This is a genomic window from Neobacillus sp. GCM10023253 (genome assembly GCF_042653105.1).
In the GTDB taxonomy this organism is placed as follows: Bacteria; Bacillota; Bacilli; order Bacillales; family Cytobacillaceae; genus Neobacillus; species Neobacillus citreus.
On record NZ_JBHSHV010000015.1, the window covers coordinates 57,672 to 279,113 of the forward strand.

Annotated in this window: 223 protein-coding genes, 1 other RNA gene, 2 pseudogenes and 2 riboswitches (1 of these 228 cut by a window edge); of the genes and pseudogenes, 179 read left to right on the forward strand and 47 right to left on the reverse strand. The window is 41.2% G+C overall.

The genetic code is table 11. The annotated features are described in order from the left end of the window. Positions 1-950 carry the 5' portion of an NAD(P)/FAD-dependent oxidoreductase gene (locus ACFPA1_RS18885; RefSeq protein WP_378584724.1) on the reverse strand. It extends 274 nt beyond the left edge of the window, so the window shows 950 of its 1,224 coding nt (coding positions 1-950); its start codon is at positions 948-950; its stop codon lies off the left edge, out of view. Positions 951-1,135: 185 nt separating this feature from the next. Here ACFPA1_RS18885 and ACFPA1_RS18890 point away from each other — a divergent pair, with 185 nt between their 5' ends. Both ACFPA1_RS18890 and ACFPA1_RS18895 read left to right on the forward strand, forming a co-directional pair. Next, positions 1,136-1,438, forward strand: a complete 303-nt coding sequence (locus ACFPA1_RS18890) for an EthD family reductase (protein ID WP_378584725.1) — start codon at positions 1,136-1,138, stop codon at positions 1,436-1,438. 172 nt (positions 1,439-1,610) lie between these two features. Continuing rightward, on the forward strand, positions 1,611-2,342 hold the full coding sequence (locus ACFPA1_RS18895) for a gamma-glutamyl-gamma-aminobutyrate hydrolase family protein (protein WP_378584727.1): 732 nt from the start codon (positions 1,611-1,613) through the stop codon (positions 2,340-2,342). Between the two features lie 344 nt (positions 2,343-2,686). Here the strand turns inward: ACFPA1_RS18895 and ACFPA1_RS18900 are convergent, their stop codons facing one another. After that, positions 2,687-3,433 carry a YoaK family protein gene (locus tag ACFPA1_RS18900; protein ID WP_378584729.1) on the reverse strand — a complete coding sequence of 249 codons (747 nt, stop codon included), beginning with the start codon at positions 3,431-3,433 and terminating at the stop codon, positions 2,687-2,689. Between the two features lie 162 nt (positions 3,434-3,595). Here ACFPA1_RS18900 and ACFPA1_RS18905 point away from each other — a divergent pair, with 162 nt between their 5' ends. Beyond that, on the forward strand, positions 3,596-4,657 hold the full coding sequence (locus ACFPA1_RS18905) for an LLM class flavin-dependent oxidoreductase (RefSeq protein ID WP_213145390.1): 1,062 nt from the start codon (positions 3,596-3,598) through the stop codon (positions 4,655-4,657). A gap of 46 nt (positions 4,658-4,703) precedes the next feature. Here the strand turns inward: ACFPA1_RS18905 and ACFPA1_RS18910 are convergent, their stop codons facing one another. Next, complete coding sequence (locus ACFPA1_RS18910) at positions 4,704-4,850, reverse strand: hypothetical protein (protein WP_213118969.1); 147 nt, start codon at positions 4,848-4,850, stop codon at positions 4,704-4,706. Positions 4,851-5,029: 179 nt separating this feature from the next. Here ACFPA1_RS18910 and ACFPA1_RS18915 point away from each other — a divergent pair, with 179 nt between their 5' ends. Further along, positions 5,030-5,257 (forward strand): hypothetical protein, encoded by a 228-nt coding sequence (locus ACFPA1_RS18915; protein ID WP_213145391.1) that lies wholly within the window; start codon positions 5,030-5,032, stop codon positions 5,255-5,257. Here the strand turns inward: ACFPA1_RS18915 and ACFPA1_RS18920 are convergent. Together ACFPA1_RS18920 and ACFPA1_RS18925 are read right to left on the reverse strand one after the other, a co-directional pair. Next, entirely contained in the window at positions 5,254-6,090 is an 837-nt protein-coding gene (locus ACFPA1_RS18920) for an RMD1 family protein (RefSeq protein WP_213145392.1), read from the reverse strand. The two genes, ACFPA1_RS18915 and ACFPA1_RS18920, sit on opposite strands and share 4 nt — an antisense overlap. Positions 6,091-6,191: 101 nt before the next feature. Then, complete coding sequence (locus ACFPA1_RS18925; protein WP_378584732.1) at positions 6,192-7,274, reverse strand: ArsR/SmtB family transcription factor; 1,083 nt, start codon at positions 7,272-7,274, stop codon at positions 6,192-6,194. A 107-nt stretch (positions 7,275-7,381) separates the two neighbouring features. Between ACFPA1_RS18925 and ACFPA1_RS18930 the strand changes: the two genes are divergently transcribed. The 4 genes from ACFPA1_RS18930 (at position 7,382) to ACFPA1_RS18945 (ending at position 11,712) form a co-directional block, all read left to right on the forward strand. Beyond that, positions 7,382-8,194 carry an MBL fold metallo-hydrolase gene (locus tag ACFPA1_RS18930; RefSeq protein WP_378584734.1) on the forward strand — a complete coding sequence of 271 codons (813 nt, stop codon included), beginning with the start codon at positions 7,382-7,384 and terminating at the stop codon, positions 8,192-8,194. Between the two features lie 129 nt (positions 8,195-8,323). Continuing rightward, a complete protein-coding gene (locus ACFPA1_RS18935; RefSeq protein ID WP_378584735.1) occupies positions 8,324-9,121 on the forward strand; it encodes a DUF2935 domain-containing protein in 798 nt (265 codons plus the stop codon). 216 nt (positions 9,122-9,337) lie between these two features. Next, positions 9,338-10,561, forward strand: a complete 1,224-nt coding sequence (locus ACFPA1_RS18940; protein ID WP_378584736.1) for an MFS transporter — start codon at positions 9,338-9,340, stop codon at positions 10,559-10,561. Positions 10,562-10,683: 122 nt separating this feature from the next. Then, positions 10,684-11,712: a threonine aldolase family protein gene (locus ACFPA1_RS18945; RefSeq protein ID WP_378584738.1), complete on the forward strand. Its 1,029-nt coding sequence runs from the start codon at positions 10,684-10,686 to the stop codon at positions 11,710-11,712. Positions 11,713-11,777: 65 nt separating this feature from the next. Here ACFPA1_RS18945 and ACFPA1_RS18950 read toward each other — a convergent pair whose 3' ends face one another. The 3 genes from ACFPA1_RS18950 to ACFPA1_RS18960 form a co-directional block, all read right to left on the reverse strand. Beyond that, positions 11,778-13,382, reverse strand: coding sequence for a sodium:solute symporter family protein (locus tag ACFPA1_RS18950; RefSeq protein ID WP_378584740.1), 1,605 nt, complete (start codon positions 13,380-13,382; stop codon positions 11,778-11,780). Continuing rightward, the gene (locus ACFPA1_RS18955; RefSeq protein WP_213145399.1) at positions 13,379-13,522 is read right to left on the reverse strand and encodes a hypothetical protein; all 144 of its coding nucleotides are present in this window, start codon (positions 13,520-13,522) and stop codon (positions 13,379-13,381) included. Before ACFPA1_RS18955 ends, ACFPA1_RS18950 begins: the two co-directional genes overlap by 4 nt. A 98-nt stretch (positions 13,523-13,620) precedes the next feature. Next, complete coding sequence (locus ACFPA1_RS18960) at positions 13,621-15,048, reverse strand: sigma-54 interaction domain-containing protein (RefSeq protein WP_378584742.1); 1,428 nt, start codon at positions 15,046-15,048, stop codon at positions 13,621-13,623. Positions 15,049-15,315: 267 nt separating this feature from the next. Here ACFPA1_RS18960 and ACFPA1_RS18965 point away from each other — a divergent pair, with 267 nt between their 5' ends. Further along, on the forward strand, positions 15,316-17,331 hold the full coding sequence (locus ACFPA1_RS18965; RefSeq protein WP_213145401.1) for an FAD-dependent oxidoreductase: 2,016 nt from the start codon (positions 15,316-15,318) through the stop codon (positions 17,329-17,331). A gap of 52 nt (positions 17,332-17,383) precedes the next feature. Here the strand turns inward: ACFPA1_RS18965 and ACFPA1_RS18970 are convergent, their stop codons facing one another. Beyond that, positions 17,384-18,034, reverse strand: a complete 651-nt coding sequence (locus ACFPA1_RS18970; RefSeq protein ID WP_378584744.1) for a cell wall hydrolase — start codon at positions 18,032-18,034, stop codon at positions 17,384-17,386. Between the two features lie 340 nt (positions 18,035-18,374). Here ACFPA1_RS18970 and ACFPA1_RS18975 point away from each other — a divergent pair, with 340 nt between their 5' ends. From ACFPA1_RS18975 to ACFPA1_RS19000, 6 genes are all read left to right on the forward strand, one after another. Further along, positions 18,375-19,886 carry an ATP-binding protein gene (locus ACFPA1_RS18975; protein ID WP_378584746.1) on the forward strand — a complete coding sequence of 504 codons (1,512 nt, stop codon included), beginning with the start codon at positions 18,375-18,377 and terminating at the stop codon, positions 19,884-19,886. After that, positions 19,879-20,565 carry a response regulator gene (locus ACFPA1_RS18980; protein ID WP_378584748.1) on the forward strand — a complete coding sequence of 229 codons (687 nt, stop codon included), beginning with the start codon at positions 19,879-19,881 and terminating at the stop codon, positions 20,563-20,565. Before ACFPA1_RS18975 ends, ACFPA1_RS18980 begins: the two co-directional genes overlap by 8 nt. 135 nt (positions 20,566-20,700) lie before the next feature. Then, complete coding sequence (locus ACFPA1_RS18985) at positions 20,701-22,098, forward strand: CitMHS family transporter (RefSeq protein WP_378584978.1); 1,398 nt, start codon at positions 20,701-20,703, stop codon at positions 22,096-22,098. Positions 22,099-22,124: 26 nt separating this feature from the next. Then, positions 22,125-22,268, forward strand: a complete 144-nt coding sequence (locus tag ACFPA1_RS18990; RefSeq protein ID WP_378584749.1) for a hypothetical protein — start codon at positions 22,125-22,127, stop codon at positions 22,266-22,268. A gap of 38 nt (positions 22,269-22,306) precedes the next feature. Continuing rightward, on the forward strand, positions 22,307-23,236 hold the full coding sequence (locus ACFPA1_RS18995; protein WP_378584751.1) for an AEC family transporter: 930 nt from the start codon (positions 22,307-22,309) through the stop codon (positions 23,234-23,236). A gap of 89 nt (positions 23,237-23,325) precedes the next feature. Further along, a complete protein-coding gene (locus tag ACFPA1_RS19000; protein WP_213145407.1) occupies positions 23,326-24,435 on the forward strand; it encodes a cell division protein FtsZ in 1,110 nt (369 codons plus the stop codon). 135 nt (positions 24,436-24,570) lie between these two features. On the opposite strand, the gene ACFPA1_RS19005 is transcribed toward ACFPA1_RS19000, so the two are convergent. After that, positions 24,571-25,017 (reverse strand): hypothetical protein, encoded by a 447-nt coding sequence (locus ACFPA1_RS19005; RefSeq protein WP_378584753.1) that lies wholly within the window; start codon positions 25,015-25,017, stop codon positions 24,571-24,573. 188 nt (positions 25,018-25,205) lie between these two features. Between ACFPA1_RS19005 and ACFPA1_RS19010 the strand changes: the two genes are divergently transcribed. The 13 genes from ACFPA1_RS19010 (at position 25,206) to ACFPA1_RS19070 (ending at position 39,148) form a co-directional block, all read left to right on the forward strand. Beyond that, on the forward strand, positions 25,206-25,973 hold the full coding sequence (locus ACFPA1_RS19010) for a spermidine synthase (RefSeq protein WP_378584755.1): 768 nt from the start codon (positions 25,206-25,208) through the stop codon (positions 25,971-25,973). Positions 25,974-26,110: 137 nt separating this feature from the next. Then, positions 26,111-26,266, forward strand: a complete 156-nt coding sequence (locus tag ACFPA1_RS19015) for a hypothetical protein (protein WP_213145410.1) — start codon at positions 26,111-26,113, stop codon at positions 26,264-26,266. 240 nt (positions 26,267-26,506) lie between these two features. Further along, positions 26,507-27,874, forward strand: coding sequence for a phenylacetate--CoA ligase family protein (locus ACFPA1_RS19020; protein WP_378584757.1), 1,368 nt, complete (start codon positions 26,507-26,509; stop codon positions 27,872-27,874). A 21-nt stretch (positions 27,875-27,895) separates the two neighbouring features. Beyond that, on the forward strand, positions 27,896-28,873 hold the full coding sequence (locus ACFPA1_RS19025; RefSeq protein ID WP_213145411.1) for an amidohydrolase family protein: 978 nt from the start codon (positions 27,896-27,898) through the stop codon (positions 28,871-28,873). A gap of 12 nt (positions 28,874-28,885) precedes the next feature. Beyond that, positions 28,886-29,215 (forward strand): thioredoxin family protein, encoded by a 330-nt coding sequence (locus ACFPA1_RS19030; protein ID WP_213145412.1) that lies wholly within the window; start codon positions 28,886-28,888, stop codon positions 29,213-29,215. Positions 29,216-29,262: 47 nt separating this feature from the next. Further along, positions 29,263-30,894 (forward strand): ABC transporter substrate-binding protein, encoded by a 1,632-nt coding sequence (locus ACFPA1_RS19035; RefSeq protein WP_378584759.1) that lies wholly within the window; start codon positions 29,263-29,265, stop codon positions 30,892-30,894. A 21-nt stretch (positions 30,895-30,915) separates the two neighbouring features. Next, positions 30,916-32,157 (forward strand): CaiB/BaiF CoA transferase family protein, encoded by a 1,242-nt coding sequence (locus ACFPA1_RS19040; protein WP_378584761.1) that lies wholly within the window; start codon positions 30,916-30,918, stop codon positions 32,155-32,157. Between the two features lie 21 nt (positions 32,158-32,178). Continuing rightward, on the forward strand, positions 32,179-33,639 hold the full coding sequence (locus tag ACFPA1_RS19045) for an amidase (RefSeq protein WP_378584763.1): 1,461 nt from the start codon (positions 32,179-32,181) through the stop codon (positions 33,637-33,639). A gap of 5 nt (positions 33,640-33,644) precedes the next feature. After that, positions 33,645-35,237: an ABC transporter substrate-binding protein gene (locus ACFPA1_RS19050; RefSeq protein WP_378584764.1), complete on the forward strand. Its 1,593-nt coding sequence runs from the start codon at positions 33,645-33,647 to the stop codon at positions 35,235-35,237. A 35-nt stretch (positions 35,238-35,272) separates the two neighbouring features. Then, positions 35,273-36,265: an ABC transporter ATP-binding protein gene (locus ACFPA1_RS19055; RefSeq protein WP_213145417.1), complete on the forward strand. Its 993-nt coding sequence runs from the start codon at positions 35,273-35,275 to the stop codon at positions 36,263-36,265. Continuing rightward, the gene (locus tag ACFPA1_RS19060) at positions 36,246-37,214 is read left to right on the forward strand and encodes an ABC transporter ATP-binding protein (protein ID WP_378584765.1); all 969 of its coding nucleotides are present in this window, start codon (positions 36,246-36,248) and stop codon (positions 37,212-37,214) included. The genes ACFPA1_RS19055 and ACFPA1_RS19060 overlap by 20 nt, the downstream gene beginning before the upstream one ends. Positions 37,215-37,237: 23 nt before the next feature. Further along, a complete protein-coding gene (locus ACFPA1_RS19065; RefSeq protein ID WP_378584766.1) occupies positions 37,238-38,242 on the forward strand; it encodes an ABC transporter permease in 1,005 nt (334 codons plus the stop codon). A 12-nt stretch (positions 38,243-38,254) separates the two neighbouring features. Next, positions 38,255-39,148 (forward strand): ABC transporter permease, encoded by an 894-nt coding sequence (locus ACFPA1_RS19070; protein ID WP_378584768.1) that lies wholly within the window; start codon positions 38,255-38,257, stop codon positions 39,146-39,148. 60 nt (positions 39,149-39,208) lie between these two features. On the opposite strand, the gene ACFPA1_RS19075 is transcribed toward ACFPA1_RS19070, so the two are convergent. Continuing rightward, positions 39,209-40,150: a LysR family transcriptional regulator gene (locus ACFPA1_RS19075; RefSeq protein ID WP_378584770.1), complete on the reverse strand. Its 942-nt coding sequence runs from the start codon at positions 40,148-40,150 to the stop codon at positions 39,209-39,211. Positions 40,151-40,389: 239 nt separating this feature from the next. Between ACFPA1_RS19075 and ACFPA1_RS19080 the strand changes: the two genes are divergently transcribed. The 4 genes from ACFPA1_RS19080 (at position 40,390) to ACFPA1_RS19095 (ending at position 45,036) form a co-directional block, all read left to right on the forward strand. Beyond that, positions 40,390-41,841 (forward strand): APC family permease, encoded by a 1,452-nt coding sequence (locus ACFPA1_RS19080; protein ID WP_378584771.1) that lies wholly within the window; start codon positions 40,390-40,392, stop codon positions 41,839-41,841. A 281-nt stretch (positions 41,842-42,122) separates the two neighbouring features. Next, the gene (locus tag ACFPA1_RS19085) at positions 42,123-42,557 is read left to right on the forward strand and encodes a MarR family winged helix-turn-helix transcriptional regulator (protein ID WP_378584773.1); all 435 of its coding nucleotides are present in this window, start codon (positions 42,123-42,125) and stop codon (positions 42,555-42,557) included. Between the two features lie 17 nt (positions 42,558-42,574). Further along, the gene (locus ACFPA1_RS19090) at positions 42,575-43,222 is read left to right on the forward strand and encodes an efflux RND transporter periplasmic adaptor subunit (protein WP_378584775.1); all 648 of its coding nucleotides are present in this window, start codon (positions 42,575-42,577) and stop codon (positions 43,220-43,222) included. Between the two features lie 8 nt (positions 43,223-43,230). Continuing rightward, positions 43,231-45,036, forward strand: a complete 1,806-nt coding sequence (locus ACFPA1_RS19095) for a DHA2 family efflux MFS transporter permease subunit (protein ID WP_378584776.1) — start codon at positions 43,231-43,233, stop codon at positions 45,034-45,036. A gap of 49 nt (positions 45,037-45,085) precedes the next feature. Here ACFPA1_RS19095 and guaC read toward each other — a convergent pair whose 3' ends face one another. Next, positions 45,086-46,069, reverse strand: a complete 984-nt coding sequence (gene guaC, locus ACFPA1_RS19100) for a GMP reductase (RefSeq protein ID WP_213118986.1) — start codon at positions 46,067-46,069, stop codon at positions 45,086-45,088. Between the two features lie 414 nt (positions 46,070-46,483). Between guaC and ACFPA1_RS19105 the strand changes: the two genes are divergently transcribed. From ACFPA1_RS19105 to ACFPA1_RS19120, 4 genes are all read left to right on the forward strand, one after another. After that, the gene (locus ACFPA1_RS19105) at positions 46,484-47,677 is read left to right on the forward strand and encodes a MalY/PatB family protein (protein WP_378584778.1); all 1,194 of its coding nucleotides are present in this window, start codon (positions 46,484-46,486) and stop codon (positions 47,675-47,677) included. Positions 47,678-47,714: 37 nt separating this feature from the next. Next, entirely contained in the window at positions 47,715-49,091 is a 1,377-nt protein-coding gene (locus tag ACFPA1_RS19110; RefSeq protein ID WP_378584780.1) for an APC family permease, read from the forward strand. Positions 49,092-49,182: 91 nt separating this feature from the next. Next, a complete protein-coding gene (locus tag ACFPA1_RS19115; RefSeq protein ID WP_378584782.1) occupies positions 49,183-49,839 on the forward strand; it encodes a carboxymuconolactone decarboxylase family protein in 657 nt (218 codons plus the stop codon). Between the two features lie 23 nt (positions 49,840-49,862). Beyond that, on the forward strand, positions 49,863-51,131 hold the full coding sequence (locus ACFPA1_RS19120) for an MFS transporter (protein WP_378584783.1): 1,269 nt from the start codon (positions 49,863-49,865) through the stop codon (positions 51,129-51,131). 31 nt (positions 51,132-51,162) lie between these two features. Here ACFPA1_RS19120 and ACFPA1_RS19125 read toward each other — a convergent pair whose 3' ends face one another. After that, the gene (locus ACFPA1_RS19125; RefSeq protein ID WP_378584785.1) at positions 51,163-52,044 is read right to left on the reverse strand and encodes a LysR family transcriptional regulator; all 882 of its coding nucleotides are present in this window, start codon (positions 52,042-52,044) and stop codon (positions 51,163-51,165) included. 131 nt (positions 52,045-52,175) lie between these two features. Here ACFPA1_RS19125 and ACFPA1_RS19130 point away from each other — a divergent pair, with 131 nt between their 5' ends. After that, positions 52,176-52,958: a DUF169 domain-containing protein gene (locus tag ACFPA1_RS19130; RefSeq protein WP_378584787.1), complete on the forward strand. Its 783-nt coding sequence runs from the start codon at positions 52,176-52,178 to the stop codon at positions 52,956-52,958. Positions 52,959-53,000: 42 nt separating this feature from the next. Beyond that, positions 53,001-53,312: a YdhR family protein gene (locus tag ACFPA1_RS19135; RefSeq protein ID WP_213145430.1), complete on the forward strand. Its 312-nt coding sequence runs from the start codon at positions 53,001-53,003 to the stop codon at positions 53,310-53,312. A gap of 83 nt (positions 53,313-53,395) precedes the next feature. Here ACFPA1_RS19135 and ACFPA1_RS19140 read toward each other — a convergent pair whose 3' ends face one another. Next, complete coding sequence (locus ACFPA1_RS19140) at positions 53,396-54,334, reverse strand: DNA-3-methyladenine glycosylase family protein (protein WP_378584789.1); 939 nt, start codon at positions 54,332-54,334, stop codon at positions 53,396-53,398. 168 nt (positions 54,335-54,502) lie between these two features. Between ACFPA1_RS19140 and ACFPA1_RS19145 the strand changes: the two genes are divergently transcribed. Next, positions 54,503-55,030: a methylated-DNA--[protein]-cysteine S-methyltransferase gene (locus ACFPA1_RS19145; protein ID WP_378584791.1), complete on the forward strand. Its 528-nt coding sequence runs from the start codon at positions 54,503-54,505 to the stop codon at positions 55,028-55,030. Positions 55,031-55,119: 89 nt separating this feature from the next. On the opposite strand, the gene ACFPA1_RS19150 is transcribed toward ACFPA1_RS19145, so the two are convergent. Both ACFPA1_RS19150 and ACFPA1_RS19155 read right to left on the reverse strand, forming a co-directional pair. After that, complete coding sequence (locus tag ACFPA1_RS19150) at positions 55,120-55,314, reverse strand: YwbE family protein (RefSeq protein WP_378584793.1); 195 nt, start codon at positions 55,312-55,314, stop codon at positions 55,120-55,122. Then, on the reverse strand, positions 55,314-55,505 hold the full coding sequence (locus tag ACFPA1_RS19155) for a hypothetical protein (RefSeq protein WP_284035854.1): 192 nt from the start codon (positions 55,503-55,505) through the stop codon (positions 55,314-55,316). Before ACFPA1_RS19155 ends, ACFPA1_RS19150 begins: the two co-directional genes overlap by 1 nt. A 195-nt stretch (positions 55,506-55,700) precedes the next feature. Between ACFPA1_RS19155 and ACFPA1_RS19160 the strand changes: the two genes are divergently transcribed. The 4 genes from ACFPA1_RS19160 to ACFPA1_RS19175 all read left to right on the forward strand — a co-directional run bounded on the left by ACFPA1_RS19160 (position 55,701) and on the right by ACFPA1_RS19175 (position 60,489). After that, positions 55,701-56,975, forward strand: coding sequence for a serine dehydratase subunit alpha family protein (locus ACFPA1_RS19160; protein ID WP_378584795.1), 1,275 nt, complete (start codon positions 55,701-55,703; stop codon positions 56,973-56,975). Positions 56,976-57,242: 267 nt separating this feature from the next. Next, positions 57,243-57,806 (forward strand): DUF2062 domain-containing protein, encoded by a 564-nt coding sequence (locus tag ACFPA1_RS19165; RefSeq protein ID WP_213118997.1) that lies wholly within the window; start codon positions 57,243-57,245, stop codon positions 57,804-57,806. 230 nt (positions 57,807-58,036) lie between these two features. Then, complete coding sequence (locus tag ACFPA1_RS19170) at positions 58,037-59,224, forward strand: CaiB/BaiF CoA transferase family protein (RefSeq protein ID WP_378584797.1); 1,188 nt, start codon at positions 58,037-58,039, stop codon at positions 59,222-59,224. A gap of 56 nt (positions 59,225-59,280) precedes the next feature. Then, entirely contained in the window at positions 59,281-60,489 is a 1,209-nt protein-coding gene (locus ACFPA1_RS19175; protein ID WP_378584798.1) for an acyl-CoA dehydrogenase family protein, read from the forward strand. Positions 60,490-61,053: 564 nt separating this feature from the next. Here ACFPA1_RS19175 and ACFPA1_RS19180 read toward each other — a convergent pair. Continuing rightward, complete coding sequence (locus tag ACFPA1_RS19180) at positions 61,054-61,362, reverse strand: DUF3870 domain-containing protein (RefSeq protein ID WP_378584800.1); 309 nt, start codon at positions 61,360-61,362, stop codon at positions 61,054-61,056. A 181-nt stretch (positions 61,363-61,543) separates the two neighbouring features. On the opposite strand from ACFPA1_RS19180, the gene ACFPA1_RS19185 reads away from it, so the two are divergent. From ACFPA1_RS19185 to ACFPA1_RS19210, 6 genes are all read left to right on the forward strand, one after another. After that, positions 61,544-61,846 carry an MTH1187 family thiamine-binding protein gene (locus tag ACFPA1_RS19185; protein ID WP_213119001.1) on the forward strand — a complete coding sequence of 101 codons (303 nt, stop codon included), beginning with the start codon at positions 61,544-61,546 and terminating at the stop codon, positions 61,844-61,846. A gap of 115 nt (positions 61,847-61,961) precedes the next feature. Further along, positions 61,962-62,004: riboswitch (PreQ1 riboswitch) on the forward strand. A gap of 52 nt (positions 62,005-62,056) precedes the next feature. Next, complete coding sequence (queC, locus tag ACFPA1_RS19190) at positions 62,057-62,716, forward strand: 7-cyano-7-deazaguanine synthase QueC (protein ID WP_213146033.1); 660 nt, start codon at positions 62,057-62,059, stop codon at positions 62,714-62,716. 4 nt (positions 62,717-62,720) lie between these two features. Next, on the forward strand, positions 62,721-63,203 hold the full coding sequence (queD, locus tag ACFPA1_RS19195) for a 6-carboxytetrahydropterin synthase QueD (RefSeq protein WP_378584802.1): 483 nt from the start codon (positions 62,721-62,723) through the stop codon (positions 63,201-63,203). Beyond that, positions 63,196-63,924 (forward strand): 7-carboxy-7-deazaguanine synthase QueE, encoded by a 729-nt coding sequence (gene queE / locus ACFPA1_RS19200; RefSeq protein WP_378584803.1) that lies wholly within the window; start codon positions 63,196-63,198, stop codon positions 63,922-63,924. The genes queD and queE overlap by 8 nt, the downstream gene beginning before the upstream one ends. 358 nt (positions 63,925-64,282) lie before the next feature. Beyond that, positions 64,283-65,842 (forward strand): AMP-binding protein, encoded by a 1,560-nt coding sequence (locus tag ACFPA1_RS19205; protein ID WP_378584805.1) that lies wholly within the window; start codon positions 64,283-64,285, stop codon positions 65,840-65,842. A gap of 14 nt (positions 65,843-65,856) precedes the next feature. Beyond that, the gene (locus ACFPA1_RS19210; protein WP_378584806.1) at positions 65,857-67,425 is read left to right on the forward strand and encodes a class I adenylate-forming enzyme family protein; all 1,569 of its coding nucleotides are present in this window, start codon (positions 65,857-65,859) and stop codon (positions 67,423-67,425) included. 210 nt (positions 67,426-67,635) lie between these two features. On the opposite strand, the gene ACFPA1_RS19215 is transcribed toward ACFPA1_RS19210, so the two are convergent. Then, complete coding sequence (locus ACFPA1_RS19215; RefSeq protein ID WP_378584808.1) at positions 67,636-69,774, reverse strand: sigma 54-interacting transcriptional regulator; 2,139 nt, start codon at positions 69,772-69,774, stop codon at positions 67,636-67,638. 234 nt (positions 69,775-70,008) lie between these two features. On the opposite strand from ACFPA1_RS19215, the gene ACFPA1_RS19220 reads away from it, so the two are divergent. From ACFPA1_RS19220 to ACFPA1_RS19275, 12 genes are all read left to right on the forward strand, one after another. Further along, complete coding sequence (locus ACFPA1_RS19220) at positions 70,009-70,794, forward strand: enoyl-CoA hydratase/isomerase family protein (protein ID WP_378584810.1); 786 nt, start codon at positions 70,009-70,011, stop codon at positions 70,792-70,794. A 268-nt stretch (positions 70,795-71,062) separates the two neighbouring features. Next, complete coding sequence (locus ACFPA1_RS19225; RefSeq protein ID WP_378584812.1) at positions 71,063-72,427, forward strand: acyclic terpene utilization AtuA family protein; 1,365 nt, start codon at positions 71,063-71,065, stop codon at positions 72,425-72,427. Positions 72,428-72,430: 3 nt separating this feature from the next. Continuing rightward, positions 72,431-72,775, forward strand: a complete 345-nt coding sequence (locus tag ACFPA1_RS19230; RefSeq protein WP_378584814.1) for a hypothetical protein — start codon at positions 72,431-72,433, stop codon at positions 72,773-72,775. Positions 72,776-72,787: 12 nt separating this feature from the next. After that, positions 72,788-73,936 (forward strand): acyl-CoA dehydrogenase family protein, encoded by a 1,149-nt coding sequence (locus tag ACFPA1_RS19235; protein WP_213145452.1) that lies wholly within the window; start codon positions 72,788-72,790, stop codon positions 73,934-73,936. Positions 73,937-74,181: 245 nt separating this feature from the next. Beyond that, the gene (locus ACFPA1_RS19240) at positions 74,182-75,369 is read left to right on the forward strand and encodes an acyl-CoA dehydrogenase family protein (RefSeq protein ID WP_378584816.1); all 1,188 of its coding nucleotides are present in this window, start codon (positions 74,182-74,184) and stop codon (positions 75,367-75,369) included. A gap of 46 nt (positions 75,370-75,415) precedes the next feature. Continuing rightward, positions 75,416-76,954, forward strand: a complete 1,539-nt coding sequence (locus ACFPA1_RS19245) for an acyl-CoA carboxylase subunit beta (protein WP_378584818.1) — start codon at positions 75,416-75,418, stop codon at positions 76,952-76,954. A 23-nt stretch (positions 76,955-76,977) separates the two neighbouring features. Beyond that, positions 76,978-78,504, forward strand: a complete 1,527-nt coding sequence (locus tag ACFPA1_RS19250; protein ID WP_378584820.1) for an acyl-CoA synthetase — start codon at positions 76,978-76,980, stop codon at positions 78,502-78,504. Between the two features lie 5 nt (positions 78,505-78,509). Continuing rightward, on the forward strand, positions 78,510-78,950 hold the full coding sequence (locus tag ACFPA1_RS19255) for a MaoC/PaaZ C-terminal domain-containing protein (RefSeq protein WP_213145456.1): 441 nt from the start codon (positions 78,510-78,512) through the stop codon (positions 78,948-78,950). Positions 78,951-79,126: 176 nt separating this feature from the next. Beyond that, positions 79,127-79,999 carry an ABC transporter permease subunit gene (locus ACFPA1_RS19260; protein WP_213145457.1) on the forward strand — a complete coding sequence of 291 codons (873 nt, stop codon included), beginning with the start codon at positions 79,127-79,129 and terminating at the stop codon, positions 79,997-79,999. Next, positions 79,996-81,009: a hypothetical protein gene (locus ACFPA1_RS19265; protein WP_213145458.1), complete on the forward strand. Its 1,014-nt coding sequence runs from the start codon at positions 79,996-79,998 to the stop codon at positions 81,007-81,009. The genes ACFPA1_RS19260 and ACFPA1_RS19265 overlap by 4 nt, the downstream gene beginning before the upstream one ends. 53 nt (positions 81,010-81,062) lie before the next feature. Beyond that, positions 81,063-82,157, forward strand: coding sequence for a threonine aldolase family protein (locus ACFPA1_RS19270; RefSeq protein WP_378584823.1), 1,095 nt, complete (start codon positions 81,063-81,065; stop codon positions 82,155-82,157). Between the two features lie 65 nt (positions 82,158-82,222). Then, positions 82,223-82,456 (forward strand): hypothetical protein, encoded by a 234-nt coding sequence (locus ACFPA1_RS19275; RefSeq protein WP_213145460.1) that lies wholly within the window; start codon positions 82,223-82,225, stop codon positions 82,454-82,456. Positions 82,457-82,549: 93 nt separating this feature from the next. On the opposite strand, the gene ACFPA1_RS19280 is transcribed toward ACFPA1_RS19275, so the two are convergent. Continuing rightward, the gene (locus ACFPA1_RS19280) at positions 82,550-83,209 is read right to left on the reverse strand and encodes a DsbA family oxidoreductase (protein ID WP_378584980.1); all 660 of its coding nucleotides are present in this window, start codon (positions 83,207-83,209) and stop codon (positions 82,550-82,552) included. Between the two features lie 245 nt (positions 83,210-83,454). Here ACFPA1_RS19280 and ACFPA1_RS19285 point away from each other — a divergent pair, with 245 nt between their 5' ends. From ACFPA1_RS19285 to ACFPA1_RS19295, 3 genes are all read left to right on the forward strand, one after another. Beyond that, positions 83,455-83,577, forward strand: coding sequence for a hypothetical protein (locus tag ACFPA1_RS19285; protein ID WP_277398148.1), 123 nt, complete (start codon positions 83,455-83,457; stop codon positions 83,575-83,577). Positions 83,578-83,689: 112 nt separating this feature from the next. After that, entirely contained in the window at positions 83,690-83,950 is a 261-nt protein-coding gene (locus tag ACFPA1_RS19290) for a CGCGG family rSAM-modified RiPP protein (protein ID WP_213145462.1), read from the forward strand. Positions 83,951-84,057: 107 nt separating this feature from the next. After that, on the forward strand, positions 84,058-85,152 hold the full coding sequence (locus ACFPA1_RS19295) for a PrsW family glutamic-type intramembrane protease (RefSeq protein ID WP_213145463.1): 1,095 nt from the start codon (positions 84,058-84,060) through the stop codon (positions 85,150-85,152). A gap of 132 nt (positions 85,153-85,284) precedes the next feature. Here the strand turns inward: ACFPA1_RS19295 and speD are convergent, their stop codons facing one another. Further along, entirely contained in the window at positions 85,285-86,559 is a 1,275-nt protein-coding gene (gene speD / locus ACFPA1_RS19300; protein ID WP_378584825.1) for an adenosylmethionine decarboxylase, read from the reverse strand. A 260-nt stretch (positions 86,560-86,819) separates the two neighbouring features. Here speD and ACFPA1_RS19305 point away from each other — a divergent pair, with 260 nt between their 5' ends. The 3 genes from ACFPA1_RS19305 to ACFPA1_RS19315 all read left to right on the forward strand — a co-directional run bounded on the left by ACFPA1_RS19305 (position 86,820) and on the right by ACFPA1_RS19315 (position 88,127). Then, positions 86,820-87,125, forward strand: a complete 306-nt coding sequence (locus ACFPA1_RS19305) for a BC1872 family protein (RefSeq protein WP_378584826.1) — start codon at positions 86,820-86,822, stop codon at positions 87,123-87,125. 222 nt (positions 87,126-87,347) lie between these two features. After that, positions 87,348-87,707, forward strand: a complete 360-nt coding sequence (locus ACFPA1_RS19310) for a DUF3147 family protein (RefSeq protein ID WP_378584827.1) — start codon at positions 87,348-87,350, stop codon at positions 87,705-87,707. Positions 87,708-87,722: 15 nt separating this feature from the next. Next, the gene (locus tag ACFPA1_RS19315) at positions 87,723-88,127 is read left to right on the forward strand and encodes a DUF3147 family protein (RefSeq protein WP_213145467.1); all 405 of its coding nucleotides are present in this window, start codon (positions 87,723-87,725) and stop codon (positions 88,125-88,127) included. A 56-nt stretch (positions 88,128-88,183) separates the two neighbouring features. Here ACFPA1_RS19315 and ACFPA1_RS19320 read toward each other — a convergent pair whose 3' ends face one another. Next, entirely contained in the window at positions 88,184-89,077 is an 894-nt protein-coding gene (locus ACFPA1_RS19320; RefSeq protein ID WP_378584829.1) for an aldo/keto reductase, read from the reverse strand. Between the two features lie 169 nt (positions 89,078-89,246). Here ACFPA1_RS19320 and ACFPA1_RS19325 point away from each other — a divergent pair, with 169 nt between their 5' ends. The 17 genes from ACFPA1_RS19325 (at position 89,247) to ACFPA1_RS19405 (ending at position 106,400) form a co-directional block, all read left to right on the forward strand. Next, positions 89,247-89,384, forward strand: coding sequence for a hypothetical protein (locus tag ACFPA1_RS19325; RefSeq protein WP_213145469.1), 138 nt, complete (start codon positions 89,247-89,249; stop codon positions 89,382-89,384). Between the two features lie 557 nt (positions 89,385-89,941). Beyond that, positions 89,942-90,520, forward strand: a complete 579-nt coding sequence (locus ACFPA1_RS19330; RefSeq protein WP_378584831.1) for a metalloregulator ArsR/SmtB family transcription factor — start codon at positions 89,942-89,944, stop codon at positions 90,518-90,520. Positions 90,521-90,575: 55 nt separating this feature from the next. Next, entirely contained in the window at positions 90,576-91,820 is a 1,245-nt protein-coding gene (locus ACFPA1_RS19335; protein ID WP_378584833.1) for an MFS transporter, read from the forward strand. Positions 91,821-91,937: 117 nt separating this feature from the next. Beyond that, complete coding sequence (locus tag ACFPA1_RS19340; RefSeq protein ID WP_213119029.1) at positions 91,938-92,060, forward strand: YjcZ family sporulation protein; 123 nt, start codon at positions 91,938-91,940, stop codon at positions 92,058-92,060. Positions 92,061-92,171: 111 nt separating this feature from the next. Continuing rightward, the gene (locus ACFPA1_RS19345) at positions 92,172-92,894 is read left to right on the forward strand and encodes a ZIP family metal transporter (protein WP_378584835.1); all 723 of its coding nucleotides are present in this window, start codon (positions 92,172-92,174) and stop codon (positions 92,892-92,894) included. A gap of 200 nt (positions 92,895-93,094) precedes the next feature. Further along, positions 93,095-93,619 carry a GNAT family N-acetyltransferase gene (locus tag ACFPA1_RS19350; RefSeq protein WP_378584837.1) on the forward strand — a complete coding sequence of 175 codons (525 nt, stop codon included), beginning with the start codon at positions 93,095-93,097 and terminating at the stop codon, positions 93,617-93,619. A gap of 167 nt (positions 93,620-93,786) precedes the next feature. Continuing rightward, positions 93,787-94,299: a DUF3231 family protein gene (locus tag ACFPA1_RS19355; RefSeq protein ID WP_378584838.1), complete on the forward strand. Its 513-nt coding sequence runs from the start codon at positions 93,787-93,789 to the stop codon at positions 94,297-94,299. Between the two features lie 161 nt (positions 94,300-94,460). Next, positions 94,461-95,723: a nickel-dependent lactate racemase gene (gene larA, locus ACFPA1_RS19360; RefSeq protein ID WP_378584840.1), complete on the forward strand. Its 1,263-nt coding sequence runs from the start codon at positions 94,461-94,463 to the stop codon at positions 95,721-95,723. A 279-nt stretch (positions 95,724-96,002) separates the two neighbouring features. Then, positions 96,003-96,818: a formate/nitrite transporter family protein gene (locus ACFPA1_RS19365; protein WP_378584841.1), complete on the forward strand. Its 816-nt coding sequence runs from the start codon at positions 96,003-96,005 to the stop codon at positions 96,816-96,818. A 369-nt stretch (positions 96,819-97,187) separates the two neighbouring features. Then, a complete protein-coding gene (gene fdhF / locus ACFPA1_RS19370; RefSeq protein WP_213145476.1) occupies positions 97,188-100,160 on the forward strand; it encodes a formate dehydrogenase subunit alpha in 2,973 nt (990 codons plus the stop codon). Then, a complete protein-coding gene (locus tag ACFPA1_RS19375) occupies positions 100,160-100,639 on the forward strand; it encodes a DUF1641 domain-containing protein (protein WP_213145477.1) in 480 nt (159 codons plus the stop codon). Before fdhF ends, ACFPA1_RS19375 begins: the two co-directional genes overlap by 1 nt. 96 nt (positions 100,640-100,735) lie before the next feature. Then, positions 100,736-101,098, forward strand: coding sequence for a DUF2294 domain-containing protein (locus ACFPA1_RS19380; protein WP_213145478.1), 363 nt, complete (start codon positions 100,736-100,738; stop codon positions 101,096-101,098). A 22-nt stretch (positions 101,099-101,120) separates the two neighbouring features. Beyond that, entirely contained in the window at positions 101,121-101,930 is an 810-nt protein-coding gene (gene fdhD, locus ACFPA1_RS19385) for a formate dehydrogenase accessory sulfurtransferase FdhD (RefSeq protein ID WP_213145479.1), read from the forward strand. Positions 101,931-102,039: 109 nt separating this feature from the next. Beyond that, the gene (locus tag ACFPA1_RS19390; RefSeq protein ID WP_213145480.1) at positions 102,040-102,921 is read left to right on the forward strand and encodes a LysR substrate-binding domain-containing protein; all 882 of its coding nucleotides are present in this window, start codon (positions 102,040-102,042) and stop codon (positions 102,919-102,921) included. A 139-nt stretch (positions 102,922-103,060) separates the two neighbouring features. Further along, positions 103,061-103,429, forward strand: coding sequence for a CidA/LrgA family protein (locus ACFPA1_RS19395; protein WP_213145481.1), 369 nt, complete (start codon positions 103,061-103,063; stop codon positions 103,427-103,429). Then, on the forward strand, positions 103,426-104,103 hold the full coding sequence (locus ACFPA1_RS19400) for an LrgB family protein (RefSeq protein WP_378584845.1): 678 nt from the start codon (positions 103,426-103,428) through the stop codon (positions 104,101-104,103). The genes ACFPA1_RS19395 and ACFPA1_RS19400 overlap by 4 nt, the downstream gene beginning before the upstream one ends. A gap of 125 nt (positions 104,104-104,228) precedes the next feature. Continuing rightward, the gene (locus ACFPA1_RS19405; RefSeq protein ID WP_213145483.1) at positions 104,229-106,400 is read left to right on the forward strand and encodes a transglycosylase domain-containing protein; all 2,172 of its coding nucleotides are present in this window, start codon (positions 104,229-104,231) and stop codon (positions 106,398-106,400) included. 113 nt (positions 106,401-106,513) lie between these two features. Here the strand turns inward: ACFPA1_RS19405 and ACFPA1_RS19410 are convergent, their stop codons facing one another. Continuing rightward, the gene (locus ACFPA1_RS19410) at positions 106,514-108,130 is read right to left on the reverse strand and encodes a HAMP domain-containing sensor histidine kinase (protein WP_213145484.1); all 1,617 of its coding nucleotides are present in this window, start codon (positions 108,128-108,130) and stop codon (positions 106,514-106,516) included. Continuing rightward, complete coding sequence (locus tag ACFPA1_RS19415) at positions 108,120-108,836, reverse strand: response regulator transcription factor (RefSeq protein WP_213145485.1); 717 nt, start codon at positions 108,834-108,836, stop codon at positions 108,120-108,122. Before ACFPA1_RS19415 ends, ACFPA1_RS19410 begins: the two co-directional genes overlap by 11 nt. A gap of 237 nt (positions 108,837-109,073) precedes the next feature. On the opposite strand from ACFPA1_RS19415, the gene ACFPA1_RS19420 reads away from it, so the two are divergent. The 6 genes from ACFPA1_RS19420 (at position 109,074) to ACFPA1_RS19445 (ending at position 114,052) form a co-directional block, all read left to right on the forward strand. Beyond that, positions 109,074-110,234: an MGDG synthase family glycosyltransferase gene (locus ACFPA1_RS19420; RefSeq protein ID WP_241113676.1), complete on the forward strand. Its 1,161-nt coding sequence runs from the start codon at positions 109,074-109,076 to the stop codon at positions 110,232-110,234. A 22-nt stretch (positions 110,235-110,256) separates the two neighbouring features. Then, positions 110,257-110,922, forward strand: coding sequence for a TVP38/TMEM64 family protein (locus ACFPA1_RS19425; RefSeq protein ID WP_213145486.1), 666 nt, complete (start codon positions 110,257-110,259; stop codon positions 110,920-110,922). Positions 110,923-110,938: 16 nt separating this feature from the next. Further along, complete coding sequence (locus ACFPA1_RS19430) at positions 110,939-111,628, forward strand: polysaccharide deacetylase family protein (RefSeq protein WP_378584847.1); 690 nt, start codon at positions 110,939-110,941, stop codon at positions 111,626-111,628. A gap of 144 nt (positions 111,629-111,772) precedes the next feature. Further along, on the forward strand, positions 111,773-112,195 hold the full coding sequence (locus ACFPA1_RS19435; protein ID WP_213145488.1) for a MarR family winged helix-turn-helix transcriptional regulator: 423 nt from the start codon (positions 111,773-111,775) through the stop codon (positions 112,193-112,195). A 37-nt stretch (positions 112,196-112,232) separates the two neighbouring features. Then, complete coding sequence (locus ACFPA1_RS19440; protein ID WP_241113677.1) at positions 112,233-113,564, forward strand: MFS transporter; 1,332 nt, start codon at positions 112,233-112,235, stop codon at positions 113,562-113,564. 41 nt (positions 113,565-113,605) lie between these two features. Further along, positions 113,606-114,052, forward strand: a complete 447-nt coding sequence (locus tag ACFPA1_RS19445; RefSeq protein WP_213145489.1) for a PaaI family thioesterase — start codon at positions 113,606-113,608, stop codon at positions 114,050-114,052. 77 nt (positions 114,053-114,129) lie between these two features. On the opposite strand, the gene ACFPA1_RS19450 is transcribed toward ACFPA1_RS19445, so the two are convergent. After that, positions 114,130-114,432: a hypothetical protein gene (locus tag ACFPA1_RS19450; RefSeq protein WP_378584850.1), complete on the reverse strand. Its 303-nt coding sequence runs from the start codon at positions 114,430-114,432 to the stop codon at positions 114,130-114,132. A 193-nt stretch (positions 114,433-114,625) separates the two neighbouring features. Between ACFPA1_RS19450 and ACFPA1_RS19455 the strand changes: the two genes are divergently transcribed. Continuing rightward, complete coding sequence (locus ACFPA1_RS19455) at positions 114,626-115,594, forward strand: NAD(P)-dependent alcohol dehydrogenase (RefSeq protein ID WP_213145491.1); 969 nt, start codon at positions 114,626-114,628, stop codon at positions 115,592-115,594. A 46-nt stretch (positions 115,595-115,640) separates the two neighbouring features. On the opposite strand, the gene ACFPA1_RS19460 is transcribed toward ACFPA1_RS19455, so the two are convergent. Continuing rightward, positions 115,641-116,747 (reverse strand): histidine kinase N-terminal domain-containing protein, encoded by a 1,107-nt coding sequence (locus tag ACFPA1_RS19460; protein ID WP_378584852.1) that lies wholly within the window; start codon positions 116,745-116,747, stop codon positions 115,641-115,643. Positions 116,748-116,960: 213 nt separating this feature from the next. After that, positions 116,961-117,070: riboswitch (TPP riboswitch) on the forward strand. Between the two features lie 149 nt (positions 117,071-117,219). Here ACFPA1_RS19460 and ACFPA1_RS19465 point away from each other — a divergent pair. The 5 genes from ACFPA1_RS19465 to ACFPA1_RS19485 are packed head-to-tail and all read left to right on the forward strand — an operon-like array spanning position 117,220 to position 120,939. Then, on the forward strand, positions 117,220-117,834 hold the full coding sequence (locus ACFPA1_RS19465; RefSeq protein ID WP_378584853.1) for a thiamine phosphate synthase: 615 nt from the start codon (positions 117,220-117,222) through the stop codon (positions 117,832-117,834). Beyond that, positions 117,818-118,954, forward strand: a complete 1,137-nt coding sequence (thiO, locus tag ACFPA1_RS19470; RefSeq protein WP_378584855.1) for a glycine oxidase ThiO — start codon at positions 117,818-117,820, stop codon at positions 118,952-118,954. Before ACFPA1_RS19465 ends, thiO begins: the two co-directional genes overlap by 17 nt. Continuing rightward, positions 118,951-119,154, forward strand: coding sequence for a sulfur carrier protein ThiS (gene thiS, locus ACFPA1_RS19475; RefSeq protein WP_213145495.1), 204 nt, complete (start codon positions 118,951-118,953; stop codon positions 119,152-119,154). The genes thiO and thiS overlap by 4 nt, the downstream gene beginning before the upstream one ends. 1 nt (position 119,155) lies before the next feature. After that, complete coding sequence (locus ACFPA1_RS19480; RefSeq protein ID WP_378584857.1) at positions 119,156-119,923, forward strand: thiazole synthase; 768 nt, start codon at positions 119,156-119,158, stop codon at positions 119,921-119,923. Further along, the gene (locus tag ACFPA1_RS19485; protein ID WP_378584859.1) at positions 119,920-120,939 is read left to right on the forward strand and encodes a thiazole biosynthesis adenylyltransferase ThiF; all 1,020 of its coding nucleotides are present in this window, start codon (positions 119,920-119,922) and stop codon (positions 120,937-120,939) included. Before ACFPA1_RS19480 ends, ACFPA1_RS19485 begins: the two co-directional genes overlap by 4 nt. 106 nt (positions 120,940-121,045) lie before the next feature. Here the strand turns inward: ACFPA1_RS19485 and ACFPA1_RS19490 are convergent, their stop codons facing one another. After that, complete coding sequence (locus ACFPA1_RS19490; protein ID WP_378584861.1) at positions 121,046-121,570, reverse strand: HD domain-containing protein; 525 nt, start codon at positions 121,568-121,570, stop codon at positions 121,046-121,048. A gap of 204 nt (positions 121,571-121,774) precedes the next feature. On the opposite strand from ACFPA1_RS19490, the gene ACFPA1_RS19495 reads away from it, so the two are divergent. Both ACFPA1_RS19495 and ACFPA1_RS19500 read left to right on the forward strand, forming a co-directional pair. Then, positions 121,775-121,966, forward strand: a complete 192-nt coding sequence (locus ACFPA1_RS19495; RefSeq protein WP_378584863.1) for a hypothetical protein — start codon at positions 121,775-121,777, stop codon at positions 121,964-121,966. A gap of 118 nt (positions 121,967-122,084) precedes the next feature. Beyond that, positions 122,085-122,264 (forward strand): hypothetical protein, encoded by a 180-nt coding sequence (locus ACFPA1_RS19500; RefSeq protein WP_213145500.1) that lies wholly within the window; start codon positions 122,085-122,087, stop codon positions 122,262-122,264. A 74-nt stretch (positions 122,265-122,338) separates the two neighbouring features. On the opposite strand, the gene rnpB is transcribed toward ACFPA1_RS19500, so the two are convergent. Beyond that, an RNA gene (gene rnpB, locus ACFPA1_RS19505) (RNase P RNA component class B) lies at positions 122,339-122,723 on the reverse strand. Positions 122,724-123,349: 626 nt separating this feature from the next. Here rnpB and ACFPA1_RS19510 point away from each other — a divergent pair. Both ACFPA1_RS19510 and ACFPA1_RS19515 read left to right on the forward strand, forming a co-directional pair. Then, a complete protein-coding gene (locus ACFPA1_RS19510) occupies positions 123,350-124,399 on the forward strand; it encodes a hypothetical protein (RefSeq protein WP_378584864.1) in 1,050 nt (349 codons plus the stop codon). Continuing rightward, entirely contained in the window at positions 124,386-125,156 is a 771-nt protein-coding gene (locus tag ACFPA1_RS19515) for a hypothetical protein (protein ID WP_378584866.1), read from the forward strand. The genes ACFPA1_RS19510 and ACFPA1_RS19515 overlap by 14 nt, the downstream gene beginning before the upstream one ends. Positions 125,157-125,584: 428 nt before the next feature. On the opposite strand, the gene ACFPA1_RS19520 is transcribed toward ACFPA1_RS19515, so the two are convergent. After that, positions 125,585-125,995, reverse strand: a complete 411-nt coding sequence (locus tag ACFPA1_RS19520; RefSeq protein ID WP_378584868.1) for a GNAT family N-acetyltransferase — start codon at positions 125,993-125,995, stop codon at positions 125,585-125,587. 101 nt (positions 125,996-126,096) lie between these two features. After that, positions 126,097-126,462 carry a zinc ribbon domain-containing protein gene (locus ACFPA1_RS19525; RefSeq protein ID WP_213145504.1) on the reverse strand — a complete coding sequence of 122 codons (366 nt, stop codon included), beginning with the start codon at positions 126,460-126,462 and terminating at the stop codon, positions 126,097-126,099. Between the two features lie 300 nt (positions 126,463-126,762). On the opposite strand from ACFPA1_RS19525, the gene ACFPA1_RS19530 reads away from it, so the two are divergent. The 14 genes and pseudogenes from ACFPA1_RS19530 to ACFPA1_RS19595 all read left to right on the forward strand — a co-directional run bounded on the left by ACFPA1_RS19530 (position 126,763) and on the right by ACFPA1_RS19595 (position 137,002). After that, a complete protein-coding gene (locus tag ACFPA1_RS19530; protein WP_378584869.1) occupies positions 126,763-127,185 on the forward strand; it encodes a MarR family winged helix-turn-helix transcriptional regulator in 423 nt (140 codons plus the stop codon). A 64-nt stretch (positions 127,186-127,249) separates the two neighbouring features. Then, a complete protein-coding gene (locus ACFPA1_RS19535; RefSeq protein WP_378584870.1) occupies positions 127,250-127,648 on the forward strand; it encodes a DoxX family protein in 399 nt (132 codons plus the stop codon). 122 nt (positions 127,649-127,770) lie between these two features. Next, the gene (locus ACFPA1_RS19540) at positions 127,771-128,709 is read left to right on the forward strand and encodes a ring-cleaving dioxygenase (protein WP_378584871.1); all 939 of its coding nucleotides are present in this window, start codon (positions 127,771-127,773) and stop codon (positions 128,707-128,709) included. Between the two features lie 21 nt (positions 128,710-128,730). Continuing rightward, positions 128,731-129,339, forward strand: coding sequence for a flavin reductase family protein (locus tag ACFPA1_RS19545; protein WP_378584872.1), 609 nt, complete (start codon positions 128,731-128,733; stop codon positions 129,337-129,339). A 26-nt stretch (positions 129,340-129,365) separates the two neighbouring features. Beyond that, positions 129,366-129,977 carry an alpha/beta hydrolase gene (locus ACFPA1_RS19550; protein ID WP_378584981.1) on the forward strand — a complete coding sequence of 204 codons (612 nt, stop codon included), beginning with the start codon at positions 129,366-129,368 and terminating at the stop codon, positions 129,975-129,977. 37 nt (positions 129,978-130,014) lie between these two features. Next, complete coding sequence (rpiA, locus tag ACFPA1_RS19555) at positions 130,015-130,692, forward strand: ribose-5-phosphate isomerase RpiA (RefSeq protein WP_378584873.1); 678 nt, start codon at positions 130,015-130,017, stop codon at positions 130,690-130,692. 19 nt (positions 130,693-130,711) lie between these two features. Beyond that, a complete protein-coding gene (locus ACFPA1_RS19560; RefSeq protein ID WP_378584875.1) occupies positions 130,712-131,689 on the forward strand; it encodes a ring-cleaving dioxygenase in 978 nt (325 codons plus the stop codon). 124 nt (positions 131,690-131,813) lie between these two features. Then, entirely contained in the window at positions 131,814-132,368 is a 555-nt protein-coding gene (locus ACFPA1_RS19565; protein WP_378584876.1) for an NADPH-dependent FMN reductase, read from the forward strand. Between the two features lie 149 nt (positions 132,369-132,517). Next, the gene (locus tag ACFPA1_RS19570) at positions 132,518-133,231 is read left to right on the forward strand and encodes a pirin family protein (RefSeq protein WP_378584878.1); all 714 of its coding nucleotides are present in this window, start codon (positions 132,518-132,520) and stop codon (positions 133,229-133,231) included. Continuing rightward, positions 133,231-133,503, forward strand: coding sequence for a hypothetical protein (locus tag ACFPA1_RS19575; RefSeq protein ID WP_378584879.1), 273 nt, complete (start codon positions 133,231-133,233; stop codon positions 133,501-133,503). The genes ACFPA1_RS19570 and ACFPA1_RS19575 overlap by 1 nt, the downstream gene beginning before the upstream one ends. Positions 133,504-133,852: 349 nt before the next feature. Further along, entirely contained in the window at positions 133,853-134,041 is a 189-nt protein-coding gene (locus tag ACFPA1_RS19580; RefSeq protein ID WP_213119085.1) for a Fur-regulated basic protein FbpA, read from the forward strand. 14 nt (positions 134,042-134,055) lie between these two features. After that, a complete protein-coding gene (gene proC, locus ACFPA1_RS19585) occupies positions 134,056-134,904 on the forward strand; it encodes a pyrroline-5-carboxylate reductase (RefSeq protein WP_378584881.1) in 849 nt (282 codons plus the stop codon). After that, positions 134,901-135,674: pseudogene (gene proB, locus ACFPA1_RS19590) on the forward strand (glutamate 5-kinase); the annotation flags it as partial. The gene proC and the pseudogene proB, both read left to right, overlap by 4 nt. A 62-nt stretch (positions 135,675-135,736) precedes the next feature. Further along, positions 135,737-137,002 (forward strand): glutamate-5-semialdehyde dehydrogenase, encoded by a 1,266-nt coding sequence (locus tag ACFPA1_RS19595; RefSeq protein ID WP_378584883.1) that lies wholly within the window; start codon positions 135,737-135,739, stop codon positions 137,000-137,002. Between the two features lie 143 nt (positions 137,003-137,145). On the opposite strand, the gene ACFPA1_RS19600 is transcribed toward ACFPA1_RS19595, so the two are convergent. Next, a complete protein-coding gene (locus ACFPA1_RS19600; protein ID WP_213145518.1) occupies positions 137,146-137,793 on the reverse strand; it encodes a hypothetical protein in 648 nt (215 codons plus the stop codon). A gap of 202 nt (positions 137,794-137,995) precedes the next feature. On the opposite strand from ACFPA1_RS19600, the gene ACFPA1_RS19605 reads away from it, so the two are divergent. The 6 genes from ACFPA1_RS19605 (at position 137,996) to ytaF (ending at position 142,844) form a co-directional block, all read left to right on the forward strand. Next, positions 137,996-138,574: a LemA family protein gene (locus tag ACFPA1_RS19605; protein WP_213146036.1), complete on the forward strand. Its 579-nt coding sequence runs from the start codon at positions 137,996-137,998 to the stop codon at positions 138,572-138,574. After that, positions 138,574-139,308, forward strand: a complete 735-nt coding sequence (locus ACFPA1_RS19610; protein WP_213145519.1) for a TPM domain-containing protein — start codon at positions 138,574-138,576, stop codon at positions 139,306-139,308. Before ACFPA1_RS19605 ends, ACFPA1_RS19610 begins: the two co-directional genes overlap by 1 nt. A gap of 262 nt (positions 139,309-139,570) precedes the next feature. After that, positions 139,571-140,203 (forward strand): helix-turn-helix domain-containing protein, encoded by a 633-nt coding sequence (locus ACFPA1_RS19615; protein ID WP_213145520.1) that lies wholly within the window; start codon positions 139,571-139,573, stop codon positions 140,201-140,203. Between the two features lie 51 nt (positions 140,204-140,254). Continuing rightward, a complete protein-coding gene (locus tag ACFPA1_RS19620; RefSeq protein ID WP_378584885.1) occupies positions 140,255-141,190 on the forward strand; it encodes an LCP family protein in 936 nt (311 codons plus the stop codon). Positions 141,191-141,317: 127 nt separating this feature from the next. After that, positions 141,318-142,073: a twin-arginine translocase subunit TatC gene (gene tatC, locus ACFPA1_RS19625; RefSeq protein WP_378584887.1), complete on the forward strand. Its 756-nt coding sequence runs from the start codon at positions 141,318-141,320 to the stop codon at positions 142,071-142,073. A 165-nt stretch (positions 142,074-142,238) separates the two neighbouring features. Then, positions 142,239-142,844, forward strand: a complete 606-nt coding sequence (gene ytaF, locus ACFPA1_RS19630) for a sporulation membrane protein YtaF (protein WP_378584889.1) — start codon at positions 142,239-142,241, stop codon at positions 142,842-142,844. Between the two features lie 106 nt (positions 142,845-142,950). Here ytaF and ACFPA1_RS19635 read toward each other — a convergent pair whose 3' ends face one another. Further along, positions 142,951-144,342: an amino acid permease gene (locus ACFPA1_RS19635; RefSeq protein ID WP_378584890.1), complete on the reverse strand. Its 1,392-nt coding sequence runs from the start codon at positions 144,340-144,342 to the stop codon at positions 142,951-142,953. Positions 144,343-144,690: 348 nt separating this feature from the next. Here ACFPA1_RS19635 and ACFPA1_RS19640 point away from each other — a divergent pair, with 348 nt between their 5' ends. From ACFPA1_RS19640 to ACFPA1_RS19655, 4 genes are read left to right on the forward strand one after another with little or no spacing between them, the layout of a single operon-like run. Continuing rightward, positions 144,691-145,365, forward strand: a complete 675-nt coding sequence (locus ACFPA1_RS19640; RefSeq protein WP_378584892.1) for a GntR family transcriptional regulator — start codon at positions 144,691-144,693, stop codon at positions 145,363-145,365. A 3-nt stretch (positions 145,366-145,368) separates the two neighbouring features. Next, positions 145,369-146,211, forward strand: coding sequence for a fumarate hydratase (locus ACFPA1_RS19645; RefSeq protein WP_378584893.1), 843 nt, complete (start codon positions 145,369-145,371; stop codon positions 146,209-146,211). A gap of 15 nt (positions 146,212-146,226) precedes the next feature. Next, on the forward strand, positions 146,227-146,811 hold the full coding sequence (locus ACFPA1_RS19650; protein ID WP_213145526.1) for a FumA C-terminus/TtdB family hydratase beta subunit: 585 nt from the start codon (positions 146,227-146,229) through the stop codon (positions 146,809-146,811). Position 146,812: 1 nt separating this feature from the next. Next, complete coding sequence (locus ACFPA1_RS19655; RefSeq protein ID WP_378584895.1) at positions 146,813-147,883, forward strand: tartrate dehydrogenase; 1,071 nt, start codon at positions 146,813-146,815, stop codon at positions 147,881-147,883. A gap of 212 nt (positions 147,884-148,095) precedes the next feature. Here the strand turns inward: ACFPA1_RS19655 and ACFPA1_RS19660 are convergent, their stop codons facing one another. The 3 genes from ACFPA1_RS19660 to ACFPA1_RS19670 are packed head-to-tail and all read right to left on the reverse strand — an operon-like array spanning position 148,096 to position 150,527. Next, the gene (locus ACFPA1_RS19660; protein WP_378584897.1) at positions 148,096-149,154 is read right to left on the reverse strand and encodes a DctP family TRAP transporter solute-binding subunit; all 1,059 of its coding nucleotides are present in this window, start codon (positions 149,152-149,154) and stop codon (positions 148,096-148,098) included. Next, positions 149,099-150,052, reverse strand: a complete 954-nt coding sequence (locus ACFPA1_RS19665; protein WP_378584898.1) for an NAD(P)-dependent oxidoreductase — start codon at positions 150,050-150,052, stop codon at positions 149,099-149,101. The genes ACFPA1_RS19660 and ACFPA1_RS19665 overlap by 56 nt, the downstream gene beginning before the upstream one ends. Continuing rightward, positions 150,018-150,527, reverse strand: coding sequence for an amino acid synthesis family protein (locus tag ACFPA1_RS19670; RefSeq protein ID WP_378584982.1), 510 nt, complete (start codon positions 150,525-150,527; stop codon positions 150,018-150,020). Before ACFPA1_RS19670 ends, ACFPA1_RS19665 begins: the two co-directional genes overlap by 35 nt. A gap of 329 nt (positions 150,528-150,856) precedes the next feature. On the opposite strand from ACFPA1_RS19670, the gene ACFPA1_RS19675 reads away from it, so the two are divergent. The 16 genes from ACFPA1_RS19675 to ACFPA1_RS19750 all read left to right on the forward strand — a co-directional run bounded on the left by ACFPA1_RS19675 (position 150,857) and on the right by ACFPA1_RS19750 (position 168,031). Then, complete coding sequence (locus tag ACFPA1_RS19675) at positions 150,857-151,414, forward strand: TRAP transporter small permease (protein ID WP_213145530.1); 558 nt, start codon at positions 150,857-150,859, stop codon at positions 151,412-151,414. Next, complete coding sequence (locus ACFPA1_RS19680) at positions 151,411-152,679, forward strand: TRAP transporter large permease (RefSeq protein ID WP_213145531.1); 1,269 nt, start codon at positions 151,411-151,413, stop codon at positions 152,677-152,679. Before ACFPA1_RS19675 ends, ACFPA1_RS19680 begins: the two co-directional genes overlap by 4 nt. A 91-nt stretch (positions 152,680-152,770) precedes the next feature. After that, complete coding sequence (locus tag ACFPA1_RS19685) at positions 152,771-153,631, forward strand: HpcH/HpaI aldolase/citrate lyase family protein (RefSeq protein WP_378584901.1); 861 nt, start codon at positions 152,771-152,773, stop codon at positions 153,629-153,631. A gap of 25 nt (positions 153,632-153,656) precedes the next feature. Continuing rightward, on the forward strand, positions 153,657-155,009 hold the full coding sequence (locus tag ACFPA1_RS19690; protein ID WP_378584903.1) for an MmgE/PrpD family protein: 1,353 nt from the start codon (positions 153,657-153,659) through the stop codon (positions 155,007-155,009). A 71-nt stretch (positions 155,010-155,080) separates the two neighbouring features. Beyond that, complete coding sequence (locus ACFPA1_RS19695) at positions 155,081-156,547, forward strand: SLC13 family permease (protein ID WP_213145534.1); 1,467 nt, start codon at positions 155,081-155,083, stop codon at positions 156,545-156,547. Positions 156,548-156,638: 91 nt separating this feature from the next. Beyond that, positions 156,639-157,304, forward strand: a complete 666-nt coding sequence (locus ACFPA1_RS19700; RefSeq protein ID WP_213145535.1) for a GntR family transcriptional regulator — start codon at positions 156,639-156,641, stop codon at positions 157,302-157,304. A gap of 60 nt (positions 157,305-157,364) precedes the next feature. Then, entirely contained in the window at positions 157,365-158,720 is a 1,356-nt protein-coding gene (locus tag ACFPA1_RS19705; RefSeq protein WP_213145536.1) for an MmgE/PrpD family protein, read from the forward strand. Positions 158,721-158,773: 53 nt separating this feature from the next. Beyond that, complete coding sequence (locus tag ACFPA1_RS19710) at positions 158,774-160,291, forward strand: FAD-binding protein (protein WP_378584904.1); 1,518 nt, start codon at positions 158,774-158,776, stop codon at positions 160,289-160,291. 22 nt (positions 160,292-160,313) lie between these two features. Continuing rightward, a complete protein-coding gene (locus tag ACFPA1_RS19715; protein ID WP_378584905.1) occupies positions 160,314-161,165 on the forward strand; it encodes a fumarate hydratase in 852 nt (283 codons plus the stop codon). A gap of 12 nt (positions 161,166-161,177) precedes the next feature. Further along, complete coding sequence (locus ACFPA1_RS19720) at positions 161,178-161,756, forward strand: Fe-S-containing hydro-lyase (RefSeq protein WP_378584907.1); 579 nt, start codon at positions 161,178-161,180, stop codon at positions 161,754-161,756. Positions 161,757-161,890: 134 nt separating this feature from the next. After that, positions 161,891-162,832, forward strand: coding sequence for a hydroxymethylglutaryl-CoA lyase (locus ACFPA1_RS19725; RefSeq protein ID WP_378584908.1), 942 nt, complete (start codon positions 161,891-161,893; stop codon positions 162,830-162,832). Between the two features lie 14 nt (positions 162,833-162,846). Continuing rightward, positions 162,847-163,647 carry an enoyl-CoA hydratase/isomerase family protein gene (locus ACFPA1_RS19730; protein ID WP_378584909.1) on the forward strand — a complete coding sequence of 267 codons (801 nt, stop codon included), beginning with the start codon at positions 162,847-162,849 and terminating at the stop codon, positions 163,645-163,647. A 250-nt stretch (positions 163,648-163,897) separates the two neighbouring features. Then, a complete protein-coding gene (locus tag ACFPA1_RS19735) occupies positions 163,898-165,067 on the forward strand; it encodes an acyl-CoA dehydrogenase family protein (protein WP_213145540.1) in 1,170 nt (389 codons plus the stop codon). Between the two features lie 61 nt (positions 165,068-165,128). Then, positions 165,129-166,346, forward strand: a complete 1,218-nt coding sequence (locus tag ACFPA1_RS19740) for a CaiB/BaiF CoA transferase family protein (protein WP_378584910.1) — start codon at positions 165,129-165,131, stop codon at positions 166,344-166,346. A 114-nt stretch (positions 166,347-166,460) separates the two neighbouring features. Continuing rightward, entirely contained in the window at positions 166,461-167,444 is a 984-nt protein-coding gene (locus tag ACFPA1_RS19745) for a quinone oxidoreductase family protein (RefSeq protein WP_378584911.1), read from the forward strand. A gap of 74 nt (positions 167,445-167,518) precedes the next feature. Then, on the forward strand, positions 167,519-168,031 hold the full coding sequence (locus ACFPA1_RS19750) for a DUF3189 family protein (protein ID WP_213145543.1): 513 nt from the start codon (positions 167,519-167,521) through the stop codon (positions 168,029-168,031). Between the two features lie 213 nt (positions 168,032-168,244). On the opposite strand, the gene ACFPA1_RS19755 is transcribed toward ACFPA1_RS19750, so the two are convergent. Further along, entirely contained in the window at positions 168,245-168,616 is a 372-nt protein-coding gene (locus ACFPA1_RS19755) for a winged helix-turn-helix transcriptional regulator (RefSeq protein WP_213145544.1), read from the reverse strand. A 197-nt stretch (positions 168,617-168,813) separates the two neighbouring features. Between ACFPA1_RS19755 and ACFPA1_RS19760 the strand changes: the two genes are divergently transcribed. The 6 genes from ACFPA1_RS19760 to ACFPA1_RS19785 all read left to right on the forward strand — a co-directional run bounded on the left by ACFPA1_RS19760 (position 168,814) and on the right by ACFPA1_RS19785 (position 175,346). Next, positions 168,814-170,037, forward strand: a complete 1,224-nt coding sequence (locus ACFPA1_RS19760) for an MFS transporter (protein ID WP_378584914.1) — start codon at positions 168,814-168,816, stop codon at positions 170,035-170,037. A gap of 12 nt (positions 170,038-170,049) precedes the next feature. Continuing rightward, positions 170,050-170,895, forward strand: coding sequence for an aldo/keto reductase (locus ACFPA1_RS19765; RefSeq protein WP_378584915.1), 846 nt, complete (start codon positions 170,050-170,052; stop codon positions 170,893-170,895). A 136-nt stretch (positions 170,896-171,031) separates the two neighbouring features. Next, the gene (locus tag ACFPA1_RS19770; RefSeq protein ID WP_378584917.1) at positions 171,032-171,904 is read left to right on the forward strand and encodes a LysR family transcriptional regulator; all 873 of its coding nucleotides are present in this window, start codon (positions 171,032-171,034) and stop codon (positions 171,902-171,904) included. 147 nt (positions 171,905-172,051) lie between these two features. After that, positions 172,052-172,360, forward strand: coding sequence for a hypothetical protein (locus ACFPA1_RS19775; RefSeq protein WP_378584919.1), 309 nt, complete (start codon positions 172,052-172,054; stop codon positions 172,358-172,360). Positions 172,361-172,405: 45 nt separating this feature from the next. Continuing rightward, complete coding sequence (locus ACFPA1_RS19780; RefSeq protein ID WP_378584920.1) at positions 172,406-173,332, forward strand: AEC family transporter; 927 nt, start codon at positions 172,406-172,408, stop codon at positions 173,330-173,332. Between the two features lie 172 nt (positions 173,333-173,504). Then, positions 173,505-175,346, forward strand: coding sequence for an alpha/beta hydrolase family protein (locus ACFPA1_RS19785; RefSeq protein WP_378584921.1), 1,842 nt, complete (start codon positions 173,505-173,507; stop codon positions 175,344-175,346). Positions 175,347-175,421: 75 nt separating this feature from the next. Here ACFPA1_RS19785 and ACFPA1_RS19790 read toward each other — a convergent pair whose 3' ends face one another. From ACFPA1_RS19790 to ACFPA1_RS19800, 3 genes are all read right to left on the reverse strand, one after another. Beyond that, the gene (locus ACFPA1_RS19790) at positions 175,422-175,955 is read right to left on the reverse strand and encodes a phosphatase PAP2 family protein (RefSeq protein ID WP_213145548.1); all 534 of its coding nucleotides are present in this window, start codon (positions 175,953-175,955) and stop codon (positions 175,422-175,424) included. A gap of 104 nt (positions 175,956-176,059) precedes the next feature. Further along, positions 176,060-177,235 (reverse strand): MGDG synthase family glycosyltransferase, encoded by a 1,176-nt coding sequence (locus tag ACFPA1_RS19795; RefSeq protein WP_378584923.1) that lies wholly within the window; start codon positions 177,233-177,235, stop codon positions 176,060-176,062. A gap of 139 nt (positions 177,236-177,374) precedes the next feature. Continuing rightward, positions 177,375-177,545: a hypothetical protein gene (locus ACFPA1_RS19800; RefSeq protein WP_213145550.1), complete on the reverse strand. Its 171-nt coding sequence runs from the start codon at positions 177,543-177,545 to the stop codon at positions 177,375-177,377. A 298-nt stretch (positions 177,546-177,843) separates the two neighbouring features. Between ACFPA1_RS19800 and ACFPA1_RS19805 the strand changes: the two genes are divergently transcribed. From ACFPA1_RS19805 to ACFPA1_RS19820, 4 genes are all read left to right on the forward strand, one after another. Next, entirely contained in the window at positions 177,844-178,617 is a 774-nt protein-coding gene (locus ACFPA1_RS19805) for a MurR/RpiR family transcriptional regulator (protein WP_213145551.1), read from the forward strand. 127 nt (positions 178,618-178,744) lie between these two features. Continuing rightward, positions 178,745-180,346, forward strand: a complete 1,602-nt coding sequence (locus ACFPA1_RS19810) for a PTS transporter subunit EIIC (protein WP_378584925.1) — start codon at positions 178,745-178,747, stop codon at positions 180,344-180,346. A gap of 70 nt (positions 180,347-180,416) precedes the next feature. After that, on the forward strand, positions 180,417-181,742 hold the full coding sequence (locus tag ACFPA1_RS19815; RefSeq protein ID WP_378584927.1) for a 6-phospho-alpha-glucosidase: 1,326 nt from the start codon (positions 180,417-180,419) through the stop codon (positions 181,740-181,742). A 152-nt stretch (positions 181,743-181,894) separates the two neighbouring features. After that, positions 181,895-182,386, forward strand: a complete 492-nt coding sequence (locus ACFPA1_RS19820; protein WP_213145554.1) for a PTS sugar transporter subunit IIA — start codon at positions 181,895-181,897, stop codon at positions 182,384-182,386. A 229-nt stretch (positions 182,387-182,615) separates the two neighbouring features. On the opposite strand, the gene ACFPA1_RS19825 is transcribed toward ACFPA1_RS19820, so the two are convergent. The 4 genes from ACFPA1_RS19825 to ACFPA1_RS19840 all read right to left on the reverse strand — a co-directional run bounded on the left by ACFPA1_RS19825 (position 182,616) and on the right by ACFPA1_RS19840 (position 185,686). Continuing rightward, entirely contained in the window at positions 182,616-183,152 is a 537-nt protein-coding gene (locus ACFPA1_RS19825) for an NAD(P)H-dependent oxidoreductase (protein WP_378584929.1), read from the reverse strand. Positions 183,153-183,235: 83 nt separating this feature from the next. Then, positions 183,236-183,883, reverse strand: a complete 648-nt coding sequence (locus tag ACFPA1_RS19830) for an SDR family oxidoreductase (protein WP_378584931.1) — start codon at positions 183,881-183,883, stop codon at positions 183,236-183,238. A 50-nt stretch (positions 183,884-183,933) separates the two neighbouring features. After that, positions 183,934-184,368 (reverse strand): MarR family winged helix-turn-helix transcriptional regulator, encoded by a 435-nt coding sequence (locus ACFPA1_RS19835; protein WP_213145557.1) that lies wholly within the window; start codon positions 184,366-184,368, stop codon positions 183,934-183,936. Positions 184,369-184,969: 601 nt separating this feature from the next. Continuing rightward, positions 184,970-185,686 (reverse strand): sulfite exporter TauE/SafE family protein, encoded by a 717-nt coding sequence (locus ACFPA1_RS19840; RefSeq protein ID WP_378584932.1) that lies wholly within the window; start codon positions 185,684-185,686, stop codon positions 184,970-184,972. A 537-nt stretch (positions 185,687-186,223) separates the two neighbouring features. On the opposite strand from ACFPA1_RS19840, the gene ACFPA1_RS19845 reads away from it, so the two are divergent. Beyond that, complete coding sequence (locus ACFPA1_RS19845; RefSeq protein ID WP_378584933.1) at positions 186,224-186,730, forward strand: sugar O-acetyltransferase; 507 nt, start codon at positions 186,224-186,226, stop codon at positions 186,728-186,730. A gap of 115 nt (positions 186,731-186,845) precedes the next feature. On the opposite strand, the gene ACFPA1_RS19850 is transcribed toward ACFPA1_RS19845, so the two are convergent. After that, positions 186,846-187,394 carry a TetR/AcrR family transcriptional regulator gene (locus ACFPA1_RS19850; RefSeq protein ID WP_378584934.1) on the reverse strand — a complete coding sequence of 183 codons (549 nt, stop codon included), beginning with the start codon at positions 187,392-187,394 and terminating at the stop codon, positions 186,846-186,848. A gap of 214 nt (positions 187,395-187,608) precedes the next feature. Here ACFPA1_RS19850 and ACFPA1_RS19855 point away from each other — a divergent pair, with 214 nt between their 5' ends. The 7 genes and pseudogenes from ACFPA1_RS19855 (at position 187,609) to ACFPA1_RS19885 (ending at position 194,166) form a co-directional block, all read left to right on the forward strand. After that, the gene (locus tag ACFPA1_RS19855; protein ID WP_213145561.1) at positions 187,609-188,364 is read left to right on the forward strand and encodes a carboxymuconolactone decarboxylase family protein; all 756 of its coding nucleotides are present in this window, start codon (positions 187,609-187,611) and stop codon (positions 188,362-188,364) included. 116 nt (positions 188,365-188,480) lie between these two features. Further along, positions 188,481-189,344, forward strand: a complete 864-nt coding sequence (locus ACFPA1_RS19860) for an aldo/keto reductase (RefSeq protein WP_378584936.1) — start codon at positions 188,481-188,483, stop codon at positions 189,342-189,344. A 14-nt stretch (positions 189,345-189,358) separates the two neighbouring features. Beyond that, a complete protein-coding gene (locus ACFPA1_RS19865; RefSeq protein WP_378584938.1) occupies positions 189,359-190,336 on the forward strand; it encodes an aldo/keto reductase in 978 nt (325 codons plus the stop codon). Positions 190,337-190,434: 98 nt separating this feature from the next. Then, a complete protein-coding gene (locus ACFPA1_RS19870) occupies positions 190,435-191,541 on the forward strand; it encodes an MBL fold metallo-hydrolase (protein WP_378584939.1) in 1,107 nt (368 codons plus the stop codon). A 330-nt stretch (positions 191,542-191,871) separates the two neighbouring features. Continuing rightward, a complete protein-coding gene (locus ACFPA1_RS19875) occupies positions 191,872-193,278 on the forward strand; it encodes a M28 family peptidase (RefSeq protein WP_378584941.1) in 1,407 nt (468 codons plus the stop codon). A 123-nt stretch (positions 193,279-193,401) separates the two neighbouring features. Then, positions 193,402-193,662, forward strand: a pseudogene (locus ACFPA1_RS19880) (DUF2975 domain-containing protein); the annotation flags it as partial. Positions 193,663-193,791: 129 nt separating this feature from the next. Continuing rightward, positions 193,792-194,166, forward strand: a complete 375-nt coding sequence (locus ACFPA1_RS19885; protein ID WP_378584943.1) for a nuclear transport factor 2 family protein — start codon at positions 193,792-193,794, stop codon at positions 194,164-194,166. A 129-nt stretch (positions 194,167-194,295) separates the two neighbouring features. On the opposite strand, the gene ACFPA1_RS19890 is transcribed toward ACFPA1_RS19885, so the two are convergent. Beyond that, positions 194,296-195,777: an aldehyde dehydrogenase family protein gene (locus ACFPA1_RS19890; protein ID WP_378584945.1), complete on the reverse strand. Its 1,482-nt coding sequence runs from the start codon at positions 195,775-195,777 to the stop codon at positions 194,296-194,298. 567 nt (positions 195,778-196,344) lie between these two features. Between ACFPA1_RS19890 and ACFPA1_RS19895 the strand changes: the two genes are divergently transcribed. The 5 genes from ACFPA1_RS19895 (at position 196,345) to ACFPA1_RS19915 (ending at position 201,034) form a co-directional block, all read left to right on the forward strand. Then, a complete protein-coding gene (locus ACFPA1_RS19895) occupies positions 196,345-197,112 on the forward strand; it encodes a carboxymuconolactone decarboxylase family protein (RefSeq protein WP_213145573.1) in 768 nt (255 codons plus the stop codon). Positions 197,113-197,136: 24 nt separating this feature from the next. Beyond that, entirely contained in the window at positions 197,137-198,222 is a 1,086-nt protein-coding gene (locus tag ACFPA1_RS19900) for a TRAP transporter substrate-binding protein (protein ID WP_378584947.1), read from the forward strand. A gap of 121 nt (positions 198,223-198,343) precedes the next feature. Continuing rightward, positions 198,344-199,090 (forward strand): SDR family NAD(P)-dependent oxidoreductase, encoded by a 747-nt coding sequence (locus ACFPA1_RS19905; RefSeq protein WP_378584949.1) that lies wholly within the window; start codon positions 198,344-198,346, stop codon positions 199,088-199,090. 340 nt (positions 199,091-199,430) lie between these two features. Beyond that, positions 199,431-200,180 carry an SDR family NAD(P)-dependent oxidoreductase gene (locus ACFPA1_RS19910; protein ID WP_378584951.1) on the forward strand — a complete coding sequence of 250 codons (750 nt, stop codon included), beginning with the start codon at positions 199,431-199,433 and terminating at the stop codon, positions 200,178-200,180. 461 nt (positions 200,181-200,641) lie between these two features. Continuing rightward, entirely contained in the window at positions 200,642-201,034 is a 393-nt protein-coding gene (locus ACFPA1_RS19915) for a VOC family protein (protein ID WP_378584983.1), read from the forward strand. A 209-nt stretch (positions 201,035-201,243) separates the two neighbouring features. On the opposite strand, the gene ACFPA1_RS19920 is transcribed toward ACFPA1_RS19915, so the two are convergent. Beyond that, positions 201,244-202,017, reverse strand: a complete 774-nt coding sequence (locus ACFPA1_RS19920) for an IclR family transcriptional regulator (protein ID WP_378584953.1) — start codon at positions 202,015-202,017, stop codon at positions 201,244-201,246. A 466-nt stretch (positions 202,018-202,483) separates the two neighbouring features. Between ACFPA1_RS19920 and ACFPA1_RS19925 the strand changes: the two genes are divergently transcribed. The 15 genes from ACFPA1_RS19925 to ACFPA1_RS19995 all read left to right on the forward strand — a co-directional run bounded on the left by ACFPA1_RS19925 (position 202,484) and on the right by ACFPA1_RS19995 (position 219,607). Then, positions 202,484-203,458 (forward strand): Gfo/Idh/MocA family protein, encoded by a 975-nt coding sequence (locus ACFPA1_RS19925; RefSeq protein ID WP_378584954.1) that lies wholly within the window; start codon positions 202,484-202,486, stop codon positions 203,456-203,458. A 249-nt stretch (positions 203,459-203,707) separates the two neighbouring features. Beyond that, positions 203,708-204,769: a Gfo/Idh/MocA family protein gene (locus tag ACFPA1_RS19930; protein WP_213145579.1), complete on the forward strand. Its 1,062-nt coding sequence runs from the start codon at positions 203,708-203,710 to the stop codon at positions 204,767-204,769. A gap of 488 nt (positions 204,770-205,257) precedes the next feature. After that, positions 205,258-207,381 carry an acetate--CoA ligase family protein gene (locus ACFPA1_RS19935; RefSeq protein WP_378584956.1) on the forward strand — a complete coding sequence of 708 codons (2,124 nt, stop codon included), beginning with the start codon at positions 205,258-205,260 and terminating at the stop codon, positions 207,379-207,381. Between the two features lie 31 nt (positions 207,382-207,412). Continuing rightward, positions 207,413-208,645 (forward strand): acyl-CoA dehydrogenase family protein, encoded by a 1,233-nt coding sequence (locus ACFPA1_RS19940; protein WP_378584958.1) that lies wholly within the window; start codon positions 207,413-207,415, stop codon positions 208,643-208,645. A 59-nt stretch (positions 208,646-208,704) separates the two neighbouring features. Beyond that, positions 208,705-209,124: a PaaI family thioesterase gene (locus ACFPA1_RS19945; protein WP_378584960.1), complete on the forward strand. Its 420-nt coding sequence runs from the start codon at positions 208,705-208,707 to the stop codon at positions 209,122-209,124. Between the two features lie 37 nt (positions 209,125-209,161). Continuing rightward, the gene (locus ACFPA1_RS19950; RefSeq protein ID WP_213145583.1) at positions 209,162-209,956 is read left to right on the forward strand and encodes an enoyl-CoA hydratase/isomerase family protein; all 795 of its coding nucleotides are present in this window, start codon (positions 209,162-209,164) and stop codon (positions 209,954-209,956) included. Between the two features lie 100 nt (positions 209,957-210,056). Continuing rightward, positions 210,057-211,676 (forward strand): long-chain fatty acid--CoA ligase, encoded by a 1,620-nt coding sequence (locus tag ACFPA1_RS19955; RefSeq protein ID WP_378584962.1) that lies wholly within the window; start codon positions 210,057-210,059, stop codon positions 211,674-211,676. Between the two features lie 468 nt (positions 211,677-212,144). Continuing rightward, positions 212,145-213,209 (forward strand): LLM class flavin-dependent oxidoreductase, encoded by a 1,065-nt coding sequence (locus tag ACFPA1_RS19960; RefSeq protein WP_213145585.1) that lies wholly within the window; start codon positions 212,145-212,147, stop codon positions 213,207-213,209. A gap of 157 nt (positions 213,210-213,366) precedes the next feature. After that, complete coding sequence (locus tag ACFPA1_RS19965; protein WP_378584963.1) at positions 213,367-213,825, forward strand: TRAP transporter small permease; 459 nt, start codon at positions 213,367-213,369, stop codon at positions 213,823-213,825. 38 nt (positions 213,826-213,863) lie between these two features. Beyond that, the gene (locus tag ACFPA1_RS19970) at positions 213,864-215,177 is read left to right on the forward strand and encodes a TRAP transporter large permease (protein WP_378584964.1); all 1,314 of its coding nucleotides are present in this window, start codon (positions 213,864-213,866) and stop codon (positions 215,175-215,177) included. Positions 215,178-215,283: 106 nt separating this feature from the next. Next, on the forward strand, positions 215,284-217,191 hold the full coding sequence (locus tag ACFPA1_RS19975) for a sigma 54-interacting transcriptional regulator (protein ID WP_378584965.1): 1,908 nt from the start codon (positions 215,284-215,286) through the stop codon (positions 217,189-217,191). Positions 217,192-217,255: 64 nt separating this feature from the next. Then, the gene (locus tag ACFPA1_RS19980; protein ID WP_378584967.1) at positions 217,256-218,134 is read left to right on the forward strand and encodes an SMP-30/gluconolactonase/LRE family protein; all 879 of its coding nucleotides are present in this window, start codon (positions 217,256-217,258) and stop codon (positions 218,132-218,134) included. Between the two features lie 35 nt (positions 218,135-218,169). Continuing rightward, positions 218,170-218,463 carry a hypothetical protein gene (locus tag ACFPA1_RS19985; RefSeq protein ID WP_213145589.1) on the forward strand — a complete coding sequence of 98 codons (294 nt, stop codon included), beginning with the start codon at positions 218,170-218,172 and terminating at the stop codon, positions 218,461-218,463. Between the two features lie 49 nt (positions 218,464-218,512). Further along, complete coding sequence (locus tag ACFPA1_RS19990; RefSeq protein WP_213145590.1) at positions 218,513-219,013, forward strand: flavin reductase family protein; 501 nt, start codon at positions 218,513-218,515, stop codon at positions 219,011-219,013. Between the two features lie 42 nt (positions 219,014-219,055). Beyond that, entirely contained in the window at positions 219,056-219,607 is a 552-nt protein-coding gene (locus ACFPA1_RS19995) for an NADPH-dependent FMN reductase (protein ID WP_378584968.1), read from the forward strand. Positions 219,608-219,708: 101 nt separating this feature from the next. Here the strand turns inward: ACFPA1_RS19995 and ACFPA1_RS20000 are convergent, their stop codons facing one another. Then, the gene (locus ACFPA1_RS20000; protein ID WP_378584970.1) at positions 219,709-219,852 is read right to left on the reverse strand and encodes a hypothetical protein; all 144 of its coding nucleotides are present in this window, start codon (positions 219,850-219,852) and stop codon (positions 219,709-219,711) included. 76 nt (positions 219,853-219,928) lie between these two features. On the opposite strand from ACFPA1_RS20000, the gene ACFPA1_RS20005 reads away from it, so the two are divergent. Then, a complete protein-coding gene (locus ACFPA1_RS20005) occupies positions 219,929-220,285 on the forward strand; it encodes a DUF3231 family protein (RefSeq protein ID WP_213145592.1) in 357 nt (118 codons plus the stop codon). A 390-nt stretch (positions 220,286-220,675) separates the two neighbouring features. On the opposite strand, the gene ACFPA1_RS20010 is transcribed toward ACFPA1_RS20005, so the two are convergent. Beyond that, entirely contained in the window at positions 220,676-220,936 is a 261-nt protein-coding gene (locus tag ACFPA1_RS20010; protein ID WP_378584971.1) for a Spo0E family sporulation regulatory protein-aspartic acid phosphatase, read from the reverse strand. Positions 220,937-221,442 lie beyond the last annotated feature (506 nt).

Genomic DNA, 221,442 nt, shown 5'->3' on the forward strand with positions numbered 1-221,442 from the left:
TTTGCGCCATATACCGCATCATGGATCCCTTGTGCCATGCTTGGGTCTTTAAAACAAACGGCATCCCCAACCAGCGCCCAGCCATTTCCCATCCCGGTATACCAGAAGTTTTCATAGCCTAGAATCCCTTTGATCGGTTCAACAAGGGTGGCCTGCTTTAGCCGGGAACCGATAGTGGTGTTTGGAAAACCTTCCGTTAATAGGCTGCGAAGACTTTCTTCCGGGTTATTCTTCAAGTTCTGAATGAAAGCTTTGTTGTCTAATGGGAATATTCCAACAACGGTACATAGGTCATCATTTGTAGGAAAGAGAATCGCCGTGTTGTCTTTTACCCTGTGTACTTCAAATTTCGGTACAAGATCGTTGTTAAAGTTTCTGAAATACCCATAATAAATGCCTACTTTTGCGGGCACACGCAATTTCTGCTTGCTGTCAGTAAGCCTGCGGATGGTCGAGTTTCTTCCGTCGGCACCAACAATGATATCGGCAGTAAATTCTTGATCAAGGCCATTAGAATCAGTCCCTTTGATACCAACTATTGCTCCATTTTGGCGGATGATGTCCGTTACCCGAAATCCTTCTAAAACAGTCACGCTCTTATGAGATTTAGCGTGCTGTAGAAGAATTTGATCAAGATATGTTCTCCTTATACAATAACAACTTTCCTCTCCAAGAACTTCAGGTATTTTCCCTTCAATCGTGGTATCCTCGAACTTAAACTTTATATCTTTAACCGGAGGCGCATTGGTTTCCAATAACTTTTCAAGCACACCCATTTCGCGGAAAAGCGCGGTGGTATTATTGAAAAAGGTATGAGTGGATAGAGTATCACTAGGGAAAGAAGACCGGTCAATTAACAATACCTGAAAACCTGCCTTTGCTAGATAAATAGCTAAAGAGGAGCCTGCACATCTTGCTCCAGTAATAATTACGTCAAACTTTTTACTCATTAGATCACTCCGTATAGAATATTTAGTCTGTGAAATCAATCAATCGTAGCTAAAATAAGATTATGGAACTATTATTTAAAAAATTACGATTATTTTAATTCGGGCATTTATTCAAATCAAAAAAGGTATTTTTATGGAAAAATCCGAAATATAATACATTGCAGAATATATAAGGGGGAGTTTTTATGGCCAAAATGATTATTATGTATGAACAACCGATTGATAAGGAAGCATTTGATCAACATTATTTTAATGTTCATGTTCCATTAGGAAAGAAGATTCCTAACATTTTGCGGGAATCGGTTCGCTACGTCCTGCAGACTCAAAATACTGATCTAAATTTGTATTTAATTACTGAGCTTGAGTTTGAGAGTGTGGACACATTAACACAGGCATTGGCCAGTCCCGAGGCAAAAGCAGCTGAAGAGGATGGTCCTAATTTAATGAGATTCTTAAAGAACCCACCAATTATTACGATTGTAGAATAGCTTCATTGGAAAATCAGTTACATTTTGCGGATAGCAATAAAAGTCTATTAGTAGAAGTTTAATATGAATCATTTTCTAGTTTCATTAAAACTTTTTTATGATATATTTTGAATAATGCCATCATTTGAAAAAATGGTGGTTTTTAGTGTTGCTACATACGAGGGGGATGAAAATGCATAAGAAACCAATTATCGGTATAACAGGTGCCTACGTTAACCATAACGAATATATGGAAGGAGTTTATGTCCATCATGATTATCATAAAAGCATAGCGGCAAATGGAGGAATCCCGATTGTGCTTCCTTTTATAAATCCTGAATTGGCTGTTGAAACTCTAGGACTTTGTGATGGAATCATCCTTAGCGGTGGAGAGGACGTCGATCCAAAGTATTATGGACAAGACCCTCATCGCCGTTTAGGGCCGACTACTCCAGAACGGGATTTGACTGAAATAGCCACTGCAAAATATGCAATAGAGAATAATATTCCGCTGCTTGCGATTTGCCGAGGAGTCCAAATATTAAATGTAGCCTTAGGCGGAACATTAATACAGGATATCCCAAGTCAAGTCAAAGAGCCAATTCAACATGCGCAAAGAATTGATAGGAGCAGGGATAGTCATTGGGTGAATATCTCAAAAGATAGCAAGTTATTTGATATGATAGGTTCTGAGCGGGTAAGAGTTAATAGCCTTCATCATCAAGCTTTGGATACGGTCGCTGCCGATTTACGTGTGGTTGCGATGGCATCTGACGGAATTATTGAAGCAGTAGAATATATTCATCCAACCACATTTACTTTAGGAGTACAGTGGCACCCTGAATCTATGGCTAGTACTGATTCGGTGATGAACAATTTATTTGTGGAGTTCATTAAAAGCAGTATTAAGGTGCCAGTTTTCTAAGTGGTTCTTACCGTAGATATAAAGAAAGGGTGTCAGTTGGTTTTGACACCCTTTACAGAATTTTTAAAACAACCTCATTTGCTCGGATTCAGGTCCTGCCTTTGACTTCGTTTCCGGCAGTTTGTATCCCATTGATTTATAGCCCTTCATTCTTTTTTCAAACATAAAATTTAGGTTGTTTTTAATGAGTGTTACTCCTAAACTTGAAAGTTTTCATAATACCTATTAAGGTGTTTACGAGTGGTGGCGAGTAGCAAAATGTCCGATAGAGGCTTTCTAAAGGACAAAACGAAAGAGTGCAGACACCAAGGTGTCCATTAGAAGATTTTTAGAAAGAAAAACTTTTACCCCTTATTCAACAACGTCCTCGGATTCGCATTCAACACCATCAACGCACAAATTAATATCCCCGACACAAACCAAATCGCTTTCGTACCAAAATGCTGGGTGAACAGGGTACCTAGCAATGCTCCCACTAAAAATGAAACGATCACAACGCTAAAATCGAAGAATTGCTGGATGCCCTGACGGTTGCGTAACACAAACGCAGAATAGGCTGCTTCGGCTGCCGTCCGCAAATTACCAGTCACCATCGCAGAATTATAGGGCCACTTTACCAAAGTCCGAAACGACGAAATTTGAACAGAGGAAACGAAGGCAATCGTTATAACCACAAACGTATTTGGCACGGCCGCTGGCAGGGCTCCGACAAACAAAAGGACGAGACTTTCTAAGAAAAGAACCGACCGCGCGGGATGAGGGAACTTCCTCGTAATAAACGGTTGTTTCAAGCTTTGAGCAACTACAACCCCGATTACAAAGGCCAAAATAGGCGGTATATGCCTCCAGCCTTGATCCCAATTTCCTTTTGAAACCTCAACTCCCAACAACACGAGATTTCCTGTTTGGGAAGTTGCAAAAACCCCATCCCTGCTCACGTATGTATAAGCATCCAAGAATCCGCCGATTAACGCCAGCAAGACACCCAAACCGATGGATTCAGGCGTTAAATGCGGCACTCTTTCAACGCCTCTATGTATTTGCTCCCGTACAGCGTAAAGCGATATCTTTTTATTGTAAGTTTTATCCATGAAGGCTCTCCCCAATAACGCTTTCTTAATAGATTAACCATTTTTTAAGGTATTACATATTAAAATAAGCCATTCAGGCTATTTTCTTGGAACAAATGCAAAATAAATGATAAAAAAGAATTAGATAATGCTGGCTTCAAAAGTCATTCAGGGGGTTTTTTAGTGGAAATAGGTATTAGCACGTTTGTAGAAACAACGCCGGATGTCCAAACTGGCGAGGTAATAAGCCATGCCCAGCGAATTAGGGAAGTGGTTGAGGAAATCGTTTTAGCAGATCGGGTCGGTCTTGATGTATTTGGTGTAGGTGAGCATCATCGAGAGGATTATGCAGCGTCTGCACCTGCAGTTATTCTAGCGGCAGCGGCCTCTCAAACCAAACAGATCCGTCTGACAAGCGCTGTAACAGTTTTATCCTCTGATGACCCTGTCAGGGTATTTCAGGATTTTTCAACACTTGACTGTATCTCGAACGGACGGGCCGAAATTATGGCTGGACGCGGTTCCTTTATCGAATCGTTTCCGTTGTTCGGATATGATTTAAATGATTATAATGAGCTTTTTGATGAAAAACTAGAGCTTTTATTAAAGATCCGTGAATCGGAAAAAGTGACCTGGCGTGGAGGCCACCGTCCGGCAATCGACAATCGTGGCGTTTATCCTAGACCAGTTCAGGACCCGCTCCCTATATGGATTGGCAGCGGCGGTACCAGCGAATCAGTGGTCCGGGCAGGCCTGCTTGGACTTCCATTAGTCCTCGCTATCATCGGAGGAAGTCCTGTACATTTTGCACCGCTAGTCAAGCTTTATAAACGAGCTGCCGCCCGCGCAGGTCATGACCCGGAGAAGCTTCCGGTTGCCTCGCATTCGCATGGGTTTATAGCGGAGACTACAGAAACTGCTGTTGAAAAGTTTTTCCCGCCGACCCAATATGCCATGAATAAACTTGGCCGGGAGCGCGGCTGGGGCCAATACGACCGCACAAGCTTCGATGCTGCACGCAGCTTTGAAGGGGCTCTTTACGTTGGAGACCCAGAAACAGTCGCCGCAAAAATCATTCATTTGCGAAAAAATGTTGGGATTACCCGGTTTATGCTGCATGTCCCTGTTGGCACCATGCCTCATGAAGACGTGATGAAAGCGATTGAGCTTTTAGGAAAAGAAGTGGCACCAATTGTCCGTGAGGAAGTAGCTAAATGGGAAGCGTCTGGCGGAGGAAAAGAATAGGTCTAAATAAAAGAAGGCATGCTTAAGTGGCATGCCTTTTGTGGTGTTATGATACATCTGTTAATTCTGATAAATGAACCAATTCGATGTGATGCAAGCTTCCTACTTCTTTAATTTCGCAGTACCCAGAAGTGTACTTAAAAAGGATGACATACCTCTTGCCGTTATAAATTACAGGAGTGTTGTTGTCCATTCTATTCCCGCCTTCCGAAATCCTTATTATCATTGTACAAACCTTTCTTTATTTTTATATGAAGCTTATTTTAAAAATATGTTATAAATTTGCGAAAAAAATCGAAAAATCGTGTTAGATTTTGGCTGAAGGTAGGACAAGCTAAAATTTAATACATGAATGTTAAAGGAGTTTAGACCGTGAAATCATATGAGATTAACAACATGATTATCGATGATGACTTTGCAAGCGAAGAATATATAACGGTGGATTTTATTCATCAGGAGAAACAATATAGTATTACATTCAAAAAATCGGACCTAGAAGTGATGAACAGATGGGTGTATGAGGATGGCACGTCTCTTCCGGCAGAAATACCGGAAGAGCTGATTGAATCAATCAGAGAAGATGTCAAAAATAGAATTTAAGGAATCCACCCGATAATTTGCAAAATAGTCAGGACAATTTCAAACAGGATGAGAATGACGATAATCCATTCCACGAACAGGCCGCGGATGGAGTGGCTGATAGTCGAAAAACCATCCATGATATTGTATAGGATGTCCGTTTTGCTTTTTAAGATTTTATAGCGGTCATTTAGTTCGAAAAATTCGATCATCCTATCATAAAAATCACTAGCTGTGCTGCTAGTCCAGGTGATGTCGGGCTTATCAAGAATCATGATATAGGCTAGGGTGTTATACTCGTGCCGCACAATTTTCGCTGTTGTCCGGGCGAGTTCCTTGTTGCCGATTCTCAAGTTTCCTTTTTCAAGCCGGTCAATCATGTTTTCAAGCTTATCATGAATCTTTCCGAGTTGTTCTTCTGTTTTTTCGAGGGCCACTGATTTAGCGAGAACCGTGGAAATTAGCTCAGGATAGAAATCCTCAATTTCCGGGACTACCACGTATTCGTCAGCAAGTTCGAGGTTCTCGTTTTCTCCGATGTGCAGGCTGTAATCGTCTGTGTATTTGCCTGCGATGTTGAGATCGACGTCCGGCTCGAAGGAACGAATAAAGCGAAATACTATGTGGAAATCTTCTTCGTTTGTATGATTGATAAAGACGATACTGCCAAAGGAAAAAATCAATACCATTTGCATGTCGGAGACCTCTTGCATGAGGATCGAGCGTAAAACATCTCTCTTTAGAACTAAAGGCTCCTCCCAGGTGAATTTTTTCGGTATTCCGCAATGAATGGCAATTTTGTTTAAATCAATTTCATTTGTGATGGCGAATGCTTTAAAGGTAATGGCCTCCATTGTTACCACCTTTGAGTATATTTTCTAAGCTTATTAAAGTGTATTCGGTATGCCGAGACGAATTCCCTGCATTATTTTTGAAAAAGAACCCCATTGGGTTGTTAATCCAAAAAATCCGTTCCTTTGATATATTGTGTCAAGCCTGATTTAATTTCACTAAATGATTTTTCCAGTAAATGATAAAAAACATAATAGCTTTTTCGCTTGGAAGCGATTAGGCCTGCATCTTTTAGTAGTTTTATATGTTTAGAGACGGCACCCTCAGTCATTCCCATCAGTCCGGCCAGTTCTCTGGTCGACCGGGGCTTTTGGGATAAATATTTAACAATCTGAAGCCTGCTTAAGTCTCCTAGTGCGTGGAACAACCTTAATAATTCCTCTGGCGGCATGGGCCGAGCAGCTTCCTGCTGATTTTCCATGATAGAGTAGTTAATCCCTACTGGTTTATGGGCATTAACAAATAAATGCGGCTCGGCGAAGTAGGAAGGTGTTAACAGTAAGATATCGTCTTTCTCAAAATAAATCTCCCGTTTTGAAATTCTTCTGATAACGGCTTTCTTTTGATTAGGATGAATATCAATTTCCGGCGAAAGGCTTCCCAATAGATGTAGAGGCCCTTCCTTCATAAGCTTTCTGCCGCGGGAAGCAATATCCTTTAGAAAAAGTTCCTCTATTCTACTCCAGTCATCTTTCACGCATGTTTTCCAAAAATCCTCCAGCAACGTCAAAAATCTCTGTTTTACCTGTTCCGGTTTTTCCGCCAAAGCTAAGATAATTTCCTTTGAGTCAGAGTAAACGCTGCCGGCAAATTGGACAAAGTCTTGTTGAAGAGTCTTAGGCGTTGCTTTTTGGCCTAAGATGGTTTCTGCAACAGTTTGGAAAAATGCATCAGAAGAGACGCAGCTTAGTTTATTCAGATCCTCCCCAAAATCGCTGATTGTAGAATTCTCTTGTAGTCCCCAGAAAGTGACAATGGGCCTCTTATAAAAGATGCTGAAGGCATCAATTTCTTGTTTTAAAGCGGGGTTGACTTTCTTCCTGGCATTTATTACCCATGGGATATGGAGCGGGTGGTGCTTGCAATCAATGAACACGTGAAGGGCGATTAAAGTTTCGTGTGCGGCCGAATATCCAAATGAAATTTGTTCTGATGATAGATTCGTAACATCTAAGGAAAAAGACACCGTTCTCACTCCCAACTGATTTACTCTTTACTCAATAAGTAGTCCGGCCAAAGGCCGTCGTCATATAATTCCATTATAATACAATCGGTAAAAAGGAGAGGAACTAGATGAGCGAAGAATTTTACAGCAAGCATTTTGATTTGGAAAGAGTGGGGGACGGGGTGTTTGCCGCGATTGCAAAGGAGGGCGGCGGTGCGGTTGGAAATGCCGCATTTGTGGATTTAGGCGGCCAGACGATTGTGTTTGATAAATTTAATACGCCTAATGCCGCTGAAGATTTGAAAAGGGCAGCGGAAAGGGAAACCGCCCGTCAGGTTACATGGGTGGTGAATAGCCATTTCCATGGGGACCATATTCGCGGCAATCAGGTGTTTAAAGACAGTACGATTATTTCTAGTCAAATCACGTATGAGAAAATGCGGGACATTCATCCGGCACGAATCGAGCAGCAGAAACGGGACATCACGGAACTTACCCAATATATTCAAACTTTAAAAGAACAATTGGGGCAAAATCATAATAGGGAACTAGAGAACAAAATCAGCTTTTTAACGGAAGTGGAAGCGTCCCTGCCATCGCTGGAGTTGACCCTGCCGAAGCAAACGTTTGAAGACGAAAAGGTTTTTATCGGAACCAAAAGAAGCGCAAAACTATTCACGCTAGGCGGCGGACATTCTTACTGTGATGCCATGCTCTTGATTCCGGAGGAAAAGGTCCTATTTATGGGAGACTTACTATTTGTCCAAACCCCGCCAACATACTTTGAAGAATCAAACCCTCGGCAATGGATGAAAATTCTAGAAGTTGTAGAAAATCTTGATTTTACAAAAGCCGTCCCAGGCCACGGCCCGGTTGGAACAAAAAACGATGTGCAAAGCATGAAAACGATGCACGGGGACGGTTCTCGTGTTTCAAAATGAATGATTCAATTTCTTCAAATATCATGAGGTACCTACAAGCTTCTGAATGGTTATAGATCGGCAGTGTTCCCTCATAAAATAATAATGACGTTTGGGAATAAGATGTATTTTTTTAAGGGGGAGCTCAACATGAATAACACCTTTGCCAAGACTGCCAGCTTTGAGCATGCTTTCTGGCTGCAAATACTTGGAGACCATTCGCGGTTTATTTACGAGGCACTGGCACCCGTTCAAAAAGAGGAGATTGAAAAAGCCGTCAATTTCATTGGGATATTTGATCGTCTTTTGAATCAAGTAAAAACGGCTGATCCAAAGCAATTGGCAGCCCAAGCAGAACCAGAGGTAATGAGACTTCGGGAATTTAAATTAGACATGCTAAGTAAACACCTGATTGGAAAAATCAAAATCCACCTTTCCCCAACCTTCCTCAACCATATGGTCAACGAATTAGAGGAATATGTACGGATTCTAAAGCGCTTGAAAGCAGGGCAGGTCCCGCCTGTCTACCATGAAGTGCATCATCATCTTGTTTGGTTATTGGATGCGGCAGGCCATTCGGATGCGATTTCCTCTAATTTGGACGGTGTGGAGAAAAGCTTAAGAGAGAAAAGTGATAAATTTACGAAGGATTTTGAGGCATTTTATTTAAAGGCAGTCGAGATGGCAGGTTACTTACGGACCAACCTGGCGGCATTTCCGGCGTTGGCAAAATTTAATGCGGACGCTACCTTGGAAATCAAGCTTTTTCAAAACTTTTTAAAGGAAATCGAAGAACTGGAGTTAAGCAATCAGGCTTTGGGAACATTTGCCCCGTTAATGGCGGACCATATGTGGCGTGAGGAATGCTATTATCTTACCAAACTGTCGGAAGCAGCCAACATGGAAATGCCGAATTGTGACCCCACGAAGCCGAGGCTTCAGGATTAAATTAATGCGTGACAGCCTACTATAATTATGTTACTATAAGAAAAAATAAATCTCCTTTAATATGGTCCAGAGAGGCCAAAAAGGGTTGTACGGAAACACTCATATATCTTTTTGTATATGAAACCCTTTTGTCTCTTTACCGACGGAAGGGTTTTTATTTTTGCAAAAGTATCTTTTAATCAGGGTCCAGAGAGGCTCGAAAGGAGAATGACAGCAATGAATTATCAGAAAAAAACAGTAGTTGCATCAGTTGCAGGTTTAACGTTAGAAGGTATGGACATCATGTTTATTTCCTTCGCCATGTCCATGATTATTGCCCATTTCCATATTGATATGGCAACAGGCGGACTTATTTCTTCAATTACCAATTTGGGAATGCTAGTTGGGGGAACGATTTTTGGAATTTTGGCAGATAAGTTTGGCCGAGTAAAAGTTTTCACCTATACTATTATTTTGTTTGCCATCGGAACAGCGTTAACCGGTTTGGCAACAAATATTGAACAAGTATATATCTTTCGCTTTATCGCAGGCCTAGGTGCAGGCGGTGAATATGGAATTGGTATGGCGCTAGTTGCAGAAGCATGGCCAAAGAACAAGCAGGGGCGCGCTTCCTCCTATGTAAGCGTCGGTGCCCAATACGGTGTCATCCTTGCCGCGCTGCTAAGTGCTCTCATTCTTCCTAATTGGGGATGGAGAGGATTGTTCTTCGTCGGAATTATTCCAGTAATCTTTGCCTTTATGGTTCGTAAAAACTTGGACGAGTCGCCGGAATGGGTGGCTGCCCAAAAAGAGAAGAAGTTGGTTAAAAAGCAAGGGAATTTAAAGCAATTGTTTGCGACTCGCAGAACAACCTTTACGACAGTAGCTTTGGCCATCATGGCAACCGTGCAAATTGCCGGCTATAATGGCTTAATGATTTGGCTGCCATCAATGCTTCAAAAATCACAAGGATTGTCGGTATCAGGTTCCGCACTTTGGACGATCAGCACCGCGGTAGGAATGATTGTCGGGATGTTAACATTTGGACAATTTATCGATCGCTTCGGAATGAAACGGACATACGGAATCTTCTTATTAGCTTCAGCAGTAGCAGTGTTTTTATACTCGTACGCATCAGGAAGTGCCGGTGTCTTAATCGGCGGTGCCATCGTCGGATTTTTCGCAAATGGAATGTTTGCCGGCTATGGTGCTTTGATTAGCCACTACTATCCTGTAGAAGTGCGCAGTACCGCCACTAACACGATTTTCAACTTTGGCCGGGCGCTTGGCGGATTATCACCGATTTTAGTAGGATTTATCCTGCAGCATGCGAACGTAACAGTTGCCATGGGCTACCTCGCAGTGCTTTACTGTGTATCCTTTATTGCGATGCTCAGCTTGAAAAAGGGAAAGGCGGAGCAAACACAAGAACGCTTCGTTTCTACTGCAAAGGCAGTGTAACTTCTGTTAAAGCCATTACCAAGGGTGATGGCTTTTTTAGTGCGCAAATTAAGAAATTATTTAAAAAATAATGGTACAATGGAAAAATAATTCTATTTTTGAAAAAATGGAGGCAAACAAGAATGTACAGCTTTAAGAATGATTACAGCGAAGGCGCGCATCCTAGAATACTGAACGCCTTGATGGAATCTAATTTCGAGCAGGAAGACGGGTATGGCGAGGACCGCTATACCAGTGAAGCGATTAAACTTATCAAAGAAAAACTGGAGCATACTGACGTAGATATCCATCTTTTAGCTGGTGGTACGCAAACGAACTTAACCGCAATTTCTGCTTTCTTAAGACCACATGAAGCGGCGATGGCAGCAAGCTCCGGCCATATTCTTGGACATGAAACAGGAGCCATCGAAGCGACCGGGCATAAAGTCATTTCAATTGAAACGAAGGATGGCAAGTTGAATCCTTCGCATCTTCAGGCAGTTCTTGACGGACACCCGGATGAGCATATGGTGAAGCCGAAGCTTGTCTATATCTCCAATTCCACTGAAATTGGAACTATTTATAAAAAGAACGAACTGGCGGCATTAAAAGATTTTTGTGATGAAAACAATCTGATTTTATATATGGACGGCGCGAGACTAGGGTCGGCATTGTGCTCCTCGGAGAATGATCTTCAGTTAAGTGACCTTCCTGCATTGGTGGACGCTTTTTATATCGGTGGTACGAAGAACGGTGCACTGATTGGGGAGGCGTTAGTGATATGCCGTGACTCGCTGAAGGAGGATTTCCGCTATCATATAAAGCAAAAGGGCGGGCTTCTGGCAAAAGGAAGGCTGCTTGGCATCCAGTTTCTTGAACTGTTTCGGGACAACCTATTTTTTGACTTGGCAGGGCATGCGAATCGGATGGCGGATTTGCTAAAAGTTGAATTAAGTGGGGCCAATATTCAGTTTCTGACTGATTCTCCTTCCAATCAAATTTTCCCCATCCTGCCAAATACGGTGATTTCTGAATTAGAAAAGAAGTATGCATTTCATATTTGGGAAAAGGTCGATTCCGATCAATCTGGGATTCGCCTTGTAGCCTCTTGGGCGACAAAGGAAGACAAGGTGGCTGCATTTATTGATGATTTAAAAAAGGCACTCACATAAAGAGAAAGACTGTTAAAAAACTAGCACCACCAAGCGGTGCTAGTTTTTTAAGAAGGCAAAATCATCTACATAGCAAGTGTCAGCGGCCAATAATAGAAGACGAAAGTAACGATTATGATCAGAATACCGCTTGCAACCAGGTACAATGGATATCTTCGGGTTATTGATATTTCCTCTTTTTCGTTAGCTTCAATCGGACGTTTTAAAATGTTTTCTAGGAAGCTTCTTTCCTCGATTGTGATTTCTCCAAATTTAGAACCGAAATATAATGCAAGTGAGCTAAGGATGACACCAATAATGACTGGATTCAGGTAAACAGGAAGTGTGATGCCCATTTTTTTCAATGCTTCTCCCAACACAACTCCTAAAAATCCCATAATAATGCTCCATAACGCCCCAGTTTTCGTTACCTTTTTTGAATAAATACTGGCAAAAGCTACTGGTCCCCAAGAAGCAGCGAACAGTGTGGCGGCAAAATAACCAATCCACATGATGGAAGGCGGCTGCCAAAGTCCAATCAAAAGAATGATAAAGCTAACGACAATCATCGAAATGCGGCTGACTCTTAGCAAGTGTTTGTCCGAATATGTTTTGTTTCGGGATTGCTCCATGATATCCCTCGTGATGCTTGACCCAATCAGCTGCAGGAAACTGGCGCATGAGGATAAGGCAGCAGCCATAATCCCGCTTATGATAACCACGCCTAGCCACTTTGGCACCATGTTCATAGCGGCCCAAATAAATACTTTTTCCGTAGGCTTTATATCTGGGTTCACAGTGGTAATCGTTGAGATACTAATATGAAGAAACAAATAAATGGTAATGATGGAGATTGTCGCCCAAACGCCAGATCGAATTGCAACATGTTCGTTTTTCGCCATTAAGTAGCGGCTGCTTTGCCATGGGCTGATGGCGATAACTGCCGACCAAACCAATCCTAAGATAATGGCCCAAACCAAGGCCTCCCACGGTTCTCCCATATAATTTCCAGGTCCGGTGATGCCGTGCCAGCTTAATAAATCAGGGCGCTCCGGGTTAGTCGCAGCTTTGATGATTGCATCAGGAAACCCTCCTGCCTTGCCTATGATAAAAGGAAAAGATAAATAAGTTGCAATCGAAAACAAGAAAAACATGATTGTGTCATTGACCATTACACCTTTAGCTCCTGAGAGAACGGTGAAGGATGCATAAACAATCCACATAATTAGCAAGGCAACGGTGTAGGAGACTCCTGAAATTTCCGACAGTAGCACAGCCCCGCCTTGGGTGACGGCGACTAGATAAGCGGAAATTCCCAGGATTGTTGTAATCGAGGCGGCCAATCTTACTTTGTTGGACTGAAAGCGATTACCAAAATATTCGGGCACCGTTAACGATTTACTTCTTCTCAAGTATCGCCCAAAAAAGAAAACACCTACCACATAACCAGTAGCATTAAAGGTTACAAGAATTAATAAAAGAATAGGATAGCCTTCATAGGAGAATCCTGCTTCACCCATAAAGGATACGGTACTTAAAAACGAAGCAACCAGTGTCCCTGTAACCATTAAGGTTGATCCTTTTCTTCCGGAAACATAATATTCCTCAGAGCTTTTTACCTTTCTTGAAAGGACCACACCAATGAGGATATACAAAATAAAGGAAATAATGATGCCAATTGTATAGATCATGATATCTCCGCCTTTTCATCCGTATTGACCGATTGTTTAGCTACAACGTTGGAATCCATTTTCCGGATAAAAACATGTGTAATAAGACCAAGAATAATCAGTGATCCTCCATAGCCAATAGAAAATAGAAATTCGCCCATCCACAGCACTCCTTTGCATTAATTGGTTTCAATAAATATTAATGCAAATTCTGTGCCAATTTTAAAAATTCGGGTATTTCTGATAAAAAAGAATCCTATTACTTCAAATTATACTTATGAAGCTTTCTCATAATGGTGGTTTGATTCACACCAAGCGCCTTCGCTATTTTTCTGGTGGTTTTATACTTTGATAAGGCATAGGAAAGGACCTGCCTCTCTGTTTCTTCCACTGCTTGTTTCAAAGGCATTCCTTTCTGCGAAAATTCCTTTTGAATCCGCTGATCCATGGCAATGGGTAAATCTTCTAGGCTTAATAGGGACTTATGTGCTGTAACGACGAGATGTTCAATGAAATTCTCAAGCTCCCTGACATTTCCCCGCCATTCCTGAAGCTGGATGCAAATTTTCGCATTTTCATCCAATTGGACTTGCTGCGAATATTTCGTGTTGAATTTTTCAAGAAAATAATCGGTCAGTCCCAAAATATCCTGTTTTCGTTCTCGTAAAGGAGGAATTCTTAACGGAACAACATGTAAACGGTAGTATAGATCCTCACGGAATTTCTTCTCTTCAATCATTTCCATGAGGTTCTTATTTGTCGCTGAAATAATACGGATGTCCACATGTTTTTCGGATGTACCGCCTACCTTTTTGAACGATTTATCCTGAACTAGGTGAAGGATTTTTACTTGCAGCTCCATGGGCATTTCGCCAATTTCATCTAGAAACAGTGTACCGCCATCTGCCATTTCAACCAGTCCTGCCTTACCCCGTTTATTGGCCCCCGTAAACGCTCCAGCTTCATAACCAAATAATTCGGATTCCAATAATGTGTCTGGGATGGCACCGCAGTTAACCTGTACAAATGGATTAACCTTTCTCGGGCTGTAGTCGTGAATAATCCTTGCCAATACCCCTTTACCAACACCGGATTCACCATGAATTAAAATAGAAGAGTCAAGTGGTGCAACCTTTTGGGCCATTTGCAGTGTCGTAATCATGTTTTGAGACTGCGTAATAAAGGTTTGCCGGCCTGTGGTCAGGACGATTCTATTTTCCTGGTGGAGGGCAGAGAATTCTGAAAGTCTTCTTTTCATTTCCACGAGTTCAGAAATATCCCTCGAATTACATACAATTCGGTATAATTTTCCTTCCTCATCAAAAACGGGTTTAGCTGTAGCGAGGACAGTCTTGCCGTTTGGATAAGTTTGTTCATTGGATTGAACCGCTTGTGTTTTCATTGTTCTCAACGTGACGGATTCCTTAATAATCCCTTTTTCTTCGAGTTCACGGATGTTCTTATGGATAAACGCCTCAGGTGGAAGGCCGGTAAAATATTTGCACGAGTCACTTACAAATAAAACATCACCATTCGCATTCGTAACAAAAATTTCATCATAGCTTGAATTCAGAATTTGTGTTAGTTCTTTAATTTTTCTTAGGGAGATATCTAATTGCTCTTGAAGAGATTCGTTTACATTCATCAGATGGGTAATGGTTTGCTGATATTGGTTTACATCAACCATACTTTCACTTCCTTTTTATTGTTTTGAACACATTCTGCATCGGTATTTATGCAAATAAAATTGGACATAGGATTAATACCAATACTAGCAAGGAATAATGGTATTTTGATGCATATTTGCAACGGATTGTGCAAAAAAAGTTCAGTTTATCAGAAATTATATAATACTTTTTTGAATTATAGTAAATTTTCGAAAAAATAGTTTTAAAAAAAGTTGGCACGATTTTTGCTTGTAAGTTATATAGAGATATTTTGAGGAGTGATGGACATGACGAATTTTAAACATTTATTTAGCCCTACGACGATTGGGACAACCGATTTAAAAAATAGAATTTTAAGTACGGCACATCAAACAAATCACGTAATCGATGGGATTCCTACCCCTGACATGACAGCTTATCATGTTGCAAGGGCTAAGGGTGGGGCTGGTTTGATTATCCTTGAAGCCGCCGCAGTTCATCCATCCGGTATGCTGACCACCAATACCATTGCAGGATATGATGAAAATGTCATACCTGCTTATTTAGAATTAGCAAGCGGCGTTCATCAGTATGGAACAAAAGTGTTTTCGCAATTATTCCATGGGGGAAGGGAAGTTGTTTCAAGCGAATATCGAAATGCCGCCTGGGCACCTTCTGCTGTTCCGAGCCTCCGCTTCAGCACTATGCCTAAACCGATGAGCATCGAAGAAATCAAGGATGTCATTGAAGGGTTTGCGATTTCGGCAAGGTTAGCAAAAGAAGGCGGTCTAGATGGGGTAGAGATTTGTTGCTCGCATGGCTATCTTCCTGCACAATTTTGGGCGGAACATACAAATTTACGTACGGATGAATACGGAGGATCGTTCGAAAATCGCATGCGCTTTATTGTAGAAGTCATGGAACGGATTTGGCAGGTGGTTGGTGATGACTTTACGGTTGGTATCCGCATGAGTGCCGATGAAATGACCATGGATGGCACAACTGTTAAAGATGCGGTCAAGATCGTGGAATATTTGGTGGAGCGCGTAAGGGTGGATTTTATAGATGTCACGGCAGGTGACTCGAGTACATTTGCGGGGTCCACGCATATTGTTCCTCCTTCACCAATCAAGCATGGGTATCTGACACCGCAATCCTTTAAAATTCGAATGGCAGGGGCAGTACCAGTATTTGTCGGCTCCCGTATTGTTGATCCAGTTGAGGCCGAGCAAATCTTAGCATCAGGAAAAGCGGATGTTGTTGGGATGACACGTTCTTTAATTGTGGACCCCGAAATGCCGAATAAGGCCAGGTCCGGCAATCTTCATTTAATGGATGCTTGTATTGGCTGCCTACAGGCGTGTATTGGTCATTATCATAAAGGATTAACCATCGGCTGTGTGCAAAATCCTTCAGCAGGGAAGGAAAGAGAGGTTGATGAATTAAAGAACAGTCCGCGTGAGAAGAAGAGGGTCCTTGTCATCGGAGCAGGACCTGCGGGGATGCAGGCAGCCGTCACATTGGATGAACAAGGCCACGATGTCGTTTTGGCGGATAAAGAGGATCATGCAGGAGGATTATTGCATACATTAAGACGGGCGCCGATGAGACAAGAACTCGCTGAATCGATGCTCGATAATTATGTAAGAAAGTTATCTAATAGCAAGGTACAGCTTGAACTAGGTTGGAATGTCCAGTACGAAGATATTGTGAAAATGTCTCCGGATGCAATTATCTGCGCTGCCGGGTCAAGACCGTATATCCCGAATATCCCGGGAATACAAGATCCACGAGTGCTCACGGTTGAAGAGCTGTTTAATAAGCGGGACAAACAAATTGGAAAAAATGTCTTAGTATTTGATTTTGCCGGCGATTGGCCAGCAATGGAAGCGGCAATTGAATTAGGGGAAAAAGGCCATCAAGTTACTTTGATTTCGGCGCGGCTTTATATCGGAGAAGAAGTCCATCAATACTTACGAAATGAATATTTGAAAAAGCTCTATCAACTTAAAGTTAAGCTGCGGCCACATTATGATTTGGGAGAAATAAAGGGCGACGGAGCAGTAATTAGAAATCTATTTTCTTATGAAAAAGAAACTTTGGAAAATTGGGATACAATCGTCCTATCGCTTGGACGCATACCAAATACTGAACTCTACGAAAAAATAAAAAATCTAGGTCCGCATGTTTTACAAATCGGAGACTGCCTCGCACCTAGAACATTGGAAGAAGCCACCTATGAGGGATTGATGACATCCTTACAGCTAGGGGTAAAAGGGATGAATAATCGTGGGATCACTTTTAGTGAATCCATTGTTAAATAATAGTCTTAAGCCAGTCCAAGGTAGTGTGGGCTGGCTTTTATGTCGAAAGCTTTTATCTCTTAAACACATGATCTCCAATAGAGGCGGTTGTCGTCCTTGAATCAAGCCAGCGGCTGGTTGCGATGACCGGATTATAGAAGAATAAGGAATCTCCGACAAGATTTCTTTTCTCATTCAACGCCTCACGCACCGCGTTAATAGAATCATCATCTGCGGGTTTATTAATGGCCCCATTGCGGACAGGCTGGAATTGTCCCTTTTGATAGATAACCTCCTTAATCGAGTCAGGGAATCCCGAACTCGCAACACGATTTAAAACAACGCAGGCAACGGCCACTTTTCCTTCGTAAGGCTCAATCTCTGCCTCGGCCCTGACCAATCTCGCCAACAAATCTAGTTCTTGTTCTGAATATCCCTGATTCTCTTCAAGTTTTAACGCGGCCGATGCCGCTGCAGCTCTAACGGCAACTGTCCTTGCGACCGTCATTTCAGCCTCAGAATCACCAGTATGTATAGTTTGTCCAACATAAATCAAATCGAGGTTTTGAACCTGCGGGTTCCGGTTCGCTAAATCTTGTAAAGTCATACTATGTTCTCTTGCAATCTTAGTCATCGTATCCCCGGTTTTAACCGTATAAGCAAAAACAGGTGAAGCAAATAAGAGTGATACTACTATTGTTAAAGTCACTATTAATTTTATCATTGGTATTTCCCTCCTGGTTGATATAACGTAATCTCTTAGTGTCTATTTCTATGAATTGAAAAAAAAGAATAGTATTACAGTTTGATTTCATAGAAATAACAATTGTGTTATGTTGAAAAAATATAAAGGAGGCCGCTGATAATCGGAAACTAACCGAAAATATGAATTTGCTAGTTTTTAAAGAAAAATCTATATTTAAAAGCTATAATGAAAAAAGAGATTTTTTAAGGGGGTGTGCTTTCTGCAGTCGATAAAAGTTTCCCTTCAAACAAAAATATTCGGTCTTGTTCTGATTCTTAGTTTCATATTAATTTTGCTATTAACGGGATTTTATAGTTATATGGAAAGCAAGCAAATCGAGGAAAACAAAGGAAGGCTGGCGCTGGGAATATCGAGAACTGTTTCATACATTCCGACCATTATCGATGCATTTAAAACGGATGACCCATCCATAACCATTGAGCCTATTGCGGAAAAAATACGTAAAGAAACGGGTGCTGAATTTGTTGTAATCGGCAATAAAGATGGGGTCAGATACTCGCATCCCGAAAAAACAAAACTTGGCAGGAAGATGACCGGAGGAGATAATGACAGGGCCCTTACAAAAGGGGAGTACTATGTCTCCAAGGCGAAAGGGACACTTGGACCATCGATAAGGGGAAAATCTCCGATATTTAACAAACAGGGAGAGATTATTGGAATTGTGTCAGTCGGATTTCTTCTCGAAGATGTCAATCAGCAAATTACCGATAACATCAGAAGGGTATTGATTGTTTCATTATTTGCTTTATTCATTTCGCTAATCGGCAGTATTCTACTAGGCCGCAACATCCGCAAAGATACGATGGGACTTGAACCGTACCAAATTGCCACCCTTTATAAGGAGAAAAACGCAGTCCTCCATTCTGTAAAAGAAGGGATTCTAGCAATCAATCAAAAGGGATACATCACGATGATGAATCAACAGGCGAAGGAACTTCTGCAGCTGCAAGGGTCCGTAAGAAACAGGAAAGTAGATGGACTGTTTCCTTCCAGCTATCTGTATGAGGTGTTAAAAACAGGAAACGCGCAAACAGACAAGGAAATGGTCTGGAATGATAAAACCGTGATCGTGAATTGTACACCAATCATGGATGGAAAAAACGGCATTAAAGGCGTTGTGGCATCTTTCCGTGACAAAACGGAAATTGAGCAAATGATTAATACCATCTCTGAAGTAAAAAGGTATTCGGAGGACCTGCGTGCCCAGACCCACGAATTCACCAATAAACTTTACTTTTTATTGGGCTTGCTGCAGCTTGGGGAATACAAGGAAGCCATCGAGATGATTCAAGGTGAAACCCAGGCACTTCAGTTTCAGAATTCGGTTGTTTTTAAGCAAATAAAAGATACAAAAATACAGGCCATTTTATTAGGTAAATTAGGGAAAGCATCAGAAAAGAAAATAAACTTTGAGATTAATACAGACAGTTACTTAGAAGCAATGCCCGCCCATATTAAACTTTCAAACCTCATTGTCATTCTGGGAAACTTAATTGATAATGCCTTTGAAGCTGTTTACGGAAGTAAAGACCCTGTTGTTAAATTTTTTGCAACAGATATCGGAAGTGATATCATTTTTGAAATTTCTGATAACGGAAAAGGGTTTAATGAGGATGAAATATCGCTCCTTTTTGAACGGGGCTATTCCTCTAAAATAGGTACGGCGCCGCGAGGATTTGGCTTGTCGAATGCTGAACAGGCTGTATTAGAATTGAATGGGATGATAGAGGCGCAAAGCAATTCTGAAAGCGGCGCTATTTTTACCGTTTATATTCCAAAGAACGTGCAAGGGGATGAGATGGTTGGATAGGATCAAAACGGTTATTGCGGAAGATGATTTTCGAATCGCTGATATGCATGAAAAGTTTTTAAATATGTTTGAAGAAATAGAAGTTGTAGGCAAAGCATTAAACGGTGAACAGACACTTCAAGTGCTTGAGAAGGAAAACCCTGATTTTCTCCTTCTTGATGTGTATATGCCAGATATGCTGGGATCCGATCTTTTGCCTGCGATACGAGAAAAGTATCCGAAGGTTAGTATTATTATGATTACGGCGGCAACCGATAAGGAATTTCTTGAAAAAGCTTTAAATTACGGGGTCGAAAATTACCTGATCAAGCCGGTAAACAAAGAAAGGTTTGATGATGTTATCCAGGAATATATCAAAAAACGCACCTTGCTTTCTTCCACCCAGGAAATTAATCAAAACTATGTAGATCTTCTATTTAGGCATGGAAAAGCGGAAAGAGAAGGCAAAAGCCCTGGGCTTCCGAAGGGTATCGATGAAATAACACTAGGAAAAGTAAAAGCTGTTTTTCAGGCAAGGAAAGATGGCCTTTCGGCAGAGGAAGTTGGCAAAAAAATTGGCGCTTCCCGGATTACAGCACGAAGATATCTGGAATATCTCTCCTCCAAACAGGAGGTAAAAGCAGAAGTGGTCTACGGAATTGTCGGCAGGCCAGAACGAAAATATTATCCAGTTTTATGAAAGAAGGTGGGAATGCCGCCTTCTTTTTTTAGCAAATAAGAAAGTATAAATTCAACTACGCCTCTGTCTTCGTCCTCGAGGACTCGCCAATCGGCGAGTTTTTATTTATGGAAAAATTCTCCTCTTATGAACAATATGTACAAAATCTACTTAAATTACGTTAAAAACTTTATTTTGGTAACGTTTTCACTCCTGAATATTTTGATTATATTTAATTTACAAATAAAAGGGGTGACTAATATGTTAGCAATTTTAGGATTTTTAATGATTATAACTTTCATGACATTGATTATGACTAAACGCCTTCCCGCTATGATCGCGCTTATGGTAGTGCCTGTTGTTTTTGCATTAATCGGCGGTTATGGAAGCAAAATGGGACCGATGGCGCTAGAGGGGATTAAAAGTGTTGCGCCAACTGGAATTATGATTCTGTTTGCGATTCTGTTTTTCGGTATTATGATTGATGCCGGAGTGTTTGATCCCATCATTTCGACAATCTTGAAAGTGGTAAAAGGAGACCCGGTCAAAGTAGCGATTGGAACGGCTGTCCTTGCCCTATTAATTTCTCTCGACGGGGATGGGACGACCACTTATATGATAACGATTTCAGCGATGTTGCCATTATATAAACGGATTGGCATGAGACCATTAACACTTGCTGGAATTGCCGTATCAGCTTCAGGAGTAATGAACCTCCTTCCATGGGGTGGTCCAACAGCAAGAGCAATGACAGCTTTGCATATGGAAATGTCAGATATTTTTACACCGGTGATCCCAAGTATGGCGGGAGGAATCGTGTTTGTTTTATTCATGGCCTTCGTGCTTGGAAGAAAAGAACGGAAACGGGTCGGTGTCCTGCAAATCGATCCTGTCACGAGCAATATGGTAGCTGCAACTTCAGAGGCTGCCTACCTTAAACGTCCTAAGTTAATTCTTATAAACTATGCTCTGACGATTACTCTATTAGTAGCATTAATCCAAGAGTTGCTTCCAACAACAGTCTTGTTCATGCTTGGATTCGCTATTGCGATTACACTTAACTACCCACGCTTAAGCGATCAAAAGGAACGAGTTGCCAACTATGCAGACAATGCCTTGTCAGTTGTTTCAATGGTGTTTGCGGCAGGAATTTTTACAGGTATTTTGACAGGTACAAAAATGGTAGATGCCATGGCAACTGCAATGATTTCCTATATTCCGGATTTCATGGGTTCACATTTTGCTGTGATTACAGCGATTATTAGCGCACCATTAACCTTTTTCATGTCAAATGATGCTTTCTATTATGGGGTGCTGCCTTTGCTTGCTAAAGCAGCGAGTGTATATGGAATCGACCCGGCATTTCTTGGACGGGCATCATTGTTAGGACAGCCTGTTCACTTATTAAGCCCTCTTGTCCCTTCGACCTACCTCTTGGTTGGAATGGTTGGCGAAGATTTCGGCGACCTGCAGCGCACCTTCCTGAAATGGGCTTGCGGCTCGACATTGGTGATGATGGCAGTTGCAATTGTTATAGGCATTATTCCTTTTTAATAGAAAAGTAGGCTGGGGGATTCAATATGTGGATTATTACCGTCTTTTTAGGAAAAAATAATGTCTCAATGTATGAATTTTATTCTGAGCAGGAAGCAAGGGAAGCGTTTGGCAATGTATCTGGTTGCAAATTTCTTTCTGAGGTGATTTATTATAACGATAAAGAATAAATAGGATTTTTTGTTTTATAGAGAGAGAAGGTTTTTCAATGGATATATTGTTTCATATTTTGCTCGATATCATTTTCCCGATCTTTGTGTTAATCGTGGCAGGTGCCATCTTGCAGCGGACTGTTAAGCTAAATTTATCTACACTGTCAACTTTGACAGTGTATTTCTTATTACCGGCAGTTTGTTTCGTCAATATTTATCAGAGTAAGTTGCCGAAGGCGGTCGTTAGTCAGACGTTAGGCTATTTAATGCTGTTTAACTTTATTCTAATTCTTATCAGTATGGTAATTGCAAAAGCAAACAAATTTGACCGTAAGCTGTCGTCCACATTTAAAAACAGTATGGTCTTAAGCAATTCCGGAAATTACGGTCTGCCGGTCAGCGAAATGGCTTTTGCCGGGAATCCGATCGCCATGTCCATCCAAATCATCATCATGATTTTTCAAAACATACTCACATTTACTTACGGTTTATATAACTGTGTTTCTGCCCAGAGCAGCGGGATGGAAGTTTTGCGGAAAATTATGCGGCTACCGGTGATTTACGCTCTATTTTTGGCTGTATTGTTGAAATGGCTTCATGTGGAAATTCCCTTTTATATTTGGAAGCCAATTGAAAATGCATCAAACGCCTTTTTAGCGGTAGCGCTCGTTACATTAGGTGCACAGGTCGCGTATTTAAAAATTACTCACATTTCCCGGCCTATCATCTGGATTGTCATCGGCAGGCTGCTAATTTCGCCGATAGTTGGTTTTTTCGTTATCACAATTCTTGGTCTTAAAGGGATTACGGCTCAAGCATTATTCATAGCCAGTTCCTTTCCGACTTCGAGAAATAGTTCCCTGCTCGCGCTTGAGTATGATAATTATCCGGAATATGCCTCGCAAGCAGTCCTGTTAACGACTATTATCAGCAGTGTTACCGTTGCGATTGTCGTGTACCTTTCGAAAATCCTTTTTGCGGCTTAAATGCACTTATTAGACAGGCCAATTTTTCAATGGATAAGTCTAAATTCGTAAAAAATGAATATTTTCATAGTAGATAAGGAGGCGATAAGGTGAAATCAATCGGCATCTTGGGGGTAGGTCAAGCAGGTGGAAATATTGCTGAAATAGCATCGACGATGGGCTTTCAAACCGCCCTTATCAACACTAATCAACGTGATGGGGCAGTCAATACAAAGGTTGAAAAGAAATATTTTGTCCCCGGGTATAATGGAGCAGGGCAGGACCGTTCAGTCGGTTTACGGGCGGTTCACGAACATTATCGGGAACTGATTGACTTTGTTAAAAAATCCTTTAAAAACGTTAAGCTGCTATTGGTTGCATTCTCGACGGACGGTGGAACTGGGTCGGGAATGAGTCCGCTGTTAATTGATATTTTATTAGACCAGCTGCCGGGTATGAACATCGGGGCAATTGCGGTTGTGCCTGAGCGGAATGTGCTGGCAGGGAATCGAATCAATGCGGCTGAATGCATTGAGCAGATTTCAAAAATTGAAGGCATTTCTTCCGTATTTCTAGTGGATAACGATCAAATGCGTAAAGTAAATCCGCAATCAAGCAAGCAGCAAGTTTATCTTCAGTCCAACCATCAAGTTATGGAGGCCATCAGCCATGTCCTGGAAGTAACACAAAAGAGTTCATTTTACGGCAATTTTGATGAAACGGATTTGATGAATATCCTCAATACAAGAGGAGTAACGTTGATTTCTTCGGCTCCTGTTACTGATGCGAAGACGACGGCGGAAGTGGCCGAAAGCATTCAGCGTTCTTGGGCAAGTTCCATCTTTTGCCCTGTCGATACAGTTGGGGTCATTCGGGCAGGACTTATATATGAAGGGCCGGAGACAGTCACGAAACTCATAAATGTGCCGTCTATTTTTGAGGGAATCGGGGAGCCTTTAGAACTATTTGAGGGAACCTATATAACAGAAGGGGATCCAACGATTACGACGATTTTAGCAGGGCTGTCTTTCCCAAGGCGCCGCCTGCAATCCTTGGAGGAATCACTGGAGAAAAACAAAGAGCGCCTGCAATATCTCGTTAAGAAGGAACATGCAGAAAGATATGAATCCTCTGTTTCCTGGGCTTCCAATCTAAAAGCAAAACCACCTGAACGAAAGTCTTCGGGTGTAACCTCCAAGTTGTCAAAGTATCAGAAATAGGGTAGTTAAAAGGACATCCTCTTTGGTAAAGGGGGTGTCTTTTTTACGGGAAAAATTGTTGGTAGAGTTTTAACTGAAAAGAGATATAAATGAAAAAAGCGGTGAGGCTGCTCGCCGCTTCACCGCATTTATGCTCTAATTTTTTTTTGATTTTCGTTTAAATAGTTTGTAAAAACCTGAATTATCATTTGTGATATTGTCCAATTTTTGAGCCATAGATGACAGTATTTCGTTTTGTTGTTTAAGTTCTTTAACCACGTTAGATATATTTTCTAAATTATTATTTAGAGAGGATAGCATTTCATTTACTTTTTGTAATTCTGTAACCACATTAGCGGAATTCTCCTGGCTTTGAGATACGATAGACGTCTCCGCATTTGGTGCTAAGGATGCAGGGAGTTTCAGCTTACTAAGTCCAGCAACAGAAGTTAAAAACGAATCATTTTTTAGAAGAGTGGTTGCCATCTGCATCAGGGAATTCATATCAAGTTGGTTTCCTAAATTGCCCGTTAAATTCTTGAGTTTCTCCAAATCCACATTCATCCCAGCAGGATTATTATTTTCAACAACATTTTCATCCATTATATTACTCCTTTACCGTTTATTAAAATCAAAAATTTACTTTATCATATGTTTTACTGCAAAAATGAAGTGTGTGAATAACCCCTATCGATGAAGTTTTCTATTTTGTTAGTTTCTATGCTATCTATTCATTCCGCGATTAGAACAAATAAATATTCTATAGCAAAGATTCTTATGGAGGCGGATAGATGAATTTTTTTAATGGAAATGATGATTTGGAATTATTTCTTCCCTTTTACGGGTCAACAATAGTTTATAAGACTTCTAGCAGTTATCAAAATATTTATGTAACAGAGCGAGGGGAATATGAAGGAATGCGTGGGAAATTCCGGATGCTTCAGTCTTCATCCAATGCTAGTCAAGGAATCATGAATTTGGAGCAACCGAATAATCTGGTCGTTCCATATATTCGAATTACAGTTGATCTTATCAATCATTATCTACCTGATTTTAAAAAAGGGTTTATTATTGGCCATGGCATTGGTACTGTCAGCTCTTTTTATTCTGATAAATATATGGTTACGGCGGAAATTGACCCGGTGGTTGTTGAGGTATCAAAGAAGTACTTCGGTCATTCTGGTCATAATGTTGAAATTGGCGATGGACAAGTTCTTTTAAAGAAACAGGAGGCTCATTCTCAGGATATCATTTTTCTAGATGCCTTTAACAGCGATGATGTCCCAACTCATCTAACGACTGCGGAGTTTTTTACTTTGACAGATGAAAAGCTGTCGGACACAGGAATTTTAATCATGAACTATATTGGAAAACTAAAACATGATAAATTCTTGCATACATTATATTCAACGATTTCCAAAATCTATCCTTGTGTGAAAGTGTTTGCGCCAAATCCAAAGAAAATATTGAAGCAGAACATATTATTCGTTGCAAGTCGGAATATTCTGGAGGACTATACTCCACGAGAAGCAGAACCAATTCAGATTTCAGGTAATTAGCTGTTATTAAAATGATATATGGATATAATAAAATACACTTTTTAACTAGAACGAATCTACTCTTTTCCACATAGCTTGTCTAATATAAGGAGGATACTATCTTCCTTATGTAAAAAAGAGAAAAGGGGGGATTATCCATGGCAGTTACATTGCCTGCTTGTCCAACACTTGGTGATATTGTTGTAGGCCTTGTATTGGTTGTAGCATTCCTATTGGGAAGCTTGCTAGGGGCTCGCGAATCAACTTTATCTTGCGTTTCAGATTGTATTGCCCAAGCTTTTTCTTGTGCATAATGCAGTAAATTAACAGTCTAAGGAAGGACCTTTTTTTGGCCAAGCCCAAGGAGGTCCTTTTTTAGTGGTATTATTTTTATTCAAAGGCACTCTCTCATAAGCTCTGCTTATACCCCCTATTAAATACTCATATTTCTCACCAGTCTATTATCCTATTATAATCCAAATATACGGAATAATTTAAAGATACAAAATATTCATCAAAAAGATGACCTTTTATTATTAAAGCAGGGGAGTGAAATGATGCTCACAAAAGTCAAAGCAAATAAGGTAACCTACACAAATCCTATTTTCAACAAGATGACGGAGGAAGAAATAAAAGCATACCAAGAGGATTTACTTAGGAAGCAATTAAAATATGTATACAGAAATTCGGAATATTATCGAAGAAAATTCGTTGAGGCTGGTGCTTCACCAGAAGATATTCGGACATTTTCAGACTATCAGAATCTGCCAATTTTCATGGATAAGACTGCTGAAAGAATCAGCCAGCAGGAATCCATGGAGCGGTTCGGCCACCCTTTTGGGATGCATTTATGCAGTTCACCGGATGACATCGTCTTTACCGGTACGACGAGTGGAACATCTGGAGTTCCAACTTTTACTTATAGCTTCACCGAAGAAGATGTAGAGTTCATGAACCGCTATATTCGACACATGCTGGATTATGGAGGAATCCATGCTGGTGACAGGCTATTATTTAGTCATTCTTTAGGTATTTACGCTACCTCTTCCATCTTGTTTGGGGTCCGTTCCCATGGCGTATTGCCAATTGATGTCGATGTGCGCGCAGGCAGCAAGACGATCTTGCAATATGCGATGATGACAAAGCCATCTGGAGCTATGATGACCCCGTCATTGGCTGAGCATTTAATAACTCGGGCGGAAGAGCTAGGATGGAATGTACGAGACCTTGGGCTGCAAGCGATTTTTACAGTTGGTGAAATCGGCGTTGGAGTACCTGAGGTGAAGAAAAGAATTGAAGAGGCCTATGGCTGTAGAATCTATGATTATTTGGGGGAATTAGGATTTTCCTGTGATTCGGATGAGTATCATGGAATCCACTGTGTAGCACCTGACCTAAACCTGTTCCCGAATGATTTAATCGACCCAGAAACAAAACAGCCACTAGAGATTTATGATGGGGTGATTGGGGAACGGGTGACAACAGAACTAAATTTGAAAGGGCTCCCAAGAATCCGTTACGCAACTGGTGATGTCATTCAGGTGTTCACGAGTGAATGTCCGGGCTGCGGATTTAAAGGAAGAAGAATTAAGTTTGTGGGACGTGCCGATGACATGCTAATTGTAAAAGGGGCAAATGTCTACCCTTCGGCGATTAAAAAAGTCATTTCTACGTTTGTACCCGATATTACAGGAGAACTAAGAATCGTTCTGAATAATCCGCCGCCAAGGGTGGTACCGCCGCTGCAAATCAAACTCGAATATAACTCGGCATTTGAAAGAACGAAATTACCTGAATTGGAAGCAAGGATTAAGAATGCTCTTCATACCGAGGCAAGACTGACACCAGAAATCATTTGGTGTGAGCCTGGAACACTAGAGAAATCGTTAACCAAGACACCTCTTTTTGAAAAAAATTACTAGAGAACTAGGAGGAAAAAAGAATTGTTTATTGATTGTTCGAATACATTGCCTGAATTTATTTTTGAAGAGCCAAAGGAAATTGACCCTAATAATACCGAATACCGCTTGCTGTTTGGAAAGAAGTGGGCGCAGCTGGCAGGGATGTCAAAAGAAGAATTTTTCCAAAAAGCCCAGCAGCAATCTGTTGACGCCGTCATGCGGGACGTCTATGCCAAGCTTGAAGAAGAATTCTCGATGGACAAATTTCTTAACATGCTGAGTGAATCGAATATTGTTTATCACGCGATCCACAATATGGATTACGGAAGAGACGGATCCGAGCCGCCTGCCGATCATGATTATGTGGCGGAAATATTAAAGAAATATCCAGGAAGATTTATAGGATTTGCTGGTTATAACCCTCACAAGGGAACCGAAAGTCTGAAAACTGTCCGAAAAGCCTTAACTGAACAAGGGTATAAGGCGGTGGTGATACCTCCGTACGAGCATGGGGTAAAGGCTGATGATAGGAAATATTATCCATTATACGCCCTTTGTGATGAACTGAATATCCCGATTTGGATCCATAGTTCAATCAATTATTACCGCCAAACCTCTGTATTTCTTGATCATCCGTCCAATCTTGAAGCGCCGCTGATGGATTTCAAAAATTTAAAAATCATCGCTGGGCACGGCGGCTGGCCATGGGTACCAGATTTAATCGCCATGCTATTAAAATACGAAAATCTTTATGTTGATACCTCCGCATTCAGACCGAAATACATTGCTGAGCCCAATACGGGGTGGGACATGTTCATGTATTATGCAAACTCCCTTATACAGGACAAAATTGTTTTCGGCAGTGATTGGCTGACACTCGGTATGCCAATCAAAGATGTCATTAGTGAAATCGAAGCCTGGCCACTAAAGGACTCTGTCAGAGAGAAATTCTATTGGAAAAACGCCAATAAGGTATTCAATTTAGGCTTGAAAGCACCCGTTTTAAACAAAAACATGTAAAGGAGAATGGATATGGAAAACATCAAAAATCTAGAACAGTATGAGGAGCTAAAAAATGGAGAAAAAGCGGCGGTCATGCTGTTTTCAGCAGACTGGTGCCCGGATTGCCGGTTCATCGACACGTTTATCGACGAGATTATCGAAAACAATCGTGAAGAGTTTGATTTTTATAAAATAGATTCGGATGCCCGTAAAGACATTTGCGCTGAAGCTGGTGTTATGGGGATTCCGAGTTTAGTAGCTTACAAGAGCGGGCGGACTCTGGCCGAATTCATCGGCAATGATTCAAAAACGAAGGAACAAATTGAAGAATTCCTGGAGGGTGCCAAAGCGAAATTGTAAGCTGTATGCTGTTTTGCTGTAACCTACTAAATCTTTGGGGGAAGAAAATGAGAAATAGAAAATTTGGATTATTAACCATTGTATTAGTGCTTTCTCTTTTGGTATCAGCTTGCAGCAGCACAACCTCTAAGAAGAATGAAGAAACGAAAAGTAGCAAAAAACAGGAAGAACAAGTCTTGATTTTTGGCAGAGGTGCCGATAGCTATTCCATGGATCCTCAGAATGCGAATGAAATTGAAACATGGAGGGTAACGAAAAACGTCTATGAAACATTGGTTGAGTACGATCAAAAAACAACGGATGTGGTGCCGGCATTAGCGAAGGAATGGACTACTTCTGATGATGGGAAGGTTTGGACGTTTAAATTGCAGGAAGGCGTTAAGTTCCAAGATGGGACAGATTTTAATGCCGAAGCAGTTGTCTTTAACTTTGAAAGAATGATGGATAAAACGAATCCTTCGCGGTTTGATGGAACATTCTCGGTATACCGCGGCATGTTTAACGGCTTTAAAGGTGATGGAAGTGTGATTGAAGAAGTGAAAGCTATTGATCAAAACACAGTTCAATTTACGCTGGCAAAACCGCAGGCAAACTTCTTAGCGAATCTTGGGATGCATGCGTTTGGCATCATCAGCCCGGAAGCGATTAAAAAATATGGCACTAAAATCAATGAAAACCCAGTCGGCACAGGACCGTTTAAATTTGAATCTTGGACAAGAAATGATTCAGTTACCCTCGTGAAAAACGAGAACTATTGGAAAAAGGGTTTGCCGAAGCTGGATAAATTGATTTATAAGGTAATTCCTGATAACTCTGCCAGATTAACAGCTTTAAAGAATGGCGAAATCGATATCATGGTTAGTTTGAATCCATCCGATTTAAGTTCAGTAAAAGAGGATAAAAACCTCCAAGTTACCCTTCGTCCGCCGTTAAATGTTGGCTACCTGTCGATCAATAATACGAAAGAACCGCTTGATAATCCAAAGGTTCGTCAAGCGATTAACTACGCGATCGACAAGAAAGGGATTGCGGATGCCTTTTACTATGGTTTAGCTGCACCAGTGAAGAACATGCTGCCATCCTCAAGCTGGGCTTATAACAATGATGTAAAGGACTACGAATATGATGTGGATAAAGCAAAGCAGCTATTAGCGGAAGCAGGTTATCCAAACGGCTTCGAGCTGCAGTTTTCCGTCACATCCAATTCCCGTATTTACATGCAGCAGCCTGTAAAAATGGTCGAAGCGATGAAAACGAGCCTTGAAAAAGCAGGGATTAAAGTAAAGGTTGTTTCCCTTGAATGGGCGGCTTATATTGACCAGCTTCGAAAGGGTGAACATATGATTGGAATGATTGGCTGGGTGGGCGACAATGGCGATCCGGATAATTTCTTATATTCGATGCTGAGCAAAAATAATGCCGTTAAGGGCGCAGCCCAAAACCATACCTTCTATCAGAATAATGAAGTGAGCGATCTCTTGATGCAGGCAAAATCTGTGATGGACCAAAACGAACGGGCTAAGATTTACAAAAAGGTTCAGGAACTTGTCCATGAAGATGCTCCGTCCGTACCGCTTGTGGAAGTAAAGGAGCCTGTTGTTACGGCTAGTTACGTGAAGGGATACTTCCCTCATCCAACAGGAGCAGAAAATATGTATCAAGTCACGATTAAGAAATAACGAAAGTGAGCAGATGAAGAGATGACAAAACCATTAGACGGGATTAAAGTTCTGGACCTTAGCTGGGTATTTTCCGCCCCATATGCAACGCTAATGCTGCAGGATTTAGGGGCGGAAGTAGTTAAGGTAGAAAGACCTGGAGCGGGTGACCGCTCTAGGTCCATCCCTCCTTTTAAAGATAGTGTAAGCGGTTACTTCTACATGTTAAATCGAGGGAAAAAATCAATCTCACTCAATATGAAGAGTGAAGAAGGAAAAAAGATATTTCTGGAGTTAGCCAAAGAATTTGACGTCATCGTGGAAAATTTCGTAGCAGGAACCGTCGACAAACTAGGGATTGGCTATGAAGCCGTTAAAGAAGTGAATCCCAAAATTATCTATGCTTCATTAAATGGATTTGGCAGTGATGGGCCGTATTCACATCTTCCGTGCATTGATGGGATCGCCCAAGCAATGGGCGGGTTGATGAGCCAAAACGGCTTGGAAGGCGGAAAGCCATTAAAAACTGGACCGGCTGTGGCTGATTCATTGTCGGGGATATATTTAACTGTCGGGATTTTAAGTGCCATCATCGAAAGGAATAAGACGGGAAAGGGCCAGCGCATTGAAGTCAGTATGATGGACAGTGTTTTCTCTGTTCTTGAAGAGACGGTCATCAGAACTAGCATGACCGGCGAGCCGTTAATGGCCCGAGGGAATAAAGACCCGCTTGGAGCGCCATGGGAAGCTTTTCAGACAAGTGATGATAAATGGGTCATTGTCTGTGCTTCCGGCAATGATCGGTTTACAAAGGTCTATCAAGGAATTGGAAGAGATGACATAGTCAAAGAATTTGAAGGAGATGACATCCCTTCGCTTGAGAAACGGGCAGCGAACCTTGATTATTTAAATGAAATTTTTGAAGAATGGGCAAAAAATCGGACAGCCGAGCAAGTATTAAGATTTTTGGCTGATTTACACGTTCCTGCTGGAGAGGTCAAAAACGGAAAAGATTTGATTCATGACCCACACTTAATCGGCAGAAACATGGTGGTCGATGTAGAACATCCGGTCCTCGGGAAAGTGAAGCTTCCGAACCTGCCGATAAAATTCTTTGAGAAAGAAATCGGCCTAAGAAATGGCGATACACCAATTGAACCGCAGTTAGGGGAACATAACGAACAAATTTTACAATCCATACTCGGTCTTAAAGAGATAGAAATCAAACAGTTAAGGGAAAAAGGGGTTATCTTTAATTCTAAAATAATAAACTCCACGCATTAAAAAAATGAGGTGACAAGTTCCATGAATTTTAATGAGTACTCGAAATTTGATGCAACCAATTTGGCGTCCTTGGTAAAAGCAGGGGAGGTGTCCCCCAAGGAATTGGTGCAAGCAGCTTTTGAGGGGATTGAGAAACTAAACCCCGTGATTAATGCTGTCGTCAGTGTTCTCCCAAAGGAATCAAACCAAGAAATCGAAGCAGGTCTTCCAGATGGTCCGTTCACCGGTGTGCCATTTCTTATTAAAGAATCTAGTGCGCAAGCAAAAGGGATTCCAGTCCAGCTTGGCAGCCGGTTTGGTCAAGGAATGAGCACTCCACAAGACACCAATTTGATGGCAAGGTTTCGCAGGACGGGTCTTGTCACAGTAGGAACTTCAACTACTCCAGAATTTGCGTTTAATTTTTCTACAGAATCCGTATTATACGGTCCAACTCGAAATCCATGGAACCCAAATTTAAGTTCAGGAGGGTCGAGCGGAGGAGCTTGTGCAGCAGTCGCGGCAGGAATTGTTCCAATCGCTCATGCAAATGACGGGGCCGGTTCCATCCGACAGCCTGCAGCAGTGAATGGGTTAGTCGGTTTAAAGCCAACCAGGGGCCGAATCCCAAATGGACCACATCGACCAGAGATTTTAAATGGACTGGGCAATGAATTTGCCGTGACCCGTACGGTAAGGGATGCTGCAGCATTGCTGGATTCAATAGGGGGAGCAGATCCAGGTGCCCGAAACTGGGTGGAGAAGCCGGCTTTTCTCTACCTAAATGAAATGAAGAAGAGGCCTAAAAAGCTACGGATTGCATGGACTGATAAACCTTGGAACAATGCGCCGGTCGAAGAAGAATGCAAGCAGGCCTTATATAAAACGGTTCAAGTATGTGAAGACCTGGGGCACGAGCTTGTGGAAGCTTCGCCAGTGATTAATGCGGAACAGCAGCTTTTAGCTACGCTGCGAATTTGGTCAGCCAATCTTGGCCATAGCATGGAAAAAATCAAAGCAGGTTTAAATCGAATTCCTTCGACAAAAAACCTTGAAGCCTCTAACTGGGCTATTTACCAGTACGGTCAAAACCTGACTGCCTATGAATTATTGGAAGCATTTGAGATTAATAATTCTGTATCAAGGACAGCCGGTCAATTCTTTACAGAATATGATCTATTACTTACACCGGCAATAGCACAATTGCCATGGCCAATTGGCAAGCTTAATGCAAATGATCCAAGTCTTGATGCAAAGCAATGGATTGAAAGAATGATGGCCTACTCGCCATTTACCAATCTGTTTAACACAACTGGTCAGCCGGCGATAAGTCTGCCGCTAGGCTGGAGCAGTAAGGGTCTGCCGATTGGAATGCAATTTGCCGCCAGATTTGGAGATGAAGCTACATTATTCCAATTAGCCGGCCAGCTTGAAGAAGCTCAGCCATGGAAAGATAGAAAGCCCAATCTAAAGCAGTTTCAGCACAAAATGGTGGAGGGATAAGGAGAATGAAAAAAGTGAAAAAAATATTCATGGTCTTCACGATTTTGGCTGTATTGGTGATCGCCGGCTGCAGCGGAAATAAATCAACAGCAAATAAGAGCAAAGAAAAAGGAAACACTTCTGGGGGCACATTAATATACGGCCGAGCAACGGACACAGTTACTTTGGATCCTCATAATTTAATAGATGCTGAGTCTTCTAGAATATCTAAAAATATTTTTGAAACACTGATAGATTATAAAAAGGATGGAACAGAAGTTGTTCCAAAATTAGCCAAGGAATGGACCGTTAGCGATGATGGAAAGGTTTGGACCTTTAAATTACAGGAAAATGTGAAATTTCATGATGGAACTGATTTTAACGCAGAGGCGGTTGTTTATAACTTTCAACGGATGATGGACGATTCTCATCCGCAGCACAAAGGTGATTTCTCTATTTTTAACAGAACCTTCAAGGGAGTCATTCAAGAAGTCAAAGCGCCGGATGAACATACCGTCGAATTTACCTTGACTGCGCCGAATGCTACATTTTTGCCGAACCTGGGAATCACCACTTTTGGCATCATTAGTCCTGCTGCATTAAAGGAGTACGGGGATAATATTAAAGACCATCCTGTCGGAACAGGTCCCTTCAAATTTGTAGAATGGAAGCCCAATGACTCCGTCACGCTTGAAAAAAATGATAAGTACCGGGTTGCTGGTCTCCCTAAGCTTGATAAATTAATGTTTAAAGTAATTCCTGACAATTCCTCCAGATTGACGGCCTTAAAGAATGGCGAAATTGATTTAATGGACGGAATCAATCAGAGTGATTTATCTTCAATAGAAAAGAATGACAGTCTGCAAATCTTTAAACGCCCGGCAGGAAGCCTTGGCTATTTAACCTTTAATCTAGCAAAACCACCTTTTGATAATGCTAAGGTCCGCCAAGCGATTAATTATGCGATCAATAAGAAAGGGATTATCGACACTTTCTATGGGCCGGTAGCCAAGCCTGCAAAAAATATGCTTCCTCCATTTATTTGGGGATATAACGATGATGTTAAGGGATATGAATATAATACAGAAAAGGCAAAAGCACTCTTGGCGGAGGCAGGGTTTGCAGGTGGATTTGAAACAGAGTTTTCGATTATGTCAACCGACCGTTCCTATTTCCCACAACCTACAAAGGTAGCGGAAGCGATTAAGTCCGATTTGGCGAAAATAGGCATTACAGTAAAAATTGTCAACTATGAATGGGCCACTTATTTATCCAAATTGGTAAAAGGTGAATATGCCTTTGCCGGAATCGGCCGGATTAGTGAGAACGGCGACCCTGACAACTTTCTGTTTACCATGTTAAGTTCTGAATCGGTTCAAAACCGCTCAGCCTATAAGAATGAAAAAGTGGATGAATTACTGAGAAAGGCACAAACCACCATCGATAAGGAAGAGCGTACAAAGTTATATAAAGAGGTTCAGGAGATTGTATATGAAGATGCCCCAACCATTCCGCTTGCATATGTGGAAACACCTCTAGCTGGCGCTGCGTATGTGAAAGGATATGTTCCTCATGCCATTGGCTATGAAAGCTTAGCTGAGGTTTATATAGAAAAGTAATAAACTTACAATCTATTGATAACAGGAGGGAAAGAATGGAGCCGCTGCTTTCTGTTCAAAACTTGAAAACGCACTTTTTTACAGATAATGGCGTGGTTCGCTCCGTTGACGGTGTCAGTTTCACCGTTAACGAGGGCGAAACGCTTGGCATAGTGGGAGAGTCGGGTTCAGGGAAAAGTGTTACCGCCCTCTCCATCATGCAATTACTGCCACCCAGAAAAGGCAAAATTGTCGAAGGCAGCATCCGATTTGAAGGTGTTGACCTCACCAAATTGACTGATAAGAAGATGCGCAAGATTCGCGGCAATGAAATTGCGATGATCTTCCAAGAACCGATGACAAGCCTAAACCCCAGCTACACAATTGGCAATCAAATTGGAGAAGCCCTTAGACTCCATATGAAATTAAATAGAAAAGAAGCGGAAGAAAGAAGCATTGAGCTGCTAACTCAAGTTGGCATACCCCGGGCTGAGAAGATTGTGAAGGACTATCCTCATCGGTTATCCGGCGGGATGCGGCAACGCGTCATGATTGCGATGGCCCTTGCCTGCAATCCTAGACTGATTATTGCGGACGAGCCGACAACGGCACTCGATGTGACGATACAGGCGCAAATTTTGGAACTGATTCAACAAATGAAGCGTAAAAGCAATACCTCCATCATGATGATTACCCATGACCTTGGCGTCGTTTCAGAAGTATGTGACCGCGTCATTGTCATGTATGCGGGCAGGGTTGTCGAAGAAGCGGATGTAAAAACGATATTTTCTTCACCGTCCCATCCTTATACAAAAGGATTAATCGAATCCATCCCGACCCTCGAAGAAGAGGTCGAGTGGCTCGAAACCATCCCGGGAAATGTCCCCATTCCGTCGGAAATGCCGGAGGGCTGTAAATTTGCCTCTCGATGTAAATTTGCGATGGAAGAATGCTTAAATGCAGAGCCTGAACTTTATGAGATCGATCCAGGCCAAAAATCCCGCTGTTTTTTGGCAAAGGAGGTTAAACATGCCGTCACCGTTACTTGAAGTAAAGGATTTAAAAGTACATTTCCCTATCAAAAGCGGCTTTTTCGGAAGGAACACGAATGTTGTAAAGGCCATCGATGGGGTGAATTTTCATATCTTCGAGAATGAAACATTTGGGTTGGTGGGGGAATCGGGATGCGGCAAATCGACGACCGGTAAAGCGATTTTGCGGTTAATTAATTCGACGGACGGGGAGATTTTGTTTCAAGGAAAAGAGATTTCTAAGCTTCCTCATAAGGAAATGAGACCGGTTTACCGAGATATTCAGTTGATATTTCAGGACCCATACGCATCACTCAATCCTCGAAAAACCGCTGGTGATTTAATTGAAGAACCAATGATTGTCAATACGGATTTTAGTCACGAGCAGCGAAAAAGAAGGGTACATGAGCTATTGGAGGTAGTCGGGTTAAGTGCCTACCATGCTTCTAGATACCCGCATGAATTTTCAGGGGGACAACGGCAGCGGATCGGGATTGCCAAGGCGCTTTCTTTGAATCCGAAACTAATCATTGCTGATGAAGCCGTCTCGGCCCTGGACGTTTCAATCCAATCGCAGGTACTGAATTTATTAAGACAATTGCAACGCGATTTCGGCTTAACATACTTATTTATTTCCCATGATTTAAGTGTTGTGAAGCATATTAGCGACAGAATTGGCGTGATGTATTTAGGGAAAATGGTGGAACAGGGGAGCAAGAAAAGTTTATACGAAAATCCCCTGCATCCCTATACACAAGCATTATTTTCATCCGCACCAAGCATCAACCATGAAAAGAAACGGGAGCGGATTGTACTCAAAGGGGATTTGCCAAATCCAATCAATCCGCCGAAGGGTTGTCCGTTTCATCCGCGCTGCTTTGTCAAAATGGCTGAGTGCGAAACCGTTACGCCAGAATTACGATACGCAGGTGATGGACACTATGTTGCCTGCCATCTATATAAATAACGGCAAAGGAGGTGCAGGGAAGCTTGTCTAACTATATTACCCGCCGTATATTGCAATTATTTCCAGTTTTGATTGGAATGTCGATCATTGTTTTTTCTATCATCCACGCCATCCCGGGGGACCCAGCGACCGTTATACTTGGCGATCAGGCCACACCGGACGCCGTCAAGGATTTAAGAGAGGAGATGGGTTTAAACAAACCTCTTACCACCCAGTATTTCGCCTATGTTACGGATATTGTGGCCGGTGATTTTGGCACTTCATTAAAAACAAAAAAGCCAATCCAGGAAGAAATCATGCCGTATTTAACGGCAACCATTGAATTAATGATCATGAGTATGCTGATTGCCGTCATCATCGGGGTAAATGCCGGAATTATCGCGGCCTGGAGAAGAGCATCCTGGTTTGATTATACGGCGATGTTAATCGCTTTAATGGGAGTATCGATACCGGTCTTCTGGCTAGGCCTTATGGAACAGTGGATTTTTGCTGAGAAACTGAGCTGGCTGCCCTCAACCGGACGAATGAACGCAAGGGAACCGGTGGAAGCGATTACAGGCCTCCTTTTATTTGATACATTGATACAAGGAAATTGGGCAGGGTTTTGGGATGTATTCAAGCATTTAATTTTACCAAGTATTGCTTTGGGAACCATTCCAATGGCGGTAATTGCAAGGATTACCAGGTCAAGCATGCTTGAAGTGTTGGAATTGGATTATGTCCGGACCGCCCGTGCCAAAGGACTGTCGGGATTCTGGGTGCTTTATAAACATGCTTTAAAAAATGCTTTTGCACCAATTTTAACCATCATCGGCATGCTGACAGGATTATTGTTAGGTGGCGCCGTTCTGACGGAAACCATTTTCGGCTGGCCGGGTGTGGGCCGCTACATTTATGATGCGATTGGTTCTCGCGATTACCCTGTCATCCAAACCGGAATTTTAATTATTGCCACCATATTTGTGTTTGTAAATTTAATCGTCGATATCCTCTATTCACTTTTAGATCCGCGAATTAATTACCGTTAAGGAGGGAGGAATTTGAAAACAGTCTTACAACCGGTAGCTGATAAACCTACCTTCAATAAATCTACTAAAAAATCATTGTGGCTGGAAGCTTGGAAAAAGCTGAAAAAGCAGCGTCCCGCCATGATTGGATTAGGAATTGTCGTCGTCTTTATCTTGATGGGCCTATTGGCCCCTGTTCTTACGGCGCAGCCCTACGATGGATTTAATCCGCAGAAAACCTTGATATCTCCCAATGCAAACCATTGGTTTGGAACGGATGACCAGGGCAGGGACATTTATACACGAATTATTTATGGCGCAAGAATTTCATTATGGATTGGCTTCTTCTCGGTCATTGGCTCAATTATCGTCGGCTCACTTCTTGGCTTAATTGCAGGTTATTATGGAAAATGGCTTGATACCATCATTTCAAGATTCTTTGATATTATGCTGGCGTTTCCAAGTATTCTGCTTGCCATCGCGATTGTCGCGATCTTAGGTCCGAGCCTCTTTAATGCACTGGTCGCCATCGCGATTATTAACATTCCTACGTACGGCCGTTTGATTCGGTCGCGAGTGTTAAGTGTAAAGGAAGAAGAATACATCGCTGCCGCAAAAATAACTGGCATGTCCGATAGACGTCTGCTGTTTCAGCATGTACTTCCTAACTCGATTACGCCAATCATTGTGCAGGGCACATTAGGCATTGCCACTGCCATTTTAGAAGCAGCCGCATTAGGTTTTTTGGGACTAGGTGCGCAGCCAGGCGAACCAGAATGGGGAAAGATGCTGGCCGATTCCAGACAATTTATCACGAGTGCTCCTTGGACTTTATTGTTCCCAGGCTTTGCCATCATGCTGATTGTCCTTGGTTTTAATATGTTTGGTGACGGGCTTCGGGATGCCTTAGACCCAAAAATGAAATAGCCATCATTTGAAAAACTCAAAATGGAGGAGCTCTTCTTCTGTTTTGAGTTTTTTTATGTCTCAGAGTTTAGAAGGGATTATGGTCCTTCTTTTGTTGTATAAATCGGATATCTCCCGTTCAAAATATTTCATCGTTTTTTGGTTTTCTATAGAAAAAGCTTTATTCTTTAAAGTGGCCATCCCTAGGAAACTATTTTTATTTACATCCTCGACTAATGGAATCGCTAAAATTTCTCCACTTTTGACAAAGGGATTGGTCTGAACCTCTGACTCTGTTTCTATTGCGATTGCCAGCCCGTTGCGGACTGCCTCGGAAATGTTCTCGTTATTGTTAGTGGTAAATAACAATTTAAGCGGCCCGTACTGCTGATTGAAAATTTTAAAAAACCAGTTCATATACTCGCCATTAAACATCACCAAAGTTTGGTCCGTTATATCTTTAGGCTCTAAAAAGGTGGAATGAGCCAATGGAGAGGAAGGGTCTACTAACACAAAAAAATGAATGGGGGACAACTTTGTGAACGTGATACTGTTTCTATATTTTAATGTTTCATCATAGATCACAAGAATTCCTAAATCTATTTCCTTTTTGATGATAGATTCCGTGATGTGCAGAGAACTTTTTTCAACTAGAGCGATTTCCTGCTGGGGAAATTCCTGTTTGATGTCAGCAAGCAGCTTTGGCAGAATCGGCAAATGCAGCCCGGACACTATTCCGATCGTTAACCGGCTCTTGGATGCAATTTTGTATTTCTCGGCTTCCACTTGCAACCTACTTAAATTTTGTAGGACGTCCATAGCAATGGTAATTAATTGTTTTCCTGCTTCTGTTGGTTTCACCCCATTATGCTGCCTCTCAAATAGTTTAACGCCTAATTCATTCTCCAGTTTTGTGATGGACTGGCTGATTGCAGACTGGGAAATATGGAGTGCTTGGCCAGCTTTTGAAAAAGACCGTAATTCCATGACCAAAACAATGTATTCCAACTGCTCGATTTGCAAACTATGTCACCACCTTGGATATTATTAACTTAATAATTTTATCTATTACTATTATTGGCTGTACAAATGGAAAATCCTTCTTTTTAGGTATAAGCAATACTTATACATCTATTAAAAATCGATATTTTACTAGGAAGAAAATAAAATTTAAACTGTATATAGAATATTCTAAATAGTCAGAAGTAAAAAGTGTTCTAATTTGAAAATTATTCCAGTAAAACGAAAGGAGGAATGGCTACATGCAAGTTGTAGAAAAAAAGGAAATCACTACAACTGTTTCAAAGCACAATGCCCAATTAAAAAAGTCATTATCTAAATGGGATTTGTTAACAATTGGCGTAGGGGCCGCGGTTGGTTGGTCATGGGTTATGTATGCAGGGGTTTGGACATCGGTGCCGGGCAGTATGGGAGGAATCATCGCCTTCTTGATTGGCGGTATTCTTTGCTCTTTTGTAGGGCTTGCCTATGCCGAGCTTGCTTCAGCGATGCCGCGGGCAGGAGGGGACATCGTTTATACATTTAAAGGATTAGGCGACCGCTGGGCATTTTTCGCGGGAGCTTGCGTGGGATATGGTTTACTTACATTAATTGTGGTTGAAACCATCATGCTGCCGATTATTCTGGGTGCACTTGGTTTTCCATTACCCAAGATAGGAGCTTTGTACAGTATTGGCGGAGAAACAATTTATGCATCCTATGTAATTGTTTCGATTTTGTTTAACTTTTTCTTTGCCTTTCTTAATATGAAAGGCGTCGAATTTTCAAAAGTTTTTCAAACGATTACTGTTGCTGTTATGCTGCTGGCAGCCGTCTTTTATGTTATCGTCGGTGTCAGCCTAGGAGATATCGATAATGCCAAGCCATTGGTATCTTCTTTATCGGGAATTTCCCTAACCTTATTAATGGTACCGGGATTCTTAGCAGGGTTTAACGTGGTCGCGCAGGCAGCGGAAGAAACCAATGTAAAACCGAAAATGATTGGCAGACTTGTTGTCATTACAGTTTGGGCAAGTGCTGCCTTCTATATTCTAATCATTATCGGGACAGGCTTTTCAGCCAATTTGGAAATGCGTCAGACCGCCCAAATTGTCGTTCTCGATTCATTGGTCCAGCTGTTGCATGGCTCGCAAACCGCCAAAATATTTGTCGCGATTGCAGCTTTGATTGGGATGTTAACATCATGGAATGCCGCATATCTAGCCGGAAGCAGGGTATTGTTTGCGCTTGGCAGGGCCAAATATATTTCAAAGGGCTTCTCAGAGCTGCATATTATCAATAAGACACCGTCCAAAGCCGTCATGTTCTTATTCATTTTAAGCAGTTTAGGGGCGTTCCTTGGGACTAGTAAATCGATATTTATGAATATTGTAAATGTCTCCGGTTTTATGATGGTTTGTTCCTGGTTATTGGTCGTCATTACATTTATGGTGCTCAGGAAAAAAGAGCCGAATTTAAACCGCCCTTATCGAGTCGCCTATGGCGGGGCTGTTGGGTGGCTAGCCATACTTTCTCTTGTTTTCTTTTTATTCTTATACACACCATTAAACCCATTGGGAGGTTTGTCGGTTCCTGAGTTAGTTGTTTTATCCATCCTCCTTCTTACGATACTTGCACTTTATTTTATAAATGTACAACGCAGCAACATCAGCAGAGAAGAGCGTGAAAAATTCTTATTCGATAATGGAGATTAAAGATAAAAGAGGATGTCCTTAAAAGAAATATAAGGGGATCATCCTCTTTTTTGTTATTTAGGCAGGTTGTTTGTTTTTATGTAAACATTGAACGTAGAAACGCAGATTCCTTTAAATAATATTTTTCACAAAAGAAAGGAGTGTTAAAATATTAAATTTTTATTAAAGGGAAAAAAGCCAATTGACAGGAAAAAGGAAGATGTGCGATTATAGGTAACACAAATTGTTTCGTATACGAAATATTCGTATAGTAAATAATACCTAAAAAAGGAGGAGGGGACATGAAGACTGCCTATAACAGTGAGATTCTGAATTCATTTTCAGATATAAGCAAGCTTCTTTTTAAAGTTTCCAAAAAAGATGCTGATAAGAACGGATTAACCGTTGTTCAGCTGAAGGCTTTGTATAAAATTTCCCAGCGTCCAAATCTTGGATTAGTGGAACTGGCAGAAATCCTAAAATTAACGAACAGTACCGTCAGCGGGGTAGTCGACCGGCTTGTGCAAAGCGGTTTTGTTGAACGCCGCAATCCGCCCCATGATCGCCGTGCGATCACGATTCATCTGACGGAGAAAGGCGATGAAAAATTGGAACAAGCAATATTGAATGAATCAGAGCTTGTCCAAAAGCTTAACAAGATTAAGCAATTGCCGGAAGAGGATATTCAGCATTTATTGCGCATCCACAAGCAAATCCAAGATATTTTAAGTGAATAAAGGAGGACTTTATATTTATGAACGCAAAACGCATGATTTTAATCAATGTCATACTACTGATTATTTTAGTAGGTGGAGGCTTTGCGGGGTATTATTACTTTAATCAATCTGTAAACTATTTATCCACTGATAACGCCCAAATTGCCGGACAACAGGTAAGCGCTGCTGCACCTGCAACTGGAAAACTGACAAAATGGTCTGGAAAGACAGGCGATACATTCGCAAAGGATGACACCATTGGGACAGTTCAAATGGTAAGTGACAAAGGAGCAGTTGATGTGGATATTAAAGCTCCTGCTGACGGCACCATTGTCCAAACAAATGCAGTGGAAAATACAATGGTAGCAGCCGGCACACCGCTAGCTGTCAGCTACGACCTTGACCATCTATGGGTAACAGCCAATGTCAAAGAAACCGATTTGAATGATGTGAAAGTGGGCCAGGATGTCGATATTTATGTTGATGCTTTTCCAAACATCACGCTAAACGGCAAGGTTGAAGAAATTGGCTTGGCAACAGCCGGCACTTTCTCACTTTTACCAAAAAACAATGCTTCAGGAAACTACACAAAAGAAACACAGGTCGTTCCTGTCAAAATTTCGCTTGATCATTATGGAGAAAGATTAGTTCCTGGTATGAATGTGACAGTGCGAATTCATAAGTAGGTGATGACATGTCCATATACCTTACAGGTTATATTCTAATATCGGCCCTTCTATTATTATTTGTAAATGTAATGTTGAAAAAACAAAATAAATCTAAAAATAACGAACTGCAGGTGGCAAAGGAAGACCAGCCTGAACAGGAAAATAGCACTGCTTTAGTGAAGGAAGAAGAAGTGCAAGCAATTGAAGACGAACAACCTGAACAAAAGCCCCTAACTGAAGCGGTGGAAAAGACGAAAGAAAAAGAACAACCAGCAAGAAAGCCAGCCGCCAATTCCTCAACGGCAGAGCAATTTGAAGGAAAACGTGGAAAAGTAGTTGCAGCCATGATGCTTGGTGCGTTTGTGGCAATCTTGAATCAAACATTATTAAATGTGGCCATTCCACATATTATGAATGATTTAGGCATCTCAGCAAGCACAGTTCAATGGCTTTCGACAGGGTATATGTTAACGAACGGTATCATTATTCCTATCACCGCATTTTTAACGGCAAGGCTTGGGACGAGGAAATTATTTATTTTTGCTGTACTATCCTTTACCTTGGGGTCTGTGATCTGCTCGATTTCGCCAACCTTCTCGCTGTTAATGCTGGGAAGGATTGTCCAGGCGGCGGGCGCAGGGATTATCATGCCGCTATTGATGACGGTATTTCTGACCATTTACCCACCGCATCAGCGTGGAGCAGCCATGGGTCTGATGGGTGTCGCCATGCTGTTTGCCCCGGCAATCGGGCCTACCCTATCGGGATGGTTGATTGGTCATTATGACTGGCGTGTATTATTTGATATTGTCATTCCGTTCGGTATTTTATCCATAATCCTGGCGTATGTTTGGATGGTGGATGTTACCGAGGTAACGAAGCCAAAATTTGATACTCCTGGATTTATTTTATCTACGCTTGGTTTAGGTTTTTTACTATACGGCTTTAGTGAAGCGGGGAATAATGGCTGGGAAAGTATGCAGGTTGTCGTTTCATTATCGATTGGTGCAATTGGTTTAATCGCCTTTATCTGGCGGGAATTGACCACAGATCAGCCGATGCTGGAATTGCGAGTGTTTAAATACGACATCTTTGCTTTAACAACGATTATCGGAATGATCATTAATATGGCAATGTTTGCCGCAATGATTTTGCTGCCAATCTACCTACAAAATATTCGCGGCTTTACTGCTCTAGATTCAGGTCTGATGATGCTTCCAGGAGCCATTGTCATGGCGGTCATGATGCCGATTTCCGGAAAGCTCTTTGATAAAATGGGTGCCCGCTGGCTGGCTGTTTTTGGTTTAATCATTACGGTCGTCACGACATGGCAATTTACGAAACTCACGATGTCTACATCATTTGGCTATATTATGCTGCTTTATGTTATGCGAATGTTTGGGATGTCTTTCTTAGCGATGACGGTTCAAACAGAGGGGATGAATCAGCTCCCATTAAGGCTTGCGGGTCATGGAACATCCGCTTCGAACACGGCAAGGACCGTTGCCGGAAGCCTTGGTACGGCCTTTCTCGTTACCGTGATGACAACAAGAAGTGAATTCCATTCTGCGAATTTCGCGAATGTGGTCACAAGTGCCAACCCATACCTAGCCGCTAAATTATCTGGTCTAGGTCAGGGACTTGCTGCTATGGCGGGAATCCCTGTTCAACAAGGGAAAATGCTAGCAACCTATTCTATCTATGGTGAAGCTATGAAGGAAGCCACGATTAGCGGTATCAATGACGCTTTTGTTGTTGCGACGGGAATCGCGGCAGTTGCTTTGGTGCTGGCATTCTTTATCAAAAGAGCAAGACCTGGTGCTGAAAAATAGTAACATTACCAAGAAAAAATGCCTGCCGGAGTGAACGGCAGGCATTTTTTTAATAAATTTTATCTCCATTAAAGATCGAATTCTTCACGACTACATAATCAACAGTGCGGATATCCTTCAATTTGTTTCCACCTGCATAGGAGATAGAGGACTGAAGATCCTGCTCCATCTCAATTAATGTATCGATTAATTTTCCTTTATGTTCTACGTACATTTTTTTGCCTTCGACATTTTTTCGTTCGCCTTTTTGGAATTCTGAAGCAGAACCAAAATATTCCTTAAAGCACTTTCCATCCTTTTCGAATGTTTCACCAGGAGATTCTTCGTGACCCGCGAATAACGAACCAATCATCACCATGGATGCCCCGAAACGGACAGACTTCGCAATATCACCATGGGTGCGGATACCGCCGTCCGCGATAATCGGCTTGCTTGCGGCTTTTGCGCACCATCTTAGGGCTGCAAGCTGCCAGCCTCCAGTACCGAATCCGGTCTTAATTTTCGTAATACATACTTTACCTGGTCCAATACCGACCTTAGTTGCATCGGCACCAGCATGCTCTAACTCTCTTACGGCTTCAGGTGTTCCAACATTACCAGCGATGACAAAGCTGCCAGGAATTAGTTTTTTAATATGCTTAATCATATCAATAACGGCATTGGAGTGACCATGTGCAATATCGATGGTAATAAATTCAGGTGTCAAGTTTTCATCAGCAAGCTGCTGAACGAATTCATATTCTCCTTCTTTCACACCTACGCTGATGGATGCGATTAGGCCACGTGCCTGCATGTCTTTCACAAAATCAAGGCGTGTTTCCGGCTGGAAACGGTGCATGATATAGAAGTAACCGTTTTCGGCTAAGAAAATAGCAATTTTTTCATCGATGATCGTCTGCATGTTTGCAGGGACGACCGGTAATTTAAATTTATGACCGCCAAATTCGACGCTTGTGTCACACTCAGAACGGCTCTTTACGATTGATTTTGCGGGAATTAGTTGAATATCTTCGTAATCAAATACTGTATCCATGAAATTACACTCCTAAACACGAATATTATATAAAGTTTATGTTTTTATTGTTCGTACATTTGATAATTTACAGCATTTTTATCCAAATGTCAAAACATTTTCATTTTTATTTTTTCTAAATTAATGTAACACAATGGACCGAGTTTCATTCTAGAGCAGCAATCTAGACAATCTTTTTAAAAAGAAAATACAAGCAGGCTAACAAAGTGTTGGGGGCAGACTCCAGCACTTTTATAACGTGTAACTATAGACGAATTGAATACTTCTATTAAAAATCAATATTTTACGAAGGGACAATTTATATGGTTAAATAAAACAAAATATTCAATTAATTCAGAAACCAAAACAAGGCTATAAGTTTTCTTACACCAAAAGTTAGTATTTTTGAAAAACTGATTAAGGAGGAAATCAACAGTGAAGTACAATTTTGACATCGAAATTAATAGGCATGATACAGCTTCGGCAAAATGGGATGAAATAGAGAATTTATTCGGGGAAAAGAATTTACTTCCCATGTGGGTGGCGGACATGGATTTTCAATCACCGGCGCCAGTGATCGAAGCAATTATCAAAAAAGCTGAGCATGGAATCTTTGGCTACACCACACGTCCAGATTCCTATTATCGTGCAATTATCGATTGGATGCAGGAAAGGTACAACTGGAGTGTACAGAAAGAATGGATTTGCTATAGTCCAGGTGTGGTACCGGCATTAAATTATCTTGTGCAAACCTTTACGAACCCTGGAGACAAAATTCTGATCCAGCCTCCGGTTTATTATCCGTTTACTAATGCGATTGTTAATAATAACCGTCAAGTTGTTTATAACCAGTTAAAACATGAAAACGGTAATTACTCGATGGACCTTGAAGACCTGCGAAATAGAATCGATGAGAACGTCAAAATGCTGATTCTCTGCAATCCTCATAACCCATCAGGACGTGTCTGGACAAAAGAAGAGTTAACTGAGCTAGGGAAGATTTGTATTGAGAACAACATTCTCATTGTGTCCGATGAAATCCATTGTGACTTAGTTTTTAAAGGAAAAACGCATACAGTCTTTGCCTCCATTTCTGAAGAATTTGCTGAGCATACCATTGTCTGTACGGCTCCTAGCAAAACCTTTAATTTAGCAGGCTTGCAGACTTCCAATATTATCATTCCCAATCAAAAGCTGAGAGATGAATTTAATGCAACTATGAATCGATTGTCTCTAAGACATACGAATACATTTGGGATTGCCGCAACTGAAAGCGCTTATCGTTTTGGCGGTGAATGGTTAGAACAAGTTGTTTATTATATTGAAAAAAACTTGAATTACCTGAGCGAATATATGGAAAACAATATCAAGGAAATCAAAGTGATCAAACCAGAGGCTAGCTATCTTGTCTGGCTGGACTGTCGGGAACTTGGTTTAGATAAAGAAGGTCTCCAACAACTCATGTTAAAGCACGCCAATGTTGCTTTTAATCAAGGCTACACCTATGGACCGGGAGGGGAAGGATTTATTCGAATGAACATCGGGTGCCCGAGATCCATTTTAGAAGAGGGGCTGAAAAGACTAGAAAAGGCAGTAAAAAGTCATCAAGGTACTGCAGCAAAAATTTAAATATAAAAAACTAGTAAAAAGGGATGGTGAAGGGAATTTGAGTAATCAGGAAGCAAAGTTGAAGAAGGTTCTGGGTCTTGGAGATGCGATGGGAATTGCGGTAGGTCAAATCATTGGTGCGGGTATCATGTCCCTAACTGGGATCGCGATTGGTATGACCGGAACTGGTGTGGTTTTAGCTTTTGTTCTATCATCAATCTTTACCTTGTTTAAGGTAATGCCCACTGCCATTATGGGAGCAGCAATTCCAACCACCGGGGGATTTTACCGATATTCCAGTCGTCTCTTGTCACCTAAGTTAGGGTTCTTCTGGCTTCTGCTGTTCATCATTACACAATTGACCATTGCATTGTATGCGCTATCATTTGCGGATTACTTACAAAGCTTGTATCCTAGTGTCCCTATTAAACTAGTTGCTTTTATCATGTTAACAGTTTTCTATATCACCAACCTTGTCGGCGTAAAAGTGGCCGCAATTGCTGAAAAAATTATGGTCATCGTCTTGGTCATTTCCCTTGGTTTGTTCGTGGCGTGGGGGGTTCCGGAAATTAATTATTCCGTATTTAACACGAGAGAAATGTTCCCAGGAGGAATTACTGGTTTCCTTTCGGCAGTCGCCTTGCTCTCATTTGCTACAGGAGGCGCTCAATATGTTGCCGAACTGGGCGGAGAAATGAAAAATCCAGGCCGTGATATACCTCTAACGATTATCACCACAACGGTTGGAGTCGGAATTCTTTATGCGCTAATGGCGGCCGTTGCTTCAAGTGTTCTGCCAGTTGCCGACGTGGCCAATAAGCCGTTGACGGAAGTAGCCAGAACGATCCTGCCTGAGCCTGTTTTCTTCTTCTTTATTATTGGCGGTGCGATGTTTGCGCTGGCGACCACCTTAAATGCGCAAATGTCATGGGCCACGAAAGGAATCCTGATTGCCTGTGAAGATGGCTGGCTGCCAAAGAAACTAGGAGTGGTTAGCAGTAAGTTTGGTACACCAATTTTGATTCTAACTCTTTTTTATCTGATTGGATTAATTCCGATAATTTCAGGATTTTCTCTAACCGTAATTGCATCATTAGGAAGCGGCATCGGATTTTTTGCTAACCTCATTCCAATTATCGCAGCAACAAGGCTTCCAAAAAAATATCCGGAGTTATATGAGAAATCAAAATTCAAATTTAATCCAAAGACCTTATACGGGATTGTCGGGATTGCAATCGTCCTTTCCGTGGTTCAAGGCTATCTTCTGCTGAAGAACTTAACTGCCGGATTGCTGGTTGGAGTGTTAATTTACATCGTTTGTTCTGCATTTTACGTCATGATTGCATCGAAGACGCAAAAATTGAAGTCAGGAGAAGAGTTAGGTTTTAATGCTGAACTTGAGATAGAGTCTGATATCAACACAAAGGCCTTGTAATGAAAATGAGTTCGATCAATTAATATCCGTAATAGAAGCTCAATTCCCAAATAGGCTTTGAGCCTTCTATTTTTAAAGAGGAGGAATAAAGATGAGCAATGAAAGCTTGTACAAAAAATCCGATCGCAGAAGACTATCCGAATTAGCAAAACTGGCACCTGAAACCTATCGTGCTTTTGGTGCTTTTAATCAAAAGGCAATGGCGGAAGGCTTGCTGTCGATGAAATTGAAGGAACTGATTGCCGTCGCTGTTGCACATGTTACCGGCTGCCCCTATTGTATTGAAGCCCATGTTGGTCAAATTAAACGGCTTGAAGTATCGAAAGAGGAAATGCTTGAAGCCATCATGGTTGCAACAGCGCTGAAAGCCGGATCTGCTGCAGGCCATGGGGGCAATGCACTCCAGGCATACGATGGAACAGGTACAGATGACCTTTATACATTATCGAATATGAAACGATTGAAGGATTTTCGTGAAGAAAACGCCGAGTTGTTCCGTTCATATTTGGGATTTAGCCATGAGGCGATGAAGCCTGGTCTATTAAGCCAAAAAGAAAAAGAATTTATCGCGGTAGCCGTGGCTCATGTGACCGGATGTGCCTACTGCATCGATGCCCACACAAAAGCAGCAAAGAAACTGGGCGCAACAATGGAAGAATTAACGGAAGCGATTTTTGTCGCCACCGCTTTAAAAGCAGGTTCCGCGCTTGCTCATAGTATAAATGCATTGAATGCGTACGGAGGGTAAGCTAACCAAGAAGGAGATTCGTTATGAAGCTTCCAAAAACATTTGCATCACTGGGATTCCGTTATTTTCGTTATTTATGGATTAGTTCAGCGTTGGCCAATTCAGGACAATATTCCTTTACGGTAGCCGCCAGCTGGCTTATTTATTCACTATCCAATTCAACCGCACTTGTAGGGACAGCCGTTTTTGCCACGATGATTCCGGGGGTTCTTTTCGGACCGATCATCGGGGTATTGGTGGATCGTTTTGATAGACGGCGTTTATTGACCATTGCTGTATTTTCTAATGCATGCAACACAGGGGCTTTGGCATTGTTGAGTTTGATTGGGATTGTGTCACCATGGGTAGTGATTATGTGTGCATTTTTCTTGGGCATTTGTTTCAATCTGCAAATGACCTGTACGAATGCGATTATGCCTGACCTAATTCCTAAGAATACTCTATACAATGCCACGGCGCTGCAAGGCACAATATCGCATGGCGCAGGATTCATCGGTTCGGCTCTGGCCAGTCCAATCCTCGTTCTGGCTGGTCCGGGCACTGTCTTTGCACTATGTTTTCTGCTCTATACGGGGGCAGGGATCCAATCATTATGGATTCGTACTAATCAAACTGCCACAACTTTAGGAAATCTGCATCTCAAAAATATTTTTGAGCCTGTCGTGGAAGGAATGATGTACATTCGGAGGACACCGGCACTTGGCCTTTTAATTCTAATGGTTTTCCTCCATTGTTTATTAACGATGGCGTATACATCGTTACTTCCTCAGTTTATTCACGAGGATCTACGGGCAGACAGCGGAATTTACGGCAGTTTGATGATGTTTATCGGATTAGGGGCCATCCTTGGCAATCTAAGTACAGCCTCCATATCCACCCCAAGGGGGCAGGGCATCCTCTATATTATGACGGCATTGGCAAGCGGCCTGACCTTATTTCTTCTTGGGCTCACAGGTACGCCTCTGCTAGCCTTTATTGTCGGCGTAACGGTAGGTGCATCGCAAGCCGTTTTTATGGCAATTAATCTTTCATTTGTCTTGCAGAGGGCAAATGATGAATTTCGCGGGCGTGTCGCGAGTGTCAATTTTATCCTAGCTTCTGGGGCGATGGCGGTTGGGAACTTCCTATACGGCTCTTTCAGCAAATTTATTCCTCCGAAAATCAATATGATGTCCACCGGCGGCCTGTTTGTGGTGATTGTAGTGGTCTTAATCATGATCTCGCCGACTTTAAGATCGTTATACAAGAAAACCGTCAAAGTACAGGAAAATCAAGGTTCCGTCGTCATGTAAAAAAACGCCCCTCAATTTATGGGGGGCATCATTATAATCTTTGGAAATAGCTAATTTGTTCTTTTAGTATTTTTATAAACTCCTGGCTTGCAATGGAACGGTGGGTTTTTAATTGAATGTAACAATAATTGACTTCAATTTTTTCATCAGAAATGTCTAATGGGATGATTTCTCCCGTATGTACATATGGGTCAACCTTTAATGACATTTCAGTATAAAAACCAATCGCCATTCCTTGCGCAATAATATGTTTGGCTGCTTCCAAATTTTTCGACTTGATTAAATAGTTTGGCGTTCCGTGTTTTTTTAAGACATTCCTAAGAGAATCAGAGGAACAAATAACGGGATGTTTTAAGATCTCTTTTATAGATATTTCATTATGTCTTGCAAAAGTGGAATGTTTACCTACACATGCAATAGATTTAGTAGTAAAAAGGTGTCCACTCAAAAGCTTGGAATCCACATCATCGGCAATTGACAAACCGATATCTGTTTTTCCATCGATAACGAGTTGTTTGATTGTGCGCGTATCATCCTCAATCAGTTCTAGTTCTATTCCGGGATATTTCTTTTTAAAAATAACCAATGCCCGAGGCAAAACACTAGTACTGACGCCAGCAATGGATGCAATGGATAACCGTCCTTTTAAAAGCGAGTGCTCGATATTGACGGTTTCCTGCAACTCCTCGACTTTGTTGAGGATTTCCTGAGCTTTTAAAATCACTGCTTTTCCGCTTTCAGTCGGTAGAGCACCGTTTTTGGAACGTTTAAAAATTTTAACGCCCAATTCCTGTTCAAGAGAAGATATTGCATGACTAATGCTTGGCTGCGCCACATGCAGGCGTTCCGCTGCTGCAGAAAGCGATCCCGTCTTGGCAATTTCAACAACGTACATTAGCTGTTCTATACGCAAATAGTTCACCATCCATCATAGTGATATTTTTATTATATCAGTTTCCCAGATTTATAGTAGTAAAGTGTCGTGTGTATTCAGAAAATTCCTACAATAGTATTATGAAAATTGAGAAGAGATGGGGTAATCGAATGGAAAATGTAAAGAAGACATATGATTGGAAAGCAATAGTCGACAGGTTAAATCAGTACCTCAAAATTAAAACCATTCCAATAGGGATGAAAATGTTTGAGAAGAAAGAGGAAATGGAAGCCATTCCTAAGATTCGGCGGCCTAAAAGCATCCACACAACCGACCAAATTGTCGCCCAAGCATCAAGATTGGGCTGGACAGTAGGTATTACTGCCGAAGATCTTGTCGGTGCACAATGCCAGGTGGTTTTGGGATTACATCCGCGAAATGAGGAGTGGCTGTCTGGAGAGCAAATGGCGGGCGTTTGGTTTGAAAACCAGCAGGATTCAGCGAAACACCAGCGGGAAATGACGGTCGTCCCACATGGAAAATATGAAGCGATGGCAGTATCGCCACTTGTGTCGAATCGTATCGCTGACCCCGACATTTGTTTAATCTACGGGACTCCTGGGCAAATGATTCTTTTTATTAACGGCCTTCAGTGGAGGAATTTTGAAAAATTTGAATGGAGTGTCGTGGGGGAATCTTCATGTGCTGATTCATGGGGGCGAGCCCTTGCGACAAGAAAACCTAGTCTTTCCATCCCTTGTTTTGCTGAACGCAGGTTTGGCGGGGTGTTGGACGATGAATTGTTAATGGCTTTATCTCCGGAAGACTTGTTAAAGGCTTTGGATGGATTAGAAGCATTAAGCAAAAACGGAATGCGTTATCCGATTCCGCAGTATGGCATTCAAATGGATGTGCAGGCAGGACTTGAAGTGACGTATGGGAAAAGAAAATAACTATAGAAAAGAATTCAGGTATTACAAATAAGAGGAGGAATAATGATGAGTCTAAAAGTATTGAAAGTGACATTCAGAAGCGCAAAGTCTATCGATGAGCTTTACAAAATGTCTGAAGCGAGTCTACCAAAGTTTCGTGCCTTAAAGGAAAGGGGACTCATTCAAAAGTTATATGTAAGTAACCCGGAAACGGAAGAACGCGGGGGGATTTATATATTTGAAAGCCAAGAGGCTGTTGAAGAATATTTGAATGGTCCAATTTATACATCCATTGCAGAACGGTTTGAAACAGGTGACACACTGCGTTATGAGATTGTTGATTGCAACTTTACATTATACCCAGTAGATAAATGATTTTAGTATTATAGCGATAATGTTTACTTGCTGCCCCTCAGTTCTCTTACCGAGGGGTAGATACATATTTTGAGTAGATTTTATTAATAGAGGACACGCCATAAATAAAACGTAGCATAGGCTTGCCAATTTGCCCACCTTTGAGATAGCTTTAATAGTTCTTCCTTTGTAGGCTTTTTCCCCGAACCAGTTAGATGCTTGATGGCGTTATGCAAGCCGACATCATCAATCGGGTAAGCCGAGGTAAATCGCAAGCAGCGCATCATGACATAATTCGCCGTCCATGGACCTATCCCGCGAATCTTGATGAGGCTTTTTTCAACCTCTTTTAGGTTTTCCATTTGCAATAATTTTTCCTTTGATAATTCTCCGCTCGCCATTAATTGGGCAATGCCAATAATATATTCACTCTTTTTTAAGGTCATTTTAATATCGGCCAGATCTGCAGGTGTTAGCTGGGCGATTTGATCATAGGATGGAAACAACCAATAATTCTTGCCATTATACTCGATAGAATCGCCAAATTTTTCAACAAATTGTCTTTTTAAAGTATAGGCGAATGCTAGATTAATCTGCTGCCCTAAGACTCCCCAGCAGAGCGCTTCAAAAAGATCGGGAACGCCGATTACGCGTAGTCCGTAGAATTCTTGAACAGGGTTTTTAAGCAGTGGGTCTGATTTGGCCATTTCATAAAATGACTTCAAATCACGATCCAGATCAAACCATTCACGGATGTACGAGACAACTGCAGCGCATTCCGCTGGATTACCAGGTCTAGTGTCTTTTAAAAACTGAACGATCATCTGATTCCGATCATTTACATGAATTTGTACTAAAGCCAGTGTTCCGCCAACGGCAACCGCCTTAGTAATGATGCCGTTTTCGACTTCAAACATGCATTCATTCTTGTTCCGCTCCAAATAGCCTAGATTCGCCTTTAGATTAAAGTCTTCTGGCAGCTTTATGATGATGTTCCCATTGACTTCATGCCAGCAGTCATTTGCCTTTTGAATATCTATCAATTTTGATCCCTCCGCTTCCTTTTAAATGTATTATCACAAGTATATCATTTCAGTATCTTGCTTTTTATCATCATACACGTTCATTCTGCTATTTTCAGAGATATAATAGTGACAGAGGTGGTATACACCCGCTTATTTCCGTCAATTACATGAATCGGAGGAAACAAAATGACACCACAAACTAATCAAAGACCAATCTATTGGTCTTTATTTAATCATTATGCTTGGAATTTCTATATCGCCGCGACAGAGAAGGGACTTAGTTATGTCGGCTCGCAGAACAAGCCGTTTGAGGAATTGGCTTTTTGGGCAGAAAAACGGTTTCCTGACAGCCCGCTGATGGAAGATAAGGAGAAGCTAAAGCCGTATGCAGCCGAACTAATAGAATATTTTGAAGGGAAGCGAACGAATTTCACCGTCCCGAATGATTTTCAAGGGACTGATTTCCAAATCGCTGTTTGGAATGCCCTTTGTGAGATTCCGTTCGGAGAGACCAAATCCTATTCTGACATCGCAATTCAAATAAATAAACCAGCGGCTGTTCGAGCAGTGGGGGCAGCCATTGGTGCTAATCCATTGTTAATAACTGTGCCATGTCACCGTGTTGTTGGAAAAAATGGTTCATTGACTGGCTACCGCGGTGGATTAGAGATGAAGAAACAGTTGCTTGATCTCGAAATAGTTCCATCTGAATAATGACGGTCTCCAGAGAGGGGGTTGTTGGTAAGTAAAAGGGGCCAAGGAAAAAAGCACACAGGTTATTGTGTGCTTTAATGCGGGGAAAATTAGCTGTGAATTTCTTGGACTCGTCCAATTTGTCCATCCGTCAATCTGACCTTAATGCCGTGGGGATGGCTGGGTGATTTAGTGAGAATATCCTGAACGATTCCCCTGGTAAGCTTTCCTGTTTTCTGGTCCTTTTTTAAAACAATATCAACAGTAATCCCTGGCACAATGTCCTTCCGATTTTGCCCGTTCATTAAGAGCCCATTTTTCTTCGGGTATTGCTTGGCTTCTTGGTTTGCTGGCTTTTCATTTTTTGAGTTTGCAGGCTGCCATTCTCTTTTCCTTTAGCTGCAGCTTGGTTTTTTTTGTTTTGCAGCTGCTGCTTGGCTAGCTCCTGAAGGCTTACCTTCTTTTTTTCTGTTTCCGGTTGGTGGTTCTCAGACATCAGATCTATCTCCTTTATGTAAATGATAGTTAATTGAGTATACTCTATTTTTGCTTGGAAAGAAAGTACATATCACCAGTCTTGGCGGATAATTGTTTTTAATTGAAGGCGTGAATATTTTGGGAAAAACATTCTAAAAAACAACTCAGCAATTATGATAAGATACTAGTATCTAATCTAAGCAGGGGGAACAACATGAAGAAGCATAAAATTTTAACCGTTTTAGAAAAAGAGTTAGTGGTGGCCCTTGGTTGTACTGAACCAGTAGCAATTGCCTTGGCTGCTGCCACTGCAAAGAGCCATGCACAAGGACAAATTCGTGCCATTCGTGTTGAAGCGAGCGGAAATATCATTAAAAATGCGAAATCAGTTGGGATTCCAGGCATGTCAGGAAAAGGGCTAGAATTCGCTGCCGCACTTGGTGTTGCAGCAGGTGACCCAAATAAAAATTTGGAAGTATTGGACGGACTCACGAGAGAAGATGAACAGGCAGCCTTAAAATTAATAGAAGATGGCAAGGTAACAGCCGGCCAGTCAGATTCACCAAAAAGACTCTATATTGAAGTGATGATAGAAACAGATCAGCACAACTCTAAGGTCGTTATTTCTGATAATCATAGCAATATCACTTTAATAGAAGTGGACGGAAAAGCTGTTTACATGGGCGGATGTGAAAATATCGGACTGCAAACAGAGGAAGAGGACCTGGAAGCGCTAACCATTGATGAGATATATGAGTGGGTATTAACAGCAGATCTTAAGGATCTCTCGCTTATCAGAAAAAGCATTGAATTAAATCGCACGATTGGATTAGAAGGGCTTTCTGGAAATTATGGGCTGAATGTCGGTAAGACGATAAAAGAGAATGTGAAAAAAGGGCTTTTATCCGATGATTTGGCCACGGCGGCGATGTCGCTGGCCGCTGCCGGTTCGGATGCGAGAATGGCAGGTTCCACAATGCCGGTAATGGCCAACACCGGAAGCGGCAATCAAGGCATTGCCGTTACCCTTCCGGTTGTTGCCGCGGCAGATAAGCTTCAGGTTTCCGAAGAAAAAATGATTCGGGCCGTTGCCCTTAGCCATTTGATTACCATCCATATCAAATCTAAATTTGGCCGCCTTTCTGCTCTGTGCGGTGTCACTGCTGCTGGGATGGGAGCTAGTGGTGCAATTGTATATTTGCTGGATGGAGGTCTTCACCAAGTGAAAGCGGCGATTCAAAATACGATTGGCAATGTTTCCGGAATGATTTGTGACGGGGCAAAGGCGGGCTGTGCGATGAAAGTTTCAACCTGTTCCAATGTTGCGGTCCAATCAGCTCTTTTAGCCTTGAACGATCAAGAGATTCAGTCAACCGATGGCTTTATTCACGATGATGTCGAAAAAAGTATTGAAAGCTTCTGCAAGCTTGGAAATGAAGGTACAAGACAGACAGATGAGCTTATTTTAAAATTAATGCTGGAAAAATAATTACAAGAAATTGGCAGAAAAGCCGGCGGTATTGAGCCGGCTTTTATTGTTTCTGGAAAATGCCGGAATAACAAGTTCCCTGAGCAATTTCGACAAAATGCGAATCGTACAAACCATAGTATTTTTATCTAGTTTTATACACGAAATTGTAATATACTATAAATGTAAACGTTAATAAGACCTCTTTATGTTTCAACTATCTATGGAATTCATTTTGACAGGAAATACTAATTTTAGACGGAATTCGTTCAACCGGGGGTCAAAAGCATGAATACAAAACAACGAAGGTATAATATGTTTCAACGTCTTGGACGTGCATTTAAACTAAACTTCATGAAACTGCTTCGTTCTCCCGGAGGAGCCAAAAAGGTTGCCTTAGGATTTGCGATTGGTTTCGGTTTAGAAATGTTGGTCATATCAACGGCTTCATTAATATATATATTGTTTATTCCAGCTGTCCGAATAGCAAAAGGCTCGCTTCCAGCTTCGATAATTGGAAACGTCATCGGAAAATTAACATTACTTCCAGTCATTTTGCTTCCATTTGCCGGTAAGCTTGGGAAATTATTTTTTCCAATAAAGGTTAGAATCGGACACCACAATCCTTTTTCTTTTCAAAAACTAATGCATGGTGATTTTACTGTGTTGGTTGGGTTTCTCCATGGCAGTATCCATACATTAATCGGAATGTCGATTTTCGGAATTGTACTTGGTGTGATTTCCTACTTTATCATTCATTATTTTTACGAAAAGGAACTTACGAATCGTAAAAAGAGAAGACGGCAAAAACATGAAATCCGCTTAAATAGCATTAACAAAAACTATATTTAAGTAAATTTTTACTTGAATGATTCTGAAAATTCTTGTAAAATAAAAATAACTTCATCCTATCCAGCCTGTCAGCGGAAGGTAATGGAGATGTATTCAAAACATAACATTCGACTGATAAGTTTCCAGAAACAGCCTTAGCCGGCTGCTATCATGGATCGTAAGCCAGTCCATACCACTTTTAAAGTGTGTTTGGGCTGGCTTTTTTGATTTTTTTAAAGGTGGTGGGATATTTGAGTGGAGCACTAACAGGTGTAAAAGTATTAGATTTAACAAGGGTTCTGGCTGGACCAAATTGTACGATGATTTTGGCAGACCTTGGTGCCGATGTTATCAAGGTAGAAGCCCCGGGCGGCAGTGATGAAACCAGGTTCTGGGGCCCGCCGTTTCAAAACGGTGTGAGCGCTTATTATTTATGTGCCAATCGGAACAAGCGCAGCATCACTGTCAACCTGAAGTCAGACGAGGGCCGAGAAATTATCCGTAAGTTAGCTAAGGAAGCGGATGTCCTCATTCACAATTTTAAAACGGGCTCGATGGAAAAATGGGGACTCGGTTACGATTCTCTGGAAAAAATAAACCCCCGGCTCGTTTTTTGCTCCATTACCGGATTCGGGGAAACAGGACCTTACAGCCATTTGCCAGGATACGACTACATCATCCAAGGTATGAGCGGCCTAATGAGCATTACCGGCACCGAAGAAAGCGGCCCGCTTAAAATTGGCGTGGCCATGGTCGATATTTTAACCGGTTTATATTCGGCGATTTCTATTGAAGCCGCTTTGTTTGAACGGGAAAAATCGGGCCGTGGTCAAAAAATCGATATGTCCTTGATGGATACGGCGGTAAGCTCGCTTGCCAATGTCGCCAGCAATTATTTGATTTCAGGTAAGGTGCCACGGAGGCTTGGAAATGACCATCCGAATGTCGTACCTTACTCCACATTTTCCGCCGCAGACGGTGAATTAATCATTGCCGTCGGAAATAACCGGCAGTTTGCATTACTTTGCGAGGTAATTGGGCTAAGCGAACTGGAGGTGGATGAGAAGTTCCGTACCAATGAGGCAAGAGTGAAAAATCGTCAGGAACTTACGAGAATCTTAAATAGCCAACTCCAATTAAAGCAGGTCAGCGACTGGATGGAGCTATTTTCTGCCAACAATATTCCATGTGGTCCGATCAACACAATAGACCAAGTATTCGACGACCCACAGGTTTCGGCACGGAATATGGTCGTTCAAGTAGACCATCCAGAGGCAGGTCTGGTAAAGCTTGTTGGCTCGCCTATTAAACTTTCAAGAACAGAGACGAGGGTCGAGCGCCATCCGCCGATGGCCGGTGAGCATACCGACGAAATCTTGCAGGAAGTGGGATTTACATTTGAGGAGATTAGCCGTTTAAAAGCGGATAACATTATTTGAAGAATTGGCCTAGTGTCGGAGTTGAATTTTTAAAAAAAACAGGGGGAGAATGTGCGATGAATTTTGAATTCACAGAAGAGCAAGAAATGTTAAGAAAAATGGTAAGAAGCTTTGTTGATAAGGAAATCAATCCGAACATGCGAGAGTGGGACGAACGCGGTTATTTCGATCCGGTCATTTGGCAGCGTTTAAAAGAGTTGGATTTAATGGGGGTTTGCATACCGGAAGAGTATGGCGGCAGCGGCATGGATTATAACTCGCTGGCCATTGTTTGTGAAGAACTTGAAAGAGGCGACACCGCTTTCCGTACTGCCGTATCGGTTCACATCGGGTTAAATAGCATGACGTTGTTGCAGTGGGGAACAGAAGCACAAAAGCATAAGTACCTAGTTCCGCAGGCTAAAGGCGAAAAGATTGGAGCGTTTGGATTAACGGAGCCTGGCGCGGGTTCGGACGTGGCCTCGCTTGGAACAACAGCTGTGAAGGATGGCGACTACTATATTTTAAACGGTCAGAAAACATGGATTTCGTTGTGTGATGTCGCCGACCATTTTATCGTGTTTGCTTATACGGATAAAGAGAAGAAGCACCACGGAATTTCCGCATTTATTGTGGAACGAACGATGCCTGGCTTTTCTTCCAAGGCGATAAAAGGGAAACTCGGAATCCGCTCAGGCAATACCGGGGAATTGTTCTTCGATCAGGTGCGTGTTCCGAAAGAAAACTTGCTTGGCCAGGAAGGGGAAGGCTTCAAAATTGCCATGTCAGCGCTTGATAATGGACGCTTTACAGTGGCCGCCGGGGCTGTGGGTTTGATCATGGCAAGCTTGGAAGAAAGCGTGAAGTATTGTCAATTGCGAAAAACCTTTGGCAAGGAAATCGGCAAGCACCAACTAGTTCAGCAAATGATTGCTAATATGGAAGCCGGCCTGCAAATGAGCCGTCTGCTTGTGTATCGTGCTGGCGAGTTGAAAAATAAAGGTGTTCGCAATACTCGTGAAACTTCGCTGGCGAAATGGCAGGCTTGTGATTTTGCCAATAAAGCGGCAGATGATGCGGTGCAAATCCACGGGGCGTACGGTTATTCAAGCGAATATCCGGTTGAGCGCTTTTTGCGGAACTCCAAGGCGCCGGTCATTTACGAAGGAACGCGGGAAATTCATACGGTTATGCAGGCGGAATATGTGCTGGGGTATCGTGAGGATAAGGCGCTGAGCAACATGCTGCCGGCCTGGCCGTTTGAGAGTGAGAAAGTTACGGTTTAGGTTTTTTATTGGGGGAGCGGACTGGTTTTAACCATTCGCTCCTTTTATTGTTCTATTGATGGGGGATGGTTTGTTATATGACCAATATTGGTGAAATATTCAAGGGGTGAGGTCTTATGAAAGAGTTATAAGACCAGAATGCCAGGAAAAGATGAGAGGAAGCGGTCTTATGAAAGGGTTATATGACCAAAGCGAAGGAAAAATGGAGAGGAAATGGTCATATGAAAGAGTTATAAGACCAGAATGGCAGAAAAAGATGAGAGGAAGAGGTCTTATAAAAGAGTTATAAGACCAGAACGGTATGCAAAGTTGAGAGGAAGTGGTCATATGAAAGGGTTATAAGACAGATTAGAAGGAAAAGGTGAGCGGAAATGATCTTATGAAAAGTTATAAGACCTGAAAGGAAGGCAAAGATGAGAGGAAGTGTCCTATGAAAGAGTCATAAGACCAAAATAGAGGGGGAAAAATAAAAAATAGCCCTATAAAAAGGTATAAGGCCACACCCTAAATTCCAACTGGCAATGTCATCCTAAAATACTCGCTATGGGAATCAATGGACAATAGTCATTGATTCATAGTTTCATATTGCTTGTATAAATCCTTTAATGCCGCAATCAGGGCGTGATTGGCTTTTCCTAAATAGCCATTTTTTAAGTCTTCGAGCGGCTTGTCAATCCCGTGACGTAAACTATACCCTTTCAATAGCCTTGAAATATAATCCCTTCCATGCTCCGTAGCCAGCGTACATGAGGCGTCAACAATCACGCCATAATGCTTATCAATCTCAGCCGTAATAGTCAGCGTCTCATAAATGCTTCTAGCTGCCATCCCGGTTGGCAGCTTGGCGTGACCGGCAATAAAATAGGTATTCATACAAATCTCTCCTAGATGTTTTAACTTAAGAATAATACAAAACACTTCAATTGATAAGCGTAATATTTATTTCAAAAGCAGATTCAAATGAAAAGATAATTTGCTAACTAAGTCTGCGAATTTTTTTCCTTACCATTTCATATGATATTCTTTTTATATAAAGAATTAGGAGGATGAAGCTATGGCTATCATTGATATAACGGTTATCCCTGTAGGGACAGGCACAACAAGTGTCAGCGAGTATGTGGCGGAAATACATAAAGTTCTTCAGCGATATGAGGACAGAGTAAAGTATCAACTAACCCCGATGAGCACATTGATTGAAGGGGATTTAAAATTACTCTTAGAAATTGTTCAAGAAATTCACGAGGTCCCATTCCAGAAAGGCTTGCAAAGAGTCTGCACCAATCTACGAATTGATGATCGCCGTGACAAGGAACATTCAATGGAGCGGAAGTTGCAGTCAGTACAAACAAAATTGTAAGGTCAGAGTGAATTTTTTTTGAAAAGGGTACAAAACCGAAAAAATCTCGAAAGATAGATTGAAAATTGATAGAAATGGTTTATAATCGAATAGTCATATAAAAAACCCGCACCCTGCGGTAGAGGTTCTAGCTACCCTCTTTAAAAAACTAAGGAAAACAGGACTGCTTTCTTTAGTAGTCCTGTTTTTCTATTTAAAGGAGAATTTATGATGAAGAAAGATAAAGCAGTTGTAGTTTTTAGCGGCGGACAGGATAGCACCACCTGTTTGTTTTGGGCATTGGAACGATTTGAAGAAGTAGTGGCGGTTACGTTTAACTATAATCAAAGGCACAAACTTGAAATTGAGTGTGCCCAAAATATCGCGAATGAACTTGGAATAGAGCATCATATTTTAGATATGTCATTGTTAAATCAACTGGCACCAAACGCCTTAACACGTAAGGACATTGAGGTGAAGGATGGAGAAAATGGTGAATTGCCTTCCACTTTTGTACCGGGACGGAACCTGTTATTCATCTCTTTTGCAGGGGTGCTGGCAAGCCAGGTTGGGGCAAAGCACATTGTTACCGGTGTTTGTGAAACGGATTTTAGCGGTTATCCTGATTGCCGTGATGTTTTTATAAAATCCTTAAATGTTACATTGAACCTGTCGATGGACAAAGAATTTGTTATTCATACCCCATTAATGTGGCTGGACAAAGCTGAAACCTGGCAAATGGCAGATAATCTGAATGCCTTGGATTTTGTTAGGGAAAAAACATTAACCTGCTATAACGGGATCATTGCCGATGGCTGCGGTGAATGCCCGGCTTGTAAACTAAGAAAACGCGGCCTTGATCAATATTTAAGCACACGAGAGGAGTTGTAACGCAATGTATGGCTTTCGAATTGTCGATAAACTCCAAAAAATAGATGAAGATATCAACCGCAGTCAATTGAAATACCATCACAAACGTGTTCTTGTGAGCAAAGAATTCACATTTGATGCTGCCCATCATTTGCATTGCTATGAAGGCAAATGCAAAAACCTTCATGGCCATACGTATAAAGTCATTTTTGGAATCAGCGGCTACGTTGATGACCGTGGCTTGATGATGGATTTCGGGGACATTAAAGACATTTGGAAAAATGAAATTGAAATTCATCTGGATCATCGCTATTTAAATGAAACCTTACCGCCAATGAATACCACAGCCGAAAACATGGTGGTCTGGATTTATGAAAAGATGGCTGAGGCGCTTACGAAAGAAGAGCGGAAGAATCAGTATAGTGGCGCAAGAGTGGAATTTGTCCGGTTGTTTGAGACACCAACAAGCTATGCGGAAGCTAGACGGGAGTGGATGGAAGTTGAGTAAAATACCCGTAATGGAAATTTTCGGACCTACCATCCAAGGGGAAGGGATGGTCATCGGCCAGAAAACGATGTTTGTAAGAACTGCTGGCTGTGATTATTCCTGCAGCTGGTGCGACTCCGCCTTTACCTGGGATAGCACCGGTAAAAATGAAATTAGAATGTTGGAAGCGGAAGAAATCTGGGAAGAGCTGAAAAGAGTCGGCGGCAAAAGTTTCTCCTTTGTCACGATCTCAGGCGGGAATCCTGCGTTATTGAAAAATCTCGATGAATTCATTAAGATCCTAAAAGATAATCAAATAAAAATTGGTCTCGAAACCCAAGGGAGCAGGTGGCAGGAGTGGTTTTATGAGATTGATGAATTAACCATTTCACCCAAGCCGCCAAGCTCGAAAATGGAGACGGATTTTGATATTTTAGATGAAATTATTGGGAAACTTAAACAAAATGATGTAGCACAACAATATAGCTTGAAGATTGTGGTATTTGATGATCTTGATTATGAATATGCTAGAGCCGTTCATTTTCGTTATCCGAAGGTTCCCTTCTTTGTACAGGTTGGTAATGATCATCTGTCAACAATGGATAATCAGGAGCTGCTTCTGCATCTTATTAATAAATATGAAAGACTGATAGACAAGGTCATGCAGGACTCCGAAATGAATAATGTGAAGGTTCTTCCGCAATTGCATACTTTTTTGTGGGGAAATAAAAGAGGAGTTTAGGTGAAAAAACAGGCGATGTCCATGGCGGCATCGCTTTTTATTTGTTTTTTACCATCACAATCAAACTGTTTATAAAACTATACAACTGTGTTTTTTTTATAACATTTGTTCAAGGAGAAACTGTATATATATGTGGTCAGAAAGTATGTGCCACATTTGTAATAACTGGTACAATTCTTGCATTTCTTAAAGTAGGTATTGAAACCATAGTTAAGGAGGATTCTGAACATGTAAGATTGGAAGGCAATCGGATAAAAAAATAAACCTTTTTTAATCGGAATGAAGACTTTTTAACGTAAGTAAAAATGGAAGCGATTTCATGTATTAAGGAGTAATTTGAAAAAATGGGGGGAAGCTCATGAGTGAAATCACCATCTTAAATCGAGTGGCCATCGGCGATATTGTGCGCAGGACGGCAGCCAAAAATCCAGCCAAAACGGCCATCATTTCAGGGGATAAAAGGATTTCCTATCAAGAGTTTAATGAAGATTGCAACCGCTTTGCTCACTACCTGTTGGACCTTGGGTTAGAAAAAGGAGATTCGGTTGCCACTATCTGCGGAAACAGTTGGCAGTTTCTGGTTGCCATTTTTGGAATCGCAAAGGCCGGTTTGGTTTGGGTTCCGATTAATCCAGGGGTATCCTTTAACGAAAAGTCGTATATTCTTGCGGAGGTACGTGCAAAAGTCCTCATCTGTGACGAGGTATTTTTACAAGACAAAAAAGAAGAATTTTCAAGCATGTGTCCGGAATTACTCATTATTGGAAAGGGTGCCACAGAGGCTGAAAAATTTGAGCATGCCTTAAATTCCAACCAAACGGAAGAACCGGAAGTTGAGATTTCTGACCGTGACCTAGCCCAAATCATGTTTACAAGCGGAACGACTGGATCTCCGAAAGGAGTCCTCATTAACCATCAAGCTGTGTTTATTGCCAGTCTTGCTAATATTATCGAAGCGGGGATGGCGAAAGACGATATTGCGACGATGATGATGCCGGTGTTCCATTGTGCTCAGCACACGCTTGTCTCGTCCTTTTTCCACTTAGGCGCAACAGTTGTGGTAATCCAAGGTTTCGAACCGGAGTCTTTTATGAAAACAGTCGAGAAGGAAAAGATCACCTGGATGTTTGGCCTGCCGATGATGTACCGGGCATTTCTCTACCATCCTTCTTTTAAAAAATATAACCTATCAAGCCTGCGCTATTGCCTCTACGCCATGGCCCCTATGGACCGCAATACGCTGGAAAAAGGAATCAGTGAACTAGGCTGTGAGTTTGCATTAGGGTCGGGACAGACCGAAATGTATCCGGCTACCTGTGTGTTTAAACCTGAGGACCAGCTGCGAAAATCGGGTCCATATTGGGGGACAGCATCCTTAATAACGGACATCGCTATAATGGATGACGATGGAAACCTCCTAGGAAAAAATGAAGTGGGTGAAATCGTTCACCGCGGTCCGAATGTTATGGCCGGCTATCTCAATAATCCGGAAGAAACGAAGCGGTCACGGCAGTTCGGCTGGCATCATACCGGGGACTTAGGGTACTTTGACAAGGATGGGCTGCTGGTTTTTGTGGACAGGAAGAAGGACATGATTAAGACTGGCGGGGAAAATGTAGCATCTATTCAGGTAGAACAAGCGCTATTGTCTTATCCAAAAGTATTAAATGCGGTAGCAGTCGGTTTGCCGCATGAACGCTGGATTGAGGCTGTCACGGCGTTTGTTGTGTTAAAACCTGGGGAGGTAGCGACGAAAGAGGAAATCCTTAAACATTGCAAAGAACATCTAGGGACCTTCCAAGTCCCAAAAGAGGTGTTAATAGTAACCGAGCTTCCGCAGACAACGACCGGAAAAATCCAAAAGAATGTGTTGCGGGAGCAATTTAAAAATCTATATTCTAATAATCCAGTAGTTTAAAAGGGGGGATGTATTTGCAGGACTGGATTGTTCATAAAGTATTGGCGAATGCCGTTGATAAGTTCCCGAATAAGCCATTTTTAATTTATGAAGACCAACGGATTACTTATAAGGAACTGGATGACGTCACCGATGTATTGGCGTCGGCCCTAATCCAGGAGGGATTTGAGAGAGGCGACAAAATTGCCATTTTGGCGTTAAACCAACTGGAGTGGCTGTATACGTATTTCGCGGCAGCCAAAATTGGTGTCGGTGTGGTGGCCCTGAATGTCCGCTACCGAGATTCAGAGCTGGGGTATATGCTGAACAATTCAAAAGCAAAGGGGATTGTTTCCATTTCCGGCCATCAAGGCTTTAATTTTGCCCAATTTTTCGAGAAGTTTCAAGATAAGGTTCCGACAGTGGAAAAATATCTTTTCATAGGCTATGGGTTCGAAGGAAGTCTATCTTTTGACGAGTTGTTGGCTAGGCCGCTTGACCGGGGCAGGCTTGAGGCCGCAAAGCAAGCGGTGTTGGAAGAGGATACGGCTGTTGTCATCTATACATCCGGAACCACTGGAAAGCCAAAGGGGACAATGATCACCAACCGAAGTATTTTAGCCTCGGCTAAGGCCCAGGCAGACCATTTGTCGCTTGGGGCGGGGGATTGCACAGTAGGAAGTTTGCCGTTAAACCATGTCGGAGGCATTACCTGTGCGGTTCATGCCTTATTAGTAAGTTATGGCAGTATTGTCCTAGTCCCTGAGTTTATTCCGGAAAAGATCTTGCAGGTTATTCATAAGGAGAGGCCCACCATTTTTGGCGGGGTGCCGACGATGTACCACATGCTATTAAACCATAAAAATATCAATAAATATGACCTTAGCTCCGTTAAGATTTGCATAGCTGGCGGATCCAACGTCGACCCTACCCAATGTGAAATGATCGAAACAAAATTTCCTAACGCCAAAATCATCAATTTATATGGTCTTAGTGAAACATCCGGTGCCTGCATCATGACCCGGCTAACTGACTCTCTTGAAAAAGTGCAGCAAAGTATCGGCGTTCCTATCGGCGATTTTAGCTTGATGATTGTCGATGCGGAACAAAAGGAGCTTGCAAGCGGCGAAGTCGGAGAAGTAGCGGTAAAGGGAGACTGCCGGGCGAAGGGGTATTTTGAACTGGAAGAAGAAACAAGGCTGGCATTTTCTGAGGATGGCTGGCTTTATACCGGTGACATGGGGTATCTGGATCATGAAGGGTATGTGATTTTAAAAGGGCGGAAAAAGGAAATGTATATTCAAGGCGGTTATAATGTCTACCCAGTCGAAGTGGAAAATATCCTGATGTCGCATCCGAAAATAGGTTTTGCCGCCGGAATTGGCGTGCCCGATTCATTCCTTGGCGAAGTGGGTCGTTATTACATTATCCCAAAAGAGGGGGCGACCATGACCGAAGAAGAGGTCAAATCATTTTGTCAGCAGCATTTAGCAGATTACAAGGTGCCGAGGCAGGTTGTATTTGTCAGCCAGCTCCCGCAGACACCAGCGGGCAAAATCCAAAAATCTGCGCTGAAGGTGCAATATTTGAAACAGCTGCAGTGAGGAAAAACAACCACATGGGTCTGTGCCAGTGTGGTTGTTTTTGTATTTTGTGGGGATGGGCAGCGATTCGCTGATAGAACCTGCACATTCGCCGACAGAAGTCGAAGATTCGCCGATAAACAAATAGAATTCGCCGATAGAACCTCAAAATTCGCCGATAGAGTGTAAAGATACACTCCAAAAAGGATTGGTTGAAGACGAAAACAGCCCCTAGGTAAAGCGAAACTCCAATTCTTCAATAATCTGATACCTTTTCATTTTCTGATATAGTGTCGTTCGGCTGATTCCTAGCAATCCGGCGGCTTTTGTGCGGTTTCCTCGGCATTTTTTTAAGGCTTGCAGGATTACTTCCTTTTCCGTTCGGCTAATGGATTGCTTCCGGTCAATAGGAAACTGGGACTCGGTTGTTTTAGATTTTGGAGAAAGTACCGGCTCTTGAGGCAGTAATTTCAATTCTTGTGGAAGATGTTCGATTTCAATCCATTCTGAACTACTGTAATGGAAGGCTCTTTCCAAGACATTTTCCAATTGCCTGATATTCCCTGGCCAGTGGTAGTGCTGCAAGCTGCTTGCTACTTCCGGCGAGACGCCGATGATGTTCCTTTTCGTTTTGAAATTAATTTTATTGATAAAATAGCGGCACAATAACGGGATGTCATCGAGTCGCTCTCTTAATGGCGGGATGTGTAAATGAATAACATGAATCCGGTAATAGAGATCTTCTCTGAATTTTCCCTGCTCTACAAGCTCCGCCAAGTCCTTGTTAGTGGCAGAAATAATCCGGACATTTACCTTTGTGGTTTTAGTGGCGCCGATTCTTTCAAATTCTTGTTCCTGCAGGACCCTCAACAGTTTTACTTGCAGGGAGACAGGCATTTCGCCGATTTCATCGAGAAACAGTGTTCCATTATTAGCCAGTTCAAACTTGCCGGGCTTTCCTCCTTTTTTCGCTCCGGTAAACGCGCCATCCGCATAGCCAAAGAATTCCGATTCCAGCAATTCCTCAGGGATGGCCCCGCAATTCACCTTAATAAAGGCGCCTTTGCAGCCTGATACCCGGTGAATCCCTTCGGCGATCAGCTCTTTGCCGGTCCCGCTTTCTCCGGTAATTAACACATTCGATAAAGATTTTGCCGCAATCACCGCATCCTGCTTGAATTTTTCCATTTGTGAATTCTGTGAGATGACGTGAGCAAATGGGTCCGTATCTTTGGAAATACGGGATAATTCTCCGCGGTAAAAAGAAATCTCACTTTCTAATTTTTCCATGTGAAAAAGAAGGTCTCGCCAAGCTTCGAGCTGCCGAAAAATGATTTTAAAAATGGCGCCCAGCTTTTGGCCATCCTGGTAGATGGGCATTTGCGCGACAATGCATTTCCGTTTGTTGATTTCAATAAGTTTTCCCTCAATTTTTTTATCCATTTTCAAGCTGAGTTCAGAAGGAAGCTGGGGTGCAATTTTTGAAATAGGGGTACCAAGAAGCTGGTCTTGCTGGTCAAAGGAAAACAAATCCAGAAACCCTTGATTGGCCATCGTGATCAGCCCGTGCTTGTCTGTGACAGCCACCCCATCGTAGGCAAGCTCAAGGGCGCTGTCGAGAATCTTCTTAAGCTGATTGGTCGTTTCCAATTCAGCAGCAATGATTTCATAGGAGGTGACGTCTCGCAAAACCACCATGGCGCCGGTAATACGGTTAAGTTCTCTGATAGGAATAAAGGAAGCGATTACTGTGAGGTCTTTAAAACTGAAACGTTTTGCCTGTTGAATTTGACCCGTTTTCATGGTCTCAATTAACCCTTTGCGGAAATCGGGAAGAAACAGGTCAATGGGAGCATTCAGCAGCGTTTTGCCGTTCAATTGCAGCAGGTCTATAACGGTGTGGTTAAAGGTTGTGATTTTTAGGTTGGAGTCTACGGAAATCACCGCATCCTGCAGGTTTTCAACCAGTGATTTCATGCGGTTCAGTGTATCTTCCAAGGCGGTCATGTTTGAGTACACCAAATCCAGCTTTGACATGATTCCAAATACATTTTGATGCTGGTCGAGGACGACGGCCTGACTGACATTGCCTTTGATCATAATTTCTCTTGCGTCAAGCAAAGTCTGGTCTTTTTGAATCGTGACAACGTTTTGTTTTATGAGTGGCCGAATGGAAGAATCTAGAGGTGTGTTTTCAAGCAACGCCCGATAAATCGCATTTTTATGTAGAATTCCAAGCAATTTCCTGTCTTCGGTGGTTACACAGCCGATGTCCACCCGATGGGATAAAAACGCAGAAATCGCGTCGCGTATCGTGCTTTCAAGGGATAACTGCACAAAATTGACGGTTGTAAAGCTGCTAACTTTCAATCGAAAGAGACACCTCCGCGTTAATCTGAAAATTAATACTTTTCATACATTTATAATTATAGCGCTTACATTTAAATAAAACAATCGCTACAGTGTACACATCTTTGAACAACTGTTCACTTTTGTGCACAAGGTGTTTATTTTTGCTAGGAAAATAGGGGATGTTTGGCTAAAAAAGGTTGGCACGTTTTTTGCAACATGTATATTGATACTCCTATTTAAGAGGTGAAGGACATGGCCTATGAAACGATCCTTTATGAAGAAATTGAAAACGTTACCAAAGTAACGTTGAATTTACCGGAAATGAGAAACCCGCTGACACAGGACTCGACAAGAGAGCTTACTTTGGCGATAAGGGAGGCGGACCAGAATCCGGAGATCCGCGCGATTATCCTTACTGGTGCCGGTACGGCGTTTTCGGCTGGCGGTAACCTGAATGATTTTAAAAAGAATTTCGAGAAAACGGCCCCGGAGCTTTATTTTGAAGGGCGCGAAAGTACGGAATTATTCAAGCTGGGTGCTGAAGTCACCACACCGTTGATTGCCAGCGTAAATGGGCCCGCCTTTGGGGGCGGCACTGGGTTAGTCGCAATGTGTCACCTTGCCATCGCTTCAACCGAAGCCAAACTTGGTTTAACCGAACTGCGATTGGGGCTTGTGCCGTTTGTGATTATGCCCTGGGTTCGGCGGGCAGTCGGCGACCGGAAAATGATGGAACTGATGCTGACTGCGGAGATTTTTACCGCGGAGCAGGCGAAGGAATTAAACCTTGTTCATCGGGTTGTAAATCCGGATGAGCTTGAGGTTGAAACGATGAAACTGGCAAGGCAGGTCGCAAGCTTTAGTCCGCTTGCTGTCAAATTGAGTTTGGATGCTTTTTTTACAACTGAGCAGATGGATTTGCTGAAATCATTTGATTATTTGACGACGCTTAGGCTTGTGTCGTTTATGAGTGAGGATTTAAAGGAAGGGGCATCCGCTTTTCTGGAAAAAAGACGACCGAATTGGGCGGGGAAATAGGGGGGATTTTGAATCGCTGATAGAAAAGGGGGATTCGCCAATAGAATGGTGGGAATCGCCAATAGAATCGTAAAATTCGCCAATTGAACGGAGAAATTCGCCAATAGAATGGTAGAATTCGCCGATAGCAAGCTGAGATTCGCTGATTGATAGGTGAAATTCGCCGATAGCACGGCAAAATCCGCCGATAGAACCCCGAAATTTGCTGATGTAATGTAATTTATATCAAAAAAAGCTGAGCACCGACTACTGAAAGGAGGAATTTGTCATGAAAAGGGTACGAATTGGGGCTGCCCAGGGTTTTTATGGGGACAGCATCGAAGCGGCTGTTGCAACCGCGGCAAAAGGGAATGTGCAATATCTTTGTTTCGACGCCCTGGCTGAGCTGACGATGGCCATCCTCGTTAAGGATAAACGAAAAAATGAGCAGGCCGGCTTCACCAAGGATTTGCCGCTGCAAATGAAGGCGCTGCTTCCATTTGTAAAGGAAAAGGGTATTAAGCTGTTAACGAATGGCGGCGGCATCAACCCGCTTGGCGCTCAACAGGAAATTTTAAGAGTAGCTAGAGAAATGGGGATGAGCGGTTTAAAAGTCGCGGTCGTGACTGGAGACAATGTATTGGACCGAATCCCTGAGTTTCTTGAAAAGGGGTATTCTCTCAATCATCTCGAAACTGGTGAGGCAATCGAAAAGGTTAAAGACAGATTGGAGTTTGCCAACGCCTATATCGGTGCCAAGCCGATTGTCGAAGCATTACGGGCCGGCGCAGATATCGTTGTTACTGGACGGACGACGGATACCGCTCAGTTTTTAGCGCCGTTAATCTATGAATATGATTGGAAAGAAGACGAGTGGGATAAGCTTGCAAGCGGGATTTTTATGGGGCATTTGCTCGAGTGTTCGGCGCAATCAACAGGCGGGAATTTCAGCGGCAATTGGCAGGATATCGAAGGCTTTGATCGAATGGGCTACCCGATTGCCGAGGTATCGGAAAATGGTGACTTTACCATAAGTAAGGTTGAGGAACAAGGAGGCCTAGTCACGGTTGATACGGTAAAAGAACAGATGCTTTACGAAATTCACGATCCGTCTGCCTATATTACCCCAGACGTCATCGTCGATCTAACCGGCGTTCATTTGGAAAATAGCGGGCTGAATCAGGTGACGGTGACAGGGGTGAGAGGTAAACCGCGGACAGATACATTAAAGGTCGTCATGGGTTATGAAAACGGCTTTGCCGCGCAAGTAGTTGTCGGGTTTGCTTGGCCAGATGCCTTACGAAAAGCAAAAAAGGTGGATGAAATCATTCGCACGCAGCTGGAGAGGTACCGGTGGAACTATGAGGAAGTTCGCACAGATTTCCTTGGATACAACTCCTTAAGTGGTCCTCTCGCTTTTGAACCTGAGCAGGAATTAAATGAGGTGTATTTACGGATGGCGGTCAAAGCAAAGACGAAACAGGAAGCGGCACGTTTTAGCAGACTCTTCCCGCCGCTGGCATTGAATGGTCCTCCATCGATGAGCGGTTTTACGGGCAACTCTTCTCCACGGGCGTTACTCGGGATGTGGTCGACACTGATTCCACGGAGTGAGGTTGAAAATCTTGTGAAAGTTGAACTGCAGGAGGTGTGAATAATGGCCATCGTCAAGCTGAGAGACATCGCACAAACTCGTTCCGGGGATAAAGGAAACATGGTGAATATCGGTGTGTTTGCCCCGAACCCGGCCATCTATCAAATTTTTTTAGAAAAACTAACTACTGAGCGGGTGAAAGAGCATTTTATAGGACTTGTGGAGGGAGAAGTGGCCCGCTACGAACTGCCAAACATTCTTGCGCTTAATTTTGTTTGCAAGGAGGCATTAGAGGGAGGCGGTTCAGCCTCATTAAGGCTGGATAATCTCGGCAAGTGCTTTGGTGCGAATATGATGCGGCTCGAATTAGAAGTGGATGATTCTTTATTAGCAGAACTAAGAAAATGAGGTGAACAAGTGATGCCATATGAACCATATTTTACGGAAGAACATGACCAGCTTCGAAAAATGATTCGTAAATTTGTAGAAAATGAAATTGCGCCGTATGTGGATGAATGGGAGGAACAGGGGGAATTTCCACGCTCCGTCTTTACGAGAATGGGGGAACTGGGGCTTCTTGGTTTGCATTATCCTGAAGAGGTTGGCGGCCAAGGCGGTGATTATTTTTCCGGAATTGTCCTGGCGGAGGAATTGAATAAATGTGGCTGCGGCGGTGTTCCGATGGCAATAGCTGTCCAAACTGATATGGCCACGCCGCCGATTTATAAGTTTGGAACTAAGGACCAGCATGAACGCTTCCTCAAACCGGCTCTGAGAGGGGAAAAGATTGCGGCCATCGGGATTACCGAACCGAACAACGGCTCGGATGTCATGGGGATTCAAACGCGGGCCAGAAGAGAAGGCGACGAATGGGTCATTAATGGGGCGAAAACCTTCATTACCAATGGGACGCGGGCAGATTTCATCACTCTCGTTACGAGAACATCTGATGATCCGGGTCCGAAGGGAATAACGTTGTTCTTAGTGGAGACGAATCGTCCTGGTTTCTCTGTCGGGAAAAAGCTCGACAAGGTCGGAATGCGTTCTTCTGATACAGCAGAGCTGATTTTCGATAATGTCCGTGTTCCTCATGAAAACCTGCTGGGGGAAGAGGGTAAGGGCTTTTATCAAATCATGTGGCAGTTGCAGGGTGAGCGCATGGTTGGCGCGGCTGGCGCTATCGGTGGTGCTGAACATTCCTATGAAATGGCGCTTAACTATGCCAAAACAAGAATTGCCTTCAACCAGCCAATCGGCAATTTCCAGGTCATAGCCCACCTGCTTGCCGAAATGAAAACGCAAATTGAGGCATGTAAGGAATTGACCTATGCGACTGCCTACCGGTTCTCAAAAGGTGAGGTGCCGTCCAAAGAAATCTCGATGACAAAATTGGCAGCCGCACAGATGTCGCATTGGGTCGCGGACCGCGCACTGCAAATCTTTGGCGGAAATGGCTATATGTCGGAATATCCGATCGAACGTGCTTGGAGGGACAGCAGGCTGCCGAGAATTGGCGGCGGCACGGATGAAATTATGAAGGAGATTATTGCGAAGCAGATGGGGTTATAAAAAAGGTAACTTTAGAGGGTTTGGGTGGGCTGATTAAAGAAATATTACCTGATTTTTAGAAGGAAAATCGGTCATGAAATAGGGTTTGGCGGATAACTATTAATATTTAGCGGAAATTCGTAGAGTTTCGGCGGATAAGTCTCTGGAATTGGCTTCAATACATTTACAATTTTGGCGGATTAGTCTCCCAATTCGGCGGATACCAATGAAAGAACCAGCCTAAAAGAAGGAAAAGGAGGGGTACGATGGGTTACTGGATTTTTACGGACGAACATGACATGTTTCGGAAAACGGTTCGCTCCTTTGTGGAAAAAGAAATAACTCCCAATATTGAGCAATGGGAAAAAGACGGGCAGACTCCGAGAAGCTTATATAAACGAATGGGGGAGATGGGCTTTCTTGGGATTAAGTTTCCGGAGGAGTATGGCGGCAGTGGTCTTGATGTTGTCATGGAAGCTGTTTTTACAGAAGAACTCGCAAGAGGCGGGGCAGGCGGGGTCGGTGCGGCGATTGGTTCACATACAACCATTGCCATGACCAATATTTGGCGTTACGGGAATCACGAACAAAAGCAGAAGTACCTCGTACCAGGGATTAAAGGGGAGGCCATCTCAGCACTGGCGGTAACCGAGCCAGGTGGCGGGTCCGATGTGGCCGCCATTAAAACGACTGCTAAAAAAGATGGCGACTATTATGTCCTGAATGGTTCGAAGACCTTCATTACGAATGGCGTAAACGCAGATTATGTGATTGTTGCCGCGAAGACAAAGGAAGGGCCGCAGCATCGCAATATAAGTTTATTTATTGTTGAGACTAATTCAGATGGTTATTCGGTTGGAAAAAGCCTGAAAAAATTAGGATGGCGCTCTTCAGATACCGGGGAACTTTTTTTCGACAATGTCATCGTGCCGAAAGAAAACCTGATTGGTGAGGAGAATGAAGGCTTCGTTTATATAATGAAAAATTTTCAGTATGAGCGGCTGATTCTTGCGTTGGGCTGCATCGGCGCAGCCGAGAAGGCGCTCGAGCTAACGGTCCATTACAGTAAGGAAAGAATCCAATTCAACAAGCCACTCTCAGAGTTTCAGGTGCTGCGCCACAAGATGGTCGACATGGCTGTCGATATTGAAAAAGCTAGGAACCTTACTTACCGGGCTCTTTACTTGTACAGTCAAGGGAAAAACTGTGTCACGGAAGCGACAATGGCAAAGGCAGTTGCCAGCGAAATGGTGAATCGTGTTTGCGACCAAGCGGTGCAAATTCATGGTGGCAATGGGTATATGATGGAATACCCGATTCAGCGGTTGTGGCGTGATGCCAGAATTCAAACTATAGGCGGCGGCACGACACAAATCATGAATGAAATACTTACCAAACAGCTGGGGATCCTCACACCTGTGGAAGTCCCTGCGAATAAGGGCCCGAAGTCTTAAAAACCAATCCAAATCTAAGCTTGCAATCTCAAAAACTACCAAAGGAGTGCTGACCTTGGAACGTGAACGAAAAATCCTCGCGGAACGTGAACGCATTTATCAGGGAGGACCTGACCACGACAAAATAAAGAAGATAGGAAAACTGTTTGTCCGGGATCGGCTTAGGCTCTATTTTGACGATGAACAGCCCTATTATGAAACCGGTCTGTTTGCCAACGCCACAAAGGAAAAGTTACCTGCGGACGGGGTAGTAACGGGCACAGGCAAAATCAATGACCGGCTTGTATTTTTCATGGCCAGCGACTATACCGTTAAGGCTGGCTCCATCGGCAAATTCCATGGCGAGAAAATCCTGCGGATTCAAGAGGCAGCGATTCGCGGCAGACGGCCGATTGTCTATATGATTGATTCCTCAGGAGGAAGAATTGACGAAGCCGGCGGCTACCATGTAGAGAAGTATTCAGGCGGGAAGATTTGGTATAACCACAGCATGCTGTCCGGACGTGTCCCGCAGATTGCTGTGCTTTACGGTCCATGCTTTGCAGGGACCGCCTATATGCCGGTTTTTTCCGACTTTGTCATCATGGTCGACAAAATTTCTGGAATGGCGATTGCTTCGCCAAGAATGGTACAAATGGCGACAGGACAGCAGGTGGATGTCGAGGAACTGGGCGGAGCCACAATGCACACAACCAAAAGCGGGTCGGCTGACTTTATCGCGAAATCTGAAGAAAAAGCAGCCGAGCTTGTTAAGAAACTACTAAGCTACCTGCCTGATCATTTTGACGGAAAGCTGCAGGAATTTCCGGCTAAGGAACCAACACGAAATCCAGCCGAAATAGACAATATTATTCCTGTCGAACCAAACCGCGCCTACGATGTCCGGAAATTAATCGAATCGATTGTTGACGGTGACAGCTTCCTTGAAGTCAAAGCCAATTATGCAAAGGAGCTGGTGACCGGTTTTGCCCGCTTGAACGGGAAAACGGTTGGAATTGTTGCTAATCAGCCACTTCATAAGGGGGGAGCCATTTTTCCAGAGTCATCGGATAAAGGTGCTAAATTTGTCTGGACTTGTGATGCCTACAACATTCCGCTTCTGTATTTATGTGATACCCCTGGGTTCATGGTCGGCACAAAGGTAGAGCAGGAAGGAATTCTTCGCAAAGGCCGGAACTTTATTTTCGCAAGCTCTGCGGCCAATGTTCCGAAAATGTGCGTGATTGTCCGGAAGGCTTATGGCGCGGGGATTTATGCGATGGCAGGTCCGGCCTATGAACCGGATACGACGATTGCCCTGCCGTCCGCGGAAATTGCCATCATGGGTCCTGAAGCAGCGGTCAACGCCGTTTACTATAACAAAATAAAAGCCGTGGCCGACCCGGAAGAGAGGGCAGCCCTAGTGCAAAAGCTGCGAGAGGAATACCGGGCAAGCTACGACATTATCAAGCTATCAGGCGAGCTGGTCGTAGACGATTTGGTTGTCCCAAGTGAATTGCGCCAGGAGCTGATCCACCGCTATGAAACATTCGAAAACAAAGATTTCCCGCTTCCGGCGAAAAAGCATTCAACCATTTTAAGTTAGGAAAAAGATTAGGGGTGTTGGGTATGGTTCAGGGAATCGGAAATTGGCTTGTGAAACATTGTAAGGTCCGTCCGGATAGACTGGCGCTTGTCTATAACGAAAAACGGTTTACGTACTTAGAATTTAATGAACGGGTCAATCGGCTGGCTAATGCCCTTCTTTCCTTAGGGGTAAGGAAGGGCGATCGGGTCGATGCCCTGCTTCTTAACACGAATGAAATGCTCGAAGCGGTGTTTGCCTGCGCGAAAATTGGCGCTATCTTTGTGCCCATCAACTTCCGTTTAAGTGCCGAAGAAGTCCATTATATTGTCAATGATTCAAGGGCCTATCATTTTATTTATGACAGCCGGATGAGGCCGCTGGTAGATCAGCTGCGAATGATGAAATCCAGTTTGCTTGAATACATCCACGTCGGGAACCAACCGCATTATGATGATTTGCTTTATGAAAAGTTGCTGGAGGAAGCGTCACCGGTTGAGCCTGGCTTTGAGATTGGGATCGATGACATCCATTTAATGATGTACACGTCTGGCACAACCGGCAGGCCGAAAGGGGCAATGTTAAGCCACGGTAATACCCAATGGAATGCTATTAACTTCATCCACAATACCCCTGTTGATTATTCTGATACGACGCTTGCCGCGGCGCCGCTGTTCCATATTGGCGGTATGAGCGTGTTTACGTTGCCGCTAATCTATAAGGGTGGCGCAAATATTTTAATTGATGGTTTTGACCCGGTGAGAATTTTACAAAAAATCAATGATGAACAGGTAACCACCTTATTCCTAGTCCCGGCGATGTGGCAGGCGTTAATGAGTGTTCCTAATTTTGATGCCTACGATATTTCGTCGCTTCAATTCGCCGTTTCCGGCGGGGCGCCTTGTCCGATTACCGTGATTGAATTTTTCCAAAAACGGGGAATTCCGTTTTATGAGGGATTTGGGCTGACGGAAACGGCTCCGTTTGTCAGTATTCTAGATAAAGAGAATACCATCCGCAAGAATGGCTCGGTCGGGAAAGAACCAATGCACACCACAGTTCGCATAGTCGACCCGCTTGACCGGGATGTGCGGCCAGGCGAGGTGGGAGAGCTGATTGTGAATGGTCCGAATGTGATGGTTGGCTATTGGAATAAACCGGACGAAACGAAAGAGGCGATTCGAAACGGCTGGTTCTACACAGGCGACTTAGCCAAATTTGATGAGGATGGGTTTATTTATATTGTCGACCGCAAGAAGGACATGATCATTACCGGCGGGGAGAACGTATATCCAATTGAAATTGAGCAGGTTCTGTACCGGCATCCGAATATCTGCGAGGCCGCAATTATTGGATATCCGGACGAAAAATGGGGCGAATCGATAAAAGCGGTGGTCGCCTTAAAGGATCACAGCCAAACGTTAACAGTCACAGACTTGATACAATTCCTTGATGGAAAAATTGCTCGCTTTAAAATTCCGAAGCAGCTGGAAATTGTCGAGGCACTGCCTCGTAATGCGACCGGAAAAATATTAAAAACCGTCTTAAGGCAAAACAATTCGAAAGGGTGATATAGGTGTACGATAAATACTTTGATCATTTTGAACTAGGTGAAAAGTGGGAGTCACGTGGTAGGACGATTACGGAAACAGATCTTGTCATGTTTTCCGCCCTGACAGGAGACTATTATCCGCTTCATACGGATATTGAATATGCAAAAAATACAATTTTTAAGCAAAGAATTGCCCATGGAATGCTGGTGCTGTCGTTTGCGGTGGGTTTAACAAAGATGGATCCGAAAATCGTGGTGGCAAATTACGGCATTGATAAACTGCGCTTTATCCAGCCTGTCTTTATTCACGATACCATCCATGTCGAACTAGAAGTCATCGATCTCCAGGATAAAGGGAATGGCACCGGTGTCGTCACAGTCAAACAGTCGGTCGTCAAACAAACCGGCGAACAATGCATTGTCGGAATTTCGAAAGCCTTGATTAATAAAAGGCAGCCTGTATAGAAATACCAAGAGAATAGGAACAACGTGCTGGGAATAGAAATTCCCAGTTTTTTTATGTTTTTTTAAAAAATTTCAAAATTTTGTAAACGAAACTGCATCTATTTACGTCTAATTACTTTGGAGCATATTTATGCAGAAAAAGCGGGCAGTGTATAGCCCAAGCTAGAGGTGATGGATTGAAAAGGTTAATAGAGTGGCCGGTTCGGCTGGTTTTGATGGTTTTCGGGTTTCTTTTTGTCTTTAATCTGCCATCGTTAATTGGAATTGGTAACACCTTAACGTTACACCCGGATACTTTTTGGAAGTATGTGCAAGAGAATATTCAACAATTAATTCAGTTTGGAGACACAAGTTACATAGACCTGTTTAATGAGCAAAGTCTGCCGGAAGGTTATGCTTATACCATTTCAATATTCGCTTCATCGCTGGTAGCTGTTATTGTATTTGGACTGTTGGCTGCCATGTTTGTCCATATAATGCCGAAAAAAATCGGTGGATTTATAAAGCGCGGAATTAACTTTTTTGAAGGCGTTCCTGATTTAATGGTTATTTTTATCATTCAGTTCTTTGTTATTACGCTATATAGAGAAACGGGTTTGAAGTTTTTGCAGCTTTACGGAGTATTTGGTGCAAGACCTTATGTGGTCCCTGTTGTCACGGTTTCCTTTCTTCCAGCGATGCTGTTTGCTCAGTTTATCATAAAGGTACTGGAGGAAGAGAAGGTAAAGGATTATGTTCAATATAGCAGGGCAAAAGGGCTTAGTTCATTAAGAATTCTGATTGTACATATGCTTCGCAACACTTTTCCGTTATTTATTTTGCAATTAAGAACGAGTATTTGGGTCATTCTCTCTAATATATTTTTAATTGAATTCCTGTTTACCCTTCCAGGGTTAACAGGAATCCTTCAATTGATCGTCATGAGAGGCGGCAGTTTCCTTGGACTAGTCATCTGTCTGCTGTTATTTATTTTGCCGCTTTTAGTGATTGAGGTGCTTAGTCTATTTGCTATCAAAGCTGTAAACAGAAAGGAGAGTGCAAGCATATGAGAGGTTTCCGAAAAACCACCATCGGCTCAGCAATTCTGCTTCTTCTGCTCATCGCAAGTTTCCTATACCCGTTGTATGGACCGGCCGATTTTGATAAAAATGGCCTGATTGTCAACGAAGCGGGAAAGGTCATAGGTCGTGCCCCGTTTCCGCCTTCTGCAGAGCATATTTTCGGAACAGACCGGAATGGCCAAGATCTGTTATTGCTTTTGCTATATGCGGCAAAATTCACTTTAATCACAGCCATTGGTGTGGCTTTCCTTAGAGTAATCATCGGTGGACTTTTAGGCGTTTTTATCTCACTTTGGGCACCATGGTTAAAAAAATATGTCATTGATATTTTTACTGTCTTTCGATTTGTTCCGGCTACTTTTCTAGGGATAGTATTGATGATGCCAGTCATGGCCCATATTGAAAGGCCGCTATCCACTGTCGTTACCTATCAAATTCTGATGCTGATATTGCTAGGCATTCCATCAGTTTTAGTATTTACGACTGACTTGATTGAGGAGTTAAAAACCAAATCGTTCATTACAACTTCTTTGTTGATGGGAGCGGGCAGGTATCATATTTTAAAAAGACATTTCTTCCCTTATTTTCGCTCCTATGGCATTCTATTTACGGTTCAACAATTATTAACTACTTTACAGGTAACCATGCATCTAGGTATCTTCGGCCTTTATCTAGGGGGCCAAACGGTTGGTGGAATTGTAGGGTATGATGATCCGCCGCCGAAACCTGCATCCGTGTCAAATGAGTGGGCAGGTTTAATTGGACAAAGTTTATATGATTTCATCCAGTATCCCTGGACCATTTCGTTCACTATTTTAGGATTCTTCGTGATTATCCAGATTGTCAATATGATCAAAAAAGAACTGGAAGAAAATATAGCAGGTATATCGTATATGAAACAAAAGAAGACACTAGTTCAAACATCGGTTCGTAAGACAGGTAACCAGGCTCCGGAGCAGTTTGTTTTTGTCAAAGAAAAAAAGAGTTTAGGTTCGTAGATAAATGTATAATGAAGTTGAATCTTTAGTTCATCACAAAGGGAGCAGGAAATATGAATAGATTGCAGGATGCATATAAAGAAACTCCATTTCAAGTGAACGGCCATGGTCCTAGAAAAATCCAAGTTTTCAAGGAAGCCTTTGAAAACCTTGATGGACAGCTTGAAAGTGAAATGTATGGGAAGGGGAAGTTGATAGAGGACTTCCAGGAAAAAATGGCGTCTGTTTTGGGAAAAGAGGCTGCGGTATTTTTTCCAAGCGGGACAATGGCGCAGCAAATCACGATGCGAATTTGGTGTGATGAAAAAGGCTTAAAAAAGGTCGCCTACCATCCGTTGTGCCATATAGAGGTGCATGAAGATGACGGATTAAAGGAGCTCCATCAGATTGAATCCGTTTTGTTAGCAGATAAAACTAGAGTCATCGAATTTGAAGATGTAACAGGCATGAAGGAAGAGGTTGCTTGTGTACTTTTGGAATTGCCACAAAGGGAAATAGGCGGGCTGCTGCCTGACTATCAAACACTCGAGGCGATTTCTGCTTATTGCAAAGAAAAAGGAATCATGCTGCATTTGGACGGGGCACGACTGTTTGAAATTCTTCCTTATTATGAAAAAAACGCTGCGGAAATTTGCAGCTTTTTCGACAGTGTGTATATTTCTTTTTACAAAGGAATTGGCGGGATTGCTGGTGCGGTTCTGGCAGGTGATAATGACTTTATTGAGAAATCCAAGGTGTGGAAAAGACGCCATGGCGGGGATCTAATCAGTCTTTATCCGTATTATCTGAGTGCCGATTATTATTTTGAAAAACGGATTGGGAAAATGAAGCAGTATTATGAGGAAGCAAAAGAGCTCGCTGGATTTTATAATCAGTGTTATGGCGTCTCCACTAAGCCGGAAGTGCCGGTTTCAAATATGTTTCACGTCCATTTCGATGCCCCAAAAGAAGTGATGGAGCTGATATTAACGGAAATCTGTAAGGATGCCGATGTGGGGTTATCAAGCTATGTAAGAGAAGTGACGGAGACGATCAGTTATTTTGAAGTTAGTATTGGGGATTTGTACGAGAAACTTCCTCATGAAAAATTAACGGATGCTTTTAAATTATTGGATGCAAGAATGAGGGCAAATTCTGATAAGACTTGAACTTTTAAAGACTGAATAATAAAACCTTTCTAACATATCCTAAGTTTGTTTAGGAGGTGATTAGATTGGCAAATCAAAGAAATAATCAACATAATGATAATAGCATTTCCCAAAGTATTAAAAATACGGCAGGGTCCGCATTTGAAACAGTGCACAATGCTTTAGAAGCAACCGAGAATGCAGCTATGAAAACAGTAGACGCCGCAAGTAACGCCGTCAGTAATTTAACCGAAAACAGGTCCGCTCAAAAAGATGGATTCCGTTATGATTACAATGATGCTTCGGATTTTAACGATTAAATGAATGATGGAATCATCCATTACATTTCCGGAATATTAGAAAAAACTAAGGTCCGAAACCAAAATGGCTTCGGACCTTAATTTTTCATGGATCTATTTTTTAGGAATTTCGCACCCGTTCTCGTCACAGCTTAGACCGCCGTCCTGGTCACCCAAATCCGTAATGGCTGATTCTTCTGCTTTAATCTGATTCAAAGCTTGGATAAATGTTTCGGTCGGCTGGGCCCCAGTAAGCGAGTATTTTTTGTTTAATATGAAAAATGGGATGCTGCGGATGCCGTATTGCGCAGCGAGACCTTCGTCTTCGCGGACTTCCCCGCTCATGTCAGTGCTGGATAGCATTTCTTTAACAGATTCGCCGTTAAAACCAACTTCCTCCGCCAGCTGCACGAGTGTAGTATGATCCCCGATATGTTTTCCCTCTGTAAAATAAGCACGCAGGATGCGGTCGGTCATTTCATGCATGAGGCCTTGTTTGTTGGCGAACATCACTAATCTGTGAGCATCAAAAGTGTTGGTTAGAATTTGTGTGTCAAAGTTAAACTCTAATCCAACCTCAGCAGCCATTTTTTCTAAGTTACGGCTATTGGCTTTGGCTTGCTCCACGCTCATGCCATATTTTTTTGATAAAGCTTCATAAATATTATAGTCTACATCCCGCTTCGATGTTGGATCGAGTTCAAAGCAGCGGTATACAACCTCGACAGGGAAATTTACCTTCTGAATAGCGTCCTCCAGACGCTTTTTGCCAATATAGCAAAATGGTCAAGCGAAGTCAGTCCACATTTCTATTAACATGCGATATACCTCCAAATTTAACATAATGTAATAAAACTATATCAGTTCCCAAATTGGGATGCAAAAATGCCGCTTGTAGGGAAGTGCTGAGGCATTACCTAATTAGCATAGCCTTCATGAAAGAACGCAAAATAAGAAGGAAGTGCCGGACAGGCATTCTTTTTAGTATGACTATATGAATCGAAAAGGATGATGAAAAAATGTCTAAAAAGAAGAACAAACAAAAACAGTTTAATCCTGCAATGCCGAAAACGGATGTGGAATTTGCCCAAACTGGACTTGAAAAGGTAGCATTACAAGCTTTAGAAAAAACAAAAAAATAACTTGAAAAGGGGCGCTGCAAAAAGTGCCCTTTTTTAGTTGAAAATGATGCGTGATGAAAATCACCTCTTGCCGGCGTGGTTCATTTTAAAATAGAAGGAAGAGGTGAATGTAATGGAAAAGAACTGGTCAATCTCATTAGAGCATGAGGAATATGAAAACGATAAGGAATTGGTTATTGCAGATGCGATTGATGCTGTAAAACAGACAGTGAAAGGATTTTATGTTAATGTCGTCACGCCTGCCGGCTTTGGGAATCCTGAAGAGTATTTAACAGAGGAATTGTTTTCTAGGTTCGGTGCGGAAATTGATGTGAAGTTTATCGACCAGTGCGGCTGCGGCGGTTACGTGTTACGGGTTTGGAAAAGAGCTTAGATAAATAATCTTCATTATAAAAAAATAATTTTGTATGCAGTTAACGGGCATAGTAAAAACAAGTTAAACATCCAATTTCAGTCATTTTATCAAGAGGGGGATGCTAATTGAATTGCCCGGACTGCGTATATTCGAATCCGGAGGGGGTCAGGTACTGCCTCAACTGCGGAAAAAACTTTAAACTGGGTGGAAATACAGACCCGGATCCAGACAGTTTATTTTACGAGTTTGCCTCTTACGTGGATGCGATGCCGAAGCAGCTGCGTTCGGTAGAACCTAAATTTCAAAACATTTTTTCAAGGGTGTTTCGAAAGCATAGCACGCTGGAGGCGGATAGGCTATTCATTGTCGGTACAGCAATCACAACACCGAAGATTGAAGAAGTAAAGGAAACATGGCCAAAGCCTTGGCTTTTTGCAAGAGTATTTTTGATTGCCCTGCTTGCATTTTTAGGCATGCACATAGGTGTCACCGTGTTCCATAATTTTAACTTTTTACCGGGTCTCATCATTATTGGTGCTTTTGCGGTCCCTATTACAACGCTGATGTTCTTCTGGGAAATGAATGCACCGCAAAATATTGCTTTTTATAGGGTCATTTATGTGGTCTTGATTGGCGGCATCCTCTCGATGCTGGTTGCACTAGTGTTTTTTAATCTTGTAAAAAACAACATCAACCCCATCACAATTGGTATTGTGGAGGAAGTGGCCAAAGTGATGACTGTTATCTGGTTTGTTCGAAACCACAAATACAGGTACATGCTAAATGGGCTTTTGGTGGGGGCAGCAGTGGGAGCAGGCTTTGCCGCGTTTGAAACAGCAGGCTATGCGTTAAGAAGCCTGTTAACAGGAGGGAGTTTCGAACACCTTTATACGACGATTCTCTGGCGCAGTGTTTTAGCTCCCGGCGGGCATGTGGCCTGGGCGGCATTGACAGGTGGGGCTTTCTGCAAAGCACAAGGCGATCAAAAATTCGATTTTTCACTATTGGTTAAGCCGTACTTTTTATTTGTTTTCCTTCTGGTCGTAGCGATGCACGCTTTATGGGATACACCGATTAAAGGCATGTCCCCATTCGGACATATCTTTCTTATGGTTTCTTCATGGGTTGTCGTTTTCTTAATGATTCGCAGAGGCCTTAAAGAAATCGCCAATAAAAAATGGCGGATTGCGTATGAACCAACTCAGCCGACACAGCCATAAAGATGTTTGAGGAATACTGACGAGTGCCAATCGGTAATTACCTATTCCGTTCAAAGAATGATAGTTCGATTGCAGCCAAAAATAAGAAATGCGATTGCAGATGATGTCAATCGCATTTTTTTATTCCCAGCATTAAATATTCCCCATTTCTTGCTGATAAAGTTCATGCAACTTAAGGTTATTTCTGCTGTTTATAATCAAGCCGGTATTGGGCGGGTGGAACTTTGGCGGCAGGTGAAACAAGGGTTCCACGTTTGCCTCTATAGCTTCATGGTGAACCGAGATTTTTGGCCATTTTTTCACAAAATTCCCGCGTTGCGCCATGTGGAATCCCCACATTCCGAATGATGGCACCACTGAATAAAAGGCCTCCGTTTTGAAGCCTGCAGCCTGCAATGTTTTAGCGATACTCCAATAAACTCGTGGATTGTCTCCCGGGGAAGTGGCCTGACAAGCGATGACTCCTTCGGGGTTTAAGTGCCATCCAACATGCTCATATAACTCTTTCGTGTATAATAAGCTGGTTTCAGGGTCGACGGGATCTGGAAAATCAATAATGATGACGTCATATCCCTTCATTTTTCCCAGTAAGTACTGCTTCGCATCCATAATATGCATCTGCAGGCGGTTATCCTTTAACGAACCCTCATTCACATCAACAAATGCCGGTTCATTTGCCGCCAGCTTAATAATCATCGGGTCAATTTCAACAAGGTCGATATGAACTACATCATGATATTTGATGACCTCCCTAACAGCAAGGCCATCCCCACCCCCTAAAATCAGCACCCGTTTCCTTGATTTTGCGAGTTCCATTGCTGGCAGGACCAATGCCTCGTGGTAATGTCTTTCATCCAGCGAAGAAAACTGGAATTCTTCATTTAGGTACAATCGCAGGTCCTTTGCCTCGACAAGCAAAATGTCATTGCGCTCACTCGAACCCTGGTAAAGGATATGGTGCCCGCCATTCTTGATTTCCTTAAGAATTTTCATGTCCCATGCATTTCCCGGGCGCCTGCTGGCTGTCAGCCTCGGATGTGGCTCTTTTGAATATATAGGAGAAACCTGCCTTTCCAATCCTCTTTCAATTTCAATAGCGGTGGCCCGCCCGGCACCGATTTTTCTAAGGAATTTTCTTAAGACTGGCCAGGTATCCTGAGGGGAGCAGGTATATAAATCAAAGGCTGCATACCCGTATTCGGGCCAGGTATGAATGGAAAAATGGGAAGTCGAAATCGCGATGATTCCCGTTACTCCTTGAGGTGAAAAGGAATGGAAGCAAGCAAGCAGAATTTCCAATTCCAGCTCCCTGAGGGTATCAAGCATCAGGGTTTTTAATTCATCAGCGTTATTTAAGAGCTCCGCCCGACAATCGTAGGCATCCACGATGAGGTGCTGACCTTTCATCTCCATACCTCCATCCCTTTCTCCATTCTGATTTATTTTTGAGTTCATATTGTTGTTTTAAAAAATTTATCATAAATAAAGTATGTGAGTGTAACTCGGGTAGTGATAAATACGTATATTCACTTGCAGTATATTAAGGCCTTTAGGACAGTTAATAAATTGTCAAAATCAATTTAGTATGTGTGAAAATTGATACAGGCTTCTGAATATGAAAATGGTAAAATAGGAAAATCTATTGAGGATAGGGGAGTAATGTGGCTATGAACAAAACTGAAATAATTGCGCGCAGAATACTAGGCTGGAAGTTAAATAGATGGGATCGCTGGTATGATTTTGAAAAGGGAATTTTCATACCTGTAGACGAGTTTCAACCCGAGCAAAACCTTGAGCACGCGATGCTAATCGTTGAAAAATTGAAAGAGTTGGGGTTTACATATAAAACAGACGGTGCCTGCCAAGCTTGTTTTAATGATGCATGCGAAACGGGCAATACGTTAGCGGCGGCCATAACAGAAGCAGCCTTTGCAATCGCTGATAATAGTTCGGTTCCGGATGAATGGCTATAACATATTTAACTATATTATGTAAACTAAACCCCGTATTTTGAGCGACCGAATTTTTCAAGCATTCGGTCGTTTTGCTTTTGGTACCTATTTAGAACTTGATAGCGCTTCAAAAATGTTAATGAAATGTTCACATGAGCTGAGGATAAAAAGGAGTAGAATAAACATATCAAGTAAATATGTGAAATTATTCACAAATAAATGTAATATGGACAGGTGATTACAATGGGCGGACTTTCCATTAGTGCATTACTTATCAGATTTATTTTAGGAGGCTTAGCAGTCGTTGCTTCGACGATTGTGGCAAGAAGATTGGGCGAAAAGGCAGGAGGAATATTTGCCGCTTTTCCTGCCGTATTTTTAGCGGCATTACTTACAGCGGGTTTGGATTTGAAAGGCGAAGCTCTTGTTTCCCAATCTATAATTCTCTCACAAGGAGCCATGGTTGGGATGGGAATTAATATACTCGTGGCCATTATGGCTGTACTCCTTTTAAAAAAACATGGATGGAAAAAAGGACTCATCGAGGCGTTAGGTTGCTGGCTTGCAGTTTCAATCGTAGTGGTGGCCATCACGGTCAATTAGGAAAGGGTGTTAACAATGACAAAAGATTTACTTTTGCGTTTTTTACTTGGCGGGGCCGCCGTAATGGCCAGTTATTTAATAATTGTAGTTTCACCGTGGGAAATCCTAGGGGGAATATTCGCCGCGTTTCCTGCTGTGATGATTACGGCCGTCTTAATGGCAGGGGTTACTTCCGGAACGAAGAACGCAGCGAAAATTGCGGGTGGTTCAGTCTATGGCATGATTGGCGGCATCATATGCGCAGCGACCGTCTGGCTGTTCTTAAAACTGACTCATAATTGGCCGCTAAGCATGCTGCTCGGTCTCCTTTTTTGGCTGATCAGCTCCGTGATGGTGTCAACACTAAGGGAGAAATTAAATATAAAACCATTTAGTAGAAAGATGGTTTTGGCAGAGGCACGGTTCAGACATCATAAATAATAGAAAAAATGCCAGTCGGCATCCGAAAAAGGAAAGCTGCCTGGCATTTTACGTTTTTAAATAATATCAAGAGGAACTTTTCTGGCGGGAGCAGGGAAAACCTCGTCAAGTCTAGCTAATTCCTCTGTTGTTAGTTCAATACAAGCAGCCGCCGCATTTTGCATGACGTGTTCCGGTTGGACAGCTTTTGGAATGGCAATCACCTGATTGGAACGGATACACCAGGCTAGCACAATCTGCAAGGGCTGCACATTGTGACTGCGGGCAATATCCAGAATGGTAGAATCACGCAGCAGCTGTCTTCTTAAGGAACCTCCCTGGGCGATTGGGCTATAGGCCATTATGGGCATTTGATGCTGCTTTTGCCACGGCAGCAAATCAAATTCACTCCCTCGTGAGCCTAGGTGGTATAGTACCTGATTGGTGATACAATTTGTCCCGTTTGAGGAGGCAACTAATTCATCCATATCTTCTGTGTCAAAGTTGGAAACACCCCAGCGCAGAATTTTTCCTTCTATTTTAAGTTTCTCCATCCCCTCGATGGTTTCCTCAAGTGGAATCTGGCCCCGCCAATGTAAAAGGTACAAATCCAAATGATCTGATTGCAGCCGTCTTAAACTGTGTTCACAGGCTTCGGCGATTTTATTTTTTCCGGCGTTATGAGGATAGACCTTGGAGACCAGAAACACTCTATCCCTGAGTCCTTTTATCGCTTCACCGACAACTCGCTCCGCACCGCCATTTCCATACATTTCCGCTGTATCAATTAACGTCATTCCGAGTTCAATGCCAAGCTGAAGGGCTTTTACTTCCTGCTCTTTTGTACGGCTATTTTCGCCCATATTCCAGGTTCCCTGCCCTAAAATCGGTACAGACGAACCATCAGGGAGGGATATTACACGCTTAGTTAGGGTTTCCCTAATTTCAGCTATTTTCCAAGATTCAACCATTCAAGCTACCTCCTTTATGACCCTCTATTCTTTAGAAAATAATACCATAATTTCAAGTGAAAACTCCTGTTCGGAATAGACAAATTTTACAAAAAAGTATGCACATTTTTTAACAATCGTCATATATTAACTTCTGTGTGAGAAATTACGTAGGAAGGAAGTATGGACGATGAATAACAACCAAGTATTAACACCAATTAAGAACGAGGGCAAAGATCTAGGAAATGGCGGATTTAAGATTGTTGAAATCAATGTGACTGACCCGTCTGAAAATTTATTTGCTGTGTGTACACCTGTTAAAAAATAATAAAAAAGACTATCCAGAAAAACTATCTTTTTTGTAAACATACATAGAAAGATAGTTTTTTTTAGCTAATAGGAAGTTATAAATTTTTACAAATTTATAACTTCCTAACGCATAAATTCAACTACGCCTCTGTCTTCGTCCTATCGGACTCGCCAATCGGCGAGTTTTCATTTAATTCTGCTATTTTAGTGTTTTTCATATATGTAAGCGCATACATTGTTATTGAGCAATGGAGGTGATACCTTTGATGTATATTTATGGTAATGACTATATCAAGTATTTAAACGACGACAGTGCAGGACATTTAACCTACGATCAATGGAAAATGAAAAAGAGTCAACAGGGCACCGATAAATGCGCTTCATGCGGAACTGTGAAGGAACACTTGCAGCCTTGTCCGAAATGCAGACATTAATTGTAATGTTTAAAAAACCTGCCCGAGTGGTGGGTTTTTTTATTGGTTTTATTCTTGAAAAAAATTCCATTCTCCTATTGCAAACGAAACTAAATTCGAATAATATCTAATTAGATAATCATTAAAGTAGGTGGATTTAAACATGCAATTAAACAAAATCGTGGAATTTCATAAAGCCCTTGGTGACCTTACCAGGATCAAGATTGTCGCCTTGCTTCAACAGGGGCCGTTGCACGGGCAGGCGATTGCCGGTAAGCTGGGGCTTAAACCGCCAACGATAACCCACCATATGGCAAAACTTAGAGAGGTGGGGCTGATAAAAGAGCGGCGTGATAAAAACACCATTTATTTTTCTCTTAACACAAAAATATTAGAGATGAGTGCTAAGGCTATTTTGAATGTTAGAACGGGAGGCGGAGCAGAATTGGAAATGTCGGTGACAGCGGAGGATAGGGAGGCAATCATTAAAAACTTCTTCACCAAAGAAGGAAAACTGAAAACCTACCCTGCGCAGCGAAAGAAAAAGCTTGTTGTGCTTGAGCATATGATCAAAGGGCTGGAACTGGGTAAAGTTTATCAAGAAAAGGAAATTAACGAATATTTAAAGCAGTATCATGAGGATTACGCTACGTTACGTCGCGAACTTATTATGTGCCAATTTATGTACCGTGAAAATAATCAATATGAGTTAAATCCGGTTGAGGTTTGGTGGTTGAAATAAATTTTTTTTGCAAAACTAATTAGATAGGTGTGAAATTAGATAAGGGTGAAAGGAGATGAGGAAGATGGCTCTTTCCTTTATAAAAAAGGAAAAACAATACCGGAGATTATTTCTCGCCGGTGTCGTAAATGGAATCGGCGACCGCTTCAGTTCCGTTGCTGTATTAGCGCTTGCAATCCAGTTAACAGGGTCAGGCTTTGCAGTCGCCATGACGCTAGCGATTCGGCTATTGCCCTTTGTTATTTTCGCCCCAATCGGGGGAAGGCTGGCAGACCGTTTTTCAAGAAAAACTATTTTAGTGGCAACTGACCTCATCCGCATTGTGTTTGCCTTGTCGTTTCTATTGGTTCATGGGAAAGAGGATCTTTGGATTGTTTATGTCAGTACCTTCATGTTAGCGGTGGGCGAGGCTGTTTATGCGCCAGCGAGAAAATCTGCGATACCGCTTCTTGTCAACAAAGAGCATCTGTTAAAAATAAATAGTCTTGAACAAGTATTGGTTGGGATTGTACTAATTGTTGGTGCTTTTTCAGGGGGGATTGTTTCCTACTTATTTGGAGCGGGGTTAACATTTTTGATTAATGTTGCCTCCTTTTTAGGTGCAGCAATTATTTTATCTTCGATCACATTTCCTGAAAAAAACTCCCTTCAGGATGAAAAGCTGCAGCAAAAGGAAAAGCTGATTCCAACCTTAAAAAAGGTAATCATATTGTCCGTCCCGGTCCAAATTCTTCTTTTCTGTGAAGTGGTCATTGCGTCCATGAACGGCATTGATAATGTCCTGATTACCGTGTATGCCATACAGGAGTACCATTTGGGTGATGTAGGTGTAGGGCTGTTTTATGGGGCGTTGGGGATTGGTTTAACGTTAAGCTTTTCTGTCGCCAACCGTCTGCGAAAAAATATCCTTGGGATTGGGTTGGCCAGTCTCATGCTCGAGGGGGCTTTCCTAGTAGTATTAAGCCAAACCCATTACATAGCTGCAGCGTTTCTCGTGTTTTGCGGGGCCGCGTTTATGTCGGGGATTGGGAATGCCTGTTTTGATACGGTTCTGATGAAGGAAATTCCTGAGGAACACCAGGGAACTATGTTTGGGTTATTGGCATCCATTGGCAATCCATTATTGGGTGTTTCGATGCTTTTATCAGGGGCCGCTTTAGAATACCTGACACCACGAACCTTGGGGTTTATTGGCGGCAGTGCCTATATGTTAATCGCGATTTTCCTGATGGTCTTCCTTTCCGTGAAAAGTGTGCGGGAAAGGGAAACTATGACCAGTCCGCCATTTTTGAAAAAATAAGCAATCGTAAACCGAGCAGGACAAACATCCATTTTTAAAAGGCTATTATATTCGCATTTACGTTTATCGTCACGGCTGCATAAGAATAATTAAACCAATTAGAGAGGTGACTTAATTATGTGCGGCTGGTGCGGTTGCGGTGGTTATGGCTACGGTTTCGGGTATGGCGGCTTTAGCCCATTTGTATTAATTGTAGTATTGTTTATTCTTTTAATTATCGTCGGGGCTAGCTTTTATTAATAACAAGTAAAAAATGAGGTGTTCTTTGAGGGCACCTCATTTTTTATTGGTAATCTTTTTTCAAGACGGTGAATACATAATGGGGAATAAACAAAAAAGGGGAGGATTATCTTGACCACAACTGTGTTCCTCGTTGTTTTAATCTCATCTCTAGCCTATATTCTTGGCGGATTTCTCGTTTTAATTCGAAAAAATTGGCCAGAAAGAACCTTATTGTCATTGGTTGCTCTTAGCGCGGGCCTGTTATTATCGATCGCTCTTTTACATTTAATTCCTCATGCCTTAGAAGACTATCATGATAGCAGTTTGTTCATTTTGCTTGGTTTCCTGATTATGTATTTTATTTTTCTGCCAGGAACTTTTAATGGGAAAAATGGGGTAGAAAACAGTGGTAAATCTGGGGCAACGGGATTAACAATCGGAATGCTGCTCCATAATTTTTTTGAAGGATTATCGATTGGAATTAGCTATGCCTCTTCTTTTGAATTAGGTGTTTTTGTTACGATTGCACTGGTGATCCATAAAATACCGGAAGGGCTTTCCTATACTTCGGTTATGCTTGCCTTTTTAAATGGCCGCAAAAAAACAGCCATCTATCTTGTCATTCAGGGGCTTTTTACTTGGCTCGGAGCAGGAGTTGCGGTTTTGCTATCGGAAATGAAGGACTTTCAAGAAACGATTGTCGCGATGGGCTTATCCGTAACAGCAGGGATTTTTCTGTATCTCAGCGGGGCTATGTTACTACCTTTAATTAATCGAGGGACATTTAAAAGCACCCCCCTGTTTTTTATAGCCGGCATCTTGCTGTTTTTCATATTACATAGTGTTGTCTAGCAGCGGCCGCATGGTCCCAAATTGAATAGTTGATAAAGTTATATAGAGCTGCTGAGGCAGCTCTTTTCTGTTTAGGTAAGGAGTCTCAACTAGTCGTAATAGAAAAAATATGTAAGATTTTCTGACAAAGGAATATGTAACAACCTTTATATTTGATACATTTGATCCATATTTTATAAATAGGGATTGGGGGATTTTTTATGGAAAATGGTTTAGAAGTTAGAAAGAACATAAAAATAGAGAGATGCATCTCTATTGAGGAACATTTGAACGAACTCTCCGCACTTCTTATTCAAGTTGTTGAGGATGGTGCTTCGATTGGGTTTTTACCGCCATTAGAGGAAAACGTGGCAAGGAAGTATTGGGAATCTGTCTTAAATCCTGAGGTGATCTTATTTGTTGCTAAGATTAATAATGTCATTGCCGGAAGTGTGCAATTACATCTGTGTTCAAAGCAGAACGGCAAACATCGGGCTGAAATCGCCAAGCTCATGACGCACCCACATTATCGCAGGAATGGAATTGGCCGGTTATTAATGGAGAAGGCTCACGAAACAGCTAAACAAATGGGGAGAACATTAATCGTTTTAGATACGAGAGAAGGAGACCCTTCTAATAGACTATATACTTCTTTTGGGTATATTCAAGCAGGACGGATTCCTAAATATGCATTGTCTGAAAATGGGAATCTGGATGCGACGATAATATATTACAAAATGATTTAAACGATATGAGATGGGTTTGTCTAAAATGTTAGACGGCCGAGAAAATGAGGCAAAAGAACCGTCCCCATGCCTCATTTTTTTCGAATTATGGGAAAAGCTATTGAATGTGCTTTAGGAAAGGTGGCACGAGAATGAATTATTTTTCTTATAATTTGAGGAGGTTTGCAATGGGTATTTTGAGTGGAAATCCTAAGGAAGAGCCAATGCATTATGGAGAGGCATTTGACCTTTGGGCATCTGTTCTAGCTGGTAATGGTATGATTGCAGGTTATCAAACGATGATAAACCATGCGGGTGACGACGATTTAAAAAAATTATTAAAAGAAGCCATTGAACTTTGTCAGCAGGAAAAGAAACAAGTGGAAGAACTTTTAAAGGAAAACGGAATTGGTTTACCTCCAGCGTCACCCGAACAACCTGAAGCTTGCTTAGAGGATATTCCGGTTGGAGCGCGCGTTCCGGATCCCGCTATTGCAGCCGTACTTTCGGCCGATATAGCTGCAGGATTAGTGACTTGCAGCCAAATTATCGGTAAATCCATTAGGGAAGATATAGCCATGATGTATGTGCAAATCCATAACCAAAAGGCAGCGCTTGGCGGAAAAGTTCTTCGGTTAAACAAAGAAAAAGGCTGGCTGATCCCGCCGCCATTACATCCAAATAAACATGGTGATTGTTAAAGTTGCAGGATGAGGACAAATGGTCTTCATCCTTTTTTTTAGCTTTTATGCCCGAAAAATAGAATATTTTAAATTTTATAACATATTAGATGAATTTCAGAATTAGAAAAAGTATAATTAGGCCATATATGGACGAATCGTTTTCCAAGGAGTGGATATACATGAAAACAAACCTGCTATATGGCCAAACCGGAATGGACATAGAAGTACCGGATCATTCATTTATCGTAGAACCTAAAGACCTTCCTGCAATGGAAAATGAAGTGGAAGCGATTAAACAGGCATTAAGGAATCCGATTGGAACACCTCCTTTAAAAAAAATGGTCAAAGCGACAGATACTGTTGCCATTATCATAAGCGATATTACGAGACCGACCCCAAACCATATCCTTGTCCCAATGTTAATAGAAGAATTGAACCATGTGCCATTGGAGAATTTCGTGGTGATCAATGGAACAGGGACTCACCGCGATCAAACCAGGGAAGAGTTTGTGCAGATGCTCGGTGACTGGGTTGTCGACAATATCAGGATTATCAATAATAACTGTCATGACAAAAGCACACAGGTCAACCTTGGCAAAAGCAAATTTGGTTGTGATGTGTATCTCAATAAAGACTACGTAGAAGCCGATTTCCGGATTGTCACAGGATTTATTGAACCGCACTTTTTCGCCGGTTTCTCCGGTGGACCAAAAGGAATCATGCCGGGTATTGCCGGGATTGATACGATCATGACGTTCCACAACGCCAGAATGATTGGCGACCCTCTTGCTACATGGGGAAATATGGTCAATAACCCAGTCCAGGACATGACAAGGGAAATTAATGGCCTTTGCAAACCGCATTTTATGTTAAATGTTACACTGAATAAACAAAAAGAAATCACAAACGTATTTGCCGGAGAGCTTTACGAGGCTCACGATCAGGGCTGTGCCTTCGTCAAAGAACACGCCATGGTCCGGTGTGATGAGCGGTTTGATGTCGTCATCACCTCAAATTCCGGCTACCCGCTTGACCAGAATCTGTACCAGGCCGTTAAAGGAATGAGTGCCGCACAGAAGATTGTCAAAAAAGGCGGGGCCATTATCGTCGCTTCGGAATGCTCAGATGGACTGCCAAGCCATGGGAATTATGCGAAAATTTTCGAACTCGCCGACACACCGCAAGGGTTGCTTGATCTCATCAATAGTCCAGAATTTAAAATGTTTGACCAATGGCAGGTGCAAAAGCAGGCGGTCATCCAGGTTTGGTCAGATGTCTACGTTTATTCTAAGCTAACAGACGAACAGGTGAAGGGCGCCATGCTTAAGCCGACACTCAATATTGAGAAAACCATCGAAGAACTTAAACAGGTTTTTGGCGAGAATATGACCGTTGCTGTTTTACCGCTTGGGCCACTGACAATTCCATATGTGGAAGAGTAGTATTTTAAGATAAAAAAGTCACAAAATGTTCACAAAAAATAAGAAATATGTTATCTTATAAAATGTTATGAAGAAATAGAATGTTCATTGATGAAATGTAACATGGTGTTGCACTTTCATTCTGTTATTCTGTTTTATATTGGCGGGAAGGATTTCTAGTATTTTTTAATGCTTAGAATATTAGCCCATCATAAACGGTTTATGTGAATTTATTTGCATGAAACCGCTTTATGGTGGGCTATTTTTATTTTTAAAAGAGTACATAATGGAGGAAAACATATGGCATTTCATAGTCCTGATCAAATTGCCCGAAAAGTAGTTGCAGCGGGCGCGAAGAAAGCAGTAATGCCGATTCGTCATGCCCTGCTGTTAGGTTTCTTAGGTGGAGCGTTTATCGCATTGGGCTTTCTATTAGACATACGTGTGATTGGCAATTTGCCAAAAGAATGGGGGTCATTCGGGTCATTTCTCGGCGCTTCGGTGTTCCCGGTCGGCCTCATGCTGATCATTATTGCCGGCGGTGAACTGCTGACGGGAAATATGATGGCATTGCCGATGGCGGTATTGGCTAAGCGGGCAACGACCTTACAGCTGATGAGAAATTGGCTGCTGATTGTTGTCAGTAACTTTGTCGGTGCTATCTTTGTGGCTTATTTCTTTGGCCATGTAGTCGGCTTGACAGAAACAGGACCATTTTTGGAAAAAACAGTGGCAATCGCCCAAGCAAAAACAGCGGAAACCTTTGTTCAAGCATTAATTTCTGCAGTCGGCTGTAACTGGCTAGTCTGTTTAGCAGTGTGGATGGCATTTGGTGCTGAAGACATTGGTGGAAAAATGTTTGCGATTTGGTTCCCTATCATGGGATTCGTTGCAATCGGTTTCCAGCACGTCGTGGCCAATATGTTCGTGATTCCAGCGGCCATTTTTGCTGGCAGCCTTAGCTGGACCGATTATTTTGCTAACTTAGTTCCGGTATTTATTGGCAATGCCATTGGCGGAGGAATTTTCGTGGCTTTGATCTACTGGATGGTATATAAAGAGGCATTACGGACTAGTGCTTCGCAAGCATTAAACAACATAAAGAAAGCCGTCTAGCAATCTAACTTGCTTTAGTTCGCAAAAAATACAAATTTATGATATATTCATAGTGTTAATGTTTAAAATTAGTGAAGAATGCATTGAAATCAGGTAACAGTTGTTGCTTTGATTTCCTGCGTGCTCACAAATAATATGGCGGGAATGATCGCTAGTATATAAAATATGCTCAGAAATTCTCCCCCCATGAAACGGTTTATACCAATTAGGTATAGCAACTGTTTTATGGGGGTTTTTTGGCTAATAAGAAAGTATAAATTTTTTTCAAAATTTATACTTTCTTAACGCATAAGTGCAACTGCGCCTCTGTCTTCGCCCTTAGGGGCTCACCAGTCGGCGAGTTTTCTTTATGTTTAGGAGGGACGTATTTTGTCGGAAAAAGTGAATGTGTTTATTAATGGAACCGCCCGTGAGATTGAGGCGGGAACGCGAATCTTGGATTACCTTATTTCACAAGATATCCAGCATCCACATGTTTGTTATTCAGAAATTCTTGGGCCAGTCCAAAGCTGTGATACCTGTATGTGTGAGGTGAACGGCAGCATTATGAGGGCCTGTTCGACTATCGTGGAGGAAGGAATGAATATCCTGACCGCGTCTGAAGTGGCGAAAAAGGCCCAGGAAGAAGCGATGGATCGGATTCTGGAAAACCACTTATTATACTGTACGGTCTGCGACAACAACAATGGCAATTGCCGTGTCCATAATACAGCGGAAATGATGGGAGTCGAGCATCAAACACGTCCGCACCGCTCTAAGGGGTATGAAGTGGATATGTCTCATCCATTTTATCGCTACGACCCGGACCAATGTATTTTGTGCGGACGCTGTGTGGAAACCTGCCAAGACCTGCAGGTCAATGAAACATTGACGATTGACTGGGAGACCCAGCAGCCACGTGTATTATGGGATGGCGGTAAAAGCATCAATGAATCCTCCTGCGTTTCCTGCGGTCAGTGTGTCACGGTTTGTCCATGTAATGCCTTAATGGAAAAATCCATGTTAGGTAATGCTGGATTCATGACAGGAATTGAAGATGATTTACTGACACCAATGATTGACCTTGTCAAAGCGGTAGAGCCGGATTACCAAACCATCTTTGCTGTTTCCGAAGTCGAAGCTGCCATGCGAGAAACACGCATTGAGAAAACAAAAACGGTTTGTACCTTCTGCGGCGTAGGCTGCTCATTTGAAGTGTGGACAAAAGATCATGAGATTTTAAAAATTGAACCATCCGAAAATGCACCAGTCAACAGTGTATCTACATGTGTAAAAGGGAAATTCGGCTGGGATTTTGTTAATTCAAAAGAACGGATTACCACTCCTTTAATCCGCAAGGGCGATGTGTTTGTTGAAGCCTCTTGGGATGAAGCCTTAGATCTTGTGGCAGAAAAATTGGGCGGCATTAAAGATACGTACGGCAGCGATGCACTTGGATTTATTGCTTCTTCAAAAATCACGAATGAAGAGAATTACTTGATTCAAAAATTAAGCCGGCAGGTATTCGGCACTAACAACGTGGACAACTGCTCCCGTTACTGCCAATCTCCTGCTTCTTGGGGCTTGCAGCAAACCGGCGGCATTGGTGGTGATTCCGCAACGATTCAAGACATCGCGGGCGCGGGACTAGTCATTTTAGTAGGCTGTGCTCCGGCAGAGGGACACCCTGTTCTTGCCACACGGATTAAGCGTGCGCATAAGCTTCACGGACAAAAGCTAATCACCATCGATGTCCGCAAACATGAAATGGCCGATCGCGCTGATTTGTTTGTGCGTCCAAGACAAGGGACGGATTATGTATGGCTGTCTGCTGTAACAAAATACATCATTGACCAAGGCTGGCATGATGAAGCGTTCATTCAAAAGCATGTCAACCATTATGATGAATTCTTAAATATGATTACTCCTTATACGCTCGAAGAAGCAGAAAGAATGACTGACATCTCGCAAGAGGCATTAATCCAAATCGCTGAAATGATTCATGAAGCCGACGGGACCGCCATTTGCTGGGGAATGGGCGTCACGCAAAACATCGCTGGTTCGCATACATCTGTTGCCATTGCCAACCTTCTTCTTGCAACAGGAAACATGATGCGCCGTAATGCAGGGGCATTCCCACTCCGTGGTCATAACAACGTCCAAGGTGCAAGTGACATGGGAACCATGCCAAATATTTACCCAGGGTATCAGCAAGTAGCTAATGACGAGGTTCGTACCAAATTTGAAAAGGCTTATGGAGTAACACTGCCAGCACAGCCGGGGCTCGATAATATCGAAATGCTTGAAGCAATTGATAAAGGCGAATTAAAAGGCATGTATATTGTCGGTGAGGATATGGCCTGGGTGGATGCTGATTCCAACCATACACAAGCGATGCTTGCGAAGCTTGATTTCCTTGTGGTTCAAGAAATCTTCTTAACGACAACGGCTCAATTTGCTGATGTGATTTTACCAGGGGTGCCTTCCCTTGAAAAAGACGGGACGTTCACCAATACAGAGCGCCGAGTCCAGCGTTTGTATAAGGCGCTAGAAACAACAGGCGACAGCAAGCCTGACTGGTGGATCCTCATGCAGGTTGCGAACCGCATGGGCTTTAACTGGAACTACACGCATCCAAGTGAGATTTTTTCTGAAATGGCTGGCTTAAATCCATTTTTTACACATTGTAATTACGACGTTCTTGAAGGCTGGAACAGCTTTACATGGGGATCGCCGGACGGGACTGACACACCTGTTCTTTATCTGAACGGCTTTAACTTCCCTGACAAGAAGGCTCGGTTTGGTTTGTTTGACTATGTACCTCCGGTGGAATTCCCGGCTGAGTTCGACTTGTCGCTTGATAACGGGCGTTTGCTGGAACATTTCCATGAAGGGAACCTAACGCATAAATCTGAGGGGCTTCAGTACAAGTTCCCGAAAGTCTTTGTCGAGGTTTCACCTGAGCTTGCCAAAGAGCGCGGGGTGAAGGATGGCACGCTTGTCCGCCTTGTTTCACCGTATGGTGCGATTCGTCTGCCAGTTCTCGTCACAGACCGTGTGGAAGGAAAAACTGTATATGTTCCAATGCACTCCTCCAGTCATGAGAGTGCGGTTAATTTACTGACGGGCGGGGCAGTCGATGTCGTGACCCATACACCTGCATATAAACAAACGAAAGTGCGAATGGAAGTGCTGGAAATCAAGGGAGAAAATCCGCTTCCAAGATTCAACCCGCGCAACGCCACACGGACGCCGCAGCTGGGTCTCGAGATTTACCGGAAATGGGAACGCGGCGATTATGTGCCAATTTCAAGTGTCAATGAATATGTACAGCCTGGCCTGTATGACAGGAGGAACGCATAATGGCTCAGCCAATTAAAATCATTAAAAAGGTAGAATTGACAGAAGAGCAACAAAAAGCGCAATCCTTGGAGAGTCTTATCTCCGAGGTTGCGCAAAATAAAGATTCCCTGCTGGATACGCTTCAACTGTTGCAGGAGCTTCACAACAGCGGCATTTTAGAGGCCATGAACAGTCTCGTCAAAGCCAAAGAGACAGTGGCAAAAATTGCGGTTGGCCAAATGACACGAGAGCCTGTCACGAATCTCATCAATAATGCGATGGCAGCAGGTGGCGCTTTGACGACGCTTGATCCCAAAATGACACAAAAACTGATGAATGGCGTTGCAAAAGGGTTGGAAAAAGCAGATCAAGGGCTTCAGTCTAATTCAAAAGTAGGTATACTAGATTTATTGAAGGTATTGAACGATCCGGATATCAATCGAGCAATTGGTTTTGGTTTGAATCTCTTGAAGGGTGTCGGGGAAGGCTTAAAGGATTAAAAGGAGGGGGAAACCCATTTGATGATTTAAAAAGAAGGGGTTTCCCTGTTTTAATCGAAAACTATTCTGAAACGACAAATGAAGGGGAAGTCGATAATGGGTAAAAATTTAGAACACCAATTTAGTATGCTGGTTCGGGAAATCAGAAAAGAGTACGTTGGAAACGGCCCAAAAGAAATTAGCACCCGATTCGTGGAAAACTGGGCGATTAGTGAAATGAAAGGCAACCTTACGAATGTAGAGAAGTTTATGATTAACTCTGAACAAGGAAAACAAACCGTTCATGAGGCTCGGACCAAGTTGGTAAAGGAAATCTATAAGAGACAAGAGGTTGTGGATAAGTTTGAAACCTTAATGGGAGCAAAAGTGCTGCGGCTATTTTCCGATATTAATATTGACGAAGATATCGCCATGACTGTTTTTGTTTTTGATAAATCAATTGATCAAAAAGGTAAATGAGGGAACAAGGGAGACAGGGAGAATGGACCAGCAAATGCAGGTAACAAACCAAGTGCTGCGATATGAAAATGGTGTTGTGCAGCTTGTCGAGGATGTGGTTGTGACGGAATATCCGATCACGATTATGTTAAATGACCAAGAATTTGCCACCCTCGTATGCAGTCCGGAGGATATTGAGGAACTTGTCATCGGATTTTTGGCGTCAGAGGGGATAATCGGCCGCTATGAGGATATAAAGGAACTGCAAGTGATTGAAAAACTAGGGAAAGCAATCGTAACAACACATCGAGTGAATAAGTTGAATGAAATGTTCCACTCCAAGCGCATTGTAACATCGTGCTGCGGGAAAAGCCGGCAGAGTTTTTATTTTTATAATGATGCCAGAACAGTTAAGCCGATTGAAGTGAAAAGCAAAGTGCTGACCGTCGACAACTGCTTCCGTCTGATGGAGATGCTGCAGGAATCCTCTACCATTTTTCAAGATACGGGCGGTGTCCATAACGCCGCATTATGTGATGGAAATGGCATTATTGTAGCGCGGACGGACATTGGCAGACATAATGCTTTGGATAAAATTTACGGCTACTGTCTGAAGCATCATATTTCCATCGAAGACAAAGTGATTGCCTTTAGTGGGCGCATTTCCTCGGAGGTATTATTAAAAGTAGCAAAAATTAGATGCGGCATGGTTCTATCAAAATCGGCCCCAACAGAACTTGCATTAAGATTGGCTAAAGAACTGGGGATTACAACGGTTGGATTTATCCGGAATAATGCCTTAAATATTTATACAAACTCTGAACGGATCATTACACCTGAATTAGCGAAATAAGGGGATACCGCTAGTCGTTGCTAAGCGGTATTTTTGTTATTCAATCGTATTGGTAATACTGCAGATATGTTAAAATCCTTCTAAAGAATCCTTAAGATGGGGTGTTTTGATGGAGTTACGCCAATTAAATCTTTTTATGGAGGCAGCTAAGCACAAAAGTATTACTAAGGCAGCGGAGAGTGTGCATATTTCACAGCCTGCCTTGAGTAAATCGATTATGGCTTTAGAAGAAGAGCTTGGCATGACCTTGATTATCCGCAGCAATAAGACAACGAATCTCACAGACGCTGGGAATGTGGTGCTAGAATATGCCCAGAAAATTTCTGGCCTGCTTGATGAAATGACCACGACATTAAATGATATGACAGATTTGAAGAGAGGCGAAATTAACATTGGCTTGCCGCCGTTTATCGGAAGTTTATTTTTTCCAAAAGTGATGGCTAAGTTTCATCAGGAATTTCCAAATATCAAATTAAATATTACCGAGTACGGTGGAGCGAGGGTTGTCAAGAGCGTTGATGAAGGGGAATTTGAGCTTGGTGTTACCGTTCTGCCGATTGATGAGCAGGATTTTCAAGTTTACCCGATTGTAGAGGAAGAAATGATGCTGGTGGTTCACAAAGACCATCACCTTGCTGCCCGTAAACAAGTAGAGATCAAGGAATTAGCAGATGAGGAATTTATCTTTTACCATGAAGAATTTTCATTAAATCAGATCTTAAGGAATCAATTCTTTATAGCTGGTGGTTTTGAGCCGAAGATCTTATTTAAAAGTACGCAATGGGACCTGATGTCGGAAATGGTGGCAGCCAACCTGGGGATCACCGTTCTTCCACAATCCATTTGCAATCGGTTAATGAATAGGGATTTAAAAATCATTACCCTCAGGCCAGTCATCCTATGGAAGCTTGCCGTCATTACCAAAAAAGACCGCTATATTTCCAGTGCAGGAAGAACCTTTATTGACTTTATTTTGAATGAATCATTATAACTTTGAGTTATGAAAACCATTCTAAATATGTATTTTACGAATGGTAAAATTCGTCGTAACATTACTCTATAGTTTAAATCGAGAAGTTAAAGGAGCATGAAGGAATTTCCTTTTTCTTCTTTTGGAGAGGATTTTTACGATGAAAATTGGGGTTATTATTTTACAGATATTATTCATACATGTCTTTTTATTTCTCGGAGCCGCACTAAAAGAAATCGTTCCACTGCCGATACCTGCTTCGATGTTTGGCTTGTTCCTTTTGTTTTTGGCACTTTGCCTTCACATCATCAAGCTGGAATGGATTGAAAAAGGAGCAAATTGGCTGCTGGCAGAGCTGCTATTATTCTTCGTACCGTCTGCAGTAGGGATTGTGAATTATGATGAAATTATCAGCTTTCAAGGGGCCGAAATCGTCGTATTGATTGGGGTCAGCACCATCATTGTGATGGGAATGACAGCCTTAATTGCAGAAAAAGTAACAAAAAGGAAAGGAAGTGAGCAGCTATGATGATGGTAATTTGTATTGTAGGAACTTACCTTATTTATCGGTTATCCAAGAAAATCTATGCTAAATGGGCGTTTCCTTTATTCCATCATTTACTGCTTGCACCAATTCTGTTAATCGTGTTAATTTCAATCATGCATGTGTCCGCAAATCAATATTTGGATGCAACGAAGTGGCTGACACATATGCTCGGGCCAGCTACAGTTGCGTTCGCGGTACCGATTTATAAGCATCTTCCGATAGTCAAAAAATATTTGGGAACCATCATTATCAGTACCATTACGGGTTCGCTGGTGGCGATTTTTTCAACATTTGCTTTATCAAAAATCATTCATTTGAAATATGATTTTATGACGTCAATTCTTCCAAGGTCCATTACAACGCCCTTTGCCATTGAAGTTTCCAAAGAGATTGGCGGACTGCCAACGTTAACAACCGTGTTCGTCATCTTGACCGGCGTGATTGGCGGTGTTGTCGGCCCTTCTGTTATCAAATGGTTATCAATTCAGACGCCGATTGCCAAAGGTCTAGCGCTTGGAATGAGTGCACATGGTGCCGGAACGAGTAAGGCGCTGGAATATGGGGAGCAGGAAGCTACCTTTTCATCCCTGGCGATGATTTTCGCCGCCTTTATTACCCTGCTGTTGGGGGCACTGCTGATACCTGCGATGATTTAGTGGAAATCCCCCATAAAGAGAGCATTCCTTACGAATATGTTTATATGTAAAAAAAAAACATGGGGACGGTTCTTCTGCTGCTGAAGCAGAAGAACCGTCCCCATGCATCATCGGAGAGAAGAATTATGACAGAAGAAAACTATCAATCTCGTGAGGAACGAAGGAAAGCGGAGAACACAAGGGAAAGCCGCCAAATAAGCAAAAAATTGCCCGTAAAAGGGTCGTTGTTAAGAAAAGTGCTTATTGTCTGTTTGGTAATAGGGCTTGTTTCAACCGGGGCAGGGGCAATCACGTTCGCATCGATGGTGAAGGGTACACCTGAACTGGATGCCTCCAAATTAATCGACCCTCTATCAACGAAATTTTATGATAAAGATGGAAACTTCATTTATGAATACGGGAAAGAAAAGCGGACAAAAATCTCGTATGAGCAAATTCCGGAGGTGCTGGAAAATGCGTTCATTGCCACGGAGGATTCCCGCTTTTATGACCATCATGGCATTGACATCAAAAGGACGGCCAAAGCCATTTTTGTCAATGTAACCGGTGATTTCGGATCTCAGGGCGGGAGTACGATTACGCAGCAGGTCATTAAAAACTCATTTTTGACACCCGAAAAAACATTGAAACGGAAGGTGCAGGAATGGGATTTGGCGTATCAGCTGGAGAATAAGTATTCCAAGCACGAAATCTTAATGATGTATTTGAACAAAATCTACCTGGGCAACCGCTCATACGGAGTGGCTGCCGCAGCAAAGAACTACTACGGGTTAGAGCCAAACGAATTGAAAAAGTTAACTCTCGCCCAGGCGGCCATGCTAGCCGGACTGCCGCAGAGTCCCAATAATTACGACCCAACCAAGCAGGAAAACAAAGAAGCTGCTACCGACCGCCGAAATCTAGTCTTAAGCTTGATGCTTCGGCATGGCTATATTACGGAAAAACAGATGGATGAAGCTTCAAAAGTTCCAGTTACAGAAGGGCTTATACCAAAAAGTGAGCAGCAAGGAATGCCGTATGAAGCATTTTTGGATGCAGTGGTAAAAGAGATCAAAGGAAAGCTTAAGGATGTAGACGTCAGTGCCGATGGGTTAACGATTTATACGACACTAGACCCGAAAGCACAGGATTATGCCGACAAAATGATGAACACGAATGAAATCATTGCTTACCCGGATGAGAAGTATCAGGGGGCGTTCGTTTTTATGAATACAAAAACGGGGGAAGTCATGGCGATTGGCAGCGGCCGAAACGACTACCAAGCCGACTTTCTTGGCCACAATTTGGCTGTTGACATTAATCGACAGCCGGGTTCCACCTTTAAGCCGATTATGGATTACGGTCCTGCAATTGAAAATTTAAAGTGGTCTACGGCCCATTTAATCAATGACCAGCCGACAACCTATTCAACCGGCCAGCAGATTTCTAACTGGGACCATCAATATCATGGAATGCTGACTATCCGCTCCGCGCTGCAAAACTCTTATAATATCCCAGCCCTTCTCACACTTCGAGAGGTTGGACTTGATAAAGCAAAGAACTTTGCGGAACAACTTGGCATTACATTTAAAAATAATCAAGTCTATGAGTCTTATGCAATCGGAAGCAATACCGTCAGCCCTCTAGCAATGGCAGGTGCCTACAGCGCCTTTGGAAACGGCGGAATCTACAATAAACCGCATTTTGTCCAAAAGGTTGTCTTGGCAGATGGCACAACGGTAAATTTCGCCGAGAAACCAAAGCGAGTGATGCAGGATTACACGGCCTATATGGTGACGGATATGTTACGGACTGTCGTCGATGCCGGAACAGGTACAGCAGCCAATATCTCTGGTTTGGATGTTGCGGGAAAAACAGGAACAACCAATTTTGATGCCCAGACGCGTGCGAAATACGGATATCCAAACAATGCGACAAATGACAGCTGGTTCGCGGGATATACACCACAATACACCATGGCAGTCTGGACCGGATATGCCCAAAACGGTCCTGGCAACTATCAGGCTGGAAATACGACGAAAATTGCCCAATATATGTTTAAAGCGATGATCCAATCATTTGGAACGGATTCATCGAATTTCCAGCAGCCTAACAGCGTATATGAGGTCAATAACGAACTGTATATTAAAGGTATCGCTTCCGCCGAAGTACCTCCGAAACCGATTGAAAAAGAAAAGCCAGAACTCGAAAACGGCTGGAAAAATGGAAAAGAGAAGCATAAAAAGGACGAATGGAAAAAGGAAAAAGGAAATGGGAACGGAAAAGGGCATGGCAAAGGGAAAAATAAAGAAGATTAAGATTGTACTATAAGGATTTTCGGGGCTGTCGACTAAGTCGGCAGTCTTTTTTGTTTAATACGTAAATTCAAAAGCCAATAAAAAAGGACCGTTCCCAATTAACGATCCTTTCATTATTCATGTTCCTCATCAAGAGGCAATTCGATGATAATTTGAATGACTTGATTTTTATATTCAACACGAATGGTTCCTTGATGCAATTCAATGATACTTTTTGTGATCGCTAAGCCTAATCCAGCCCCAGACTTGTTGGAGGAACGTGAGGGATCCACCCGGTAGAAACGATCAAATAATCTAGCAACCTCCTCCTCAGAAAGGGAATCACATGGATTTGAAACAGAAATCTGAACAGAACGTTCATTTTTGACCAAATGAACATGAATTTTTCCAGGAGGGGTGCTATATTTGATGGCATTCGTTAACACATTTTCCAACGCGCGTACCATTTGATTCGGATCGACCTCCATCAGGATCGGTTCTTTTGGGAGAGTGCTGCTAAACATGACATCGTGATCTTTAGTGATCGGGTCAAGTTCATCCATTAGCTGTCTGAGCATCTGGTTTAGGCTAACCTTTTCTCTTTTGAGCTGGATACCTTCATACGTTAGACGGGTAAAATCGAATAAATTCTCGATTAAATTCTTTAATTGCTCTGATTTTCCATATGCGATATCAACGTATTCATCCAATTGTGCCTGGTTTATATAATGATGATCTTTTACTAGTCTCATATAGCCCATGATCGAAGTTAGGGGTGTACGTAAATCATGGGAAACATTGGTGATCAGCTCATCCTTTAATTTTTCAGTATGTCTTTGCCTTTCCATCATTTCGGTTAATTCAAAAGCCATGTAATTAATGTTGGTTGCAAGCGAACCTACTTCATCTTGACTTTTCTCCCGTATCCGATAATGTAAATTTCCCTTGGCGATTTCCGTTAAACCTAGCGCAATCTCCTCTATTTCCCTCATCTTTCGTTTGGTTATGAAATAATAACAGAGAATAAACGCGATAAGTCCAAGCAAATATGGAGTAACTCCCGTTTCTTTTTCATAAACAGATGTGGCTTTAGGGACGCCGCTTACAATTAAATAGCCTTTCCCGCCAGCATTGGTAATTGGATACATTCTTGTAATAATGGGCTGCTCATCATGCATCTTTTCACCAAGAGTCTTTTTGGCACTTTTCATTTCTTCGGACAGATTTACTTGAGTATCATGTGCTCCTGCTGATTTATACACAACCTTACCATCCGAATCCGTAATCAATACTTTGAGATTGTTTTGTTGCTTTAGTGTGTTAATTAAATATTGGATTAATTCATTCTTGGTTATTTGATAGAAAGCTTTCCCATTGTAAGGGACGATTAACCAGTCGTTTTCTTCTTTCACAGAAGGCGGTGCAGGCTGAAGAAATTGACTTTTAAAATCAGGATCTTGATCCCCTAATTCCCTTACGAGTTCGTTGATATCCTGGTTCATTTGGTTGAATTGTTTCACCAAATCACGTGCACTTTCCTCAATAGTGACAACCCCTTCGGTAAAATCGAGCCTGCGGTCCTCGCTAACAAAGAAGGGGCTTGTGGCAAAACCGACAAATAAGGAAACAAGCGAACAAAAGGCAAATGCCATGATCAACTGAATGCGAATGCTTGTCTTTACTAAATGGACAAGTTTTCCAGAATGACTGCCTTTTCGATACGAGGAAGGGGACTGGTTCTTATTGTTCAATTTTATAGCCCACCCCCCAAACCGTTTTAATATACCGTGGTTTCCGCGGGTTATTTTCCAGTTTCTCGCGCAAATTTCGAATATGAACCATGACGGTGTTTTCCGATTCATAAAACGGCTCATTCCATACCTGTTCATAGATTTTTTCGGTACTAAACACGACTCCAGGATTGCGGGCCAACAGCTCTAGAATGGCAAATTCCCTTGGTGTTAGCTTTATGTCTTTCCCATCCACTTTAACCTCGTGTGTTGGAATATTAATGACTAGCTCATCAATCGAAATGACATCCTGCTGTTGGACTGTAGTTGCTTGTGGGCTTCCGTCCGTTTGATTTAACCGAAGATAACGACGAAGCTGCGACTTGATTCTTGCGACTAATTCCAAAGGCTGAAACGGTTTTGTGACATAGTCATCCGCTCCGGTAGTTAACCCCATGATCTTATCCATATCCTGCGATTTCGCAGATAACATTATGATCGGAACATTTCTGCTTTCTCTTATTTTCATGCAGGCATGAATTCCATCCAGCCGCGGCATCATGATATCCAATACAACCAAATGAACATTGTTCTCCTCGAGGTACTGTAATCCCTCGATCCCATCCGCTGCTTTTAAAACGGTATAACCTTCATTCGTAAGATAAATCCCGATTAAATCACGAATTTCCTTTTCATCATCAATAACGAGAATGGTTTCTTGGGCCATGTAAACCTCTCCTTTCTAACTTCCTAAAGTTTACTCCATTCCCCTTAAGAAAAAACAATGGAAATTCTGAAGAATTTCTGAAGTTGTACTTTATATCTTAAGAAAATCTTCAGAAGGAATCGCATTTTTCCTTAAGAAGTTTTTTGTAACATTATTGGTGTGATGGCCAGCTGATTTATTTGGGCACCTGGACCTATAGAACAAAAACACTTCAACAATATAAAGGAGTGGAGATGAATGAAAGATAAAATTTTAATATTAACTGGTAATTATGGTGATGGACATATTAAAGTAGCTCAAGCGCTTCATGAAGCGATAGCGATTCGATATCCGGATTTAGAACCGGTGATTGTTGACTTTATGGAATGGGTTCATCCTTATTCTAATCAAGTGAGCAGGTTTCTCTACCTCCAAGGTGTGAAAAAATTCCCGCAGCTGTATGGTTTTATTTATCAAAAAACACGCAAGGCAAACACTTTTTCTAAAATGATGAAGTCGATTTTCTCTACCGGACTTGGGCGGATGTTAGCATTGATGGAGGAAGTGAAACCGACTGTTGTAGTCAGTACGTTTCCTTTGGCAGCGGCAGTGATGTCCAAGTTGAAATCCTTCGGTTTAATTGATATTCCAAACGTCACAGCTATTACAGACCATACCAATCATAGCTGCTGGATTTATCCTTATACGGATCAATATATTGTTGGCTCTAAGCTGGTCCGTGATTCTCTGGTTGGTTTAGGAGTTGAAGAAAATCGCATCGCCGATACGGGAATTCCGATTCGGCAGCAATTTTCTCAGTTCATCGAACAGGAGGGAATTTTTCGAAAATATGATTTAGATCAGCACCTTCCTACAGTATTAGTCATGGGCGGCGGCTGCGGGATGATTGGTGATGGAAATTCCACCATACAGGAGATTGATGCATTACCGAATCCGGTACAATTAATCATTGTTTGTGGGCATAACGACAAGCTTCGTTTGCAATTAAAGGAAAAACTGAAGAATTCCAAGCATCGTATCCATCTCACTGGTTATATTAACTACGTTCATGAGTTAATGGCTATTTCCGATTTAATGATTACAAAGCCGGGTGGAGTCACAACGTTTGAAGCCATTGCAATGGAATTACCGATGCTTCTGTATAAACCAATCCCCGGTCAAGAACAGGATAACGCCAGATTTTTAGTTCAAGCAGGGGTGGCAGTTCAAGCTAAAACGGACCGTGATTTAAGCAAGCATTTGTCAAAATTACTAAGCAATCACGACCTGCTTCAACAGATGAGCGAGAATTCAAAACGATTTCATCCGAAAGAATCTGCGTTTGCATCAGCCGAAGTGATTAAGAAAACAAAAGAAAACAATAGCAGCCTGCAGAATCTAATCTATCTATTGGGTTGATTAGCTGCTAAGAAGGTGAAACATGGAGAATGTAATGAAAGAATCATCCAACATAAAAAATCCAATGGCTCGTTTACTATCATTTGGAAGCTTGTTGATCTTTTTACTACTAACCGGACTTTATTTATATTTCCTTCATACAGGAACGGCAAAAGAATGGCTGGAATCTATCCGCCATCTAGGGTTTTTCGGAATCATCCTGGGGATTATGATTCAAACAGTTGTCAATGTCATACCGGCACCCGGTGAATTCGTTTCGCTTTTTCTGATTGAAATATACGGACCCGTTGCGGGAGGTTTGTATTCCTGGATTGGCGGAATCGCTGGGGCAGTCCTTGCCTATTATTTATCTAATTGGATTGCCCGGCCAATCATTGAACCTTTGGCCAAGCCTTACCTGGAGAAAATAGATCACTGGCTGCAAAGACGAGGGGATGCTGGACTTTTGTTCATCCGTTTTGTCCCATTGGTGCCGTATCATTTTATTAACTATGCGGCAGGTATATTAGGAGTAGACAAACGGGCTTTTATCTGGACAACAGCCTTGGGGATATTGCCCTATACCATTTCGGTAAGCAGCCTATTTGCAGGGCTGCGATTTGGAAAATTGATGCCGTTTATCCTTGGTGGCACACTGTTTATTTTATCATCTGTGTTAAGTTTGGTTTTTAAAAGAAAGTTGGATTAGAAGGGGCGATTGAAGGATGTTTAACATCGTTCTTCTCATTTGTAGTTTTCTTTTTATATATTGGTTAATTCCTTATGTTCTAACGGCGGGATTTGGGATTGGTGTGTTAAAACGGAAATATGCCTCAGAAAAAATTGCCTTTACCTTTGACGACGGTCCGAATCCGATTTATACCCCACAGCTCTTGGACTTGTTAAAAATAAATAATATAAAAGCAACTTTTTTTGTCGTGGCATCGAAAGCGGAACAATACCCGGAGTTAATCGAAAGAATGCAAGCAGAGGGACATTTAATTGGCATTCATAATTACGTTCATAAGTCTAACTGGATCATGGATCCATGGATGGTTCGGCGTCAGTTAAACAAGAGTGCTTCCGTCATTGAAAGAATTACGGGAGAACGGCCGATCTATTATCGTCCGCCGTGGGGATTGTTAAATGTATTTGATTTTTTTCTTTTGAAACGATATAAAATCATTCTATGGTCGTTGATGGCAGAGGATTGGCGCAGTAAGGGCGGCAGTGAGAAAGTGGAAAAAAGGCTTTTACATGGAATGAAAAATGGTGACGTCATCCTTTTGCATGATTGTGGAAAAACCATTGGTGCGGATGAAGAGGCTCCCGTGAATACCATTCATGCATTAAAAGCTGTTTTTAAAGAGGTCTCAAGCCGAGGTATTTCTTGTGTAAGAATTGATCAAATATAGCCGGAAATATCGACCAACTCCATCGGTAAGGGTTGGTTTTTTCGTTACCCAAATCATTTGCATACAAATCACTTGTATACAAATGAATTTGGATATGTTATATTCTTACTAATCAGAAAATTTGAATAATAGTGGTGGTGAATTATGGAAAAAGCTGATATCTGTGTTCATTTTCTACTTGGAAAAGCATTGCAAAAGGTGAATCAAGTAAGTAAATCCAAATTATCCCCGTACGGTGTGACACCAGTTCAATATGCACTGCTTCGTCAGCTGTGGAGAAAGGATGGACAATTTAGTTTTGAATTAGCTGAACGACTTCTGCTAGACAGTGCGACCATAACAGGGATTATCGACCGCTTGGAACAAAACGGGTTTATTGACCGACGTGTTGATCCGAATGATCGGCGAAACAAGCTAGTTTTTCTGACAGAGAAAGGGAGGTCGATGGAGGTTCCATTATGTCAGAAGATGGAAGAGATGAATGAGGAAGTGATGTCTGATCTAAATGATATGGAGATTCAACAATTTAAAAAAATACTTTATGACATAGGCATCAAGAATAAGTAATGTAGAAAAAAGACTATGAGCAAAGGATGGTGACAACTTGAACGATAGAATTATTATACCAATATGGGCAATTGGCTCGTTTTTGGTGCTTATGAACACAACCATGTTTAACGTTGCCCTCCCAACCATCATACACCAGCTACACATAACAGCTGGTGAGGGTTCCTGGATTGTTTCGGGGTATTCCATTGTGTTTGCGTTGTCAACTGTCATCTTCAGTCGATTATCCGATTATGTGTCTATCCGGAAGCTGTTGTTTGTTGGTTTGACCCTGCTTGGGGCAGCATCCCTAATGGGGTTTTTCACACATAGCTTCGCGATTCTATTGGCTGCCCGGTTGGTTCAGGCAAGTGGTGCCGGTGCCGTGCCGGGATTAGGTATTGTTCTTGCAAGCCGTTACGTGCCATTCGAGCGCCGTGGACGGGCCATTACCATTATCGCCTCAGGGTCGTCCTTGGCGTTTGCGTTAGGACCCGTAATTGGTGGCGTGATTACACAGTTTATGGGCTGGAATGGACTGTTTCTAATCACCAGTCTGGTCATACCATTGGTTCCGGTCCTGTGGAGGCTGCTGCCACAAGAAATCCATACAGAATTCAGCTTTGATATCCCTGGTGCCGCCCTTACCGCCATTGCCGTGGTATCAATATTGATAAGCGTCATGCAATTATCCATATGGTTCCTGCTCCTTAGCTTCGGTGCACTTGTAGCGAACATTTGGCACTTACGCAAAGCAAAAAATCCATTTGTACTCCCCAACTTGTTTCATCATCATGGTTACCGCAAACTTTTGGTTGTTAGTTTTTGTGCTTTTATTCTGAATATGTCGATGCTCTTTATGCTGCCTTTATTGTTAGCGGATGGGTTTCATATGCCTGCAGGAGCTGTAGGGTTGATGATGTGTCCAGGATCGTTATTATCCGCCCTTATGATAAGGCGGGTCGGAAGATGGATTGACCAGTATGGTAACTACCGCTTCCTCATAATCGGGCATTTTCTTATGGCTGCAAGTATCATTATGATGACATTGCTGGTACAAGTATCGCCATACATCATAATGTTTGGTTATATCATATTCGCTCCGGCTCTTTCGACGATAATATCTGCTTTATCCAATGAGGTATCTCGCATTTTAGCCAAGGATCAGATTGGTTCTGGTATGGGGTTAAGTCAACTCAGCCAATTCTTTGGAGGGTCATTAGCAGTCGCAATTTGTGGCGTATTAATCAGCTGGCAAGCGAAAATACCTTTCATTTCCTCATTTCAGCACATTTATTTGCTGTTAATAGTCGTTCTTCTGGGATCGATCTCAATCCTATTTTGGTATGGAAAGCGAGCCCATAAAGGAGAAATCAATATTCAAGTTTAATAGAATTAAATTTTTAAAATTATATTTGGAAGGTGAATAGTATGAGTCGCTTAGAAGGTATGAAGAAAATGATGACAGGTGAAGTACCTATTGCACCAGTAGCGGAAGTACTTGGGTTTCAAGTGGTAGAGGTGGAGGAAGGCAGAGTTGTGATTGAAATGGAAGTTTCTGATCGGTTACATAACCCAATGGGGACGCTGCACGGCGGGATTCTGTGTGACATTGCGGATGCTGCGATGGGATATGCTTTTGTCACAACGCTCTCAGACGACGAACTGTTTACGACAGTTGAAATTAAATTTAATTTCCTTAAACCGATTTTTAAAGCGAAGCTTAGAGCAGAGGGGAAACTCATTAAGAAAGGCTCTACAGTGGGATTGCTGGAATGTCATGTATATGACGAAAAAGGAAGTCTAGTAGGGCATTCTACTAGTACATGTATGATATTAAAAGGAAATCCGGAACGAAAGCGAGTTCAGCTAAAATAAACCATGGGGACGGTTCTCATGCTTCCAAACCATGAGAACCGTCCCCGTGCGTCACCACTTGTGAATTTTGGTGGGGATTAATCGTAGCGGACTTGGTCTTCTCCTTCCACAATTAACTCCAATTCTGTTAAAAAGTTGAGTTGAAGCGGTGCCGGTAAACGCTCGATTATATCACTGATTTCAGGAAGATTTTCTGCATCATTGATAGTGGCTGGCGGTTGGTCCAATTGCTGAAACCAAATCTTTAATTCGTCAATAAACTCATAAAAATGCCTTTCAAACCGTTCGGCACATTCTTCACTTTCATCCTCTAGAGCGTTCTTCATCATTTCCCAATCCAGAAGGGTGGCTTCCAATTTCTCGTAAACAAGATTTATCACATTATCACTCCTTGGCTCTTAGTATCTAAGCGAAAGCTTAACAACAAGGCGTTCCTTGAACAAATACTGCTATGGTTTTGAGTATACAGAAGCAAACCTTTTAAGACAAAGGATTCGTCACTTGTTATGACTTTTGGTCTAATCTAAACTGCACAAGTCATATGCATGAATATAACGGAATTGAGGTGTGGGAATGAAAGCAGTTGTGTCCACAAAGTACGGTACTCCCGATGTTCTTATTTTAGGAGAGGTAGAAAAACCTATGCCTAAAGATGATCAGGTACTAGTAAAGGTCCACGCAGCATCTTTGAATTTTGGCAATCTAGTTCTTTTAAAAGGTGAACCGTTCTTAGCACGCTTTGCTTTTGGTCTGCTAAAACCAAAATACTCCATACCCGGAGGCGACATAGCAGGCCAGGTTGAGGCAGTAGGCAAAGATGTTACCCAGTTTCAACCAGGACAAGAGGTGTTTGGAGACCTATCCGCCTGTGGTTGGGGCGGTTTTGCTGAATATGTATCTGTTCCAGAAAAAGCATTAGCGTTAAAGCCGGAAAAACTGTCATTTGAGGAAGCCGCGGCGGTACCAATGGCAGCGGTCACAGCCTTACAAAGCATGCGCGATAAGGGTAAGATTCAAGCAGGACAAAAGGTTTTAGTCAATGGGGCGTCTGGCGGTGTAGGGACTTTCGCCGTTCAGATTGCCAAGTCCTTTGGTGCAGAGGTAACGGGGGTTTGCAGCACAAGAAATATAGATATTTTGCAGTCACTCGGTGCTGATCATGTGATTGATTATACAAAAGAGGATTTTACTAAAAAAATGACAAAATATGATCTGATTCTTGGGGTGAACGGACATCATCCGATTACTGATTATAAACAGGCCTTAACGAATAATGGAATTTTCGTTCATGTAGGAGGTTCAGGGGCTCAAATGTTTCAAGCAATGACGCTGGGGCCTTGGTTCTCCCTCTTTGGAAATAAAAAAATGGGCAGCTTTTTACAGAGGCAGAACCAAAGTGATTTAAATTTCATAAAAGAGCTTATCGAAGCTGGAAAAATTACACCAGTCATTGATAAAAGGTTTAAATTAAGTGAAATTCAGGAAGCATTCAAGTATTTTGAACAAGGGCATGCTCAAGGTAAGGTAGTTATTACAATTTGAAAACTATTAATTAAAAAATGCACCGTTTTTGCGGTACTTTTTAATTCTAATTCTGTTTAATAGGAAATGTAAGTTGAAAGGTAGTTAAGTGATTATCTGATATACATTCTATTTCACCGTGATGTTTCTCAACAATATTCTTACAAACGAATAAGCCGATACCTGTGCCTAGTTTCTTAGTAGTGAAGAAGGGTTCGAAAATTAATTGTACTGCTTCAAGATCGATAGTGGGGCCATTATTAGAAATACGAATTTTGATTTGGTGATCTTCTATATTTGTTTGAATATCAATTTTTCGCAGATTTTCTTCTTCACACACAGCGTCAACTGCATTTATTAATAGGTTTAGAAAAACTTGTTTTAACTCATTCCGATCGCCAGTAATACAAATATCAGCATCGATATTTGTATGAATTTGGACATTGCCATCGACGATGCTTGGATATAGGAAATCAAGCACTTCTTCTATTAATAAATGGATGGTAATGTCTTCATTCTGGCTTTCTGCCAGCGTGTTCAGTTTTGATGTATGAAGGAACTGAGTAATTCTGAACTTAAGTTGATCTAATTCTTGGCTGACGACATCTAAATATGGTAGATTAGGATGCTCGTGCTTTAATAGTTTTATAAAGCCCATAACGGAAGTGAGCGGGTTGCGAAATTCATGAACAAAGCTAGAAGACATTTGTCCAAGAATCGCCAACCGGTCCTTATGTGTTTGGGAAATAAATAAATTTTGTTCTTGTAGTTTCTTATCTTTGATTTCGGTGTACTTAGAAACAGCATAGAAACAGAATAAATCGAACTGTTTATTGACCAAGTCAATAATTGTCTGGAAATCTTCAGGCATGAGTCCGGAAAGGTTTAGGTATTTAATAATAATACTCCTACCCAGATTAACATTATAAACAAACTCCCCAATATTGATATTGGCCTCGACCCGTTCCAGGGCTACTTTGTGCGCCAATAATTTAACATCTTCTTCCGAGAATCCATTTAACATAGAATTTGTTATGAGATGGTACATTAAATGACCGTTCTTTAATATTAGCTCTGGTTTATCCCGGTAATGATGGATAATAATTTGCTCTTCCCAAAAATGTATAAACTTTTGTTCATTCTCAATTAGAAATTGGCCAACTTTTTTATCCATACACAGCCTGCTTTCCACTATTATAATGAGATTATAGCATAAAGTTTGAGGCATAGGGACGGTTCTCGTGCCTCAAAATAGGTGTAAATAAGAAATATTTCAAAGCAATTTGATGAAATGTACGAGCAAATATTAAGTTTGAAATGTTTGACTTTTTAGAATAAAATGTTACCATATATCCATATAAGGTAATCTTTTTAAATGAATATGAATCAAATCCGCTAGAGGTGCCTTTTTGAAAAGGCTGAGATTGAAGTGTGACTTCGGGACTCTATGAACCTGATCTGGTTAATGCCAGCGTAGGGAAGTGGACAACGGGATTTTTGGAGAGCAAAATTTTTATTTCTAAATTTCGGCCACTTTCTTACAAAAGGAAGTGGCTTTTTGTATTGCTTGTTTTGCGCTTCCTTAGACCAGCGAAATCCATTCAAAGGGGGGGAGTTGTATTTTTACTAGTCTAAAAGAAAAAGAGTTGCATCTTATATCCAATGGTAAAATGTCGATCCACCGATTGGCTGAAATAGCGAAGGATATTCATCCATTTGTAACTGCGCTACACTTGCGGGAAAAACAAAAATCAGCAAAGGAACTTTTTCAAGCAGTCGAACTTTTAACAAATGAAAACGTCCCTCCATCAAAAATCGTGATTAACGATCGGGTAGATGTTGCAATCGCGGCAAAGGCCCTTGGTGTTCAATTAGCCTATCATAGTTTAGATACAGCCTGTGTAAAGGAGCATTTTCCTCAACTTAGGGTCGGGACTTCCATTCACTCCTATGAAGAAGGACAAAATGCAAAAGAGAATGGAGCTGATTTCGTTCTATACGGTCATGTCTTCCCTTCGCAATCAAAACCAGGAAAGACCCCAAAAGGGCTAGAGGAATTAACACGGCTGTCACAGCTGAACATTCCGGTGATTGCCATTGGCGGGATAACGCAGGAGAATACGGAAGAGGTCCTACAGGCAGGGGCAACGGGTATCGCTGTCATGTCAGGTGTTTTAGATGCCCGGGACCCCTTATTAGCCGTAAAGTCTTACATACATGCATTTAGAGATGGAGGTGGGAAATATGGATCATACATTTGATGTTGCCATAATTGGAGGTGGTGTTAATGGAGCCTCGATTGCCAATCAGTTATCAAAGCTAGGAAGAAAAGTCATCATTATTGAGAAAGAACAAATCGGCTGCCAAGCATCAAGTGCTGCCGCCGGAATGCTGGCTGCGCAAGCTGAACTTGAATATGACGGTCCATTATTTCAGTTGGCGATAAAAAGTCAAGCAATGTTTTCGGCTCTCGCTAATGAATTATTGGAAACTACTGGTGTGGACATCGAGTTTGTCAATAAAGGGATGTTAAAAATTGCAGAAACCGAAGACATAGCAGAAGAAGTAAAAAAACAGGTCACCTTTCAAAAGAAATGGGATCCAACCATAAAATGGCTGGATGCGAAGGAATTACGAGAAATGGAACCGTCACTTTCACCAAGCGTACCTGGAGCGATGTATCTCCCGAACGATGGGCATGTACAGCCTGCAAAGTTAACGCAGGCGTTCGCAAAAGCGGCGGTCCATTTTGGTGCTAAAATACTTGAAAACACCGAAGTGCTATCTTTTCTTTATCAAAACGGTCAGGTGATAGGGGTGCAAACCACGAACGGAACCATCCTTAGTGATAACTTTGTTGTTGCGGCCGGTGCTTGGGCGGCCCAATTAATGCGTGAATCTGGTTTAGAGATGAACCTGTATCCTGTTAAAGGTGAGTGCTTTTCCGTTAAAACAGAAAGGCCAATTATCAATAGAACCATTTTTTCAGATAAACGCTGCTATCTTGTACCAAAAAAGAATGGAGAAATTTATATTGGTGCGACGATGATTGAACATACATTCGATAAAAAGGTAACAGCAAAAGGGATTGCCACTTTACTGGAAAGAGCAACCCAAATCATACCGCAAATTAAAGAGGCAGCGTGGGAGCGGGTGTGGGCTGGAATTCGGCCACAGACAGGTGATGGACTGCCTTACATTGGCGCGCATCCGAGGTGGAAGAATTTGTTTGTGGCAGCAGGGCATTTCCGCAATGGGATTCTACTTAGCCCGATTACAGGGAAACTAGTGGCTGAATTAATCGAAGGCAGACTGAAAGATGAGAATCTGCTATCAGCTTTCCGGCTCGACAGAAATATGTTGGTAGGAGGTAAACCATGAAGGTATTCTTAAATGGCGAATGGACCCAATTATCAGACAGTATGGTATTTGTTTCAGATGTTCTTCAGCATTTTGAAATCCATGATAAAGTCGTTGTGGTCGAAGTAAACGGTGAAATTTTAACCAAGCTGGAACACCAAAGTACTAGACTAGCAGATAAAGACCGAATTGAAATAGTCCATTTTGTAGGAGGCGGTTGATATGTTAAAAATTGGTCCATTATCCTTCCAATCTCGTTTATTGCTTGGGACAGGGAAGTATCCAAGCTTTGACATCCAAAAGCAGGCGGTCGAAGTGTCCGAAGCAGAAATCCTTACATTTGCAGTAAGACGGATGAATATTTTTGAAGCTAGCCAGCCGAATTTTTTAGAGCAGCTAGATACCAATAAATATAAGCTGTTGCCAAACACTGCAGGAGCGAAAACAGCTGCAGAGGCTGTCCGAATCGCTAAGTTAGCGAAAGCATCAGGCTTATGCGACATGATTAAAGTGGAAGTGATCGGCTGTGATAAAACGTTACTTCCTGACCCGATTGAAACGCTAAAGGCCACCGAAGAATTGGTGAAGGAGGGCTTTATTGTACTCCCTTATACCTCTGACGATGTGGTGCTAGCCCGGAAACTTCAAGAAGCAGGCTGCCATGCTGTCATGCCAGGGGCGTCCCCAATAGGATCTGGGCAGGGTATTATCAATCCGGTAAACCTCCAGTTTATTATCGAACAAGCCGTTGTACCAGTGATTGTCGATGCGGGAATCGGCTCACCAGGCGATGCCGCTTATGCGATGGAGCTAGGAGCAGACGGTGTGTTATTAAATACCGCAGTTTCAGCAGCAAAGGATCCGGTTAAAATGGCAAAAGCGATGAAATTGGTGATTGAAGCGGGAAGGCTTGGTTATGAAGCGGGCAGAATCGAGAAAAAGCGATATGCGACAGCCAGCAGCCCTAAGGAAGGAATGAGTATCGGGTGAATAATCGATACTCTAGGCAAGAGTTGTTTCCGCCGATAGGAAAAGACGGCCAGCAGCAAATTTCCAATAAACACGTACTCATCATTGGAGTTGGAGCACTTGGATCTGCAAGTGCCGAAGCACTCGTCCGGGCTGGCATCGGCAAAATCACCATCGTGGATCGTGATTATGTCGAGTGGTCCAATTTACAGCGGCAGCAGTTATTTACAGAGGAAGATGCGAAAAATCGAATTCCAAAAGTGATCGCGGCCAAAAATCGGTTAACAGCGATAAACTCATCTGTGAACATTGTGGCCATCATTGCAGATGCTTCAGCCCTAGAGCTTGAAGACTGGGCAAAAGAAGCAGATCTGATGATGGATGCAACGGATAATTTTGAAACAAGAATGATGATAAATGATGTCTCGCAAAAAGCCGGAGTTCCCTGGATTTACGGTGCTTGTGTGGGCAGCTACGGCATTTCCTACACGATCATTCCTGGAAAAACGCCTTGCCTTTCTTGTTTGCTTGAAACAGTTCCTTTGGGAGGGTTAACCTGTGACACGGCCGGAATAATTAGTCCAGCCGTAAACATGGTTGTCTCGTTCCAAATAAGTGAAGCATTGAAAATCTTGGTCGGAGATGTGGACTCATTAAGAAACAAGCTCGTTTCCTTTGATTTATGGAAAAATCAATATAGCGCCATTCAAGTAGACAAGTTGAAAAAGATGGATTGTCCTTCTTGCGGGCCGCAGCGCTCGTACCCTTATTTATCCTTTGAAAATCAAACAAAAACGGCGGTCCTTTGTGGAAGGGATTCGGTTCAAATACGTCCCTCCGTTCCAATGGTGCGCGACCTTGAAACGTTAGAAAAAATATTGGAGAAACAAACTGGAGCTGTACAGAGAAACCCGTACCTTCTCTCCTATACCGTGAATGCTAACCGCTTAGTCATTTTTAAAGACGGAAGAGTTTTGGTACACGGCACGAAGGATGTTTCGGAAGCGAGAGCGATGTACCATAAATATTTGGGGTAAAGGGTAGTGAAACGATCGGGAAATTAATTGTCACTAAGTGAACCTATTTAAAGAAAAACTTTATCAAGAAGGCGATGTTCACAAGGAGCATCGCCCTTTCCCTATTTTATAACTCACTGCTTTTCAGTTCTTCCTTAACCATTTCGTCTAACCGCTCTATCATTTTTATGGCTCTATCTCGATCCATTTTTCGATAGTGGTGCATTCCGCCTTGCTCCTCGTCCATCTCATCGGCTAATTTGACGATTTCTTGCAACGGGGTCCGGTTGATAAAACCTTCCGGCATGTAAGAATCCGTATGGAATAAGACGGCCAGTGCGATTTCTTTGGCTATAATCGGATTTTCTCCCAACCGGATCAATAATTTATGGGCCCTTTCCGCACCCTTAATTGCATGTATATCATTTTGTTTATATAAATCATAATCCCATTTGCCGTTGCGATACCAAGTGTAATGACCCATATCGTGCAGCAATGCTGCTTTTGTTGCCAGATCAACGGAAACGCCGCGTTCTTTTGCCAACTTAAAGGCATGGTAGGCACAAGCAATAGCATGTACAATTCCAGACCGGCTCAAATATTTTTTTGCAATATGATGATTGAAAATTTGAATTAATGTTACCTCTCTCATTTTAATCACCTTCTTAAAAATTGTTATTTTGTATTATAAAACAATTAATGTTGTTTTGTTAGAAAAAGTTTGTGATTATAAGGAAAAATGTTTTGGTAGCTGATATATTTGAGACAGCGGGGAAACCAAGAGGGGATTTAACCTATTTTCTCTTTTACTTTTCATAAAATTCTGTTAGAATCACTCAGATAGGAGGTGTCTTACATGAGTAACAACTTAACCGAACTACTAGGTCCTCCATACGATCAACTTATGGATGCCAAGGTAGATAAAAGTCCTAGTGAAGTCGTGATTACGAATAACGATGGCGAAACTTATTACATAATTTCGGCTGAAGAATACGAAAATGGTCCGAAACAACAAGGGTATAAAATCGTTGTGGCAGATGGGGAGTAATTTTTTACTCCTCTTTTTTATTTTTTGATTTCAATTTCAAAAATATCCTTCAATCAAATTTCTTCCATGTTCATTTTTTGGACGAATAAACGGAATAATAAGTGTGGAGGTGATTGTATTGGAAAAAGAAAACAAATTTCCTGAAGTGATGAATGATATGGGGACACCCGCTGAAATGAGCCCTGTCAAAGACATAACGGATGCAGATTCAAAGGCACCAATGGTCGAAGTTAATCAACCGATTGATGCACAAGATCCACTTGAAATAAGAAGCCGCGGGTCAGTGACTGTTTTATAAACCAAAAATAAAAACAGGTAAAACAAAAAGTTTTACCTGTTAAGAGAACTTTTATTAAAATTTGCACATGAAATGGCTGTAAGCCAGGTTTTGTTCTTCCGTACTGCAAACAGCGTCAAGCCTCGTACAGGAAGCAGTAGTCATCTATCTATCAACCATTGGTTGATCCATCCGTTAGGTTCATTTCCCGCAGGATGATGCCCCGACCAAAATTTGGGTTGCTCGCTCGTGGGGTTTACCCGTTCCACCTTTTCCGTTTCCAGAAAAGCATCGTCACTGTGGCACTTTCAGGTTATTCTCAGCATATCTCTAGAGACTTAGCATGATTTCACCGCCGTCAGCCAATATCAAGATTGACTGCCCACCTTTGCAGATGGCACGAACACTACAGGCATCTCAGCACTGTGCGAGCCTGGACTTTCCTCAGCTCCTATAAAGGAACCGCGACTACTCACCATTCCATGTGTCCTTCGCTTAGAAGCGACAATAATTAATATAACAGGAATACTAATTAAAATCCATGGTAGTTTAATTCCATTATTACCAATTTCAGATTCGATTAAAAGTGAATCATTGAAACAATTGTGGACCAATGTCGGTTCCATCGTATTAGCGCCATTACTTACACAGTATTATTCTTTGATGGACTAAAAGCATAAAATCCGCAAATTGAAAATATTTATGTAAGAGGTACAAGCAATGTCTCCGTCAAAAGCTTCTGAAAAGGGCTGATATCTTGAACAAAAATAATAATGTGCTGATTGTCATGTTTTTATTATTAATCTTATTGATTGTTCTTATAATCAATGTGATACTTCACGTTAAAATTTATGTCGTATACAGTTCCGGTGTTGGACCCATTTTCTTAATAGGCTTAATCATTTTTTTAATTGCTTTATTTTATTTCAAAGGTTAAAACCTTACAAAGCCAGGCTTCTGTGTATGCCTGGCTTTGTATTTTTTATAAAAAAATCCACTGGAAGGTTAGAAAAATCTAGAAATTATAGTAAGATGGTATATATCATCTTAAATATGGTAATAGAGAGTTTTGATTTTTAAAAATGAATAAATAGAGGTTATGTAGCATGTGCAACGATTTGCTTGCTAGACTCGAGGAAGAGAAGGGTCAATGGTTACATAAAGCGATGGATCGCTTTAAGGAAGAGTTTACGAGCTTTGATGAACAGACAGTACTCACACCGGAAAATCAAATAATGCAGATGAAAAGCATTCATAGACAGAACAATCTTGATCTGGACCGGATGGAAAAGGAAATAAAGCTGACAAAGGATAGCATCAAAGAAGAAGAGCAGGTTTATCAGCATTTGACCAAAGCCGTCCAGTATTTACAAGAGGATATAATCCATTATGAAGGGCTTCTATCGGAGTTGGTTACTATTCAATTGGAAAAATTCAACTGCCTCTTACATACGAAATTTGAATTTGATTCGAAAAAAGATCAAGTCGTGTTCAAGGATAGGAAAACGACCAGACTGATAGAGGGCTTTAATGAGGTAGAATCGGAGATGGCGGAGTTCTATCGAAAGCAGCTGGATGATAATGAAAGAAAATTAGCGCGAATTTTTCGCGATGCCGCTCCTGAAACAAGCTATGTATTCCAATCCAATCCGCAGGCGTCCAGCCTTTCCTTGAAGCATGGCCGGGGACTTGACCAGTATATAGTCCTGAAAAACTTTGAAGAGGATTATCGGATTGTTGCAGATACATTAGATGAAAACAACATGTTAGTTTACGAGTATTATATAAACCAATTGAATCATGTTAAGCAAATTGGAAAAAGAGATCTTTTGCAGCAGTCTGCGGCCAAAAAGGAGCAGCATCAAATGGCCTCAGAAAAAGCAGCCGAACTACAAGAGCAAAAACGGCAAAAGGAATTGAGCTTGGCAGCGTTAGAAGAACAACTTACGAGGGCAATCTGGGAACAAAACCAAGAATTAGAACGGTTGCAAAACCTGGATGAATTTTTAAAAGAAGAATTTGTAGAAGCCGTTTCTAAATGGCAGGTTAAATTGTTTGGGGAGCAGACGCCGGAGGTGGAACGCTGGTTGTACCATCAATACAGCCAGTTGATTTTAAAGCAAGCGGAAAGGATTATTGGAAATGAGCACTTCTAACAGAACCGTGGATGAAAAATATAATGAAGCGATTCAATCGTTAAAAAAAATCAATAACCTTCTTTTTTATGATGAATTAAAGACACTATTAAAAGACCGGGAACAAACAATTGCCGAATTGAATGGGGAAGTATTTGAGTCTGTTGAAAATATGCGACAGTCACTGAGTCAGTTCCCTCTGAATATCAGTGAGCAGCTTAAGGAAGACATCATTGCACCCCAGTCGGAATTGTTTGACAGCAAGATTCACCATTTTAATGAAACGTTAACCCTATTGGAAAAAAAGATTGCCATGTGGCATCAGCAATATCAAGAATATTTATCGAAGACGGAACAGCTGCTAGAGGATTTAAAAGAACGGCAGCGCAATGATTATAAGTTCATGGAGATGCAAACCGAAAAGGTCCTAGAGGCCATTCGGTCATCTGAGGAGCAAATTGGTGTTCTATTCACCCAGGGAATTACTGACCAGGCCTCCATCACGAATATAAAATATGAAGCAATGAGTGAAAGATTATCGGATCTTTCTAAGAATCTTCACCATGTTGAGGCCAGCCTGATGGCTGAGGTGGAGCAATTGAACCTAAAGCAGCTACAGGACCAAAGGGATTTCCAGGAGCAATGGGAAGAAAAATGGAAACTGAATGCAGATGCCACTGCGAAGAAGGAACAGCTATTTAAAAAATGGCTGATTGGGCTGGCTGTAGGGCAGGGAGTTTCGATTCTATTAGTGTTGGTGGTACTGTTTTTTAAGTAATAGACCGGTTTGGCCTGTTGTTGGAAGGTTGGGTTCGCTGCTATGCAATGCAAGGTCATAACGCCCGGGCGAGTGGGATAAACGATATTCCGGTCGTTATAAAGGGTCTATAACGCCCGAGGGAGCGGAGGAAATCGAGACTCGGTCGTTATGAAAAGGTCATAACGCCCGGGTGATCGGAATAAACAGTGTCCTGGTCGTTATAAAGGGTTTATAACGACCGGGTAATCGGAAGAAACGGTGTCCCGGTCGTTATGAAAGTTTTATAACGCCCAGGTGATTGGAAGAAACGGTGTCTCGGTCGTTATGAAAAGGATCATAACTCCCGAACAAGAGGAAGAAACCGTGTATCGGTTGTTATAAAGGGCTCATAACGCCCAAGCGAGAAGAAAAGTCCGAGTCCCGGTCATTATGAAAACCCAATCTGCTTAACGTTGTCGTGCAATTATATATCCGTTATTTATTTTTTTAAACCCAATATGCGGATAATATTCCATCGCAATCGGAGAGGCGAGCAATATAAGCGTCACTTGATCTCCAATTTGCTCTTGCAGCAATCTCACCAGCTCCTTGCCGATCCCCATTTTTTGATAGGTCTTGTCTACAGCTAAATCCGATAAATAGCAGCAATAGCTATAATCAGTAATAGCTCTGGCTACTCCAGCAAGTTTTTCACCAACCCAAGCCGTAATTGTAATATCAGCATGATCAAGCATCCGCTGCAGCCGAGGTAAATCGTCAACAGGCCGCTTAATGCCGGATGCTTTAAAAACTGTAGAAAGCTCTTCTGCACTGATTGAAACATTGATTTTGTACGTTAATTGTAAAGAATCATTCATTTTTCCATCCTCCAATTTGTTAAGATGAACTAATTGTAATGGATGGATGGCTCCCCAAAAAGTACCAGAACGCAAGGTTTTAATGGTGCCAGTTATCGAAATTATGAAACATCTTCATACTGCCAACCCAAATCATACACCCTAAAGTTTGACCCATAATAATTATTTCCGTCAAATAGTCTAATCTCGTCAATCATAGGGTTGTTAAACTTAATAACCAATCTATGTGTGCTCTCAAAAACAATATGATTTAATTGTTCTTCTAGCAATCTATCTAAATAAGCCTTCTCGTCCCAATACAATCTCATTCCAATCACGGATTTTAGCCAGTTCTCTTCCACGATATTTGGATTACACGTATGATGATGCGTATTTCCCTGACATACCCACTTCCCTGGATTTCCGGGCTTTCTTCTAAATGGTTTCATACAAAAATTACAGTAGATTTTTCCTGCAAAAAATGACATAAGAACCACTTCTTTCCCTTTTTTAAACTATTATATGAACAAGATTCTAGCGATATTCATTTAATAGTAGAGTTATTTAGTAGTTAAAGTAGTTTTTAGATAAAAAAGGTATTTAGCTTGATCCGCGCAAAGCCAGGTGATGCATGGGGACGGTTCTCTTGCCTCACTTTTTATGTTAGAACGTGAACCAGTTGATTAATAAGAATCGAAAAAAGGTTATTGACAAAAAGAAATTTAGGATTTATTATTATCTCATATTCAAGGTAATTTAATTCAAGATTTCAAAAGGAGGTGAAGGAAATGAACAGGAAATGCTCGAATTTGCCCTTTCTAATATTGATGCAAACATCGAAAGCTATTCATGATCGCATTAAAGATGAAATCGCAAAAAACAATCTTGGTATTACGGAGTTTTCTGTTCTGGAGGTACTTTATCAAAAAGGGAAACAAACCATTCAACAAATTGGCAATTGCATATTAATCTCGAGTGGTTCGATGACCTATGTAATAGATAAGCTTGAAAAAAGAGGTCTGTTATGCAGAAATGCCTGTCCGGATGACCGTCGGGTGATTCATGTGACCCTAACGGATGCTGGAAATGGCTTGATGGACGAAATCATGCCAAAATATCATGAGTTCGTGAATTCCATGTTTGATTCGTTAAGTTCGGATGAGGAAGAGACATTGGTCCGGCTTTTAAAAAAAGTAAGAGATAAAGTGTAGATTTTTAAAATTTTTTATAAAATATCTCGAATCCGAGATAAAAAACAATTAGGAGGCTTTTGAAATGTTAAATATTGGTTTATTAATTATTCGTTTGGTAATTGGTTTATTATTTGTAGGGCATGGTGCGCAAAAATTGTTTGGTTGGTTCGGCGGTTACGGCCCGAAAGGCACAGGTGGATGGTTTGAATCTATTGGCATTAAGCCTGGCGTAACCATGGCAATACTTGCAGGCTTGGCAGAGCTTATTGGTGGATTATTGTTTGCTTCAGGATTTTTAACCCCGCTTGCAGGAATTTTGATTGCAGGAACAATGGCAATGGCGATTATCAAGGTTCATGCGCCGAATGGATTATGGGCAACAGCAAATGGATATGAATTTAACCTGACTTTGCTGGCTGTTGCAATTGGTGTAGCTTTAATCGGTCCTGGTCAATATGCATTAGATGCATTTTTGTTCTAAAATATCTTGAATTAAAGAATCTTGATTTATAATTAAAGTGATAAGATTTTAAATAATGGATTAGGAAAAACTAAAGTATCGAATTCATTTAATTATCTCGCAAAAAAAGGGAGTGTTAAAAAATGAGTAAGAAAACAATGGGTATACACCATATTACAGCCATTGTCGGGCATCCACAGGAAAATGTAGATTTCTATGCCGGCGTTTTAGGGCTGCGCCTGGTAAAGCAAACCGTGAACTTTGATGATCCGGGAACTTATCATCTCTATTTTGGAAATGAAGGAGGAAAACCAGGGACCATCATTACCTTCTTTCCTTGGCAAGGTGCTCGTCAAGGAATCATTGGAGACGGCCAGGTTGGGGTAACATCATATGTTGTTCCTAAAGGAGCGATGGGATTTTGGGAGCTGCGATTAGAAAAGTTCGAGGTTCCTTTCACAAAAATAGAGCGCTTTGGAGAGCAATATTTGGAATTCGATGATCCACATGGACTTCATTTGGAAATTGTCGAAAGAGAAGAAGGGGAAGCCAATTCCTGGAGCTTTGGGGGAGTAACACCTGAAGTGGCGATAAAAGGATTTGGCGGAGCAACCCTTTTGTCAGAACAGCCTGATAAAACAGCGGAATTGTTAGAAACGGTAATGGGGCTCGAATTTGTCGGTAAAGATGGCGATTTAGCCCGTTATCGTTCAACAGCCGAAATCGGTAATATTATTGACCTAAAATTAACTCCAATTGGACTCGGACAAATGGGTGTCGGTACCGTACACCACATTGCATGGCGGGCTAAGGATGATGAGGATCAATTAGATTGGAAGCAGTATGTAAAGCGTCATGGGTACGGCGTAACACCAGTACAAGATAGAAACTACTTTAATGCAATTTACTTTAGAGAGCATGGAAAAATTCTGTTTGAAATCGCAACAGATCCTCCAGGATTTGCGCATGATGAATCACAAGCGACGATGGGAGAAAAATTGATGCTGCCTTCCCAGTATGAACCACATAGAGCACAACTAGAGCGAGTGCTCCTTCCAATTGAAGTAAGGCCGTTAGACTAATTTATCGAGGGGACTGATTCTTTGCGTTCGATTGACCCTGCAACAATTAGCGAAAGAGAAAATTATAAATTCTTGATAGGAAGCATTATCCCAAGGCCTATTGCGTTTGTCACATCGATTTCGAAGGATGGGGTGTTGAACGGTGCACCATTTAGCTACTTTAATATTGTGTCAGCCAACCCCCCAATGATTTCTTTATCCATTCAACGTTCAGCAGGGAGGCAAAAGGACACAGCGCGAAATATCCTGGAGTCCAAGGAATTTGTGGTCCATATCGTTGACGAACAAAATGTTGGAGAAGTTAACAAAACAGCGGCAACTCTTCCGCCTGACCAAAGTGAAATAGACTTAACGAATTTAACTCCTGTGGAAAGCGAGAAAATTTCAGTTCCGGGAGTGAAGGAAGCGAAAGTCAGGATGGAATGTTTAGTAGAGCATTCAATAGAATTGGGAGGAAAAGATTCTCCTGGGTGTGATTTGATTATCGGAAAAGTTGTTCAATATCATATTGAAAGCAGCATTTATGAAAATGGAAGAATAGACCCGAGGGGACTATCTGCTGTAAGTCGATTGGCGGGAAATAATTATGCGAAAATCGGTGATATCTTTGAAATCGAAAGACCTAAATAGTTCCACGTTCTGGAGGGGAAATAGTGATGAAACATATATTCAATAAAGGACAAGACCAAACAAAACCCACCTTTTTATTGCTTCATGGAACGGGTGGCAATGAATTAGACCTTCTGCCACTTGCCGGCATGATTGACGAAGAGGCCAATGTTCTAAGTGTTCGCGGGAATGTATTGGAAAATGGAATGCCGCGCTTCTTCAGAAGACTAGCAGAAGGAGTCTTTGACGAAGAGGATCTTATTTTTCGAACAAAAGAGCTAAATGAGTTTCTGGATGAAGCAGCTGAAAAGTATAGTTTCGATCGAAACAATATCGTTGCGATTGGTTACTCAAATGGAGCAAATATCGCAGCAAGTTTATTATTTCATTACCAAAATGCCTTAAAAGCTGCCATTCTTCATCATCCAATGGTACCGCGAAAAGGAATTGAGCTTCCTGATTTGACCGGAACGTCCGTGTTTATAGCTGCTGGGACGAATGATCCAATCTGTTCACCTATGGAATCTACTGAACTTCAATCGTTATTACAGAACGCTAAAGCAAAAGTAGAGCTTCACTGGGAAAATCGTGGACATCAATTAACGGTGGATGAAGTGAAAGCCGCTGCAAATTGGTATCGGAAGGTAATAAGCAAATAATTAGGGTGACAACATCCGAAAGAAGGAGGCGGAAACCTTGAATGAAAAGAAAATAGTGGGAGAACTAGCAGCCGATTTCATTGAGGACGGGATGGTTGTAGGGCTTGGAACTGGTTCAACCGTTTATTTTACGATTATGAAACTTGGAGCGCTAGTGGAAGCGGGGCTTTCCATTCAAGGAATCCCAACCTCGGTTCAAACAGCAGAATTAGCAAAAAAATTACACATCCCATTAGCCAATATGGACGAGGTTAAGAAAATTGATATTGCAATAGATGGGGCCGATGAAGTCGATGCTCACCTGAACCTCATTAAGGGTGGCGGCGGAGCGCTAGTTCGGGAAAAAATCGTAGCTAAGGCAGCGGAAAAATTTATTGTAGTGGCTGACCCTTCGAAAATGGTGAAAACATTGGTAGCTTTTCCGCTTCCTGTGGAGGTCGTTCCTTTTGGGGCAATGCAGACTGAGAATTATATAAGGGAATTACAAGGGGAAACTAAATTGCGTCTAACGAACGGAAAGCCATTTCAAACGGATAATGGCAACTTTATCATTGACTGTTCATTTCCCAGCATCTCAAAGCCCCAAGAGTTGGAATGTATCCTAAATAACATTCCTGGTGTGGTCGATAATGGCCTGTTTGTTGGGATGGCAGATATGGTGATTACAATAGGTCCGGGCTATAAGCCGGTTTTGCTAGAAAGAGAAAAACATTAATAAATGGGAGGAAATAATCATGAACAAATTAAAGGGTGTACATCACGTTACAGCCATTACAAGCAGCGCTGAAAAAATTTATGAATTCTTCACATATGTTTTAGGGGTGCGTTTAGTAAAGAAAACTGTGAACCAAGACGATATTCAAACGTATCATTTATTTTTTGCGGATGATGTAGGCGGTCCAGGGACGGATATGACATTCTTTGACTTCCCAGGAATTCCAAAAGGGGTTCATGGGACAGACGAGATTTCAAAAACATCCTTTCGGGTACCGAATGATGCAGCATTAGATTATTGGCTAAAGCGGTTTAACCGGTTAAATATTGAACATACAGGAATCAAAGAGCAATTTGGTAAGAAAACACTGTCATTTGTCGATTTTGATGATCAGCAGTACCAATTGATTTCCGACGAGAACAATCAAGGTGTTGCCTCAGGAATACCATGGCAAAATGGACCAATCCCATTGGAACATGCCATTACAGGATTAGGACCGGTCTTTGTCCGTGTCTCCAACTTCGATTATTTTAAAGCAATTATGGAAGAGGTATTACTTTTTAAAGAAATTGATAAAGATGGCTCTTACCATTTGTTTGAAACAGGAGACGGCGGGAATGGCGCACAGGTGATTGTTGAGTATAATGCCATTCTTCCTCGGGCACGCCAAGGGTTTGGAACTGTACACCATGCTGCGTTCCGAGTTGAAGACCGTGCTGAAATAGATGAATGGACGAAACGAATGCAATCCTTCCGCTTGCCGAATTCCGGTTATGTGGAACGCTATTATTTTGGTTCCTTATATACAAATGTTGCCCCGCAAATTCTGTTTGAAATTGCAACAGATGGACCGGGCTTCATGGGTGATGAACCGTATGAAACACTTGGTGAAAAACTATCATTACCGCCATTTTTCGAATCAAAACGCGAGCAAATTGAAAAACTGGTCCGGCCGATTGATACAGTAAGAAGTACAAAAGTGTTTGAAAAAGAATAGAATTCGCCGATATTACTTATAAATAATTTTTAAAAAAGTCAAACTGCTTTTTTTGACAATAAAAATTATTTCGATTACAATTATCTCGAATTAAAAATAAAGTAGCAGCAAAGGATGGTTTCAAATGACCAAAATTGGAATTTTACTTGGTTCTCTACGGAAAGAATCTTTTTCTAAAAAAATTGCCGCAAATGTTGCAGCTTTATTCCCAGAAGGAATGGAAGCGGAATTTGTCGAGATTGGCAACCTGCCTTTATATAATCAGGACTTTGATGATGAAAATAATGTTCCGGCAGAGTACACAACTTTCCGTAACAAAATGAAGGAAATTGAGGCTGTTTTATTTGTAACGCCTGAATACAACCGATCTGTACCTGCTGTATTAAAGAATGCATTAGATGTAGGATCACGTCCATATGGGGCAAGTGTATGGAGTGGCAAACCAGCTGCCATTATCAGCCAATCACCTGGTAATTTGAGCGGCTTTGGTGCTAACCATCATTTACGTCAGTCTCTTGTATTCTTAAACATGCCAACCGTTCAACAACCAGAAGCTTATATCGGCAATGTTGCTGCTTTGTTGGATGAAAACGGCAAATTGAAAGACGAGAATACGGTCCAATTCTTACAAACTTTCGCAGATGCATTTGTTGATTTAATTAAGAGACATCAAGCGTAGGTTTTTATCCACTAATATAAAATGGTCCCTGATATATGGATAAGGAAGGGGTTGGAGAATATAGCGGAAGAAAACCTGCTATATTTTCCAACTTTTTTATATTTCATGATTTTACTATATGAAGAAGATAATTGAAGGAGTGACAGAAATTGATTCAGCTTTATCCTGCAAGTACGCGCTATACAGTAAAAAATGACTGGCTGGAGAGTAATTTAAGTTTTTCTTTTGGAGAATATTATGACCCATCGAATATCCGATTCGGTCCACTTCGTGTCTTTAACGACGATACCGTTCAGCCGGGACGGGGTTTTGGCATTCATCCGCATCGTGAAGCGGAAATTGTCTCCATTGTATTAAAGGGACAGCTTAAGCATGAGGACAACTTAGGGAACGCCGGAATCATCGGCACAGGAAGTATTCAGCGCATTAGTGCCGGAACCGGAGTGCTTCATTCTGAATTTAACGCGTCAAACCAGGAAGAAGTCCAATTCCTGCAGCTATGGTTTTCCCCGGATGAAAAGAAGTTAACCCCTTCCTATGAGGATATTACATATGACTTAGAGCAAATGCACAATCAGCTCTTACCAGTTATCTCTCATACCGGTTCGGAGCGGGTTGCTAAAATTCATCAGGATCTAACCCTTTATTTATCCAGGCTGGATGGGAAGGAGACACTGACCTTTCGGCAGGAAGAAGGCAGGAGAATATACGTCTTTACGATTGATGGAGAATTATCAATTAATAACGATAACATTTTAAAGACTAGGGATGCTGCCCGAATCACAGATCTTCCGGAAATTACGATTCAAGCAAGTAAAGATAGTTTCTTTTTATTAATTGATTTACCTGGAGGTGAATTCTAATGTTAATGATTCGCCATTCCATCGGCAGCCGATTGCTATGTCAATCGGAAACCTACACGATTGAAGAAAAAGGGGATCATTGGCAGATATCGCTGCCTGTCGATGAAGAAACTGCTGCCAAGGTTTTGGATTTTCAGGATGAGATAAATATATTCGTAACAAAGGAAAAGGAAAAAACTTGGTTTTACTCCTCAGATGCCCAAATAAAGTTCCTTCGTAAGGAAAATCAATTGGTGATACTTGCTGATCATAAAACGGTTTATCCAGTTTAGTGATGAATGTTGAGGACTACCAATTAATCATGAAAATAAATTTTTTACCCGCCATTTAGGAGAATGGCGGGTTTTTTCATCTTGAAAATCTTTAAAGCCAATTGAAAAAACGGAATCCTTTTTTCAAATAATACATCTATTTTTCTTTTATTAAAGAAAGATAAAGATTCCTTTAAGTCTTAATCAATGCGAGCCCAATCGACAAATTCTTAAAAAACGCCTCTTTATAATGGCATTTATGGGAAAGGGGGAGATTGTTCCTTAATACAACACCCTGCCTTCCATCAATTGCAGTAAATGTATTAGACAACTAATTACTATTATTTTTGAAAAACGGGAGGTTTCTGTTTTGAAAAATTTACTTAGAACTGTGGTTAAGCAAAGAAGACAATTTCTGATGGATCAGCTTGTTCAATCAGGTGTTTATAAAAAGAATAATAAGCATCTATATGAATGGACTTTGAGTGATTTAGAGGAAGAGTACAATTATATCTATAATTTGGAATCCAGTAAAAAAGAAAAATATCTTCACCCTTAAAAAGGAGGAATGGAATGTTAAACAAACAAACAGTCGTTTTTTTAGGAGCCGGTTCTATGGCTGAGGCGATGATTTCAGGTATTGTTAATACCGGCAAAATACCTTCCAAACAAATATTGGTTTCTAACCGAAGGAATCAAAAACGTTTGCGGGAACTCCAGAATACTTACGATATTAAGGGAATAAGTCGAGAAGAGTTAACCGTTGAACATATTGACATCTTCATATTAGCCATGAAGCCCAAAGACATAGAATCCTCATTACAATACCTTTCAAATAAGCTTAAGCCTAATCAGATCATTCTATCAGTTGCCGCAGGGGTCCCCACGAACTCGATCGAGAGATATCTTCCACAAGGGCAGCCTGTTGTTCGGGTTATGCCCAATACATCCAGTATGATTGGTGAATCGGCCACGGCGATCTGTCCCGGTAAACATGCCACAAAAAAAGTGATGACAATCGTGAGGGAATTATTATCATGTTTGGGTACTGTTTATCAAATTGACGAAGATAAAATGGATATCTTTACAGGGATCGCTGGGAGTGGCCCTGCATATTTTTATTACTTAATTGAACATATGGAAAAGGCAGGAAAAGAGTGTGGCCTTGATACCGATACAGTTAGGCAAATAAGTGCACAAACCATTTTGGGTGCCGCTAAAATGATGATGCAGGAAACGGATACGCCGGCAGAGCTAAGAGAAAAAGTGACATCTCCGAATGGTACCACGGCTGCCGGATTGAAGGCATTGGAGAAGCATGGCGGAGGAATGGCTATTATGCAAGCCGTTAAAGAAGCAGCAAAACGTTCCCAGGAAATGAACAGCCACTATCAAAGACGCCAAATAGGAGTGATTGGATGACCTCAGGCTTTAAAAAGAGAGTTGTTGTCAAAATTGGCAGCAGCTCACTCACAAGCCTTCGTGGTGAAATTAGCCGCAGGAAATTGGAAAAATTGGTAGAAGAAGTTGTGCAATTAAAGGATGAAGGCCACGAGGTGCTGCTAGTTTCATCTGGTGCTGTAGCAGCGGGCTATCGAAAACTTGGTTTTACAGAACCACCGAGCGCGCTGCCGGAAAAGCAAGCATCCGCGTCGATTGGCCAGAGCCTATTGATGGAAATCTATTCTGAGCTTTTTCTATCCCACGGCTATGTTGCTTCACAAATTCTCATCACTAGAGAGGATTTATCGGACGAAAACCGTCATAATAATGCCAAAAATACAATCAATGTCTTACTTAATCGTGGAATTGTTCCAATTATAAATGAAAACGATACGGTGACCGTCAATCGCTTAAAGTTTGGAAATAATGATGTTCTTTCCGCCAAAATAGCAGGACTCATTGATGCCGATATGTTAATTATTCTTTCGGATATTGATGGGATGTATAATGGCGATCCTCGCCAGATGAGCCACGCTGTTCGGCTGGAACACGTTCATGAAATTACCATGAAAATCGAAGAAGCAGCCGGCGGCACTGGAAGCTCGGTTGGAACAGGCGGAATGAAATCGAAAATCGATGCCTTTAAAATTGCCATGGCATCCGGAATCCTTTCCTTTTTAGGGAAAGCAGGGACTCCCAATATTTTAAAAGATGCCGTCCATCAAAAAGCTACGGGGACCTATTTTATCAAACGTGAAATGGTTTCGAAAACAGGCGGATAAGTTTCATTTAATTCAATAGGAGGGATTCGATGGTTCTTTTAAGAGAGGATTCAACAAAAATTGAAATTCAGGCAATCAAGGCAAAAAAAGCGGCCAAAAGACTAAGTATCTTATCGACAGAAGAAAAAAATCAAGCCCTCACTCTGTTAGCAGATCAGCTTGAAGCGAAAGTGGAGGACATATTGAAGGCTAATGAAATCGATATAAAATACGGGAGAATCGAAGGGTATAGCGAGGCCTATTTGGATCGTCTTACCTTAACAAGAGAACGAGTTTTTGATTTTACTAGCGGACTACGTGAAGTCGCCAAGCTGCCAGATCCTGTCGGCGATACCCTTTCCAAGTGGACACTTGATAATGGACTTCTTGTTAAAAAAGTAAGTGTTCCTTTAGGTGTGATTGGTATGATTTACGAGGCACGTCCGAATGTGACTGTTGATGCAACGGGACTTGCTTTGAAATCAGGAAATGCCATTCTCCTGAAGGGAGGTTCCTCAGCGATTTTTTCAAATAAAGCTATTTTTAAAGTGATTCAGGAAACGCTGGTAAAGACGGCGATCCCAAAAGAGGTGGTTCAACTGATTGAGAGTACAGACCGCACCGCCACTCAGCAGCTGTTTACGATGAAAGAGCATATAGATGTGCTAATTCCAAGAGGCGGGGCTTCGCTCATTTATTCAGTTGTCAATGAAGCGACAGTACCTATCTTAGAAACAGGAGTGGGTAATTGCCACCTTTATATTGACAGGGAAGCGGATGTGGAAAAAACATTGAACATATTGGTGAATGCCAAAACGGATCGACCTGCTGTATGTAACGCTGTGGAAACGGCAATTATCCATCTTGACTGGCTGGAGCACAATAAACAGGCGTTGATTAAAACGTTGAAAGACCACAATATTTCCGTACATGCTGATAAAAAAGCAGCGGCGGTTATTCCTGGTGCTGGGCTGGCAAACGAAGAGGATTGGGCGACAGAATACTTGAGTTTAGATCTCGCCATTAAGACGGTCACTAGTGTGGAAGAAGCGATTGAACATATCGATAAGTATGGAACTAAACACTCGGAAGCTATTATTACTGAAAACCGTAAAACTTCTAAGAAGTTTATGGACTTAGTGGATGCCGCTGCGATATATCATAATGCTTCTACCAGATTTACGGACGGCGGGGCACTTGGGCTTGGGGCGGAAATTGGTATCTCTACCCAAAAGCTCCATGCACGAGGCCCGATGGGGCTGGCTGAATTGACTACGACGAAATATATTATGATCGGAAATGGCCACGTAAGATAGTGGAAAGAAGCTGATTTAAAAGCATATTGCGTGCTTTTAGATCAGCTTCTTTGATTTTGACGTAGCAAAGAGTAATATTAGACTTTTTTGGGGGGCAGGTTTGATTTGTAAATACAGTACTTTTATTTGCGAATTCAAACCTATTATTTGCGAATCCTTATATGTGGCAGTCGACTTTGCCATGGATAGAACGATAAATTTAAAAATATCCATTGGAATATAGTCAGAATTACCCCAATTTGGTCAAATATCTTGTTATTATCAAAAAATCTTAGAAGTACTAATTGAAATGGAAAAAAACAAAAAAATACAATTAATAGATTACGATTTAATCTTTTCCAAGAAGGTGATTGGAAGGGAGAAGTTGACCTCTTATCACGAATGATCCATAAGCAAGTAAGAACCAAAAATAATATATCGAAAGGAAAAATTATTTTTTCCAAAGAAAAATCGAGTCCTAGGGTATCCCCCTTAAAATGGACCTTTTCTGAAGAAAAGAACCAAGAACCTGACTCAATGACTAAGAGAATAAACCATGTTAGCAATAACCAATGAAATGGTTTTTGAGCTCCTCTCCACCCCAAAATAACTACCGAAGTCATTAAGGAAACAAGAATCAATAACAGCCAATACTGTCCTCCTATTCCAGATCCGCCTAATCCCATCCATCCTGACCACGAGTATGATGGTCCATCGAATAAGCCTCTTATTATTGGCAGCCAGAACATGAATCCGCTTAGAATCACATAAAGAAGAATTAAGACTAATAACCTATCAGGTTTCCATTCCATAACAAAATCACATCCATTTCATGATCTTAATCATTATTATACTTTGGATATTTCAGTGAAATGCTTTAGGGCTAGGTATTTCTCTTATTTGGGCTTTACGATTCACTTGACCAATTCTGCAGTCCAGTTTTGTGAAATTATTCCTATAAAGAGGCATTTATTTTCAAGCGCTATATACTGTATGGAAGGGAGCGCTGTGAAAATGAAAAAAGTTTCTGTTGGATTAGGTATAATTGGAGTGTTCATTGTTGTTTTCGGCTTTATGTTAATGTCCAGTTATAATAATTTTGTTAATTTAGAAGAAAACGTCAATCAATCTTATGCTCAAATTGAAAATCAACTACAGAGAAGACTGGACCTAGTACCCAACTTAGTAAATACCGTAAAAGGATATGCAGCCCACGAAGAAGAAGTCATCGCTTCTATTTCAGATGCACGTGCAAGACTTGCCGGTGCTAAAACGCCGGAGGAAGAGGCGACAGCTAACGCCGAATTATCTGGCGCATTGAGCCGTTTGCTTGTTGTGGTTGAAAACTATCCCAATCTAAAAGCAGATCGTCAATTTACACAATTAATGGATGAATTGGCTGGAACAGAAAATCGAATTGCCATTGCTCGCAAGGATTATAATGACCAGGTTGCGGTTTATAACAAAAAAGTAAAAAGCTTCCCGGGAGTAATGATTGCAGCAATGACAGGTTTTGATGAAAAGGAATATTTTGAAGCAGATCCTAAGGCCTCTGAAGCTCCAAAGGTTGATTTTGGAGGAGGCAATGGATAATGAAGGCAAAGAAGGCCATCAGCTTTCTTTTGGTATTTTTGACTATTTTCCTTTATACAGGAAAGGCATTTTCGGAGGATGTTCAAATCCCTGAACCAGTTGGCGACATTTACGTCCAGGATTTTGCCCATATATTAAATGATAAGGAAAAAGAAGAATTACAAAACTTAGGAAGAAAGGTTGAAGACCAAACAACTGCGCAGGTTGTCGTTTTAACCGTCCAAACAATTGGCGACCGAACCATTGATGAATATGCCAATGAAGCATTTCGGCAATATGGAATTGGAAACGGCAAGGACAACAATGGTTTGCTCCTCGTTTTATCCATGAATGAGCGAAAAGCGAGGATTGAAGTAGGCTATGGTTTAGAGGGGAGGATTCCCGATGGAAAAGCAGGGAGAATTCTTGATGAATACGCCATTCCTAACTTAAAAAGTGAACAGCCAAATATAGCTGTTGTCGAAACATATAAGGCACTGGCAAAAGAGGTTCTTGCCGAATATGGTAAAGCTGGAGACCAGCCAAAAGAGGATGAAGGAATCGGCATTCCAGGTTGGTTAATTTTTCTTTTGGTTATTATCCTTGTGTTTCTTGATTTTAAGTTTTTTGGAGGGACACTAACCTATCTTGTTCTTTCCATTCTGTCTAGAGACGATGGCAAAGGGGGTGGAGGTGGGGGCCGAGGCGGAGGAGGAGGCTCTTCGGGTGGCGGCGGTGCTGGCCGCGGCTGGTAAACCTAATGATAGTTTATTACTTATAATATAACTTATTAGAAGAGTCTTTCTTATCCTTAAGCCTTAGACTTGATATATTTGTCTAAGGCTTTTTATATTTTTAACAATGTTCTGGACACATATTGGTTTAATAGCTTTTACATTAAAAGCTGAAACATTGAAAAGGCATCATTAAATTTTGACAAAAGAAAAACCTATGTTGACAAATTGTCAACGTAAATGTATATTTACGACGAATTGTAAAAAAGGAAGGGAAGCGAAAATGGATAATCAGCTTGGTTTGTTATTGAAGAAATTGCTAAAAGAACGTTCTTTATCCATGAGGAAGCTGAGTGAACTTACTGATATTGACACTGCCACAATCTCCCGGATAATAAATGGTAAACGAAAAGCGCAGCCGGAGCATTTACAAAAATTTGCTGACTATTTAGGGGTTCCCATCTCTGAATTATTTATCGCTGCAGGCTTTGCAGTTGAAGAGAAAAAAGAAATTCAGCAATCTGATATCACTATGTCTGTTGAAAGTATTCAAAAGTTACTTGAAGCCTCTAATTTAATAGATTCTGAATTTAGCATAGCAGGTGTTGAACGGCAGTTAGCAAATTATGAACAATATGCACAAACGGAAGAGGGAAAAGAAAGTATTCTTAAAAGCTTTGGTGAAAAGCTTAAAAAGATTGGCAGTTTAGGGCCTTTTATAAGCCAGTTAAAAGATATGTTTGAGAGGTTTCGTTTAAATAAGGGAACGCCAAGAGAGCTTGCAATTGCTGGAAGTGCACTAATCTATTTTATAGTATCTGTGGATGTTATTCCGGATTACATTTTTCCAGTCGGTTATATTGATGATGCTATGGCCATTCAACTTGTTGCAAATTTACTAACAATTAAGCAATGATCATTAATGTAAAATAATTTTTCAAAATTAAAATAATCGAGAAGGTGTACTATGGAAAGAATGCAACGAAGGAAAAAACGTGTTAAGTGGACAAGGATCATTGTTTTATTTTTCCTCTTAATGATTGGCAGTGTGGGTGCTTATGCAACTTATCAATATAAACAAGGGGTTTCACTTGCTGAGGGAGGCAAATTTAAAGATGAAACAAAAAAAGCGAAAGCTTTTCAGGGAGAAAATGTGAAATTAGGAAGAATTAATGTGCTCCTATTGGGAAGCGATTCTCGTGGGGAAGAGCATGCCAGAACGGATTCCATTATGATTGCCCATTATGACCAGGATACTCATCAATCTAAGTTGATTTCTATTATGAGAGATACATATGTTAATATTCCTGGTCATGGAAAGCAAAAAATAAACGCAGCATATGCATATGGCGGACCAGAGCTCCTTCGACAAACCATTAAAGAAAACTTTGATATTGATTTAAATTACTACGCTATAGTTGATTTTGAAGGGTTCTCAAAAATTGCCGATATCATTGCACCAGATGGAATCGAAGTGGATGTTCCTTCTAAAATGTCGTATGGAATTGGAACGACAATAGAACCGGGAATACAAACCTTACATGGGGACAAGTTATTAGGATATGTACGTTTTAGACATGATAAATTAAGTGACTTTGGCCGGGTTCAAAGACAACAGGAAGTCATTGGCAAGTTGAAGGATCAAGCTATGAGCGTAGGAAGTATTTTAAAACTTCCTAAAATGTTAGGGGTTATAAACCCATATGTTGATACTAATTTGGATACACCTACTTTATTGTCTTTGGGAAAAGATTTGCTTACTAATCAATCTAATGACATAAAAACTATGCGTATTCCCGTGGATGGGTCTTATACAAATGAGCAATTCAAAAACGTTGGTGCAGTGTTAAGTATCAACCTGGAACAAAATAGGTCTGCTCTAAATGATTTTTTATCATTATAATCTTTTTGGGTTATTAAGAAAATGAAGACGTAAATTTGATAAAATTGCTCATGAAAAATGCATGATGGAAAGTGGGCCTCTTGCATTTTTTATGGAATGTCTCAATTTATTAGGCAGGAGTAACACTATGGATGATAAAGAACTTAATTTAACGGAGCATCTTGATGAGTTGCGAAAAAGATTAATTATTTCGGCACTTGCTTTCATATTATTTTTTATTTTAGGAATGGTTTATGTCAATGAAATATATGTTTTTTTTATGGGCAATCTTGATTATAAATTAATGGTTCTCGGGCCCAGCGATATTATCTGGATCTATTTTCATATCGCAACTGTTATTGCTGTAACTGGAACAATCCCAATAGCTGCATGGCAAATCTGGTTATTTGTAAAACCTGCTTTAAAGCCAGGGGAAAGGAAGGTTACATTAGCGTATATTCCTGCCTTGTTCTTTCTTTTTATTGGAGGACTGGCATTTGGTTATTTTTTTATTTTCCCAAATGTCATGAGCTTTCTTATCAAATTAGGAAATGATATGTTTACAACTTCTTTTACGGCAGATAAATATTTTAGTTTTTTAATAAATATGACTTTACCTTTTGGTGTAGCGTTTGAATTGCCTCTTGTCTCGATGTTTTTAACAACATTAGGCATTGTGAATCCATATAAATTAGTGAAACTCAGAAAATATGCGTATTTCATTCTGGTTATCGTAGCCTCCATGATCTCTCCGCCAGAATTTATTTCTCATATTTCCGTAGCAATTCCACTGATTCTAATATATGAGATAAGCGTTTTATTATCCAAAATGGTTTTTAAACGAATGAAAAACAAAAATAGTGTTCAAGATTTTAATGAAGAAATAGAGCTATTGAACAACTAAAAAAATGAATAGATTTTTTTGAGGGAGATCAGAAATGGGTCTCCTTTTATATTTTCGAAGAGTTGATATCTGATTAACATAATTTAAACGATTCGAATATATAAATACACAAAAGAATTTTTCTAAAGGGCAACAGGATGAGCAGCACATCTACAGGAGGAAAATATGCATTATTTATCTATTTTTCTAATAGGTATTGCAACAAATTTAGACAATTTAGGCATAAGCGTTTCTTATGGATTAAGGTCAACTCGAATTCCCTTTGTTTCAAATTTGATTATTGCTATTGTCTCCATGTTTTGTGCGTATCTTTCCATTATTGCGGGTAAAATCGTCACACAGTTTATTTCTATTGAATTGGCCAATTTTGCTGGTGGTCTAATTATTATTTGTATAGGGATAAAATGTATCGTAGACTCCTTCTCTGTAAAAGAAGCTCCAAGCAAAGTGAAAGTTGATTCTAATTTTTCAAATGTTATCAGTCATCCAGATTCAGCAGATATAAATGATGATAAAGTGATTTCAGTTAAAGAATCAATCTTACTAGGGTTTGCGTTAGCAATCAATTGTTTAGCAATGGGATTGGGAGCAGGTATTACAGGTCTTTCTCCAGTTTTAACGACATTGTCTATTGGATTATTATCGGTACTTTCCATTTGGGGTGGAGTAAAACTTGGAGGTAAGATTTGTGGTATGAACATTGGCCAATATTCTAATTTTGCTTCGGGTATTCTGTTAATAATGATTGGTGTTTATGAAATGATTGTATAAAAAACAAAAAGAGAGTTGGGATTTGCCAACTCTCTTCACTTTTTCTTCTCACCAAAATCCTTCTAATCAAAAAAGGGGGAGCCGCCGAAGCTGCTCCGTTCAAAGGTTAATTTTTAGAAAGGTTGCTCTTTCGTTTACCGTACAAAAGATAAACAACAAACCCCACCAACATCCAAATCACGAAGCGAATCCAAGTAATGGAAGGCAGACTGATAATCAAATAAACCGAAAAACCAATTCCGATAATAGGGACAAATGGAACAAACGGCGTTTTAAATCGTCTTTCCAGATTAGGCTGTTTTACGCGCAGCACCATGATGGAAGCGCAAATTAGGATAAAGGCGGACAGGGTTCCAATGTTGACGAGTTCTGCGACTTCATTGATTGGAGTTAAGCCGGAAACAACTGCTGTTACCGAACCAATAATCAGTGTAGGGCGATAGGGGGTCTTATATTTGGAATGTACTTTTGCAAACCAGTTCGGGAGCAATCCATCCCGGCTCATCGCGAACCATATACGTGAACCGGCAAGCATAAAGGAAAACAGTACCGATAAAATCCCAGTAATGGCGGCCGCAGAAATAATCAAGGTAACCCAATTCAACCCCACTTGACTAAAGGCCTTCGCAATCGGGGCTGCATTCCCTAACGTTTCATATGGAGCCATTCCGGTAATTACGAGGGACATTCCGATATAAAGGCAGAGAGCAATCGTTAAGGACAGGACCACCGCCCGTGGCAAATCGCGCTGCGGATTTTTCGCTTCTTCTGCAGCAGTCGTTAACGTGTCATATCCGAATACGGCGAAGAATACCAGAGCGGCACCACCCATCACACCGTGAAAACCAAATGGCATAAACGGATGCCAGTTGGCAGTATCAACGTAAAGACTGCCGACGGCAATGACCACAACCACGATGCTTAATTTGATGATGACCATCAAGTTGTTAAATCGTGCTCCCCATTTCATCCCAATCGTAAGCAGCCCGGCGATGGCTATGCTAATAATCATGGCGATCAGGTCAATTTTATGGCCGGCACCTGTTCCTGGAGCCCCCTGTGCCCATACAGGTACATGAATGCCGATTTGCTGTAATATTTCTTGCATATACCCTGACCATCCAATCGCCACTACTGCAATGACCAGGGTATATTCAAGCAATAAATCCCACCCAATCAGCCAAGCGGCACCTTCCCCCAAGACAGCGTAGCTATAGGTATAAGCACTGCCTGCGACCGGAATTAAGCCGGCGAATTCCGCATAGCATAATGCCGCAGCCGCACTGGCAAGCCCCGCGATAATAAATGATAAGATTACGGCAGGTCCTGCATGTTCTGCAGCTGCCACTCCAGTCAGAACGAAAATTCCTACACCAATGATTCCTCCTAACCCGATGGCTGTCAACTGCCATAATCCCAAGATACGTTGAAGTCCGGTACTATTTGTGCCTTCTTGCTGTAGTTCGTTAATGGACTTCTTTCTCATAAAAGATTTCATTGATTACCTCCATTTCTACCTTAAAAAGTAACAACCTATTATTTTGATTGAAGTTTTTAAGGTTAATAAAACAACTATGTTTTAAAAAATGGAGATATACAAAAGTTGCCTAATACTAATCTGTTTGAAAAAAATGAAGTGAACTTACAAAAATGTTTTCACGAATACGTAATACTTGTAAAACTTAAATTTGAACCGCTTGTTTTTTTGCTGAAAAAGCCTAAAATATGCCAGTAAATGAAAATTTAGATTTGAAATATCTGAATTTTTCAATTATAATAAAAATATAACACTCGACTGTCGACACAAAAATCAAAACGAATTCACAAGTGGAAAAGAGGTGTGCAAATGTTGGAATGCAATCCATTGCAAAAGCCGTTACCTTACTATCAACAAATTCAACAATCGATAAAAGAAAGCATCTTCAATGGTACGTATAAACCTGGCGATCGCTTGTATGAAGCACAAATTGCGACGTTTTATAATACTAGCCGGAGTCCGGTTAGGGAAGCGATTCGGGCCCTGGTAATTGAGGGGCTGCTGGTAATGGATCAAAAGTCACAAATATCCGTCTACAAACCAAATTTACAGGATGTACGGGATATTTACGAATGCAGGATTTCCCTTGAATCCACTGCTGTTGAACTGACAGCGGAACGAGCAACAGAGGAGCAGCTGCAGGAGTTGGAAAAAACGTTAGAAGAAACAGAGCAAGCAATAAATGAAGATAAGCCTGAAACTATAGTAGCGTATAATGCCCATTTCCACGAACAAATTATCCAGTATAGCGGGAATACAAGATTAAAGATGCTTGTAGAGGGTTTAAATGGCTTAATCCATTATTACCGTGTTTTAAACATCCAAGGGGAAGACCGCGCTTATGAGATTTTAAAAGGACATAGGGATATTTACCTGGCGATTAAAGAGAGAAATCCAAAAAGAGCAGTTGATAGATTGAGAGAGCATACGCAAGAGGATCTAAAAAACATCGTTCATGTAATTGAACAATTTGAGGAGAGATAATTTTTGCGAATCGTTCATGTTGATCAAGTCATTGAAACCGTTGCCAAGCTTTGCTGGGAGGCATGCTATTACCTTCCTGAAGATATATTAGCAGGATTTAGAAGGGCTGAGAAGACGGAAGCATCGCCGATTGGGAAAACAATTTTGCAGCAGCTTCTGGAAAATGCTGAAGAAGCTAAGGTGAATCACATGCCTTATTGTCATGATACTGGGATGGCCGTTGTGTTTGTAGAGGTAGGCCAAGATGTCCATATAACAGGCGGGAACTATTTGGATGCGATTCAAGAAGGTGTGCGCACCGGATATCGGGAGGGGTATCTAAGAAAATCAGTTGTCGGGGACCCGCTCATTCGCGTGAACACAGGGGATAATACACCAGCAGTGGTACATACTGAAATCGTTCCAGGTGACCAGATTAAATTCACCGTCCTACCAAAAGGCGGGGGCAGTGAAAATATGAGTGCGATGAAATTCTTGCTTCCTGGTGAAGGGATGCAAGGGGTTAAAAATTTTGTTTTACAAACGATTAAGGAAGCAGGCGGGAAGGCCTGTCCGCCTGTCGTCGTCGGAGTGGGCATCGGCGGAAGCTTTGATAAAGTAACCTCACTGGCGAAACATGCCGTTTTGAGGGAAATCGGTGTCCATCATCATGAACCGCATATTGCGCAGCTGGAAAAAGAACTTCTCGAGGAAATTAACAACACAGGTATAGGGCCGCAAGGGTTAGGCGGAACTAGTACGGCGCTATGGGTGCCAATTGAAACATATGCCTGTCATATAACTGCCCTGCCGGTTGCGGTAAATATTCAATGTCATGCTGCCCGTAAAAAGACCGCTGTACTCTAGGAGGGGAAGAGTGAAATGGCAGAATATCGGTTAAAAACACCTTTAACAGATGATGATATTCAAAAACTGCAAATAGGTGATCAAGTCTTCTTAACAGGGACCATCTATATGGCCCGTGACGCCGCCCATAAAAGAATGGTAGACCTGCTTGAAGCAGGCCAGTCTTTGCCAGTTGATTTAAGGGGCGAAGTCATTTTCTATGCCGGTCCGTGTCCGCCAAAACCGGGGCAAATCATAGGGCCGGTTGCTCCGACAACAGCCTATCGTATGGACCCTTATGCTCCTGCCATGTATGAATATGGGGTAAAAGGAACGATTGGTAAAGGGCCAAGGAGAGAAATGGTCAAAGAAGCGTGTAAGCAATATGGAGCCATTTCCTTTGCTGCCGTCGGCGGGCTCTCTACGATTTTAAGCAGACGGGTAACAGCAGTTGAGGTAGTGGCCTATGAGGATTTAGGGCCAGAAGCAATCAGACGGCTTGAGGTAGAAGATTTCCCGTTACTTGTTGCCTATGATGCGCACGGTCAAGATTTGTATGAACAGGAAATAGCCAAATATGAAAATTACAATAAAAATACGAATAAGGAAGTAGGTATATAATATGAAGAAACTAGAAATTGCTGTCATTCCAGGGGATGGTATTGGAAAAGAAGTAGTGCCAGTTGCCACAAAAGTTTTGGATACAGTAGCCGAAATACATGGCGGTTTAAAGTTTGAGTACAAAGAGTTTCCATGGAGCTGTGATTACTACCTAGAGCATGGAAAAATGATGCCAGATAACGGACTAGATATCTTGAAAAACTTTGATGCTATTTTCCTGGGGGCAATTGGAAACCCTCAGGTTGTTGCAGATCATGTTTCTTTATGGGGGTTATTAATTAAGATTCGCAGAGAATTTGAGCAATCGATTAATATTCGCCCAGCTAAATTTTTTAAAGGATTGAAATCACCTTTAGTTAATCCAAATGACTTTGATTTAATCGTTGTCAGGGAAAATAGTGAGGGTGAATATAGTGAAGTGGGCGGAAGGATCCATCGAGGGGAAGATGAAGTCGCCATCCAAAATGCGGTTTTTACAAAAAAAGGTACGGAACGCGCCATGCGTTATGCATTTGAACTCGCGAAACAGAGAAGAGGCCATGTCACGTCAGCGACAAAGTCAAACGGGATTGTCCATTCGATGCCGTTTTGGGATGAGGTTTTTAATGAGGTAAAAGGAGATTATGCGGATATTCAAACTGCTTCCTATCATATCGATGCGCTCGCTGCCTTTTTCGTGACAAGACCGCAAATTTTTGACGTAATTGTCGCTAGTAACTTATTCGGGGATATTTTAACGGATATTGGCGGGGCCATCATGGGCAGTATCGGGATTGCGCCTGCAGCCAATATAAATTTAAATGGAAAGTACCCATCCATGTTCGAGCCTGTTCATGGCTCAGCGCCAGATATTTATGGTAAAGGAATTGCCAATCCAATCGGTCAGGTGTGGACTGCAAAGATGATGCTCGATCACTTTGGCGAGCAAGAACTGGGTCAAAAGCTTTTGGATGCTATCGAAGATGTTACCAACGAGGGAATTAAAACTCCGGATATTGGCGGCACATCCACTACCAATGAGGTTGGGGAAGCTATTTGCAGCCGGTTGAAAGAGGTTTGTTCGGTATCTTAATATCATATTTTGAAAAGTGAGGCTGTCTCAATGGGCGTTATTCGTTAACGACATTGGGCAGCCTCATATTATTTTTGGTCTAATGTCATGAGCACACCGGATAGGGAGCGCCAACTGTCGTAAAGCATGCGCCAACTGTCGCAAAGCATCCCATTACAAACAAAAACCCCTAATCTATAAAAACCACATAGATTGGGGGCTTGCACTAACTATTATTTATTCTTGCTTTCTGCATCCTTAATGATATCTTCGCCGATTTTCTTAGCCCATTCATCATAGACTGGCTGAAGTTCTTTCTTAAATGCTTCAATTTCTGCTGGTGAAAGCTCATTAATCTTGGTTTGGCCGCGGTCCTTTAGTTTTTTCAATGCATCTTCATTTAATTTTGCTGCAGAATCACGGGCAACCTTTGTTCCTGCTTCAACACCTTTTTGAACAATTTCCTTCGTTTTTTCATTCAGGCTATCCCAGAATTTCGTATTGGTTAATAAAGCGTAGTCCACTCGAGTATGACCCATTACAGTTGTATACTTCTGCACTTCGTCGAATTTCTTTGATTCGATATTACTAAAAGTGTTTTCTTCGCCATCAACTGTACCTTGCTGTAGGGCAGTGTAAAGCTCGTTGAATGGAATGGATACGGAACCAGCATTAAGCTTGCCGTAAATTTCTTCGAGCAACTGTCCGCCTTGAGTCCGAATCTTTAAGCCTTTTAAGTCTTCCGGTTTCGAAATAGCTTTCTTGTTATTTGTCATGTGTTTAGCACCGTTTGGCCACATGGCAAGACCATGCACGCCGTCCTTTTCTAAACGTTTAAAGATCTCTTGTCCTTTTTCGCCATCCCAGAAAGCTTCTGCAGCTGCATCATCTTTAAACAAGAAAGGCATCGCAGGGACGTTAAAGCCAGGGTCGTTACCAACCATCTTGGACATGTCTGGAATAATGAACTGGACGTTGTTGGCTACTAAGTTCTGATATTCATCTTTATCACCAAATAGCTGGCTGTTTGGATAAACTTGAACCTTGATTTTACCGCCGGATTCTTTTTCAATATATTCCTTCATTGCAATGGCACCGGCTTGTTTAGGTGTATTTTCTGCCACAACGTGGGAGATTTTGATTGTCAATTCTTGAATGTCATTACCAGATTTGCCTTTTTCACCGCCGGATGAGCTGCTGCTTGTTTCTTTTGAGGAAGACCCGCAGGCTGCAAGGCTAAATACCAACAGAAGTGTTACTGCTACTACTAATAGTTTCTGAATCTTTTTCATTTGATTTCCCCCTTAATAAATAACTTGATACAAATTGATAGATTTCTGTATGGTCCGCATCCTGATCTAGTGCAACACTTGCTTCATGGAGTCTGTCAAACACGAGCTGCGGCAGATTTGTCGCCGCCTCCGCATTTAAAAATAGCCCATTCGCCATTTCTAGATCTTTTCTTAACAGCTCCAGACTAAACCCGGAATCAAAACTTTCCGTTAAGATAAAGGATGGGAATTTATACTCTGTTGAACCGCTCCGGCCTGTACTATGATTAAATACATGAATCGCTTTCTCCGGTTCCACATCAAATCTCTGGAGCAATTGAACGGCCTCACAGCTCGCTAATAGATGAGTAGCAGAAAGATAGTTATTAATGGCCTTGATTAAGTGACCGCTTCCAATTGGACCAACATGAAAGAGGTTAGTGCCCATTGAGCCTAGCAAACGCTTACATCTAGTAAATGATTCCACCGGTCCACCAATCATGATAGTTAACTGAGCAGTGACTGCTTTCTTGACCCCGCCGCTGACTGGTGCGTCGATAAATTCAATATTTTTTTCTGTTAATTTTTTAAAATTCTTTCTCGTTTCATCAGGGTAGGAGCTGCTCATATCAATAATGACTAATGGTTCTTGGTGAGTGTGTTGATCTGAAGAGTAATGGTCAATAATTTGGTCTATGACTTGATTTACGATCTTAGATGAAGGAAGCATAAGAATGATACATTGTACGTTGTGAATCCAATCAGTAACATAATCCGGTTTCCCGCCATAGCTCTGGAATTCATGGATAGCGGCTTCGTTAACATCACTGCCGTAAACAGTAAATCCCCTATTTAATAGGTTTTTTGCCATAGGCAAGCCCATTTTACCAAGCCCGATAAAACCTATTTTCTGAATCATGAAGGAAAAACTCCTTCAAGCCCTTTATGTAAAGAGCCAATCCGCGGTTGAGCACGTCCGCTCGTGGTAACGACAGCAGCAATGACAATTTTATCGTTCCGAGGTCATCAGGGATCCTAGTTTCAAACGTCATGTGATGGCTGCGAATCTTTGCATCCATTTTGTGTTTAATCGCTAGGTCTAGACTGCTGCCAGCGGCACCTCTTTTCTCGGCAGAAGGAAGGAGGGTTTCGGCATTCCCACAAAGTGAACGAAATGGATTTCCAAACGTTAGGGTATGGATGATGGCAGAACCGTGTTCAATTTCACCATCAAGTCCAACCAGTGCACCTTTTCCATAACCTTCAACTTCATCTCCTGTGACACCTAAAGCTTCCATTGCCTTCTTTGGCAATAGTTCACCGAGCTGTTCAGAACAGGCTTTGATGAGCGGAAGAAGATCTTCTACATATTTGCCGGCATAAGGATTTTTAATGACGGCTAAAGCAGCAGCTACCCGAACGGGCTTTTCTGCTTTTTTGAAACCTTATATAAAGGTCTCCTCCGAGATGGTCACAATTTTTCTTATTTCTAATTTCATCTTCAACCTCCTCATTATATTGGATTTTGGATACAATCTACGCCCGAGTTGTCTCAACAAATGCTGATATTTCCACTATAACAAAAACAATAAATGTTGTGAATACACAAAAAATAGAAAATAAATAAAATTTTCTGTTTATTTTTTGAAAACAATCTTGTATATTTTAAATTAAGGTCCAATTGTATATTGGATACAATCTACGATATAAGGAGTTGATTTTTATGAAGAAACTCTTTAAATGGCTTGATCACATCGAAGAAGGTTTGGCAGGAGTGCTATTTATTGGAGGAGTAGTCGTAAGTTTGTACGGAGTTTTTACAAGGTATGTTCTCAATGCGCCAGAATCATGGATTACGGAAATATTTGAATTTCTACTTACGTGGTCCATATTTATCGGTTTTGGGCTGGCGTTGAAGGATAACAGGCACATCCAAGTAGAATTATTATTTGACGTGCTTCCGAAGGGTCTAAAAAGAATAGTTGCAACGATTAGTAATCTAATCGGCGGTGGATTTTCCTTCTACCTTGCCTATTCTTCCATTGAATTAATAACTCTATCAAAAGAACAAGGAATTAAAACAATTGATGTCGGTATTCCAATATGGATTTCATATCTGGTTCTCCCAATCGGAATGGGTCTTCTCGGGTTCTACTTTTTTGTAAAGGCTTACAGAGCGGCGAAAGGCGATCATAGAGAGCTGATCGGCGAGATTGAACAGTTATATGAATCAATGCAAAATGGTGATGGAAAATCAGGTGAGAAAGGGGTAGGAGCATGAATCCAGTTTTAATGCTGTTTTTACTTTTTGCAGTACTGTGCTTATTACGCGTACCAATTGCTGTTAGTTTAGGCTTATCAAGTGTCATCGCTTTATCAATGGCCGATTTCACCCTTTACACCGTTATTCAGAAAATGTTTAACTCCTTAAACTCAGCCACCTTAATGGCCATTCCTGGTTTTGTATTCGCCGGAATTATTATGTCTAAAGGCGGCATCTCACACTATTTAATTGAGGCTTTAAAATCATGGGTTGGGCATATCCGGGGCGGACTTGCTGTCATCACCATCCTTGCTTGTATGATCTTTGCCGCCATTTCTGGTTCAAGCCCGGCCACAGCAGCAGCTGTCGGAAGTATTATGATTCCTGCAATGGTAGAAGCAGGTTATGGTAAAAGATATGCAATGGGGCTTGTAGCCGCATCAGGGACACTTGGAATTTTGATTCCACCTTCGATTCCATTAATCATTTATGGAACGGTTGCTGAAGAATCAATTGGAAAACTGTTCTCCGCTGGAATCGTCCCTGGATTAATGTTAGGCGGAATTCTATTAATCTCTGCAATTATTCATGCAAGAGTCCATAACTTTGGTAAATTGCCAAAACAGTCGATGGAGGAAAGATGGAGAAAGACTGCAAAAGCTTCTTGGGGCTTTTTCCTGCCAGTCCTTATTCTTGGTGGAATCTATTCAGGTGCTGTTACACCAACTGAGGCTGCCTTTGTATCATGTTTCTATGGATTATTCGTTTCTGTCTTTATCTACAGAGAACTGTCATTCCCTAAGTTTAGAGAAGTTCTGAAGGAATCTATTAACATTACGTCAATGATTTTTCTAGTCATTGCATCGGCAATGATCTTCGGTATGTTCCTAACAACGGAACAGGTACCACAGGCATTTGCGACATGGATTGAAACAAGTACATCAAATAAATGGATCTTTATGATTGGTGTCAACATTATGTTCTTTATTATGGGTATGTTCCTTGAATCCGTTGCTATCATTTTAATTACACTGCCAATTTTATTACCGGTACTGGCTTTATTTGATATTAATGTCATCCATTTTGCGATCATTATGACCATAAATATGGAGTTGGCGATGATTTCACCGCCAGTTGGGCTAAATCTATTCGTCGTCAGTGGGATCACGAGGGAAAAGGTCGGAGAGGTCGTCAGAGGGGTGTTGCCATTCTTTGCTCTGATGGTTCTAGCACTCGCCATTGTTATTATTTTCCCACAGGTAGCATTGGTTTTGGCGAAATAGCCTGATTTCCAAGATAAAAGGATCTGCTTACTCATATAACAGGGTAAGCTGTTCTTTTTCTGTGTATCCAATATCCTAAAGGAAGGAGTTCATGGAATTGATACGATCCTATTTATTTGTTCCTGCAACCTCCACCAAAATGTTTGAAAAAGCGCTGGTAAGTGCAGCTGATTGTGTCATTTTTGATTTGGAGGATGCCGTAGCGATCTCTGAAAAACAAGAGGCAAGAGAACGTGCGAAAAATTTTCTCTTAAACAACCAGCCGGAGAAAGATGTGTTGATTAGAATCAACGATATCACCACGCATTTTTGGCGGGAAGATTTAGAAGCAGCTATTGAAGCAGGGGCCAGTGGGGTCATGGTACCGAAGGCTGAAAGCGCCATTAGTATGAAGACGTTATGCGAAACAGCTCTAATTAGTCTCGAAAGACAGAAAAGAGATCTTCATTCCTTTGCGGTTATCCCGTTAATTGAAACCGCAAGAGGGATTCAATTTGCCTATGATATTGCATCCGCCAATTATTTGGTTAAAAGATTAGCATTTGGTTCCATTGATTATTCCTTGGATGTCGATTGCGAACTAACGGATGAGGGGACCGAATTGCTCTTTGCCAGGTCGCAGGTGGTAACTGCTTCAAAAGCGGCGGGGATTGGCAGTCCGATCGATTCGGTATACCCTGATCTAGCAAATGAGGCGGGGTTAATTAATGAGTCGCAGAGAGCGAGGCGGCTTGGGTTCAAGGCAAAGCTTGCCATTCACCCTAAGCAATTGCCGCCGATTCATGAAATTTTCTCCCCAAGCAAAAAGGAAATGGAAGCGGCTTTAGAAATTGTCAATGCCTTTGAAGCCGCAGAGCAGCAAGGGATTGCCTCGATTGCGGTCGGGAATAAGCTGGTGGATTATCCGGTTTATAAAAAAGCGAAAGCGTTATTAGAGTCAGTAATTTTATAAGAGAAAAATGATGGAGGAACCACAAATGGTAACCGAAAAACTAGCCTTACATATTACCAATACTTCTTACGAGGATTTTAATGAAAATGCGATCAGAGAAGCGAAAAGAAGTCTATTAAACTGGCTTGGAGTGGCGATTGGCGCGGCCAACCATGAATCGATGGATATGGTGCTTAACGTATCAAAACTAACAGACAGTCAGCCGCAAGCAACTGTGCTGGGAAGAAATGAAAAAGTCGATATCCTGTTTGCGAGCCTATTAAATGGGATGTCTTCGCATATCTTTGATTTTGACGATACCTTACTAGAAACTGTTTTACATCCGTCAGCACCTGTTTTTCCAGCGATCCTCGCATATGCCGAGCAGCAAAAGAAAACCGGGAAGGATGTTCTTGAAGCGTTTATCATTGGCTGCGAGGTCGAAGCAAGACTTGCCTTAAGTGTCTATCCATCTCATTACTGGCGCGGCTGGCATATTACCGGCAGTGTGGGCGGAATTGGGGCCGCTGCAGCGATTTGTAAGCTGATGGGCTTAGATATTGAAAAAACGATTTATGCTCTGGGAATTGCAGCAACCGATCCAACTGGGTTACGCGAAATGTTTGGCACTATGACAAAGCCTTATCACCCGGGAAAAGCGGCAATGAATGGGTTATTAGCAGCACTTGTGGGCGCTCAAGGCTTTACCGCCTCCAAAAAACCTCTTGAAGCCGAGCGTGGATTCCTGAATGTCTTATCTGAAGAGAATAAAGCAGAGCTAATTACGGAACAATGGGGCGAAAAATGGGAAGTAGAGAAAAACAGCTACAAGCCTTTTGCCAGCGGAATCGTTACCCATCCAGCCATTGATGCCATTATAACGATCCAAAAGGAGCATAAACTACAAGTAGAAGAAGTGGAGTCAATCGTTATCACGGCCCATCCACTTGTGAAAGAACTGACTGGCAAAACGGCCATCACGATAGGGCTGGAAGGAAAGTTCAGTGTCTATCATTGTGTCGCAGCCGGGTTCTTTAACCTGAAGGCAGGCGTCTATGAATTCACAGATGAATATGTCAACGACCCTTCTGTAAAAAATCTTCGTGACAAAATAACGCTTGTTATCGATGAGAAGATAAAAGAAGATCAGGTCCATTTAACTGTTAAGTTAACAAATGGCCGGGAAATCTCCCTTTTTGTTGAACATGCGATTGGAAGCGCAGATACTCCAATGACAGATGAACAAATCAAAGAGAAATTCCTGGATGTTACAGGAGAAGTCATCTGTTCGGTGGCAAAAAATGAACTCATTGACCTTATCGACCGCTTTGAAGAGGTTGAGGATTTGACTTCGTTCTTCCATCTCTGCCAGCCAAAAGAGACCGCCAATCAATACTAAACAAATCACCGAGGGAACAGCGTTCAGGTTCCTAAGGTGATTATGTATTTCTAAATAAAAAGGAGAGAATTATGGCTTTCCCAAATACAAGGGTGAAAGTAAATGTTGTAGCGAAGCCGAAGCAAAGGTCTTCTCTAGAAGTAAAAAAAATCATCCTATTGCTGCTTGGAATCGCGTTGATGGCGGGAGTCTATTTCATCCTTCCCGCCAACTATACAGGATCAGCCCGAATGATGCTATCATGTTTGGTACTAAGTGTGTTTTACTGGACGTTTGAGCCGATCCCGATTGGCTTAACGGCGGTTATTTTATTAATCATAATGCTCGTTTTCGGAGTAGTCACAACAGATGTCGTCTATAGTGGATTTGCTTCGCCTGCTGTATTTCTGATCATTGGCGGGATGATGCTGGCAAAAGGGGTCAATGATACGACACTGACCAAAAGAATTGCCTATATTTTCTTATCAAAATGGGGAGGTACAGCTAAGGGGCTCTTGGCAAGCATCCTAATGATTCCACAAATCCAATCCTTTTTTATCCCAGCCGCTGCAGTTCGGGCTCAGTTGATGCTTCCGATTGCAACAATGTCACTTGATACCATCGGGGAAAAGGCAAAAGGGAATCTTAGAAAAATGATTCTTCTTGGCGTGGCGTTTGGCGGGACAGTCAGCGGGACTGCGGTGATGACGGCTGCGATTGGGAATATTTTAACGGTTGAATTATTAAAAGAGTTTGTTGGGATTAAAATCACCTATATTCAGTGGTTTACCTATACCTTCCCAATTTGGCTCATTATGATCCCAATACTATGGATTACTTTATTGAAAAGCTTCCCCTTAACAGAAGAAGAGAAACACTTTCCGCATGTACAACAGGAATTGGAAAATAAGCTGGAGGAATTAGGAAGGTTAAATGTTGAGGAGAAAAAGTGTTTAGCCATCCTATTCATTATCGTGGCATTATGGTTTACCGAGCCCCTGCATGGGCTGCACCCCAGTGTTCCAGCACTGATTGGGGTGGTGTTAATGGCCTTACCGGGAATTGGCTTCACCAGTTGGGGTAATTTAGTAAAAATCAATTTTGATACGGTCCTGTTGATGGGGGTAACACTGTCTCTAGGCTACGCTTTCAATAAGTCGGGAGCCGCCAAGCTGATTGGAGACAGCTTAAGTTCAGAATGGATTCTCTACTTTCTCCATTCACCGGTGGTCGCCGTAATCACGATTCTCGTGATTACCCATATTCTTCATTTAGCAGTGGCAAATGTTTCAACGGCAGTTGTCACCCTTGTTCCGATTTTTATCGGATTATCAACGAAAGCAGGGGCAGACCCTGTGCTAATTTGTTTGACAGCCTCCATAGCTTGTTTACATGGCTATATTCTGGTGGTGGAAGCTACACCAAATATCATTGTCTATAGTTCTGGCCGGATTCAGCAAAAGGAGTTCCTCATGCCGGGATTGTGGTTAACGGGTCTAATGAGTGTCGTTGTGATTGTGATTGCGGTTACTTGGTGGAACTGGCTTGGACTACTTTAAGAAACATTTATAATAAATTTGCAAATCTATGGACAATTGAAAACGGATTCTGTATCCTATTCAAAAACAGGATAATAAGAGGTATTTAAATATGCTTGAAAAAAATCGACTTATGATAGAAAACAGAGATACCTTGCATTTAAAAGTATGTAATATTATTCGCGAAGCCATTTTAAAAGGAGAGTTAAAACCTGGCCAACGCCTTAAACAATCGGATCTTGCCGATGCGATGGGTGTCAGCCGGATGCCAATCCGGGAAGCGCTGCAAAAACTCGAAGCCGAAGGACTGATCAAGCTTGAGCCGCATAAAGGGGCAGTGGTAAAGTCGATTGAAGTAGGCGATATCGAAGAGATATATGCACTCCGAACGGAATTGGAAAAAATGGCTGTCTACCAAAGTGTGGAGCATTTAACGGATGAAGACCATCAGCAATTAACGACCTTGGTAGAGCAAATGGAAGCGAGCGAAGATGTGGATGAATTTATCCGTTACAATATTGAATTTCATCGTCTATTAATGAAGCGGAGCAGCTGGGAGCGGCTCAATTCCTTTATTAGCACCTTATGGAATGGTCTGCCGCAGCAAACTCCTCATATTTTAAAAGGCCAAAAAGAAACATCGAATGTGGAGCACAGAAGTATCTTAAATGCCGTGTTAAACAGAGATAAGGAAACGGCAGCGAATCTCGTTTCCAACCATATTTCGCGAACCGGCAATATGTTAGTAAAGAGATTAAAAGAAGAGGGAAAAAAATAGTTCTCTCTTTTTTGATAAAATTGTATCCAATATCCAAAATAAGAATGTGAGGGAAGTAAAATGACATTATCAAAAAGATTAGCTGAATATGTGTGCCAAACGAGTTTTGAAGATTTACCTGAACATGTCGTGGAGTTTACGAAAATCTGTATCCTTGATTGGTATGGCTCTGCCATCGCTGGAAAAGACATGCCGCCAATCCAAGCGGTGAAGGAACTTGTCGAAGAATGGGGCGGTCATGAACAAGCAAGTCTCGTCACGGGAGGAAAATCCTCACTAGGCAATGCAGTGTTGGTCAATGCTGCCTCCAGCCATATTGTGGAGCTCGACGATATTCATAAATCTTCGATTATTCATGCCGGTACCGTGGTCATTCCGGCCGCCGTTGCCGCAGCAGAAGCCTATGACCTTAGCGGCAAAGAATTGATTACGGCAGTGGCCGTTGGCTATGAAGTGTGTTACCGAATTGGCGAGGCTGTATCGCCATCGCACTATTATTTTTGGCATAATACCGCCACATGCGGCACATTTGGCTCTGCCGCTGCGGTAGCGAAGCTAGTAAACTTAAATGTGGAGCAAACGATGCATGCCCTCGGAAATGCCGGCAGCCAAGCGGCAGGACTGTGGGAATTTATCGAAGACGGGGCCAACACAAAACAATTGCACACCGCTAAAGCAGCCTACAACGGGACACTCGCCGCCCTGCTTGCCAAAAAGAACTTCACGGGAGCAACAAAAATTTTAGAGGGAAAAAGAGGGTTCTTTGAAGCGATGGCTGAATCGGCAGACCCATCGAAAATCACGAAGAATCTCGGACATGAATGGAAGATCATCGAGAACAGCTTTAAGATCCATGCATCATGTCGCCATACCCATCCAGCCATCGATTGTATCCTCGACATCATGAATGATCATTCCATTGCGTATCAACAGATTGATAGAATCACAATTAAGACTTATCAAACCGTCCTGAATATTACCGACAAACCAAACCCTGACAGTATCTACGCCTGTAAATTCAGCAGTCAGTTTTGCGCTGCCCTGGCTGCAGTAAAGGGCTCCGCTTCGTTACGGGATTTCACGACTGAAAGCTTACAAGATTCCGAGATTTTAAATCTTATGGAAAAAGTAGACGTAGTCGTCGATTCCTATTATGAGGAAGCCTATCCAGAAAAATGGGGAGCGAAAGTCGAAATTGCTCTTTCAAATGGGAAAATTTTTGAACAAGCAACCGATTATCCAAAGGGTGACCCTGAAAAAATGGCCACAAAAGAGGAACTAATCCAGAAGTTTATCATGATGACTGCTGAAAAGTTAGAACATCCTGAAGCAGAGGTCGAAGCGATTTTCAAATTAGATTCAATCAGTACGAGAGAATGGCTGAGGAAACAAGAAATCAGCCGTTTACAACAGTAATGGAGGATATCGCTATTTCATATCGAACTAAATTATTGGGAGTGGTTTGAAAAATGCCCATGAATGTTGATGTCATCGTGATTGGCGGGGGCCAGGCCGCGCTTGCAGCAGCGATAGCGGTTAGGGAAGAAGGGGCACGTGTTGCCATAATCACCAAAGGGAAAGCGGGATTTGGCGGTTCATCCGTTATTTCTGATGGCGTCCAATCAGCCATTTTTTCAACAGGGGATTCGCCTGAAACCTTTTTCGAAGATATTATCCGTGGCGGCCGAAATCTATCAAATCCAATGCTAGCTAGAATTCTAGCTGAGGAGTGTACCTTCAGGGTCAACGAGCTGGAGAGTAAATTCGGCATCCCCTTGGAACGAGAGCTGAAAATCAGTACGCCCGGACACTCGTTCCCCCGCAGGGTTTATGCCGCAAACGGACTCGGGAAAAACACAACAAAAGTATTGAGACAATACGCGCTGGAAATCGGCGTAGAATTATTCGAGCACTCCACCTTGATTGATTTAATCAAGGTGGACCAGGCTGTGGTCGGTGTGGTCGTCGAAAAGGCAGCGGAATTACATGCTTTTTACGCGCCATCTACGATACTGGCAACAGGTGGATTCGGAGGGCTTTATGCGTCTACTGATAATCCAAAGGATGTATCAGGAGAGGGGATTGGTATGGCGTGGAGGCATGGTGCCGAGCTGGTCGGGATGGAATTTGTTCAGTTTTATCCGTATCGGCTGAAGCATCCTGCGAACGTAGATGTCATGACTAGGATTTTTGGAAAAGGGGCCGTCCTTTTAAATAACGCTTCGAAACGCTTTATGGCGGATTTTCCAAGAAAAGAGCTGGAAACACGAGATATTCTAAGCTACGAAATGTTCAAGCAAAACGATGTGTACCTTGACCTTTCTAATGTTTCTGATGAGGATTTAGCGAAGGACAGTCCATATGTATACCGGCTTGTTAAAAAAGGACATCAAGGGGAGTGGAAAATGTACCCTGTTCAGCATTATTGCATGGGCGGGATTAAAGTGGATGAATGGGGCAGAACGAGTTTACAAGGATTATATGCCTGTGGGGAAACAACCGGCGGACTCCACGGGGCGAATCGGCTTGGAGGAGGTTCTCTGACAGAAGCACTTGTGTTTGGGCATCGGACAGGGAAGATGGCGGCTCAAGAAGGTGTGACTGTTCCAAAAGCGGTCGAAATTCCTACTTTTGGGGAAAACACTTTACCTAATGGAAAAGAGTTGGAGGTAACACAGCAACTGAAAGAGATCATGTGGAACCTTGTTGGAATCGAAAGAACCACTAATTCCTTACAGCAGGCGGAAAAAGAACTAGACCGGCTGGCGGAGGAATTAAATGAGGAAAAAGGTGTCACGGCACTTCAGCTCCAAGATAAAGTCCGGGCAGCATGGGCAGCCGCGTTTGCCGGTGCGATGAGGAAAGAAAGCAGAGGGGCCCATATCCTTCAGGATGTAAAAGAGGAACAGAAACAATGGGAAGGAAACCTTGTTATTAAAGGGAAAACCATTGAATTCAGGAGAGAAACCGTGAGTGAAAGGACATAACTTTTTTAACAAAAAGGGGAAGATGGCTGTGCGAACGATTTTTTATGAAGAGATTGTCAATCAGGTGGCCAACATGTGCCAAGAGGCCAATTTTGAGCTGGGCCAGGATGTGATTCAAGCCTTTCAAGCTGCTTTGAAAAAAGAAACCTCCGAAACGGGGAAAGACATTTTAGAGCAATTGCTGCTGAATGCTGATATCGCTAGGTCCGAGCGTGTGCCAATGTGTCAGGATACAGGCGTTTCCGTTTTCATTGTCGAAGTCGGTCAAGATTGCCACATTAGCGGAGGCACTCTCTACGATGCAATTAATGAAGGGGTTAAGAAAGGCTACGAAGAGGGCTATTTAAGACACTCAATTGTTGACCATCCGATCACTAGGGAGAAGAGTAAAGGCTATAATACCCCGTCGATCATTCATATTGAATTGGTACCGGGTGAGGACCTCGTCATTCATATGTCAGCAAAAGGCGGCGGCAGTGAAAATATGAGTGCCTTAAAAATGTTGAAGCCTGCAGATGGCTTAGACGGGATTAAGGACTATATTTTAAGTATCGTTGCCCAAGCAGGGCCGAATGCCTGTCCGCCGTTAGTTGTCGGAGTGGGAATCGGCGGGAATTTCGAGCGCTGTGCTTATTTAGCGAAGAAGTCGTTATTTAGGCCAATTGGTCATCGCAGTGAACGGCCGGAAATCGCGGAGCTGGAGAAGGAATTGATGGGAAAAATCAATGAGCTAGGTATTGGGCCGCAAGGAATGGGCGGGAATGCAACGGCCCTTGATGTGAAAATTGAAATTGAACCTTGTCATATTGCCGCGCTGCCCGTCGCTGTGAATTTGAACTGCCATGCCAGCAGGCATAAAGAGGTCAGAATTTAGGGGGGAGTATCAGTGTCAGCTATTCACATCACCAATCCAATATCCGAACAAGAATTACTGAAATTAAAAGCGGGCGATCGAGTATTTTTAAGCGGAACCATTTATACAGCCAGGGATGCTGCCCATAAACGAATGTTCGAAGCGCTGCAAAAGGGGGAAGAATTACCTTTTGATGTTGCCGGACAAACGATTTATTATGTCGGTCCGACTCCTGCCAAGCCAGGAGCTGTGATAGGTTCAGCCGGTCCGACCACCAGCGGCCGGATGGACAAATATACTCCCGTCTTATTGGATCTCGGTTTAAAAGGAATGATTGGAAAAGGCTACCGCAGTGAAGAAGTGATTGAATCGATGAAGAAAAATAAAGCCGTTTATTTTGCTGCCATCGGCGGTTCGGGAGCACTGATTGCCAAAACCATTCAATCTGTTGAAGTGGTCGCTTACGAAGACCTGGGCCCAGAAGCGATTTATAAATTAACCATCAAAAACTTTCCTGTCGTGGTCATCATTGATAGTGAGGGAAATGACTGGTATAAAATAGGGAAACAGCAATTTTTTGAGCAAATCCAAGTAAAGGGTGCTGACATTTAATGTCGGCAACCTTTTTTTGAGAAAAGAGAAATAAATTTATGAATATTCGAAAAACTGTTGAAATTGTATTTTGGATACAGTATCCTATTTATATAGAAAAACATCATTTTCCTATAATGGAGGAACCGAATACGATGAAAGTAGCTGATCAAGTCACGATTTACGAAGTTGGCTTACGGGATGGGCTTCAGTTAGAGTCAAAAGTATTAACGGTGGATGAGAAGGTTGAGATTTTTTCTTTATTGCAGAAGGCGAATGTATCCCAAATTGAATTTGGTTCATTCGTCCATCCAAAACTCGTCCCGCAAATGGCCAATACGGCAGCATTTTATGAGCATCTAAAGTCATACCCTGAGCTCAGTCTGGTCGCTCTTGTACCTAATTTGAAGGGGCTCGAGCTGGCTAAACAAACAGGCGTAAAGTCTGTTAATTATGTTTTTTCAGCAAGTAATACCCATAACGAACAGAATGTTCGGCAGACCACCGAACAGTCATTGGAAAACTTCAAGTATTTATCGCAATTTGCATCAGATAACGAGATCAACCTTAACGTTACAGTTGCTACCTCATTTGGCTGTCCCTTTGAAGGTCCAGTTCCGCGACAACGCATCATGAATCTGATTGAACAACTTCTCTTACATAACATCAAAAGAATTACACTAGCAGATACAACAGGAATGGCCAATCCGAAGCAGGTCTATCAATTGACGAAGGAAGTCGTGAATGAATGGAACAATGTTGAATTTGGCTGCCACTTCCATAATACAAGGGGTATGGGTCTTTCTAATATCCTTGCCGGTTTAGAGGCAGGAATCACCGTTTTCGACGCATCCTTAGGCGGGATTGGCGGCTGTCCATTTGCTCCTGGTGCAACAGGGAATGTTTGCACCGAGGATGTGGTCCACATGTTGGAAGAAATGGGCGTCCGCACTTCTATCAATCTTGATGGTTTAATCGAAGCTTCCCATCGGCTGGGGGAATTACTGGAACATGACTTGCCAGGACAAGTCGCAAAAGCAGGGAAAAGCTCCCGCTTGTATCCTGTACCAAATAAATCTACAAGTTCTTTATGTTAAGGGGATGAGCATATATGCTAGTTAAAACCTATGAAACTATCAAATTAGAGCGGGCCGAGAGCCATCAAGGAATCGCCGTTTTAACCCTGAACCGTCCGGAATCCATGAACGCGATGAATACAAAAATGGCGTTGGAATTAATCGAAGCTTTTGAGGAACTTAAATACGATGAATCGGTCCGCGTTTTGGTGCTTACTGGTTCAGGTACTAAGAGCTTTTGTGTGGGGGCCGACCTAAAAGAGCGGAATGGCATGTCCCAGAAGGACTGGAAGAAACAGCATGACTATTTTGAAAAAGTAACCGAGTGTATTCGCGAATTCCCGTATCCGGTGATTGTTGCCATTAATGGTTATGCACTAGGAGGCGGCCTTGAAATGTCGCTAAGCTGTGACCTTCGAACCGCTGCTGAGGGTGTTGGACTCGGACTGCCGGAGGCGAAACTGGGATTAATTCCTGGCATCGGCGGCTCTCAATTGCTTCCTCGCATTCTACCAATTGGGTTAGCGAAGGAAATGTTGTATACCGGAAAACGGATTACAGCAGAAGAAGGTAAGCAGTGGGGACTAATTAATCATGTCTTTGAGAGTGAATCCCTATTGGCGGAAACTATTAAATTAGCTGAAACCATTGCAATAAACGCACCGCTTTCCCTAAAAGCATTGAAGAAGGCGGTTAATAAAGGGACTGAAACAGATTTGGCCACGGGTATTGTCTTAGAATTAGAAGCTTACTATAGATGTGCGAACTCAGAAGACCGGTTGGAAGGCATTTATGCCTTTAATGAAAAGCGGGCTCCGGAGTGGAAAGGGCGTTAACGGGTGGATTGATAAGGGTTATTTGCGGATAAGTGGGTGAAACTTGCGGAAAACCGAGTTTAATTTGCGGATAAGAGGCCCTTACTTGCGGATAATCGAGTCCAACTTGCGGATAAGGTTTTTACTTGCGGAAAACCGAGTCTAACTTGCGGGTAACAGGTCTTTACTTGCGGATAACCCAGTCCAACTTGCGGGTATACAAAACAGTACTATGCAAACCATTAAAAAATGATCGCGGAGGTATATAAAAATGTCAAATACAAAAATAGTAGAAAATACAGAACATGAAATGATTCGGAAAAGCGTTCGAGCTTTATGTGAGCGCTTTCCAGAAGATTACTGGCGGGAAACTGATGAAAAAGATGCCTATCCTACCGCCTTTGTCCAAGCGCTAACTGAAGAGGGATGGTTATCTGTATTAATTCCTGAAGAATACGGCGGTGCTGGACTAGGAATGACGGAAGCTTGCATCATTTTAGAAGAGATCAATCGCTCAGGAGGCAACTCCGGTGCCTGCCACGCCCAAATGTATACCATGGGCGCTCTTCTTCGCCATGGGAATGAGGACCAGAAACGAAGATATCTTCCTAAAATCGCAAGCGGCGAACTTCGACTGCAAGCATTCGGCATCACCGAACCTACCGCTGGAAGCGATACAACCAGCATCCAAACCTTTGCTGAAAGAGTCGGAGACAAATACGTGGTTCATGGTCAAAAAATCTGGACATCAAGAGCGGCACATTCCGACTTAATGTTGTTATTGGCTAGAACGACACCAAAAGACCAAGTAGCGAAAAAGACAGACGGGTTGAGCCTGTTTATTTTAGACATGAAGGAACAAGCGGATAAAATCGATATCCGCCCGATTGATACGATGATCAATCACGCAACGACAGAAGTATTTTTTGAAGGAGCGGAAATCCCGGTTGAGAATCGAATTGGGGAAGAAGGAAAAGGCTTCCGCTATGTGTTAGGCGGAATGAATGCAGAGAGAATTCTCATTGCATCTGAATCAATTGGTGATGGCATGTACTTTGTTGATAAAGCCGTCCAATATGCCAATGAGCGCGAAGTATTTGGCCGTCCAATTGGGAAAAACCAAGGGGTTCAATTCCCAATTTCTAAAGGCTATATGGATATCCAAGCTGCTAAATTGATGAGAGATAAGGCTGCAGAAATGTTTGATGCTGGAATGGATTGCGGGGCTGAGGCGAACATGTCAAAATATCTTGCATCCGAAGCTACATGGCGCGCAGCGAATGCCGCAATGGACACATTTGGCGGCTATGGTTTTGCAAAAGAATATCATATCGAACGAAAATTTAGGGAAGCCCGTCTGTTTATTGTAGCACCGATAACCAACAACCTGGTTGTAAGTTATGTTGGACAGCATGTCCTTGGATTACCACGTTCATTTTAAGACAACATCAGGAGGACCTTTTTTAAAAAAAGGGTCCTCTCTTTGAAAAGGGGGAGCCAAGATGCCAGGACCATTAAGCGGCATTCGAGTAGTGGATGTAACAACAAATGTTTCAGGGCCAAGTTTAACGATGATTCTTGCGGATTTAGGGGCAGAAATTATTAAAATTGAACGGCCTGATATTGGTGACGATTCGAGAGGAATGGGACCATTTTGGGAAGGAGAAGGCGTTTATTTCCTTCACATCAACCGTAATAAACAATCGGTCGTCATTGATTTAAAAAAGGAAAGCGGCCGAGAAATCGTCTATGACCTTGTCAAGACGGCAGACGTTTTTGTTGAAAACTTCCGCTTTCAAAAAGCGGAAAAAATGGGCCTTGGTTATGAGAGACTAAAAGAATTGAATCCTTCGTTGGTATATTGTTCTTTATCAGCCTACGGTCAAGATGGTCCACTTTGTGACCGGCCGGGTTATGATGCGATTGCCCAAGCAGATTCCGGGATTATTGGCATTAACGGCGCAGAAGGAGCGGAAATTGCACGTGTTCCAGTTTCGGTCCTCGATCAAGGGAGTGCGATGTGGGGAGCCATCGGGGTCATTTCGGCACTTTTTCATAAACAAAAGACAGGGGAAGGCCAATTAGTCACTACTTCCCTTTATGAAACTGGGGTATTCTGGGTCGGCTATCATATGCTGTCATGGCTTGCGACGGGAAATGAGCCTAAGAAAAACGGTGCCGGACACACAGCCTTTGCACCGTATGGAGCCTTCCACGCAAGTGACGCACCTGTGATGATCGGAATCTCCAATAATTCCTTATTCAAACGTTTATGCAAGGTGCTCGGAAAGGAAGAATGGGTTGAGGACCCGCGTTACAAAAATAACCCTGAGCGAGTAGAGCATCGAGAAAATTTAAGAGTGGCGATTGAAAACATTCTCCAAGCTAAAACGGCGGATGAGTGGGTACAGCTATTAGTAGATGCAGGAGTCCCAAGCTCAAAGGTGAAGAAAATATCAGAAGTAGTCCAGGATCAGCAGACAGAAGCGATCCAGATGTGGACTGATGTTGAACACTCAACTATTAAAGACTTCAAACTGCCAAGACTTCCTTTTGAGCTTAGCAGTTCACCTGTGTCCATTCAAAAGGCTCCACCTAAACTGGGCGGGAATACAGAGGAGATATTAAACAAGCTTGGTTACAACAAAGAACAAATAGAACAGCTTTTAAATGACGGGACCATCCAAATAGAGGCTAAAAAGCTAGAATCGCATAAATAGTTTACAAGGAACCCACTGCCAAATTGTAGGCAGTGGGCGTTCGTTTTCTTGTTGACAACACTAATTGGCAGGAAATACAGTAAATGTAAAAGGGAACAGAGAGGGGAAACCGTAATGAAAGCAATTGTCGTCACCGGCTTTGGCGGTACAGAAAACCTAAAATACAAAGATGTTGAAATGCCAGTTATCGCTGAAAACGAAGTACTAATTAGAGTTGTGAAAACGAGTGTGAATTTTGCCGATATTAAATCAAGATACGGGCAAAAAGGAGCAACACTACCGTTTATCCCTGGTTTAGATGCCACAGGATTTATTGAAAAAATAGGAAGCAAGGTATCGGGGCTCGTAGAAGGACAAAGAGTCATCGCCTTCCCGAAAAATGGTTCGTATGCGGAATATGTGGCGGCATCGGATCAATTAGTGTTTCCTATTCCAGATGAATTCGATTTCAGGACAGCAGCCGCTTGTCCGATTGTGTCTTTTTTGTCGTACCGTTTATTGAAAAATATTGCCGCCATGGAAAAGGGAGAAACAGTATTAGTTCATTCTGCGGCTGGCGGGGTAGGGACCACCGCCATTCAAGTTGCCAAGATTTTGGGAGCAAAGACGGTCATCGGGACGGTTGGCAGCAGGGATAAAATGAAGGTGGCTGAAGAAAGTGGAGCGGACTTCGTTATTTGCTATGAGGAGGAAGATTTCGCGCCCATCGTAAATGAGATTACCAATGGGCAGGGTGTGGACATTGTCCTCGACTCCCTTTCCGGCGCCGTCACGGAAAATAGCTTCATTTGTTTAGCACCATATGGCAGGCTGGTCCACTACGGTAATTCCAGCGGACATGTAGGAACCATTAAAACGGTTGATTTACATGCTAGCTGCAGAAATGTATTAGGGTTTAGTCTAGGGACCACAAGAAAATTAAGGCCGCATTTATTAAAAGAAACGGCTGAAGAGGTGTTTCCGCTTATCGTGAATAACCAGCTAAAAATAAAGGTGGGACATGAATACAGTCTGGAAGAGGCTGCAGATGCTCATAACTTAATGGAAAATAGGCTGAATAACGGGAAAATATTATTGAATGTGGATCCAAATTTTTAAATTAAAAATTTGGTTAAAAAATGGAACAAATAGCCATATTAAATATAGATAAAATATGTTAGGGAGAATCCCCAATGATCTATATTTATAACGACTATGGCGGTACACATACAACTTCGTTGGCTGCCGCCTATCATTTAAAACAATTACCTCAATCGGAAAGAAAACTAACTACCGAAGAAATATTAAATGTGAAGTATTTTAACAAACTTACAAAAAAGGATTTTGGAAAACTCATTTTTCATGGTACGGATGAGGATGGGAACAAAGTTTATTCGATTGGCCGGAAAAGAAACAAACTCGTTGTACCAGCGATGAAGGAGATAATTTTACTACTTCAAGAGAAATTTCAGTTTGAAGAAAAAATCGTTTTTTCCAATACCTCACCTACCGTTCCACTTTCGATGTCATTTGGAGGATTTTTTTCGAGAGGCTTGAAGATAGACTTTATTGGCGTACCGTTACTAGTGAGAGGTGCCAAGCAATGCTGTGATAATATTTATCGGTTGGTTGAAAACACCAAACAAGTTGGAAAAACCCCATTCAACGAAAATGTGATTATTTTAGACAATGAAATGTATAAGTAGTTACTTAAGTCAACATGAGAAATCCGGTAGCTTAGATGGGTCGTACGTAACACCGGATCTATCTAATTATGAAGTGAGAATGAATTTCAAGATTTAGGTAGACTATTTTTGGTAGTGGGCTTCAAGAAATCCCTTAACAATAAACGAAGGATTACTAAACAAAACGAAGGCTTGTATTGCAAGCCTTCGTTTTCATTAAAAAATACATAGATATTACTTCAGGTGATCATTAAGTACACTTTCCTCCAAAACAGCGAATTTGTCCCCATAAACCTTTGTAATATGCTTTTCTCCCCAAGAACATAAAGAATCAAGTATCCCTTTCAAACTCAATCCATATTCACTAAGTTCATATTCTACTTTTGGTGGAATTTGATTATGCACAATGCGGTTTATGACACCGTCATCCTCCAGTTCACGTAATTGCTGGGTCAACATTTTTTGTGTAATGTTTGGCATCAGCCGTTTCAATTCGCTTGTGCGTTTTTTGCCGTGTGTAAGATGGCAAAGGATGACACACTTCCATTTTCCTCCTATAACTTCCAATGTGGCTTCAACGGCAATATTATATTTCTTATTATTCATGATACCTCCAGATCCATAGGTACTAAAAAGTACCTATCGCACTATTTGGTGCCTATAGCACTTTAAAGTACGTACTTTTCTATTAGATTGATATGTTTCATAATAACATGTGCCGGTCAAACTTCAACATATTCAATATTTATCTGCTAGCAGATTGAATCATACTACAATACTTTGCTCAGGAGGGGAACCATTTTATGTCCTTTGATAAGAAAAAGAGTACATTGGCGCTCTTGGCATTGGCAGTGAGCGCATTTGCAATTGGAACAACAGAATTTATCAGTGTAGGTTTATTGCCACTTATAGCGAAAGATTTACAAATTTCAGTCACGACAGCTGGATTAACGGTTTCACTGTATGCATTAGGGGTAACCTTTGGGGCGCCTATCCTAACGTCTCTTACATCTAGTATGTCACGTAAGTCTTTATTACTTTGGATTATGATTGTTTTTATAATTGGCAACAGCATTGCAGCCAGTGCTGATAGTATCGGTGTTTTACTAGGTGCCCGTGTTATTTCTGCATTTTCACATGGGGTGTTCATGTCGATTGGATCTACTATTGCTGCTGATTTGGTACCGGAAAACCGCCGGGCAAGTGCGATTGCCATCATGTTTACAGGGCTTACGGTAGCCACTATTACAGGCGTTCCGTTTGGTACGTTCATCGGCCAAGAATTTGGGTGGAGAACATCCTTTATCGCAATAGTCGTAGTTGGAATCATTGCGTTCATTGCTACTAGCATCCTTGTTCCATCTCAATTGCGTAAAGGTGTTCGTACAGCATTACGCGACCAGTTCAAACTACTGTCGAATGGCCGATTATTACTTTTATTTGCGATTACAGCCTTGGGATATGGTGGGACGTTCGTTGTCTTTACGTATTTATCACCACTGCTTCAGGAAATAACAGGCTTTAAAGAAGGAACAGTTGCTGTCATTTTGCTGGTATACGGCGTTGCAATTGCAATCGGAAATGTGATTGGCGGGAAGGCCGCAAACCGAAAGCCGATTGCCGCATTATTCTATATGTTTATACTACAAACCATCGTACTTTTCGTCTTAACGTTTACTGCTCCATTTAAGGCCGCAGCCCTCATAACCATCATTTTTATGGGGCTATTAGCTTTTATGAATGTGCCTGGATTGCAGGTTTATGTCGTAATGTTGGCTGAACGTTTTGTACCGAGTGCAGTAGATGTTGCTTCTGCCATCAACATTGCAGCATTTAACGCTGGAATCGCCATCGGTTCCTACTTAGGGGGAGTTATAACGGATTCAATCGGGCTCATTCATACGCCTTGGATAGGGGCATTGATGGTGGCAGGAGCGGTGTTTTTAACAGGCTGGAGCCGAGCGCTGGAGCGAAAAGATGAAAAATCGGCTGACAGGAATCACGAACATATTTTTCAATACAATTAGGGGGTTATTTTTATGACAGTAAAAAATTTAAAAGATACAACAACATTAAATAACGGAGTACAAATGCCTTGGTTTGGCATCGGAGTGTTTAAAGTGGAAGAAGGTCCGGAACTGGTTGAGGCAGTAAAAACAGCGATTAAACATGGGTATCGCAGCATTGATACAGCAGCCATTTACGGAAATGAAGAAGGAGTCGGACAAGGTATAAGAGAAGGAATGAAGGAGGCAGGCATTTCCAGAGAAGAATTATTTGTAACCTCGAAGGTTTGGAATGCTGATTTAGGGTACGACTCGTCTATCGCAGCCTACGAAAAAAGCTTAAACAAACTCGAGTTGGAATACCTGGATTTATTCCTCATTCACTGGCCTGTAGAAGGTAAATACAAAGAGTCTTGGAGAGCTTTAGAGACTCTTTATAAAGAAGGTAGAGTCAAAGCAATTGGAGTAAGTAATTTTCAGATTCATCATCTTGAGGATTTAATGAAAGATGCGGAAATTGTTCCAATGGTGAACCAAGTAGAGTACCATCCGCGTTTGACTCAAAAAGGGCTTCAAACGTTTTGCATGGAACACGGCATTCAAATGGAGGCTTGGTCACCGCTCATGCAAGGCCAGTTACTAGATAATCAAGTGCTGCAAGAAATCGCGGATAAGTATAACAAATCGGTTGCTCAAGTGATTTTACGCTGGGACTTACAAAACGGCGTTGTAACAATTCCAAAATCCACAAAAGAACATCGCATTGTTGAAAACGCGGAAGTATTTGATTTTATGTTAACAGAAGAAGACATGAAACGAATTGATGGCTTGAACCAGAATCACCGTGTCGGTCCAGACCCAGACAATTTTGATTTTTAAATAAAACGATTTTGGACTCATCATTAAGATGGGTCCTTTTAGTATACAAATAATAAAATATCTTATTTTCCTTATTTTTAATATGGTAATATTAATAGTGATTTAATGATTATGGAAATATGAGGTAATGGAGATAATGGATGAACAGTACTGGGTAATCTTAAAGGCGCTTTACGAGAAGAAGAATATCACGAAAACGGCTGAAAGTTTATATATATCCCAACCATCATTAACAAAGAAAATCCAACAAATAGAAAAAGAGTACCAAGTAGAAATTGTCAAACGGGGAACGAAAGGTGTTCACTTTACACCCCAAGGAGAATATTTAGCTCAATGTGCGGATGAAATGTTGGGTCGTTTTCAACAGATTAAAGATAGAGTTTTAAATATGGATGAAGAGGTTAGCGGAACCTTACGATTAGGGGTTTCTAATTACATAACTAGGCACAAGCTGCCACAACTTTTAAAGCTTTTTCGTGAGCAGTTCCCAAAGGTAAATTATAAAGTGACAACAGGATGGAGCAGGGATGTATTTAATCTTGTTTACAGTGGGGATGTCCACATCGGGATGGTCCGCGGGGACTATCAGTGGCCAGATTCAAAACTACTACTCTTTGAAGAAAATCTTTGTGTGACTTCATTAGAAAAAATTGAACTTCATGACTTGCCTTCATTACCGAGAATTGAATATGAAACAGATGCTTTATTAAAGACGATGATTGATAATTGGTGGAGCGGTGAATTTTCACAGCCGCCTTTTATAGGCATGGAAGTGGATAAAGCCGATACATGCAAAGAAATGGTTTTGAACGGATTGGGATATGGGATCCTTCCTAGTGTTCTTATTCAGGAGCATCAACACCTTAACCGAATCATTTTAAAAGATAAAAAAGGGAATCCTATTGTAAGAAGGACATGGATGTTCTATCATCAAAAATCTCTTGAGACCAAAGTAATTAAAGAGTTTGTAGAATTTGTGAAAAAATTGGATTTTAAATCTTCTATTTAAAAAGCGTGGGCATATGCTCAGGCTTTTTTACTTGGTATCAATTGGTGAATGTTGTCATTCCTTTTTTGAATGATGGTCGATAATTTATTTGTATTTCACCTATTTGGATATTGTTTTTAAAATGAAATGGATGAGAGGTGAGAGGAATTGGAGGGCAATTCAAAAAATCTTATTACATTTATAACGGAGCAAGAAGGGAAAGATATCGAGGCAATCTTGATGGATGAGGTCACGGGGACAGTTGGATTTAGTTTTATGAGCTACATTAAAAGCTCAAAAGTTCATATTCAATCCGGGAGAATAACAGTGAGCGAACCTAAAACCGGAAAATATTTTTGCTTACCAATGAGCGATATCAAGCAGATTTGCGATGAAAGCTGTGGACCGTATGATCTAGCATTAACAATTGAATATAACAATGGTTATTCCATTTTTATACAAATATTTGAATCTTAATAGTTAACATACAGATACCATTCTTTAAATGGAGAGGATTATTTTATGAGCATTTTATTTCACATCACTTTGTATGTTATTTTACCCATATTTGCCCTTATTGGAGCTGGAGCATTTCTTCATAGAAAATTTAAATTCGATATGCATACCTTATCGAAATTAAATTCTTATTTCCTTATGCCTGCTGTGAGTTTTACCAATGTCTATCAGAGTAAAATTAGAGGGGATACACTTCTGCAAATTCTTAGTTTCCTAGTCTTACAAAGTCTTTGTTTAATGATTTTCAGTACAGGTATATCTAAAATGGCGAAATTTGAGAGTAGTCTTTCATCGACCTTTAAAAACAGTGTTGTACTAGTTAATTCGGGTAATTATGGATTACCTGTCAGCCAGGTTGTTTTTCAGCAGAATCCTCTTGGTCTATCAATCCAAGTTGTGGTCATGATTTTTCAAAATCTCTTAACTTATACATATGGATTATTTAATTCTGTTTCTGTTGATAAGGCAAAATTCCAAGCGGTAAAAGCATTTTTGAAAAATCCTGTCTTCTATGCATTTTTGATTGGAGTCTTTCTCAATGCAGTATCTATAAGAATTCCAGAATTCATCTGGACTCCTATTAAAAATACTTCAAACGCATTTATCGCGATAGCACTTGTTACACTTGGTGCACAAAGCGCTTTCCTGAAAATAAGCAGCTTCTCGCTGCCTTTAGTTCTAAGCCTAATCGGACGTCTCATTTTTTCACCGTGTATGGCGTTGATCATCATTTTAACATTGAAGCTGGACGGTATTACAGCACAGTCATTGTTTATTGCGAGCTCTTTTCCAACTTCAAGAAATAGTTCGTTGTTTGCACTGGAATATGGAAACCATCCTGAATATGCAGCACAAACCGTTTTGTTGTCTACCATATTCAGCATGATAACAGTAACGACAGTTATTTTTTCTGCTAATTTGTTATTTTCATAATTAGTCTATTTTATTTATTATTAGTAGGCAAAATAAAAACCCGTCCATAAAGAATAACTTGAAGAGGGTCTAAATATAATGGATTCGATGGCATGAAAATGGGCCTTTTCAGCACATATTTAAACACAGTAAAGCGATTTTAAAATCCCTTAAATGAACGGGAGGGGTGTTCTTGTTTAAAGAGAGTATAGACCCTTATTTGCACGTTCGCTATGCCAAGAATCCTGTCTATACCCCTGATGGTCAAAAGCTTAGCTTTATTGCTGATTATACGGGCACTCCACAGGTTTGGGAGCTCAATCGTGGGGAAGAATGGCCTGCTCAAATTTCTTTTACAAAAGAAAGAATTACCTTTGTTGGACTTGTTAAGAGTACTTCTGACCGGATTATTGGGATGGATGTGGGCGGAAATGAAAATCAGCAGTTGTTCTTACTCAAGGAGGATGGGAAACTGATTGAACTGACAAAGTCACCCAATCATGTTCATCGATATGGTGGCAGCTCCCCGGATGGAAAATGGATTGTCTGGTCAAGCAATCGCCGGAATCTAGCATTTTTTGATATTTATATTCAAAGTTTAGTAACACTGGAATATCATCCTTTGTTAACCGGAGATGGCCTTTTTACAGCAGTGGAATGGTCTCCTGATGGGAAATCATTATTAGTCCAAAAGACAAATTCTCCCCTGGATAATGATTTAGGCATACTCGACCTGGCAACAGGGTCTGTTGATTGGATAACAGAGCATAAAGGAGAAGCGAGTTTTCGAGAAGTCCATTTTAACAAGGATGGAGATCATATCTATGTATTAACGAACAAAGATAGTGAATTTTTTGGGCTTGCACTTATCCATATAAAAACCAAGCATTTCGTGTGGCTGGAGCAAGGAAATTGGGATTTTGAAGAACTCGAAATGAATTCTGATAAAAATTTGTTAGCCTTTTCCGTGAATGAGGGAGGAGTATCTAAGGGGGTAATTTTAGACATAAATCGAAGTTACCTTTATTCCTGGAAAACACCAACTGGAATCATAAAAGATTTAAAATTTTCCCCTGATAACAAAAAACTGGCTTATGTTTTCAATGGCCCGGCATATCCATCTGATATTTGGGAGCTCGATTTAGAAAGCATACAGTCAGAAAGACTTACCTATGTTTCCCGTTCCCCACTACTTCAAGATAAATTAGTTGAGCCAGAGCTTATAAGTTATCGCTCATTTGATCATCTTGAAATTCCAGCATTTTTTTATAAACCAAAGATTACAACTGAAAAATTTCCGTTAGTCATTGTCATTCACGGAGGTCCTGAGAGCCAGTCTCGTGCTGTATACAACCCAGTTGTACAGTATTTAATCGGTAAAGGGTATGCGGTGTGCACACCAAATATTCGTGGGAGTACAGGTTATGGAAAAACGTTCACGAAATTGGATGATGTCCGAAAAAGAATGGATGCCCTGAAGGATATTGTTTTTTTAGTTGAATGGCTAAAGGTGAATGGGAACATCGATTCTAATAGGATAGGAATCATGGGAGGCAGCTATGGAGGATTTATGGTCCTCGCAGCCATCAGCCACTATCCACAGCTTTGGTCTGCCGCGATTGATATTGTGGGGATGTCGAGCCTTAGAACGTTTTTGGAAACTACCCATCCTTGGCGCAAGAAGCTTAGGGAAGCGGAATACGGGACGATTGAAAGAGATGGAGACTTTTTTGATAAAATCGATCCATTGAATCATACAAGTCGCATAACCACTCCGTTATTGGTGATCCATGGGGAAGGTGACCCTCGTGTCCATATTAAAGAATCCGAGCAAATCGTCAATAAACTGAAGGGAAAACAACACCCTGTTGACTTTATTCGCTTCGAAGATGAAGGCCATACGATTTCTAAGCTAAAAAACAAAGAAATTGCCTACAAGGCAATCGTAGAATTTCTTGAACGATGTTTTGGAATCGAAGACAAAAGAAGCAGGGGATTTAAATGGAGTCGGGAATATCCTTTCTTCTTTGGTTAAATCTCAGACAAAAAGGACTGACCAAAACTTGGTTAGTCCTTTTTGCTAAACAATGTATGGCCCATGGAGCGTCTATTACAGTAATAGTAAAGAATAGGACAAACAGCCTGCCGATATTCCGAGGATTGCTCCGACAATCACGTCAGATGGATAGTGGAGGCCTAAATAAATTCTTGATACTCCTACACATACACCCACGAGAATCAGAACCAAAGAAAATGTCGGGATCGTTAAGATATAGGGAGTCAAAACGGCAAATATGGCGGTTGTATGACCCGAAGGGAAGGAATGGTCCTGTAAGGGATTCTCCAGTATATTCGTTTTTTCAATCGTCAAATAAGGTCTTTTTCTCGGAAAAAATTCTTTTGCGAGATGGACCGGGATGTGGCTCGCTGCCAAAGCAAGAGCACTAGAAATAGCAAGGAGCCGCGTTTCCCTGGACCATGCAGTTAGAAAAAGAAGAATCGAGCTGATAATCGTAAATCTCGCTCCTCCGAAATGTGTGATCGTTCGAAAAAAGAGGTTTAACAAATAAAGATGAAAATACCGGTTAATTCTCTGGAAGATTCGACAATCGAATCCGTAAAGGACATGAATGATTTTGCTCATGCTCGTCTCCCCTTATAAGTAAAATACACACTTTCAATCTAAAACCCAAACATTGGGTTTCCTCCATTATAAAGGGAAAACGGCTAGTTTTTATGAAACTGGTGTTAAGAATAAATTAAGAATTGTAAATTGTCTTCTTCGGTTGATTCTTCAGGTTTAAATGATGCATAAGAACCGTCCCCATGCCTCAATATCATTGTCAGGATGTCTTCGGCGGCGGTTGCATGGATAAATGTTCTTTGGGAGTTTATTATTTTGTTGAGTTTTTCACCATTATTTTCGAGTAGGTTCGTTACAGTCAGTCTAATTTCCTTTGGGTTTTTGCAGACCACTCCCAAATTGAAAATTTCGGCGAAGGCTGGATTATCCTCTTCTTGACCTGGCAAAGCCCCTGTAATGATAAGCGGTGTATTGGCAGCGATAGCTTCAAACATGACATTGGGGCTTCCCCTGGTAAAAGCGATATCAGATTGCAGCATCAAATCTTGAATATTTTTCGTGAACCCATAAATCTCAACTCGATTACCATATTGGGGCTTAAGTGCTCTCTCCAGCTTTGCTTTAAGTTTTTCATTTCTTCCCGCTACAATTTTTACCGTACAATTGAAGTGATTAAGGAGGCTTTTTGCTATTTTCTCCATGTTTCCTACACCTTCACCCCCGCTCATGATTAAACATTTTAAGGGCTTTTCTTTTCCATAGAGTTCAGGTTGTGGATGGCTCTTACGGAAAAAGCGCGATCGGACTGGAAATCCTAACACCTGTATCTTCTTAAGCGGAATCCCAAACTCAATACACTTAAATTGGGCTTCAAACGTGGGACAAATAATGGTTTCTGCTCGCTTATCCAGCCATAGGGGGGAAATGTTTACAAGGTCAGCGATTAAGGTAATGAAAGGGATTTTTACCTTTTGCTTCTCTAGGATGTTCAAGATGGAGCCATTAAAATTGGGATGAACCGATAAAATCATATCGGGCTTTAAATCGTCAAGAAGTTGAAGAAAATGATCTTTAATAAGTCCTTCAAAAAAATGGTTTACGATGGAAGGTTTTTCAGCTGATAGTTTCCAGATCATTTTCCAAAGTGTTTCGGATTTTCTTGTGAGGGGACCATAAGCTTCACCGATTTTTGACAGTAATGGCTTACCAAGCGAAAACCCATCCACAACATGAATTTTTACCCCATTGAAAGATTTGACTTTTTCACACAGCGCTTCTGTTATGCTTTTATGACCATGGCCTGTATGGTCGGATGAAATAATCAATAATGTCTTATCCATAGTATCAGCCCTTTTTAAGTTTTTTTATTGTTCGTACTATGAGTTCTGACACCTACGTAAAGAAATATGAAAAGAAAGAAGATATGAAAATAGCAAACAAGACGGTAATACCCGTCTTGTTCCAACTTTTTCTTCCTGCTTATTGACCAGAATTGCCATCTTCGTTTTGCGATCCATCATCTTGGGAACCATCGTCGGTTTGTTCAGTGTTCGTATCATCTGTTTTTGAACTGGTATCTGAGCATGCAGTTGCAACTCCGAGTAACATCAATGCTGACATCAAAGCAAATAACCATTTTTTGAATTTCATCTTTCTTCCTCCTTGAATGTTGCATTTTTTATTACAGTCTTATCATACAAGCTTTTGAGGAAAAAAAGAGGCGATTTTCCAATTCTTAACATGAATTAACCGTATCTATAAACGGCTTTAATAGTTTCTATTTAAAATTTACTTATAATTTACGAAACTGGATTTTTGGTTAATTTTCTTTTTTATAATTTCTTACTATAAAAGTTTTTCCTCGACATAAGTTTGTAGTAAAACTCCTATTCCGATATAATGAAAACTATTGATAGCAAGGGCTTCATCGAGTGAGAGTGGGTAAAATATGATTGATATCAGTAAAATTGTTCAAGGGAAAAATTTAACTGAAATAGATGTCCAGATTGTTCAATTTATCATTGAAAATATCGACACTGTTTTGCAAATGGGCGTACGGAAAATAGCAAAAGAAAATTTCACTTCTCCGGCAACTGTCATCCGCTTGTCCAAAAAATTAGGCTATACCGGATTTGTTGATATGTATTATCAGCTTCTGCCGCTTGTTAAAAAAGCAGATTTACCGCAAAGCGGCGTGATGGAGGATTTTTTGGAAATTAGTGAGAAGGATTTTCTAGACCATAATTCACTGGGAGATTTCCAATCCTTTATACACAATGTACTAAACCTTAAGCAAAGCTATATTTTTATTTATGCCACTGGTTTTTCCGCGATTGCTGCAGAATACTTGTATAAAAAATTATTGGTATTGGGCAGAAAAACAATTTTTGCAAGCGGAACTGATTCGGTTGGCGTATTCGAAAATAATTTGGAAGATATCGGGGCTTTGGTTGTCATTTCCAAATCAGGCGAAACACAGCTAATCATCGATAAAATACAAGCAGCCAAAGAGCATCAGATTTTTACAGTGTCATTCACAAAAGAAACAGACAATCGGATCGCTCAGCTTTCCGATTTGAATTTTAAAATCATTGACCACAGCAAACTGGACGACCGAAATATGCTGCCGAACAGCTTTTTTCCGAGTCTTATGCTTATGTTTGAATTTATTATCAAGCAGTATCTTGAAACGATATTGACTAAAAAAGACAGCAACGAGTGAAACGTGTTTCAATGTGTGAAACACGTTTTTTATCTTGTTGAATCTATCGACTCTAAAACGGTTACATTGTATTCTAAACCTGTCGACGAAAACGAATACAAAAACACATACAGGAGGGGAAGGCAAAATGAAAGCGAAAGTCATGGATGGCATGCAGCGCTTTTCAAAAGCGATGTTCATTCCGGTACTTATTTTGCCGATTGCGGGTATTTTAATTGCCCTGGGAAACTTATTAACGAATGTAAGATTATTGGAAGTTATCCCGTTTTTAAATAATCCGATCACAACAGGATTCGGGACCATCTTAACAGGATCATTGGTTTCGATACTTGGTAACTTGGGACTCATCTTTTGTGTCGGGATCACGGTCGGTTTAGCGAATAAAGAAAAAGCTGTAGCTGGATTTACCGCATTGTTAGGCTACCTGGTGTTTGTCAATGCGATGAATAAATTTATGCAGCTGAGCGGGGTTCTTTATGAAGGAGAAACCTTGCAAGGAACTGGACAAACTCTTGTATTAGGTGTGCAAATCCTGGACATGGGTGTGTTCCTTGGACTAATCCTCGGTATCATCACTGCTATGGTCCATAACAAATTTATTGATACAGAATTCAATGGCGCTTTTCAAATTTACGGCGGTTCACGATTTGTCTTTATCGTTCTAATTCCAGTCGTTGTGCTATTATCCATCGCTCTTACATTTATTTGGCCATATTTCCAAACTGGCATTAACAAGCTTGGAACACTGATTAATCACAGCGGAAGCTTCGGAATTTTCCTATACGGAGCATTAGAACGTTTGTTAATTCCAACCGGTCTGCACCACCTTATCTATACACCATTCTTATACACAGAATTGGGCGGTACTGCTGAAGTTGGCGGCAAAGTATTCGAAGGGGCAAGAAATATTTATTATGCGGAAATTGCCGATCCAAGCGTAAAAGAGCTTTCCCCAAGCGTCGTTTGGGATGCCCGCGGTATTTCCAAAATGTTTGGTTTAATCGGTGCTTGTTTAGCAATGTACCATACTGCGAAGCCTGAAAACAAAGCCAAGGTTAAAGCTATTTTAATTCCTGCTGCAGTTACATCTTTTATCGCAGGTGTCACAGAACCAATTGAATTTTCATTTATGTTTGTTGCACCATTACTATTTGTGGTTCACGCATGCTTAAGCGGTTTAGCAATGGTAACATTCCATCTATTTGATGTACGTGCGATTGGACCAAATGGAATGATTGACTTCTTACTATTCAATCTACCGCTTGGAATTCAAAAGACACACTGGCCAATGTACATTTTAATCGGATTAATCTTCTTTGTGATTTATTATGTTGTCTTCCGCTTCTTGATCGTGAAATTTAACTTCAAAACGATCGGAAGAGAAGATGAAGGTAATGAAACGAAATTGTATTCGAAGAACGATTACAAAGCAAAGAAAAGTGCAGGAACTGCTGGTACTCCTGTGCCGCAGGGAAATGACGGAATTGCCCCTGTAATCGTCGATGCTTTGGGTGGAGCAAGCAATATTAATACAGTCACTAATTGTTATACACGACTTCGCTTAACACTGGAGCATCCTGAAAGAGTAAATGAAGATGTGTTAAAAAAAGAAACAGGTGCTAGCGGAGTTATCATCAAAGACAAGAATGTTCAGGTTGTCTATGGCTTACAGGTAAACAACATTCGAAAAGCGGTAGACAGCTACTTGGGATTAAGCACAAACGAATAGAAACTTTTAAAGATAAAAACATGTAACAACTAGAGAAAACAGATTAGTAAAGTAGAAGGGAATGGAGAACATGAAGAAATTTTCAGTAGTAATTGCAGGCGGAGGTAGCACCTATACACCGGGGATTGTGATGATGCTATTGGATAATCTGGACCGTTTCCCGCTTCGAAAATTAAAATTATATGATAACGACGAACAAAGACAAGCAGTCTTAGGGGAAGCACTTGAGATTGTCATGAAGGAAAATGCACCAGATATCGAGTACTCTTTCACAACCGATCCGGAAGAAGCATTCACCGATATCGACTTCTGTTTTGCCCATATTCGTACGGGAAAATATGAAATGCGCGAAAAAGACGAAAAGATTCCATTAAAGCATGGGGTCGTCGGCCAAGAAACCTGCGGACCTGGCGGAATTGCATACGGGATGAGAAGCATCGGTGACATGATCGAGTTGATTGACATTATGGAAAAATATTCACCGGATGCTTGGATGTTAAACTATTCCAATCCTGCAGCAATCGTAGCGGAAGCTTGCCGCGTGCTTCGCCCAAATTCCAAGGTATTGAACATTTGTGATATGCCTGTTGGAACGCTGCGCCGAATATCGCATATCATTGGCAAAGAGCCAAAGGACTTGGAAGTACGTTATTTCGGATTAAATCACTTTGGCTGGTGGACAAGTGTTAAGGATAAAGAAGGACATGAATATCTGCCACAAATTCGTGATTATGTTGCAGAGAATGGCTACCTGACACAAAAAGAAGTGGATACTCAGCATACCGATGCAAGCTGGCAGGAGACACATAAAAAAGCGAAGGATTTGTTAGCAGTAGATCCAAGATTCTTGCCTAACACCTATTTAAAATATTATTTCTACCCTGATTATGTGGTGGAACATTCCAATCCTGAATTCACAAGGGCCAATGAAGTCATTGCCGGCAGAGAAAAGACGGTCTTTTCAACAGCAAGAAATATCATTGAAAGAGGAACAGCAGAAGGCTGTGAATTTGAAATGGGCGCTCATGCAGTGTTTATCGTTGACCTGGCACGTGCCATTGCCTTTAATACACACGAAAGAATGTTGTTGATTGTTGAGAATAACGGTGCGATTGCTAACTTTGATGACGATGCCATGGTGGAGGTTCCTTGTATTATCGGCAGCGACGGTCCAGAACCATTAAGCCAAGGTAAGATTCCTGAATTCCAAAGAGCATTAATGTACCAGCAGGTAACAGTCGAAAAATTAGTCGTCCAAGCCTATATCGAAGGCAGCTACCAAAAACTATGGCAGGCGCTGACACTATCAAAAACAGTACCAAGCGCCAAAGTAGCAAAAGAAATCTTAGACGATCTAATTGAAGCCAATAAAGCATACTGGCCAGAATTGCACTAAAATGATGCATGGGGACGGTTCTTATGCATCATCTGTAAGAATCGTTTCGATGGGTTTTCATAGTAATTTAATATAAGATGAATGAAAGGCGAAAGAAGCGGAGAGCTTTTTCGCCTTTTCATACGGGCATCTTGCGATAGGAGGATAATAGAATGTTTAAAAAGCTATTTGGAAAAAAAGAGACAACAATGACACTTGTTTCTCCGATTACAGGAAAAGTGGTCAAAATTGAAGATGTTCCTGATCAGGTGTTCAGCCAAAAAATGATTGGTGACGGGATTGCAGTTGAGCCAACTGAAGGAGTAGTCGTAGCGCCGATGGACGGTGAGATTGCGCAAATTTTTCCAACCAATCATGCTGTTGGAATTCGCAGCAAAGATGGCTTGGAAATCCTCATTCATATCGGAATGGAAACGGTCGCGATGGGTGGAGAAGGCTTTGAAGGTCATGTAAAACAAGGTGATCAAGTTAAAGCGGGTGACAAGCTTGTTACCTTTGACGTGGAGTTGGTCAAGGAAAAAGCAGAAAGCATTATTTCGCCAGTTGTGATTACAAACTTTGATGCAGTCGACACTTTAACTAAAACGGAGGAAACCTCAGTTACACGTGGGGGATCTGTTCTGTTGCAGGTGAAAATGAAGTAGAAATAAGACTCGTTGTTGGGTTAGAAAGTTGTGTTACAAGAGAACTCTACAAAATATTGCAAAAAGACCAAACGTATATACGTTGGTCTTTTTTTATTACTTTTTCATATCACATCGTATAATTCATAGGATTTCCCTTATGGTGTTTACCAGGGAAAAATCCCATTTATATTAAGGATTTTTCATTAATATTTGTTTCGCTTAAGGCGAATTAAAATGGGCAAGAAAATTATGCTTCTACTTTTGATGGCTGAAGAACGAAATCAACATATGCTTTAGCATTTTCGGCAAGTTCTCGATCTGAGACATGCATAACACCATTTAACACAAACAATGGTAGAAACTTCGTGCCAATGAGATTGCTAGTTTGCTGTAAAGGAGTTGTTAAGGTCTCCATGCTAAAATGATTATAGCCTTTAGGCTGATAAGATTCTTCCGGTCCAAAGGTTGAAATCGCAAGACCTAGTTCTTTACCGTGAAGCTTGTCGCCGCCTGGGCCATATGCCCAGCCGTAAGAGAGCACTTCATCCTGCCATTTTTTTAACAAAGAGGGCGTGCTGTACCAGTAGAATGGAAACTGAAGAATAATACGATCATGTGATTCTAATAGGCTTTGTTCGTGTGCTACATTAATTTTCCCGTCTGGATAAGTCTGATAAAGAGTATGAATCGTAATGTCTTCGTGTTTTTTCAACTCCTGCATCCAAGTGCGGTTAATTCGAGATTGTTCCAAATTTGGGTGGGTGATAATTACAAGAGTTTTCATTTGTAAGTCTCCTTTTTTGATTTCAATTATTGTTTCATCGGGATTTTTTTTATTTGTATATGCAAATGAAAGCTTAAAAAATTTTACTTTTCTTCAAATATAATTTCTGTTTCCGTTTGATTTTCGTACATGCTATAAAATGTATTCGCAATATTTTCAGGTGAGAAATAGGTTCCTTCTTGAACAAACCCTTTAATCGTTAACGTTCCAACATAAATTCCTTTTAGACTCAATTCTTGGTGCAAGCTGTATGCTAAATTTCTAATACCTGCTTTTCCAATTGCTAATGAAGCATAATCAGGATAGGGGTGAAGAGCTAATCCGCCGCCCGTTAACAAAATAGTTCCATTTACCATATGGGGAATTACTTCTTTAACGCTGGTAAGAGCTCCTGCTACACTGATTTTAAAATCTTCCACTAATTGATCCACGCTTAATGTTGTTGGTTTGCCTGGTCTTCCTGCGGCAGCATTGTATAAGAGTACATCAATTTTTCCGTAAGTCTTAATGACTGTCTCAATGGCGGTTTTTAAAGATTCTTCTGAGGAGACATCCCCTGGGAATCCTGTTGCTTCAATCCCATCATTTTTAAGTTCATTTTCATATTTTTGTAATGACTCCATGCTGCGGGAAATAAGAGCAACTTTAAAGCCTTCTTTTCCGAATCTTCTTGCTGTATTTAAGCTAATCCCAGGTCCAACACCGACAATTAGCAATATCTTATCTGACATAACAACAGCCTCCTAGTTTATTTGTATATGCAAATGAGAGGATAAAAAAATTATTGTTCTTTTTCTAGCTTATTGCTTGATTCATGAAGCATTTTACTTAAATCCTTACTGAACTCGCGTCCTAAGACTTCGGAATAGCTGTTAAACAATTCTTTTAAAGACACCCGAAATTGATGGTACACTTTTTCTCCTTCTTCAGTTAAAGAGATAAATGTTTGTTTTCCATCCATTTTTTTGGTGACCAGTTTTAATTTTTCAAGTTTCTCAATAAACCTCGTACTGGTCGAAGGTGCAATGGATAACTTGTGGCATAGTTCCTTCTGCGTGATTTCCGGATGGAAATTCACAATCATAATCATGTAAAGATATGAAGGTGCTAGGTCACCAAAATCAAATGTTTTTTCGGCTAATTTTGTAATGTTACGAGCAAACCGGCTGGCTGTAAAGTAAAGACAATGAATTAATACCTGTTCTTCTTCATTCATTTGATCAAATCCTTATATTCATTTGCATATACAAATTAACACGAAATTACGTTAAGGTCAACTAAATTATGATACATGGGGACGGTTCTTATGCATCATTTTCAAGACTCGCTCGATGAGTCTTCACAGAAATTTAATTTCATTATTATTGAATGAAAGGTGAACAAAGCGGAAAGCATTATTTCGCCAATTGAGATTACAAATATTGGTGCAGCCATCCATCTATCCATTTCAAACTTGAAATTGTCAAAAACAATGAATTTCGATGGATTTATAAAGATAATAGTTTTATCAAGGAAAACTTTTTGCATTAAGGAAACTTTTTAGAGGAATTAAATAATATAAGAATAAAGGGAGTGATAATGGTGTTTCCATCTAAACGAATTAAGAAAAAAATCCTATTACATTCCTACTTATGTAAAGTGTTAGGGATTATTAGTGACCAAGAATATAATACAATTGTAAACAATATCAGTTCTCACGAACATTAACTATAGATGAAAAAGATGTTAAGAACGAAAGGGCAGCTTTTTAATCAGCTTACAATGCAGGGGAGTTAAAGAAGAGAGATGAAAACCAATCCATCTCTCTAACAATGAAACTACTGTATCCAAAGTTTAAATAATCCTTCAGTTACCCCTAGGTTGTACATGTAAAATATCCCAAACACGATACTAATCAAGCCCGTAATTTGAGTAAGTGATTTATTTAGCCCAACTTTTTTGGAGCTAAAAACGAAAGGAATTCCTATAATTGTGGTAAAGAAAAGCATTCCAATTATGGTTCCTACACCGAATATAAGGATATAAATGGCCGCTTCCCAAACACTATGAACGGTACTCATAGTTAAAAGAACCATAGCACCGGATCCTGCAAGACCATGAATTAAGCCAATCACCATGGACTTTAAGTATGAGACATTTTGATGTTTATGTTTATGCCTGTGTTTGCCCATATGAGTATGAGAGTGAACATGTTTATGATCTTCTCCATGGTGTTCATGCTGATGTATGTGGATACTCTTAAATGAAAGGACAGTTGAAACTCCGAGATAAACAAGCATGATACCAACTAAAAATTCTAATGACATCGCCCATTTTTCAGGTATTTCGCCTTTCATAAGAATAATGATAATCCCGATAATAAATAATGTAGCAGTATGACCAATTCCCCAGAATACTCCTGCTAAAGACGAACGTAATAATTTTTTACTTTGACTAGCAATGGTAGATACAGCAATCACATGGTCTGGTTCTATTGCGTGCTTGATACCCAGCACAAATCCTAAAGCAAGAATGGATAGAAAACCTACCTCCATTAAATAACCTCCTTAAAAATAGTAAAAAGCAAACACCATATATTTGTTTGTTGGATGGAATTTCAAAAGAATTTAGAATGGTTATAAGCATTAATCAATAATATCATAGAATGGATTATCTTTATTGATAAAATTGTTAAATGATAATCAACAATTTTTATAGATTTGTTGAGTAAACAACGAAATGAGTTTTTTTAACCATTGAAAGCATCTTGGTTCTATTTATAATGATAAACAGACGTTGATTAATCTTGCTAAGAGAGAGCCTAGTATTAATGAATAGAACACACTAATTAATTTTACTATATCGGTGTGCCTCTTTTATTAATGATATGTTAACTTCAGGCATTCCCTATATTAGCGAGAATCTTAAATAATAAATTTAAACAAACGGGGACAATAAATTAGGCAGACGTCGGCGCCCTTGTAGAAAGGATTAACTAAATAGAAAGATTTGTCTATAGGAGGAAACCAATAGATATTCATGATTTCTTAGCACACTTAAACCAAGGTAAAGCAGTTGAGGGCGGTTCGGAAATGCACCAGATGATGCACAATCTTTCGCAGGAAGCATTGAAGTTAACCGCCGAGCTGAACGGACATTATCATACTCCGGAAGAAATTCGAGAATTGTTTTCTCAGTTGACAGGTAAACCGGTAGATAAAGCATTTGCAATGTTTCCTCCTTTTTATACAGATTGCGGGAAGAACATCACTGTCGGCAAAAATGTCTTTATAAACTCGGGCTGCCGGTTTCAGGATCAGGGCGGCATTACGATTGGTGATGGTGTTCTCATCGGACATAATGTCGTGTTGGCTACTCTTAATCACGACATTGATCCGAAAAAACGCAGCACTATGCATCCTGCACCAATTGTGATTGGTAACAATGTCTGGGTTGGAGCAAATGCCACTGTAGTCCCCGGTGTGACCATTGGTGATGGTGCCATCATCGCAGCAGGTGCAGTTGTGACCAAAGATGTACCTGAAAATGTCATTGTAGGCGGTGTGCCTGCTAAAAAGATCAAAAGCATCGAAACCTAATAGAAGCAATTCTGTTTTTTTAATAAATTTAAAAATACGTATGAGACTGAGATAAAAGAGGGCGTCTAAAAGCTTTGACCTGCTTTTTGGACACCCTCATTTTTTTTATTGACCCCTATTCCAGGTTTCTGTCCAACAATGCCCCCGTCTGCTCTGCCATCACACGAGCTGACAAAGGCATTCCATTCTTGAACCACCATTCCACTGCCCCAACGACCGCTGAACCAAAAAATTGAAGAATAACATCTTCACTTAATCCTTGATTTTTCCCTTCGGTTGTCTCCACTTCAGCTCTAAACTCTTGAATAACTAAATCGAGAAAACGACTTCGGAAATAGGGTGCACCTTTACTCGCTAACATCGTTGAAAAAAATAAATAATGACGCTCAAAGTATTCGTACCAGACATAATTTCCTTCTTGAAACGTCATCTCAGCCGCCAATTGGCATAGTTCTCGGAGATTGTCCATATGTTCTTCAATCATCTTATCCAAGAGGTCGTATTTATCGGTGTAATGAAGATAGATGGTTCCTCTATTAACATCTGCTCTGTCAGCAATATCCTGAATGGTAATGTCGTCAAAGCTTTTTTCAGACATCAGTTCGGTTACAGCATTTTTGATTGCTACTTGGCTTTTGGCTATTCTTCTATCTACTTTAGGCATTTCATTCACCAGTCTTTCTAAGATAATCAACAATTTTAATTGATTTGTTGAGTAATCAACGAATTGCGTTATTTTAACCATTGAAAGTATGAAGGACTTTTTTATAATTATAAACAGTTGTTGATTAATCAATCAATATTAATTTTTTAAGCAGCATGTTTTACTAGATCTTGGAATATTAAAAGTAAACTTTCTTCAAACTGGAGGCTTAGTTATGGACCGCATTGAAAAGAGCAAAGAAAAATATAAACAGCTATTCGGAAATGGAGTACCAGTCGCATACGCTACTGATCCTGATTTTCAGGACATCCTTAGCCGCTTCATTTTTGGGGAAGTGTTCTATCAAGGAAATCTGGATGACAAGCAACGTGAACTTATCACTTTAGTAGTTCTTACTACTAACCAAACGCTGCCTCAGCTCAAGGCACATGTAGCTGCCACACTGAATGTCGGTCTCACACCTGTAGAAATCAAAGAGGCCGTTTACCAGTGTGCTCCATACATTGGATTTCCAAAAACATTAAACGCCATCAATGAAGTCAATGAGGTTTTCCGAGCAAAGAATATTGCATTACCAATCGAAAGCCAAAAGCAGGTGGATGAAGAAAATCGCTTTGACAAGGGACTATCCGTACAAGTAGAGATTTTTGGTGAGATAATCGCAAAAATGCGAGAGGCTGCCCCCGTAAATCAAAAACATATGCAGGATTATCTTTCGGCTTTCTGCTTTGGAGACTTTTATACCCGTGGTGGACTCGATTTGAAAACGCGGGAATTGCTGACACTGTGCATCGTAAGTAGCCTGGGCGGTGCTGAAGGCCAAGTAAAGTCACATGTGCTTGGTAACAAAAATGTAGGCAATGACAAGGAAACGTTGATCACTGCCATCATTCAATGCCTCCCATATATGGGCTTTCCGAGAACACTGAACGCATTAGCTTGCATCAATGAAATGATTCCAGAAAGTTAAGAAAGTAGAATAGGGGATTCCGCATATTATTTGCAAAACTTTTATCCGGCAGGACTGAAGAGTTTTATTTGATGACAAGGTACAAAAAAATATAACAACTCAAAGGAGACAAAAGCATGTTTAATGAAACTTATAAATTATCAAATGGTGTAGAAATTCCAAAATTAGGTCTTGGTACCTGGCTGCTTGACGATGCACAAACAGCACAGGCAGTGCGTGATGCGGTATCTATCGGATATCGTCATATTGATACTGCTCAGGCTTATATGAATGAGGCTGGTGTAGGTGAAGGAATTCGTTCCTGTGGTGTTGCAAGAGAAGAACTTTTCATCACGACAAAGGTTGCAGCAGAAGTAAAGACCTATGATGCAGTAACAAATTCCCTGGATGAGTCTTTAGCAAAGATGGGACTGGATTACGTTGACCTTCTGATTATCCACAGCCCACAGCCTTGGAAGGAGTTCCGTGAGGAGAACCGTTACTTCGAGGAAAACAAAGAAGTATGGAAATCTTTGGAGGATGCTTATAAGAAAGGCAAGGTAAAGGCAATCGGTCTTTCTAACTTCCTTCAGGATGATGTAGAGAATCTTCTTGCAAGCTGTGAGATCAAGCCTATGGTAAATCAGGTATTGGCACATGTGAGCAATACTCCTTTTGAACTAATTGATTTCTGCCAGAAGAATGACATCCTGGTAGAGGCATATTCACCTATTGCACACGGTGCCGTTCTGGATAATGCAGAAATTAAAGTAATTGCAGATAAGTATGGAGTATCTGTTGCTCAGCTTTGCCTGCGTTATTGCTTACAGCTTGGTCTTGTAGTCATTCCTAAGACGGCAAATCCGGATCACATGAGAAACAATTTAGTGCTTGATTTTGCTATCAGCGATGAAGATATGGAGACTTTGAAGAATGTAGAGCACATCCAGAATTATGGTGAGCATAGCTTCTTCCCGGTATTTGGCGGGAAATTAAATTAAAAAGGAGATTTATAATGGAAAATCGCACAGTAGGAAAAACAGGAATTAAAGTTTCAAATTTATGTTTTGGTGCCATGTCTTTTGGCGGGGACGCTGATGAAGAAAAATCTAAAGCAATGTATAAACGTTGTCGGGAAGCTGGTATCAACTTTTTCGATACTGCCGATGTTTATGGGCGTTCCGAGGAAATTTTAGGAGAATGTATTGCACATGAAAGAGACGAAATTGTTTTAACGTCAAAAGTGTTCTGGAACACGAGTGCTGATGTGAATGCTAGAGGATTGTCCCGAAAACATGTGGTGCAAGGTATTGAAAATAGCCTGCGTCGGTTAAAGACGGATTATCTTGATTTTTATTTCGTTCATGATTTTGACGAACAAACTCCAATGGAGGAAACGCTTCGGTCACTCGATGACTTACAGCGACAAGGAAAGATTCTCTATCCCGCAGTAAGCAATTGGGCAGCATGGCAAATCACAAAAGCATTAGGAATTTCTGCAAAAGAACAACTTGCTCGTTTTGAATTAATCCAACCGATGTATAACCTGGTTAAACGCCAAGCAGAGGTGGAAATTTTACCAATGGCTACTTCCGAACAAATGGGTGTTATTACTTACAGCCCGCTTGGTGCTGGACTACTATCAGGAAAATATGGAGTGAATAAACGTCCTGAGCAGGGCCGCCTGGTACAAAATGCCCGCTATGGTGACCGTTACGGTGCTAATGAAGATTATATTACGGCTGAACAGTTCACCAAATATGCACAAGAACATAATGTGAAACCTGCAACTCTAGCCGTTGCTTGGGTAAAAGCAAATCCTGCTGTAACTGCTCCAATCATTGGTGCACGCAATTTGGATCAATTGGAAGATTCTTTAGCAGCTGCCGATTTTAAAATGACAGAAGACATGTACGCTGAAATCTCCAATTTATCAAGAACACCTTCACCTGCAACGGATCGAACAGAGGTATTAACAGGTAAATGGAGGTAAGAGTTATAAACTCTTGATGAAATGGAATAAGAAGGGTGTATAATGAATACACCCTTTTTTTACGTTAAAGGGCTAGGGGAGGGAATTAGAAAAAGGTTATGGTTTATTTATTACTTATTTTATTTGTTTTACTAATTTTCATCTTATTGTTTATCAACATAAGTCCAGCTTTCGGTAGCAACCCAAGTAAAAAACAAAAAGAGCAATTTAGTCAGTTGACCAATTATGTGGATGGTAAATTTATCAATCCAGAACGAACAAAGTTAAATATGGGCGCAGCGGATTATTTCTCCATGCTTGAGGAAAATATTTCCGGTGCTAAAGACCGTAATCCTCAAGGTCAAATTCCTGTTTCTGAGATCGATTGGAACCAAATTAAACGTGAGGAAGATAGTTTAACTTGGTTTGGTCATTCTGCTTTTTTACTTAGTATTGATAATAAAAAGATACTCGTAGATCCCATGTTAGGTCCAGTTGCTTCACCTGTTTCGTTGGTAGGAAGCAAACGTTACAGCGAAGATATGCTGCATCTTATTGATGAAATGCCGCCAATTGATGCTGTTTTTATTACTCATGATCATTACGACCACTTAGATTATCCATCTATTAAAAAATTAAAGAACAAGGTCAATCATTTCTACGTTCCTCTTGGTGTAGGTGCACACTTGATCGATTGGGGAGTTAAAAAAGAAAAAATAACAGAATTAAATTGGTGGGATGAATCAAAGTTTCAAGGCTTAACGGTAGCATTCACTCCTTCCAAACACTTTTCTGGCAGAGGACCGTTAAATAGAAATTCCACCCTTTGGGGCGGTTGGGTCATTCTTGGACAAAAGACGCGTTTCTATACAAGCGGAGATGGTGGTTATGACACGCATTTTAAAGAAATTGGCAAGAAATACGGTCCATTTGATCTTACTTTAATAGAAGGTGGACAATATGACCGTCGTTGGTCTTGGGTTCATATGACACCTGAACAATCTGTTCAGGCCCATTTAGATGTAAATGGTAAGAATATGATGTTAATTCACTGGGGAGCCTTTACCCTTGCTTATCATGGTTGGACAGAACCGATAGAACGAGCAATAAAAGAAGCCAAAAAATCAGGAGTTAATTTAATTGCTCCTAAAATTGGCGAAACAGTTCCATTAGATGGGAAGTTCTCCATTCCTAGCTCCTCTTGGTGGACAAAATTAAATAAGTAGGTAAAAAAGTTGAAAAGAACAACTAAAAATGGCACAATCCTTTATCATTAAGGAAAAAAAAGTGACTATTTTTAAGGATGAAAGACGTTACTGGACTCGCATTTTATAGACGAGTCCTATTTTTATTGTGATAAGGATTGTAGACCTATCTTTTTTCGTTATTTATATACTTCTCGACATAAATAGATTTATTCTCAGCCGCTATCTAGTAAAAAGGTTTGTCATAATGGATGAATCTGTAGATTTTTGTAAAACTATTGAAGTTTACTAAACTATTAAATTAAATGATAATTTACTGGAAATCGCTTACAAATATTAAGGGGGAGTACGATGAAACGGAAAAAAACGATGGCTGCTTTGTTAACGGCGGGATTAATTTTGAGTGTCAATGGTGCCTATGCCAAAGGACCGGAGGCAGGTGTACCAAACACCAATGCGGCATCCGCATTTGATAACAAGATTATCAAAAAAATAAGTGCTGACAACATGTATAACCACATTGCCTATTTATCAGAAGTTCCTCGCCAGGCAGGGACTCCTGGAGAACTTAGAGGTGTTCAGTACATAGAGAGCCATTTTAAACAATATGGCTATGAGACAGAGGTGCAGCCTTTCCCCATCTATACTGTTGTTAGAAATAACGTCAGTGGCTTATTGGAAATTGGCGGGGAGAATTTGAAGCCCTATGTGTTTTCTGGTTCGTACAGTGGAGAGGTAACAGCAGAATTGGTGGATGTGGGTAAGGCGCTAGCGGGTACGGTGCCTGACAGCGTAAAAGGGAAAATCGCCCTGATTGAACGAGGCGACATCACCTTCGTCCAAAAGGTACAAAATGTTTTTGATAAAGGTGCAGTTGGGGTTGTGATGTACAACAATACCGGTACATCGAACGAGTTTGGCCAAGCTACTTATGGTCAAAATATTCCTGCCGTTGCGATTACTAGAGCCCAAGGTTTGGCACTGGTAGAGAAATTGAAAAACGGCACACTAACAGCCCATATTAAAGTCACAGGATCTGGTGTGGAAGAAAAAACCTCCTATAATGTAATCGCCAAAATGAAGCCAAATAAAAACAAAGACACCGGACAAGTTGTTATGATTGGCGCACACCATGATTCTGTTCAAAACGGACCGGGAGCGAACGATGATGCCTCCGGTGTATCAGCTGTCCTGGAGCTTGCAAGAGTCATGGCCGATGCACCGACTGATACAGAGCTTCGCTTTGTGACATTCGGCTCTGAGGAACTGGGGCTGTTAGGTTCCTACCATTATGCAGGGACATTAAGTGCTGATGAAGCTGACCGCATCGTGGCCCACTTCCAAATGGATATGATCGGAAGCAAAGATGCCGGCGGCGACAATAAGGCGAACGGTTTAATCATGTATACCATTGATGGCAAGAAAAACTTGGTTACTGATCTTGCTTCCGCTGCAGGTGACAGAACGGCATTGGGCGAAGTCGTTCCGTATGGCCAATTGGGACGAAGTGACCATCAGCCATTCCATGAACTAGGCATACCGGCTGCTTTATTCATTCACTCCCCGCTCGAGCCATGGTATCACACACCTGCTGATACGTTAGACAAAATTGACAAAAACAAACTGCAAGAAACAGCTGAAATTGTCGGTGCTTCCGTCTATCAAATTGCTCGTCCGGACACCCCGGCCCTACAACATTCAAGAGTAGCACCGCAACCGGTCGACTACGACTTTGAAAACCGCCCACCGGGAGCATAAATCGAATAGAAGAAGTGGTTCTTTCAATGGTGCCTGACATCGCCCGCAGACAAACCTGGTGCTCATCTCCATTGGAAGTATCACAGCGAGAACCCCGATTAATGTCGGGGTTTTTTGTGGATTTATTATGACAATAACAAAGCCTTCTCAGAATTATCGATAACGTCTATTAAATATATAAAATTTTGCGCCATCACAATCAGTGCATGGTATGTGGCAGGTATTGTCACTCTCATCTCACAAAATGCGGGAAATCCAGGAATTTTACTTATCGGCTTGGTCATTATTTTTGCTTCCATTGTAATCGCAGTTTTTGCAACGGTTCTTCAAAAGCTTTGTAAAAACGCAGTTGATATTAAATCTGAAAATGATTTAATGATCTGAGCTGGAAAACTTTGTTGATTATTATTAAGATAGATGTATCGAGACCCCATTTTATTGAATCTCATGTGATTAACAATAATTACAAAGAGTAAGCCTAAAAGTTACACTTTAAGGAAAGGAAGATTTTCAATGAAGAACTCTTTAAAAGAAAATGCAGTGTCGTTTTTGCAACTGGTTGCGTCGGGGGAAGTGCGCGAAGCATACAGTAGGTACATTAGTCCAGATTTTCGCCATCATAATCCTTTTTTTCGTGGAGATGCTGACTCTCTAATGCTCGCAATGGAAGAGAATGCTGTCCACAATCCTAACAAAAGCCTAGAAGTAAAACGTGTCATTGAAGATGAGGAAATGGTTGTAGTTTACTCCCATATAAAACAAAAACCTGATGACCTTGGGGTGGCAGTGGTCCATATATTCCGCTTCCATAACGACTCTATCGTTGAATTGTGGGATGTGGGTCAGCCCATACCGGAGAATTCTCCCAATGAAAATGGCGTGTTTTAAGCAAGTATATTGTAGCAATGCAAACGAAGACCATCCAAATGGATGGTCTTTTGACCGTAGGAAATCTTTTCGCGGTTGTTGACAAAGTCAAAACCTATTCTTATTAAGATTACTTCATGCAACCTAACCTTAATCCATATTAACAAAAACACTTTTCACTTCAGTATAGGCATCAAGCGCATAAGATCCCATTTCACGCCCAATTCCGGACTGCTTGAAACCACCAAATGGCGCGGCTGCATCTACAGCATTATAACTATTGACCCAGACCGTCCCGGCTTGTAGTTTACTAGCTACATAGTGGGCATTGCGAACATTCTCAGTCCAAACCGCTGCAGCAAGTCCATAAGTTGTGTTATTAGCACGTTTTATCACTTCATCTAAATCATCAAACGGCATAGCAACAAGGACGGGGCCAAAAATTTCTTCCCTTGCAATTGTCATAATGTCTTCAACAGCTGAGAATATCGTCGGCTCAACAAAGTAGCCCCTATCGAATGGATTTCTTCCTCCCGTTAACATTTCAGCCCCTTCTTGTTGTCCTTTTTCAATATAGCTCATCACGCGATTTTGCTGTTTTTCCGTTACAAGTGGTCCCATTTGCGTATTCGTATCTAGGCCCGGGCCTTGTTTTATACTTTTTGAATATGAGACAAGGTCAGCTACGACATTATCATACGCTTTCTTTTGTACAAACAGACGTGAACCAGCAGTGCAAACTTGTCCTTGATTAAACATGATTCCCATCAGTGAACCAGGGATGGCTTTTGTCAAATCGGCATCTGGAAGAATAATATTCGGTGACTTTCCTCCAAGCTCTAATGTCACTCTTTTGAGAGAATCAGAGGCAAGGCGCATAATCTGTTTTCCCACTATTGTTGAACCAGTAAAGGCGACTTTGTTAACCATTTCATGCCTTACTAGCGGTTCGCCTGCTGTCGGTCCAAATCCCGGAACAATATTGACCACTCCATCAGGGAAACCGGCTTCCTGTATTAACTTAGCTAAATACAAGGCTGACAGCGGCGTTTGCTCAGCTGGCTTTAATACAACTGTACAACCAGTCGCTAGTGCAGCCCCTAATTTCCAAGCTGCCATTAAAAGTGGAAAGTTCCATGGAATAATTTGTCCGACTACACCTACCGGTTCATGTCTAGTATAGGTGAAGAAATTACCGTTTACTGGGATGGTCTGGCCTACGATTTTAGTTGACCAGCCGGCATAATATCGGAAGTGTTCAATAGCTGTTGGGACATCAAAAAATTTAGATTCATTAATAGGTTTTCCATTATCCAATGTTTCAAGTTGTGCTAGCTCTTCTAAATTCTCTTCCATTACGTCGGCAAATTTATAAATCAGCCGGCTCCGATCTGCAGCAGTTAGCTTAGACCATGGACCATTGTCAAATGCCTCCCGTGCAGCTTTTACTGCCCGATCAATATCTGCTTCTTGGGCTTCATATACGGTGGTAATGACTTCGCCGGTAGCCGGATTTCTGGTTTCAAATGTCTTTCCGCTTACTGATTCAACCCATTGCCCATTGATAAATAGTTTTTTAGTACCTTTTATAAATTCTACTACCTTTTCACTCAATTCCAATGTTTGTACCATTTACATTCCTCCAAGTTTCTAAATATTGGTCTCCCATCAAAATAACCTTTACATTAAACAAATAATTAGCTGCTATTTCATATCTGATAAATTCGGTCAATTCTAATAATCTTTACTGAATTCACCTCCTTAACTTTTAAAGATGCAATAAGCATGCCAAACCTATCTATTAGGTATTTTTGCTATACCCATTACTTAAGCGGTATCTTTCTATGGGCGAGTTACAAAAGGCATGCAATACTGTCAGTAGTTAAATAACGGTTTTAAGGGGAACATCAAAAGTATCTGAAGGAACCGACACCAAGTATCGTGCTATTAATAGCGCTTTCCATGTAGCAATAAAGAAACGAAATGTTTCAATATTAAGACATTCAATAATAAAAATTAAACGTTTCCATGGTTAAAAAGGCATTCTTCCATACTTAAAAAGAGAAAAAAAGGGGAAATAGCTAGGTTTTACGAATTTAGGAATATAATTCCTTCCTGTAAAAAGAAATTTGGCACAATAGTTGCATATTTAAAAGTTACAAAGGAATGACCTTGAAAAAACAAAGGAGGATTAAAATTTTGGTAAATCAAGAAACAACAAAAACCAGCGAGTTAGTGAATGATCTTGAGGCAGCTTACAAAAAAGACTTGGGATATTGGAACTCTACTTTAAGTTATTTAGCGGAAAAAGACCCGGAATTCTTTGAGATTTATAAAAAATTAGTAGCTACTCCCTACAAAAACAACATTCTCGATGCAAAGTCCAGAGAGTTAATTAATGTGGCATTAAGCTCGGCACCTACTAATTTAAGTAAGGACACATTAAGAATTCACATTGAAAACGCTATTAACCAAGGGGCTACGGAACAAGAAATTTTAGAAGTTTTTAAACTTGTCAGTGTACTAGGTATGCATACTTGTGCTGTCGGGGTTCCTATTCTAGTTGAAGAAACAGGCGCATTTGCAGACGTGAAATTGGATGCACATCAGGAGGAGTTAAAAGAAAAGTTTATTCAAAAGATGGGCTACTGGCATTCATTCCGAGACACGCTCTTATTAAATGATGAGCAGTTTTTTGAAGGTTATTATCAATTTCTGACAAACCCTTGGGAAAATGACATTCTAAGTCCGAAATTAAAGGAATTTATTTATATTGCCGTTGATATTGCCACTACACATTTATTCGCTGTTGGAACTAGGGTCCATATTCAAAGTGCCTTAAGACAAGGGGCGACATTTGAAGAAATTATGGAAGTTTTAAAAATAACAAGTGCTCAAGGTGTTGATACTTTTTATGCGGGAATTCCGATTTTAAGATCGGTGCTAGCTGAAAAGGGGAATAAATAAAACTATTTTATAGGGGGAAAGCATATGAAAAAAAGAAATTTGATAATCTCCATTATGTTAATGACAATGCTTGTTTTAGCTGCATGCGGCCAGGCAAAAGAATCGTCAACATCATCCAAGGACTCCACAAAAGCAAGTAAAGATGTAATAGAAATAAACTACAATGACCTTGCTCCACCTACTCACCCTTATACGAAACAAGTTGCAGAACCTTGGGCAAAATTTGTTGAAGAAGAAACAAATGGAAGGGTTAAAGTTCATGTTTTTCCAAGTTCAGCATTAGGAAAACCTGATACTGGTTATGATGATATAAGCGGTGACGTGTTTGATGTGGGGCTATTATATGCAAGTTCTGATAAGAACGATATCTTGTTCCCTTTATCAATTGGAGACTTACCTTTTGCCATTCCTAACTCTGAAGTCGCGGTAAAAGTTATGAATAAATTTTACGCGAAATTTATGAAAGATACATTTAAAGATGCTGTATGGCTCGGTGCTTCATCTACTGATACAGCCCAGCTATATACCTCGGATCCTATCGAAACCGTTAAAGATATAAAGAATCGGAAAATAGTCAATAGCCTTTATTCTAGAAATGAATTAATCAAATTGTGGGGAGCTGCCCCTGTATCAATTGATAATTCACAGTTATATGAATCTGTTGAAAAAGGTATGGCGGATGATATTATCTACAATACAACCGGCGCTATTGGGTTTAATTTAAATGAAGTGGCTCCATACATGACAAGGATCGATTTAGGGGTTTCTTCCAATGGATTATTCCTAAATGCAAACGTATTCAATAAGATGCCAAAAGATCTTCAAAAACTATTCGTAGAAAAATTAGGGCCAAAACACCAAGAATTGATGTCAGAACTTTATATGAGCTCAATGCAAAATTCTATTAAAGAATTTGAAAAACGAGTACAAGATAAGGGAGGAAAAGTGATTACTCCAAGTTCTGACGAATTAAATAAATTTAAAGCCCCAGCTAAAAAGTTGTGGGATAACTGGGTAGCTGAAGCAAATAAAAAGGGATATCCTGGTGATGAAATGATGAAGTATTTTAAACAGCTGCTTAAGGATGAGGGAGTAGAAATCCCATTTTAATAAAATAGAATCTATTATGTAAAAAAGTATTTTCTTTCAAGACTAGGAATGTTTTCTTCCTAGTCTCCTCTTTTATTTATTAATCTAACCAATTTTTATAGATTGAAAGGATGATTGAAGCATGTCATTAAAAAGATTAGAAAATAAAATTGCTATGATTACTGGAGCCGGTAATGGAATTGGGAGAGGAACAGCCGTTTTATTCGCTCAACACGGGGCAAAGGTTGTGATAACGGATATTGACGAGGCAGGGCTTCACGAAACATTGCAGATCATCCATGAGAATGGAAGAGAGGCAATCTCCTTGAAACTTGATGTTTCCAAAGAAGATGAGTGGAAAGATGTTATTTCGATTGTAGAGGAACAACTGGGCGGATTAGATATTCTGATGAATAATGCCGGTATCGGAGGGAGGGTTGGCTTAGCGGAAACCTCTTTGGAAAGTTTTGAAAAGGTCCAATCTATAAACTCTACTGGTGTTTTCTTGGGAATGAAATATGGATCTAATTTGATAAAAAAGACTGGCGGCGGTTCCATTATTAATACATCATCTATGTACGGAATTGTTGGCAGTCCCAGTAGTACGGCCTATCATGCTTCGAAAGGGGCTGTAAGACTCATGACCAAATCCGCAGCGCTTGAGCTCGCAAAAGACTTGATCCGAGTAAATTCGATTCATCCTGGCGTAATTGAAACAAACATGTCCGGAGCAAAAAACGGTGAACATTTCTTAAAAGATAAAACACCTTGGCCTCATTTAGGAGAACCAATCGATATCGCCTATGGTGCCCTTTATTTAGCATCCGATGAATCCCGCTTTGTAACAGGTACAGAGCTAGTGATAGACGGTGGTTTTACAGCCCAATAATGTATCGAATGGCTGTTTTAGAAAATGGCACTGTTCATATTCATTGTTGATTTTCATATAGGTACGAGAATTCATAGGCGGAGAATTTCCGGCTAATGTATAAAGAGGAAGCTTAACAAGCAAATATAAGCGAAGAAATTCCGATTAACTGCTCTAAATAAGACAAAATCCAAAGATTTGGATCAAATAAACGGAAAAACTTCCTTTATTTTTAAGGAAATAAGGGTATTTCCCAATTTAAACGGAATTTTTCCGTTTATTTTTCAAACACAGTAAAATCAACATTCAGTTATAACAGAGCCTAGAAAATAGTCCATTACTAGTTAAGGGGATAGATACGATGACTGCAAAAAGATTAAAAAATAAAGTCGCAATAATTACCGGAGCTGCGAATGGTATTGGCAGAGAGGAAGCCATATTATTTGCTAAAAACGGTGCAAAGGTAGTTGTAACCGATATTAACGAAGAAGCACTTCAAGAGACTGTCCAAGCCATCAGAACGCAGGGTGGAGAAGCAATTGGCATCAGGCATGATGTCTCAGTTGAAGAGGATTGGCAAGAAGTCATCTTGAAAACTGAAGCAGAATTTGGCCAATTGGATATTCTTATAAACAATGCTGCGATTTTGAGCAGAAATGGATTGGCAGAAACAACAGTGGATGAATTTTTAAAGATACAATCTATTAATTCGATTGGCACTTTTTTAGGCATGAAATATGGGTCAGCGTTAATCAAGAAAACGGCAGGTAAGGGATCGATCATCAATACATCATCTGGATCAGGTTTGGTTGGAACACCAGGGAGTACGGCCTACCATGCCTCAAAGGGTGCCGTTAGGTTAATGACCAAATCTGCTGCGTTGGAGCTGGCTAAGGACTTTATTCGCGTTAATTCCATCCATCCAGGAGTCATTGAAACAGCCATGTCTGGCGGAAAAAACGGGCAACACCATTTAAGTGATAAAATCCCGATGAAGTGTTTAGGGAAACCGATTGATATCGCCTACGGTGCACTTTATTTAGCTTCTGATGAGTCCCGATTTGTAACTGGTTCTGAGTTAATCATCGATGGCGGATATACTGCGCAATAAAGATAGTTGATAAGGCACTTGTGCTTGTACCCTAGTTTCTACTTAATTAACATGAGGATGTGGCGATTTCTGCTACCTTAATTCAATAAGGTAAGAGGCAACGGACAATATTAAATGATAATACAAAAGTAAGTAAAGGGATACAACTACAATATGAATGGTAGCTGTATCCCTTTGCGTGTTTAAAACTGTACCTAATAGAGGGATAAATTGTAGTTTGATTTATCCCCCTATTTATATTTATTGAAGGTCATGCTGCAATGCCAGCTTAAGCTGAAACGATTATTGCTGAAGGATTAAAAAAAGTAAAAGAAGTTGCAAAGAAATTATCACCAGTTGCAAATTTCTTAAAATCTCAGCAAATAGGAGTTATTATAGTAAGAGGGTGGCCTTAATGGCAAGCCAATTTGATTAAAAAGTTTAAACACAAAGTAAAATTTGAAAAAAAGGTGTGATAGATGATGATTAAAGGGATTAATCACAAAGCATTTCATGTAGTAAATATGGAACGTTCATTGGATTTTTATTGCAATAAGCTCGGTTTTAAGAGAGCGTTTGAATTGAATCAACCAAATGGTGAACCGTGGATTGTATATGTAAAGGTGGCAGAGGGGTGTTTCATTGAATTGTTTTATGGGGGTGTCGAGGGTGTTAGAGACAGAGCGGAACATATATGTTTTGAGGTGGATGACATTAACGAAACGGCAGACCAATTGAAGAAAAAGGGAGTACATTTAGCAGAAGAAATTTCACAAGGAAGAGCTTTGAACTACCAATTCTGGGTAATAGATCCCGATGGAAACTGGCTGGAGTTTATGGAAATGCATCCAGAATCACTACATATGAGATCCTAACAAAGAAAAGAACTTACCTATTCTTATTTAGCCCCAGGCGTCATCCTTTTAAGTGAATGCCGCCTGATTTTTAATTACATACAACCGTTATAAATGAAGAATTTTCAGCATAAGTAAAGAGATGGAAGAGGACACTTGTTCCCCAGTAATTCCACGCCCCGTTTTAATACGAAATGTTCGTTTTCCCCTTCTAGCAGCGATGTTCATTTTCATTGTTTTATATTAAAGTGTTGGTTGATTGTTTGACATGTATTGAGGAGGGTGGCCGCCAGTTTCTCTTCATTGCCATAAAAACGAATAGATGGGAGAGGGATCGAGATAGAGCATAAATTTCCCATGCGGTCAAAAATAGCTGCGCCCACTGCACAAATGCCACGAATGTGCTCTTCTCTGGCAAAAGCAACACCCTCTTTACGAATAATTTTTAACTCCTTTAACAGTTCATCCCTGCTCGTAATTGTATGATCATTGAACTTTTGCAGGTGCTCCGGTAACATTTTTTCAACCTCAGCAATAGGCAAGGAGGCCAGTATTGCCTTTCCGTTCGCCGTACAATGTAATGGAAAAGATACACCGGGTTGTGAAGTTGCTTGCAATGGATGCTGAGCGACAATTTGATCCACAAAAAACACCTTACCATTATTTAATACTGATAGATCTACCGTTTCATTGATTTGAGATGATAGTTGTATTAAAAATGGCCTGATTTCTTCTTTTAAATCACTATGGACCGCGGCAGCAAGCATCGCGATCTCAGGTCCAAGACAGAAACCGCCGTGAAGAGAGGCGGCTGCAACATATCTTTCCTCCTCCAGGGCAGTTACGATTCTTTGAACCGTTGACCGAGCAAGGCCCACTTCTTTGGCAATTTGGGAAAGGCTTAACCCTTTTGGATGATCTTTAAGAGCCCTCAGTATTTTTGCCGCGCGCGAGATGACTTGAACACTAGATGGTTTCGTTTGCTCCTGTTTATCGTTGTTCAAAAGTATAAACTCCTTTCAGAATCAATCCATTCTATTATAACGAAAATTCGTAATCCATCAGTAAAAAAAGGTAAAAAAATTGTCTCAGATCAAGTCATTCCTTGGATTCGAGACTTTTTATTGACATGTGCTTTAAAAATTCCCTATACTAGACATATCCACCTAACGGTACAAGTGTACCACAATGCGGTTATTTTTAAAAATGTATTAAAAAAATGTAATTAAGGACCGTTCCGTATGACTCGGCATTAACGGCGGTTTGCAGCAGTAATGATAGCCGAATTGAATGGGTGAAATCCATACAAAGGGAGATGTATCGAAGGGCAAATCCTATTTATCAAGAAAAATAATGTAACGAACACTACATTAGATGTCAGCGAGAAGCATTAAGTAATGCACCAAGTCTTTTGCAACAGTGACACCTGCAAAAAATTAAAGTTTATAACAAATAAAGGAGAATACTGCCATGAAATTTGAAAAAGTTCGTTGGGGAATTATTGGTTGCGGTGATGTGACGGAAGTGAAGAGTGGGCCGGCATTTCAGAAAATAAAAAATTCAGAGTTGGTGGCCGTTATGCGGAGAACGGGCGAACTAGCGAAAGATTATGCGGAAAGACACAATGTGCCAAAATGGTACGATGATGCCGAAGCACTTATTAATGATCCAGATGTCGATGCCGTTTATATTGCTACACCACCGAGTTCACATAAAGAATATACCATTAAAGTGGCAAAGGCAGGTAAACCTGTTTATGTAGAAAAGCCAATGGCGCTTAATTTTTCTGAATGCAATGAAATGATTGCTGCTTGCAAGGAGGCTGGCATTCCTTTATATGTATCATACTACCGCAGGGCGCTGCCTCGATTTGTTAAAATAAAAGAGTTATTGGAAAATAAAGCGATTGGTGACGTTCGTTTCGTATCAACAACACAGTATCAAAAAGCTTCAGAAGACGTGTTGGATTCACAAAATTCCCCATGGAGAGTTCAACCTGAAATTTCCGGAGGGGGGCTATTTTTTGATTTAGCCAGTCATACCCTTGATCTATTAGATTTTTTACTTGGGCCAATAAAGGATGTGCAAGGTTTTGCTTCAAATCAAGCAGGTAATTATCGTGCAGAAGATATTTATACAGGTACTTATCGATTTGAATCTGGAATTCACGGAATAGGAATTTGGTGTTTTTCTGCTTTTGAAGATGTGGATGTGAATGAACTCGTCGGCAGTAAAGGAAAAATTACTTTTTCCACTTTTGGGAATGAGCCGATTGTTTTGACAACGGCTAGTGGAACAGAGCAATGGAGTTTTGAAATGCCGCAGCATGTTCATCAACCTCTTATAGAAACGATTGTGGCTGACTTAACAGAAGATAGCGGCCAGTGTCTAAGTACTGGAGTGACCGGTGCTAGAACAAACTGGGTCATGGGTGAAATAAGATAGCTGAGAACAGTACATCCTATTCTTTACTATGCGACCCATCCTTAGGATTAGCGTTTTTAATTTCTACACACGATTAAACAATGCTAAAAAGGACTAAATTGTAACTTTATAATACCACAATTAACCATAATTGATTCATGTATACCGCATTGTGGTTGATTATTACGATTAAATCTTTGTTCATATAAATGTTAATAAATATGATTACAGAAAGCAATTGGGAAGTTAGTCTGAAGGAGAGCGGTTGAAATGAAACAGGAATTCGGGTTTGCTATTGTCGGATCAGGGCTAATCAGTACCACGTATTATGAGCAAATTTCAGCAATAGAAGGAGCAAAAGTGGTTGCAGTATACTCCCGTAAGGAGGATAAGGCAAAATCACTTGCTGATAAGGCCGGTGCAGATTGGTATACAGATTATCAAGAAATGCTTAAGAGAAAAGATATTGATATTGTATCGATTATTACACCAAGCGGCACTCATGCTGACATGGCAATAGAGGCTGCACGTGCCGGAAAGCATGTAATCGTTGAAAAACCAATGGATATTTCCCTTGAGAAGGCACAGCAAATGATCAATGTATGCCGTGAGCATCATGTTAAATTAAGTGTTATTTCTCAACATCGCTTTGATTCATCAACTGTGAAGATTAAAACGGATATTGATTCAGGACGATTCGGAAAAATGGTGCTAGGGCAGGCGGCTGTGAATTGGTATCGTCCTCAAAGCTACTATGATAATAGTAAGTGGCGGGGTACATGGGAAATGAATGGGGGCGGAGTATTAATTAATCAGGCCATTCATACGATTGATTTATTTCAGTACTTCATGGGAGAGGTGGAAAGTGTCTATGCACATACAGCTATATTAGCTCATGAAGGAATTGAAGTGGAGGATGTGGCCGTTGCCACGGTAAAATTTAAACATGGCGGGTTAGGAACCATTGTTGGAACTACAGCTGCATATCCTGGTCTGTCAGCCCGCTTGGAGATAATCGGAACAAATGGTACAGCCGTGATTGAGAATGATCAATTACTTAAGCATTATCTGCGTAATCCAAATAATGAAGCGGAAGTCCTCAACTTAGCTGCCGTCGAAAATAATAATGGAAGAGATCGAAATTATGCTTCTGTTGACCCTGCAGCCCTTGATGGTGCTTCCCATCGTTTACAGTTTATCGATATGATAAATGCCATTCTAGAAGATAGAGAACCGCTTGTGAATGGTGAAGAAGGAATAAAACCACTAAAAATTATTTTAGCTATTTATCAATCCGCACGGACAGGTCAACCTGTAGATGTTAAATATTAATAACTAATATATGTAAAAAGAAAGGAGCTTGGAGTAGCTTCTTTCTCTATATCTTTTAGTTCTTTATACTATTTTTTTATGAAGTACCAGTGCCTGATTTCTCCTTTTAACACGGAGGAATTAGGCTTTTTTTATTGTTTTCCATAACTTTATAAATCTAAATTCTCCTGCCGCTACCCTTCCTTACAAGATAGTGAATTAGTGAAGTCTTATCTTGGTTGGAAGTTGAAAAAGTGCAGTAATTTTTTTGTCTAAAAACAACTGCTGAAAAGGGGAGAAATGGTAATTTCCATTGGCTATAATCAGTGTTAATTTTGGAACCTTTATGTTTCAAGAATGAAACATCGAATGAATTGTCTTGAAATTATCATTCTATTTTGTGGAGAATAATCAGAATTTACTGGGTTTTATAAGGGGAATTTAGATTGGCACGATTATTGCAAGTATATAAGCAAAGACCTTAATTTTAAATAGAGAGGAGTAATGGAATGGCTTCACTAAACAGTTTAGAGGCTCTTTTTAAACCCAAGAGTATCGCGATTATCGGGGCAAGTCCTGACAGCAGGAAATTGGGTGGGAGACCTTTAAATTATTTACAAAGAAATGGCTATAGAGGCCAAATTTTTCCTAAAAATCCAAATTACAACGAAATATCTGGTTTGAAGTGCTATTCCAGCCTTCTAGATATAGGAGAAGAAATCGATTTAGCGATCATTTCACTTCCTAGCAAATTGGTAGTCAACGTATTAAAACAATGTGCAGAAAAAGGGGTTAAGGCAGCAGTCATCTTTAGCTCCGGCTTTTCCGAAATAGGTGAAGCAGGAAGAAAACTGCAGGAAGAAATGACGGCGATTTCTAAGAAGAGCGGTATGAGGATACTAGGGCCCAATACACTTGGAATGTTTAACCTTAAATCTGGGGTATTCGCTACCTTTTCAACCATCTTGGAAAAGCAAACGCCCCTTAAAGGCAATATTGGTTTTGTCAGCCAAAGCGGGGCATTTGGTTCCCACGTTTTTACGCTGGCACGGCAAAATTTTATCGGTTTTAGCCATTTTGTTGCAACTGGAAATGAAAGCGATATCGATGTGGCGGATTGTATTGAATTCCTTGCGGAAGATCCAGATACTGATGTAATAGCTTGTTATATGGAAGGCATTAAAGATGGCAATAAGCTAATAAATGCATTCAAGCTTGCTGCTAAAAAGAGAAAGCCAGTTATTGCTTTCAAAGTTGGAAAAACAAATGCAGGACAAAGAGCAGCCCTTTCGCATACAGGGTCCTTAGCCGGATCGGACCAAGTGTTTAATGCCATTGCCAAACAATATGGAGTATACCGTGCCGAAACGATTGAAGAATTTATCGATGCAGCCTACGCTTGCTCCATGCTTCCGCTCCCAAAAGGAGATAAAACGGCTGTTTTTACAGTCTCGGGGGGAGTTGGCATTCTGTTAGCTGACCAATTGACGGAAGCATCGTTAACTGTACCGGAGCCTTCCATTGAAGTGCAGCAGCAGCTTAGTGATCTTCTTCCGATTGCCGGTGTGAAAAATCCGATTGATACAACCGCACAATTAAATACTAGGCAAGACTTATTGCAAGATTTTATGGAAATTGTTCTTTCAAGTGGAGAGTACGACTCTGCGATCGTTTTCCTAGCCTTTAGCGGACTGTATCCGGAACACGCACAAAACCACATCCGATCCGTTTCTAACATTGCCAAAAAGTATAAAGAAACTCCGATTATCACTGTTTCGCTTAATTCGGAGGATTCGAAAAAGTCGTTTATGGAAAACCGGTTAGCCGTCATCGAGGATCCTTCCCGGGCGGTAAATGCCATGAAGGCTCTTAAATATTTCAGCCAATTCTATAAGGAAGAATCCGAGACTGCTAGAATGGACGGAATGAATGGACTGTCATTTGACAATCTTCCTACCGTGCTGACAGAGCATAAAAGTAAAGAAATACTTAAACAAATCGGAATTCCAATCACGAGAGAACAACTTGCTGCAACTCTCGCGGAAGCAAAAATAATGGCAAGAGAAATAGGGTATCCTGTTGCCCTTAAAGGGATGTCCCCGCAAATCTTGCATAAGAGTGACAAAGGGCTCGTCCAATTAAACATAACGAACGAAGAAGAACTCGAAGAGAAATTTACATTTATAAAGCAGCAGATAAGTCAAGTTGAATATGCAGTTTTCGAAGGTATTTTAGTCCAGGAAATGCTGTCAAAGGATTCTGTGGAGATGTTCATCGGAGCAAATCAGGACCCTGTTTTCGGGCAAATGATTCTCGTCGGTTTAGGCGGAATTCATATCGAAGTGTACAAAGATGCAGTCATGCGAAAGGCCCCTATTTCCGAGGAAACCGCGGAAGAAATGCTGGATGAACTTCGCAGCAAAGCCTTATTAAAAGGGTTTCGCGGGTCCGCACCTCGAGATCTGAAAGCATTGAGCCGAGTAGTAGCAAAGTTCAGCCAATTCATCTCCACCCATGATGTGATTGAGGAAATCGATCTAAATCCAATCATGGTACATGCTGAAGGGGAGGGCGTAACCGTTGCGGATGCCCTGATCACTTTGAAGAAGAAGGCACTTTCAAATATTCAATAACAATAGATTAAAAATTTAGGAGTGAAAGAACATGGATTTTACAATTCCAGAAGAAACACAAGAAATTATTAAAGGGTTAAAACAATTTATTGAAAAGGTCGTATTACCGCTAGAAAAGGAAAATCATGAGCTGTTATACAATGAACGGAACTACTACACGGAAGATGGACGCCACCACACGAAAGTGGAGGAATTACGGAAGATTGTTCGAATGGAGTCGGCAAAGGCAGGCTACTATACCATGTTTGGTGCAGAAGAGCTTGGCGGAGAACAACTCGGGCCAATGACAGCATTGCTCGTCCAAGAGGCTATTAATATATCGTATCCATTCAATAAGCTGGTTGATCCAATCGTCATCCCGTCACCATTTACCAACGGTTTATCACCAATTTTAACCGGCTTAAAAGAGGAATTGAAAGAGAGATATTTAGACGGAATCCGTTCTGGGGAAAAAACTCTTTGCTTTGGTTTAACGGAACCGGATGCAGGATCAGATGTATGGAGCATTAAAACGAATGCCGTAAAAGAAGGAAATGAATGGGTCATAAACGGCAGCAAACAATGGATTACAAATGCTGCCCACGCTGATTATTGCATGCTGTTTGCCGTGACAAATCCGGACTTGAAAGCGCAAAGAAAAGGCGGCATTACCTGCTTCTTCGTTGAAACAGGATCAGAAGGGTTCTCAGTAGATTCAGTAATTCCGGTCATGGGCGAGCTGGGAGGAGAGGCATGTATTATTAGCATCGATAATCTCCGAGTGCCAGATGAAAACGTCATTGGGGAAGTGGACTTTGGCTTCTCCATCGCCATAAATGGAATTAACACTGGAAGACTTGGGATGAGTGGAAAATGTATCGGTTCAGCACAATGGGCTTTAAAGAAGGCAGTTGAGTATGCAGAAATTCGCAAAACCTTTGGAAAGCCAATTAAAGAACATCAAATGATTCAAGCCATGCTTGCAGAATCTGCTATGGATATTTATGCAGCCAGAAATATGGCCCTTAACTGTGCCTGGAAGATTGAAAATAGTAAAAAACAACCTCGTAAGGAAATTTCAATGGTAAAGGCTTTTTGTACGGAAATGATGGGACGCGTTTATGATCGGGCCATGCAAATCCATGGTGGGGTAGGGATTTCCAATGAACTTGGATTAGAGCAGGGATACCGCCTGGCAAGGATTGTAAGAATTCCGGATGGCACCTCAGAAATCCACCGCCGAACTATTGCAAAAAGTTTACTAAGCGGAGATTTAACATTCTAATCGTTTTTTGGACCGATTGGGACATTCACCGATAAAAAAATCATTTTAGGGAGCTTGCTATGAAAAATGAATTAGTTCTTCGTGAAGAAGAATGGATGAAAAATAATCGGTTTCGGGATTTAATTGGACTTCAAATTGAGGATATTGGTGATGGAACCGCAACTTTATCCTTGGCAGTACAGGACCAATTGCTGCAAGGGGCAGGAATGGTTCACGGCGGTGTGATTACTACATTAATAGATTCGGTCATTGGTTCGGCAGTAAGGAGCGTAATGGCTGATCATATGATTAGTTTAACCGCGGAGCTAAACATAAACTTTTTTCGGCCGGCCACACAAGGAAGAATTTTTGCGGAAGGCAGAGTCATTAACAGAGGCAAACAGCTGGCAGTAGGGGTCGGAGATGTCAAGGGCGAAAATGGAAAATTGCTGGCTACTGGCAGGGCGACGTATGTTTTAAAAGAAATCACTAAGAAATGAATGGTCAACTATTAAAAAGAAAGATTGGTGAATCTATATGGAAGAACAATTAGTCCTCATTGAGAAAAAAGGAAGAATTGCCTACGTAATTTTAAATCGACCGGAAAAATTAAATGCATTAAGCAGGGAGCTGTTTCAAGCCTTCGACAAGGCCCTTGACGAGCTTGAAAAAGACCAGGATATCAGTGTGTTAATCATAAAAGGAAATGGCAGGGCTTTCAGCGTAGGCTACGACGTTGGCAAATACAGGGAGCCAAGCGTCACGGAGGACAGAGATTACTTGGAAGAATGCACAAGGCGCTGGATTAGACTTTGGGAATATCCGAAGCCGGTCATTGCGCAGGTTCAAGGATTTGCTTTAGCGGGTGGAACTCAAATGCTGGCTTGCTGCGATATTGTCATCACTGATAAGAAGGCCCAATTTGGTTTCCCATCCCTGCCTCTTGGTGGTGGATTTGTCGGCATTTATTGGGGCTGGCATGTCGGGCCGCAGCGCGCAAAAATGTTAGACCTTACTGCAGGAAGCCGCATAAGTGGAGAAAAAGCTGTGCAATACGGGTTTGCAGCAGAGTGCTTTGATGCGGATTGTCTTGAGGAAGAAACATTAAAGATCGCAAGAGGCATTGCTAAAACTCCAGCGGATGTATTGAAGCTGAAAAAAATGGCCCATAATCGGATTATGGATTTACAAGGGTTCCGTACCGGTTTGATGTATGGACCCGAACAAGATGCGATTATCCATACTGCTGAAGGTATCAAGCTAATGTACCGTAAAATCAATGAACTAGGCTTAAAAGGCACAATTGAATGGTTTAACAGCCAGGAAGTGTAACAAGAAATATATCCAAGTATACAGTCTATCAAACAATGGGGGATTAAGTGCTTCGAGCATTTTTCTCCCCAAAAAGCCAATAAAACAGGGAGGGATGTTTATGATGGAGACGCGGCTGACAATTGACAAACTTCTATACCGGGCAGAAAAGTACTTTCCGAAGAAAGAAGTTATTTCTAGAACTGAAAAAGGTATTGTCCGCTTAACCTATGAGGAATTTGCTAAAAGAACCCGTTCTTTAGCAAGTGTCTTGCAAATGCTAGGAGTAAAAAAAGGTGATCGGGTGGGAACATTTGCCTGGAATGATCACCGGCACTTGGAGGCGTATTTTGCCATTCCAAGTATGGGAGCAGTACTGCACACAATCAATATTAGGCTTTCTTCCGATCATCTGGCATATATCATAAACAATGCAGAAGATAAGATCCTGCTTGTCGATAAAGGGCTTTTTCCGTTAATTGAGAGCATAATAGATAAAATTCCTACAGTAAAAGCAATTATCATCATGTCGGAAGACGGTGAGCTTTCTCAATCTTCGGAAAAACCTCTCTATAACTATGAATCACTTATTGCAACCGGGGATAATAGTTTCTCTTTTCCAGATGATATAGACGAAAATGAAGCTGCTGGACTGTGTTACACCTCGGCAACGACCGGAAATCCAAAGGGTGTATTATCTACTCATCGAAGTATCGTATTGCATAGCTTAATGCTCGGTCTTACAGATACGATGGGACTGTCTGAGGAAGATCGGGCGATGCATGTAGTACCAATGTTTCACGTAAACGCGTGGGGATTTCCTTTTGCGTCCGTTTGGTTTGGCACAACCCAAATATTGCCGGGCCCAAACTTTACTTCGCAAACACTCTTGGAATTGATAGAGTCTGAACGTGTAACGATAACGGCAGGTGTACCGACTGTCTGGATCGGGGTTCTAAATGAATTGAATAGAAAAAGTTATGATTTATCCAGCCTGCGTTATATCCTATGCGGCGGGTCGGCGGCATCGAAAGGGTTGATATCCTCATTTATGGAAAAATACAACGTGCCGATCATGCATGCTTACGGGATGACAGAAACGGGACCGGTGGCTACAGTCAGCAAACTAAAAAGCTACCATCAAAATCTATCAACAGAAGAAAAAATAAACCAGCTTACTAAACAAGGAATACCGGTGCCTTTGATAGATATTAATGTCATAAATGAGTCTGGAGAAGTAAAAATGGACGGGGAAGAAATGGGAGAGGTCCTCTTTAGGGGGCCATGGATTACTGACCATTACTATAGAAAGCCGGAGCAAACGGCAGAGGCTATCAAGGATGGCTGGCTTTATTCCGGGGATATAGCCACGATTGATGAGGCAGGGTATATCAAAATAGTAGACCGAACGAAAGATTTGATCAAAAGCGGCGGCGAATGGATTTCTTCTGTACAGCTTGAGAATGCGCTAATGACCCACGAAGCTGTATTTGAAGCAGCCGTCATTGCGATTCCCCATCCGAAATGGCAGGAACGGCCTGTAGCCTTTGTCGTTTTACACGATCATTTTAAAGAAAAGGTGACAAGGGATGATTTGCTTGCATATCTAGCACCACAGTTTGCAAAATGGTGGCTGCCGGACGAGGTTCTATTTATCCAGGAGGTACCGAAAACAGGTGTTGGCAAGTTCCTAAAAAGGAAACTTCGCGAAGAATATGAGAACTTTTTTGTTAAAGAATAGGCCAAAAATAAATTCCAACTTTTGTGTTTCAAATGTTTCGAGCTGTTCCAAGTGTTTCAATATGTTTCAATTTTGAAACGTTTTATTTTACAACGTGGCACATAGCAATTATTTGGATGGATAGATGGTTTGTTTTAACAGGAGGCTTTTTCCTGAAATGTATAGGAACTGCAGCGGTTCATGAAGGGTTTAACAGATGAAAAGCCATTATCATTAAATTTGGCACAATATTTGCATTATTAAAGATGAAAAGAATTTTCCCGCTTTAGTAAAGAATTCCCATGCGATTTAACGTTGCTTTTAAAGGGATTTTGTCTGAATATGTCAAATTGATATGTTTAGGAATTTTCCTGTTGTAAGGGTTTTCAGCTGAGCATCCATTCAGGTGAAAAATGATTAGTTCGAAAGTGGAGGTTTAAATTCTTTATTAATACTAAACAACTAATAAATTTTGAAAGGAATGTTAATATGACAAATCACAAAAATGAAATGAGCTTTGGTCTATTTTTCCTGAATTCAAAATCACCCTTTAAATCGGAAGACGAAGAATTAAGAAACGGTTTGGAGCAAATCAAAGTGGCAGATGAACTTGGCTTCCACAGTGCCTGGATGGCTGAACACAATGCCAGAGACTACGGGGTTGTCACTTCATCAACCGTTTACTTAGCAGCCGCGGCTGCCCAGACAAAAAGAATTAAACTAGGATCTGCCGTTGCCAGATTACCTTTGCACCATCCAATGCAGCTGGCTGAAGAAATGACTTTAGTTGACGTCATCAGTAACGGCCGGCTTTATGTGGGAGTTGGGAAAGGGTATGACAAATTAGAATTTGATGCTTACAATGTGGATTTCGATGAGAGACATGCTAGGTTCGAAGAATCTCTAGATATTTTAAAAGCAGCATTATACAATCCGAGAATTTCTTATTCAGGCAAATTTTATAATTTCAATGATATTCCAATTAATCCAAGGCCAATTCAACAGCCTGGCCCGCCCCTCTTCGTCATGGTTTCTTCAAATGATGCGTCCATTATCAATGCTGCAAAAGATGGCTACTCGTTTGTTTTAGGCGGCATCAAAAACGATGATACTCTCCATAAAATCAATTTGTACCAAGAAACGGCCCTTGCTGCTGGATACTCGGAGGAATACGTAAATGAAGCTATGGCCCGATCAGGCAAGCTCCTTTTCGTTTATGTTGCCGAAACGGATGAACAGGCGTATGAAGAATTTGAAGAAGGATTAATGTGGTATATGTCTGAACGGGATAATCGTCCAGTGTTCGGTGTGGTTCAGCGGGATAAAGTACTTGATTATAATGAATTCCTCAAATCCGAAAACGCGATTGTCGGTTCTCCTGAAAAGGTTCGGAAAGATATTGAGAAATTCCGCGAAGAAACAGGGCTGAATAACATTATTTGTTGGATGAATATCGGTGGTCAGCCTAATGATCGGGTGATTAAATCGATGAATTTGTTCTCCAAAGAGGTAATGCCTTATTTCTGCAATGTAGAAGCCTACCAAAAAATTTAAAGTCGTTGCTGGAATAAATCGCAAAATAGAAGGATGCAGCATGATAGGGGGCTGCCCGAAGATTCTTTGTGAATAAATGGAACCGGCTGGCCCCTTTTTTGAAGCATACAATCTTTCCCTTATTAATGAAGAATAAATAGAAAGGGGATTTGGTACTTTGTTGAATAAAATCATTAAATATATAACGGACATTAATAAATGGATTGCTTATGTCGGCCTCTTGCTGATGGTGGCCCTTGTCTTTTGTTTTTCTGTATCGAGGACGATAGGCGTTCCAATAATCGGTGATATCGAAATTGTTCAATTTCTTATGGCAGTCATCATCTTTGCATCACTGGCTTTTACGGAACAGGAAAATTCTCACATATCGATAGGGATTTTTACAGAGAAATTGCCTTTATTCATTCAAAATATATTAGGGATAATCGGGAAATTGATTACATTAGTTTTCTGCCTCCTTGTAATCTGGGTTTTCATTGAAAAAATGGAGTATTCAACAACTTCCTTGCTCTTAAAAATTCCTTTATATCCTTTTAAATATTTATTAATTATCGGATTTGCAGCTTGGTGTTTAGAAATCATCAAGAAATTTGCAAATAAAAAATTCATCGATTAGGAAAATTTTCGATCAAGGATTAGATAAAGGAGTGATATATGTTGTCCATTACTGCTGTAAGTATTATCGTCATAATCGCGGTTTTTGTCCTGATGTTTCTCCGGGTACCTATCGCTGTCTCGATGGCTGTACCAGCCTGTTTGGGGATTGTTTATTTAAAAGGATGGGAAACCCTTTTTTCTGTTGTTAATACCAATGTTTGGGAACAAAGCTTTTCTTATACATTAAGTACAATTCCCCTATTTGTTCTGATGGGACAGTTACTATATTATTCGGACCTGACAACGGAATTGTTCACGGCCTTCCGGAACTGGCTCAACCAATTAAAAGGCGGATTAGGGATTGCGACAGTCGGGGCTTCCGCCATGTTCGCTGCCGCTTCCGGTTCCAGTTTGGCCACTACCGGGACGATGGGAGTCATGGCAGCTAAAGAAATGTTAAATGCAGGATATAGCAAAAGCTTAACAGGGGGTTCAATAGCAGCCGGAGGCACACTCGGAATTTTAATTCCACCAAGTACAATGTTTATCGTCTATGGAATGATGACTGAACAATCGATTGGGAAACTGTTAATTGCAGGAATTATCCCCGGGATTCTCCTAACTCTTTTATTTATGCTTGCGATTTCTATCGCTATATTCATAAATCCAAACCATCATGTAAAGACGAAAGAAGAGGAAAAGATAAGCTGGAAAGAGAAGTTTAGCTCTCTAAAACCTACTATTTGGATCGTCGTTTTATTTATAATTGTTATTGGCGGTATGTACGTCGGATTTTTCAGTGCGACAGAATCTGCCGGAGTTGGTGCTCTTGGTGCATTTGCGATTGGCTTTGCCCGCAAGAAATTAACGAAAGAGAAGATTACGGCTACTGTCTATGAAACGATTAAAACGACAGGATTTATTTTTGCCATCGTCATGGGGGCATTTATATTAAACTATTTTTTGATGATAACTAGAGTTCCGCAGATGATTTCAGACTTCCTTTTCTCGAGAGATTTATCCGCAGCGGTGATTTTTATCCTTATTATTCTCATGTACATGGTGCTTGGCTGTGTCATGGACTCCCTCTCAATGGTTGTTGTTACGATTCCAATTATCCTCCCATTAGTTGAAGCACTTGGGTTTGACTTGATTTGGTTTGGCGTCATTATTGTTTTAGTAGTAGAAATGGCCCTAATCACTCCTCCGGTGGGAATGAACTGTTATGTGTTGAATGGAGTCGTAAAAGAACTGGATTTAGTCAGTATATTTAAAGGTGCCATCATCTTTGTCATTCCGATTCTAGTGTTAATAGCATTACTGTATATTTTCCCTGAAATAGCCTTATTCTTGCCGACCTCAGTTAAATAGTTTCTTTTTATTCAGAATGTTTCGATTACAAGTTGTATAATAAATGTTGTAGTCAAAAATTAGATGAAGTTTGGCAAAGTTAAGGGGAATCTTGGGAGGATAGATAATGGCAAGACTTATTATATCAGGCTCAGCGCCATTGGATGACCTAATCAAAAGGGCAATAGAAAAGAAAAATAAGTCAATAAAAGGGCTCGTCATAGAATCAATGGAAGGTCAGTGTATACTTGATAACAAGAATATCATCACTAATGAAGATGTTGTTATTTGTGGTTCAGCAATTTACAAAGTTTTTAAAGACCAAAATGATCGAGGGCAATTCGTTCCAATCAGGCTGCAAGTCAACGATTTCCTAGATGCTATCCAAAAAGGATGCCAATACAGCAATGAAGTCAATCTAATCAATTTTAATGATTATATAATTGATAGAAAAATAGACCAATTTGAATCGCTATTTCAAGTCAAGATTCATCAATATACGTACGAAACATGGGAAGAAGCCGAGGCAATCATCGCACAGCTTAAGGAAAATCGCCAGTCTGTCGTAATTGGTGCGGGGTTGATTACCGGACTTGCTAAAGAAAATGGAATGCATGGAATTGTCTGGTTCGGTGAAGAAAGCATTAATCTGGCGGTTGATATTGCTTTAGGTATTTTAAATGCCCGTTTTGAAGAAAAAAGAAATTCTCAAAGAGAAAATTATATCATGGAGAATTTTAATGAAGGTGTAATTATCTCCAGCGATACGGGACATATCGTCAATGTCAACCGCAAAGCTACTACTCTCCTTGGAATTGAGGAAAAGGACCTGAGTGGATTACATGTAAAAGAAATTCTTGTTGACACAAAAGGTATTGGTAATACTGAATGGAAAAAAGGGATAAAGGAACAAATTGTCTCCTATAAAGACAAGAATTTCTTGCTGAGTACATTTCCGATTGTAGTAGACCAACATTATGATGGGATGGTCGGCATCTTTTCCGATATTAATGCCGTTCAGGAAAGCGGAAACAGAATAAGAAGAAAAATGTATAGCAAACCCAATATGGCCGAATACCAGTTTGAAGACATTGTTGGTGCAAGTCAGGGAATAGTAACCACAATCAAGAAGGCAATCAAATTTTCACGGACCGATTCCAATGTTTTAATTCTTGGAGAAAGTGGGACAGGGAAGGAATTGTTTGCTCAAAGCATCCATAATAAAAGCTACAGGAAGGACCAACCTTTTATTGCCATCAACTGTGCTGCAGTACCTGATAACCTGCTTGAATCTGAATTCTTCGGATATATCGAAGGGGCGTTTACGGGAGCAAAAAAAGGAGGAAAACCCGGACTCTTTGAAAAAGCCCATAATGGGACTGTGTTCTTAGATGAGATTGGAGAAATCCCTTTAAGCATGCAGGCGAAGCTTCTTAGGGTTCTCCAAGAGAAAGTGGTCATGCGTGTTGGCAGCACGACCCCCATTCCTGTTAATGTCAGGGTTATTTCGGCAACAAATGTAAATTTGATCGACAAGGTAAAACATAATGAATTTCGTACGGATTTATATTATCGAATTGCTGTCCTAAATTTGTATCTTCCGCCATTAAGGAACAGGTTATCTGACCTTGAACCTTTGGTGAAGTTCTTTACTACGAAACACTATCCGCAGTTTGCTCAATTAATCAATGAAAATAGTAAAGAGATCGCTTATATATTGTCTCAGCATAAGTGGCAGGGGAATATAAGAGAATTGGAAAATACTTTGGAAAGAATGTTTGCTTACTTAGAACATCCTTTTATGGTAACAAGGAAAGAATTGCTGCGAAATCTCCGTGAAGCAATAGAGGAAAATAGTATTGTTCTTCAAGAAGAAATGGGGGAACAAGATACATTTCAAGATGTAATCAAACAAGTGGAAAAAAAGCAAATCTATGAAGCTCTAAATGCAGCTAATGGAAGCAAGATCGAGGCAGCAAAATTATTAGGCATCAGCCGCAGTACTTTATGGAGGAAACTGAATCAGCCAGATTAATATGTGTTGAAATTTCTAAAAATTGTGTCTACTTACAATAATCTAGTGAAATGAGGTTTAAAGTGTGAACGAAACGACGGACTTTGTAACCGGATTAACCTTTAGTGAGGGCCCTAGATTCTATAATGGTTACTTCTGGTTTTCTGATTTTTTTAGCAAACGGGTGTTGAAGGCTGATATAGACTCCGGAGAAGTAGAAACGGTTTGCCAATTAGATGATCAACCATCGGGCTTGGGATGGCTCCCTGATGGAAGGATGCTTGTCGTATCCATGCTGAATCGAAAAGTTTACTGCCTGGAAAATAACGGGGAGCTAACAGAACACGCAGATTTGAATCCAATTGCCACTTACCATTGCAATGACATGCTTGTTGACAAAGCAGGAAGGGCCTATGTTGGAAATTTCGGCGGAAATCTTTCTGCTATGGCTAAAAAATACGGCCGGGAAGCATTGAAAAATATGGAACTGCCAACCGCTGCTATCGCTTGTATTGAGCCGAATGGAGATATAAAAGTTGTCGCTGAAAACATGCTTTTTCCAAACGGGACTGTTTTGACTGATAACGGAAAAACAATGATTATCGCAGAAACGTATGGAAATTGTTTGACTGCATTTGATGTGGAGGACGACGGAACCCTCGTTAATCGGCGGGTATGGGCCCAATTTGAAAATATTTATCCAGACGGCATTTGCATTGACTCAGAAGGGGCGATTTGGGTATCTAATCCAATCGAATCTATGGTCTATCGGGTGATAGAAGGGGGAGAGATAACAGATAAAGTTCAAACAAGCCAAAACTGTTATGCTGTTGCCCTAGGTGGAAAAGAAGGAAGGACCCTTTACTGTTGTACCGCACCAACCTCCGACCCTGTTGATTCGTTTCAGTTGAAATCCGGAAAAATAGAAATAGTAGAAGTGGAGGTTCCTGCTAAACTTGTTTGAAGGATTAATATTTTATAGGATGGGAGGTCCTGGTTGTGTTAACACCTAATGTAAATGTTCCAGACTATACCTTTCAAAAAAGTATTGAAATGAACTACGGAATCAATCGCGGTATTTATAACAGGATTGATGAATGGTTTTTCGAACAGGGGATACAAGATGTCATGACAAGAAGGCTGGTCATTGTCGAATTTTCTAACTTTGTAGTAGAGCCAAAGATGAATATGGGGACAACGGCAAAAACGAGATTCGGAAGCGGCGGCCTTGTGAAAAGACTGAATGATTTTTGGAATGTCAGACCATTGGAAAAGCAGGAAGCTATTAGATAACGATTATTAATAAATAAAAAATTTTGGCTTCGAGAGGAGAACAATACAAATGACAAAAACAATCGAAAAAGCAAATATTTTTAAGAAAATAATGGGGCAATATCCAACTGGAGTAACCATTGTGACAACGATGGATGAAAACAAGAACCCGGTTGGTTTAACCGTCAATTCCTTTGCTTCTGTATCCATCGACCCATTAATGGTACTTTGGTGCATTGATAAAAGATCATCTGCGTTAAACGCCTTTTTACAAGGTGGAAAATATGCCGTTCACACCCTCGCTGTAGACCAGGCAGAGGCCTGCTGGGCGTTTGCAGGGAAAGAAAAAGACCGTTTTTCAAAAGTACAATGGGAAACTTCTTCAAATGGTCTGCCAATCATAAAAGATTCCTTAGGAATTTTTGAATGCAAAACAGTCAATAAAATCGATGCCGGTGACCATTTTATCCTTTTAGGCGAAGTAATCGACCTTTCCGTTAACGAAAAAGAACCCCTATTGTATTACAACCGGAATGTTGCTGGAATCCCTGCAGATTGGCCAAATCAATAGAATCTCTTTGCGCTAGATTATTGACTCTTAGGGGGAAATGGAATGAAAATTTTAGGGGTATCAGGAACTGTTGTCGGGAGTAAAACAGCGATTGTGATCGGAAAAATCTTAGATACAATGAATATCCATAATCCTGAGTTGGAAATAGAATTTTTGGATCTTAGGGATTATCAAATTGAGTTTTGTGACGGCCGCCCAATCTCCAATTACACTGGTGATACCAAAAAGGTAATTGACCAAATGATGGGGGCGGACGGATTTGTATTCGGAACCCCTATTTTCCAAGGTTCATTTAGCGGTGCATTTAAAAATTTAATTGATTTAATTCCACCGACAGCGTTCAAACATAAGGTCATGGGTTTTGTCACGACTGGAGGAAACCAACAGCATTTTCTCGTTGCTGAAAATCAGCTAAAACCACTGGCAGGGTATTTAAATGGATACGTCGTACCAAAAACAATTTTTGCCCATAACAGCCAGTTTAATGATAAAAATGAAGTTGTGGATTTACAGTTATTAGAAACTATAAATGACTTCGCTAAGCAGTATTGTTATATGAGTGAGAGATTAATGGGAGTACAAATAAAAAATTAATTGAGCAAATTTATACTTGAAGGTTCTGTTAAGGGACCAGTATAACATGTTGGGCAGCCAATTAAACTAATTTGGCTGCCTTTTGCATTTCTACAAAACCGCTAGAAAAATGTTTTCACCATCTCAGTGGTTTCATCACATTTCATGCACCGGTATTCCAATTCAAGTGCATCTTCATAAACATGGTGAACTGTTTCTTTCCTGCAGTTTTCACAAAACCTCATCTGTTCTGTCTCAACAGCCACAACGATTCCTCCGTTTCCGTGAAAATTTGGTTCATAAATATTTCTAACCTTCCCGTTTTTCTAAAAAATATTAAGTATGGCGTCTCGGAATAAAATTTTTGATTTTTTTAAGAAGGTTGGGGACTTACAAAAAAGACATATTTCACTTATTAGATACTTAATTGAAGTGGAGGTAGAAAACGTGACCGTTCCTCCATTTTCCGATAAGCTCATGATGCATTGCGTTTACATACTGAATGGATTTGGGCTTGTAGGAACGGGAGCGGGGGCCATCTTCTGTTTACGAAATGATTTATCGATGAAATCATTCTTAATTGCGAAAGATGTATATTTATATGCACAAGAAGGGATAGAAATTAAGATTAAAAACGGCTGGTTCGAGGAACCCCCACAAATGGAGGACCGTGCCCGGATTATCAATAATGGAAATTGAATAAAGAGATGGACTAAAAGCGCAAAATAAAGCTAGTGTCGGTTCGCCGATACTAATTTCGGTGTGGGGGGAGTTAGTTTGAATATACTTCGTTTGTTTAATTTGGTTATTACATTCGTGATCAAGGTTAGATTCTTTATAAAAATGGTAAAAAACATGAGGCTAAACCATTTAATAAGAATGCCTATCCTAACATAACTTAGTATGTAAAAAACTATCGATTTCCACATTGTCCAAAAGGTAAGCACATTCCTGTGTTTGCCTTTTTTGTCTTATCATTCTATATGGCAGGGCAGCTAAATATCTTGATGACAATTTGAAAAAAATAGAAGTGCCAAGGACCTTTTAAGAGAATATATCACGCATGGCACTTCATGCTTGAATGATGCATTAGAACCGGCCCCATACATCATAACCTAACCGGACGATTTTATAGGTGCTTTTATGTAGAAAATGTAAATAATCAATGTAATCATTTATAGGGTTAAAACGTTTGGGTTGTGATAGGAATCTGTTATATTCATTTAAAAGGTCATCCAGCTCTTGACTGCAATAAATGGTTTCTTCACTATCGAGTCCCTTTGACATCCCTATTTGAATCATCTCGGCTCTTTTATTACGTATAGCTTCTGCTAATTGTGCTTGTCTCATTGCAAAAACACACCCCGAAAATGTTTGTTTAATAATTGAATTAACACAAAAAGTATTATAACATTTTCAGACTTCCATAGAACGTTTTCGCTAAAACAAGGTATAAAAAGATAAAAAGCGACTAAATTCTTCGGTTTTCGACGCTCTGATGCATGGGGACGGTTCTTGTGCATCAACCTACTAGCTAAGAGGTGTGTTCATGTGTGATTCACCAAAACGAAACACAAGAACCGTCCGAGGCCACTGAAAAACACGATCTTACTTCCATTTATAAAAAAGTGGATGAGTCAAAGTTGAAATATCTTTAATCCAGATTCTTAAAGACAAAAACGGCTTGGTAGATAGTGAAAATGTCCTTTATCCGCTTTCTAAAAGACAAAAATGCTTGATCATAGGGGGAAAATGTCCAATAGAAGCCGTCTATGAGGTTAGTCTAAAAAGTGGACACGTAAAAATGAGATTTAGATTATAATACAATCATCATTTAAAAGGACGTGTTCACATGG

What these genes read in the sequence shown, in the direction of transcription:
- ACFPA1_RS19870 (WP_378584939.1), top strand. Translation starts at nt 190,435, where the DNA reads ATGGTTTATTTATTACTTATTTTATTTGTTTTACTAATTTTCATCTTA.
- ACFPA1_RS19595 (WP_378584883.1), top strand. Translation starts at nt 135,737, where the DNA reads ATGGTTCTTTTAAGAGAGGATTCAACAAAAATTGAAATTCAGGCAATC.
- ACFPA1_RS19150 (WP_378584793.1), bottom strand. Translation starts at nt 55,314, where the DNA reads ATGAACGGGCAAAATCGGAAGGACATTGTGCCAGGGATTACTGTTGAT.
- ACFPA1_RS18985 (WP_378584978.1), top strand. Translation starts at nt 20,701, where the DNA reads ATGTACAAAATCTACTTAAATTACGTTAAAAACTTTATTTTGGTAACG.
- ACFPA1_RS19350 (WP_378584837.1), top strand. Translation starts at nt 93,095, where the DNA reads ATGGAAAATGGTTTAGAAGTTAGAAAGAACATAAAAATAGAGAGATGC.
- ACFPA1_RS19010 (WP_378584755.1), top strand. Translation starts at nt 25,206, where the DNA reads ATGAATTTTTTTAATGGAAATGATGATTTGGAATTATTTCTTCCCTTT.
- ACFPA1_RS19890 (WP_378584945.1), bottom strand. Translation starts at nt 195,777, where the DNA reads ATGGTACAAACATTGGAATTGAGTGAAAAGGTAGTAGAATTTATAAAA.
- ACFPA1_RS19315 (WP_213145467.1), top strand. Translation starts at nt 87,723, where the DNA reads ATGACAAAAGATTTACTTTTGCGTTTTTTACTTGGCGGGGCCGCCGTA.
- ACFPA1_RS19455 (WP_213145491.1), top strand. Translation starts at nt 114,626, where the DNA reads ATGAAAGCAGTTGTGTCCACAAAGTACGGTACTCCCGATGTTCTTATT.
- ACFPA1_RS19820 (WP_213145554.1), top strand. Translation starts at nt 181,895, where the DNA reads ATGTTTAAAAAGCTATTTGGAAAAAAAGAGACAACAATGACACTTGTT.
- ACFPA1_RS18935 (WP_378584735.1), top strand. Translation starts at nt 8,324, where the DNA reads ATGAATAACACCTTTGCCAAGACTGCCAGCTTTGAGCATGCTTTCTGG.
- speD (WP_378584825.1), bottom strand. Translation starts at nt 86,559, where the DNA reads ATGAAAGGTCAGCACCTCATCGTGGATGCCTACGATTGTCGGGCGGAG.
- ACFPA1_RS18890 (WP_378584725.1), top strand. Translation starts at nt 1,136, where the DNA reads ATGGCCAAAATGATTATTATGTATGAACAACCGATTGATAAGGAAGCA.
- ACFPA1_RS19795 (WP_378584923.1), bottom strand. Translation starts at nt 177,235, where the DNA reads ATGGATAAGACATTATTGATTATTTCATCCGACCATACAGGCCATGGT.
- ACFPA1_RS19020 (WP_378584757.1), top strand. Translation starts at nt 26,507, where the DNA reads ATGATGCTCACAAAAGTCAAAGCAAATAAGGTAACCTACACAAATCCT.
- ACFPA1_RS18940 (WP_378584736.1), top strand. Translation starts at nt 9,338, where the DNA reads ATGAATTATCAGAAAAAAACAGTAGTTGCATCAGTTGCAGGTTTAACG.
- ACFPA1_RS19730 (WP_378584909.1), top strand. Translation starts at nt 162,847, where the DNA reads ATGCTAGTTAAAACCTATGAAACTATCAAATTAGAGCGGGCCGAGAGC.
- ACFPA1_RS19850 (WP_378584934.1), bottom strand. Translation starts at nt 187,394, where the DNA reads ATGCCTAAAGTAGATAGAAGAATAGCCAAAAGCCAAGTAGCAATCAAA.
- ACFPA1_RS19515 (WP_378584866.1), top strand. Translation starts at nt 124,386, where the DNA reads ATGAGCACTTCTAACAGAACCGTGGATGAAAAATATAATGAAGCGATT.
- ACFPA1_RS19320 (WP_378584829.1), bottom strand. Translation starts at nt 89,077, where the DNA reads ATGGTTGAATCTTGGAAAATAGCTGAAATTAGGGAAACCCTAACTAAG.
- ACFPA1_RS19780 (WP_378584920.1), top strand. Translation starts at nt 172,406, where the DNA reads ATGAGCATTTTATTTCACATCACTTTGTATGTTATTTTACCCATATTT.
- ACFPA1_RS18900 (WP_378584729.1), bottom strand. Translation starts at nt 3,433, where the DNA reads ATGGATAAAACTTACAATAAAAAGATATCGCTTTACGCTGTACGGGAG.
- ACFPA1_RS19855 (WP_213145561.1), top strand. Translation starts at nt 187,609, where the DNA reads ATGGACCGCATTGAAAAGAGCAAAGAAAAATATAAACAGCTATTCGGA.
- ACFPA1_RS19765 (WP_378584915.1), top strand. Translation starts at nt 170,050, where the DNA reads ATGACAGTAAAAAATTTAAAAGATACAACAACATTAAATAACGGAGTA.
- ACFPA1_RS19365 (WP_378584841.1), top strand. Translation starts at nt 96,003, where the DNA reads ATGGCATTTCATAGTCCTGATCAAATTGCCCGAAAAGTAGTTGCAGCG.
- ACFPA1_RS19305 (WP_378584826.1), top strand. Translation starts at nt 86,820, where the DNA reads ATGAACAAAACTGAAATAATTGCGCGCAGAATACTAGGCTGGAAGTTA.
- ACFPA1_RS19835 (WP_213145557.1), bottom strand. Translation starts at nt 184,368, where the DNA reads ATGAATGAAGAAGAACAGGTATTAATTCATTGTCTTTACTTTACAGCC.
- ACFPA1_RS19660 (WP_378584897.1), bottom strand. Translation starts at nt 149,154, where the DNA reads ATGAAAAAGATTCAGAAACTATTAGTAGTAGCAGTAACACTTCTGTTG.
- ACFPA1_RS19750 (WP_213145543.1), top strand. Translation starts at nt 167,519, where the DNA reads ATGATCTATATTTATAACGACTATGGCGGTACACATACAACTTCGTTG.
- ACFPA1_RS19800 (WP_213145550.1), bottom strand. Translation starts at nt 177,545, where the DNA reads ATGAAATTCAAAAAATGGTTATTTGCTTTGATGTCAGCATTGATGTTA.
- ACFPA1_RS19520 (WP_378584868.1), bottom strand. Translation starts at nt 125,995, where the DNA reads ATGAATGATTCTTTACAATTAACGTACAAAATCAATGTTTCAATCAGT.
- ACFPA1_RS18955 (WP_213145399.1), bottom strand. Translation starts at nt 13,522, where the DNA reads ATGGGCGAATTTCTATTTTCTATTGGCTATGGAGGATCACTGATTATT.
- ACFPA1_RS19970 (WP_378584964.1), top strand. Translation starts at nt 213,864, where the DNA reads ATGTTGTCCATTACTGCTGTAAGTATTATCGTCATAATCGCGGTTTTT.
- ACFPA1_RS19330 (WP_378584831.1), top strand. Translation starts at nt 89,942, where the DNA reads ATGCAATTAAACAAAATCGTGGAATTTCATAAAGCCCTTGGTGACCTT.
- ACFPA1_RS19430 (WP_378584847.1), top strand. Translation starts at nt 110,939, where the DNA reads ATGTTTAACATCGTTCTTCTCATTTGTAGTTTTCTTTTTATATATTGG.
- ACFPA1_RS19705 (WP_213145536.1), top strand. Translation starts at nt 157,365, where the DNA reads ATGACATTATCAAAAAGATTAGCTGAATATGTGTGCCAAACGAGTTTT.
- ACFPA1_RS19615 (WP_213145520.1), top strand. Translation starts at nt 139,571, where the DNA reads ATGGATAATCAGCTTGGTTTGTTATTGAAGAAATTGCTAAAAGAACGT.
- fdhD (WP_213145479.1), top strand. Translation starts at nt 101,121, where the DNA reads ATGGACCAGCAAATGCAGGTAACAAACCAAGTGCTGCGATATGAAAAT.
- ACFPA1_RS19115 (WP_378584782.1), top strand. Translation starts at nt 49,183, where the DNA reads ATGAGCAATGAAAGCTTGTACAAAAAATCCGATCGCAGAAGACTATCC.
- ACFPA1_RS19860 (WP_378584936.1), top strand. Translation starts at nt 188,481, where the DNA reads ATGTTTAATGAAACTTATAAATTATCAAATGGTGTAGAAATTCCAAAA.
- ACFPA1_RS19395 (WP_213145481.1), top strand. Translation starts at nt 103,061, where the DNA reads ATGAAAATTGGGGTTATTATTTTACAGATATTATTCATACATGTCTTT.
- thiO (WP_378584855.1), top strand. Translation starts at nt 117,818, where the DNA reads ATGGATCATACATTTGATGTTGCCATAATTGGAGGTGGTGTTAATGGA.
- ACFPA1_RS19825 (WP_378584929.1), bottom strand. Translation starts at nt 183,152, where the DNA reads ATGAAAACTCTTGTAATTATCACCCACCCAAATTTGGAACAATCTCGA.
- ACFPA1_RS19015 (WP_213145410.1), top strand. Translation starts at nt 26,111, where the DNA reads ATGGCAGTTACATTGCCTGCTTGTCCAACACTTGGTGATATTGTTGTA.
- ACFPA1_RS19655 (WP_378584895.1), top strand. Translation starts at nt 146,813, where the DNA reads ATGAAGAAACTAGAAATTGCTGTCATTCCAGGGGATGGTATTGGAAAA.
- ACFPA1_RS18930 (WP_378584734.1), top strand. Translation starts at nt 7,382, where the DNA reads ATGAGCGAAGAATTTTACAGCAAGCATTTTGATTTGGAAAGAGTGGGG.
- ACFPA1_RS19185 (WP_213119001.1), top strand. Translation starts at nt 61,544, where the DNA reads ATGGCTATCATTGATATAACGGTTATCCCTGTAGGGACAGGCACAACA.
- ACFPA1_RS19400 (WP_378584845.1), top strand. Translation starts at nt 103,426, where the DNA reads ATGATGATGGTAATTTGTATTGTAGGAACTTACCTTATTTATCGGTTA.
- ACFPA1_RS19685 (WP_378584901.1), top strand. Translation starts at nt 152,771, where the DNA reads ATGGAATTGATACGATCCTATTTATTTGTTCCTGCAACCTCCACCAAA.
- ACFPA1_RS19235 (WP_213145452.1), top strand. Translation starts at nt 72,788, where the DNA reads ATGCCATATGAACCATATTTTACGGAAGAACATGACCAGCTTCGAAAA.
- queD (WP_378584802.1), top strand. Translation starts at nt 62,721, where the DNA reads ATGTATGGCTTTCGAATTGTCGATAAACTCCAAAAAATAGATGAAGAT.
- ACFPA1_RS19310 (WP_378584827.1), top strand. Translation starts at nt 87,348, where the DNA reads ATGGGCGGACTTTCCATTAGTGCATTACTTATCAGATTTATTTTAGGA.
- ACFPA1_RS19340 (WP_213119029.1), top strand. Translation starts at nt 91,938, where the DNA reads ATGTGCGGCTGGTGCGGTTGCGGTGGTTATGGCTACGGTTTCGGGTAT.
- ACFPA1_RS19030 (WP_213145412.1), top strand. Translation starts at nt 28,886, where the DNA reads ATGGAAAACATCAAAAATCTAGAACAGTATGAGGAGCTAAAAAATGGA.
- ACFPA1_RS19060 (WP_378584765.1), top strand. Translation starts at nt 36,246, where the DNA reads ATGCCGTCACCGTTACTTGAAGTAAAGGATTTAAAAGTACATTTCCCT.
- ACFPA1_RS19135 (WP_213145430.1), top strand. Translation starts at nt 53,001, where the DNA reads ATGATGAGTCTAAAAGTATTGAAAGTGACATTCAGAAGCGCAAAGTCT.
- ACFPA1_RS19180 (WP_378584800.1), bottom strand. Translation starts at nt 61,362, where the DNA reads ATGAATACCTATTTTATTGCCGGTCACGCCAAGCTGCCAACCGGGATG.
- ACFPA1_RS19945 (WP_378584960.1), top strand. Translation starts at nt 208,705, where the DNA reads ATGAAAAATGAATTAGTTCTTCGTGAAGAAGAATGGATGAAAAATAAT.
- ACFPA1_RS19240 (WP_378584816.1), top strand. Translation starts at nt 74,182, where the DNA reads ATGGGTTACTGGATTTTTACGGACGAACATGACATGTTTCGGAAAACG.
- ACFPA1_RS19325 (WP_213145469.1), top strand. Translation starts at nt 89,247, where the DNA reads ATGAATAACAACCAAGTATTAACACCAATTAAGAACGAGGGCAAAGAT.
- ACFPA1_RS19950 (WP_213145583.1), top strand. Translation starts at nt 209,162, where the DNA reads ATGGAAGAACAATTAGTCCTCATTGAGAAAAAAGGAAGAATTGCCTAC.
- ACFPA1_RS19565 (WP_378584876.1), top strand. Translation starts at nt 131,814, where the DNA reads ATGACCAAAATTGGAATTTTACTTGGTTCTCTACGGAAAGAATCTTTT.
- ACFPA1_RS19900 (WP_378584947.1), top strand. Translation starts at nt 197,137, where the DNA reads ATGAAAAAAAGAAATTTGATAATCTCCATTATGTTAATGACAATGCTT.
- ACFPA1_RS19495 (WP_378584863.1), top strand. Translation starts at nt 121,775, where the DNA reads ATGAGTAACAACTTAACCGAACTACTAGGTCCTCCATACGATCAACTT.
- ACFPA1_RS19005 (WP_378584753.1), bottom strand. Translation starts at nt 25,017, where the DNA reads ATGGATGAAAATGTTGTTGAAAATAATAATCCTGCTGGGATGAATGTG.
- ACFPA1_RS18910 (WP_213118969.1), bottom strand. Translation starts at nt 4,850, where the DNA reads ATGGACAACAACACTCCTGTAATTTATAACGGCAAGAGGTATGTCATC.
- ACFPA1_RS19130 (WP_378584787.1), top strand. Translation starts at nt 52,176, where the DNA reads ATGGAAAATGTAAAGAAGACATATGATTGGAAAGCAATAGTCGACAGG.
- ACFPA1_RS19145 (WP_378584791.1), top strand. Translation starts at nt 54,503, where the DNA reads ATGACACCACAAACTAATCAAAGACCAATCTATTGGTCTTTATTTAAT.
- ACFPA1_RS19230 (WP_378584814.1), top strand. Translation starts at nt 72,431, where the DNA reads ATGGCCATCGTCAAGCTGAGAGACATCGCACAAACTCGTTCCGGGGAT.
- ACFPA1_RS19040 (WP_378584761.1), top strand. Translation starts at nt 30,916, where the DNA reads ATGACAAAACCATTAGACGGGATTAAAGTTCTGGACCTTAGCTGGGTA.
- ACFPA1_RS19405 (WP_213145483.1), top strand. Translation starts at nt 104,229, where the DNA reads ATGACAGAAGAAAACTATCAATCTCGTGAGGAACGAAGGAAAGCGGAG.
- ACFPA1_RS18950 (WP_378584740.1), bottom strand. Translation starts at nt 13,382, where the DNA reads ATGATCTATACAATTGGCATCATTATTTCCTTTATTTTGTATATCCTC.
- ACFPA1_RS19375 (WP_213145477.1), top strand. Translation starts at nt 100,160, where the DNA reads ATGGCTCAGCCAATTAAAATCATTAAAAAGGTAGAATTGACAGAAGAG.
- ACFPA1_RS19035 (WP_378584759.1), top strand. Translation starts at nt 29,263, where the DNA reads ATGAGAAATAGAAAATTTGGATTATTAACCATTGTATTAGTGCTTTCT.
- ACFPA1_RS19225 (WP_378584812.1), top strand. Translation starts at nt 71,063, where the DNA reads ATGAAAAGGGTACGAATTGGGGCTGCCCAGGGTTTTTATGGGGACAGC.
- ACFPA1_RS19915 (WP_378584983.1), top strand. Translation starts at nt 200,642, where the DNA reads ATGATTAAAGGGATTAATCACAAAGCATTTCATGTAGTAAATATGGAA.
- ACFPA1_RS19055 (WP_213145417.1), top strand. Translation starts at nt 35,273, where the DNA reads ATGGAGCCGCTGCTTTCTGTTCAAAACTTGAAAACGCACTTTTTTACA.
- ACFPA1_RS19770 (WP_378584917.1), top strand. Translation starts at nt 171,032, where the DNA reads ATGGATGAACAGTACTGGGTAATCTTAAAGGCGCTTTACGAGAAGAAG.
- ACFPA1_RS19535 (WP_378584870.1), top strand. Translation starts at nt 127,250, where the DNA reads ATGTTAAATATTGGTTTATTAATTATTCGTTTGGTAATTGGTTTATTA.
- larA (WP_378584840.1), top strand. Translation starts at nt 94,461, where the DNA reads ATGAAAACAAACCTGCTATATGGCCAAACCGGAATGGACATAGAAGTA.
- ACFPA1_RS19490 (WP_378584861.1), bottom strand. Translation starts at nt 121,570, where the DNA reads ATGAGAGAGGTAACATTAATTCAAATTTTCAATCATCATATTGCAAAA.
- ACFPA1_RS19165 (WP_213118997.1), top strand. Translation starts at nt 57,243, where the DNA reads ATGAATACAAAACAACGAAGGTATAATATGTTTCAACGTCTTGGACGT.
- ACFPA1_RS19805 (WP_213145551.1), top strand. Translation starts at nt 177,844, where the DNA reads ATGATTGATATCAGTAAAATTGTTCAAGGGAAAAATTTAACTGAAATA.
- ACFPA1_RS19735 (WP_213145540.1), top strand. Translation starts at nt 163,898, where the DNA reads ATGTCAAATACAAAAATAGTAGAAAATACAGAACATGAAATGATTCGG.
- ACFPA1_RS19045 (WP_378584763.1), top strand. Translation starts at nt 32,179, where the DNA reads ATGAATTTTAATGAGTACTCGAAATTTGATGCAACCAATTTGGCGTCC.
- ACFPA1_RS19905 (WP_378584949.1), top strand. Translation starts at nt 198,344, where the DNA reads ATGTCATTAAAAAGATTAGAAAATAAAATTGCTATGATTACTGGAGCC.
- tatC (WP_378584887.1), top strand. Translation starts at nt 141,318, where the DNA reads ATGGATGATAAAGAACTTAATTTAACGGAGCATCTTGATGAGTTGCGA.
- ACFPA1_RS18960 (WP_378584742.1), bottom strand. Translation starts at nt 15,048, where the DNA reads ATGGTTGATGTAAACCAATATCAGCAAACCATTACCCATCTGATGAAT.
- ACFPA1_RS19975 (WP_378584965.1), top strand. Translation starts at nt 215,284, where the DNA reads ATGGCAAGACTTATTATATCAGGCTCAGCGCCATTGGATGACCTAATC.
- ACFPA1_RS19445 (WP_213145489.1), top strand. Translation starts at nt 113,606, where the DNA reads ATGAGTCGCTTAGAAGGTATGAAGAAAATGATGACAGGTGAAGTACCT.
- ACFPA1_RS19285 (WP_277398148.1), top strand. Translation starts at nt 83,455, where the DNA reads ATGTCTAAAAAGAAGAACAAACAAAAACAGTTTAATCCTGCAATGCCG.
- ACFPA1_RS19990 (WP_213145590.1), top strand. Translation starts at nt 218,513, where the DNA reads ATGACAAAAACAATCGAAAAAGCAAATATTTTTAAGAAAATAATGGGG.
- ACFPA1_RS19620 (WP_378584885.1), top strand. Translation starts at nt 140,255, where the DNA reads ATGGAAAGAATGCAACGAAGGAAAAAACGTGTTAAGTGGACAAGGATC.
- ACFPA1_RS19085 (WP_378584773.1), top strand. Translation starts at nt 42,123, where the DNA reads ATGAAGACTGCCTATAACAGTGAGATTCTGAATTCATTTTCAGATATA.
- ACFPA1_RS19690 (WP_378584903.1), top strand. Translation starts at nt 153,657, where the DNA reads ATGGTAACCGAAAAACTAGCCTTACATATTACCAATACTTCTTACGAG.
- ACFPA1_RS19205 (WP_378584805.1), top strand. Translation starts at nt 64,283, where the DNA reads ATGAGTGAAATCACCATCTTAAATCGAGTGGCCATCGGCGATATTGTG.
- ACFPA1_RS19640 (WP_378584892.1), top strand. Translation starts at nt 144,691, where the DNA reads ATGTTGGAATGCAATCCATTGCAAAAGCCGTTACCTTACTATCAACAA.
- ACFPA1_RS19955 (WP_378584962.1), top strand. Translation starts at nt 210,057, where the DNA reads ATGATGGAGACGCGGCTGACAATTGACAAACTTCTATACCGGGCAGAA.
- ACFPA1_RS19290 (WP_213145462.1), top strand. Translation starts at nt 83,690, where the DNA reads ATGGAAAAGAACTGGTCAATCTCATTAGAGCATGAGGAATATGAAAAC.
- ACFPA1_RS19270 (WP_378584823.1), top strand. Translation starts at nt 81,063, where the DNA reads ATGAATAGATTGCAGGATGCATATAAAGAAACTCCATTTCAAGTGAAC.
- ACFPA1_RS19830 (WP_378584931.1), bottom strand. Translation starts at nt 183,883, where the DNA reads ATGTCAGATAAGATATTGCTAATTGTCGGTGTTGGACCTGGGATTAGC.
- ACFPA1_RS20010 (WP_378584971.1), bottom strand. Translation starts at nt 220,936, where the DNA reads ATGAGACAAGCACAATTAGCAGAAGCTATACGTAATAAAAGAGCCGAG.
- ACFPA1_RS19635 (WP_378584890.1), bottom strand. Translation starts at nt 144,342, where the DNA reads ATGAAATCTTTTATGAGAAAGAAGTCCATTAACGAACTACAGCAAGAA.
- ACFPA1_RS19090 (WP_378584775.1), top strand. Translation starts at nt 42,575, where the DNA reads ATGAACGCAAAACGCATGATTTTAATCAATGTCATACTACTGATTATT.
- ACFPA1_RS18920 (WP_213145392.1), bottom strand. Translation starts at nt 6,090, where the DNA reads ATGGAGGCCATTACCTTTAAAGCATTCGCCATCACAAATGAAATTGAT.
- ACFPA1_RS19175 (WP_378584798.1), top strand. Translation starts at nt 59,281, where the DNA reads ATGAATTTTGAATTCACAGAAGAGCAAGAAATGTTAAGAAAAATGGTA.
- ACFPA1_RS19250 (WP_378584820.1), top strand. Translation starts at nt 76,978, where the DNA reads ATGGTTCAGGGAATCGGAAATTGGCTTGTGAAACATTGTAAGGTCCGT.
- ACFPA1_RS19840 (WP_378584932.1), bottom strand. Translation starts at nt 185,686, where the DNA reads ATGGAGGTAGGTTTTCTATCCATTCTTGCTTTAGGATTTGTGCTGGGT.
- ACFPA1_RS19435 (WP_213145488.1), top strand. Translation starts at nt 111,773, where the DNA reads ATGGAAAAAGCTGATATCTGTGTTCATTTTCTACTTGGAAAAGCATTG.
- thiS (WP_213145495.1), top strand. Translation starts at nt 118,951, where the DNA reads ATGAAGGTATTCTTAAATGGCGAATGGACCCAATTATCAGACAGTATG.
- ACFPA1_RS19355 (WP_378584838.1), top strand. Translation starts at nt 93,787, where the DNA reads ATGGGTATTTTGAGTGGAAATCCTAAGGAAGAGCCAATGCATTATGGA.
- ACFPA1_RS19380 (WP_213145478.1), top strand. Translation starts at nt 100,736, where the DNA reads ATGGGTAAAAATTTAGAACACCAATTTAGTATGCTGGTTCGGGAAATC.
- ACFPA1_RS19885 (WP_378584943.1), top strand. Translation starts at nt 193,792, where the DNA reads ATGAAGAACTCTTTAAAAGAAAATGCAGTGTCGTTTTTGCAACTGGTT.
- ACFPA1_RS19095 (WP_378584776.1), top strand. Translation starts at nt 43,231, where the DNA reads ATGTCCATATACCTTACAGGTTATATTCTAATATCGGCCCTTCTATTA.
- ACFPA1_RS19050 (WP_378584764.1), top strand. Translation starts at nt 33,645, where the DNA reads ATGAAAAAAGTGAAAAAAATATTCATGGTCTTCACGATTTTGGCTGTA.
- ACFPA1_RS19610 (WP_213145519.1), top strand. Translation starts at nt 138,574, where the DNA reads ATGAAGGCAAAGAAGGCCATCAGCTTTCTTTTGGTATTTTTGACTATT.
- ACFPA1_RS19845 (WP_378584933.1), top strand. Translation starts at nt 186,224, where the DNA reads ATGCACCAGATGATGCACAATCTTTCGCAGGAAGCATTGAAGTTAACC.
- ACFPA1_RS19675 (WP_213145530.1), top strand. Translation starts at nt 150,857, where the DNA reads ATGAAGAAACTCTTTAAATGGCTTGATCACATCGAAGAAGGTTTGGCA.
- ACFPA1_RS19925 (WP_378584954.1), top strand. Translation starts at nt 202,484, where the DNA reads ATGAAATTTGAAAAAGTTCGTTGGGGAATTATTGGTTGCGGTGATGTG.
- ACFPA1_RS19460 (WP_378584852.1), bottom strand. Translation starts at nt 116,747, where the DNA reads ATGGATAAAAAAGTTGGCCAATTTCTAATTGAGAATGAACAAAAGTTT.
- ACFPA1_RS19740 (WP_378584910.1), top strand. Translation starts at nt 165,129, where the DNA reads ATGCCAGGACCATTAAGCGGCATTCGAGTAGTGGATGTAACAACAAAT.
- ACFPA1_RS19665 (WP_378584898.1), bottom strand. Translation starts at nt 150,052, where the DNA reads ATGATTCAGAAAATAGGTTTTATCGGGCTTGGTAAAATGGGCTTGCCT.
- ACFPA1_RS19995 (WP_378584968.1), top strand. Translation starts at nt 219,056, where the DNA reads ATGAAAATTTTAGGGGTATCAGGAACTGTTGTCGGGAGTAAAACAGCG.
- ACFPA1_RS18965 (WP_213145401.1), top strand. Translation starts at nt 15,316, where the DNA reads ATGACGAATTTTAAACATTTATTTAGCCCTACGACGATTGGGACAACC.
- ACFPA1_RS19960 (WP_213145585.1), top strand. Translation starts at nt 212,145, where the DNA reads ATGACAAATCACAAAAATGAAATGAGCTTTGGTCTATTTTTCCTGAAT.
- ACFPA1_RS19865 (WP_378584938.1), top strand. Translation starts at nt 189,359, where the DNA reads ATGGAAAATCGCACAGTAGGAAAAACAGGAATTAAAGTTTCAAATTTA.
- ACFPA1_RS19930 (WP_213145579.1), top strand. Translation starts at nt 203,708, where the DNA reads ATGAAACAGGAATTCGGGTTTGCTATTGTCGGATCAGGGCTAATCAGT.
- ACFPA1_RS19815 (WP_378584927.1), top strand. Translation starts at nt 180,417, where the DNA reads ATGAAGAAATTTTCAGTAGTAATTGCAGGCGGAGGTAGCACCTATACA.
- ACFPA1_RS19265 (WP_213145458.1), top strand. Translation starts at nt 79,996, where the DNA reads ATGAGAGGTTTCCGAAAAACCACCATCGGCTCAGCAATTCTGCTTCTT.
- ACFPA1_RS19390 (WP_213145480.1), top strand. Translation starts at nt 102,040, where the DNA reads ATGGAGTTACGCCAATTAAATCTTTTTATGGAGGCAGCTAAGCACAAA.
- ACFPA1_RS19575 (WP_378584879.1), top strand. Translation starts at nt 133,231, where the DNA reads ATGTTAATGATTCGCCATTCCATCGGCAGCCGATTGCTATGTCAATCG.
- ACFPA1_RS20005 (WP_213145592.1), top strand. Translation starts at nt 219,929, where the DNA reads ATGGCGTCTCGGAATAAAATTTTTGATTTTTTTAAGAAGGTTGGGGAC.
- ACFPA1_RS19160 (WP_378584795.1), top strand. Translation starts at nt 55,701, where the DNA reads ATGAAGAAGCATAAAATTTTAACCGTTTTAGAAAAAGAGTTAGTGGTG.
- ACFPA1_RS19155 (WP_284035854.1), bottom strand. Translation starts at nt 55,505, where the DNA reads ATGTCTGAGAACCACCAACCGGAAACAGAAAAAAAGAAGGTAAGCCTT.
- ytaF (WP_378584889.1), top strand. Translation starts at nt 142,239, where the DNA reads ATGCATTATTTATCTATTTTTCTAATAGGTATTGCAACAAATTTAGAC.
- ACFPA1_RS19335 (WP_378584833.1), top strand. Translation starts at nt 90,576, where the DNA reads ATGAGGAAGATGGCTCTTTCCTTTATAAAAAAGGAAAAACAATACCGG.
- ACFPA1_RS19560 (WP_378584875.1), top strand. Translation starts at nt 130,712, where the DNA reads ATGAACAAATTAAAGGGTGTACATCACGTTACAGCCATTACAAGCAGC.
- ACFPA1_RS19600 (WP_213145518.1), bottom strand. Translation starts at nt 137,793, where the DNA reads ATGGAATGGAAACCTGATAGGTTATTAGTCTTAATTCTTCTTTATGTG.
- ACFPA1_RS19810 (WP_378584925.1), top strand. Translation starts at nt 178,745, where the DNA reads ATGAAAGCGAAAGTCATGGATGGCATGCAGCGCTTTTCAAAAGCGATG.
- ACFPA1_RS19790 (WP_213145548.1), bottom strand. Translation starts at nt 175,955, where the DNA reads ATGAGCAAAATCATTCATGTCCTTTACGGATTCGATTGTCGAATCTTC.
- ACFPA1_RS19415 (WP_213145485.1), bottom strand. Translation starts at nt 108,836, where the DNA reads ATGGCCCAAGAAACCATTCTCGTTATTGATGATGAAAAGGAAATTCGT.
- ACFPA1_RS18975 (WP_378584746.1), top strand. Translation starts at nt 18,375, where the DNA reads ATGGAAAGCAAGCAAATCGAGGAAAACAAAGGAAGGCTGGCGCTGGGA.
- ACFPA1_RS18895 (WP_378584727.1), top strand. Translation starts at nt 1,611, where the DNA reads ATGCATAAGAAACCAATTATCGGTATAACAGGTGCCTACGTTAACCAT.
- ACFPA1_RS19745 (WP_378584911.1), top strand. Translation starts at nt 166,461, where the DNA reads ATGAAAGCAATTGTCGTCACCGGCTTTGGCGGTACAGAAAACCTAAAA.
- ACFPA1_RS19550 (WP_378584981.1), top strand. Translation starts at nt 129,366, where the DNA reads ATGAAACATATATTCAATAAAGGACAAGACCAAACAAAACCCACCTTT.
- ACFPA1_RS19755 (WP_213145544.1), bottom strand. Translation starts at nt 168,616, where the DNA reads ATGAATAATAAGAAATATAATATTGCCGTTGAAGCCACATTGGAAGTT.
- guaC (WP_213118986.1), bottom strand. Translation starts at nt 46,069, where the DNA reads ATGGATACAGTATTTGATTACGAAGATATTCAACTAATTCCCGCAAAA.
- ACFPA1_RS18995 (WP_378584751.1), top strand. Translation starts at nt 22,307, where the DNA reads ATGGATATATTGTTTCATATTTTGCTCGATATCATTTTCCCGATCTTT.
- ACFPA1_RS19715 (WP_378584905.1), top strand. Translation starts at nt 160,314, where the DNA reads ATGGCTGTGCGAACGATTTTTTATGAAGAGATTGTCAATCAGGTGGCC.
- ACFPA1_RS19540 (WP_378584871.1), top strand. Translation starts at nt 127,771, where the DNA reads ATGAGTAAGAAAACAATGGGTATACACCATATTACAGCCATTGTCGGG.
- ACFPA1_RS19875 (WP_378584941.1), top strand. Translation starts at nt 191,872, where the DNA reads ATGAAACGGAAAAAAACGATGGCTGCTTTGTTAACGGCGGGATTAATT.
- ACFPA1_RS19605 (WP_213146036.1), top strand. Translation starts at nt 137,996, where the DNA reads ATGAAAAAAGTTTCTGTTGGATTAGGTATAATTGGAGTGTTCATTGTT.
- ACFPA1_RS19530 (WP_378584869.1), top strand. Translation starts at nt 126,763, where the DNA reads ATGAACAGGAAATGCTCGAATTTGCCCTTTCTAATATTGATGCAAACA.
- ACFPA1_RS19910 (WP_378584951.1), top strand. Translation starts at nt 199,431, where the DNA reads ATGACTGCAAAAAGATTAAAAAATAAAGTCGCAATAATTACCGGAGCT.
- ACFPA1_RS19525 (WP_213145504.1), bottom strand. Translation starts at nt 126,462, where the DNA reads ATGTCATTTTTTGCAGGAAAAATCTACTGTAATTTTTGTATGAAACCA.
- ACFPA1_RS19710 (WP_378584904.1), top strand. Translation starts at nt 158,774, where the DNA reads ATGCCCATGAATGTTGATGTCATCGTGATTGGCGGGGGCCAGGCCGCG.
- ACFPA1_RS19220 (WP_378584810.1), top strand. Translation starts at nt 70,009, where the DNA reads ATGGCCTATGAAACGATCCTTTATGAAGAAATTGAAAACGTTACCAAA.
- ACFPA1_RS18970 (WP_378584744.1), bottom strand. Translation starts at nt 18,034, where the DNA reads ATGATAAAATTAATAGTGACTTTAACAATAGTAGTATCACTCTTATTT.
- ACFPA1_RS18945 (WP_378584738.1), top strand. Translation starts at nt 10,684, where the DNA reads ATGTACAGCTTTAAGAATGATTACAGCGAAGGCGCGCATCCTAGAATA.
- ACFPA1_RS19425 (WP_213145486.1), top strand. Translation starts at nt 110,257, where the DNA reads ATGGAGAATGTAATGAAAGAATCATCCAACATAAAAAATCCAATGGCT.
- ACFPA1_RS19725 (WP_378584908.1), top strand. Translation starts at nt 161,891, where the DNA reads ATGAAAGTAGCTGATCAAGTCACGATTTACGAAGTTGGCTTACGGGAT.
- ACFPA1_RS19420 (WP_241113676.1), top strand. Translation starts at nt 109,074, where the DNA reads ATGAAAGATAAAATTTTAATATTAACTGGTAATTATGGTGATGGACAT.
- proC (WP_378584881.1), top strand. Translation starts at nt 134,056, where the DNA reads ATGTTAAACAAACAAACAGTCGTTTTTTTAGGAGCCGGTTCTATGGCT.
- ACFPA1_RS19940 (WP_378584958.1), top strand. Translation starts at nt 207,413, where the DNA reads ATGGATTTTACAATTCCAGAAGAAACACAAGAAATTATTAAAGGGTTA.
- ACFPA1_RS19510 (WP_378584864.1), top strand. Translation starts at nt 123,350, where the DNA reads ATGTGCAACGATTTGCTTGCTAGACTCGAGGAAGAGAAGGGTCAATGG.
- ACFPA1_RS19935 (WP_378584956.1), top strand. Translation starts at nt 205,258, where the DNA reads ATGGCTTCACTAAACAGTTTAGAGGCTCTTTTTAAACCCAAGAGTATC.
- ACFPA1_RS19695 (WP_213145534.1), top strand. Translation starts at nt 155,081, where the DNA reads ATGGCTTTCCCAAATACAAGGGTGAAAGTAAATGTTGTAGCGAAGCCG.
- ACFPA1_RS18990 (WP_378584749.1), top strand. Translation starts at nt 22,125, where the DNA reads ATGTGGATTATTACCGTCTTTTTAGGAAAAAATAATGTCTCAATGTAT.
- queC (WP_213146033.1), top strand. Translation starts at nt 62,057, where the DNA reads ATGAAGAAAGATAAAGCAGTTGTAGTTTTTAGCGGCGGACAGGATAGC.
- ACFPA1_RS19120 (WP_378584783.1), top strand. Translation starts at nt 49,863, where the DNA reads ATGAAGCTTCCAAAAACATTTGCATCACTGGGATTCCGTTATTTTCGT.
- ACFPA1_RS19650 (WP_213145526.1), top strand. Translation starts at nt 146,227, where the DNA reads ATGGCAGAATATCGGTTAAAAACACCTTTAACAGATGATGATATTCAA.
- ACFPA1_RS19680 (WP_213145531.1), top strand. Translation starts at nt 151,411, where the DNA reads ATGAATCCAGTTTTAATGCTGTTTTTACTTTTTGCAGTACTGTGCTTA.
- ACFPA1_RS19700 (WP_213145535.1), top strand. Translation starts at nt 156,639, where the DNA reads ATGCTTGAAAAAAATCGACTTATGATAGAAAACAGAGATACCTTGCAT.
- ACFPA1_RS19480 (WP_378584857.1), top strand. Translation starts at nt 119,156, where the DNA reads ATGTTAAAAATTGGTCCATTATCCTTCCAATCTCGTTTATTGCTTGGG.
- ACFPA1_RS19760 (WP_378584914.1), top strand. Translation starts at nt 168,814, where the DNA reads ATGTCCTTTGATAAGAAAAAGAGTACATTGGCGCTCTTGGCATTGGCA.
- ACFPA1_RS19080 (WP_378584771.1), top strand. Translation starts at nt 40,390, where the DNA reads ATGCAAGTTGTAGAAAAAAAGGAAATCACTACAACTGTTTCAAAGCAC.